Genomic DNA, 225,030 nt, shown 5'->3' with positions numbered 1-225,030 from the left:
GCGGGCATGCCCTGCGCGGCCAGCTGGCGTACCAGCGCCATCAGCGGGGTGATGCCGCTGCCGGCGGCAAGCAGCAACCACGGCGTGGTGGTGTTGGCCGGCACCAGCAGTTCGCCGAAGCCCGGCCCGATGTCGAGCACATCACCGATCCGCGCCGGATCCAGCAGGTGGCGACTCATCCGGCCGCCCTCCACGCCCTTCACGGTCACGCTGATGCGGCCATCGGCATGCACCGGCGCATCCAGACTGTAGCTGCGGGTCACGCGGATGCCATCGATGACGGCGGTCAGGTTGACGTGCTGGCCCGGCAGTGCGCCTGCCCAGTGGCGGTTCGGCTTGAGCACCAGGGTCACCGCGCCGGCAGCCGCGGGCGCGTGGCCGACGATACGTGCCAGCGGGCGCTCCCAGGTCCAGGTCGGATGCAGGCGCTGGGCCCAGAAATCGAACACCGGCGGCGGCATGAAGGCACCGGCCACCTGGGTCAGGCGGCTGCGGCGACGGGCTTTCGGGCTGGGAAGGGCTGACATGGGAGCGAATGTACACGCATCCTTACAGGCGTGTATACACGTGTGCATTAAATGCGGGGAGGGTCACAACGGGATTCAGGCAGGTGATCGCGCGTCGTCACGGGCTGCCGCATGGCCCGGCGTCGGACCATACGGTGAGGCACTGCTATGCTCACGCCTCGTCCGTCACCCTGGCAGCCCGTGTCCGTCAGCACTCCCGCGCCCGCCGGCGTCGAGGCCGCCGCCCCCGACGGCCCCGGCCGCAAGCCGACCATCACCCGCGATGACCTGATCGCCGCCGCCCTGCGCCTGCTCGGCCCGCACCGCAGCGTGTCGACGCTGAGCCTGCGCGAGATCGCCCGCGAGGCCGGAATCGCCCCCAACAGCTTCTACCGCCAGTTCCACGACATGGACGAACTGGCGGTGGCGCTGATCGACGTGGCCGGTGAATCGCTGCGCCGGATCATCGGTGATGCGCGCAAGCGCGCCGTGTCAGGGCGCAGCATCGTGCGCGGGTCGCTGGAAATCTTCATGGAGCGGCTGCGCGCCGACGACAAGCTGCTGCATGCGCTGCTGCGCGAGGGCACGGTCGGCTCGGATGCCTACAAGCGTGCGGTGGACCGCCAGCTGCACTTCTTCGCCGAGGAACTGCAGGCCGACCTGGTCCGCATCGCCGCCGCGCAGGGGTCGCGTTTCCACCGGCCCGATCTCGTCGCCCGCGCGATCACCCGGCTGGTGTTCGCGATGGGCGGCACCGCCCTGGATTCGCCACCGGCGCAGGACGAGGTGCTGGTGGAGGAACTGGCGCAGATGATCCGCATGCTGCTGCGCGGGGCCCAGGCGCTGAGCCGCGAATAGCAACGGGCGATCCAGGCCGCTGCCTGCAGGACACCCGGATACGCGGACAGCGGTTCCGGCGGTCGCCGCGGGCCACGCCGCACACTGCCTGGGGCTGGCCGGCGGCGCCGTATGATGGCCACCCCGCCCTTGCACCGAGCCGCCATGCCCCTGATCGAGACCATCGCCCACGACCGCATCCGCGAACTGCGCCTGGCGCGCCCGCCGGTCAATGCGCTCGATCCCGCGCTGTGCGATGAACTGGTGCTGGCGATCGAGACCGCGGTGGCCGATGGCGCCGACGGCCTGGTGCTGTCCGGCGGGCCGAAGGTGTTCTCCGCCGGCCTGGACGTGCCCTACCTGCTCTCGGTGCAGGACGACCGCCGCGTGCTGCGCGCCGCCTGGGACAGCTTCTTCAATGCCGCCTATGCGCTGGCGGCCTGCCCGGTGCCGGTGATCGCCGCGATCGGTGGGCATGCCCCGGCCGGTGGCTGCGTGCTCGCCCTGTGCTGCGACGCGCGGATCATGGCCGCCGGCCCCTATTCGATCGGTCTCAACGAGACCCAGGTCGGCCTGCGCATGCCGGTCGGCGTGCTGCGGCTGATGCAGCGCACCGTGGGCCAGCGCCAGGCCGAGCGCCTGGTGGTGCCCGGGCTGATGCTGGACGCCGAGCAGGCGCTGGCGATCGGTCTGGTCGACGAGGTGGTCGGCGTCGACGAGGTGGTGACCCGTGCGGTCACCCGGCTGCAGGCGCTGGCCGCCTTGCCGCGCACGCCGATGCTGGCGACGCGTGCGCTCACCCGTGCCGATCTCGTCGAGGCGATGTCGCCCGCGGCGCTGGAACTCGACGCGATGATCGACGCCTGGTTCGACCCCGACCCGCAGGCGGCGCTGCATGCGCTGGTGGCGCGGCTGGGCAAGCGCTGACCGGAAGTCCTTCGACTGCGGGCGTCGTCAACCCACGTTCGCGGCGCCCGGTCACCGGCAGCAGCAGGGCGCAGCGCGGATGCCGCGCGCAATGGCCGTCAGACGCCGGTGGCAACCGGCCGCGCAGGATCCTCGATCCAGCCACTCCATGAGCCGCCGTACAGGCGCGCGCCCTCGAGGCCGGCATGCGCCATCGCCAGCAGGTGATGGCAGGCGGTCACCCCGGAGCCGCACATCGCCACCATCTCCCCGGCACCGCGTGCGCCGAGCAGTGATTCGAACTCCCGGCGCAGTTCCGCAGCCGGCTTGAAGCGGCCATCGCGCAGGTTCTGTGCGTAGGGGCGGTTGACCGCGCCGGGCACGTGGCCGGCGACGCGGTCGATCGGTTCGACCTCGCCGCGGAAGCGCTCGCCCGCGCGTGCATCCACCAGCAGGCCACCCGACGCGAGATGCGTCTGCACGCTCGCAGCTTCGAGCGGGGGCATCCGCCAGGACAGCGACCGGACGGCGACCGGCGCCGGTACCGGTTGATCGCCCGTGACCGGCAATCCCAGTGCCTGCCAGCGTGCCCAGCCGCCATCGAGCACCGCCACCCGAGCGAAGCCCGCGGCACGCAGCAGGCACCACAGCCGCGCGGCGAAGGCGCCGTCGCCATCGTCGTAGGCGACCACCTGATGGTCGGCATCGACGCCCCAGCCGGCGAGCGTGTCCGCGAACGCCGATGCCGATGGCCACGGATGCCGGCCTTTCCCGGGGGCGTGCGGCCCGGACAGGTCGCGGTCGAGATGCGCATATCGCGCACCGGGCACGTGGCTGCGCTGCCACGCGGCTTCGCCCGCGTCCGGATCCGGGAGCGCGAAGCGGCAATCCACGACCACCACCTCGGGCCGGCCAAGGGCCGTATGCAGCTCCTCGCAATCCACCAGCGTGGTCCACACCGGCGTACTCATGCCGCGGCCTCCCGCAGCGCTGCCAGCCGCTCGCGCAGGTTGAACAGGATCGATGCGGTCGCGCCCCAGATGCGGTGCGGCGTGCACAGCGGGTCGCTGCGGAACTGCAGCACCTGCCGTTCGCGGCCGCGGTACTCGATGGCGATGCGCTCGAGGCTGGTCTCGGCCAGCAGCCAGGCCAGCGGCACTTCGAACACCTCGGCGACCTCGCCCGGATCGGGCCGTGCGATGAAATCCGGGCTGATGCGCGCCACCGCCGGCAGCACGCGGAAGCCGCTGACCGTCAGCAACGGGTCGAGAAAACCCAGCGGCTCGACCTGGCTGGTGGCAAGGCCGATCTCCTCGGCCGCCTCGCGCAGCGCCGCGGCGAGTGAATCGGCGTCCGCGGGCTCGACGCGGCCCCCGGGAAAGCTCACCTGGCCGGGGTGGTGGCGCAGGTTCTCGTTGCGCAGCGTCAGCACCACGCGCAACCCATCGTCGCGGCCGACCAGACCCACCAGCACGCCGGCCTCGGCGTGCACGCGCGCATCCGGCAGCAGGTCGTGCAGTTCGTCGAGGTTCCAGCCTTCGCCGGTGGGCGGGCGCCGCAGCGGATGCAGCACCCGTGCGATCCCCTCCAGTGTCGGCCCCGCCATGGTCACGTGCGCTGCGCCTCGCGTTCGGGCAGCACCACGTCCATGAAGTGCTGGCGCTCGGCCTCGCCCATCTGCGCCCAGCGGGTGATCTCGTCGATGCTGCGATGGCAGCCGTCGCACAGGCCGGCGTCGTCGAGCGTGCACACGCCGATGCAGGGCGTGAGCACCGCAGCCATGGGAATGTAGGCAGTCATGGCGGCCATTGTATTGGCGCCACGGTGAACCCGCTGGCGCGCGGGCCTTCCATGGCGGCATGCCACGCGCGGGCGCCACAAAGTGAAACGCCGCCCGGAGGCGGCGTTCTGCAGTCGCGTGAAGCGGGCGACAGTTACTTGATGCTGACCAGCTTGACGTCGAACACGACCGCCTGGTTCGGGCCGATCGGCGACTGCGGCGAGTTGCCGTAGGCCTTTTCCGGCGGCATCACGATTTCCCAGCGCGCGCCGGTCGGCATCTGCGCCAGGGCCTCGCGCAGGCCTACCAGCGGGATCTGGTCCATGCGCACGCTCACCGGACCGGCCTGCTGGCCTTCCTGGGCGACCGAGGTGTCGACAAAGGTCTGGCCGGTGGACAGGCTGCCCTTGTAGTTGATCGACACTTCGCTGTTCGGGGTCGGCTTGGCGCCGCTGCCGGCCTCGATCACGCGGTACTGCACGCCACCGGCCAGCGACTGCACGCCGGCCTTGGCGCGGTTCTGCGCAAGGAAGGCATCGCTGCGGGTCTTGTTCTCGCCGGCAACGCGCTCGAACTCGGCGCGGGCCTTGGCCAGCTGGCGCTGCTGCATGTTCTCGACCGCACTGCGCAGCTGGTCGACCGGCACGGTGGGATCGCGGCGCGCGTAGCCGTCCTGCAGCGCCTTGATGACGGTGTTGACGTTGACCTGCTCGCCGCTCTCGATCAGGTTGCGGCCCAGGTCGTAACCGAGCGCGTAGCTCAGCCGTCCCTGCTCCGACGAGGTGTCCTGGGCCACGGCGGCGCCGGCGGTCAGGGTCAGTGCCGCCAGGGAAGCGGCCAGCAAACGCAACTTCATTCGGTGGATCTCCGAGAATTTTTCCGGTTTGGGTCGTTCCCGACGGCAGCCCGGGGGCGCGCGGAGGAACGGGTTAGGATAACGACCGCCGGGCTTAACTGCCACTGACGGCGTCCCTCCGACAAGCCCCCCGGGTGGTGAGTTCCCCGGAGGCGCGGAGCCGTTCACGCATGACACCACATTTCGACCTCCGGAAACGAATCGCATGACCGAATCCCTGCTCCTGGTTGCCGACGACGGCGCCGTGCGCACCCTGACCATCAACCGGCCGGACAAGCTCAACGCGCTGAACGCGGCCACGCTCGACGCGCTTCTGGTCGCGTTCGAGGACGCCGCGGAGAACCCCGGCGTGCGCGCCGTCGTACTGACCGGCGCCGGCCCCAGGGCGTTCGTGGCCGGGGCCGACATCGCCGAGATGGCCGACCTGCCGCCGGTTGCCGGGCGCGATTTCTCGCAGCGCGGCCAGCGCCTGATGCGGCGTATCGAGACCTTCCCCAAGCCGGTCGTGGCGATGGTCAACGGCTTCGCGCTGGGCGGCGGGCTGGAGCTGGCGATGGCCTGCCACCTGCGCATCGGTGCCGACACCGCGAAGGTCGGCCAGCCGGAGATCAACCTTGGCCTGGTGCCGGGTTTCGGCGGCACCCAGCGTCTGCTGCGCCTCGCCGGCCGTGCTGCGACCCTCGAGCTGTGCCTGACCGGCACACCGATCGATGCCGCGCGTGCGCAGGCACTGGGCATCCTCACCCGCGTGGTGCCGGCGGATGAATTGGCCGCCGCCACCCGCACGCTGGCGGCGCAGCTGGCCGCGGCGGCGCCGCTGGCGCTGCGCGGCATCCTCGACTGCGTGCATGTCGGTGGCGAGTGCGCGATGAGCGAAGGCCTCGAGTACGAGACCGCGCAGTTCGGGCTGATGTTCGCCACCGAGGACATGCGCGAAGGCACCCGCGCCTTCCTCGAGCGCCGCAAGCCGGACTTCAGCGGGCGCTGAAAGCCATGCACGCGCCCGACCCGCACCGACTGCTCGCGCTGCTGGCCACCGACGACGTCGACGCGGCCATCGAGGCGGGCCTGGCCGAGCTGACCGATTCAGAGCTGGCCGATGCCGGGCTCGCCGGGCTGGCAGCGGCGGACGCGGCCCGGCTGCGCGAGGCGCGCGACCGCCTGCACGCGGCCTGGGCCGCGCGCGAACGCTATCGCGCGCGCAACGAACGCCTGGCGCGCCGCGCCGCCGAACGCGAGGCACGGCGCCAGGCCGCGCTGGCGCCGCCAAAAGCCGCCACGCCGAGCGCGCGGCCCGCCCTGCCGGCCGCCGCCGCGGCCGCACTGGCCCGTGCGCGCAGCCGTGCGCAGCGCCCCGCCGACTCCTGATCCATATGCCCGAACGCAATTCACCGCGGCGCCGCGGCCGCACGCTGACCCGCGCCGAGATCCACGAGATGTTCGAGCGGCTGTCTGCACTGAATCCGAAGCCGACCACCGAGCTCGAATACAGCTCGCCGTTCGAGCTGCTGGTGGCGGTGACGCTGTCGGCACAGTCCACCGACGTCGGCGTCAACAAGGCCACGCGCCGGCTGTTCCCTGTCGCCAATACCCCGGCGGCGATCCTGGCGCTGGGCGAGGACGGGCTGAAGCGCTACATCTCCACCATCGGTCTCTACAACGCCAAGGCGAAGAACGTGATCGCCGCCTGCCGGATACTCGTGGAGCAGCACGGCGGCGAGGTACCGCGTGATCGCGCATCGCTGGAGGCGCTGCCGGGGGTGGGCCGCAAGACCGCCAACGTCGTGCTCAACACCGCCTTCGGCGAGCCGACCATGGCGGTCGACACCCACATCTTCCGGGTCTCCAACCGCACCGGGCTTGCACCAGGAAAGAACGTGCGTGAAGTCGAGGACGGCCTGCTGAAGCGCGTGCCGCGGCAGTTCCTGCACGACGCCCACCACTGGCTGATCCTGCACGGCCGCTACGTCTGCAAGGCACGCAGGCCGGAATGCCCGGCCTGCGTGATCCGCGATCTCTGCCGCTACCCCGACAAGACGCTCCTCTGACCGTACGCCAGAAGGGTGTACCCCATGACCCCGGCGATGCTCAGCGTGCGTCGAACGCCAGAGGCGTCACCGGGCGCGCAACCGGGTCCAGCGGCAGCACCGTCTTGCTCGAATACAGCCGTGCCTCGGGGCCGCTCCACGCGCAATGGGTCGCGGTGGAACCCGCACCGAGGAAGCAGACCGGCCACAGCACGGTGCCCTCCACGGGGCGGGCGTCGACCAGTTCCGGCGAGAACCGCCACTCGGTCGCGGCGCTGCGCGCTGCCGCCGCCATCCTGCGGCTGACGTTTCCATGCACGCTGTCCACCTCGGACGTGCGTACGTGGCCGTCGGCGCCGATATTGAGCTTCAGCACCACCGCTCCCTGACGACCCTCGCGCTGCTCGCGCACCGGATACTCTGGTTGCGTGAGACGCTGGGGCGCCGGGCCTGTGGTCACCGAGACCAGCTCCGGGCCGTTCGCTCCGGGCGAAACGACCAGGCGCAGATAGGTACGGACGCTGCTGTCCTGCCCATGCCCGGAACGACTGTCGGTGGTGAACAGCCAGGTTCCGATCCGGTCGGCGAACTCCGCGCCGAGGGCATCGCCGCCGGCGCCGACCGGCACGACCTCCTGCACCCGGCCGTCGGCATCGAGCTGCACCGCATAGGTATGGACCTGCTGTTCGCTCCAGGCGCCCCGTTCGGTGGCGACCACCGCCTGCGTCGCAGCGCCCAACGCCAGAACGCCGGCGAATCCGAGCAAGGAATTCTTCATTTCAGCCCCTCGAGATGTGTGACAGGGACATGTCACACCACGCCAGCCGCCGCGATGATGACAATGCAATGACACACCCTCATGAAGCCGATCAGCGGTCGAATCCTGCTTACAGACGGTCGAAACGCAGTGTAAACCGGGCTTGCCCTGCTGCCCTGCAACAGCAAAAGCCCTGCGCCTTGGCGAACGACGCGGTTACCAGGGTCCTGGCACCCCGGAACGCCTCAGACGTGCCGGCTCTCGCGCAACCACTTGGTCGCCACCCACTTCTCCCCGGCCAGCACCGGCGCGCCGCCGTGCAGGCTGCGCGTCATCGGATGCGGGCGGTCGTAACTGAAGAACACCGCATTGCCCCGGATCGCCGCGACTTCGAACTGGACATCGGGAAACGTCGTGGCGCCACCCCGCGCCGGGGTATTGAGGTACATCACAAGGGTCGCCACGCGCTGGCCGCCCCGCGCCAGCGTGGCGCGGTTGCCCGCGCGGTCCGGATCGAAATAGTCGTAGTGCGGCTTGTACTCCGCGCCCACGCCGTAGTTCAGCAGCTGAATGCCCTCGCCGTGCTCCAGCGGCCACTCGGTGAGCGCGGCGATCCGCGCTTCGATCGTGCGCAGCAACCCGTTCTCGCCGCGTTGCAGGAACAGGCCCCGGCTGGTGCGGTCCGGATGGACCTGGTCGCGTCCGGTTTCCGGGTCGAGCGTGGGCGAACGCTGCACGCGGCCGCGCGCGAGTTCGATCAGGGCATCGCACTCGCCGTCCGAGAGCAGCCCCCCGAACACCACCACGTGGGGGTGCACGAGGTGGGCGAGCACCTGCACGCGGCGGTCGCCGGCGTCGATCTGCGACGCGCCATTCCATGCCACCGGCGCAGGCACGCGCGCAGGCGCGGGAAGCCCGGCGTCACGTGCATGCCTGGCGAGGTGGTCGCGCACCGCCGTGTCGATGGCGTCGATTGCCGCCTGCTCCGCCCAGCCGCGGGTCACCAGTGTCGCCACCACGGCTTCGGGGGACTGGCCCGCACCCACCTGCGCGAGGATCCAGCCGTCGAGTTCCGGGCCAGTGTGTCGAAGGTCCATGGGAGCGCTCTCCGGTTGCCATCGCGGACGCACGGACAGCATGCGCGTCGCGCAAGCCTGCACTGTGTCCATGACGGTACGAAGAAAAAAGATCGGCGGACCGGGTTGGTGACGAGGGGCCCGTCGCCCGGCACGACCCATCGCTATAACGCAAGAAAAGCGTCACACAACGCATCTATAACTTTCCTCCGATCTTCACCGGGGAACGGGGGCCGCGGTCTATGGAAGCGCCCTCACTCCTGCGTCGACACCCCTGTCTAATTTCTCGGAGAGAGTTGCAAATGGCTGCGAACAATTACCGGACTCTGGCGCTGGCCTTCGGCGCGGTCCTCGCCCTTGGCGGCTGCGGCAATGGCGCCGATCGCGTGGCATCCCCCGGCGAAGGCGCGTTCCCGCCGGCCCCGCCGCCGACCACGCCTCCGCCGACCACCCCGCCCCCGACCACGCCGCCGCCGCCGACCGGTGGCCCCGCCGCGGACTGTCCGTCGGGCTTCACCGACCTGGGCACCGTCGCCAATAACACCCTGCGCGCCTGCCGTCTGCCCCAGCTGATCACCGGCAACGTGGTCGTTCCCAAGCGCGACGGCACCGTCTACGCCATCTCGGGCCGCGTCAGCGTCGGTCAGGACCAGGGTGGCGATGCGGCCAATCCGCACCCGGTCCCGCGTGGCGTGCTCACCATCGAGCCGGGCGTGACCCTCTACGCGTCCTCGGGCAACGACTACCTGCTGGTCAACCGCGGCTCGGAACTCTACGCCGACGGCACGGTCGACCAGCCGATCATCTTCACCGCACGCCAGGACCTCGAAGGCCAGACCAACGCCGACACCATGGGTCTGTGGGGCGGACTGATCCTGGCCGGCCGCGCACCGATCAACGCCTGCCCGGGTGGTACCACCTCGGGGACCCCGCAGTGCCAGAGCCAGGTCGAGGGCACCAACGCGTTCTACGGCGGCAATGCCCCGAACGACAGCAGCGGCCGCATCCGCTACGTGCAGGTCAAGTACTCGGGCTTCGAGATCTCGCCGAACAATGAGCTGCAGGGCATCACCGCCGCCGGCGCCGGCAGTGGCACCGTGCTGGAGTACTTCCACATCCACAACAGCTCGGATGACGGTATCGAGATCTTCGGCGGCACGATGAACGCCCGTTACCTCGTGGTGACCGGTGCCGACGACGATTCCATCGACACCGACACCGGCTGGAACGGTGCCATCCAGTTCGGCATCGTGATCCAGCGCCCCGGCGGCGGCGACCGCATGAACGAGTGGAGCAGCATCAACCGCCAGCCCTACTCGCAGCCGCGCGTGGCCAACATCACCTACGTCGGCCGTGCCGGTGGCGGCGCCGCGATCCATCTCAACCAGGGCACCCAGGCCTCGTTCTACAACAGCGTGGTGACCCGTCCGGCGGGTGGCTCGGGCTCCGCCGAGCGCTGCCTCGAGATTCGCGATGCCAACACCACCGGCACCTTCCACTCGGTGCATTTCTCCTGCCCGGTCGCGTTCGAGGACGCCCGCGCACAGACCGCATTCGAGGCGGGCACGAACAACGTCGTCGGCACTTCGAGCCTGACCGGCGTCTTCATCAACGGACCGCAGGAACGCGCGGTGCCTGCGTACCAGGGACTGGCGCAGGTGCATCCCTTCTTCCGCCAGGTGGACTACATCGGTGGCGTGCGTGACGCCAACGACACTTGGTGGAGGGGCTGGACCTGCGGCCTGACGGCGGACTCCCCGTCCTGCTGATCGGACCACGCACAAGCGCAGCGGGGCGGCGGAAACGCCGCCCCGCTGCAATCGTGATCCGGAAATCTTCCCTGTCCGCAGCCAAGGCTTTCCCATGAAACACATTCCGACCCGAAACCGCCTGGTCCGACGGCACCTGCCGCTGGCCATCTCGGCCCTGCTGGCACCCTGGGCCGCGCATGCCCAGGACGCCCCGCCCGCGTCCCCCTCGCCCACCCAGCTCGACGCCGTCCAGGTGCGTGGCGAATACATCCCGGAGCCGATGCTCCAGACGTCCGAAGTCGCCTCGTTCATCACCCGCGAGGATTTCGAGCGCACCGGCGACAGCGATGCCGCAGCCGCGCTGACCCGGGTGACCGGCCTGAGCCTGGTACGCGGCAAGTTCGTCTACGTGCGCGGCCTCGGCGAGCGTTACTCGTCCGCATTGTTCAACGGCTCGCCGTTGCCGAGCCCGGAGCCGCTGCAGCGCGTGGTGCCGCTGGACCTGTTCCCGAGCGAGGTGCTCGAGAGCGTGACCGTGCAGAAGACCTATTCGGCACGCTATCCGGGCGAGTTCGGCGGCGGCGTCATCGACCTGCAGTCGCTGACCGTGCCCGACGAGCCTTTCCTCAACCTGTCGATCGGCACCGGTGGCAACAGCGTCACCACCTTCGAAAAGGGCCTGACCTACTTCGGCTCCGACGACGACTTCTGGGGCTACGACGACGGCACCCGCAAGATGCCGAGCGCGCTGAGCGAAGCCATCGCCACCGGGCGTCGCGTCGACCTCGGCTCGTTCGAGCGCGAGGACATCCGCCGCATCGGCCGCAGCCTGCAGAACGCCAACGTCCGCCTGCTGCAGGAAAAGGACAGCATCGATCCGGACCTGAGCTTCGGCGGCAGCGCCGGCTATTCGCTCGACATGGGCGACGACGGCCGGCTCGGCTTCGTCGCCGTCGCCGGTTTCGACAACCAGTGGCGGACCCGCTTCGGCGTGCAGCGCGACCCGGTGTTCGTCGACGACGCCGTGCAGTACAACTCGGACTACGACTTCTTCTCCACCACCAACAACGCCAAGGTCAACGTCCTGCTCGGCGCGGGCTGGGAGAACGGCAACCACAGGATCGGGCTGACCACGCTGTACGTGCACGACACGCTCAAGGAAGCGCGCTCGCGCTCGGGCTTCGACAACCTTGCCGGGTTCCAGGTCCGGGACGACTACACCGAGTGGTTCGAGCGCGAGCTCGTCAACAACCAGATCACCGGCACCCATACGTTCGGCGAGTACGACGACCTGAAGATCGAATGGCGTGGTGCCATCGCACGCGCCACCCGCGACGCCCCCTACGAGACCGGCATCCGCTACGAACTGGTCGATGGCTACTGGTCGCACGACGGCACCCGCGTGCAGAACCACCTGCGCTTCAGCAACGTCGAGGACGAGGTCGCCAGCGGGGGCGTCGACGTGAGCTGGCGCCTGCCGGTGGAGCGCGACATCACCGTATCCGGCGGCGTCGCATATTCCGACAACGACCGCAATGCGGAAAACCGCGAGTTCCGCCTGCTGGCGCTGGACGGGCCGCTGCCGCACTACAACCGCTACCAGCGCGTGGACTACCTGTTCTCCGACTACAACCTCAGCAACGACCTGTTGCGGTTGCGCGAGGTCACCGGCAATTCCGGCGACGCCGCGTACGACGCGACCCTCAAGGTCAGGGCGGGCTATCTGCAGGCCGAGGCGGAACTCTCCCCGCACGTGCGTGCTACCGCTGGCGTGCGCTACGAGGACGCCACGCAGGCGGTCCATACCTACGACATCTTCAGCGGCGAACGTCAGGGCGGCGTCGACCCGCTGCGCAACAGCTACGTCCTGCCCACCGCCACCGTGACCTGGAACTTCTCGGAGAACCAGCAGATCCGCTTCGGCGCCTCGAAGACCATCGCCCGGCCGCAGTTCCGCGAACTCTCGCCGCTGCAGTACCTCGACCCGGACAACGACCGGATCTTCTACGGCAACCCGTACCTCGTCGACAGCGAGCTGCTGAACCTCGACGCACGCTACGAGTGGTTCTTCGGTTCCGGCGAGTACTTCACGCTCGGCGCGTTCTACAAGGACATCGACAAGCCGATCGAGAGCAACGTCAACGACGCGCCGGGCGGCGGCATCCTGCAGAGCTTCCTCAATGCCCCATCGGCGACGCTGTACGGGGCCGAGATCGAGGCGAAGAAGTACGTGGAGCTGCCGATCGAGGCGAACTGGTGGGGCGACAAGCGCCTGTACGTGGCGGCCAACTACACCTGGTCGAACTCGGAAGTGCAGGTGAAGGCCGGCGACACCGTGCATCCGTATGGATTCCTGACGCCGCAGGATGCCACCCTGTTCGTCCGCGACGGCAGCGTGATGCAGGGCCAGTCGGACCATATCGGCAACCTGCAACTGGGCGTCGAGAGCGAGAACAGCCGCACGCGGGCCACCCTCATCGCCAACTACGTGGGCGAGCGCGTCAGCGCGCGCGGCCGGCCGGGGCAGCCCGACTACATGGAAAAGCCGGGTGTTTCGCTCGACCTGGTGCTGCGCCAGGGCTTCAGCCTCGGCGACAACGAGATGACGCTCGGCTTCAGCGCCCGCAACATCCTCGACGCCGACCATCGCGAGTACCAGGAAGGCGGCGAGCGGATCGACATCTACCGCTACAGCCCGGGCGTGTCCTACACGCTGAGCCTGTCCGCTTCGTTCTGATCCGGCGCGCTCGTTTCCGGCCCCGTTCCCGCCCTGCGGGAGCGGGGCCGGTTGCGTTCCAGGGGAGCGTTGCCGCGACGAGCCGGAGCCCAAGGAAGCGAACAACGAAGACGACTCTCGTCGAATATGGCAGCTGAAGCCTGACTGTCACAAATCGGTCTCAAACTGGCCGTATCCCCGCCAGACCGTCACAGTCCGTGCATAACGCGCTCCGACGCCCCCTGTTGCGCTCCTTCCGCAACGGCGCACGTTCCGGCGGCTCTCCCGCGTCCGGCGCGACATTGCGCGCGGGCGTGGAACTGTTGCTTGTGGCGCTGCTTGCGCTGCAGGCCGCACGCCTGGGCTGGCTGCTGCTGGCGCCAGCGGGTCCGCTGGTTGCCGATGACAGTGTCGTGGCAGCGCCCGCCCCGGTGCCGCCTGCACTGGCGCTGTCATCCGATCCCTTCCATCCCGCCGCCGGTCGTCACGGCGTCGCAGCCGCGGATGTCTCCGGGCTGCGTCTGCACGGCGTGCGGATGGCGGGGACCGGGAGCTCCGCGATCCTCTCGTCCGCCGACGCACCGCAGGCGGCATTCCGCACCGGCGACAGCGTCGCGCCCGGGGTCGTTCTTCATGCGGTCGCATCCGATCACGTGATCCTGCGCACCGGCGCGGGCGAACGTCGCCTCGCGCTGGAAGCCGCACCCGCATCGACCGCGACCGCGGTCGCTCCCACGCGCACCGTCGGCACGACGGCGGCCCCGTCTGGGGCACCCATCGACCCCGCTGCGCTGGTCGCCCAGGCCGGCTTCAGTGCGCGGGTGGAGAACGGAAAGATCACCGGATACACCCTGATCCCGCGTGGTGACGGCGCGGTGCTGCGCGAGGCGGGCCTGGAAGCGGGCGACGTGTTGCTGGCAATCAACGGCAACCCGCTGACGCCCGAGCGGATCGCGGAACTGGAACCCGAGCTTGCACGCGGGGAGGCCAGGCTCACCGTCCAGCGTGGCGGACAGACGCGCACACTCACCTTGCGGACGGCCCTGCCTTGACCTACCGATTCCACTCCGTTTCCCTCGCGGTCGCGTTGGCCCTGGCGACCGCCCTCCCCCTGGCCGCGCAGGATGGCGCCACGCGCGCGCCTGCGCTGCACGTGCAGAACGCTGACATCCGCGCCTTCATCCAGGACGTCGCGCGCGCCACCGGCACGACGTTCCTGGTGGATCCCGCCGTGCAGGGCACCATCACCCTGTCCAACGAGGAACCGCTGACGGAGCCCGAGCTGCTGGGAATCCTGGTGGCGACGCTGCGCGCGAACGGCCTGATCGCGGTGCCCAGCGGATCCGGTGTGTACCGGGTGGTCCCGGACGACACCGCCGCGCAGCAGCCCGGTGCCGTCGCGGCCGGCGGCGCCGGCGGGTTCTCCACCCAGGTATTCCAGCTGCGCCACGTCGACGCGCAGGCGGCCGTGGAAACCGTACGCCCGCTGGTCGGGCGTGGTGGCGTGGTGCTGGCCACCCCGCAGGGAAACAACCTGCTCGTCGCCGACTACACCGACAACCTGCGCCGCCTGCGCGGGCTGATCGCGCAGATCGACCAGGACCGCGCGCAGGTGGAGGCGGTGAGCCTGCGCAACAGTTCCGCACGCGAGATCGCCCAGGTCGTCGACAACCTCTATGGCGGCCAGCGCCGCGGCGGCGTGCTCACGGTGGTGCCGGTCGAAAGCAGCAACGCGGTGCTGTTGCGCGGGGATGCCGCGCTGGTGCAGACCGTGCGCCGCGTGGTCGAGGACCTCGACCGGCGCGCCGAGAACAGCGGCGACGTGCGGGTCATCCGCCTGCAGCATGCCAATGCCGAAGACCTGCTGCCGGTGCTGCAACAGGTGGTCGGTACGCCGGATGCGGGCAACACGAGGCAGGCCGGCGGCGGCACGGCCGGCGGGCTGCAGCAGCGCCTCTCGATGCCCGCGACCGACGCGGGAAACCTGGCCGGAGGCACCGCCTTCTCCGCGCCGGTCGCGGACGGCGTTGCGGCGCCGCTTGCGGCGTCGGTGATGGTTGCGCCGGGCCGGCGCGCGACCATCGCCCGCTATCCGGGTGCCAACGCGGTCATCATCAACGCCGATCCGGAAACCCAGCGCATGCTGGTCGACGTGATCACCCAGCTCGACGTGCGCCGCGAGCAGGTGCTGGTCGAGGCGCTGGTGGTCGAGATCTCCGACGACGCCGCACGGCGGCTGGGGGCGCAGCTGCTGGTGGCCGGCCGCGACGGCAACATCCCGTTGGGCTACACCAACTTCCCCGGCGGCGCGCCCAGCATAGGCGCGCTGGCGGCCGCGGCGGCGCGCGTTCGCGAGGGCGACACCGACTCCCCCGTCGTCCGCAACGCGGTGAACTCGCTGCTCGGCTACAACGGCGGCCTGATGGGCCTGGCCGGAAATACCGGCAGCGCGATGTTCGGGCTGATCATCGACGCGGTGCGCAGCGACACCTCGTCCAACCTGCTGTCCACGCCGTCGATCCTGACCCTGGACAACGAGGAGGCGCGGATCCTCGTCGGCCAGGAGATCCCGGTGACCACCGGCGAAGTGCTGGGCGACGCCAACACCAACCCGTTCCGCACGATCCAGCGCCAGGATGTCGGCATCCAGCTGGTGGTGCGGCCGCAGATCAACGCCGGTGGCGGCATCACCCTGGCGCTGCGGCAGGAAGTCTCCTCGGTCGCCGGCCCGGTGAGCGAGACGTTCAACGAACTGGTGCTGAGCAAGCGCGAGATCGAGACCCGCGTGCTCGCCGACGACGGCGCGATCGTCGTGCTCGGCGGCCTGCTCGACCAGAACGACCGCAACACCGTCAACAAGGTGCCGGTGCTCGGCGACATCCCCGGCCTGGGCGCGCTGTTCCGCAGCACCGCCCGCGAGCGCAACAAGACCAATCTAATGGTCTTCATCCGCCCCACGATCGTGCGCGACGCGGCGCAGGCGCAGGCGGTCACGGCGCCCCGTTACGACTACATGCGTGCGCGCCAGCTCGACAGCGGCGGCACCAGCGCCGACGGCCGCACGATGCTCGACACGCTGGTCCGCGACTATTTCGGCACCACCCCGCCGGTGATGCCGCCGCCCGCGCTGGCGCCCGTTCCCGCCACCACCGATGACGCGCAGCCGTGAGTGAAGCCGCGCCAGCGCTGGCCTACGCGTTCGCACGCCAGCACGGGCTGCTGCTGCTGGCGCTGGGTGACGGCCCGGCGCGCGTGGGCATGCGCGAAGGCGCGTCGCCTGCCGGCCTGGTCGAAGTGCGGCGAGCCCTCGACCGGCCGCTCGACATCCAGGTACTGTCCCGCGACGACTTCGACCGCCGCCTGTCCGAGGCCTATGCGGGCAACGGTCTCGTGGGCGCGGAAGGCATCGGGCAGGGCGACGATCTCGACGCGCTTGCCGACGACCTGCCGGCAACGGCCGATCTGCTCGACGCGCAGGACGATGCTCCGGTCATCCGGCTGATCAACGGCCTGATCGCCGAAGCCGCGCGCAGCGGCGCCTCCGATGTGCACATCGAACCGTTCGAGAGCGCGCTGCTGGTGCGCTTCCGGATCGACGGTGTGATGCGCGAAGCGCTGACGCTGCCGCCGCGGCTGGCGCCGATGCTGGTCTCGCGGGTCAAGGTCATGGCGCGCCTGGATATCGCCGAACGCCGCGTGCCGCAGGACGGCCGCATCTCGCTGGCGATGGGCACCAAGGCCCTGGATGTACGCGTCTCCACCCTGCCGGCGCGCAACGGCGAGCGGGTGGTCATGCGCATCCTGGACAAGGGCGCGGGCGCCCGCCCGCTGGAGGCGCTGGGCATGCCGGCGCCGGTGCTCGCCGCGCTGCGCACCGCGCTCGCGCAGCCCAACGGCATCGTGCTGGTGACCGGGCCCACCGGTTCGGGCAAGACCACCACGCTTTACGCGGGGCTGCAGGCGCTCAACGACGGCAGTCGCAACATCCTCACCGTGGAGGATCCGGTCGAATACGCGGTCGACGGCATCGGCCAGACCCAGGTGAACGCGCGCGTCGGGATGTCGTTCGCCGCCGGGCTGCGCGCGATCCTGCGCCAGGACCCGGACGTGGTGATGATCGGCGAAATCCGCGATCCGGAAACCGCGCAGATCGCGGTGCAGGCCAGCCTCACCGGCCACCTGGTGATGTCGACGGTGCACACCAACGATGCGCTGGGTGCGATCACCCGCCTGCGCGACATGGGCATCGAATCGTTCCTGCTTGCCAGCACCGTGCGCCTGGTCCTCGCGCAGCGCCTGATCCGCCGGCTGTGCCCGCATTGCCGGCAGCCGCGTGCGCCCGATGTGCTGAGCGCGAGGCTGATGGGTCCGGACTACGGGGGCCCGCTGTTCGCGGCGGCCGGCTGCCCGCAATGCCAGCAGTCGGGCTACGCCGGGCGCATCGGCGTGTACGAGGCGGTGAACATCGACGAGCGCCTGCGTGCGCTGATCGGCGCTGGCGCCGACGAGGACGCACTGGCCGGGGCGGCCGCGGTGTCCGGGGACTGGCTTGCCGATTCGGCGCGCGCCTGCGTTGCCGCCGGCACCACCACGCCGGAGGAAGCACTGCGCGTGGTGCGCCAGGACGAACGGAGCATGCCGGCGTGAGTGCCTGGGAGTACGAGGCACTCGACGACCGCGGTCGACCGCGCAACGGCACGCTTGCGGCCGCCAGCGAGCGCGAGGCGCGCGAACACCTGGTGCGCCGCCGTCTGTGGCCGTTGCGGCTGTCGCCGACGACCACGCCGGCCGCCGGGCTGCGCGGCCGTTTCGGCGCCCGCGAGCTGGCGCTGGCCACGCGACAGCTGGCGACCCTGGCGGCGGTCGCACCGATGGAGGAGGCACTGCGCACCATCGGCACCCAGTCCGAGCGACCGGGTACGCGCCGGGTCCTGCTGTCCACCCAGGCCGCGGTGGTCGAAGGCTTCCGGCTCTCGGAAGCGATGGCACGCCAGGGCAAGGCGTTCCCGCCGCTGTACCGGGCGATGGTCGCGGCGGGCGAGAGCACCGGTGCGCTGCCCGACATCCTGGAGCGGCTGGCCGACCTGCTGGAACGGCAGCAGGAAGTCCGCGGCAGACTGGTCGCCACGCTGGTGTACCCGATGGTGCTGGCAGTCACCGCGGTGGCGGTGGTGATCGCGCTGATGACCTTCGTGGTACCGCGCGTGGTCGAGCAGTTCGACTCGATGGGCCGTGCGCTGCCCTGGCTGACCCGCGCGGTGATCGCGGTGTCGGACGCGATGACCACGTGGGGCGTCGTGTTCGCAGCCGTGCTGCTGTTGGCCGGCGTCGCCGCACTGCACGTTCTGCGCAGGCCGGGCCCGCGGCTGCGCTTCGACGGCGCCCTGCTGCGCACGCCGATCCTGGGGCGGATGCTGCGCGACCTGCATGCCGCACGCCTGTCGCGCACCCTGGCGATCATGCTCGCCGGCGGGCTGCCGCTGATGGAGGGCCTGCGCATCACCGCGCGCACCGTGGGCAACCGCGTGCTGCGTGACGCCACCGACGGGATGGCCGATGCGATCCGCGAGGGTGCCAGCCTGTCGACCGCGATGCGCCGCGCCGGGGTGTTCCCGCCCACGCTGCTGTACATGGCCGCGAGCGGCGAGGACAGCGGCCGCCTGGCGCCGATGCTCGAGCGCGCCGCCGACTATCTCGAGCGCGAATTCAACACCTTTACCTCCGCCGCCATGAGCCTGCTGGAGCCGGCGATCATCATCGTCATGGGGGCGGCGGTGGCGGTCATCGTGCTCTCGATCCTGCTGCCGATCCTGCAGTTCAACTCCCTGGTTGTCGGCTGATCCCACTTCGTTTCCGGAGCGTTCCATGTCGTATCGCCAACCCGCTTGCCCCGCGCGCGCGACGCGCGTCCACCTCCAGCCACGGCGCCCAGGCGCCCACGGGCTCCCTGCTCCGGCAGAACGCGACGAGACAAGCGGACTCCCCTCTCCCGCCCTGCGGGAGAGGGGCATCGGAGGACGGCCTGCGGCCGCCGTTCTCCAGGGGGGCTTCACCCTGGTGGAACTGATGGTGGTGATCGTGATCATCGGCCTGCTGGCCACGGTGGTGATGATCAACGTGATGCCCAGCCAGGACCGTGCGATGGTGGAGAAGGCACGTGCCGACATCGCCGTGCTGGAGCAGGCGGTGGAAACCTACCGCCTGGAGAACCTGAGCTATCCGCCGACCACCGATGGGCTGCAGGCGCTGTTGCGGGCGCCGGCGGGTCTCGTCCGACCGGAGCGTTACCGCCAGGGCGGCTACATCCGCCGGCTGCCCGAAGACCCGTGGGGCAACCCGTACCAGTACCGCCATCCGGGCGTGCACGGCAGCTTCGACGTCTATTCGCTGGGTGCGGACGGGCGCGAGGGTGGCGAGGGCGACGCCGCCGACATCGGCAACTGGAACTGACCCGGAAACGGGCCGCACCGTGGACCGGCCGCAGGCGCCGCACGTACCCCGGGGTTGCCGCGATGCACGCGGGCGGCGCGCGCAGGCACATGCACAGGGAGGCTTCACCCTCGTGGAACTGATGGTGGTGGTGGTGATCGTCGGACTGCTCGGCAGCGTCGTGCTGCTCACCGCGCCGACCGCGGGCTCGGGCCTGCGACGCGATACCGATGCGCTGGCGGCGCAGCTGGCGCGGGCGCGCGACGAGGCCATCCTGTCCACCCGCACAGTGCGCGCGGACATCGACGCGCAGGGATACCGTTTCGCGATCACGCGCCGCGATGGCTGGCAGCCACTGACGGCCGCGGGTTTCGCCCCGGAGGCCTGGACGTCGGGAATCTCCCCTGCCCTGCCACGCGACGCGCAGACACTGTCCATCGCCTTCGACCCCCTGGGCGCGGCCCAGCCGACGGAGCTGGCGCTGAGCGACGGACGCGACGTGGCGCACCTGTCGGTCGGCCCCGACGGCCGCGTGCACGTGAGCGGGACGCGTTGAGATGCACCCGTGCAGGCGCCATCCGCATGCGGGTTTCACCCTGCTGGAGATGCTGATCGCGGTGGCGGTGTTCGCGCTGGTGGTGCTGGCGCTGCTCAACCTCGCCGGCGAGAGCACCCGCACCGCGGCGGTGGTGGAGGAACGGGTGCTGGCGGCAATCGTCGCCGGCAACCGGGCCGTCGAGGCCGCGATCGAACCCGCGGCGAGCCTGGCCGCGCACACGACGGGCGTGGAACAGCTGGGCGGTCGCGAATGGCGGTGGACGCGCCGGCTTGCGCCCACCGATGACCCGGCGCTGTTGCGCATCGCGATCGACGTGCATCCGGCCGGCAGCGACCGCATTGCTGCCGAGCTGGTCGCCTTCAGGGCCGCCCGCTGATGCGCATGAAGGGCTTCACCCTGGTGGAGATGCTGGTGGCGCTGGCGGTGTTCGCCCTGCTGGCCGCGGCCGGGGTTTCGGTGATGGCCTACGCCACCGGCAGCCAGGGCATCGCGCAGGCACGCATGGCGCGGGTCGCCGACCTGCAACGCATGCGCGCGCTGCTGGAGGCCGATCTCGGACAGGCGGCGGTTCGCCGCACCCGCAACAACGCCGGCCAGCCGGCCGTACAGGCATTCACCGGCAGCGCGGATCCGCATGCGGCCGTGCTGTTCGCGTTCGTGCGGGCCGGCCACGACAATCCGCATGGCGCACCGCGCTCCTCGCTGCAGTACGTCGAGTACCGCCTGCGCGACGGCAACCTGCAGCGCAGCACGCGGCCGATGCTCGACGGCAGCCGCCTCGATCCTCCGCAGACGCTGATCGATGGCGTCCATGCCGCGCGGATGCTGTACCGCTACCAGGGCCAATGGCTGGACGGGTGGCCGGGCGGGGTCGACCGCGTGCCCGAGGCCGTGCGTCTGACGCTGGAGCTCGACGGCTTCGGCGTGGTCGAACAGTGGTTCCTCATGCCCGGACAACCCACGTGACCGCGGGCCGCAGCCAACGCGGCGTGGCGCTGCTCACCGTCCTGCTGCTGGTGGCGGTGATGACGGTGCTGGTGACCGTGATGCTCGACGACATCCGTTTCGCGCTGCGACGCGCCGGCAATGCCCAGGCGCTGGCGCAGGCGCGCTGGCATGCACTGGGTGCCGAGCAGATGGCGCTCACCCAGATCGAGCGCCTGGCACAGCGCGACCCCGGAGTGACCACGCCCGCCGGTGGCTGGAACGGCCGTGCGTTCCTGTTCCCGATCGACGACGGCGTGATCCGCGCAAGCGTTGCCGACGCCACCGCGTGCTTCAACCTCAACAGCGTCGTGTACGGCGCGGGCGACCTGCTGACACGCCGCGAGGAGGGCATCGACCAGTACGTGGCATTGCTCGAGGCACTCGACATGGGCTCCGCACAGGCGCTGTCGCTCGCGCACGCGCTCGCCGACTGGATCGACGCCGACCAGCAGCGCGAAGGCCTGGGCCAGGAGGATGCGGCCTACATGCGCGGCCGCGACGGCTACCGTACCGGCGGCACCCTGCTGGCCCATCCCAGCGAGCTGCGCGCGATCCAGGGCTACACGCCCGCGCTCTATGCGCGCCTGCGACCGCACGTGTGCGCGCTGCCCACCACCGCCCCGACACCGGTCAACCCGAACATGCTGGGCGAGGCCGATGCGCCGATCCTGGCGATGCTCACCGAAGGCAGGATCGACGCTGCGCGGGCACGACGGGTCATCGCCGCACGCCCGCCGCAGGGCTGGCGCGATCCGCACGCGTTCTGGAGCGCCCCCGGCATGGAAGAGGCAAAGCCGCCGCAGGCGGCCATCGAGCAGATCCGGCTTCGCAGCCGCTATTACCGCTTGCGTGCGGAGGTCGACAGCGGCCCCGCGCAGGTCACGCTCAACGCGCTGGTCGAACACGAGGCGGAAGGAGCCGACGCACCGGCACGCGTCCTCTCCCGTGACTGGAGTACAGAACGATGAGATCGACCACCGACCCCGTCACCGACGTGGTGTGGCTCGCGTCCACCCCCGGCGCAGCCGCCGTGCGGTTGAGGGTGGATGCCCGGGGGCACATCCTCCAGCGCGACATCCTGGAGGCCGCCTCGCCTGCCGCCAGCGCGACCGCCGTGCGGACGATCCTGCTGGTTCCCGGCACCGCGGCGCCCGCGCAGTGGCTGGAGCTTCCGGCCGGCTCCATCGCGCAGGCACGCGCAGCCGCACGCATCCAGCTGCGCGAGCGCGTGGCCGGTGACATGGGCGCGGTGCACGTCGCCGTCGCCCGGATGCAGGATGCCGGGCCCGCGCCGGTGGTCGTCGTGGCCAGCGCCGCGATGGACGAATGGCTGCGCCAGGCCGCCGCGCTGGGCCTGCACCCGGACGCGATGGTGCCCGACCATCTCGCGCTCCCCCCGCCACCTGCAACCGGTGCCGACGCCGACCCGGCCGGGACCACCGCCACGGTGGTCGCACTGGGCGGGGACTGGCTGGTGCGCACGCCGACCGGGGCCTACCGCATCGAGGCGGAACTGGCGTCCGCGCTTTCGATCGCACCGCCGCCTGCCGTGAGCGACATGGACCGCATCGAAACGCTGCTGGCCCGCGGGGCCCTCGATGCGCCCCTCGACCTGTTGCAGGACCGCTACGCGCCGGGGCATGCGCGCGCGCGCGGTCGGCGTACCTGGCGCCGCAGCGCGTTGCTGGCCGCGGCACTGCTGTGCTCGGTGCCGCTGGTGTCGGTCGTCGCACTCGCACGCTACGCCGGTCTGGCCAGTGCCATAGAGGACCGCACCGCGGCGCGCATCGCCGCGGCACTGCCCGGGGCCCCCGCGCTCTCCGCGGACGCCGTTGTGCACGAGGTCCGCACGCGGACCGGCGCCCGGCATGGGTTCGCGCATGCCACCCGGGCTCTGTTCGCGGGCGTCGAGGCACTCGATGGCGCCAACGTCGAGCGTCTCGACTGGGACGCCGCCAGCGGCCTGCGTGCCGGCGTCGCCCATCGCGATGCGGCGGACCTCGAGACCTTGGCCACCATCGCCACCGGCCATGGGTTGCGGCTGACCGTCGCCGGAAGCCGCGCCGCCGACGGCCGGCTGATGTCCGAAGTGGAACTGCAGGGAGCCGCGCCATGACCCGCCCCGCACGTGGCCCCGGGCCCATCGACGCCGGCCGCGACTGGTGGAACGCGCGCGCCCCGCGCGAGCGCTGGATGCTGGCCGCGATGGCCGCATCGATCGCCGTGTTCCTCGCCTGGTTCGCGGTGCTGACCCCGCTCGAGTCTGCGCTCGAGCGCGGCGGCGCACGCCTTGCCGCGGCAACGCGTAGCGCAGCCGAGGTCGAGGCCGCCCTCGCGTCCCTGCCGCCGGAGGGGGTGCAATCCGGGTTGACCCCGGCGGCCCATTTCGCGCTGATCACCGATACCGCAGCCGTCGCCGGTGTCGGCGTCGAGCACCAGTCGCCCGACAGTGGCGGCGGCCTCGAGATCGACTTCGACGCCAGCGACACCGGCACCCTGTTCGCGTGGCTCGACACCCTGCGCCTCGAGCACCGCGTCGCGCCGCTCGCCGTGCGGATCGAACGGCGCGACGGCAGGTTGCGCGGTTCGCTCCGGTTCCCCCCGCCATGACCGCGCTCAAGACGCGCACCCTCGTGCTGGTGTTCGCACTGGCATTGCCGGTGGCGGGACTGGCCACGTTTCCCGTCGGCTTCGCATTGCGTCTGGCCGGCGCGCAGCAATGGGGGCTCTCCGCGACGGAGGTGGCCGGCAGCATCTGGCACGGACGGCTGCAGGACGCGCAACTGCACAGCCATCCGTTGGGAGATCTCCGTGTACGCCTGCAGCCGTGGCCATGGCTGGCGGGAGTGCGTGCAGTCCGGGTGGATGTCGCGACAGTGCGTGGCCGTGTGCTGCATGGCCGTCGCAGCGGTATCGATGGCGTCACCGGGGCGTTCGAACTGCGGCAGGTGCCCGCGCTGGCCGGTCTGGACCTGCTGCTGCATGCCACGGACCTGCGGATCCTGTTCGATGGCGACCGCTGCATCGGCGCCGACGGCCAGCTGCGCGCGGCAATCCTCGCCGCGGGCGACGCCGCGCCGCGCGCGGAGCTCGCTGGCGACGCGGCCTGCGCCGGGCGCACTGCGGTGATCGAGATGGCCCCGGTCACCGGCCATGGAGCGCTCGAGGGTTTCTCCGCGACCCTGCGCGTGCACGGCGACGGCGCATGGGACGCGGAGATGCGCGTTGCCGGCACCCCTGATGCGCCCGCCCAGGCATGGCTGCAGGCGGCGGGTTTCCAGCCGGGCCCGGCCGGCTGGAGCCGGCTGCACCACGGCGATGCCCCCGGCGCGGGTCGCACGTCGACACCATGACCTCGAACAGCGCTCGCCGCGCTGTTGCAACACAACCGACATCGCCGCGACACCGCCCCGGCACATGCGCCCGGCACGCTGGCTGCAACCCGGGAGGACGCCCATGCACTACGCGCTCGTGACCGAGACCTGGCCGCCGGAGATCAACGGGGTCGCACTGACGGTGCGCGACCTCGCCCGCGGCCTCTGGCAACGTGGCCATCTCACCGACGTGATCCGGCCGCGCCAGCACGATGACGTGGAACCGGTGGCTCAGGAACTGCTGGTGCCGGGGGCTCGCCTCCCCGGCTACAACACCCTGCGTTTCGGGCTGCCCGCACAGCGCCTGCTGGAGACACGCTGGCGACTGCACCGCCCGGACGCGATCTATATCGCCACCGAAGGTCCGCTCGGCTGGTCGGCACTGCGCGCGGCGCGCAACGTCGGCATTCCGGTTGCCACCGGCCTGCATACCCGCTTCGACCTGTACATGCACGACTACGGCATCGGGATGCTGGCGCCGCTGGCGCTGGGCTGGATGCGCCGCTTCCACAATTCCGCCGCGACCACGCTGGTGCCCACGCAGGCACTGCGCGACGAACTCGCAGGCCGCGGCTTCCGCACCCTGCACCACCTGCCGCGCGCAGTCGACACCCTGCGCTTCGCACCATGGCGCCGCGATGCCGCGTTGCGGGCGCGCTGGGGCATGCACGACGACGACCTGGTGGTGACCTGCGTCGGGCGACTGGCCGCGGAGAAGAACCTGCCGTTGGCGATCGCGGCGTTCCGCCATCTGCAGCGCAGCCATCCCCGCGCGCGCTTCGTGCTGGTCGGCGACGGTCCCCTGCGCGCCACCCTGCAGCGCGAGCATCCCGATTTCGTGTTCTGCGGCACGCAGACCGGGCGCGCGCTCGCCGAGCACGTGGCGTCCGCCGACCTGTTCCTGTTTCCCAGCCGTACCGAGACCTTCGGCAACGTGGTGCTCGAAGCGATGGCCAGCGGCGTGCCGGTGATCGCCTTCGACAACGGCGCCGCACGCGAACACCTGGGTGATGGCGTGCACGGGCGACGCGTCGCCGACGAGGCAGGTTTCATCCATGCCGCACGCGCGTTGGCAGGCGATGCCAGCGCGCGCCGGGCGATGGGCGTGGCCGCACGCAAGGCCACCGGGACCCTGTCGCCGGCCGCGGTGTGCGCCGACTTCGACCGCATCCTCTCGAGCCTGGGCCAGCCGCATGCCACTGCCGCACTCGCCACCGCCTGACTGGACCACCCGCGATGCCGGCTGGTGTCTGCGCACCAATCGCTGGTGCGAGCGCGGCCCGGTGTTCGCCCTGTTCGCCTGCATCAGCCGCCTGGGCGATGGCGTGTCCTGGTACCTGCTGATGGCCGCATTGATCGTCGCCGACGGCTGGCACGGCCTGCATGCCAGCGTGCACATGGCCGCCACCGGCGTCATCGCGCTCACGCTGTACCGCTCGCTCAAGCGACACACCCGCCGGCCGCGACCCTTTGCGGCGGATGCGCGCATCCGTGCCTGGGTGGCACCGCTGGACGAATACAGCTTTCCTTCCGGCCACACCCTGCACGCGGTGGCCTTCAGCGGCGTTGCCGTCTGGCACTACCCGGCGCTGGTCTGGGTCCTCGTGCCGTTCGCCTCGGCGGTCGCCACCTCACGGGTGGTGCTCGGCCTGCACTACCCGAGCGATGTGCTCGCGGCCGTGGCCATCGGCGGTGTACTGGCCGGGCTCTCGATCCTCGGTGGGCCGGCGCTGGTCGCCCTGATCGTGGGCTGACCGGCCCACACGCCGAGTGCACGCCCGCCCGACTACTCAGCCCAGCGCGGTCACCCGTGCCGCACGCAGGGGCGGCAGCGACTGCTGCGGCCAGTCGCGGTCGTTGGCCACCTGCGCATGCGCGCGGCTGGCCTGCAGTGCGTCGAAATCGACGTCCGCCAGCGTCCAGCCGTCGCGGCCATCGCTGGAAGCCAGCACACCATCGGCGGGGAAGCCGACATCCATCGGCGCATACACCGCCGCCTCGCCGGTGTTGACGTCGAGTGCCGGGCTCCATGGCGCGTCGCCGGCGGTCACCGCCTGGGCGATGAAGCAGCGGTTCTCCAGCGCGCGTGCCAGGCAGCCCACGCGCACGCGGGTGGCGCCGGCAGCGGTGTCGGTGCAGCTTGGCGCAAGGATCAGCCGCGCGCCCGCCTCCACCTGCGCACGCACCGGCAGCGGGAACTCGATGTCGTAGCAGACCGCGATGCCGAAGCGCAGGCCGCGGTACTCGAACACCCGCAGCGCATCGCCACCGTCGATGATCGCGGCGCCCTTCTCGAAGCCGGTCAGCTGCAGCTTGTCCTGCCAGTCGTGGCCGCCATCGGGCGTGAACACGTCGGCGCGGTTGCGGTAGCGCCCATTGCCGACATCGAGCAGGAAGCTGCCCGGCACCAGCAGCATGCCGCTGTCCGCGGCGAGCCCGCGGTACAGATCGATCCAGTCCTGCCGCAGCGCCTGCAGTGAAGCGAGTGACGCATGCAGGTCGTCGCGCACGGCATCGTCGAACACCGCCGCGAGCTCCAGCGACAGGTACTCCGGCAACAGCGCGATGCCGGCACCCGCCTGCGCCGCCTCTTCGATCCATTGGCGCTGGGTTTCGGCGAATTCCGCGAAGCTGCCTGGCCGGCCGACCGGGTAGCGGGCAACGGCGATCTTCATGCGGAATGCTCCAGCGCACGCGTCCAGAACGTCAGCGTGTGCTCGCATTCGCCGCGCCCGCGTTCGTCCCACGCCAGTTGCATGCGCAGCTCCGGCCGCCGCACATAGCCGCGACGGCTCCAGAACGCGTCGTTGTCGCGGTGCCCGGCGGGCCGGCGCGGATCGTCCTGTTCCCGGTCCACCGCACAGAACGCCGTCATGCGGAAGCGGCCCAGCGCGCGTGCATGCGCCTCGCGCGCATCGAAGAACGCATGCCCCACCCCGCGGCCGCGGTAGGCGGGCAGCAGCACCGATTCGCCGAAATAGAACACGTCGTCGACACCGTGCCCCCGCGCGCGGAACGGTGCCTGGAAGGCATTGTCGTCGTCGGCCAGCGGAATGCCGGTGGAGGCGCCGACCACGCTGTCGCCATCGAACGCCAGCACGAACACGCTGTCGTCGGATGCGGCGTAAGCCGCGAGATAGCCGCGTTCGTAGTCCATGTCGCCGGCGTAGAGATAGGGCCAGTCGCGGAACACCGCGACGCGCAGGCGGGCCACGTCGTCGAGGCGCGCCTGCAGGTCCGCGCCGGACACGCGGCGCACGTCGAGGGAGGATGCGGTCATGGCGCGGATTCTATCGGCCCGTTGCGCCCCGCCGCCGGCCGGCAGCGGGACGCAGCGTTGCCCCCTCGCCGGTGGCTAGCGCAGGTCGTTGCCCAGCGCGTACCAGTCCACCTTGCGGGTGATCCACATGATCGTGGCGAGGATGGCGAACAGCAGCAGCGAGCCCATCAGCAACGCGTTGTCCTCCGACACCAGCAGGCAGTACAGCGCGCCATAGAGCGCGGTGAGCATCGCCGCGAAGCCCAGCGCCCGCGGCCAGCTGCGCAGCACGCCGGAGAGGTACATCGCCTGCACGCCGATGCAGGCCACAGCCGATGCGAGGTACGCCCAGTGGAACGCGATGTGCTCGGACAGGCCCAGCAGCAGCAGGAAGAAGATCGCCAGCGCCAGGCCGACCAGCAGGTACTGCAGCGGGTGGATCTGCAGGCGTCTGATCAGCTCGAACAGGCCGAACGCGACGAAGGTCAGCAGCACGAACAGCAGCCCGTACTTGGTGGCGCGGTCGACCCGGGTGTAGACGTCCACCGGATCCACCAGGCTCACCTGCAGGGTGTCCAGCGCATGCGCTTCGCCCTTGTGCAGCTGCGCCTGCGCATCGCTGGCCAGTGACGACAGCGCCCAGTGCGCGCGGAAGCCATCGGCATCGATATCGCGACGGGTCGGCAGGAAGCGGCCTTCGAACGATGGATGCGGCCACGGCGATGCGATGTCGATGCGGTTGTCGTCGGCCACCGGCACGATGGCGAGCGAACGGGTGCCGTCGATGGTCGCCGCCAGCCGCACCTCGCGCAGTGCCGGCAGCGTGCCGGCACCGGTGCTCGCGAGCGGCTCGAGTTCCGCGTGCACGCCGCCGGTGAGCGCCGCGAGCTCCCGCGTGCCCGCCGCCAGCGCCAGCGCCTGCCCGTCGACGCGCAGCCGCGGCGTGCCGACCAGTCCACGCACGTCGGCAATGCCCACCGCGAGATACGGCCGCCCGTACACACGCCCGGGCGCGACGGGGTAGGCCATGGGCGCGAATTGCGCAGCCGCGCTTGCCTGCCAGCTGTAGACCGGGATGCGGAACAGGCCCACGCGCCGTTCGGAGGGCTGCAGCCCGCCCTCGATCTCCAGCCGCGTCGGCGCCTGCAGCAGATGCCCGGTGACGGTGCGCAGCACCACGCGCTGGCTGCCGTCGGCCGCGCGCTCGGCGACCTCGTGTTCCTCCGTCCACGGCAGCACCCGCAAGGGCCCGACCAGGCGCTGCTCGCCCGCCCGGCCCTGCGCCACCCGTTCCACCGCCTGCGCGCGGTACTGCTGCCGCTCATGCACCACGCCACGGATCATCGCCAGCGGCACCAGTAGTGCCAGCACCAGCGCACCGATCACCGCGAACCGCAGCACCAGCTTCATCGATTTCATCTCGCACTCTCACCAGGAACCGGCCCGCAGGGTGCGCGTCGTGCATGGGCGGGGTTCGAAGCGGGTTTGAAGCGAATGTGAAGTGGTCAGGCCAGCGGCAGCGACAGCATGGCGATGGCGCCGCCGCCGTCGCGATTCTCCAGACGCACGTCGCCGCCATGCAGGCGCGCGACCTCGCGCACGAACGGCAGGCCCAGGCCGGAACTGCGTGGCGTGCCATCCGGGCGCGGCAGCGAATAGAAGCGCTCGAACACCCGTTCGCGTGCGTAGTCCGGCACGCCGGGCCCGCGGTCTGCGACGCGGATGCGCACACGGCCGGCATCCACCACCGCGTCCACCCGCACCTCGCCACCGGCAGGGGAGAACGCCAGCGCGTTGTCCACCAGGTTGCGCAGCGCCTGCCGCAGCAGGAAGGGATCGCCACTGACCTGCACACCGGCGGCAGCATCGCAGCGCACGCGCACGTCGCGGCCATCCGCGACCACCGCCTCGGCCGCCTGCTGCAGCAGTGCGGCAACGTCGATCGGTTCGCGCTTCTGCAGCCAGCCGTGCTGCTCGACCTCGGCCAGCGCCAGCAGCTTGTCGATGGTCTCGGTGAGGCGTTGCTGCTGGGCGAGGATATTGGCGGCGAAGCGTGCGCGCTCGGCGTCGGGCAGCGGCTCCTGCAGCAGCTCCGCGGACGCGCCGATGGCCGCCAGCGGGCTCTTCATCTCGTGCGTCAGCGACTGCACGTACTGCTCGACATAGGCCTTGCCCTCGAGCCTGCGGCGCATCGCCTCCAGCGCCTGGCCGAGGTCGCCGATCTCGTCGCGGCGCGGTCGCGGCGGCGGCACCGGCTCGCCACGCGCCACGGCCTGCGCATAACGGTTGAGGCCGCCGATGCCACGCACCAGCCACCAGGTCATGGCGATGCCGATCAGGGCGGCGATGCCGATCAGCCACGCGCCGCGCGCGAGGATGCTGCGCTGGCTGGCGACGATGAAAGGCTCGACGCTCCGGTTGGGCTGCGACAGCGTCAGCACGCCGAGCAGCCGCGAGGGATCGTCGGGATCGCGTACCGGTGCGGCCACGTGCATCACGCTGTCGTCGTCGGCGCCGGGCACGCGCGGGGTCGAGCGCGCGCCGTATTCGCCGCGCAGGGTGCGGTAGACGTCGTTCCAGCGCGAGTTGTCGCGGCCGATGTCGCGCCCGGTGGAGGCGTACACCACCACCCCCTGCGCATCGGTGATCACGATCTCCTGGTCGACGCTGGTCTTCGCGAACTCCCACACCCGTGCCCCGGGGTCGCGCGCATGCGCCTGCGCCACCCGCTGCGCGAAGCGGCCATCGGCGATGCGCCCGGCCTTGAGGTCATCGGCGGCGAGTTCGGCCAGCGTGTTGGCCGAGTCGACCAGCGTGGCCTCCAGCGCCTGGCGCACGCCGGGCTTCACCTCGTCGACGAACACCCGCATCACGAAGAACGCCGCGACCCCGACGATCAGGAAGAACGCCAGGAACAGCCGCAACCCGATGCGCATGCTCAGGCGTCCAGCGCGTAGCCGATGCCGCGATGGGTGCGGATCGGATCGCGGGTGGCACCGGCCGCACGCAGCTTGGCGCGCAGCGTCTTGACATGGGTATCGACGGTGCGGTCGCCACTGTCCGCCGCATCGTCCCAGCCGCGGTCCATCAGCTGCGCGCGGCTGAGGATGGCGCCCGGCCGCTGCAGCAGTGCGGCCAGCAGCGCGTACTCGTAGCGGGTGAGGTCCAGCAGCGCGTCGCGATAGCGGATGCGGCGGCCGTCGTGGTCGATGGCGAACGCACCGTGCGTGCGCCAGCCGTCATCGCCCGCGGCAACCGCCGGCACACTCCGGCGCAACCGCGCACGCACGCGTGCCACCAGTTCGCGCGGCGAGAACGGCTTGGCCATGTAGTCGTCGGCCCCCAGTTCCAGGCCCAGCACGCGGTCGACCTCGTCATTGCGCGCGGTGAGGAAGATCACCGGCACCTGGCTGAAGCCGCGCAGCTGCCGGCACACCTCGAAGCCGTTGAGATCCGGCAGCCCGATATCCAGCACCACCAGCTCCGCGCCGGGGTCGCGCAGGGCCGCGAGCGCATCGCGGCCGAGCAGGCAGTGGCGCACCGCGTAGCCCTCGCTGCCGAGCGCGTACAGCAGGGTATCGGCGATGGCCTGTTCGTCCTCGACGACGAGGATGCGCGCGGGTTCCGGCATGCCGCGCAGCATAGAGCGTGGCGGCGCGGCATACACTGCGCGGATGAATTACCGCCATGCCTTCCACGCCGGCAACCATGCCGACGTGCTCAAACACGTCGTGCTGCTGGCCCTGTGCGATGCACTCACCGCCAAGCCCGCCGCCTGCTTCGCCCTCGATACCCACGCCGGCCGCGGCCTGTACGGGCTCGGCGACTACGCCGCGCGGCAGACCGGCGAGGCCGACAGCGGCATCGGCCGGTTGCGCGCGGCGGCCGTCGACGAACCGCTGCTGCGCCGCTATCTCGATGCGGTCGATGCCTGCCGCGCGCAGGCCGGTGCCGACGCCTACCCCGGCTCGCCGTGGCTGCTCGCCCATGCACTGCGCGAACAGGACCGCATCGCCTGCTGCGAACTGCAGCCGGAGGAGGCCGCCGCACTCAAGGCGAACTTCGCCGGCGACGCGCGGGTGGCCGTGCACGCGCGCGACGGCTATGGCGCGGTGCGCGCCCTGCTGCCGCCGCGCGACGGCGCCACCCGCATCGCCCGCGGCCTCGTGCTGGTCGATCCGCCCTACGAGCTGCAGCTGGAGGAATTCGCACCGGCGCTCGGCGCCATTCGCGAAGGCCTGCAGCGCTGGCCGCAGGCGAGCTATGCGCTGTGGTATCCGATCAAGCAGCGCCGTGTGCTGCAGCGCACCTTCCGCAGCGCGGCAGCGCTGGAAGCCACGGGCGGCGTGCTGGCCTGCGAACTGCTGGTGCGCCCGGACGACTCGCCCTTGCGCATGAATGGCAGCGGCATGCTGCTGGTCAATCCGCCATGGGGGCTCGACCGCAGGCTCGGCGCCGTCCTGAAGGCGCTGGGCGGGTTGCTGCCCGAAGTGCCGATGGCGGACCCCACCCGGCTGGAATGGCTGCGCACTGCAGACTGAATCGGGCCCGTCACGGCGAGTTCGCGTCACGTTCACGCCCGTTCGCCCATTCAGCTTCTGCAAAGGAACTTCACCCGCCGCGTGGCAGCATCCGCCGTCATGGCCGCCCGCAACCGACTCCCGCCGTGGCATGACCAGATCCGTCTGGCCAATGGCCGCGAAATCCTCATCCGTCCGGTACGCCCCGACGATGCCGAACCGCTGCGTGCGGGCTTTGCGTTGCTGGGCCCGGAGGAAATCCGCCAGCGCCTGGTTGCGCCGCTCCCCGAACTCAGCGCCGAGATGGCCGACCGCCTGACCCGGCCGGACCCGAGGACCGAATTCGCCCTGGTCGCCGCCGAGCCGCTGCCGCCCGGCGATGCCGTGGTCGGTGGCGTGGCGCGGGTGGCGATGGTGCCCGGCACCCGCGACGGCCAGTTCATGATCCTGATCAGCAGCTACATCGCGGGCCTGGGTGCGGGCCGCCAGCTGATGCGCCGGCTGGTGCGCTGGGCCAAGGGCAAGAAGCTGCAGCGCCTGATCGGCGAGGTGCAGGAAGACAACCAGCCGATGCTGGCACTTGCCCAGTCGCTGGGCTTCCGCCAGGAACCGTCGGACAACCCCGGCACGATCCGGGTCATCCTCGAGCTCTGAGGCCGCGTTCTCATCGCCTGCAACCGCGGCCCGTACAATGCGCGGTTCGATGAAAACACCCGACTCTTCCGTTCCGCCGCTGCCCCGCCGCGGCCAGCAGCGCGCGTTCTGGCGTGCGCCCGCCTCCACCTCGGCACTGGCCTGGTCGCTGCTGCGCGCAGCCTCCGTGCATGGCCGCCTGCTGCTGGTCGTCGCCCGCGACAACCACCATGCGCAGCAGCTGGAGTCCGACCTGCAGACGCTGTCGGGCGGCCACGGCGACGTGGCGATGCTGGTGTTCCCCGACTGGGAAACCCTGCCCTACGACCACTTCAGCCCGCACCCGGACATCGTCTCGCAGCGCCTGTCCACGCTGAACCGGTTGCCGCAACTCACCCGCGGGCTGGTGGTGGTGCCGGTGCAGACGCTGATGCAGCGGCTGCCGCCGCTGGCGTGGATCGCCGGCCAGACCTTCGACCTGCAGGTCGGCCAGCGCTTCGACCTCGACGCCGAGAAGCGCCGCCTGGAAGCCGCCGGCTACCGCAACGTGCCGCAGGTGCTCGACCCCGGTGATTTCGCCGTCCGCGGCGGCCTGCTCGACGTCTACCCGATGGGCGCCGATGCGCCGTTCCGGGTCGAGCTGTTCGACCAGGACATCGAGTCGATCCGCAGCTTCGACCCGGAATCGCAGCGCTCGCTCGACAAGGTCGAGGCGATCCGCATGCTGCCCGGCCGCGAGGTGCCGCTGGACGAGGCCGCGCGCGAACGCGCGATGGAGGCGCTCGGCGAGCGCTTCGACATCGACCAGCGCCGCAGCTCGCTCTACCAGGACCTGAAGTCCGGGCTGTCGCCGTCGGGCGTCGAGTACTACCTGCCGCTGTTCTTCGAACCCCCGCGCGGGCGCTTCGGCGAGCGCGATGCCGGCGACGCCACCGCCACGCTGTTCGACTACCTGCCCGAAGGGGCGCTGCCGGTGCTCGCGCCGGGCGCGCTGGCCGCGGCCGACCATGCCTGGGCACAGATCGGCGACCGCTACGAGCAGCGCCGCCACGACATCGAGCGCCCGCTGCTGCCGCCAGCCGAACTGTGGCTGCCGCCCGACACCCTGCGCGAATGCCTCAACCGCGGCGAGCGCGTGGACGTCGCCGACGACAGCCACGCCCAGGTCACCCAGGCCGTCGCGCTGGGCGACCAGCCGGCGCCGGACCTGCCGGTGTCCACGCGCGAGGTCGATTCCGCCGCGGCGCTGAAGTCCTTCCTCGGCAGCTACCCGGGCCGCGTGCTGCTGGCCGCCGACAGCGCCGGCCGTCGCGAGGCGCTGATCGACCTGCTCGCCCCCACCGGCCTCAAGCCGCAGGTGGTGGCGGATTTCGCCGGCTTCATCGCCGCGGAAAACGATGCCCGCTTCGCCGTGGCCGTCGCCCCGCTCGACAACGGCTTCGCGCTGGACGCACCGCAGGTCACCATCCTCACCGAGCGCCAGCTGTTTCCCGAGCGCGCCACCCAGCCGCGCCGCGCGCGCCGTGCCGGTCGCGAGCCGGAAGCGATCATCCGCGACCTCGGCGAGCTCACCGAAGGCGCGCCGATCGTCCACGAGGACCACGGCGTCGGCCGCTACCGCGGGCTGGTGGTGCTCGAAGCCGGCGGCCAGCCGGCCGAATACCTCGAGATCGAATACGCCAAGGGCGACCGCCTGTACGTGCCGGTCGCGCAGCTGCACCTGATCAACCGCTATTCCGGCGCCTCGCCGGAAACCGCGCCACTGCATTCGCTGGGTGGCGAGGCGTGGACCAGGGCCAAGAAGCGCGCCGCCGAGAAGGTGCGCGACGTCGCCGCCGAGCTGCTGGAGATCCAGGCCAAGCGCGCCGCACGCGCCGGCCTTGCGATCGACATCGACCGCGCGATGTACGAGCCGTTCGCCGCGGCGTTCCCGTTCGAGGAAACCCCGGACCAGCATTCGGCGATCGAGGCGGTCATCCGCGATCTCTCTTCCAGCCAGCCGATGGACCGGGTGGTCTGCGGCGATGTGGGCTTCGGCAAGACCGAGGTCGCGGTACGTGCGGCGTTCGTGGCCGCCGCGGCCGGCAAGCAGGTCGCGCTGCTGGTGCCGACCACGCTGCTGGCCGAACAGCATTTCCGTAATTTCAGTGACCGCTTTGCCGACTGGCCGATCCGCGTCGAGGTGCTGTCGCGCTTCAAGTCGACGAAGGAGATCAAGGCCGAGCTGGAGAAGGTCGCCCGTGGCGAGATCGACGTGATCGTCGGTACCCACCGCCTGCTGCAGCCCGACGTGAAGTTCAAGGACCTGGGCCTGGTCATCGTCGACGAGGAACAGCGCTTCGGCGTGCGCCAGAAGGAAGCGCTGAAGGCGCTGCGCGCCAACGTGCACCTGTTGACGCTCACCGCCACGCCGATCCCGCGCACGCTCAACATGGCGATGGCCGGCATCCGCGATCTCTCGATCATCGCCACCCCGCCGGCACACCGCCTCGCCGTGCAGACCTTTGTCAGCGAATGGGACGATTCGCTGCTGCGCGAAGCCTTCCAGCGCGAACTCGCGCGCGGCGGCCAGCTGTACTTCCTGCACAACGACGTCGAGTCGATTGGCCGCATGCAGCGCGAGCTGCAGGAGCTGGTGCCGGAAGCGCGCATCGGCATCGCCCACGGGCAGATGCCCGAGCGGGAGCTGGAAAAGGTGATGGTCGATTTCCAGAAGCAGCGCTTCAACGTGCTGCTGTCGACGACCATCATCGAATCCGGCATCGACATCCCCAACGCCAACACCATCGTCATCAACCGCGCCGACCGCTTCGGCCTCGCCCAGCTGCACCAGCTGCGTGGGCGCGTCGGCCGTTCGCACCATCGCGCCTACGCCTACCTCGTGGTGCCCGACAAACGCTCGATCACCGCCGATGCGCAGAAGCGCCTTGACGCCATCGCCTCGATGGACGAGCTCGGTGCCGGCTTCACCCTGGCCACCCACGACCTCGAGATCCGCGGCGCCGGCGAACTCCTGGGCGAGGAGCAGAGCGGGCAGATGGCCGAGGTCGGCTTCAGCCTGTACACCGAGCTGCTGGAACGCGCGGTGCGCTCGATCCGCCAGGGCAAGCTGCCCGATGCCGACGAACCGGAATCGCGCGGTGCCGAGGTGGAACTGCATGCCCCCGCACTGATCCCGGACGACTACCTGCCCGACGTGCACACCCGCCTGACGCTGTACAAGCGCATCAGCGCCGCCACCGACGCGGCCGCCCTGCGCGAGCTGCAGGTGGAGATGATCGACCGCTTCGGGCTGCTGCCCGATGCCGCCAAGCAGCTGTTCGCGGTGGCGGAGATGAAGCTGCAGGCCACCGCCATGGGCATCCGCAAGATCGACCTCGGCGAGAACGGCGGCCGCATCGTGTTCGAGGCCACCCCGCGCATCGACCCGATGGCGCTGATCCAGCTGATCCAGAAGCAGCCCAAGCTCTACGCGATGGACGGCCCCGACAAGCTGCGCATCAAGCTGCCGCTGCCCGAGGCCGCCGACCGCCTCAACGCCGCGCGCGGCCTGATGGCGCAGCTGACGCAGGGCTAGGGCCACGGGTGCGCGCAGGCGGCGGGCACCTTCTCCCGCACGCGGGAGAAGGGTTCCGCGCGCTTCACTCCCGCGTCACGCCCCCATACCCCGGTCGGGCCACCATCGCCTTCTGCCACAGGGACCAGGCGATGAACGCACCCGACCGCCCCGAACTCGACGCCGAGACCCACGCCCGCGTGCAGGAGCTGTTCGCGCTGGTGCGCGCCGGCGATGCCGCCACCCTCGCCCGCCTGCTCGGCATGGGCCTGGTGCCCAACCTGCGCGACGGCAAGGGCGACAGCCTGCTGATGCTGGCCGCCTACCACGGCCATGCCGATGCGGTGCGCGTGCTGCTGCAGCACGGCGCCGATGCGTCCCTTGCCAACGACCGCGCCCAGACCCCGCTCGGCGCTGCCGCGTTCAAGGGCGACATCGACGTGGTGCGCGTACTGATCGAAGGCGGCGCGCCGGTCGACGACCAACCTGACGGCGGCCGCACCGCGCTGATGCTTGCAGCGATGTTCGACCGCGTGGAAATCATCGAACTGCTGCTTGCGCATGGCGCGAACCCGGAGCACGCCGGTGCCGATGGCGCCACCGCGCTTGATCTCGCCCGCGGCATGGGCGCGGAACGTGCGGTACAGCGCCTATCACATCCATCGGAAAGTTCAATCCCCCGAACGCCCAAACCCGGCGTCGAATGACCGATCCTATCGATCCCAGCCATCCAGCGAGGATGCATCTATGAAAGACGACAACAACCAGGGTAATTCCGGCGACCGCAGCCTGACCAACCGCCAGGGCCATCCCATCTGCAACAACCAGTCGCAGCGCACCGTGGGCAGCCGCGGCCCGGCGACGCTCGAGAACTACCAGTTCCTCGAGAAGATCAGCCACTTCGACCGCGAACGCATCCCCGAGCGCGTGGTGCATGCGCGCGGCTTCGTCTGCTATGGCCAGTTCGAGGCCACCGGCAACATCGGCGACGAGCCCGCATCGAAGTACACCCGCGCGAAGATCTTCTCCCAGGCCGGCAAGAAGACCCCGCTGGCGATCCGCTTCTCCACCGTGATCGGCGGCCGTGATTCCTCGGAAACCGCGCGCGACCCGCGCGGCTTCGCGGTGAAGTTCTATACCGAGGACGGCAACTGGGACCTCGTCGGCAACAACCTGGCGATCTTCTTCATCCGCGACGCGATCAAGTTCCCCGACGTGATCCATTCGCTCAAGCCCGACCCGGTCACCTTCCGCCAGGAGCCCAACCGCATCTTCGACTTCATGAGCCAGACGCCGGAGTCGATGCACATGCTCACGCATCTCTTCAGCCCACGCGGCATTCCGGCCAGCTACCGGCACATGGAAGGCTTCGGCGTGAACACCTACAAGATGGTCAACGCCGAAGGGCGGACGGTGCTGGTGAAGTACCACTTCCACCCGCGCTGCGGCGTGGCCAGCCTGACCGCGGCGGAAGCCGCGAAGGTGCAGGGCCAGGACCTGGGCTCGGCCTCGAAGGACCTGTTCGAATCCATCGAGCGCGGCGAATTCCCGCAGTGGGACATGTACGTGCAGATCATGGAGGACCACGACCATCCCGAGCTCGACTGGGATCCGCTGGACGACACCAAGATCTGGCCGGAGAAGGACTTCCCGCTGCTGCACGTGGGCGTGATGACGCTCAACCGCAACGTCGAGGACCACCACAACGAGAACGAGCAGATCGCGATGGGCACCGGCGTGCTGGTCGACGGCCTGGACTTCTCCGACGACAAGATGCTCGTCGGCCGCACGTTCTCGTACTCCGATACCCAGCGCTACCGCGTCGGCTCCAACTACCTGCAGCTGCCGGTGAACCAGCCCAAGGGCGTGCAGCGGGTGCAGACCAACCTCAGGGGCGGCCAGATGTCCTACGGCGTGGACCTTGCCCCGGGGCAGAACCCGCACATCAACTTCGAGCCCTCCATCCACAACGGCCTGCAGGAAGCGCCGGACATGGGCCCGAACAACGCGCCGGAGATCCGCGGTGCGCTCACCCGCAGCGTGATCGAGCGCCGCAACGACTACGTGCAGGCGCGCGGCCGCTTCAACACCATGCAGGACTGGGAGCGCCAGGACCTGATCGACAACATGGGCACCCTGCTCTCGGCCTGCGAGCGCGACGTGCAGGAACGCATGCTGTGGCACTTCTTCCTGGTGCACGACCAGTACGGCCAGGGCGTGGCCGAGAAGCTCGGCATGCGCGTGGACGACGTGCGCCACCTCGAACCGCTGCAGGGCCAGGTGCTGACCGACGAGGACCAGCAGCGCCTGAAGAACCTCGGCAACAACAACGACCCCATCGACCCCGAGGTCTGGGGCCAGTGGACCAGCTCGGTCACCAACCACCCCGCCACCGCCGAGGAAGTGCTGGAAGGCCGCCTCCCCGGCCCGAAGGCGGAGCTGGAAGCGACGGCGGAAGCGTGATGTAGCCGACGCCCGCTACCGGGTGAGTTGAACAGGCGGCGCCGGCAACGGCGCCGCTTCTTTGTGGCCGACGCCCGGGCGGCAGCCATCCTTCGCCGGGTTCGATCGGCATGACCTGCAGGCTCCGCGGACGCGGTGCCGAGGCCGTCGATGTGTGACTCGAGCCAGCAGGCAGTCCTGCTGCCGGTGACGTTCATGAGTGGAGGCGGCGAACCGCCGCTCCTGGTTCACCCCAGCCCCTCGCGCAGACGGGAGAGGGAAGTCAACATCAAGCGCGGCGAGCCTTGTTACACCGTCGACGGCGCCACTTCGCGCAGCTTGCCTTCGTGCAGTTCCAGCACGCGGTCCAGGCGGCGGGCGAGGCTGCGGTCGTGGGTGACCAGTACCAGGCTGGTGCGCTGGGCGCGGTTGAGGTCGAGCATCAGGTCGAACACGGTGGCCGCGGTGCGGTCGTCGAGGTTGCCGGTGGGCTCGTCGCCGAGCACGCAGGCGGGGCGGTTGACCAGTGCGCGCGCCACGGCGGCACGCTGGCGTTCGCCGCCGGAGAGTTCGCCGGGCTTGTGCTGCAGGCGATGGCCGAGGCCGACCGACTCCAGCAGTTCGCGTGCCTTGGGCTCCACCTCGGCGATGGCGGGCGGCTTGCCGCGCTTCTCGCCATCCACTGCCTGCCCGGTGAGCAGCGCCGGCAGCATCACGTTCTCCAGCGCGGTGAACTCGGGCAAGAGGTGATGGAACTGGTAGACGAAGCCGAGCGCGCGGTTGCGCAGCGCGCCGCGCGCGCGATCGGACAGCCTGCTCATGCGGTGGCCGTCGACATACACCTCGCCGGCGGTGGGCACGTCCAGCCCGCCCAGCAGGTGCAGCAGCGTGCTCTTGCCGGCACCGGAGGCACCGATGATCGCCACCGTCTCGCCGGGGTACACGTCGAGGTCGAGGCCGTCGAACACCGGGGTGTTGAGCTTGCCTTCGCGGTAGGTCTTGCCGAGCGCTTCGGCGCGGATGACCGGCATGCCCGGCGTGGCGGTCGGCTCGCCTTCGCGCGGCAGCAGCGTGGTCGGCACGGGGTCGTGATGCTCACTCATAACGCAGCGCCTCCGCCGGGGCGGTGCGCGATGCACGCCATGCCGGGTAGATCGTGGCAAGGAAGGCCATCGCCAGCGCCACCAGCGCGATGATGGTGACGTCGTCGGCGCGCAGCTCGGTGGGCAGGCCGGTGATGTAGTAGACGTCGGGCGGGATCAGCACCACGTCGAACGCGGCTTCGATCGCACGCAGGATGTGTTCGAGGTTGAGCGTGAGCAGCACGCCGCCGACCACGCCGAGCACGGTGCCGATGACGCCGATCAGCGTGCCCTGCACGATGAACACCCGCAGGATGCCGCCGGGCGGCATGCCCAGCGTGCGCATGATGGCGATGTCGGCCTGCTTGTCGGTGACCAGCATCACCTGCGACGACACCAGGTTGAACGCGCCCATCGCGATGATCAAGGACAGCAGGATCGCGATCATGGTTTTTTCCAGCCGGAGCGCGCGGAACATGTTGGCGTTCTCGCGGCTCCAGTCGCTCACCCGGTACGGGCCCTGCAGCGCGATGGCGAGGTCGCGGGCGACATTCCAGGCCTGGTTCATGTCGTGCAGGCGCAGGCGCACGCCGGTCACGCCCTCGCCCAGCCGCTGCACGCGCTGCAGGTCGGCCATGTTGACCAGCGCGAGGTTGCGGTCGAACTGCTGGTGGCCGGCCTCGAACAGGCCGCTCACGGTGTAGCGCTTGAGCTGCGGCACCGCGCCCATCGGCGTGGTTTGGAAGTCGGTGGTGACCACCACGCGGTCGCCGACGCGCACGCCCAGCCACAGCGCGAGCTCGCGGCCGAGGATGATGTTGAAGCTGCCGGCTTCCAGCGAGTCGAACGCGCCTTCCACCATCCGCTCGGCGATCACCGAGACGTTCTTCTCCTGTTCCGGCAGCACGCCCTGCAACAGTGCGGGCTGGCGGTTGGGGCCGGCGATCAGCGCCTCGCTCTGCACATACGGCGCGGCGCCGGCCACGCGTGCATCGCGCCCGGCGATGTCGACCGCGTAGCGCCAGTTCTCCATCGCGCCGCTGTCGGCACTCACCGTGGCATGCGCGGACATCTGCAATAGGCGGTCGCGGATCTCGCGCTGGAAGCCGGTCATCACCGCCAGCGTGGTGATCAGCGCGGCGACGCCGATCGCGATGCCGAGGATGGAGGCGAGCGAGATAAAGGAGATGAAGCCGTTGCGTCGCTTGGCGCGCAGGTAGCGCAGGCCAATGGAGGCGGACAGGGGTCTGAACATCGGGGCTCGCGAGGGACGCCGGCGGTCTGCACCGGCACAAGAGCCTTATGGTGCCATCGACGGTGCCCTGCGCGCAGTGTGCGTGGTGGGCGCGGCCAGTCGGAGTTCACGGCGTGCGGCCGGCGGCAGGGTATCGGGCCACCAGGCGATGCGCTGCGCGCGCCCGTGCGCATCGCGCCAGCGCGCGAACGCCAGTGGCCCGCGCCACGCGAGTTCGAAGCCGTCCACGCCCTGCCCGTCCACCTCGACGCGGCCATTGCCGGGGAAATGCAGCGTGCGTGGCGGCCGGCGTGCCTCGCGGCGTACGACGGAAATGCCGTAGGCGCAGGCCAGCAGCGTGAGCGGCCATGCGGCAATGCGCGGCATCTCGGAGGCGAGGATCGCCACCGGCGCCAACGCGGTCATCAACAGCAGCGCGGCCAGCAGCCAGCGCGAAGGCACCCAGGCGACGGTGCTGCCGTCAGCGCTGTTCCTGGAGCGAACGCATGCGTTCGACAAGACCTCTGAGGCTGGCATCGGGGACGTCCTCGTAGCCCATGAACCAGCGCCAGAGCCTATCGTCCTCGCAGTCCATCAGCTGTAGGAATACCCCGCGTTCCGCGTCGGACGCGGTTGGCCATGCACGGTCGAGATACGCGTTGAACAGCACGTCGAGTTCGCGCATGCCGCGGCGGCAGCGCCAGCGCAGGCGCTTGAGTTCGGCGTCGTCGTGCGTGCTCATGCCTGCGCCAGCAGCCAGCCGAGACGGATCCAGAACAGCAGCAGCACCGCAACCCCGAGCAGGAACACGCGGAAGCGGTGCATCACCTTGTTGTAGCCGCACTGGATGGCGCTGTGGGCGATGCGCAGGGCCACGAAACCCCATGCAAGGGCGACCACCCACGGGTCGCGCACGCCGACCGCCAGCGCCACCGCAACGCCGAAGTAGAACAGCACCGGCAGTTCGAACAGGTTGCGGTAGTTGTCCGACGCGCGGCTGTCGCTGAGCCGCTGCGCCAGCTGCCCCGACAACGCGACCGACTGCGGATGGATGCGCTCGCGCACCATCTCGCCGATGCGCCGGCGGTACATCACCCCGGCCACCACGAAGGTCAGCGCAACCAGCGCCAGGCCGGGCCACAGGATCGGATTGCTGGTCACCATCACTGCCCCCGAACGAATCGCGCCGGCGGCTGCCGGCGCGGGATGATCAACCGTGGCGCGCCAGCATCATCTGCTTGATCTGGCCGATGGCCTTGGCGGGGTTCAGGCCCTTCGGGCAGGTCCGCGTGCAGTTCATGATGGTGTGGCAGCGGTAGAGCTTGAACGGATCTTCCAGGTCGTCCAGGCGCGCGCCGGTGTCCTCGTCGCGGCTGTCGATGATCCAGCGGTAGGCCTGCAGCAGGATCGCCGGGCCGAGGTAGCGGTCGCCGTTCCACCAGTAGCTGGGGCACGCGGTGCTGCAGCAGGCGCACAGGATGCACTCGTAGAGGCCGTCGAGCTTGGCGCGGTCCTCCTTCGACTGCAGGCGCTCGCGGTCCGGCGGCGGCGCGCTCTGCGTGCGCAGCCACGGCTTGATCGAGGCGTACTGGGCGTAGAAGTGCGTGAGGTCGGGCACCAGGTCCTTGACCACCGGCATGTGCGGCAGCGGGTAGATCGGCACGTCGCCGTTGCCCTTGCCGCAGTCCTCGATGGCCTTGGTGCAGGCCAGCGTGTTGGTGCCGTCGATGTTCATCGCGCACGAACCGCAGATGCCCTCGCGGCACGAACGGCGGAAGGTGAGCGTCGGGTCGATCTCGTTCTTGATCTTGATCAGCGCGTCGAGAACCATCGGCCCGCACCTGTCGAGATCGACCTCGTAGGTGTCGACGCTCGGGTTGCGCCCGTCGTCCGGGTTCCAGCGATAGACCTTGAAGGTCCGCACGCGCGTGGCGCCGGCCGCCGGGAAGTGGCGACCTGCCTGGATCTTCGAGTTCTGCGGAAGGGAGAATGCGGCCACGGTCAAATCTCGGTATTGGCAGGCGATTTCGGCGCCAGCTGTGGGACACGGACGGTACGGAGCAGCAGATAGACGACCAGCGCGCCCAGCGGGGTCGCGAAGATCGTCAGCAGCACCCAGAACATGACCTGCGCGAGATGCGCATTGCGCACGTAGAGCATGCGCAGGACCAGCGCCGCGGCGATGACGCCGAGCGCCCAGAACATCATGAACTGATGGCTGAAGACCATACCGGACTCGCTCCTCGTTCGGTCACCCGGTCAGTAGACGCGGGCGACGGGGGGGACGACCTGGACCTCGTCGTCGAGCGTGTACATGTGCACCGGGCGGTAGTCGATGCGGGTGTTGCCGGCCTCGTCCACCCAGCACAGGGTGTGCTTCTGCCACTCGGTGTCGTTGCGGTCGGGGAAGTCCTCGCGGGCATGGGCGCCGCGCGATTCCTTGCGGTTCTCCGCCGACACGATCGTCGCCAGCGCCTGGCCGAGCAGGTTCTGCAGCTCGAAGGTCTCGATCAGGTCGGAGTTCCACGCCAGCGAACGGTCGCTGACCTTGACGTCGGCGAACGACGCGTGGATCTCGCGGATCTTCTGCACGCCGTCGGCCAGCGTCTCGCCGGTGCGGAACACCGCGGCGTCGATCTGCATCGTGCGCTGCATGCGGTCGCGGATCTCGGCGGTCGAGGTGCTGCCGGTGGCGTGGCGCAGCGCGTCGAGATTGGCCAGCGAACGGTCGCAGGCATCGTCGGCAAGGCGCTTGTGCGGGGCGCCGCTCCTGATGGTCTCGGCGCAGCGGTTGGCCACCGCGCGGCCGAACACCACCAGGTCGAGCAGCGAGTTCGAGCCCAGACGGTTGGCACCGTGCACGGACACGCAGGCGGCCTCGCCGATCGCGTACAGGCCCGGCACCACCGCATCCGGGTTGCCGTCCCTGAGCTGGACCACTTCGCCGCGATAGTTCGTGGGGATGCCGCCCATGTTGTAGTGGACGGTGGGGATGACCGGGATCGGCTGCTTGGTCACGTCGACGCCGGCGAAGATCCGCGCGCTCTCGGCGATGCCGGGCAGCTTCTCGTGGATGTCGTTGGGATCGAGGTGGGTGAGGTCGAGGTGGATGTGGTCCTTGTCGGTGCCCACGCCGCGACCTTCGCGGATCTCGATGGTCATCGAGCGGCTCACCACGTCGCGCGAGGCGAGGTCCTTGGCGTTGGGCGCGTAGCGCTCCATGAAGCGCTCGCCCTGGGCGTTGCGCAGGATGCCGCCCTCGCCGCGCACGCCCTCGGTGATCAGGCAGCCGGCGCCGTAGATGCCGGTGGGGTGGAACTGCACGAACTCCATGTCCTGCAGGCCCAGGCCGGCGCGCAGCGCCATGCCGCCGCCGTCGCCGGTGCAGGTGTGGGCGGAGGTCGCGGAGAAGTACGCGCGGCCATAGCCGCCGGTGGCCAGCACCACGCCATGGGCCCGGAACAGGTGCAGCGTGCCCTCGGCCATGTCGAGTGCGAGCACGCCGCGACAGGCGCCGTCCTCGTCCATGATCAGGTCGAGCGCGAAGTATTCGATGAAGAAGCGCGCGTCATGCTTGAGCGACTGCTGGTAGAGCGTGTGCAGCATCGCGTGGCCGGTACGGTCGGCCGCGGCGCAGGTGCGCTGCGCGGTGCCCTTGCCGTAATGCGTGGTCATGCCGCCGAACGGGCGCTGGTAGATCTTGCCTTCCTCGGTGCGCGAGAACGGCACGCCCTGGTGCTCGAGCTCGATGATCGCGGGGATCGCCTCGCGGCACATGTACTGGATGGCGTCCTGGTCGCCCAGCCAGTCCGAGCCCTTGATGGTGTCGTAGAAGTGGAAGCGCCAGTCGTCCTCGCCCATGTTGCCGAGCGCGGCGGAGATACCGCCCTGCGCCGCGACCGTGTGCGAACGCGTGGGGAACACCTTGGTCAGACAGGCGGTCTGCAGGCCCTTGGCGGCAAGGCCGAAGGTGGCACGCAGGCCGGCGCCGCCGGCGCCGACGACGACCATGTCGTACTTGTGTTCGGTGATCTTGTAGGTCGAGGTCATCGTGGGTCTCTGGTTGCGCGGGGGAGGCGGCGGACGGCCTGGGCCCTCACCCCATCCCCTCTCCCGCTTGCGGGCGAGGGGCGAATGTGTCGACGGGAGCCGCTTCGACGGCACCCTCGCCCCGATGGCTCGGGGCTTCGGACACTGCGGAATTACAGGAGCGCGATGCGGGCGATCGCGTACAGCGAGGCCAGCGCGCCGAGCGTGCAGGCGACGATCGCCAGGAACTGCAGGGCGATCTCGAGCGAACGGGCGTGGATGTAGTCCTCGATGATGGTCTGCAGGCCCATCCGCGTGTGCCAGAACATCGACACCGCGAACAGGGTCAGCAGGATCGCGTTCCACGGCCGCGCGATGGTCTCGCGAACGCTGTCGAGGTCGGCGCCGATCATCGACACCAGCAGGCCCACCAGCCACGGCACCAGCAGCGCCAGCACCACCGCGGTCACCCGGATCCACCAGAAGTGCGAGGTGCCCGACTTGCCGGAACCGAGGCCGCGGGCGCGCGCCAGCGGCGTGCGCAGGTCGCGGCGCACCGGTGCGCCGTTCGTGTTCGCCTTGACGTCGCTCATGCCCCACCCCGCAGCGCGACGAACCAGATCGCCGCCGTCAACACCAGCGTCAGGCCGACCACGGCATAGCCGGACCGGTACACCTCGGGCAGCTCGAAGCCCCAGCCCGCATCCCACAGCAGGTGGCGGATGCCGGCGAGCAGGTGGTAGACCATGCCCAGCGAGAACAGGAACAGCGCGACCATGCCGACCGGCGAGGCCAGGCACGCGGCGGCGCGCTCGTAGGCGTCACCGCCCTGCGCCACGGCCAGCAGCCACCACGCGAACACGAAGGCGCCCACGGTGATGCCGATGCCGGCGATGCGGAACAGGATGGACAACAGCGACGTCAGCTGGAACCTGTACGTCTGTCCGAGCATGAAGGGTGACAAAGGGCGTTCGCGATTCGCCATCGCTGGCAATCTCCTCGCTGGCGGCGGTGCCGCGTGGCTGGAATCAGAAGTCGATACAGCGGCCGTTCTTTTCCCAGTCGCCGTATCGGGTGGGTTCGGGGCCGTCGCGTCCGCCGATTTCCACCGGCCTGGGCGTCGGTTCCGTGGCGGGCGTGGCCGCCTGATCCGGATCCGGAGTCGGGACGCTTTCGCCTATCATGGCCGGGTTCTTCACCGCACGGATTCTAGTTCCCACGCCCATGCTCGACAAGTCGGACGCCCTCTCTGGTGATTTCTTCGCCATCCCCGACATCCACGTGATCCGCATGCACGGGCGCGACGCGATCGTGTTCGCGCAGGCGCAATTCATGAACGATGTCGCCGCCCTGGCCGACGGCCAGTGGCAGTGGAACGGCTGGCTGACGCCGAAGGGCCGCGTGGTGGCGCTGTTCGCGGTGCTGCGCGTGGATGGCGAGACCCTGCGCCTGCTGCTGCTCGACGCCGACCCGGCGGGGTTCGTGGAACGCCTGCAGCGCTTCGTGTTCCGCAGCAAGGTCACGCTGGCGTCCGAGGCCGACGTGGCGGTTGCGGGGGCATTCGCCGCGCCGGGCAGCGCCCGTGGCGCGCAGGCTTCGGTCAACGATGATGGCGCGACCGAGCTCGATCTCGGCGGCGTGGACGAGCCCCGCACCCTGCGCATCGGCGCCGGCCCGGCGACCATCGACCCGGTCGCCCACGGCCGCTGGCGTGCACTGGATCTCGCGCATGGCCTGCCGCGGCTGGAGCCGTCGCAGCTGGAGCAATGGACGCCGCAGCAGCTGTCGCTCGATCGCCTGCGCGCCTTCAGCGTGAAGAAGGGTTGCTACCCGGGGCAGGAAATCGTCGCGCGCACACATTTCCTCGGCCAGGTGAAGCGTGGCCTGGCCAGGCTGCACATCGATGCGGCGACGGTCTCCGCTGGCGACGAGGTGGCCGCCGCAACCGGTGGCGGACGCATCGTCTGCAGCCAGGGTGCGGAGGCGCTTGCGGTACTGCCTCTGGATCCCGCGCCGGTCGACCTGCAGGTGGGTGGCACCGCCGCCCGAGCCCTGCCGTTGCTGGACGGCCTGGCGCGCTGATTGCGCGCTTGATCCGGGGCGGCGCGCGGCCCATATTCGCGCACGGTCATCGTTGTGGCGCCCGGACCGCGGACGCATCGGGCAGGACGCCATACCGCTTTCACGCAGTCGATGTATTGATACCGCCTCCAGAGGAAGGGGAACCACCATGCGCTTTGCACCGACCGCCGCCGCCGCGGCGCTTTCCACGCTGTTGCTTGCCGCCTGCGCCAGCCAGGCACCCGCGCCCGAACCGGCGCCGGAACCCGTTCCGCAGCTGCCCTCGACGTTCCTCGAGCGGCTGTCCGCGGACGGTCTGTTCGCGTTCGGCAGTGCCAGCATCGAGGACTTCAGCGTCGAGGGCCGCACCGCGCTCGACGACCTGGCAACGCGCCTGTCGTCGCGCCCGCTCGAGATCGTGCACGTGATCGGCCACAGCGACCGCATCGGCAATGACCGCGCCAACCTGCGCCTGTCCGAGCAGCGTGCCAATGCGGTACGCGACTACCTGATCGACCGCGGCGTACCCGCCGAGCGCATCACCGCCGTGGGCCGCGGCAGCGTGGAGCCGGTGGAGGACTGCGAAGGCATGCGCGGCGACGCGCTGCGCGACTGCCTGGCGCCCAACCGCCGCGTGGAAGTGCGGGTGCAGTTCGCGGATTGAGTTGGACCGGGCCCTCTCCCCGCGCGGGGAGAGGGTCAGCACCACGCAGGCGCGGGCCGCCTCGAACGGCTCAGCCCTGCGCCAGTTCCGCCGCCGCCGCGACGATGTCCTCGTCCGACGGAATCACGAGGAACGCGGCGCCCGCAAGCGGAGTGAAGGTATCCGCGCCGACCACGCGCCGCAGCGGCTTGTGCCCCAGGCCAGCTTCGCTGATCGCGGTGATGATGCCCTCGCCCACGCCGGCGCTTCGGCGGCCCTCGTCGACCACCAGGATACGCGCGCACTCGCCGGCATGACGGGCGATCGCGGCCTCGTTCAAGGGCAGCAGCCAGCGCAGGTCCACCACGCGCACCTTCCAGCCGTGCGCGGCCTCGATCGCACGCGCGGCGCGCAGGCTCATCGGCACGCCGTTGCCGAAGGTGAAGATCACCAGGTCACGGGCATCGGCGTCATACACGCGCTCCTCGCCGAGCGGCATCGCCTCGTCCGGTGACGGGTACGTCGTCAGCCAGCCGCCGTCGCCCGGCTCGTGCAGGTCCTTGGCCATGTACAGCGCGATCGGCTCCAGCAGCGCGCAGACGCGCCCATCCACCTTCGCCAGTGCCACCAGCGTGCGCAGCATGGTGGCGGCATCGTCGCCGCGGCTCGGGCAACCAATGACCAGCCCGGGGATGTCGCGCAGTGCGGTGATCGAGTTGTCGTTGTGGAAATGCCCACCGAAGCCGCGCTGGTAACCCAGCGAGGCGATGCGCATGACCATCGGATTGCGGTACTGGTTGTTGGAGAAGAACTGCAGGCTCGCCGCCTCGCCGCGGATCTGGTCGCAGGCATTGTGGAAATACGCCAGGTACTGGATCTCCGGCAGCGGCAGCAGGCCCATGTTGGCGTAACCCTGCGCCATGCCGAGGATCGTGGTTTCGTCGAGCAGCGTGTTGAACACGCGGCGCGCGCCGAACGCCTTCTGCAGCCCCTTGGTGACGGTGTAGACACCGCCCTTCTGCGCCACGTCCTCGCCGAACAGCAGGACTTCCGGGTACTTGGCGAACAGGTCGTGCAGCGCGGCGTTGATCTGGATGGCGAGATGCTTCGGCCCGGCGTTCTCCGGCAACTTCGCCTCGCCACCGAACGCCTGCAGGCGGCGCTCGTCATAGTCCGCGCGGGCGGCTTCGGCGGCCACCGCGTCGGGCGTGTACGGCGCCAGCGGCGCGACCACGTCGTCCAGCGTCGACAGGCGCGGGCGGCTGTCGGCGTCTTCGGCGGCGGCGAAGCAGCGCTCGCGCGTGGCCTCGTACAGCGCAAGCACCTCGTCCTTCGACATCAACCCGGACTCGAGCGCGATTGATGCCGAGCGCAGCAGCGGGTCGGTCGCCTCCACCGCGCACAGCTCCTCGATCGAGCGCCATTCGATCTCGAAGTCGGTGCCGGCGTGGCCCATGATGCGGGTGGTGCGCAGGTGCAGGAAGGTCGGCCGGCGGGTGCGGCGGCAATGCTCGACCGCACGCTGCACCTCACCGTAGCCGGCGGCGAGGTCGAGGCCATCGGCGGCGAAATAATCCAGGTCGGTGCGGTTGGCGAAATTGCGTGCGATCCAGCCGTCCGGGGTCTTGACCGAGATGCCGATGCCGTTGTCCTCGCAGACGAACAGCACCGGCGCCGGCAGCTTCTGGTAGGCCGTCCAGGCCGCGGCGTTGAACGCGGTCTGCGCGGTGGCGTGGTTGCTCGACGCATCGCCGAACGAGCACACCACGATGCTGTCGTCGGGCACCGGCAGCGCGTGGCCGATGCGGCGGCCGTGCTCGATCGCGATCGCGGTGCCCAGCGCCTTGGGCAGGTGCGAGGCGATCGTGGAGGTCTGCGGCAGCACCCACAACGGCTTGCTGCCCCACACCTTGTGGCGGCCGCCCGATGCCGGGTCGTCCTTGGAAGCGGCGAACGACAGCGCCGAATCCATCACCGGATCCATCCCCGGCAGCTTGCGGAAGCGCTCGGCCATGAAGCCGCCCGAGCGGTAATGCAGGAACGCGGGATCGGTATGCCGGGTGAGCCGGGCGACCATCGCGTTGCCTTCGTGGCCCGAGCTGCCGATGGTGTAGAAGACCTTGTTCTGCACGCGCAGCACGCGCGCCATCAGGTCGAGATGGCGGCTGATCAGCTGGGACTCGAACAGTTCGCGAAAACCGCGTGCGTCCAGCGCGCTGCCGTCGAGGATGGCGTCGTCAGCGGCCGGGCGGGCGTCGGCACGGCCGTCCCAGCCACGCACGGACTCCTGGAAGTTGACGTCGCAGATTTCCGCGCGGTTGAGCCCCTTCATGCGGGCGGGGATCGGACTGGGTACGGCTGCGAACATGTCGATGGAATGCCTGGTCGGGTGGTTGCGAAAGCGACGCGGTCAGCCGCGGCGCCTGCGGGTGTCCTGCCACTGCGCACGGGTCTGTCCCCAGACCTCGCACGGTGAATCCTGGTAGGGCGGTGGCAACGTGGCCATGCCGATAAACGTGGAACCGAGCCTCGACGCGACCTTCTTCGAGGCGACGTTCTCCGGCGCGATGCAGTGGACGAAGTCGTCCCAGCCGAGTTCGTCCAGCGCCCAGTCGATGGCCGCCGTCAGTGCTTCGGTGGCGTAGCCGCGGCCCCATGCATCGCGGTGGAGCATGTAGCCGATCTCGTTGCCGGGCCAGCCATCGGGCTTCCACGGCCCGCCCTGCCCCAGCCACTGCCCGCTGTCGCGGTCGATGATGGAGAACATGCCGAAGCCCTGGATCATCCACGCGCCCGGTTGCTGCAGGAACTTGCGCCACGCCGCGGCACGCGGCATGTGGCCGCCGATCCAGCGCGCCGCGTCCTCGTCGCCGATCAGCTCGGCGAAGCGCTCGAAATCCCCCGCCTGCGGCAGGCGCAGGACCAGGCGCTCGGTTTCGATGCGGATATCCGGAAGCGACATGCCAGGTCCCCCAGGGCTCGATTGCAACGACGCGAAATCCGCGAATGAAGCGGATCGCGGGCCCCGGCTCGCACCGGAGCCCGGGACGTCAGAACGCGTTGATGCCGGTCAGCTCGCGGCCCACCACCAGCTGGTGCACGGTCTCGGTGCCCTCGTAGGTGATCACCGACTCGAGGTTGAGCGCGTGGCGGATCGGCGAATGCTCGGTGGTGATGCCGGCGCCGCCGAGCAGGTCGCGCGCTTCGCGGGCGATGTCGATGGCCATGCGGCAGTTGTTCCACTTCGCAAGCGACACCTGGGTCGGCTGCATCTTGCCGGCATCCTTGAGGCGACCGAGCTGCAGGCTCAGGAGCTGTGCGCTGGTGATGCGCCGCGCCCAGTCGGCCATCTTGATCTGCGCACTCTGGGTGGCCGCGACCGGGCGGCCGAACAGCATCCGCTCCTTGGAATAGTTCAGTGCCTCGTCGAGGCAGGCAATCGCCGCGCCGATCGGGCCCCAGGTGATGCCGTAACGCGCCTGGGTCAGGCAGCCGAGCGGACCCTTGAGGCCTTTGACGTTCGGCAGGCGGTTGGCGTCCGGCACGCGCACGTTGTCGAAGAACAGCGCGCTGGTCACCGAGGCGCGCAGGCTCATCTTGTGCTTGACCTCCTGCGCGGTGAAGCCGGCGAAATCCTTCTCCACCACGAAGCCCTGGATGCCGTCATCGGTCTGCGCCCAGACGATGGCGATGTCGGCGAGGTTGCCGTTGGTGATCCACATCTTCGAACCGTTGATCACCCAGTCCGCGCCGTCCTTCTTCGCATGGGTCTTCATGTTGGCCGGGTCGGAGCCGCCGTGCGGCTCGGTCAGGCCGAAGCAGCCGATGGTCTCGCCGCGCGCCATCGACGGCAGCCAGCGCATCTTCTGCTCTTCGGTGCCGTAGGCGTAGATCGGGTACATGCACAGCGAGGACTGCACACTTGCGAAGCTGCGCAGGCCGGAATCGCCGCGTTCGAGCTCCTGGCAGATCAGCCCGTAGCTGACGTAGTTGAGCTCGGCGCCGCCGTACTGGCTGGGGAGCGTCGCGCCCAGCAGGCCGAGGCCGGCGATCTCCGGGATCAGCTCCTTCGGGAAGCGGCCTTCGTCGAAGCACTCGCCGATGATCGGCAGCACGCGCTCGTCGGTGAAGCGCGCCACGGCGTCCTGGACGGCCTGTTCCTCCTCGGTCAGGAGCGAGCGGATGTCGTAGAGATCGTAGGGATTGAGGGCCATGGCGTTCGCGCGTGCGGAAAGCCGCGATTGTATCGCCCCGGCTGCGCGGGGCCATGGCCTGCTGACCTGTGCCGGATCCTTCGTCGGCGGAAGGCTGCACATGCCAACGGGGGGATCCTCTTCCCCCGGGGGCTTGCGCGGTCGGATCCTGGAGCCGTCGGACGCATTGCGGGCGCATCAGGTGGATTACGCACGCGTCGACAGACGAATCACCTGAAAGGCACGAAGGCGTTGGCTGGCACGCGTGGCCCGCCACGGCCACAGGGGGATGCCCAGCCGGATATCTCCGCGTCCTGCTCCCACATCCGGCCGCCGGCCATCCATGGCCGGCTCTGGACATCCCCCTGCGTCCGCGGCGGGCCCCGAGCCGTCACCGCGGCCGGAAGAAGGTCAAGAGCAAGGATCGTCAGACAGTCATGGCAATAAAAGGCTTCGGCTGAGCCACTGTCGATCTCCGTGCCCGAACGGACGGACGCACGAGAGTGGTCGGTTGCAGACTTCGTCGGCTTCGGCTCTCCGTCGCCGAAGCCGATGAACGTCGAAGCCCGTCGCGTGCACCGGGGGGTGTGCGCACAGCCGGCCATGGATGGCCGGCGGCCGGCCGTGGCAGCTGGACGCGGACTCCGGCCGGGGCAGCACACCCCCCGGTGTGCGCGACGGGCAACGCGGAGTCACCAGGAAGCAGCTAACAGGCGCAAAACACTCGGCTCGACGCCGTTGCCGTCGAGTTCGACGCAAGAAAAAGGGCCGGACATGGTCCGACCCTTTGACGTCACTCCAGGCAACCGGGCACGCGCCCGGCGCCTGGTTACTGCAGCCGCGCGTCGTCGTCGACAGCGGCGGTCTGGGTCACCACCTGGCCATCGAGTACCGGCAGGCGCTCGCCTGCGGGACGCTGCTCCATGCGCACGGTGCGCTCGCGCCCGTCGAAGCGGTAGGTCACGTCGTACGCCACCGGCACGTCCTCGGCGCCCAGGCGGATGCGCTCGCCAGGCTTGCTGTCGGTGCGCAGCGTGCCGGTGCTGCCGTCCGGGTTGCGGTAGGTCACGTCATAGGCGACCACCCGCGACGACTGCGAGGAGTCCTGCACGGTGCGGCACTGGCGGTCCACGCGTTCCACCACGCGGCCACCGACGTGGTTGCGGTCGACCCGGTTGCCGATGAAGCCACCTGCGGTCGCACCGGCGGCGGTGGCCAGCTTGCGGCCGTTGCCGCCGCCGACCTGGTTGCCGACCAGGCCACCGATCACCGCGCCGGCCACGGTACCGCCGACGTTGCCGTCGCGCTCGGGCAGGCGTTCCTGCACCACCACCTCCTCGCACACCTCGCGCGGGGTGGTGCTGGTGGTGGTCTCGTGGATCGGCGCGCTGCCGATCACGCTTGCGTAGAGGTCGCGGCGTTCGGTGATCGGCTCCACTTGCACCACGTCCGCGTATTCGACGCGGCCGCCCACCGGGATGGCGTCATCGGCCAGCGGCTGCTCGCCTTCGACCGCCTCGAACACGCCCGACGACGTACCGGTGGCCGGCACCTCGTCGCGGTTGCTCTGGAAGGCTGCGACAGCGACACCGCCGACCAGCAGCGATGCCAGGGCGATGGCGAGGGTGTTGTTCTTCATGGGTCTCTCTCCTTGCTCGCATGTCGCGAGGTGTCGCGAAGCGTTGAGCCGGATTCGAGCATTTCCTTCCTGAATGGATGCCGCGGAGAAAACGCTTACTCCTGTCAACGCCTGAACGCCGCGTTGAACCGTGCGTGCTAGCGTGACGACGAGCCGCCCAGACCCGCCACACGGAGTCCTCCAATGCGCTACATGCTGCTCGGCCCGATGCTGCGCTGGCTCGGACGCCTGAGCTATCCACGCCTGTTCGCGGTCACCGCCGCGCTGTTCGCATTGACGCTGGTGGTGCCTGATCCGATCCCGCTGGTGGACGAACTGCTGCTCGGCCTCGGCACGCTGTTGCTGGCGCGGGTGAAGCGCAACGATGCCCCGGCATCCGATGGCCGGCCGCCGATCGACGGCCAGGCACGTCGCCAGCGCTGAGCACGTTCGCGTGATGCTGGTCGACACCCACTGCCACCTGGATGCCAGCGAGTTCGACGGCGACCGCGAGGCCGTCATCGCCCGTGCCCGCGCCGCCGGGGTGACCCGTCAGATCCTGCCGGGCACCCACGCCGACGAGTGGACGCTGCTGCGTGACGCCTGCCGGCTCGACCCGGGCCTGTACGCGGCCTACGGGATGCATCCCACCTTCCTCGAGCACCACGACGACGCGCATCTCGGGCTGCTCGACGAATGGGTGCGCCGCGAGCGACCGGTGGCGATCGGCGAATGTGGCCTCGACTACTACGTCGAAGGGCTCGACCTCGACGCCCAGCAGCGCTGGTTCGACGGCCATCTGGAACTCGCGCGCGCGACCGGCCTGCCGCTGATCGTGCATGCGCGGCGCGCGGTGGATGCGGTGATCCAGTCGATCCGGCGCGTCGGCAATGTGCATGGGGTGGTGCACAGCTTTGCCGGCAGCGAGGAACAGGCGCGCCAGCTGCACCAGCTGGGTTTCCTGATCGGAATCGGTGGACCGGTCACCTACGAACGCGCCAAACGCATGCACCGGGTGGTGGCTGCGGTGCCGCTGGAACAGCTGCTTCTGGAAACCGATGCGCCGGACCAGCCCGACAGCGGCCACCGCGGCCAGCGCAACGAGCCGGCGCGCCTGACCCGCGTCTGCGACGTGGTGGCCGGGCTGCGCGGGATGTCACTCGCGGATCTGGCGGAAGCGACCACCCGCAATGCCTGCCGGCTGTTCGGCCTGCCGCAATAACTGCAGGCGGCGACTGCCCGGCCTCAGGCCGCGTCGCGCGCCTTTTCCGCACGCGCCAGCAGCATCGCGATCGCCTTGCCGGCAGCGGCGAACGCGAACGTGCCGGTGATATGGGTGGCGGCGCCGAGACCGGCCCCGCAATCGAGCTTCAGCGACGCTTCGCCATCGACCTTGGGGCGCAGCCCGCAGACACTGCCGTCGGCCTGCGGATAGCGCACGTTCTCCAGCGAGTACACCGCCGGCACCCCGAAGTAGCGTTTCGGCCCCTTCGGGAAGTTGAACTCGCCACGCAGCTTCCTGCGCACCAGCGCGAGCATCGCATCGTGCTCGGTGCGCGACAGGTCGCGGATGCGTACCAGCGTGGGATCGATGCGGCCGCCGGCCGAGCCGACCGTCAGGATCGGCTGCTTGCGGCGGCGGCACCAGGCGATCGCCTCGACCTTGGCGCGGAAGCTGTCGAACGCATCCACCACCAGGTCGTAGCCGGGGCCGAGCAGTGCGTCGAGGTTGCCGGGGGTGAGGTAGCTGGCGACCGCGGCCACCTCGATCGCCGGGTTGATCGCACGGCAGCGCTCGGCCATCGCCTCGGCCTTGCCGCGGCCGTACTGGCCCGCGATCGCCGGCAGCTGGCGGTTGGTATTGGAGACGCACAGGTCGTCCGCGTCGATCAACGTCATCCTTCCCACGCCGCTGCGCGCCAGTGCCTCCACCGTCCACGAACCGACCCCGCCGAGGCCGATCACGGCCACATGCGTACGCGCCAGCGCGGCAAGCGCGCCGTCGCCATAGAGGCGGTCGATGCCGCGGAAACGGTCGGTCCAGGTGCTGTCCATGGCCGATATTCTAGTGCGCCCGCCACGCTGCGCCGGCAGGGGCGCGTGCTATGGTCCGCCCGCCCCGCCACGGAGACCGCGATGTCCACGCCAGCCGACAAGCCCGCGCCCCGCCAGCCGTCCGCGCGGGTCTCCGCCGCGCAGCGCTACCTGTTCCTGTTCGTGCTGGGCCTGGTGGTGGGCGTGGTGGCCACGGTCATGCTGATGCGCGCGTTGCAGGCACGCGCGGACCACTTCCCGTCGAGCGTGATGCACGTGCAGCAGTGGCATCTCGACCAGCTGCGCACCAAGGTCGAACAGAACCGCTGCGAGGCCACGGACACCCTGCCCCACCTGCGCACGTTGCGGGTGATGGCGGACGACCTCGAGCCCGCCTTCGCGGACCTGCGCGACGACAGGCGCTTCTCCGCGGCCGCCAGCCAGATGCGCCGCACCCTCGATGCCAGCCTGGCGTCGCCACCGATCAATTGCGGCACGCTGGGCACCGCGACGCGCGACATCGGCAACACCTGCCGCGCCTGCCACCAGGATTTCCGCGGCTGACCGCCACGCGCGGATGAACCCTGGCCCGGTGGTCGACGACCGGGACGCTCCGGCCCATGCGGGTTGTCGGCCTGTTCACGGCGGCACTTCTACTTTCGCTGCGTGCGCGCCCTGTCGCGCATCACCTTCCGAAGCGGAGAGATGCCATGAAGACCCCGTTGCTCCTCACCACTGCCGCAGCCGCCGCCCTGGCCCTCGCGGGCTGCGCCACCTCACCGGGCTACGGCTCGGGCTACGGTTCCGGCGGCAGCTACGGCGGCGGCTACAACACCGCCAACTGCCGCGACTGCGGCACCGTGACGCGGATCGAACGCCGTCCCGACAGCAGCCCCAACGTCGCCGGCCCGCTGATCGGCGGCATCGTCGGCGCTGCCGCCGGGCGCGAGATCGCACGACGCAACAGCGACAGTGACGGCCGCCGCAACGTGGCCACCGGCGCAGGCGCGGTGGCGGGTGCCGTTGCCGGCAACGCGATCCAGAACCGCACCGGCAGCGGCAACTTCTACGACGTCCACGTGCGCCTCAACGACGGCCGCACCGTGGTGATGGTGCAGGAGGATGTCAGCGGGCTGCGGGAAGGGTCGTCCGTGCAGGTCCGCGACGGACGTGCCTGGGCGCTGTAAGTTCCTCAGGCACCCATAGAAAAACCCGGCCAATGGCCGGGTTTTTCTTGTCACTCAGTTCGCCGCTCAGGCTTCCTGCACCGCATCCGCCTGCAGGCCCTTCTGGCCCTGGACGACGGTGAAGCTCACCCGCTGGCCTTCCTTGAGGCTCTTGAACCCCTGCATCTGGATCGCGCGGAAGTGCACGAACACGTCCTCGCCACTCTCGCGACTGATGAAGCCGAACCCCTTCGCGTCGTTGAACCACTTCACGGTACCCGTTTCACGATCTGACATTGCGCTTGCTCCCTCGAACGGACTGCCTGGACCTCATTGATGGGTACGCCGTCGCCGGCGGCTGGTTGCAAGGGGGAAGCGCAGAGCGTTCGATGTAGCGGACCGGTGGAACCACGCGGGTGTATCCAGCACGAATCAACTGCATCCGGGCCACGTTTCACGGTGACCTTGACAAACACAGCGCGGCCAAGTTATCGCGGATTCAGGGAGAATGCAATGCGCCTCCCGCGCCCGGCCGACGGCCGTCGACCCCCCTTCCGGACGTGACATGCAGACCGAACCACTGTTCCATGCCCTCGCCATCCTGCTTGTCGTCGTCGGCCTGCTGGGTACAGTGCTGCCGGCCATCCCCGGTATCCCTCTGATCTTCGCCGGCATGCTGCTGGCAGCCTGGGCCGATGGCTTCGTGCATGTCGGCGGGCTGACGCTGGGGCTGCTTGCGCTTCTGACGGTGCTGTCGCTGCTGGTGGATTTCTGGGCCACCGCGATGGGCGCCAGGCGCGTGGGTGCCAGCCGCAAGGCGCTTGCCGGTGCGGTCATCGGCACCTTCGTCGGCATCTTCTTCGGCATCCCCGGCATCTTCGTCGGCCCGTTCGCCGGCGCGATGGCGGGTGAGCTCTGGCATCGCCGCCGGATCGGTGCGACCGACCTCGGCGCCGCCACCCGTGTCGGAGTCGGCACATGGGTCGGCGTGGTGGTCGCGGTCGCGTTGAAACTGATGCTAGCCTTCGCAATGATCGGCGTGTTCGCGCTGTCCTGGTGGACTACGCGCTGACGACACCACGCACTGTCCAATCCCCCGCTTTATCCAATCCCACGAGATCCATATGCCCCGATTCCTCGCGCCGAGCCTGCTCGCTGCCGCCATTGCGCTCGCGTTCGCACCCGTTGCCAGCGCGCAGCAGGTCCTCCAGCCCGCCGACACCAGCGCATGCGTGGGGCTGGAGAACGACGCCCAGCGCCTGCAGTGCTATGACACCGCGGCGGGTCGCGTGCAGCAGGGCCCGCAGCAGGCCGATGTCGCCGCCGCCGTGGCCCGTGCCAGCGTGGAAGCCGAGACGGATGCCGAAGCACTCGATGCGGTGCAGCCCGCCGGCGAGATGTTCCGGGTCGGGGCGGACAGCCAGCGCCTGGATGCCATCGCCAATGTCGGCAAGGGCTCGCTGCTGGATACGCGCTGGGAACTGGCGCGCGACTCCAAGCTTGGGCTGTTCAACTTCCGCGTCTACAAACCGCTCTACCTGCTGCCGGCGTTCTGGACAAGCGACATCAACAACATGCCGTCGTCGCCCAATCCGGACAACGTCGTCGACACGCCGCAGTCGCTCGACAGCCTGGAGGCCAAGTTCCAGATCAGCTTCAAGACCAAGGCGCTCGAGAACCTGTTCGGCGACAACGGCGACGTGTGGATGGGCTATACCCAGAGTTCGCGCTGGCAGATCTACAACACCGACGAATCGCGTCCGTTCCGCGAGACCAACTACGAGCCGGAAGTGCTGCTGGTCTTCCGCAACGGCTACAGCCTGCCGGGCGGCTGGCACGGGCGGATGAGCGCGATCGGCATCAACCACCAGTCCAACGGCCGCGGCGATCCGCTGTCGCGCAGCTGGAACCGGCTGATGTTCAACTTCGGCTTCGACCGCGAGAACTGGGCGCTGGTGGCGCGGCCGTGGGTGCACCTCAAGGACGGCAGCGACGACGACAACCCCGACATCGCCGACTACATGGGCCGCGGCGACCTCACCCTGATGCACGTGCGCGGCGACCATCGCTTCACGGTGATGGGCCGCCATTCGCTGCGCGGCGGCGACGAATCGCGCGGTGCGCTGCAGGTCGACTGGGGGTTCCCGATCCACCCGGACTTCCGCAATTTCCGCGGCCACCTGCAGGTGTTCCACGGCTATGGCGAAAGCCTGATCGACTACAACCACAAGGCCACCTACATCGGCCTGGGCATCTCGCTGCAGGACTGGCTGTAGCCGTTCACCCGCGGGTGCAGCAACACGACCCCGGGGCATCGACGTTCATGGCAGCGCCCTGTGGGAAGGCGGGAACGGATCTCTTCCCATCGAGATCGCCGCCAGTGGGTCCGGGCGGCCCGCCGTGGCCCCAAGGGAACGTCCAGAGCCGGCCATCACAAAAAAGCCCCGCACCGGGCGGGGCTTCGAGGTCACCGTGGTCCGTGGCTCACGCGACCGGGGCCACGCCCGTCGCCTGGGCGCCCTTGGGGCCCTGGGTCACTTCGTAGCTCACGCGCTGGCCTTCCTGCAGGCTACGGAAGCCCTTCGAATCGATGGCCGAATAATGGACGAATACGTCCGAACCGCCGTCTTCCGGGGCGATGAAGCCGAAACCCTTGGCGTCGTTGAACCACTTCACTGTGCCGTACTGCATAACCCTTCCACCTTCGTCTGGATTCGATAGCGCACGCCAATCGGCGCACGGGGCCGAGTATCGAAGCAAACGGTCGCGGTTTGCAATCTCAGGACGTCAGGAAGCGACGCAGGATGGCGGGTATGGACCCGGACACCGCCGCGACGTTGTCGAGCACTTCCTGGAACGTGATCTCGTCCGCATCCGCGCAGCCGGCTGCCCAGTTGGCGACGATCGCCAGGCATGCGTATTCCAGCCCGAGCTCGCGTGCCAGCGCGGCCTCCGGCATGCCGGTCATGCCGACCAGGTCGCAGCCGTCGCGGCGCAGGCGCGCAATCTCCGCCTTCGTTTCCAGCCGCGGACCCTGGGTGGCGCCGTAGCAGCCGCCATCCACCACATCGACGCCGGCCGCGCGCGCGGCATCCAGCAACTGCGTGCGCAGTGTCGGGGTGTAGGGATCGCCGAAATCCACGTGCAGGACATCGGTGCCCTCCTCCTCGCAGAAGGTGGAAACCCGCCCCCAGGTGTAATCGATGAGCTGGTCCGGGCAGGCGAGCACGCGCGGTCCGAAGCGTCCGGTGATGCCGCCCACGGTGTTGAGCGCGATCACCCGGCGCGCGCCGAGCGCCTGCAGCGCGGCGAGGTTGGCGCGGTAGTTGATGCGGTGCGGCGGCACCGAGTGGCCTTCGCCGTGGCGCGCCAGGAAGGCGACGCGCAGGCCTTCCAGCGTGCCGACGCGCACCGGCCCCGACAGCGCGCCATAGCGCGTCGGCGGCTGGTGGGTATCCACGTTGTCGAGTTCGGCGATGCGGTAGAGGCCGGTGCCGCCGATGACGGCCAGGTCGATGTTGATCATCGCGGTTCCTGTGGACGTGCCAGGTTCAAGACATGCCGGGGATCACTCGGCGAGCGCGTAGATCGCCGGCAGGTTGCGGCCCTGCTCGTGGAAATCCATGCCATAGCCGAACACGTAACGGTCCGGCACCTCGACGCCGATGTAGTCGGCGACGATGCCCTCGACGCGACGGTCGTGCTGCTTGTCGGCCAGCACCGCCACGCGCACGTCGGTGGCGTTCTGGTCCTCGCACCAGCGGGTGACCGCATGCAGCGTGTGGCCCTCGTCGAGGATGTCGTCGACCAGCAGCACGCGGCGGTCGCGCATCGGGGTCGCCGGCCGGTGCAGCCATGCCAGCCCGGAGCCGCGGGTCTGCCCGCGGTAGCGGGTGGCGTGCAGGTATTCGAACTCGACGTCCAGCCCGCGTTCGCCGAGCGCGAAGGCAAGCTGGGTCGCGAACGGCATGCCGCCATGCATGATGGTCACGAACAGCGGCGGCGTGGCGTCGCCGGCGTAGTCGGCGTGGATGGCATCGGCCATGCGTGCGATCGCGGCATCGAGTGCGGCGCGGTCGTGCAGGCACTCCGCGCCCACGAGCGCGTCGGCAAGTCTGGGCGTCATGCGATGAAGCCTCCCGGGATGGCGCCGCGCGCGGCGTTGTAGCGCTGGTCGGCGAGCAGGCCATCCCAGCCCAGCGCGCCGCGGCCGATCAGGCCGGTCAGCGCCATCGTGTTGAGCGAACGGCCTTCCACCGCCGCGAGTGATTCGGCCACCAGTTCCGGATGGCAGACCAGCACCACGTCGCAACCGGCATCGAGGTGCGCATCGATCCGCGCCCTGACACCACCCACGCCGTGCGCCGCGGCCATACCGATGTCGTCGGAGAACACAACGCCACGGAAGCCCATCTCTTCGCGCAGGATCCCGTTGATCCAGCGGCTGGAATAACCGGCCGGCTCCGGTGCGACCTGCGGGTACACCACGTGCGCCAGCATCACCGCGTCAGCGCCGGCATCGATGCCGGCGACGAACGGCACCAGGTCGTGTGCACGGATCTCCTCGAGCGCGCGGTCGTCGACGGCGTTGTCGAAATGGGTGTCCTCGCGCACCGAACCGTGCCCGGGGAAGTGCTTGAGGGTGGCGGCCATGCCGGCATCGTGCATGCCTTCGACGTAGGCGCGGGTGAGTGCGGCGGCGACCTCCGGATCGGCATCGAAGGCACGGTCGCCGATGGCGAGGTTGCCACGGTGCAGGTCGACCACGGGGGCGAAGCTCAGGTCCACGCCGGTGGCGCGGATTTCGCTGGCCATCAGCCAGGCGTGCTCGCGCGCGGCGGCCAGTGCGCCTTCGCGATCATCGCGGTAGCGCGCACCGAAGGTTTCCAACGGCGGCAGCGCGGCGTAGCCCTCGCGGAAGCGCTGCACGCGGCCGCCTTCCTGGTCCACGCAGACCAGCTGCGGCCGCGGTGCGGCTTCGCGGATTGCCTGCGACAGCTCGGCTACCTGCGCACGCGAGGCGAAGTTGCGGGTGAACAGGATCACGCCGGCGCAGGCATCGTGCTGCAGCCAGTCACGTTCCTGGGCGGTAAGTTCGGTGCCGGCGACGCCGATCACGAGCATGCGGGGATCTCCATCGGCACACCATCGTGCCTGTCCGGCATTGTCGCAGAACCGCGCCGCGGCCTGCGGGTGCGCCCAGTCCGACGTTGCGGTGGGCGCTACCGCGTTGGGCAGTCACACCCCGGGAATCCGTTGAACCCGGCGTGGACGCTCAACGACCGGAGCGTTCGTCCGCGCTCCACTCGCGGTACGGACGATCCGCCAATGCGAGGTTGTAGTAGCGCTGCAGATGGGTGACCTCGTCGCCCAGCCAGTCCGGTCGCTCGAAAGCCTCGCCCTCGTCGCCGAGTTCGATCTCGGCGACCACCAGCCCGGCGTTGTCGCCATCGAACTCGTCGATCTCCCACAGATGCGCGCCATGGCGCACCAGGTGGCGACGCTTTTCGATCCGGCCGCCCACGCACAGCGCCAGCAGCGCGCGTGCATCGTCGATCGGCAGCGGATATTCGAATTCCTGGCGGCGCAGCCCGACTTCACGTGACTTGATGTTGAGGAAGGCCAGGTCGTCCTGCAGCCGCACCCGCACCGACGCACGCTGTGCACCGCTGTCGAGCGAAGAGGCATCGTTGAGATAGCCCTGCGCCATCACCACCGTGCGATCGACCGCATCGCGCCAGCGCCCGTCGCGAAGCAGGAACTTGCGCTCGATCTCAACGCCCATGCATCACCTCCAGTGCTGCGCTCACGGTTCGAACAGCGCGATCGATTCCACGTGCGCGGTGTGCGGGAACATGTCCATCACCCCCGCGGCGCGCAGCTTCCAGCCGCGCTCGTTGACCAGATAGCCGGCATCGCGCGCCAGCGAGCCGGGATGGCAGCTGACGTAGACGATGCGCTTGAGCCCCTTGAGCGACAGCTGCCTGAGCACCGCATCGGCGCCCGAGCGCGGCGGGTCCAGCAGCAGCCGGTCGAAGCCCTGCCGCGCCCACGGTTTGCCATCGAGCGGCTGGGTCAGGTCGGCGGCATGGAACTCGGCGTTGCCAAGCGCGTTGAGCGCGGCGTTCTCGCGCGCACGTGCCACCAGCCCGGCATCGCCCTCCACGCCCACCACCTGCGCGCTGCCGCGCGCCAGCGGCAGGGTGAAGTTGCCCAGCCCGCAGAACAGGTCGAGCACGCGCTCCCCGGGCTGCACATCGAGCAGCTCGATGGCACGCGCGATCATCTTCTCGTTGAGGCCCCTGTTGACCTGGATGAAGTCGAGCGGGCGGAACTGCAATGTCACGTCCCATTGCGGCAGGCGGAACGCCAGTGGTGGATCCTGCGGCCACAGCGCATGCACCGAATCGATGCCGCCCGGCTGCAGGAAGATGGCGAACCCCTGCGCCTGCGCGAACGCCAGCAGGCGTTCGCGGTCCGCATCCGAGAGCGGCGAGAGGTGGCGGAACACCAGCGCGACGGTGTCGTCGCCGGCGATGAACTCGATCTGCGGGATCTCGCGGCGCGCGTCCATCGAATCCACCAGCGCCGACAGCGCCTCGACGCGCTCGCCGATCGCCGGGATCGCGGTGTAGCAGATCGACAGGTCGGCGACGAAACGTGGGTCGAGCTCGCGGAAGCCGACCACGGTCTTGCCCTTCTTCTCCACCCGGCGCACCGAGAACCGGCCCTTGCGGCGATATCCCCACTGGCGGTCGGTCAGTGGCGGCAGCACCTCGTCCGGGGTCACATGGCCGATGCGGGTGAAGTTGTCGAGCAGCACGCGCTGCTTGGCGACGATCTGCTTCGATTCGTCCAGGTGCTGCAGCACGCAGCCGCTGCACACGCCGAAATGCGGACAGCGCGGCTCGACGCGATCCGGCGAGGCGCGCTCGACCTCCAGCGTGACCGCCTCGTCGAAGCTGCGCGAGCGTGCGGTCTGGCGCACGACGACGCGCTCACCGGGCAGTGCGCCGGTGACGAACACGGTCTTGCCGCCCTCGCGGCGGGCAACGCCGCGGCCGTCATGGCTGAGGTCGAGGATGTCGAGCGGGAACGGGGTCTGGTCGAGTCGGGCCACGTGGCGGAGCGGTAGCTGCGGAAGCCGCCCATTGTCGCAGAGATCGTCCATGGCCCTGCACAGGTGGGGCGGCCCCGGCGACGATGCGATGCTCCGGCCTGCGGGCATCGCGCCAGCGCGCCCCCACGCCGCTGTGGGGCTTCAGCCGCGATGTGCAGTCGGCCCGGTCAGCGACGGGTCGCGCGCGGGCTCCGCGCAGCAGGGTCCGCCGTTACTTCTGGCGCCAGCTGCCGCCTGCGTCCTGGTACCACCAGCCACCCTTGGCGCGCTGCACCCACTGCTCGGCGAACACCTGGCGGATGCGCGGCTCCCAGTCGGGCTGGCCGTTGGCCACCGCGATCTCGCGGTAGACCGCGCGCGCATCGCGGTTCTGCTCGGCGACCGCCTGGTTGACCTGCGCGCGCTGTGGCATCGGAATACTGCCGGCATCGCGCACCGAGACTTCGCCATTGCTGGTGAAGCCCAGCGCGCCGGAATCGAAGTGCGCCGACAGCGAGGACTGGAAGCGGCTTGCCATGCGCGAGCGGATCGCCTCGATCGCCGGCGTGCGGATGGTGATGTCCGGGCTCTGCGCGTGCGCGGTGGAGATGCCCAGCAGCATCAGCGGGTGGAAGCCGCCGCCACGTGCCATGCCGCCCGGGGGCGTGGTGCTCGCGGGTGCCGCCTCGCGGCCGATCACGTCGTCGACGAATTCGCGCGCGGCCTCGCGGGCCTCGGCTGCGGGGAAATACACGTTGATGGTGACGCAGGCGGTCAGCACCAGCGCGGTGGCGAACATGGCGAACCAGCGGATCATGGACGTCTCCTGACAGGAAAGGGCGGCGGTCACTCCACCACCGGTGCGACATCGCCACCGACCGCCGCCGCGACGCGCTCCACCAGGGTGGGCCAGTCGACGTTGCGGTTATGGCCGACGACATCCAGCCGCGGCAGGCCGGAGCCCTCGACGATAGTAAAGGTGTTGCCCGCTGAACGCAGTCCGCCCATCTCGCAGACCTCGTTGCGCAGGCGGCAGCTGATGCCGATGCGGCGATAGCGGAAGTCGTCGAACAGGCCGATGAGCTGCGCCTGCAGCGAACCCGCGAACGACGCATCGCCGACGCTGGAGATGTCCTGCACCGCACGCTGGCTGATGCGCTGGCGTACGCCACGGCGCCGCTCGGTGTGCAGCTCGCCATCGAATGCGGCGAGCTGCCAGTCCACCAGCCGCAGGCCATCGAAGCGGCCATGCAGGCGGCCGTCGATCTGGCCGATGTCGAACACCCCGGTGAGCATGGTGAGGTCGAGGTCCTCGAGCTCGATGTCGGCCGACAGCGAGGGCGCCACCCCGAACGGCCGCTCCAGCGCCAGCGAGCCGAAGCGCACCTCGCCGTCGAACACGTGCATCGCCAGCCCGCCGTCGAAGTCGAGGCGTTGATCGGCATAGCGCATGCGCGGAATTTCGCCGCTCAGGGTGCCGGCGAACGCCGGCCAGCCGAACGCCGAAGCCAGTTCGTCCAGGCGCAACGCCTCGACCGCGAGCCCCGACTCGATCCGCATGCCCTGCCCCCGTGCCGGCAGCAGCAACGACAGGTCGGAGAACCGCAGCTGGCCGTCGAGCATTTCGACGGCCACGTCCCCGCGCAGGTCCAGGCGTCCGGCGACGCTGCGGAACGGCAGCGTCGCCGGGCCGAATTCCACCGCCTGCAGGCGCCCACCACGCCACGACAGCGCGCTGTCCACGGGCGCGCCTTCGGAGATGCGCAGGTCGCCATCCAGCCCGGCGAAGGCGAAGCGGCCGCGACCATCGGCGATGTCGACCCCGCGCAGACCGGCATCGATACCTGCAAGCGCGCCGTCGACCATCCGCACATGCGCGTCGACGGTGCCGGCCAGGGTCAGCCCGGGCAGCCCCGCCACGCCCAGCCAGCCCGACAGGTAGCGCGGCGGTAGCAACGATGCATCGTCGCTGTGCAGCCGCAGGTCCATGGCGCGCAGCGAGGCATCCGCACCCAGCGCCACCGCGCCCTCGGCGCGCAGGGCTGCGCCGTCGTCCCAGCGCAGGTGCGTGAACCGCCAGCCCGCATCCGGCTGTTCGCGCACCGCATCCACGGTCAGCGCGATCGGCGCCGACGGCAGTTCGAGATAGGCCGCGCCCAGCAGCAGGTTGGCGCCGCGCAGCGTGCCGCGCAGTGCGAGTGCGTGGGCCGCGCCCGGCTGGCGGTAGTCGACGTCCACGGCCAGGTCGATGCCCTCTCCGGCGAATGCGCCGTCGTCGGAGTCGAAGGCGAGTCCGCGACCGTGCAACGCAGCCCCGATGCGCAATGGCGCCGCGGTGGCGACATGCACGTCGACGCGGCCGTCGAGCGTGCCGCGCCCCGGTTGCAGGGTCGGCGCCGCCTGCTGGATCAGGGCCGTAGCCCATGCCAGCGGCACCCGCGTGAGGTCGATGCGCACGAGGTCGGGAGAGGTGGCATCGCGATGCAGTGCCAGGGTCGCGGCACCCTGCCTGAGCCCGGCCGACACCACCGATGCATCCAGGGCCACTGCGAGTGCCACCGGAGAACCATTGCCGGCACGCAACGGGCCGTCGCAGCCCCAGGCCCCGGTCCCGGGCCGCCGCAGCGGGCAGCGCCAGTCGAGGTCGCGGAAAACGTAGCCCAGCGTCGGCGATTCCACGCGTTCGGCCTGCAGGCGCAGCTCGCCGGCCTCCGCCCCTTGCGGCCAGTGCAGCTGCACGCGCACGCCGTGCAGTTGCGCCACCGCGGTCTCCACCCGCTGGATCGTCGCTTCCGCCGTGCGCGCCGCCACGGATGCGGGCAGTGCGCAGCCCGCGGCGACCAGGAGTAGGATGAGGAGGCGACCCATCCAGGAAGGATACCCATGGACCGTAGCGGCCCGAGCACGCCCCGCCTGCTGCTGGTCGAGGACGAACCGGCAAGCCGGCTGTTCCTGCAGGCCGCGGCCGCCGCGCTGCCGGCGCAGGTCGATACCGCCGACCGCCTGTCCGAGGCCTACGCGCTGGCGAAGAACAACGATTACGCCCTGTGGATGGTCGACGCCAACCTGCCCGACGGCGACGGGGGCGCCCTGCTGCGGCGCCTGCGCGAACACGGCCTCGACACACCGGCCATTGCCCACACCGCCGCCTGCGACGACAGCGAACGCCAGCGGCTGCTGGCGGACGGCTTCATCGACGTCGCGATCAAGCCGCTCAGCGCTGCCGCGTGGCAGGACGCGATCCGCGCCGCACTGGATGGCTGTGCCGCGCCGGCGGAGGTGGACGCATCGCACGCGCCCGCAGGTGCCGCCCCGGTGTGGGATGACCAGGCCGCCACCCGTGCACTCGGCGGCAACCCCACCCACGTGACCGCCCTGCGCGACCTGTTCCTCGCCGAATTGCCGATGGCCCGCGAGCAGGTGCTGGCCGCGGCGCGCGTGCACGATCACGACCGCCTGCGCGGTGCGCTGCACAAGCTGCGCGCGAGTGCCGGCTTCGTCGGCGCCGCCCGGGTCGATCACGCGGTGCAGGCGCTGCAGGCGATGCCCGATGACGCGGCCGCGTTGCAGGGCTTCGTCGACGCCACCGACCAGACCTTTGCAACGCCACAGACGGTACAGACCGCCTGAGCCCGGCCGGAGCGACCGCCGCCGGCGACCGCCCGCGGCATGCGTCAGTCGCCAGTCGGTGCGGGCCTCGGCGCGGCACCGGCGAGCCGGCCGAGGTCGGCCATCAGCTCCCACGACTTCAGCCCGCGCGATCCCAGGTGGTGGGCAAGCACATCGCGCAGCACGCGGCGCAGCCCTGGCAGGTCTTCGGCATCAGGCGTCCGGTCTGCGGCCAGCGCCAGCAGCGCACGACCGGTCGCGGCGCGGCTGCGCTCGCCGTCGCGCTCGCTGAGCACCCGGCGCGCGCCCTGCTCGGGATCGATCCGGTAGCGCGCCGCCGGGTCGATCGGCGTGCCGTCGCTGGCGCTGTCCCACGCCAGGCCGAAGCCGAGGGCGTCGAGCAGGTCGCGCTCGAAGCGCCGCAGCGTCCAGGCAAGCCCCGGCGCCGCAAGCCGCTGGCGCACCGTCGCATAGAGTTCGAACAGTTCGGCATGCGGATCCTGGCGGGGTGCCAGCCGCAGCATCAGTTCGTTGACGTAGAAGCCGGCCAGTACCGCGTCACCGGTCAGAGATGGCGCGCGGTCGACCGCTTCGGCGCCGGCCAGCGTCGCCAGTTCGCCACGCTGCACGGCATCGAAGCGGATCTGCTGCAGCGGCTGCAGCGCGGCGCGCAGGGCGTGGCGGCGAGGCGATTGCACGCCGCGCGCCAGCAGGCCGAGCCGACCGTGCGACAGGCTCAGCACTTCCACCAGCAGGCTGGTCTCGCGCCAGCGGCGCGCATGCAGGACGAATGCCGGTTCACCGGTGTAGCGCATGGCGCGGGGTCCGGAAGCGCTCGGCGCCGGCGATCAGCGGTCCGGGCGGCCCGGGTCCTCGTAGCCGAACGCACGCAGCGCGGCCTCGTCGTCGGACCAGCCCTCGCGCACGCGCACCCAGGTCTCGAGGAACACCTTGCGGTCGAACAGGCGCTCCATGCCCAGTCGCGCCTTGCCGCCGATCTCCTTCAGCCGCGTGCCGCCCTTGCCGATCACGATGGCCTTCTGGCCTTCGCGCTCGACCCAGATCACCGCGGAAATGCGCGCCATGCCGGCATCGTCGACGAACTGCTCGATCTCGACGGTGGTGGCGTACGGCAGCTCCGCGCCGAGCTGGCGCATCAGCTGCTCACGCAGCAGTTCGGCGGCGAGGAAGCGTTCGCTGCGGTCGGTGATCGCATCCTCCTCGTACAGCGCGGCCTGCTGTGGCAGCAACGGCAGCACCGCCGCCACCAGGCCGTCCAGGCCCTTGCGCTTGAGCGCGGAGACCGGGTGCACGCTTGCGAACTCGCGGCCTTCGGACACCCTGGCCAGGTACGGCAGCAGCGCCCCCTTGTCCTTGATGCGGTCGACCTGGTTGACCACCAGCAGCACCGGCACGCCACTGCCGTGCAGCAGGTCATAGGCGGCGCTGTCCTCGTCCTCCCAGCGCCCGGCCTCGACCACCAGGAACGCCGCATCCACGCCCTCGACGGCCCCGCGCGCGGCGCGGTTCATCCAGCGGTGCATCGCGGTGGCGCTGGACTTGCCCTGTTCGCGGTGCAGGCCGGGGGTATCGACGAGCGCCAGTTGCCCCCCGGGCAGGGTCGCAACGCCAAGCAGGCGATGACGCGTGGTCTGGGGCCGGTTCGAGACGATGCTGACCTTGGCGCCCACCAGGGCGTTGATCAGGGTGGATTTGCCCACGTTGGGGCGACCGATCACGGCGACATGGCCGGCGCGGTAGGAGGTGTTCTCAGTCATCCGCGCATTGTATGCGTCGCCGCGGCTGCGGCGGGCGAAGATGGCGGTCCGCCCGGCGAGCGCGGGCTGTTCCCGGCACGGGTCCACGCGGAGGCACGCGACCTGCGTGATCGGCGCTGATCCGCGCGAATCCGCGGCAAGAACCCTGCGCTCGCCGTCAGCGCGGCGCTTCGAGCTGCTCGAGGATCGCCGCCGCCGCGGCCTGCTCGGCGGCACGCCGCGAACCGCCCTCGCCCTCGCTGGCCAGCTCCGGCTCGATGATCCGGCAGGCGACCACGAAGGTGCGCGCGTGTTCGTCGCCGGTCTCGGCCAGCAGCTCGTACTGCGGCAACGCACGCTGTCGGCCCTGCAGCCATTCCTGCAGCCGGGTCTTGGCATCCTTGCCGACCCTGTTGATCTCGAAACCCTCGAGCTCCGGCGCAAGCCAGGCCAGCACCGCGGTGCGACACGCGTCGAAGCCGGCATCGAGATAGATCGCGGCGATCACCGCTTCCAGTGCATCCGAGAGGATGGAGTCGCGGCGATGCCCGCCCGACTTCATCTCGCCGGGCCCCAGCATCAGCCGCGGCCCCACGTCGAGCCGCCGGGCGATGCGCGCAAGCGTCGATTCGCGCACCAGCTCGGCGCGCGCGCGGGTGAGCGCGCCTTCGTCGGCACGCGGGAAGCGCTGGTACAGCGCCTCCCCGGCGATCAGGCCAAGCAGCGCGTCGCCGAGGAATTCCAGCCGCTCGTTGTGCGGCGCGCCGGCACTGCGATGGGTCAGCGCCTGCGCGAGCAGGCCCTGGTCGCCGAACCGGTGGCCGAACGGATCACTGCCGGCCATCGCGCACACGCATCGGCATTATTCGCCGGCACCCGAACGGGTCAGCGCCTGCGAGGCATTGAACTTGCCGACCACGTCGAGGTTGCCGACCAGCGGGCGACGGATCTCGTAGTTCACGTCCATCTGCCAGCCGTTGTCGATCCGGCGCAGCTTGACGTGTTCCTTCTTCACGTTCTCCGAGTAGCTGATGTACAGCCGGCGGAAGAACAGGTCCTGGATGCGCGCGGGATCCTGGGTGGCGATGCCGGGCTCCTGCGACAGCCCCTTCATCGCCTGGCGCACGCTGTAGTACTCCGAGTACATCGGGAACAGCTTCATCAGGATGTAGGCGGCAAACCCCACCACCGACAGCACGATGACGAACCCCAGCAGGGTCATCCCCTTCTGCTTCTGCTTCATTGCCCTTCTCCCCGAAAGGTGCATGTCCGGCTGCGATGCTAGCGGCAGGCCGGGCCCTTGGACAGGGCCGGGCCGCGGTGATTCAACGGATGTTGCGGCCGATGCGGTCGAAGCCGACACCGCCGGCGGCACCGTCCCAGTTCATCCAGATCAGGAACGCCTTGCCGCGCAGCTGGCTCTCGGGCAGTTCGCCCCAGAAGCGGCTGTCGTCGCTGCGGTCGCGGTTGTCGCCCATGACGAAGTAGTGTCCCGGCCGCACCGTCCACTCGCCTTCGCCCGGATCACGGAACGGCAGCCCGGTAATCTCCAGCACCTCGTGGCTCCGCCCGGGCATCTCCTCGCGCAGCAGCGTGGCGCCGGTCATCTCCTGGCCGCGGCCACGACCCTCGTAGGCGCCGCCATCGATGTAGTCGAAGGCTTCGCCGTTCACGTACACGGTGTTGTCGCGGTAGGCGATGGTGTCGCCGGGCAGGCCGATGACGCGCTTGATCCAGTCCTGGTCGGGATGGTGCGGCGGGCGGAACACCACCACGTCGCCGCGCTCGGGCTCGCCGATGTCGATGACCTTGCGGTTGTTGATCGGCAGCCGCAGGCCGTAGGAGAACTTGTTGACCAGGATGAAGTCGCCGATCAGCAGGGTCGGCATCATCGAGCTCGACGGGATGCGGAACGGCTCGGCGATGAAGCTGCGCAGGATCAGCACCGCCGCCAGGATCGGGAAGAAGCTGCGCGCGTAGTCGACGATCACCGGTTCGTCGGAGCCGAGCAGGCCACCGCGGCGTGCACGGCCCTTCGCGAAGACCAGGCGGTCGAGCAGCCAGATCAGGCCGCTCAGGAAGGTCAGGCTGACCAGTCCGATTTCAAACCACTTCATTGGCGCTCCTTTGCGGCCGCGCAGTGCGACGGCAGGCGCACGCAGGCGCCGCACACGCGCGCGCTGCGCGTACCGGCGACCGGGCGTGCACCACGGTGATCACGAATCGCGGCTGGTATTCAGCACGGCGAGGAAGGCTTCCTGGGGGATCTCGACGCGTCCGACCTGCTTCATGCGCTTCTTGCCTTCCTTCTGCTTTTCCAGGAGCTTCTTCTTGCGCGAGATGTCGCCACCATAGCACTTGGCCAGCACGTTCTTGCGCAGCGCCTTGACCGTGGTGCGGGCGATGATCTGTGAGCCGATCGCGGCCTGGATGGCAACGTCGAACTGCTGCCGCGGGATCAGGTCCTTCATCTTCTCGGTGAGCTCGCGGCCACGACGGTCGGCATGGCTGCGGTGCACGATCACCGACAGCGCATCGACCTTGTCGCCATTGATCAGGATGTCCACGCGCACGAACGGGCCGGCGTCGAAACGCACGAAGCTGTAATCCAGCGAGGCATAGCCGCGGCTGACCGACTTCAGCTTGTCGAAGAAGTCCAGCACCACCTCGGCCATCGGCAGTTCGTAGGCGACCTGCACCTGGCTGCCCATGTAGGTGATGCCGACCTGGCTGCCGCGCTTCTCCTCGCACAGGGTGATCACCGCACCGACATAGTCCGGCGGGGTCAGGATGTTGGCGCGGATGATCGGCTCGCGGATCTCCTCGATCTGGTTCACCGGCGGCAGCTGTGCCGGATTGTCCAGCGGCATGATCCCGCCGTCCGTCTTGAGGATTTCGTAGATGACCGTGGGCGCGGTGCTGATCAGGTTGAGGTCGTACTCGCGCTCCAGGCGCTCCTGCACGATCTCCATGTGCAGCATGCCGAGGAAGCCGCAGCGGAAGCCGAAGCCCATCGCCTCGGAGCTCTCCGGCTCGAAGCGCAGCGCGGCGTCGTTGAGGCGCAGCTTGTCGAGCGCTTCGCGCAGGTCCGGATAGTCCTCGGCATCCACCGGGAACAGGCCCGCGAACACGCGCGGCTGCATCTCCTGGAAGCCCGGCAGCGGCTCGGAGGCGGGGTCGGCCATCAGGGTCAGGGTGTCGCCGACCGGCGCACCGTGCACGTCCTTGATGCTGGCGTTGATCCAGCCCACCTCGCCCGCACGCAGCGACGGCGTTTCCTTGCGCTTCGGCGTGAACACGCCGACCTTGTCGACCTGGTGCCAGCGGCCGGTGGACATCACCTGGATCTTGTCGCCGGCCTTGATCTCGCCCTGCATCACGCGCACCAGCGACACCACGCCGAGGTAGTTGTCGAACCACGAGTCGATGATCAGCGCCTGCAGCTTGTTGCTGCCGCGGTCGGCCGGCGGCGGGATGCGATGCACGATCGCCTCCAGCACCTCCTCCATGTTCAGGCCGGTCTTGGCCGACACCGCCACCGCATCGCTTGCATCGATGCCGATCACCGCCTCGATCTCGCCCTTGGCGCGGTCGATGTCGGCGGTGGGCAGGTCGATCTTGTTGAGCACCGGCACCACTTCCAGGCCCTGCTCGATGGCGGTGTAGCAGTTGGCCACCGACTGCGCTTCCACGCCCTGCGCCGCGTCCACCACCAGCAGCGCGCCTTCGCACGCCGCCAGCGAGCGGCTGACCTCATAGGAGAAGTCGACATGCCCGGGGGTGTCGATGAAGTTCAGGAAGTAGGTTTCGCCATTGCGCGCCGTGTACGGCACCGAGACCGACTGCGACTTGATGGTGATGCCACGCTCGCGCTCGATCGGGTTGTTGTCGAGAACCTGCGCTTCCATCTCGCGCGCGGTGAGGCCACCGCACAGCTGGATGATGCGGTCGGCGAGCGTCGACTTGCCGTGGTCGACGTGGGCGATGATGGAGAAGTTGCGGATATTCCGCATCGAATGGGTCATGGGGGTGGCGCGTCGGCGTCAGGGGGCGAAAAACGCGCCATTGTCGCACAGGGCGCACGGTCGCCAGCGCTCCTGGCGATGGCGTCCGCGCAATGCACGTCGCCCCTCGCGGGGCGACGCAGCAGGGACCGCAGGGTTCCGGGAGGCGGGTTATTCCGACTCGGCGCGCGGGGTGACCGCGATGAACTGGCTGCCGCGGGCGTTGCGCACCAGCAGCATCACGGTGTCGCCCGTCCTGGCGTCGCGCAGCGCGCGATCGAGTTCCGCCGGTGAATTGACCTCGTCGCGGCCCACGCGCAGCACGACATCGCCGGGCTGGATGCCGGCACGGCGCGCGGCCACGCCCTCGACGCGACCGATGCGCACGCCCTTGCCGGCCTCCACGCCGAGCTGGCGACGCTCGGCGTCGGCCAGCGGCTGGCCGACCAGGCCCAGCGGGTTCGACGATGCCGACGGCGCGGCGCCCGGTTGCGGCGCGCCACTGCCGGCGCGGCCGGCCACCAGGCTGCGGTCGAGCGGCGCGAGCGTCAGTGTGTAGTCGCGCTCGCGGCCCTCGCGGAACACGGTGAGCTTCACCCGGGTGCCCGGCGCCTTGTTGCCGATCAGCGGCGGCAGCTCGCTGGGCTGGTAGATGCGGGTGCCGTCGACCGCGCGGATCACGTCGCCCGGCTCGATGCCGGCCTTTTCCGCAGGACTGTCGGGCACCACCTCGTTGACCAGCGCGCCCAGGGTGTCGGGCAGGCCGAAGCCGCGTGCCTGTTCCTGGGTCATCGGGATCGAGTTGAAGAGCACGCCCACCTGGCCGCGTTGCACCGAGCCGGTGTCCTTGATCTGCTCGGCGACGTTCATCGCCATGTCGATCGGGATCGCGAAGCTCACGCCCTGGAAGCCACCGGTGTTGGAGAAGATCTGCGAATTGATGCCGATCACCTCGCCGCGCGTATTGAGCAGCGGACCACCCGAGTTGCCGCGGTTGATCGCCACATCGGTCTGGATGAACGGCACGTACTGCTGGTTGGCATAGGGATTGGAGCGGCCGGTCGCGCTGACGATGCCGGCAGTCACCGACTGCTCGAGCCCGAACGGCGAACCGATCGCCACCGCCCACTGCCCCGGCTTGACCAGGGTGGCGTCGCCGGCGCGCAGCGCGGTCAGGCCGTTGGCATCGATCTTCAGCAGGGCAACGTCGGATTCCTGGTCGCTGCCGACGATCTCCGCCTCGAACTGGCGGCGGTCCTGCAGGCGCACGCTGACAGTCTGTGCATTCTCGACCACGTGGTGGTTGGTGAGCACGTAACCGTCGGCCGAGATCACGAAGCCGGTGCCGGTGGAGGTGCCGCGCGGCATGCCCGGGTCCGCGCCACCGGGCGCACCCGGCAACCGGAAACCCGGGCCGAAGAAGCGCCGGAAGATCTCGGGCAGCATCTCGTCGTCGGGCATCTGCCCACCTGGCTGGTTGCGTGCCGCAGGCGCACCCACCAGCACCTCGATACTGACCACGCCGGGGGCGACCTGCTCCACCAGCCGGGTGAAGTCGGGCAGCCCGGTGACCAGCTGCGGAGCGGCGGGCGCGGACTGTGCGGGCGCGGTGGCCGCGGCCTGCGGTTCGGCGGTGGCGACCGGGAGCACGATGGCGGTGGTGGCTGCGGCGGTCATGGCGACCACGGCAACGATGGGCAGCGCTTTCTTCATCGGGGAAGGATCCTCGACCGGTTTCTGTGTGGGGTGTGCACGCGATGGAGATCGCGTGCGGGGGTCATTGGACGCCGGGTGTCGCCGGTGTATCGGCGGTATCGACGGACGCTCCGGCCCCGAGACTGCCGACCGGCATCGGCCAGACCAGCGTCGGACGGGGCCGCGCATCGATCTGCGGCTCGAACGGATGGTAGGTCCGCACCTGCATGGTGTCGGGCCCGTACCCGGCGGCAAACGGATTGCCGACCCCGGCGCGCGGCCATGGGCGGGCGGCCGGTGCGTCCACGGCCACCACGGACTCCACCGCCGCAACCACCGGACGCGACGCCGGCATCGACGGCTCCATCGGCTCCGTGGCCTGCGGGCGTGGCTGCGCGGCCACCGCGACCTGGGTCTGCTGCGACCGCCCGGCGGCTGCCGGCGTGGCCGTGACATAGCTTCCGCGCGCCTGGCGCTCGCTGCGACGCGGCACGTCCGCGGCCGCCAGCGCGGCGGCGCTGGCCAGTGCAAGGGTGCTCGCGTCCATGGCCTCGGCCTCCGGCGCCATTCCGGGCACCACCGCCCCGCTGGCCGGTGCGGCGTTGCCCGCGGCGACGCGCGACGGCAGCTCCGTCTCCACTGGCGGCTGCATCTGCCGGCCGACGAACAGCGCCGCCATCGCCACCGATGCCGCAAGCGCCGCGCCGCCGCCCCAGCGCATCAGCCCGGCGCGGCGCGCGACCGGCGCGGCCTGCACGGTCACCGTGTCCTCGGGCAGCCTGGCGCCCGCATTGATCGCCAGCGCGATGCCGGCGGCAAAATCGGCTGGCAGCGGCGCCTCGTGGCGGCCACGCAGCACGTCCCCGCAGACCTGCCAGCGCTCCCAGCAGCCGGCCAGTTCGGCATCGTGCTCGAGTCGGCGCAGCATGAAGCGCGCCTGGTCCGGCGACAGTTCGCCATCCAGCATCGCCGACAGCTGCTGGCGGTGATAGCGGTAGAGCTTGTCGGGATCGGGCTGCAGCTGCAGCGCGTCGCTGTCGTCTGGAAGCATCATCGGATCGCGCGCTCCACGGGTGTGTCGTTGTCCATCAGGGGCTTGAGTTCCTGGTCGATCGCCTCGCGGGCCCGGAAGATGCGCGAACGGACGGTACCGATCGGACAGCCCATGCGGGTGGCGATGTCCTCATAGCTCAGGCCGTCGACCTCGCGCAGCGTGATCGCGACCCGGAGCTCCTCGGGCAGTGCTTCGACCGCGCGCATGACCGTTTGTTCCATCTGTTGTCGCATCAGTTCACGTTCGGGGGTGTCGCTGTCGCGCAGGCGGATGCCGGAATCGAACTGTTCGGCGTCGGAGACATCGATGTCATCGGTGGGCGGCCGCCGCCTGTGTGCAACGAGGTGGTTCTTCGCGGTGTTGACGGCGATGCGATGCAGCCAGGTGTAGAACTGCGCATCGCCGCGGAAGTTGCCCATCGCGCGGTAGGCACGGATGAAGGTTTCCTGCGCCACGTCCTGCACTTCGCTCCAGTCGGCGATGTAGCGGCCGATCAGCGCCGCGATGCGGTGCTGGTACTTGCGCACCAGCAGGTCGAACGCAGCGGTGTCGCCGCGCTGCACGCGGCGGACGAGTTCCTGGTCCAGCTGTTCGGTATCGATATCGGCCATCGGCCGGCAGCTCCTGTGGCCCGGCCGGACTGGCTGGGCGGTGTGACCCGCATACGGGCAGGAAGTTCCGTGGTCTGAACCCTGTGAAGCATCTGGGGGTTGCCGTGCCGTCCCACAAGCCGGCGCCGGAACACGGCGTCAGCGCGCGGCGAAACGGCCTTCGACGGGCCGGCGGATTTGACGCAGGCGAAACAACCTCTGGATCATAAGGGCCTCTCCCGTACCCTATCGGATGGTGCCGCATGTTTGCAGGCCTCGACGGACTGCGCCTCAGTCATTGGAAAGCCGCGCAACGCGAGGATGGCGTGCTCGTGCTGGCCTTCGACCGCGCGGGCGAATCGGTCAACACGTTCGCGCAGGACGTGCTGATCGAACTCGACGCCGTGCTCGAGCGGCTGGCGCTCGAACCGCCGAAAGCGGTGGTGGTGACCTCGGCCAAGGAAAAGGGCTTCATTGCCGGCGCCGACATCCGCGAGTTCGCGGAGTTCGACGCGAAGGGCACGATCGGTGATTCGATCCGTCGCGGCCAGCAGGTGTTCCAGCGCCTGGCCGATCTACCGTGCCCGACGGTCGCCGCCATCCACGGCTTCTGCATGGGCGGCGGCACCGAGATCGCGCTGGCCTGCAATTACCGCATCGCCAGCAGTGACGGCTCCACCCGCATCGGCCTGCCGGAAGTGAAGCTCGGCATCTATCCGGGATGGGGCGGCAGCGTGCGCCTGCCGCGGCTGGTGGGCGCGCCCGCGGCGTTCGACATGATGCTGACCGGCCGCACGCTGTCGGCCAAGGCCGCGCGTGGCATCGGCCTGGTCGACAGGGTCGTCGAGCCCGCGCTGCTGCTGGACGCCGCGGCGACGCTCGCGCTCAAGGGCGCGCAACGGCCGCTCAGGCAGCGCGCACTCGGCTGGGCGACCAACACCTGGCCCGTGCGCCAGTTGCTGGCGCCGCAGATGGTCAAGCAGGTGTCGCGCAAGGCACGCAAGGAGCATTACCCGGCACCGTACGCGCTGATCGAGACCTGGCGCCGCACCGGCGGATCCACCGCACAGCGGCTGGCGGCCGAGCGCAAATCGGTGGTCCGGTTGGCGGGCACGCCGACCGCGCGCAACCTCACCCGGGTGTTCTTCCTGCAGGAGCGCCTGAAGGCGCTCGGCGGCAGGCACCACGGCATCGGCCATGTGCACGTGGTCGGCGCGGGCGTCATGGGCGGCGACATCGCCGCCTGGTCGGCCTACAAGGGCTTCGAGGTGACCCTGCAGGACCGCGAGCAGCCCTACATCGACAAGGCGCTTGCGCGCGCGCAGGAGCTGTTCCAGAAGAAGGTCAAGGACGACGCCAAGCGCCCCGATGTCGCCGCACGGCTGAAGTCCGACCTGCTGGGCGAGGGCGTGGGACGGGCCGACCTGGTGATCGAGGCGATCATCGAGGACACCGATGCCAAGCGCGGCCTGTATACGCAGGTGGAGCCGCGGCTCAAGGCGGATGCGCTGCTGGCGACCAACACCTCGTCGATCCCGATCGACGGGCTTGCGCAGGGCCTGGCACGTCCGGCGCAGTTCGCCGGCCTGCACTACTTCAACCCGGTGGCGCTGATGCCGCTGGTGGAGATCGTGCGCCACCCGGGCATGGACGAGGCCACGCAGCAGCGGCTGGCGGCGTTCTGCAAGGCGATCGACAAGCTGCCGGTGCCGGTCGCCGGCACCCCCGGCTTCCTGGTCAACCGGCTGCTGTTTCCGTACATGCTCGAAGCGGCGACCGCGTATGCCGAGGGCATCCCGGGGCCGGCGATCGACCGTGCCGCGGTCCGGTTCGGCATGCCGATGGGGCCGATCGAACTGATCGACACCGTGGGCCTCGATGTCGCCTCCGGGGTCGGCCGCGAGCTCGCGCCCTACCTCGGCCTGCAGATCCCCGCCACGCTGGCCACCCCGCCGGAAATGGGCCGACGCGGCAAGAAGGACGGTCAGGGGTTGTATGCCTGGGAAGACGGCAAGGCGAAGAAGCCGGAACTGCCGAAGGACTACAAGGCGCCCGACGACCTCGAGGACCGCCTGGTGCTGCCGCTGATCAACGAGGCGGTGGCGGCACTGCACGATGGCGTGGTGGCGGATGCCGACCTGCTGGATGCGGGAGTGATCTTCGGCACCGGCTTCGCGCCGTTCCGCGGCGGTCCGATCCAGTACGTGCGCGAGACCGGTGTCGACGCCGTGCTGGCCCGGCTCAAGGTCCTGCAGGCGCGGCATGGGGACCGCTTTGCGCCACGCCCGGGCTGGGACAACCCGGCATTGCGCGGCGCCTGACCGCGGACACCTGCGGGGCGCGGCGCACGCCGCGTCCCGTAACGCGCCCGGCTCACATCGTGTGCGTGGGCTTCTCTGAATTGGCGGTGCCGGCCAGCAGGGTCTCGATCCTGCCACGCACGTTCTCGCCTTCCTGGGTATCGGCGAACTGCACGCCGATGCCGGCCATGCGGTTGCCCTGCGCGCCCGGCGGCGTCACCCAGATCACCTTGCCGGCGACCGGCAGGCGCTCGTTGGACTCCGGCAGCACCAGCAGCACGAACACCTCGTCGCCAATGAAATAGCGCTTGGCGGTCGGCACGAAGATGCCGCCCTGCTTCAGGTACGGCATGTAGGCGCTGTAGAGCTGGGCCTTGTCCTTCACCGTCAACGACAGGATGCCCTGTCGCGCGCCGCCACCGGTTGCCGCCATTCGCTATCTCCTCGTACCGCGCCCGCCGGCGCTCCTGCTGTGTCCGCTCTCGCCCATGGCCTCGCGCCAGGCCAGCAGCAGCTCGCCCACCGCCAGGTCCGCCCGCACGGTGGTGCGCAGCAGGTCGCGGGTGCGGTTGGCATGCGCGAACCAGGCCGTGAGCCTGCGGGTTCGCACGGGGTCGGTCAAGCCGGCCGCACGCGTCGCCGCGAGGTCGGCGGCATGGCGCAGGCGCGCGTCGGCATCCTCGTCGCCGGTCCAGCGCCTGGCGACTTCCGACGGCGCCAGCGTGCCCGCGGCCAGCGCATCCAGATCCGTGGCGACGCCGGCACGCAACGCCATGCCACCCTCGCGCAGCCAGTGCTCCGCGATGCCGGGATGTCCGCGGGCGGCATCCAGCGCCTCGGCCGCGGCCTTGCCCGCATGGCCCTGCGACTGCAGCCAGGCCAGTGCCTCGTCGCGCGGCGGAAGGCGGAACTCCAGGCGCTGGCTGCGGCTGCGGATGGTCGCCGGCAGCCGCATCGGCTCCGCGGCCACCAGCCACAGATAGCGGCCGGGTTGCGGCTCCTCGAGCGTCTTCAGCAGCGCATTGGCCGCGGCATGGTTGATCGCATCGGCCGGGTCGACGATCGCCACCCGCGCCTGCCCGTACTGCGCGGTGAGCGCCAGCTTGCCGGTGAGCACGCGGATCTGTTCGATGACGATCTCGGTGCGCATGCGCGTGCCCTCGCGGTTCGGCTCGAGGCCCACTGCAAGCAGATCGGGATGGGTGCCGGCGGCGATCAGGCTGGCGGCGCGCGCATCGTGGCCTGCGCCCAGCAGGTGCGAGGCCAGACGGTCCGCGACCGCACGCTTGCCGAGCCGTGCCGGACCACACAGCAGCATCGCGTGACCCATGCGGCCACTGTCGAGGGCATCCACCGCACGGTCGAAGGCGCGCTGCTGCCAGGGCGCGAGCGACGACGGATTCACGCCGCCGTCCTCCAGCCACGCAGCGCCGCCACCGCGGTGGCCGCCACCGCGTCTGCCGGCGGCGCGGCATCGATGATGCGGAAACGGGCGGGTTCGGCGTGGGCACGGGCGAGATAGGCGGCGCGCACGCGCTCGAAGAACTCGTCGCGCTCGCCTTCGATGCGGTCGGGCACGAGGTCGCGGCCACGGGTGCGTTCGCGGCCGCGGGCGACATCGATGTCGAGCAGCAGGGTGAGGCCCGGGCGCAGGCCGACGAAGCCGTGCTCGAGCAGTTCGATGCGCGCGGCGTCGAGACCGCGGCCACCGCCCTGGTAGGCATAGCTGGAATCGGTGTAGCGGTCGCACAGCACCCATGCGCCGCGCGCGAGTGCCGGCTCGATCAGTTCGCGCACGTGCTGCACCCGCGCGGCGAACACCAGCAGCAGTTCGGCTTCGGCGACCGCCGGGGCGCCGCCGGGATCGAGCACGAGTTCGCGGATACGCTCCGCCAGCGGCGTGCCGCCGGGTTCGCGGGTGACCAGCACCTCGGCCCCGTCCTCGGCCAGGGCGGTACGCAACGCGGTGAGCACGGTGGTCTTGCCAGCGCCCTCGCCGCCTTCCAGCGAGACGAAGCGCGGATGCGTGGCCATCGCGCCGGGCACGCTCGCCCCGGATGCCGGCGACCCGGCGGCTGGCGTCGAACCGCCCATCACTGCGCCACGCGCGCGCGGTAGCGGCGCACGTACTCGCGCACCGCCACGTTGTGTTCGGCATAGGTGCGCGAGAACACGTGCCGTCCACTGCCGTCACCGATGGCGACGAAGTACAGCGCATCGCCGTCGGCGGGTTGCGTGGTCGCGCGAAGCGCGGCCACGCCGGGCATCGCGATCGGCGTCGGCGGCAGCCCGTCGCGGGTGTAGGTGTTGTAGGGGGTGTCGGTCTGCAGGTCGCGGCGGCGGATGTTGCCGTCGAAGTCCGCGCCGATGCCGTAGATGACGGTGGGATCGGTCTGCAGGCGCATGCCGATCTGCAAACGGCGCACGAACACCCCGGCGATCTGCGGCCGTTCCTCGGCGATGCCGGTTTCCTTCTCCACGATCGAGGCCAGCACCAGCGCCTCCTCCGCCGTCTTCAGCGGCAGGTTGTCGGCACGCTGCGCCCAGGCCTCGTCGAGCGCACGTTCCAGCGCGCGGTTGGCACGACGCAGCACGTCGAGATCGCTGTCGCCACGGGTATAGAGATAGGTTTCCGGAAGGAAGCGGCCCTCCGGGTGCACGCCCGGCCGGTCGATCGCCGCCATCAGCGCGGCGTCGTCGAGCGCGGCGCTGTCGGATTGGAGATGTTCAGCGCGCGCGAGCGCTGCACGCAGTTCGCGGATGTTCCATCCTTCGACGATGGTGAAGCGGTGCCGCACGACCCGGCCGTCGCGCATGTTGGCCAGCACGTCGCGGGCGCTCATGCCGGGCTCGAGTGCGTACTCGCCCACCTGCAGCCGCCCGGCGGCGCCGAGCTGGCGGGCCAGGAGCTGCCATTCGAGGTCGCTGCCTTCGCGCACGCCGGCCTCGCGGATCTTCTGCAGCACGCGGGCGAAGGAATCGCCGCGTTCCACCACGTAGCCGTCGCCGGCATCGATGCCTGCCAGCGGTTCGTGCCGGAAATCCTGCCAGCGGTCCCACGCCCAGTACGCCGCGCCACCGGCAAGCAGTGCGAACAGGGCAAGAAAGGCGCCGATGCCGCGCCAGCGTCGGGAGGTGGCCATCAGCGCACGCCGTGTGCGGGGTGGGGGCAGGTCATCGCGCAAGGATAGCGTGGGTGCCCCGGCCCTGCGTCGGCTCGGCGTCCGCCGCGAGTGCGTGCAGCATGCCGCGCGCCTTCGCGCGCGTCTCGTCGAGCTCGCGCTGCGGATCGGAGTCGGCGACGATCCCGGCGCCGGTGCGGAAGCGCACCCGCTCCCCGGCCACCTCGGCACTGCGGATGAGGATGTTGAGGTCCATGTCGCCGTCGCGGTTCAGCCAGCCCATCGCGCCGGTGTAGGCGCCGCGGCCAACCGCCTCGAGCTCGGCGATCACCTGCATGCAGCGCACCTTCGGGCAGCCGGTGATGGTGCCGCCGGGATGGACCGCGGCGATGACCTCGCCGGGGGTGGCATCGGCACGCAGCAGGCCGCGCACATTGCTGACGATGTGGTGGACATGGGCATAGCTCTCCACCGTCATCAGCTCGTCCACTTCCACGCTGCCGGGGGTGCAGACGCGGCCCAGGTCGTTGCGCTCGAGGTCAACCAGCATCACGTGCTCGGCGCGTTCCTTGGCATGCCCCACCAGCTCGCGCACGCGCGCGGCATCGTCTTCGCCCGGCAACCGCGGCCGCGTGCCGGCGATCGGACGGGTCTGCACGACATCGCCGCGCACGTTGATTAGCCGCTCGGGCGAGGCACTGACCACGGTTCCGCCTGCCGTTGCGAACAGCCCGGAAAACGGCGCCGGGCTCATCGTGCGCAGGCGTGCGTACAGCCGCGCCGGCTCCAGCGGCGCGTCGAAGCGGGCCTCCCAGCCGCGCGACAGGTTGACCTGGAAGACGTCGCCAGCCGCAAGGTAATCGAGGATGCGATGCACGCCGTCGAGGAATGCATCCGGCGCGTCCTCGTCGAGCGCCGCGGGCGGCATCCAGGCCCTGAATTCCGGTGGCGCTGCGCACGCCAGGTCCGCCTCGACCAGATCGAGCAGCCCGCCATATGCGGCCTCGTCCACCGCAATGCACTCGCCTGTCGTGTGGTCGCGAAGCACCGCCGCCGGGCAGCGCCGGGCCTGTGCCACCGGTAGCGCACCGGGCGCAGGCGGCAGGCTCAGCACCCGCTCGATCTGCGCGCCCAGCTCGTAGCCCAGGAACAGCGCCCAGCCACCGCGGAACGGCCAGCGCAGTTCCTCGCGAGGCTGCCGCAGCGCCTGCCAGTGGCGATCGAGCACACCGAGGAAGCCGCCTTCCAGTGCGTCGCCGCGCGTGTCGCGCACGACGCCATCCGTGCCCAGCGAAAAACCATCGCCGTCGGCGACCAGCAGCAGGTCCCAGCGCGCCTGGGCGGTGCCGTGGGCCACCGATTCCAGCAGCACCGGATAGCGCTGCGGTGCACGCCGGTGCAGCGCGAGCAGGTCGGTATCCGGGGCAAGTTGGCGGGTGATCAGCACGGCGGTGTCCAGGTGGAAGGCGGCAACGTGATGCGACGCGGTCTTCCACGCCGCCGGCAGCCGCAGACGACCATCGGCGTCGAACTCACGCATGTACCCGCCGGAGATGCCGGCACCATCCGCCGGCACGGCATCGGGCCTCAATGCATCTGCATGGAGGCCTTCGCGGCTTACACCTTCGCGAACACCAGCGTGCCGTTGGTGCCGCCGAAGCCGAACGAGTTCGACATCGCCACCTCGACCTGCGTGTCGCGCGCGGTATTGGGGATGTAGTCGAGGTCGCAGCCTTCCGACGGATTGACGAGGTTGATCGTGGGTGGCAGCACGCCGGTGTGGATCGCCATCGCCGAGTACACCGCCTCGATGCCGCCGGCCGCGCCCAGCAGGTGCCCGGTCATCGACTTGGTGGAGCTGACCATGACCGAACGCGCGTGGTCGCCCAGCGCCTGCTTGACCGCCATCGTCTCGGCGAGATCGCCAGCCGGCGTCGAGGTGCCGTGCGCATTGATGTAGCCGATGCGGGCGACGTCGATGCCGGCGTCGTTGATCGCGTTGCGCATGCAGCGTGCCGCGCCCTCGCCGTTCTCGCTGGGCGCGGTCATGTGGAACGCATCGCCGCTCATGCCGAAGCCGATCAGCTCGGCATAGATGCGCGCACCGCGGGCCTTTGCACGCTCGTACTCCTCGAGGATCAGGATGCCGGCCCCGTCGCCCATGACGAAGCCATCGCGGCCCTCGTCCCACGGACGCGATGCATGCGTCGGCTCCTCGTTGTGGGTGGACAGCGCCTTCATCGCGCAGAAGCCGCCCAGCGAGGTCGGCGTGGTCGCGTATTCGGCGCCGCCGGCGATCATCGCGTCGGCATCGCCGTACTGGATCATGCGCATCGCCAGGCCGATGTTGTGGGTGGCCGTCGTGCACGCGGTGACCGCGGCCACGTTGGGCCCCTTGGCACCGGTCATGATCGACACCTGGCCCGCGATCATGTTGATGATCGTGCTGGGCACGTAGAACGGCGACACCTTGCGCGGGCCGCCCTCGTGGTACTTGATGGTGGTGTCCTCGATGCCCTTCAGGCCACCGATGCCGGCACCGATCGCCACGCCGACGCGCTCGCCGTCGGCGGCCACGTCGAGGCCCGAATCCTCGATCGCCATCATCGAGGCGGCCACGCCGTAGTGCACGAAGGTGTCCATCTTCTTGATGTCCTTCGGTGCGATCCAGCGGCTGGCGTCGAAGCCCTTGACCTGGCCGGCGATGCGGGTCGGGAATGCGGACGCATCGAAATGGGTGATCGGGGCGATGCCCGAGCGACCCGCGACGATCGCTTCCCAGTTCGAGGCGAGGTCGTTGCCGACCGGCGACAGGATGCCCATCCCGGTGATCACCACGCGACGCTTGGACATGGAATGCTCCTCAATCGGTTCTGGATCGCGGCGGCAAGGTGTACGCCGCAAACGCACGAGGCCGCATGCGCGGCCCCGGGCAGGTCATGCAACGGCCGGGCGCACGAAGGGCCCCGGCCGCCGGGCGCGTCAGCTCTTGACGTGCGCCTTGACGTAGTCGATCGCCTGCTGGACCGAGGTGATCTTCTCGGCGTCCTCGTCGGGGATCTCGCACTCGAACTCTTCTTCCAGCGCCATCACCAGCTCGACGGTGTCGAGCGAGTCCGCGCCCAGGTCGTCCACGAACGAAGCGCTCGGGTTGACTTCCTCTTCCTTCACGCCGAGTTGCTCGACGACGATCTTCTTGACGCGCTCTTCGATGGTGCTCATGGATGTGCTCCGCTCAGGGCCCTGATTCGGCCGGTAGTGTAAGGGAAAGGCCGCCGGGCAGCGATGCGCGCCGGCAACCGTGAAGCTGGGGGAGTGTCCCCCGGTCCGGTGTCACGGCATGTACATGCCGCCATTGATGTGCAGGGTCTCGCCGGTGATGTAGGCCGCGTGCGGCCCGGCCAGGAAGGCCACGGCATTGGCGATGTCGGCGGGCTCGCCGAGGCGGCCCAGTGCGATCTGGCCCAGCAGCGCGGTCTTCGCGTCCTCGGGCAGCGAACGGGTCATGTCGGTGTCGATGAACCCGGGTGCCACGACGTTCACCGTCACCCCGCGCGAGCCGATCTCCTTGGCCAACGATTTCGAGAAGCCGATCACGCCGGCCTTGGCGGCGGCGTAGTTCGCCTGGCCGGCATTGCCGGTGACGCCGATCACCGAGGCGATGTTGATGATGCGGCCCTTGCGCGCCTTCATCATGCCGCGCATCACCGCCTTCGACATCCGGTAGACGCTGCTGAGGTTGGTGTCGAGGATGGCCTGCCAGTCCTCGTCCTTCATGCGCATCAGCAGGTTGTCGCGGGTGATGCCGGCATTGTTGACCAGGATCGACACCGCGCCGAATTCCTTCGTGACCGCATCGACCAGCGACTCGACCGAGGCCGCATCTGCCACGTCGAGCACGCGACCGTGGCCGCCGTGGGCCTGCAGGCGCGTGCCGATCGCCTGCGCGCCGGCCTCGCTGGTCGCGGTGCCGATCACGGTCGCGCCCTGCGCGGCCAGCGTGTCGGCAATGGCCGCGCCGATGCCGCGGCTGGCGCCGGTGACGAGTGCGATCTCGCCCTGCAGTGGTGGATTCATTGCTCAGTTGCTCCGTACAGCGTGCTTCGCCGCGGATTCTCGCGGATGCAGGCGGATAAACCAACAAACCGACGACGCCGGACGCGGCGATCGCGGCGGATCTCGATGTGGCCGACTATCCGCGGTGTCCCGCGGGCAGGCGTGGATGGATCATGCCTTCCATTCGGCCAGCGCGGCGTCGAAGTCGGCCGGCGTGCCCAGCGCGCGCGCCTCGAACGCCTTGTCGATGCGTTTCGCCAGCCCGGTCAGCACCTTGCCCGGCCCGCACTCGGCGAAACGGGTGACACCGCGCCCGCCCAGCGCCTGCATGCACGAGGTCCAGCGCACGGGCAGGTACAGCTGGCGCACCAGCGCGTCGCGGATCGACTGGATGCCCTCGTGCACTTCGCCGTCGACGTTCTGCACCACCGGCAGCGCGGGTTCGCGCCAGGTGGTGCCGGCCATCGCCTCGCCGAGACGGTTGGCCGCCTCGCGCATCAGCGGGGTGTGCGACGGCACGCTCACCGCAAGCTTCACCGCCTTGCGCACGCCACGCTCCGACAGCAGGCCGAGCGCGCGGTCGACGCCTTCGGCTTCACCGCCGATCACGATCTGCCCGGGCGAGTTGTAGTTCGCCGGCACCACCACGAAGTCGCTGGACAGCTCGCGGCAGGTCTCTTCCACCAGCGCATCCTCGGCGCCCAGGATCGCCGCCATGGCGCCCTTGCCCGCCGGCACCGCCGCCTGCATGAGCTGCCCGCGCAGGCGCACCAGGCGCGCGGCATCGGCCAGGCCGATGGCGCCTGCGGCGACCAGCGCGCTGTATTCGCCGAGGCTGTGGCCGGCCAGCGCCACCGGGCGCGCACCGCCTTCCGCCTGCCACAGCCGCCACACCGCCACGCTCGCCGCCAGCAGCGCCGGCTGCGTGAACTCGGTGGTGTTGAGCTGCTCTTCCGGGCCGTCCTGGCTCACCACCCACAGGTCGACGCCCGCACCTTCGGACGCCTCGGCGAAGGTGTCGCGGATCGACGCATGCCGCTGCGCGAGCTCGGCGAGCATGCCCAGCGACTGCGAGCCCTGGCCGGGGAAAACGAAAGCGAGCTGGGAATCGGTCACGCGCGGGTCCGGCTGGGAAAACAAGCGCGGCATGATACGGGCTGCGCCGTCGGGACGTCTGTACGACCGCGTATGTCACATGATCGGCGACGTTCGCCCGATACGACGACGCCCCGGGATGTCCGGGGCGTCGTCGTATGAGGCGGGCGTCCGGGCCTGCGCCCGGCTCAGTAGCGCAGCAGCGCCGAGCCCCAGGTGAAGCCGCCACCGAAGGCTTCGAGCAGCAGCAGCTGGCCGCGCTCGACGCGGCCGGAGCGCACTGCGACGTCCAGCGCCAGCGGCACCGAACCCGACGAGGTGTTGCCGTGCTGGTCGACGGTGACCACCACGCGTTCCATCGGCATGTCCAGCCGCTTGGCGGTGGCCTCGATGATGCGCAGGTTGGCCTGGTGCGGGATCAACCAGTCGATGTCGTGACGATCCAGGCCATTGGCGGCAAGGGTTTCCTCGACCACCGAGTCAAGCGCCTTGACCGCGTGCTTGAAGACCTCGTTGCCGGTCATGTTGATGCGCACGCCAGCATTGGGGGCGTTCTCGTCGAAGCCCACCGACACGCCCACCGGGTTCCACAGCAGCTCCTTCTTGCCGCCATCGGCATGCAGGTGGGTGCTGAGGATGCCGGTCCCGCTATCGGCCTTGAGCACGACCGCACCGGCACCGTCGCCGAACAGCACGCAGGTGGCGCGGTCGTTCCAGTCGATCATGCGGGTCAGCGTCTCGGCGCCGACCACCAGCACGGTGCGCGCGGCACCGGAACGGATGAACTTGTCGGCGATCGACAGCGCGTACACGAAGCCCGAGCACGCCGCGTTGACGTCGAACGCGCCGCAGCCGGCAACGCCGAGGCGGTGCTGCAGCAGGCAGGCCGTGGACGGGAAAATGAGATCCGGCGTGGTGGTGCCGAGGATGATCAGGTCGAGCTCGGACGCATCGACTCCCGCGGCCTCGAGCGCACGCACCGACGCGTGGTACGCCAGATCGCAGGTGGTCTCGCCTTCGGCGGCGATGTGCCGGTTGCGGATCCCGGTACGCGACGCGATCCACTCGTCGCTGGTGTCGACCCGCCTGGCAAGCTCGTCGTTGCTGACGGCGTTTGCCGGCAGGTAGCTGCCGGTCCCGGCAATCCGCGCATACACGCGGGGCATCGCGCCCGTGTCAGTCATCGTGTGCCGTCATCCTCGCAACCGCCACCCTCAGGCGGGCGGCAGGGTGCGCCACGCGACGGGGTGAGCCCTGCGGCCGCGAGGCGCTGGAAACCGCCGCGCCCAGGGCGCGACGGCACTCGCCGTCAATCTTCGTCGGCGATCTTGACCTTCGGCTGGATCACCTGGCGACCACGGTAGTAGCCGTCGGCGGTGATGTGGTGGCGGATATGGGTCTCGCCGGTGGTCGGGTCGGTCGACAGCTGCTTGGCCTGCAGCTTGTCGTGCGCGCGACGCATGCCGCGGCGGGACGGGGTGACTCGGGATTTCTGCACAGCCATGGGGTTGCTCCAGCAAACAGTTCTACGATCTTTGGGAGTCCGGGCCGCCCGCGGGCGACTCAGGTGTTCTTTTTCAGCGCCTGCAGCGCGGCGAACGGGTTGGCGCGCGCCTCTTCGTCGGGGGACACCGGCCAGTCGCGCTCCACCGCCTCCGAACCCGGCGCCACCGGCACCAGCGGCACGGCGAGCAGGAGTTCGTCCTCGACCAGGTCCGCGGGCCGCAGGATGCCGTCTTCGGGCACCAGCAGGGCTTCGTATCCGGGCGGAAGCGCGGCTTCGTCGGCTTCGTCGCGGATCAGGCCGAAACGCTGTTCCAGTTGCACCGGCTCGTTGAAGACCTGCAGGGTGCGCTGGCACTGCAACGGCAGCCCGGCCTCGACCCGCAACGCAACGAACGGCACCTGGAACGCGTCACGACCGAATTCCATGACGTAATCCGCATCACCTTGCGTCGACTGCAACACCTCGCCAAGACGGGGCATCGCCGACAACGGCAAGCGTCCTTCGAACACCCGCCGTGCGACGACAAGGCGCCAGACGTCGACGGTTTCGGGAAGATCGGCGGACATAAGAGGCGGAATGTTAGGGCCTCGCGAAGGGGGCTGTCAAACCGGAGGGGTCGCGGGAAAGTCCCGCCGCCGCTGGCGATTTGCCGGCGGTCAGCGCCCGCGGCAGACTGCCCCTCCCTTTCCGGGCGCCGATGGCCTTGATCCCACTCGCAACCCTGTTCGCCGTGGTGATTGTATGCGCTGCCTGCTGGTGGCGGTTGCGTCGCCGCAGCAGCCGCCGCCAGCAGGCGCTGTCGGCGGTGCTGGATGCCGCGGATGCCTTCGAGGACCGTCTGCGGGTGGCACGGGCCGAGATCGAAGCGGTTGCCGGCAGCGACCACAACCCTGTGCGCGATGCCATGCAGGAGATGCTGCGCCAGCGCCTGTGGCTGCAGCAGCACGGCCATGCGGCGACCACCGGCCAGCTCGACCAGGTCCGCGACTCGATCGACACCGCGCGCGCTCGCATCGAGCAGCAGCTCGACCGCATCGAACAGGCGCGGGCGCCGCTGTCGTGACCGGCGCGCTGATTCTCGCCTCGACCTCGCGCTACCGCCGCGAACTGCTCGAACGCCTGCAGCTGCCGTTCACCACCGAACGGCCCGACGTCGACGAGACCCCGCTGCCTGGCGAGGCACCGGCGGCGCTGGCGTCGAGGCTGGCCGTGGCGAAGGCACGCGAGGTCGCGCGCCTGCACCCGGGGGCCTGGGTGATCGGCTCCGACCAGGTCGCAGGCTTCGATGGCCACGCGCTCGGCAAGCCGGGCAGCCGCGACGCCGCGATCGCCCAGCTGCAATCGATGTCGGGCTCGAGCGTGCAGTTCCTGACCGCGGTCGCACTGTGCCGTGGCGACGCACTGGCCGGCGAGGCGCTGGACACCACCACGGTGACGTTCCGGTGCCTGCGGCGGGCGGAGATCGAACGCTACGTCGACGCCGAGCAGCCGCTCGACTGCGCCGGCAGCTTCAAGAGCGAAGGGCTCGGGATCGCGCTGTTCGACGCGATCGAGACCCGGGACCCGACCGCGCTGATCGGCCTGCCGCTGATCGCCACCGCACGCCTGTTGCGTGACGCCGGGTTCGTGCTGCCCTGAGCTGCACGCGTTCAGCGCAGGCGGATGCGCCGTTCGCCCCAGGTCTCGACGCTACCGTCGGCGCCTTCGATCTCCATCCCCAGCCAGTAGTCGCCCGCCGGCAGCGCGGAGGCATCGACCTGCGCGGAGAACGCCACCGCCGGTTGCCCGGGATCGTTGGAACGACCCTGCAGGAACTCGCCCACCCAGCGGTTCTCCTGCCCGTAGTCGGCGGTGGCGACCACCTCGCCGTCGAGCGTCAGGCGGACCTCGCGCACACCCACGCCATCCTTCACTGCCCAGCCGTAGACGCGGAACTCCCGCTCGACGGTGGCGCCGGCTGCAGGTTCCTGCAGATGCGCGACCGCGGGCGTCGCGCACGTACCGCTGTGCTCCGGCGCAGTGCCGTCGAAACGCAGCAGCAGGAAGCGCCGGCCGCCATGGTCGATGTTGACCGCCTCGGGGTGCGGCAGGTGGCCGAAGCGCTGGCACAGGCTCTGGTAATGGGCGAGAAGCTCGCTGAACTTGACGTCGGTGGTGCCGACCACCAGCAGCACCGGCCCCTGGGCCAGCTCGCGCGCGCCCTGCGCTTCCAGACCCCACAGCCGCAGCTGCGGGGCGCGGCCATGGTCGCGGTTGAGCGGATGGTCGAGCACCGCGATACGCGGATCGCCGAGTGCGAAACCGAGTTCGGCGCCGATCTTGAAGTTGTCGGCCACGATCTGCGTGCCGGCGGGCATCTGCGCGCGTGCCTCGGCCACCGCGGCGGCCAGTTCGTCCCAGCCGGCGAAGTTGGACGGATACCACTTCGCCGACGCGGCCTGCTCGCGCACCGAGGGCGACGAGACCGCGGCGTAGTAGCCCAGGAACGCCACCAGCCCGGCTGCCGCCAGCGACCAGGTAGCGGTGCGCAGCCAGCGCGGCCAGGTATCCAGCAATGCAGGCAGCAGCGCGATCAGCGCGAGATAGCCCGGCAACGGCCAGTGGAAGCTCACCCGCTCGACATCGGCGAAGAAGCCCAGCACGAAGAAGCCGGCCACCAGCAGCCCGCCCAGTAGCGCCAACAGCCGGCGCACCGGCTCGCGGCTGCGCGCACCGTGCCACGCCGCCGCCAGCAGCGCGACGAACAGCAGTGGCGTCACCACCCCGGCCTGCACCGGCAGGAACAGCAGGCCTTCGCCATGCAGCGCCCACGGGTGGCGGTCGACCAGCTGGAAGCGCAGGCCGGCCTCGGCGTTGTCGAAATTCCAGGCCAGCAATGGCGCCCACGCTGCGGCACCGAAGGCGATCGCGATCCAGGCGCGCGGATCGCGCAACGCGCGCCGGCCACCTTCCAGGCACAGCAGCGCGACGAATCCCACCCCGACCACCGCCGCGAAGCGGTAGTGGCTGAGCGCGCCCACCGCCAGCCCGAAGGCGAGCAGGCTGGCGCTGCCGGCATCCACCCTGCGTACCAGCCGGGTAGCGGCGTCCACGCATGCAAGCGTCGCCAGCGCCATCGCCACGTCGGGCAGCGCCAGCAGGCCCAGGGTGCCCGCCAGCGGCAACAGCAGCACCGCGATGCCGGCCAGCCACGCGCTGCGCTCGTCCACCTCGCGGCGCACCAGCGCGACCATCCACCACGGCAGCAGCGCCGCCATCAGCAGGAATGGCGCGCGCACGGCGAGTACGTGGTGGCCGCCGATCTCCACGCCCAGGCGGATCAGCCAGGCAGTGAGCCCGGGAAGGTCGGAATACGCCCACGCCGGGTGCTGCCCTTCCTGCCAGTAGAACGCCTCGTCGACGAACAGCGGCAGTCGCGCCGCCAGCGCGATCTTGACCAGCGTCACCACCCCCCAGAGGGCGATGAATACATGGCGCGGATGCCAGGCGCGCACGCCGGCACTGCGCATGTCGATGTCTGTCGGCATCCGTATGCGACCCAGTTACACTCGATTGATGAAGTTGGCGCCCGCGGCAACGGGGAGACGCGGGCCATGGCGACATCACCGCACGCCCCGTTCTCCGGAGACCCGCATGGCCGATTCGCCCACCCACGCCGACATGCTACCCGACGCGCTTTCACGATCGCTGGGCGCGGCTCAGGAGCAGGTGAATTCGCTGGTGCTGGGCAAGGCCCACGAGGTGCGGCTGGCGTTCGTCGCGCTGCTGTCGGGCGGCCACCTGCTGATCGAGGATCTACCGGGGCTGGGCAAGACCACGCTCGCGCATGCGCTGGCGGCGACCCTCGGCCTGGAGTTCCAGCGCCTGCAGTTCACGTCCGACCTGTTGCCGTCGGACATCGTCGGCGTATCGGTCTATGACGCGCAGGCGCGCAGCTTCGAGTTCCATCCCGGCCCGGTGTTCACCCAGGTGCTGCTGGCCGACGAGATCAACCGCGCACCGCCACGCACGCAGAGTGCGCTGCTGGAGGCGATGGCCGAGCGCCAGGTCAGCATCGACGGCGTCACCCACGCGCTGCCGGACCCGTTCTTCGTCATCGCGACGCAGAACCCGCTCGACCTCGCCGGCACCTACCCGCTGCCGGATTCGCAGCTCGACCGCTTCCTGATGCGCCTGAGCCTTGGCTATCCCGGTGCGGAAGCCGAACGCGCGCTGCTGGCCGGCAGCGACCGCCGCGACCTGATCGCGCAGGCGCTGCCGGTGCTCGGTGCCGACGACGTGCTGAAGCTGCGCGACGCCGTCCAGCGCGTGCACGCAAGCGATGCGCTGATCGATTACGTGCAGGCGCTGGTCGCGCGCAGCCGACACCACGGCGGCGTGCGCATCGGCCTGTCGCCGCGCGCCGGCATCGCCCTGCTGCGCGCCGCGCGTGCCTACGCGCTGTTGCTGGGCCGCCGCCATGTCGTCCCCGAAGACGTGCAGGCACTGTTCGTCGCCGTGGCCGGCCACCGTCTGGTGCCCGCCAGTGATGGCGGCGATGCGACGGCGCTGGCCAAGGCCATCCTGCACGCGGTGGCGGTGGACTGAGTTCCTGATGGCCGCGAGCGCCCGCGCACCGTCACGCATGTTCCAGCGCCTGCAGGGCCTTGCACGGCCGCGTGCGCCCGAAACGCTGCCGGCGCGGCTGGACCGCCGCCGCATCTACGTGCTGCCGACCGCCTTCGGGCTGTTCTTCTTCGCGCTGTTGCTGACGATGGGCGTGGGCGCGCTCAACTACAACAACAACCCCGCGCTGCTGCTGTGCCTGCTGTTGGCCGGCACCGCGCTGGCGAGCCTGCTGCACGCGCACCTGCAGTTGAGCGGACTTGCGGTGCAGGCGGTCGACGCGGAACCCGTGGCCGCCGGGCGTCCGCTCGCGCTGCGCGTGCATGTCCACGCCGATCCCGGCCGCGCCCGGCGCGGACTCGAGGTTCGCGCAGGTGACACCGCCGCCGCCCTGCACCTCGACGACGGCGCCGGCGAAGCGGTCATCGAACTGCCGACCATGCAGCGCGGCTGGCTCGACGTCGGCCGCCTGCGGATCTCCACCACGCGCCCGCTGGGGTTGGCGCGGGCCTGGTCGTGGGTCTGGCCGGAAGCACCGATGCTGGTCTACCCGGCCCCGGAGACGCATGGCCCGCCGCTGCCCGAAGGCGCCGGCGACAACGCGCAGGCGCGGCTGCACGCGTCCGGCGACGACGTCCACCACCTGCGCAACTGGCGGCGGGGCGATTCGCGTCGTGCGATCGCCTGGAAGCCTTCGGCGCGGCGTGACCAGCTGCTGGTCCGCGAGTACGAGCAGCCGCAGGGCGCCGACGTCGTCATCGAATGGCGCGGCACCGTGGAACTGCCCTACGAGGCGCGCATCCGCCGGCTCGCGCGCTGGGTGGATGAGGCCGAACGCGACCAGCGCCGCTACGTGCTGCGCCTGCCGGGACAGCCCGCGGTCGGTCCCGCACGCGGCGCGCTGCATCGCCATGCCTGCCTGCGCGCGCTGGCACTGCTGCCGGAGGCCGGGCATGGCTGAGGGCATCGCGACATTGCCGGGCCTGTCGCCTGCGGCTCCCGCCGCGGTGGCCGATCGACGCAACCTGCCCGACGCCGCCCGCGCGTGGTGCCTGGCGGCCTCGTTCGCGTGCCAGTTGCCGTTGCTGCTGCAGCTGCCGGGATGGCTGGGGCTGGCGATCGGCGCCCTCGCCGTCGCGGTGGCGGCGATCTCCTGGAAGCGCCGCCTGCCGTCGCTGCTGCGCGCGCTGCTGGCGCTGGCGGCGGTCGGCCTGGTGCTGGCCGGCAGCGGCTTTTCCTTCGGTCGCGACACCGGCTGCGCGCTGCTCGCCGCGATGCTGGCGATCAAGCCGGTGGAGCTGTTCACCTGGCGCGATGCGCGCAGCCTGCTGGGCTTCGCGCTGTTCGCGCCGTTCGCGACCTTCCTGCTCGACCAGGGGCCGCTGTCGCTGCTGCTCGGGCTGGGCGGGGCCCTGGTGGCGCTGGCCGCACTGTGGCGGCTCGCGGAGCTCGACGCCGCGGTGCCTGCCGAAGCACTGCCACCGGCGCAGGCCGTTGGCCGGCGCCTGTGGCAGGTCGGGCGGCTGGCGATGGTCGGGCTTCCACTGGCGCTGGCGGCCTTCTGGCTGTTTCCGCGCATGGCCTCACCGCTGTGGGGCGTGCCGGAACGTGCGATCGCCAAGCCGGGGCTGTCGGGTGAGATGGGCCCGGGCGACTGGCTCGACCTGATGGGTGACGATTCACCGGCCCTGCGCGCGCGTTTCTTCGGCCCCGTTCCGGATCGCACCGAGCGCTACTGGCGCGGCCCGGTGCTCACCGATTACGACGGCCGCCGCTGGTCCCGGGCCGAATGGGCGCAGGGCCTGCCACCCGCGGAGGTGCGCCATGACGGCCCGGTATGGGACTACGAACTCGAACTCGAGCCTACCGACCGCCGCTTCGCCGTGACCCTGGACCTGCCGCTGGCCGAGCCCGACGGCACCCGCCTCGGCCACGACCACAGCACCACGTCCTGGCGTCCGCTGAGTTCGTTGCGCCGCTGGCGGCTGCAGTCGGCGCCACCCGTTGCCTACGAGGCCGAGCTGCGGCCGATGCTGCGTACGATGGCCCTGCGCCTGCCCGAGGGCTTCAACCCGCGCACCATCGCGCTGGCCCGGCAGTGGCGCGCCGAAGCCGGTGACGGCGTGGCCGCCGACGAAGCCCTGGTGCAGCGCTTCCTCGACTGGGTGCGCAGCGACTTCGCCTACACCCTGGCCACCGGCCTGCCCGGCCGCCATGCGATCGACGAATTCCTGTTCGACGAGCAGGAAGGCTTCTGCGAACACTACGCCGGAGCCTTCGTGGTGTTCATGCGTGCCGCGGGCATCCCCGCGCGGGTGGTGACCGGCTATGTCGGCGGCTACTACAACCGCTTCGGCGACTACTGGCTGGTGCGCCGCGAGGACGCCCACGCCTGGGCCGAGGTGTGGCTGGAAGGGCGCGGCTGGGTGCGCGCCGACCCCACCGCCGCGGTGGCCCCGGAGCGCATCTACGACACCATCGCCAACCTGTCCGAGGACGGCGGCGCCGCCCGCGACGCGCTGGCCGGGATGTGGGACGTCGGCGACTGGATGCGCCGGGGGTGGAACGACTTCGTGCTCGGCTTCGACGCCACCCGCCAGCGCCAGCTGCTGAGCCCGCTGGGCATCCGCGACCTCGAGATGCAGCAGCTGGTGGTGCTGTTCGCGGCGCTGGGCGGCATGGCACTGGCGTGGATGCTGTGGCTGGTCGGGCGCAGCGAGCGCGAACGCGACCCGGTGCTGCGGGCCTGGCATGCGCTGGGCGCACGCTATGCCCGGCACGGGTTCGCACCGGCACCGCACGAACCTGCGAGCGCCTGGGCCGCGCGCGTCTTGGCGGCACGGCCGCACGACGCCGCGCTGGCCACGCTCAGCGCGCGTTTCTCCGACTGGCGCTACGCTCCCCACCCAGCCGGACCGGCGGCCGCACGCGCGCTGGCCCGCGACCTGCACCGGCACCGACCCGCGGAGACGCCCCGATGAATCGCGCCCACCTGCCCGCCGCACTGACCGTGGCGATCGCCTGCACGCTGCTGGCCGCATGCGCCACCGCGCCCACGCCGCTGCAGGGCACCTTCGCCGAAGTGTCGCCCGACCAGGCCACGACGGCGGCGTCCACCATCGGCACCGCGGTGCGCTGGGGCGGGCGCATCGTCGAGGTCACCCCGCAGCCCGACCGCACCTGCTTCCAGATGCTCTCGGCACCGCTGGATGCCAACGGCCGGCCCAGTTTCAGCGGCAACCAGGCCGGCGGCCGCTTCATCGCCTGTCGCACCGGCTTCTACGACCCCGCACTGTTCACCGCCGACCGCGAAGTCACCTTCACCGGGCGGATTGCCGCGACCGAGCAGGTCCAGATCGGCGAGTACGACTACCGCCTGCCGCGGGTGGACGCCGACGTGGTCTACCTGTGGCCCGAGCGCGCCGACGTGCAGGTGATCCGCTACGAGCCGTATCCGTGGGGCTGGGGCCCGGGCTGGTGGTGGTAGCCGGAGTTCAGGGCGTACCGAAGCGCCCGAGTGGCGCGCCCGCCAGCAGATGCAGGTGCATCTGGTAGACGGTCTGCCCGCCGTGGTCGTTGCAGTTCATGACGATGCGGTAGCCGTCGGCGGCAAAGCCTTCCCGGCGCGCGTAATCGGCCGCCGCCAGCGCCAGCCGGCCGATGACCTCGGCCTGCGACGGAGTCGCCGCGTCCAGCGTCGGTATCGTCTCCTTCGGCACGAACAGCACGTGCACCGGCGCCTGCGGCGCGATGTCGCGGAAGGCGATCAGGTGCTCGTCCTCGTGGACGATCTCGGCGGGAATCTCGCGGCGGATGATCTTGTGGAAGGTGGTGGGCATGGCGCGACCGGACGGTTGATGTACGCGTCAGCTTAGCCCCGCGCGACGTGGCGGGGTGCCCGCAACCCTCAGCCGGCGATGTCGCTGCGGCTGCCGAATGCGTGCGAGAGCGTGCCGCGGTCGACGTATTCGAGTTCGCCGCCCAGCGGCAGCCCGTGCGCGGGGCGGCTGGGCCGCACGCCGTGCTGGCGCGCCAGCTGCGCCAGGTAGTGCGCGGTGGCCTCGCCTTCGACCGTCGGGTTGGTGGCGACGATCAGCTCGCGCACCTCGCCCTCCGCCAGCCGCGTGCCGAGCCCGTCGAGCCCGAGTTCACGCGGACCGATGCCGTCGAGCGGGCTCAGGCGGCCGTGCAGCACGAAATACAGGCCGCGGAAATCGGTGGCCTGCTCGATCGCCAGGCGGTCGGCCGGTGTCTCCACCACGCACAGCACGTGCCCGTCGCGCGAGGCGCTGGCGCAGACCGTGCACACCGGGGTCTCGCTGAAATCGCGGCACCGCCCGCAGTTGCCGATCCGCGACATCGCCGCTTCCAGCGCCTCCGACAGCCGCCGGCCGCCGTCGCGCTGGCGCTCGAGCAGGTGGTAGGCCATGCGCTGCGCCGACTTCTGGCCCACGCCCGGCAGCACCCGCAGGGCGTCGATCAGTTGTTCGAGTAGCGCTGACATGGAAACCTGGCGGGATGCATGCGGTCGCGGAGAGGCTGCGGAGCCGCGCTCAGAACGGCAGCTTCATGCCCGGAGGCACCGGCATGCCGGCGGTGGCGGCGGACATCCGCGCCTGCGATTCGGTGTTGACCTTGTTGACCGCGTCGTTGATGGCCGCAGCGACCAGGTCCTCGGTCATTTCCGCATCGGTGATCACGCTTGGATCGATGCGCACCTTGCGGCACTCCATGCGCCCGGTGAGGGTGACGCTGACCATGCCGCCGCCGGCACTGCCGGTGACTTCCAGCCCGGCGAGCTCTTCCTGCGCGCGCTGCATGTTCTCCTGCATCTTCTGGGCCTGCTGCATCAGCTGGGCGATGTTTCCACGCATGTCGGTTCTCCTGTGGGGGCCGCGCCGGCTCGGGCGCGGTGAAAGATTCAGCGGTCGTCGACCGGGCGGATCGAATCGGGCACGAGCCGTGCGCCGTGCTGCGACATCATCCGACTGACGTCGGGATCGTCGAGGAACGCGCGCTCGGCGGCCTGCTGGCGGACATCGCGTTCGCGCGCATGGCGCTCGTGCAGGGTTTCGCCACCCGCGGCCACCTCGAAGCGGATGGTCGGCGTACCACCCAGCTGCGGCGCGAGCGCGGCGGCGAACTGCCCCACCAGCAGCGGGGTCTGCAGATGGTCGTCGCTGGCGGGCAGCGACAGGCGCAGCACGCCATCGGCGTAACCGAGGAAGGCGGTATGTGCGGCAAGCTCGCGGACCGGTCCGCGCAGGCCGAGACCCACGACCAGGTCCGGCCAGGCGTCGGCATCGACCTGCAGCGGCGCGCGCGCGGGCCCGACAACGCCAGCGGCGGCGACGGCCGCGGCAGCGCTGGCGACCGCACGGGGTGCCGCAGGCTGCGCGCGCACATCTTCCCGCGGGTCGGTGGCCCAGGGCGCGCGATCCTCGTCGGGGATGGCCGGCCCGGGCATCGGTGAAGCGGGCGCCGCAGCCACGGCCGCGCGCGGCGGGACCGGCGCTGCCGCGGGCGCAGCAGTCGGTGGCGCCGGGACGCGGATCCCGGAGCTCGCCGCCGGAGCCGCGCGCCGCGGGGCCTCGTCGGCCTCCAGCGCGGCGCGTGCGGCAGCCGCGGCGTCGCGGCGCCCACGGGTCGGCACAGCACCGCCCTGCCCGCGCGCAGGCGCGGCGCTGCCGGAATCACCGGCGTCGGTCGCGGCACCATCGAGCGGGCGGAATGCCAGCATCCGCAACAGGCTCATCTCGAAACCGGTACGCGGGCTTGGTGCGTGCTGCAGTTCGCGGCGGCCGTCGAGCGCCATCTGGTACCAGAGCTGCACGAGTTCCGGGCGTATCGCCGCGGCCAGCGCGTCGAGGTCGATGCCCTCGCCGTCGACCCCCGCGCCCGGGACCAGCTGCCTCACCTGGATGCGGTGCAACGCCTCGGCCAGCGCATCGAGCACGCTGCCCCAGTCGGGGGAGAACTCGGCCAGCGTGCCGACCTCGGCCAGCAGCCGTTCGCCATCGGCGCACGCCAGCGCGTCCAGCAGCGCGCCGACGCGGGTGCGGTCGACCGTGCCCAGCATCGCGGCCACGCCGGCATCCTCGAGCCGCCCACCGGTGTAGGCGATGGCCTGGTCGAGCAGCGACAGCCCGTCGCGCAGGCTGCCATCGGCCGCGCGCGCGATCTGGCGCACCGCGCCCTCGTCGAAGGTGATCTCCTCGGCGGCGAGGATGCGGCCGATCTGGCCTTCGATCTGCGCCAGGTCCAGCCGCTTGAGGTTGAACTGCAGGCAGCGCGACAGCACGGTCACCGGCAGCTTCTGTGGATCGGTCGTCGCGAGCAGGAACTTCACATGCCCCGGCGGTTCCTCGAGCGTCTTCAGCAGCGCGTTGAAGGCCGACTTCGACAGCATGTGGACCTCGTCGATGAGGTACACCTTCACCCGTCCGCGCGAAGGCATGTACTGCGCGTTGTCGATCAGCTCGCGCACGTCGTCCACGCCGGTGTTGCTGGCGGCGTCGATCTCCAGCAGGTCGATGAAGCGCCCGGCATCGATCGAGCGGCAGGTCTCGCACTCGCCACAGGGGTCGGACGAGGTACCCGACTCGCAGTTAAGGCTCTTGGCGAAGATCCGCGCGATGGTGGTCTTGCCCACCCCGCGGGTGCCGGTGAACAGGAAGGCGTGATGCACGCGCCCGGATTCCAGCGCATTGGTGAGCGCGCGGACCACGTGTTCCTGCCCGACCAGTTCGGCGAAACGCTTGGGGCGCCACTTGCGGGCGAGGACGAGATACGACATGCCGCCATTCTGCCATGCCGGTCGGCATGGCCGCCGGTGCCGCACCCGCCTGTACCGGGCGCATCGTCCGCCAGCGACCTGCAAGATGTTCCTTGTGGGCGCCGCGGGCGAACGCTAGAATCACGGCCCCCGTGTGGCCGCGCCAGGGCAGGCAAGGTGTACGGGTCAGGTGCGGAGAGGTGTCCGAGTGGTTGAAGGAGCACGCCTGGAAAGTGTGTAAGCGTCTAAACCGCGCTTCGGGGGTTCGAATCCCCCTCTCTCCGCCAGTTCTGCCTGCTGCAACGGCAGGTGCAAGTCTCCATGGTGGCCCCGTCGGCCCCTCGCGACGCTAGATCGAAAATCCCGCCAGGGCCGGAAGGCAGCAACGGTATCGGTTGATGCGGGCGACGAGGTAAGTCGGCGGGGCCATCGCCTTTTCAGTCAACGGCCGGCGGCATGATCGCCAGTGCATCGGGTTCGTTGCCGGTGGACCAGCGATCGACCACGTCCCAGCGCACGGTGTCGACGACCGCGACCTCGTTGCCGCCGCTGATTGCCACATAGACGCGCGGCCGGCGCGGATCCCCGATCACGCCGATCGGAAGCGCCGCCTCGCCCAGCAGGGTCTGCCGGTAGTCGCGACCGGCTTCGGCCAGCGCCACGGTCGCCACGGTCCCATGGCTCGCCACATCGAACACCGACAGCGTCGCCGCACGGGCGTTGGTGACCAGCGCATGCCGGCCGTCCGCGGTGAACACCACGCGGATCGGGAAGCCGGCGCTTTCGAGCGTCGCGCGGATTGCCAGCGAGTGCGGGTCGTGCACGGTGACCGTGTCGGCGTCGCGGTTGGTCACCCACACGCTGCCGTCGGGAGCGACCTCGATGCCTTCGGCGCCCGCGCCTGCGGGACGCTCGAGCGTTTCACCGGTCGCGAGGTCGATGCGCACCACTGAGCCCGCGCGGATCTTGCTGACGTAGGCCACGTCGCCGCCGCGCGACAGCGCCACCATGTGGCCGACGCCATCGCCGATGTCGATTGCACGCTCGACCGCGCCCGTGGCCGCGTCCAGCATCAGCAGCGACCCGCTGCCCTCGGTGGTCACCAGCAGGCGGCGCCCGTCGGGCATGTAGCGCACCCCGTGTGGCCGCGCATGCGTGCCGAGATCGAACGTGCGCACCTGTGCCGCGTCACGACCGATCACGGTCAGGCTGTTGCCGGGTGCCTGGTGCCCGTAGTTGGTGACCACCGCGGTGCGGCCGTCCGGCGCCACCGCGATCTCGTGCGGCGCCGCACCGGTGGCGATTTCCGCACGCCGCGCGCCATCCTCGAGCGAGATCCGCCACACGGTGTCGGCGGACTTGTTGCCGACCAGCAGCTCGCCCGCTGCTGCCGGCATCGCCGCCAGCAGCGCGCACGCCAGAACCAGTGTCCTGCCCATCATCGACCTCCTGTGCCTTCTTCGGGATGCAACCATGCGGCGTCGCCGTCCGCGTAGCGCTCGTGCTTCCAGATCGGGACATCCTGCTTGATGGCGTCGATGATCGCCCGGCAGCCCACGAACGCGGCGTCACGATGCGATGCCGATACGCCGACCCAGACCGCGACGTCGCCGATCGCGAGCGCGCCGATCCGGTGTACGCACAGCGCGCGGTGCAGGACGTGGCGTTCACGGATGGCAGCGACGATGCGCCGGCCTTCGGCTTCCGCCAGTTCCACATACGCCTCGTAGGCCAGTCCCAGCACGGCACGGCCACCGTGGTGGTTGCGCACGCGACCCTCGAAGACCACGCAGGCACCCGCGGCGGGATCCTCCAGCCCGGCATGCAGCGCGGACGTGTCGATTGCGTCCGCCGAGAGGAGGAAACCGGTGGTGTCGCGCATGCTCAACCCCCGCTCACCGGCGGGATGAACGCGACCTCGGTACCTGCGCGGGGTGCGTCTTCCCAGCGTGCGAACGCGCCGTCCACCGCGACCCGCAGCCGTTCGCGCGACAGTGTGAAACCGTGGCGGGCGCGGAGCGCCTCGTACAGCGTGCCCAGGTCCGCCGCGACGATGTCGACGGTTTCCTGCGCGGTGCCGGCGGCATCACGCAGGCTGGCGAAGTACAGCACCGTCAACCGGGTCATCCGGCCGCTCCCACGTCACGCCGCCCGCCGCGCTTGGCCACCAGCCGCGCGGGCCCGATGACGATCGCGTGCGACAGCGCCTTGCACATGTCGTAGATCGTGAGCGCGGCCATGGTTGCGCCGGTGAGCGCCTCCATCTCGACGCCGGTCCGGTGCACGGTGCGCACCGTGCACTCGATGCGCAACGCGCGTTCGCCCTGCCAGTCGATCGCGATGCGGATGCCGTCGATCGGTAGCGGATGGCAGAACGGGATCAGTTCGTGGGTGCGCTTGACCGCCATGGTGCCGGCGATCACCGCGGTATCGACGATGGCGCCCTTGGCACTGCGCAGGCCGCTGGCGCGCAGCTGGGTGGCCACCGCAACGGGAAAGCGCACGTCGCAGCGCGCGGTCGCGCTGCGTGCGGTCGCCGGCTTGGCCGACACATCGACCATCCCCGGGCGCCCGTCGGGGTCGACATGGGTGAGCGCCGGCACCGGGGTGCGCGACGTGCTGCGGGATCTTGGAGCGGCCATGACGGACTCGATCGGAACCGCGGCCGATGGTAACGGCAGCCGCGCTCAGCCGCCGACCAGGAACATCTCGACGCGCTGCCGTGGCGCCTGCGGCGAGGCGCCACGCAGTTCGCTGTAGCGGCCGGCGCGCCGTGTCCACAGCATCATCAGTTCCTCGACGACGCGGTCCTCGCCCTGGGCGATCAGCGGCCGCAACGGGCGACCGGCACCCGCGAACAGGCAGCTGTAGAACGCGCCATCGGCGGCCACCCGCGCGCGGTGGCAATCTCCACAGAACGGCGCGCTGACCGAACTCACGAAGCCGATCTCGCCGGCGCCGTCGTCAAACGCGTGTCGCTCGGCGACTTCGCCACGGTAATGCGGGTCCAGCGCGTGCAGCGGCCAGCGTGCGTGGATGCGCGCGCGCAGTTCGGCCGACGGCACCACGCGGTCCATGCGCCAGCCGTTGCAGGTGCCGACATCCATGTATTCGATGAAGCGCAGCACGTGGCCACTGCGGCGGAAGCGCTCGACCAGAAGCAGCACCTGGTCGTCGTTGACGCCACGCTGCACGACGCAGTTGAGCTTCAGTCGTTCGAACCCTGCCGCCTGCGCCGCCTCGATACCGGCCAGCACATCGGCGACATCCCCGCGCCCGCCGGACAGTGCACGGAAGCGCGCCGGCTCGAGCGCATCCAGGCTGACGGTGAGGCGATGCAGCCCGGCATCACGCAATGCCCGTGCATGGCGCCCGAGCAGGCTGCCGTTGGTGGTCAGGGCGAGCTCCACGATGCCGGGGATGCGCGCCAGTCGCGCCACCAGCAACGGGAGGTCGCGACGCAGCAGCGGCTCGCCACCGGTCAGGCGCAGCTTGCGCAGGCCCAGCCGCGCAAAGGCGCGCACCAGTGTCTCGATCTCGTCGAAATCCATCCGCCCGGCGGCGTCGAAACCATGGCCGGCGGGCATCCGGTCGGCCGGCATGCAGTAGCCGCAGCGGAAGTTGCAGGCCTCGATCACCGACAGCCGCAGATCATGCAGCGGCCGGCCCAGGCGGTCCGTCGGCGGCATCGGCGCGGGCTGCGGCATGCTCACCCGACCAGCGCTCCGGGCGACGGGCCGGCCAGTTCCAGCACGTCGCCCTGGCGGGCCACGCGATGGCCCAGCGCGCGCAACGCATCGCCATCGGCAGCGCTTGCATAGTGGTAGAGCACGCAGCGCGCCAGCAGGTCGGGCGGATACTCGCGCACCAGATCATCGATCCCGCTGTGCGACGGGTTGCCATGCAGGCCGCAGTCGTGGGCGATCAGCTCGCCCTCCGTGGCATGGTGCGCCAGCAGCTCGGGAATCGGCCGGGTGTCGCCGGTCCAGACCAGGCTGCCGGGCAGGCGCAGCCCGAATGCCGTGCCCGGCCAATGATGACGAACGGCGAACGCCTCCAGGCGCACGCCGTCATGCCAGAACGCGTTGCCGACCGGCACCAGCCGGAACGCGTCCCAGAAATTGGCGCCGCCCTCGGCGAGCACGTTCGGGTAATCGCCCACGCGCTGGTGCAGCAGCGGCACCACCGGCGCCGGCACGTACACCGGCATCGCCCCGCGCCGTGCGACATCGAAATATTCCGACACGAACAGCCGCTCGAGACCGGCCACATGGTCGAGGTGGGTGTGGGTGATGAACAGCGCGCGCGGCGGGCGGCCGTAATGCGCAAGGCATGCGCTCAACCCCTCGCCGCCGCAATCGATGGTCAGCCATGGCTGGCCGTCGCGTTCGATGGTCGCCATCGACGAGCCGAGTTCGATCGCCGACGCATTGCCGACCCCGTGGAAACGCAGGCTCCAGCCCATCACACACCCGTCGCCCAGCGGGCGTCGTAGGCGGCGCGCAGCCGCGCGAAGTCGGCCCGCACGTCGGTCTCCGTGCGCTCGCCGCGCAGCTTGAGCAGGGAACGCTCAAGGCGTGCGAGGTTGCGCGCGCGCCAGCGCGTTTCCGGCACGCGGATCCTTCCGCGGTCGAAGTCGATCAGCCAGCCCTGTCCGGTGGCATCGAACAGCACGTTGTGGGCGTTGAGGTCGGCGTGGTCGAGCCCTGCGCGATGGAACTTCGCGACCAGCCGCCCGGTTTCCTCCCACGGTGCATCGGCGCCGGCGACCGCCATGCGGTCGGCCAGCGAACGCACGCCGTCGATCCGCCGCACCAGGATCGCCGCGCGATAGGTCGGGCCACGGCGCACATAGCGCGCGGCGATCGGCTCCGGCGCCGGCAGCGACTGCAGCCGCAGGTCGCGTGTCAGGCGGAACTCCGCGAAGCTGCGCGTGGCCGCGGCACTGCGCCACCAGTAGCGGTCGCGGCTGAGCTGCGCAGCCAGCCCGCCCCGCAGGTACAGCCGCAACACCGCGTCGCCGAACGGACCGCGCACGAACCACGCACCGCCGCGCCCGCCACTGTCGACCGGGCGCGCGCGTTCACCCCACCACGCGGGGTCGAACCAGCCGGGCTCGGCCTCGCGGATCCACCCGGAATCACCGAGGATCGCGCCACGCCCGCCGGCAGCGTCCTCGAACGGAACCAGGTCCTCGTTCGCATCGAATCGCACCATGCCGCGAGTGTAGCGCCCGCGGCGACGCGGCCGGCAGCGAATACACTCGCCGCCTGTGCCATCCAGCGAGTCCGCAATGCCGCCCTCCTCCAGCGTGCCGCTGCACGCGCCCGCCTCGATCTGCCTGCTGCGGCTGTCCGCGCTTGGCGATGTCACCCATGTGCTGCCGTTGCTGCATACGCTGCGCAGCGCATGGCCGCACGTGCCGCTGGACTGGGTCGTCGGCCGCGGTGAACAGAAGCTGCTTGACGGCCTGTCTGGCGTCGCCTTCCACGTCTACGACAAGAAAAGCGGCCTCGCCGGCATGCGTGAATTGCGCCGCGGCTTCGGCGGCCGGCGCTTCGACGTGTTGTTGCAGATGCAGGTTGCCGCGCGCGCGAACCTGCTGTCGGCGTTCATTCCGGCCAGGCGCCGCATCGGCTACGACCGTACCCGCTCAAAGGATCTGCATGGCCTGTTCGTCAACGAGCGCATTCCCGACCGCCCCGGCATCCACGTGCTCGACGCGATCGGCAGCTTCTGCGAGCCGCTGGGGCTGCAGCAGGGTGAGGTCGTCTGGAATATGCCGGTGCCTGCCGAGGCGCACGCATGGGCGGCGGCGCAATGGCCCGACGACGGCCGCCCGGCGCTGCTGATCTCGCCATGCTCCAGCCACGTGCTGCGCAACTGGCGCGCCGAGCGCTACGCCGCGGTGGCCGACCACGCGCTCTCGCGGGGCTGGCGGGTGGTGCTGTGCGGTGGACGCAGCGCGCTGGAGCGCGACACCGCCGACGCCATCCTCGCCGCGATGCATGGGCCCGCACTCGATCTCGTCGGCAAGGACACCCTCAAGCAGTTGCCGGCGCTGCTGGCTCGCGCTGCGCTGGTGATGACCCCTGATTCCGGCCCGATGCATATCGCCAACGCGATGGGCGCGAAGGTGCTGGGCCTGCACGCCGCCAGCAACCCGGTGCGCAGCGGGCCGTACTCCGACCGGCGCTACTGCGTGGATCGCTACGACGATGCCGCGCGGCGTTTCCTCGGCAAGCCCGCCGATGCGTTGAGGTGGGGCAGCAAGATCGAGCGCGAGGGAGTGATGGACCTGGTCACGGTTGACGACGCCATCGCCGCGTTCGAACGCTATGTGGCCGATCGCGATGCCGGGCGAACGGGAGCCGCGGCGCGATGATCCGCCCGGGCCTTGCACGCCGCTTGATCCTCGCTGCCGGCGTGGCGGTCGCGCTGGCCACGCTCGCGATCGCCGACATGGACCGTCCTGATGCCGATCTCGGCCAGTGGCTGTTCCTGTCCGGGCTGGCGGTGTTCGCGTTCCTGCCCTACGGCGTGCTCGCGCTGGCGACGCGCGTCGGGCCGGCGTGGGTGCCGCTCGTGGCCGCATTGGCGATGTCCGGGCTGGACCTCGGCGCGCGCATCCGCGTGCGCTGGTTTCCGCAGGACGCCCAGGACGGCCTGCTGCTGATGTTCCTGCCGCTGTGGCTGCTGCCCGCCAGCCTGCTGCTGTGGATCGCGCTGGTCGCCGTGCGCGGCTGGCGCGCCCGCCAGCGCTGAAACGTGCCGCGGCGTGGGCCTCAGCCCGCGCCGGCTGCCCCGCCGCGGTAATCGCGGTACGACTTCTCCTCGACGTAGCCCGAGCCGAGCAGCAGGTTGATCTCCTTCTTCACCCGCGCCCGCTCGTCGTTCTCGAGATACACGCTGCGCGCGAGGCGGACGAATTCCCCGTCGAACTCGCCTGCGCGATCCTTGAGGCGGATGGCGTCCTCGATGTCCCACAGGCGCTCGTTGACCGCCTTGAGCTCGGCACGCAGCGCCGGCAGGCCGGCGGCGCCCGCCTCGACGCCGGGGGTGCGGGCGGGGGCGGGATGCGCCATCCATGTGCGCTCGAGCGCGGACAGTTCCTGGCGCACGTTGGCCAGCTTGGCGGGATCGGAGATCCGCTCGGCCTTGATCTGCAGGATGGCGATCTTGTCGAGCAGTTCGCCGAACGAGACGGGGACGAGGATTTCGGACATCGGCACGTGCAATAAGGGCAGCGGACGGCAGTGTAGCGCGTCGCTCAGCGGGGCCAGCGGATTCGCTTGTCGGCCGCAGGACGCACCCGTATGATGTGCGGCCCGCGGCGCATGCCCCGGGCCACCGGAGAGGTGGCAGAGTGGTTGAATGTACCTGACTCGAAATCAGGCAGGCGTTTATAGCGCCTCGGGGGTTCGAATCCCCCCCTCTCCGCCAGATACGCAAACGCCCCGCAAGGGGCGTTTTGCGTATCTGGCGGAGAGGGGGACTTTGGCTCGAACCCCCGGGTTCGACCCGACGGCGCGCAGCGCCGCAGGGCGCCTGGCCAGCGGCCACGCAATCCCCACCCGGACACCACATCACGAGAGCGTTTTGCGTATCCGCCCGTCAGTGCCATCATCGCGCCACGCCATACGCGCCCCGACGGACCGCATGCCCGCTGACCCCACCCCGCCCGGACCGCCGTTGTTCCCTTCGGCCCCACCGGCAATCGCGGACCACGCATGATCGAGTTCGGGCACCTCACCCACGCCGGCCTGCGGCGCGAACTGAACGAAGACACGTATTACGGCGATGCCGAACTCGGCCTGTGGCTGGTGGCCGACGGCATGGGCGGCCACGAGTACGGCGAGGTCGCCAGCGCGCTGGCGCGCGAGACCATCGTGCGCGAGGTCCGCCAGGGCACGCCGCTGGCGCAGGCGATCCGCATCGCCGACGAGGAGATCATCCGCGCATCGCGCCGGCGACACGATGCGTTGCCGATGGGCACCACGGTGGTCGCGGCGCGGGTCGAGGGCCAGCGCTTCCAGGTGGCCTGGGTCGGCGACAGCCGCGCCTACCTGTGGCGCGACGGCAAGCTGGTGCAGCTGTCGCAGGACCACAGCTACGTGCAGGAACTGATCTCCCACGGCGCGATCAGCATCGACCAGGCCCGCCACCACCCGCACCGGAACGTGGTCACCCAGGCCCTGGGCGTTACCGAGCCGGAGGCCCTGAAAGTGGAGACGCTGTCAGGGGAACTGCAGTCCGGCATGCAGCTGCTGCTGTGCAGCGACGGGCTCACCGAGGAAGTCGACGACCGCGGCATCGCGCGGGTGCTGGCGCATGACGAGTGCAGCGCCCAGGAGTGTGCGGACGGCCTGGTCGCCGCCGCGCTCGACAACGGCGGCTCGGACAACGTCACCGTGGTGCTGGTGCGCAGCCAGTAGCGCCCGACCGGCAGCGACCGGGCAAGCAGGATCCGGAAACATCCGCGAAGGTCCGCGCGGGACGCACGGACCCCGGCCCTCAGGCAGGGGTTTCCAGGCTGGCCGGCGACGCAGGCACCGTCTCCCACACCGTCCTGCCACCGGCGCGCTTGCGGATCGCATCCAGCCGCGCCGCGTGCGCAAGCAGTTCGGCCTCCGGCACCACCACGCGCGGGCGCGGCCCCAGCCGCAGCCCGGCCAGCGCGATCGCGGCACTCCCGGCTTCCGCCTCGTCCACCTGGCCGAAGCCGATCTCGCCCTGCCCCGCGGTCAGCGCGAGGTAGACCTCCGCCAGCAACTGGGCATCGAGCAGCGCGCCGTGGAGCTGGCGATGGGCGTTGTCGACACCCAGCCGCCGGCACAACGCGTCCAGCGAGTTGCGCTGGCCGGGATAGCGCTGGCGCGCCATCTCCAGCGAATCGAGCACGCGTACCCGGTCGCCCAGCTTGCCGACGCCCTCGCAGCGGGCGAACTCCGCTTCCAGGAAGCCCATGTCGAAGGCGGCGTTATGGATCACCAGCTCGGCGCCGTCGACGAACTCGATGAACTCTGCGACGACATCGGCGAACAGCGGCTTGTCGGCGAGGAACTCGACCGTCAGCCCGGTGACCTCCTGCGCGCCCATCTCGAACTCGCGCTGCGGGTTGAGATAGCGGTGGAAGGTGCGCCCCGTGGGGCGGCGCTCCACCAGTTCGACGCAGCCGATTTCAACGACGCGGTTGCCCTTGCGCCATTCCAGGCCGGTGGTTTCGGTATCGAGAACGATCTGTCGCATGCGGAGTCGGTTGCCGTCTGCCATCAGTCAACGCACCAGTGCGGCCGCGCGCTGGCGCACGGCTTCGTCGCGGGCGAGCACGTCCACGCGCTCGTTGTCGGGATCACCGTTATGGCCCTTTACCCAGCGCCAGTCGATCTCGTGGCGCTGGGCCGCGGCGTGCAGCCGCTGCCACAGGTCCTGGTTCTTGACCGGGTCGCCGCCGGCGGTACGCCAGTTGCGGCGCAGCCAGTTCGGCATCCACTCGGTGATGCCCTTGCGCACGTACTGCGAGTCGGTCTGCAGCATCACCGTACACGGTTCGGTCAACGTTTCCAGGCCGCGGATGGCGGCCATGAGCTCCATCCGGTTGTTGGTGGTCAACGGCTCGCCGCCGACCAGCTCGCGCTCCTGGCCGCGATAGCGCAGCAGCGCGGCCCAGCCGCCCGGGCCGGGGTTGCCGAGACAGGCGCCGTCGGTATGGATTTCAACCGCCTTGCGCGTCATGCCGCCGGCAACCCACGCGGCAGCGCCAGGCGCGCGGACGGCAGCGGCGTCAGCGCGGCCACGCGCTTTTCCGCGCGCAGCGCATAGGCCGCCCGCAGGCCGGGCCCGGACTGCAGTACGTCGCTGGTTTCCAGCTTCCACTGCGGCCCGATCCCCTGCGAGACCGGTTCCGGTTCGAGACCGGCGCGGCGCAGGCGCCGGCGCCAACCGAGCGGCTCGGCCGCGCGCAGGCCCTGGCCACGCCAGCGCCAGCGGTAGGGCGACAACGGGTTGAGGGTGAACAGCCACAGCCGCCCGCCGGGCTCCAGCACGCGTGCGGCTTCCTCGAGCAGGTCATCGTCCTCGCCACCGGCGCGCACCACGTGCTGCAGGATCACCACGCGCATGGTCGCGCTGGGCAGCGGCAGCGCCGTGCCGCAGCGGACCGCGCCGGCCCAGCCCTGCCGGTCGCGCCACAGGCACATCCCCCGTCCACAGGCATCGCCGGGATCACGGCGGGGTGCCGGTGCCAGCCACAGCCAGGGCGGCGACGGGCGCTCCGCCAGGCTGCGCTCCAGCATCGCGTCCTCGCCATCAAGCAGGATGCGGCCGGCCGGGCTGGCGAACCACGTGGTCACCCGAGGTTGACCATTCAGGGAGGTGGAGGGCATGGTCACGCATTCTACAGACCCCAGGGGGCCGGCCGAGTGCACCTGCAGCCGATCCCGGCACTGTCGGACAACTACATCTGGTGTCTCGCCGACGATGACGGCGCGCACGCGCTCGTCGTCGACCCCGGGGTGGCCGACCCGGTGTTCGATGCCCTGCGCGGGCCACCACTGGCGATCCTGCTGACCCACCACCATGGCGACCACATCGGTGGCGTCCCCGCGCTGCTGGAGCGTTGGCCCGCGACGCCGGTGATCGCGCCGGAGGATCCGCGCATCCCGGCGGCCACGCGCCGCGTCGTCGATGGCGAACGGATCACGATCGGCCCCTGGTCGCTCGAGGTCATGGCCGTACCCGGCCACACCCGCAGCCATCTGGCCTTTTCCGGCCATGGCGTACTGTTCTGCGGGGACACCTTGTTCAGCCTCGGTTGCGGTCGGCTGTTCGAGGGTACGCCCGCCCGGATGCTGGCCTCCCTGGACCGCCTCGCCGCCCTGCCCGGCACGACGCTGGTCTGCTGCGGCCACGAATACACCCACTCCAACGCCCGCTTCGCGCGTGCGGTGGAACCGGACAACCCGGCGCTGGCGCGCCTCAGCAAGGAGCTGGACACCATGGACCAGACCGGCAACGCGACCCTGCCCACGCAATTGGCCGACGAGCTGGCCTGCAACCCGTTCCTGCGCATCGATGTGCCTGCTGTGCGTACCGCCATCCGCGGGGGCGCACCGGTGGCGCCGCCGGCGGATGCTCCCCGCGACGCCTGGTTCGGCGCCCTGCGCGCCTGGAAGGACGGATTCGCCGCATGACGGCGCGGCGCCCGGCGATGCGGCAGCTGGCCGTCGCCCTCGCCTGCCTGCTGCCGTTTGGCGCGGCGCTCGCGGCCGACGCACCGGTCGCCCCGGTCGCGGAGCGCACCGAGCGCCAGGGTCGGGAGATCTACCAGAGCTTTGTCGACGGTCTGGCCGATCGCGACTGCAGTGCCGACTCCAGCGACCGCTGGCGCCGTCATTTCGCGCATGTACCCGCCGATCTCGCGCGCACGCCGGATCGCCTGCTGCCCCTGTTCGGCTATGTGGTCGATCAGCTCCGCGCCCAGCACCTGCCCACCGAATACGCGCTGATCCCGTTCGTCGAGAGCGGTTACCGGCCGGGCGCGCGCAGTGCGTCCGGGCCGGCCGGTCTGTGGCAGTTCATCGCGCTGACCGCACGCAACCACAAGGTCCCGATCCGTCCGGGCTACGACGGCCGCCTGTCGCCGGTGGACTCCACCCAGGCCGCGGTGCGCTACCTCAAGACCCTGCACGGCATGTTCGCCGGTGATTGGCGGCTTGCCGTCATGGGCTACAACGCCGGCGAGTACCGTCTGTTCGGCGCATTGCGACAGGCCGGGCAGCGCGCCGCCGATGCGCGGCCCGAGGAACTGCCGATGCCGCAGACCACCCGCGCCTACGTGCGCAAGCTGCAGGCACTGTCATGCCTGCTGCTGGAGGCCGGCGAACGCGAGGAGTGGCTGCAGGCGATCGACCACACCGTGCCGGTGCTGGTCCCGGCGCCCTTGCCGCGAGGCGCGGGCCATCTCGACAGCTGGGCGTCGCGCGAGGGCCATGACCCCGGCCAGATCCGGCGCTTCAACCCGGCGTTCCCCGACGGGCGTATCGCCAGCGCCGACCGCAACCTGCAGGTGCTGGCGCCCGCACGTGCCGGCCGCGCCGACAGCGCGGTGGCCGCGATCCCGGTCGACGCCCCGGGCACTGCCGGAAGCCGGACGGCCGTGACATCGGTGGCATCGGTCCCGGCGCGCGCCCCGGCGGCGGAACCGGTCCACTACGCACAGGCGGTGGAGCCACCGCGCTCGCATGTGGTCGCCCGTGGCGAATCGGTATGGCGCATCGCCCGTCGCTACGGCATCGGCGTCGCCCAGCTGCTCGCCCGCAACGGCCTCAGCGGCAACAGCGTGCTGCATCCGGGCATGACCCTGCTGATCGACGACGTGCTGCCCGGTGGCACTGCGGCCGTGGAGACCGCCCAGGGAAGTCCCTGAGCCCTGGCACGCGGCTCGGAACGCGTGACACAGGACGCCTCGTCCGTTGGCACCGCCGGCACCTTGAGAGGCTGCGTCGGCGAACGCCGGTTGCGAGCGCGGTTGCGGCCGCGCCGGTCATCCGACACAAAAAAGCGCGGACGTCGCCGTCCGCGCCTGTCCTGACCGGTCCGGATGCACCCGTTACAGGCGCGCCTCGTTCACCGTCACCTTCATCCGCGAACGCAGCGTGCGCACCAGCGTCTGTGCCGCCTCGCCACCCGCAAGCATGGTCAGCTGCTGGGCCAGCATTTCGCGCTCCTGTTCGCTGGCATCCGCAGGATCGCCCGGAGTGACCGCGCTCACCGCATACACCACCACGCTGCCATCCTCGAGCGCGACGTGGCCGGGCGACACCGCGCCCTCCGCCGGCACCGGGGCACGGAAATAGGCCTCGACCGCGACCGGATGCGGCACCGGCGTCCCGCGCGGCACGCCGGGCACGTCCTGCACGGGGAGTTCGCGCTCGGCAGCGACGTCGGCCAGGCTGGTGCCATCCGCCACGCGCGCCACCATCGCTTCCGCGGCGGCCATATTGGCCTTGCGGGCGCGGTCGGCACGGACCGCGGCGACGACCTGGTCACGCACGGCCTCCAGCGGCATCGCGCGCTCCGGCGAGTGCTCGGTCACGCGCAGCATCACCGACTGTTCGGGTCCGGTTTCCACCGGATCGCTGACGGTGCCGTCCTCGACCATCGCCGGGCTGAAGGCCATCCGCTGCACTGCCGGATGCGCGAGCACGCCGGGAGCACCACCCCGCGGGAACGGCCCGGCCTTCTGCACCTGCAGGCCGGCTTCTTCCGCTGCCGGCGCCAGCGACGTCGGATTGCGGTAGGCGCGATCGACCACGCGGTTCACCAGTTCGCTGAAACCACGCTCGCGCGCACCCTCGCCCAGCTCGCGCTCAAGCTGCTCGCGCACGTCCTCGAACGGGGTCTGCGTGCCGGCCTGCAGCTCGCGCAGCTGCAACACGTGCCAACCGTATTCGGTGCGCGCGGTGCCGACGTCGCCAGGCTGCATCTGCGCCAACGCGGCATCGAACGCATCACCCATCATGCCGGGCTCCACCCAGTCGAGATCGCCACCGGCATCACGCGAGCCGGGATCCTCGGAATGCTCACGCGCCAGTGCGGCGAAGTCCGCGCCCTGCTGCGCCTGGCGGGCGAGGTCCCTGGCTTTGTCCTCTGCTGCGCGCCGCGCATCGGCGTCCGCATCGGCAGGAACCTCGATCAGGATGTGCGAGACCAGCCGGCGATCGGGCTCCGAATACCGTGCGCGTTCCTTCTCGTAATGCGCGCGCAGCTGGGCTTCGTCCAGCGCCTCGTCCTGCAGCCCACTGCCGTCGAGCACGATGTATTCCACCGTCACCATTTCCGGCGCGCGGTAGTCGGCCTGGTTGGCCTGGTACCAGGCCTCGATCTCCGCATCCGATACCGGAGCTTCGTCGACCGCCGGCGGCAACACCGCGAACGACACGTCGCGGCGCTCGCCCAGCAGCACCATCAGGCGGTCGAGCTGGGCCGGGGTCACAAAGGCCGACTGCGCGACATGCGTGGGCAGCAACGACTGCTGCATGCCTTCGCGCACGCGCTCGTCGAACTGCCGCGGCGTCATCGGCGGATTCTGCGACTGCAACGCCAGCTGGTAGCGCTGCGGATCGAAACGGCCTTCCACCTGGAACGCCGGGATCTGCTGGATCTCCGCTGCCACCTGGGCGTCGCCCACGGCGATGACGCGATTGCGCGCGGCAAGCCGCAGCGCGGCCTGGTCGATCAGCTGTTCGAGCACCTGCCGACGGTTGTCCGCGCTCTCGAACGCGAGGCCGTCGAAGGCATCGCCCTGCTCCTCGCGCTGGCGCTGGCGTTCGCTCTCGAACGCGAAGCGGAAGTCTTCGGGCGACACGTCCTCGTGCGTCCACGCAAGCTTGCGCACCGGCCACCAGTCCGGCGCCGAGCGCCACCACGATGGCGCCGATTCGACGCGCGCGACATGGTTGCCGCCACCCTGGAACAGGTACTGCTCCATGCCGAAGAAGGCGAACGGAATCGCCAGCAGGATCACGATGACGACCGCGATCCAACCGCTGGTCTTCTCTCTCAGGGCTTGCAGCATGGCGACAACCGGCTATCGACGTAGCCGCGCAGTTTACCCGGATTGGCGGAGCGCAGCAGTCCACCACGGCACGCGCACCACGGGTCGCCGCACTCGCTCGCGCAGCCCGATCGGGATACGCCGCGCGGTCGCGCGTCAAAAAAACAAAGGGCGCCGGTGAGGGCGCCCTTCGGAAACGAGATGGCGGAGCGGACGGGACTCGAACCCGCGACCTCCGGCGTGACAGGCCAGCATTCTAACCAGCTGAACTACCGCTCCGCGTTGAAACTGTTTCAGGTGTAGCGGGCGGGAATCGACTTCCCTACCCTTTGAAGAAAACAAGGGCGCCAAAAGACGGCGCCCTTCGAGATCAATGGCGGAGCGGACGGGACTCGAACCCGCGACCTCCGGCGTGACAGGCCAGCATTCTAACCAACTGAACTACCGCTCCGCGATGAAACTCTTGAAACTCGGCTTGGTGGGTGCTGAGGGTTTCGAACCCCCGACCCTCGCCTTGTAAGGGCGACGCTCTACCGCTGAGCTAAGCACCCCCGAAGGAGCCGCTTAATTTACACCGTCCTTGAGCGCTTTGCCAGCCTTGAACGCGGGGTTCTTCGTGGCTGCGATCTGGATCTCTTCGCCGGTGCGCGGATTGCGGCCGGTACGTGCAGCGCGCTCGCGGACCTCGAAGGTGCCGAAGCCGGCAATGGCCACGTCCTCGCCCTGCTTCAGGCCGTTGGTGATCGCCTCGAACACGGCGTCGACAGCACAGGTGGCCTGGGCCTTGGTGAGGTCGCACTTGTCGGCGACGTTGGTGATCAGATCGGACTTCTTCATTTAGAGACGCTCCTGTGCGACGGCGATGTCGCGGTGATGACAACCGGCCCGCCTCTGGTGTGGACGTGCCTGCGTGACCGGTTCGGACGATGCGATGCGCGACGTGCGTCGCACATCGCGGACCCGGGTTTTATAACAGCGCCCCCTGCGCGACGCAAGGAAAAAGCCCGCAACCACGCGGGTTTACGGGCTCTAACGCAGGCCGGGGAAGCCTGTCAATGCTTGACGCCGGCCTGCGTTCCGGCCTTCTTCGAACGCGGCTTGGAGATGACCGGCGCGACGTCCTTGGCCGGCTTCACCGGCTTGATCGGCGACTCGAGCGCGAGGTCGAGCACCTCGTCGATCCACTTCACCGGCACGATCTCCATCTGCTGGGTCACCGACTTCGGCAGGTCGGTCAGGTCCTTGCGGTTCTCCTCGGGGATGATCACCGTGCGGATGCCACCACGCATGGCGGCGAGCAGTTTTTCCTTGAGGCCACCGATCGCGGTGACCCGCCCGCGCAGGGTGATCTCGCCGGTCATCGCCACGTCGGCGCGCACCGGGATCTTGGTCAGGGTCGACACCAGCGCCGTGGTCATCGCGATGCCGGCACTCGGGCCGTCCTTCGGCGTCGCGCCATCGGGCACGTGCACGTGCACGTCGTGCTTCTGCAGGAAGTCCATCGCCACGCCCAACCGCTCGGTGCGCGAGCGCACGATCGACAGCGCGGCGGAAGCCGATTCCTTCATCACGTCGCCGAGCTGGCCGGTGAGGATCAGCTGGCCCTTGCCGGGCACCAGCGTCGACTCGATCTGCAGCAGGTCACCGCCGACCTCGGTCCAGGCCAGCCCGGTCACCATGCCGATCTCGTTGTCCTCCTCGGCACGGCCGAAGTCGTAGCGACGCACGCCCAGGTACTTGTCGAGGTTGCGCGCGTTGACCGCGACGGTCTTCACCGCCTTCTTCGGCTGCGGGCCGGCCAGCGCGATCTCCTTGACCACCTTGCGGCAGATCTTGGCGATCTCGCGCTCGAGGTTGCGCACGCCGGACTCGCGCGTGTAGTAGCGCACGATGTCGCGGATCGCCGCCTCGGCGATCTTCAGCTCGGCGGGCCGGAGACCATTGGCCTTGAGCTGCTTGGGCACGAGATAGCGCATGGCGATGTTGAGCTTCTCTTCCTCGGTGTAACCCGGGATGCGGATCACCTCCATGCGGTCGAGCAGCGGGCCGGGGATGTTGAGCGAGTTGGACGTCGCCACGAACATCACCTCCGACAGGTCGAGGTCGACCTCGAGGTAATGATCGTTGAACGCGTTGTTCTGCTCCGGGTCGAGCACTTCCAGCAGCGCCGAGGACGGATCGCCCCGGAAGTCCATCGACATCTTGTCGATCTCGTCGAGCACGAACAGCGGGTTCCTGGTGCCGGCCTTGTTGAGGTTCTGCACGATGCGACCCGGCATCGAGCCCACGTAGGTACGGCGGTGCCCGCGGATCTCCGCCTCGTCGCGCACGCCACCCAGCGACATGCGCACGAACTTGCGGTTGGTGGCCTTGGCGATCGACTGCCCGAGCGAGGTCTTGCCGACGCCGGGCGGTCCGACCAGGCACAGGATCGGGCCACGCAGCTGCTTCACCCGCGCCTGCACGGCGAGGTACTCGAGGATGCGCTCCTTGACCTTCTCGAGGCCGTAGTGGTCGGCATCGAGCACGTCCTGCGCGACCTTGAGGTCCTTGCGCACCTTGCTGCGCTTCTTCCACGGCACGCCCAGCAGCCAGTCGAGGTAGTTGCGCACCACCGCGGCTTCCGCCGACATCGGCGACATCTGCTTGAGCTTGTTGAATTCGCTCTTCGCCTTGGTCTCCACCGCCTTCGGCATTCCCGCCTCGGCGATCTTGCGCGCGATCTCCTCCATGTCGTTCGGCGCGTCATCCATCTCGCCGAGCTCCTTCTGGATCGCCTTCATCTGCTCGTTGAGGTAGTACTCGCGCTGCGACTTCTCCATCTGCGACTTCACGCGGCCGCGGATGCGCTTCTCCATCTGCTGCACGTCGATCTCGCCGTCGACGAGGCCCACCAGCATCTCCAGCCGGGAACCGGTCTCGAACGTCTCCAGCAGCTTCTGCTTGTCGGCCAGGCGCACACCGAGGTGCGCGGCGATGGTGTCGCCGAGGCGCCCGGGCTCGTCGATGCCGGCCAGCGTCTGCAGCAGCTCCGGGGGCAGCTTGCGGCTGGTCTTCACGTACTGCTCGAACAGGCTCATCAGCGAGCGCGCGATTGCTTCGATCTCACGCTCCTCGCGGCCATCCTCGGGCTCGACTTCGTGGCCCTGCGCGGCAAGCGTGCCGCCGCGCTCGACCACGGCGTCCACGCGCGCGCGCGACACGCCCTCGACCAGCACCTTGATGGTGCCGTCGGGGAGCTTCAGCAGCTGCAGCACCTGCGCGACGGTGCCGACGGTGTAGAGGTCGTCGGCGGCCGGATCGTCGGTCTCGGCCGACTTCTGCGCCACCAGCAGGATCCGCTTGTCGGCTTCCATCGCCATGTCCAGCGCGCGGATCGACTTCTCGCGCCCCACGAACAGCGGGATCACCATATGCGGGAATACCACGACGTCGCGCAGCGGCAGCACCGGCAGGTCGAAGGCGGCGGTTTCGGGGGTAGCGATCATCGGGACTCCGGGAGGATCGGCCGGGCAGGATCGCCCGGCAACTGGCTTCCGTTATGGGGCTGGCGCGAGGTGCTTGCAAGCGGACGCTGCATGCCATTCCGGATGGGGTCATCCACTCCCCGGCATCCGTCGCCTGCAACGAAAATGCCCGCGCTCGAAGGGAGCGCGGGCACCGGACCGGGCCTGCCGCGGACGGGGATCTACTCCCCGGCGGCGACCTTCGGCGGCGCCGGCGGCGCCTGGTAGATCAGGTACGGCTCGGACCTGTGCTCGATCACCGACTCGTCGACCACCACCTTGCTGACGTTCTCCAGCGACGGCAGGTCGTACATGGTGTCGAGCAGCACCGATTCGACGATCGTGCGCAGCCCGCGGGCGCCGGTCTTGCGCTTGATCGCCTTGCGGGCGATCGCGGCAAGCGCATCCTCGCGGAACTCGAGCTCGACCCCCTCCATCTCGAACAGGCGCCTGAACTGCTTGGTGATGGCGTTCCTGGGCTCGGTGAGGATCTGCACCAGCGCCGGCTCGTCGAGCTCCTCGAGGGTCGCCACCACCGGCAGGCGGCCGACGAACTCCGGGATCAGGCCGAACTTGATCAGGTCCTCGGGCTCGACGTCGGCCAGCACCTTGCCGGTGTCTGCCTTGCGCTCGCTGCTCTTGACCTTGGCCGAGAAGCCGATGCCGCCGCCATCGGCGCTGCGCTGCTGGATGATCTTCTCCAGCCCCGCGAACGCGCCACCGACGATGAACAGGATGTTGCCGGTATCGACCTGCAGGAACTCCTGTTGCGGATGCTTGCGCCCGCCCTGCGGCGGCACGCTCGCCATCGTACCCTCGATAAGCTTGAGCAGCGCCTGCTGCACGCCCTCGCCGGACACGTCGCGGGTGATCGACGGGTTCTCGCTCTTGCGCGAGATCTTGTCGATCTCGTCGATGTACACGATGCCCTGCTGCGCCTTCTCGACGTCGTAGTCGCACTTCTGCAGCAGCTTCTGGATGATGTTCTCCACGTCCTCACCGACATAACCGGCTTCGGTGAGCGTGGTGGCATCGGCCATGGTGAACGGCACGTTGAGCAGGCGCGCCAGCGTTTCGGCCAGCAGCGTCTTGCCCGAACCGGTCGGCCCGACCAGCAGGATGTTGGACTTCGCCAGCTCGACGTCGTCGTTCTTCTGCCGGCTCTCGATGCGCTTGTAATGGTTGTAGACCGCGACGGCCAGCGTGCGCTTGGCGCGGTTCTGTCCGATCACGTACTGGTCCAGGACCTCGAGGATCTCCTTCGGCTTGGGCAGCGAGCTGCGTGCCGACTGGGCCTTTTCCTCGAGTTCCTCGCGGATGATGTCGTTGCAGAGTTCGACGCATTCATCGCAGATGAACACGCTCGGGCCCGCGATCAGCTTGCGGACCTCATGCTGGCTTTTCCCGCAGAACGAGCAGTACAGGATCTTGTTGCTGTCGCCGGAACGGCCCTGGGCGTCTTTGCTCATGTGCTTCGGTTTACCAGATGAAACGGTCCGCCGGAGCGGAGAGACGGACCGAGAATAGCATAGCGGCCGCGGGGCGCGTTCGCGCCTTCCGCGGGGATGGAAACGCAAGCGGCATCAGCAAGTTACCGCATGTGGCCGCGGCATCGCCGCGGCTGCGTGGCAAACGGTTCAGGACGGCTGGATCGACTCGTCGGGACGACGCTGGAGCACCTCGTCGATCATGCCGTACTCCTTCGCGCCCTCTGCGCTGAGGAAGCGGTCACGCTCCATGTCGCGCTCGATCTGCTCGATCGGCTGGCCGGTGTGGTCGGCATACAGCTGGTTGAGGCGCTGGCGCAGATAGAGGATCTCGCGTGCGTGGATTTCGATGTCGGTGGCCTGGCCCTGCGCGCCGCCGGACGGCTGGTGGATCATGACGCGCGAGTTGGGCAGTGCGTAGCGCTTGCCCTTGGCACCGGCCATCAGCAGCATGGAACCGGCACTGGCCGCCTGGCCGATGCACATGGTGCTGACGTCGGGCTTGATGAACTGCATGGTGTCGTAGATGGCCAAGCCGGCCGTGACCACGCCACCCGGCGAGTTGATGTACAGGCTGATGTCCTTCTCGGGATTCTCGGCCTCGAGGAACAGCATCTGCGCCACCACCACGTTGGCGACGTGGTCGTCGATCGGGCCGACGAGGAAGATGATCCGCTCCTTGAGCAGGCGCGAATAGATGTCGTAGGCGCGCTCGCCGCGGCTGGTCTGCTCGACCACCATCGGCACCAGGTTGAGGGCTTTGGTCACTTGGTTCACGCGCTGGAACTCCTGCTGGTGTGGCGCCCGCGCAGTGGTGCGCGGGCGTCCGTTACGTCGCATTGCTGCCCGCGGGCACGGGGCGGCCGGGTCAGGCCTGCTGCGAGATCGCGTCCTGGAAGCCGATCTTCTGCTCGGTGTGCTGGGCGCGCTCGGCGATCCAGTCGATCACCTGCTCCTCCATCACCCGGTTCTGCAGTCCCGACATCAGCTGGGGGTCGTTGCGGTACAACTCAATGACCTGCTCCGGCTCCTCGTAGGTCGAGGCGATCAGGCGCAGGGTCTCGTTCAGGCGCTTGGGGTCGAGCTGCAGCTTGTTGATGCGCGCCACCTCGCCGACCAGCAGGCCCATCAGCACGCGCTTGCGCGCCGCCTCCATGTAGCCCTGGTGGGCATCGGCCGGGACCTCGCCCACGTTGCGACCCTGGCGACGTGCCTGCTCGACGGTCTGCGCGACCATCGCACGTGCCTCGCTCTCGACCAGCTTCGGCGGCAGTTCGACGTCGGCCCAGGTCGTGGTGAGCTGCTCGCCCACCTCGCGGCGCAGCCGGTTCATCAGCGCACCCTTGAGCTCGCGCTCGAGGTTGGTGCGGATCTCGGTGCGGAAGGCCTCCTCGGTGCCGGCCTTGACGCCGAAGCTGCGGATGAACGCCGTGTCGACCTCCGGCAGCACCGGCTCGGAGACGCGCTGCACCGACAGGTGCACCTGCGCCTTCTGCCCGGCCAGCTGCGGCACGCGCCAGTCGGCCGGGAACTCGACGTCCACGGTCTTCTCGTCACCTGCCGACATGCCTTCCAGCGCGGCCTCGAGTTCCGGCAGCATGCCGCCACCACCGAGCACGGCGGTACCGTCCTCGCTGCCTTCGGCGGGCATGCGGTCCTCGCCGACCTGCGACCAGGTCTTGAGGTCGACCGCATCGCCGGACTGGGCCGGACGCGTGACCACCGTCCAGCTGCGGCGCTGCAGGCGCAGGTTCTCGATCATCCGCTCGATGTCCTCGTCGGTGACCTCGGCGGTGTGGCGCACGACGTTGAGGCGCGACATGTCGAGGTCGCCGAAGTCCGGCACCACCTCGAAGGTCGCGACGTACGCGAACTCGTCACCACCCTCGGACTGCGGCTCGATGCGCGGTTGGCCGGCAATGCGCAGTTCGTTGTCACGCACCGCCTGGTCGAAGCCCTCGCGCAGCATGCGGTCGAGCACCTCGGCGCGGACCTGCTGGCCGAAGCGCTGCTCGATGACCTTGGCCGGCACCTTGCCCGGGCGGAAACCCTTGATGCGGGTCGTGCGCGCGATCTCGCGCAGGCGCCCACCGACGTTGCTTTCAAGATTCTCTGCCGGGAGCCGGAAGGTCATCCGACGCTCGAGGTTGCCAACGGACTCGACCGAAACTTGCATATCCACTCCTGGGGTCGCGGCCGATGCCGCGAGCGATTCTCAAAGACGGTTATAGGTGGCGACCCGGGCACTGGCGCATCCGCGGATGCGGCGCCGGAGAAGCAGAACGCGATATTTTGGCGGATTCCGGGGGTGACCGCCACCAGCAGCGCACGCGCTGCCGGGTGCGGCCTGAACCCGGGGCGTGGAGCCGCACGTGCATGCCGCCGGACGGGGCCGTGTGTGCGGACGGGGGGGAGCATCCGCAGAGAGGTCCCGGGTCGCACCGGCATGCCGCTGCTGCCATTCCGGCCGCAGGCGCGCGATGGTCGCAAGGTGGCGACGCCAGCTGGATCCCGATGATGCGGATGCCCTCGCACACCTGGACGGGGCTCGGACTGCAGGGCTGGTGCGGAAGGGGGGACTCGAACCCCCACGCCTCGCGGCGTCAGAACCTAAATCTGGTGCGTCTACCAATTCCGCCACTTCCGCGCGGCGCCATTCTATCGCGCAGGCGGCGCGAGGCTGCCATCCGGCCGCGAACCACTGCCGTCCCGCCGGCCGGATGGCGCGTTCCGCGCAACGCCGGCAGGACCAGGGGTGACCTGGAGACATCCGCGCGCGCAAAGCAGAACGCCCGGCAAGCCGGGCGTCTGGGACTTCATGGTGGGCCGTCAAGGATTCGAACCTTGGACCTACTGATTAAGAGTCAGCTGCTCTACCAACTGAGCTAACGGCCCGTGAAGCGGGCGCGCAGTGTACAGGCACTGTGCGCAGTGGGCAATCGTTGTGATGCCGATTGCCGCGAAAGATGGGGTGGCTGAGGGGATTCGAACCCCCGACCACTGGAATCACAATCCAGTACTCTAACCAACTGAGCTACAGCCACCATTGAAACGCGAACCGGCCCGTCCTGGACCCGCACCCGCCACGGTGCGCTTTTCCGACCGATGCCGGGCTGGCGCGCCCGGCAGGACTCGAACCTGCAACCACCGGCTTAGAAGGCCGGTGCTCTATCCGGTTGAGCTACGGGCGCTCTGACCGAAGCGTACGTCGTGCGTTGCCGGATGGTCGGGGTAGAGGGATTCGAACCCCCGACATCCTGCTCCCAAAGCAGGCGCGCTACCAGACTGCGCTATACCCCGCCGACGTCGTACGGTTTCGACCCGTCACACCTGGGGCGCGAGGGGCGGTCATTGTCGTGAGCGCAGGCGCCGGTGTCAATTCTCCGCCGCACTTTGTTTGCACCGCGCTGCGTCCACGGCAGGGTCATGAAAGGGGCTGCTATCCTCGGCGCAGGCAATCAGACCGTACAGGGGACCACCATGCGCAGCGCCAATCCCGCCCTGAAGGAGTCGACCTTCCTCGACCTCGGCAGCGGCACCGTCGTCTCGCGCGACGGCGACACGATGACCATCAATGGCACGGTCAACAAGACCGGCTTCCTCCTGCTACTGACCGTGCTCACCGCGGCCTTCGCCTGGAGCCAGGCTGTCGGCGCCGATGGCCAGCCCGCACCCGGCTTCGGCATCTATGCCTGGGGCGGCGCGATCGGCGGTTTCGTCATCGCCATGGTCACCATTTTCAAGAAGACCTGGGCACCGGTGACGGCCCCGCTCTACGCGCTGGTGGAGGGCTTCTTCCTCGGCGCGATCTCGGCGCTGTTCAATGCCTACTACGAAGGCATCGTGATGCAGGCGGTGCTGCTGACCTTCGGCACCCTGTTCGCGATGCTGTTCGCCTACCGCAGCGGGCTGGTGCGCGCCACCGAGAACTTCAAGCTCGGCGTGGTCGCCGCCACCGGCGGCATCGCGATAGTGTACCTGGCGACGATCGTGCTGGGCTTCTTCGGCATCCAGATCCCGATGATCCACGAGTCGGGCATCGTCGGTATCGGCTTCAGCCTGTTCGTGGTGGTGATCGCGGCGCTGAACCTGGTGCTGGACTTCGACTTCATCGAAACCGGCGCCGAGCAGGGCGCGCCGAAATACATGGAGTGGTACGGCGCGTTCGGCCTGATGGTGACGCTGGTGTGGCTGTACGTGGAATTCCTGCGCCTGCTGGCGAAGCTGCAGGGTCGCGACTGACCCTCTGCCGCCGGGAATGGAAAGGGCGCTGCGGCGCCCTTTTTCATGCCCGCACGGTGGGTGCGGCGCTGCAGCCCATCAACCGCGCGGCTGCCCCGCCCGCTGCGGCGCGCGTTCCCGGCGTGATGGCCACAGGATGAAACCCAGGGCCACCGCCGCGAGGATCCAGCAGTAGTACACGCTGCCGGCCAGGGCGAGTGGCGAGACCGCCGCAAGCGACGCCGCCAGCAGGATCTGCGCGCCGTACGGGATCACTCCCTGTGCCACGCAGGCGAAGATGTCGAGCACGCTCGCCGAGCGCCGCGGGCTGATGCCGTGGCGCACGGCGATGTCGCGCGCCACGCTGCCACTGACCAGGATCGCGACGGTGTTGTTGGCGGTGAACACGTCGGCGGTGGCCGACAGCGCCGCGATGCTGAGTTCACCGGTGCGCTTGCCGCGATGCCCGCGGGCGAAGCGCGCGATCGCCCGCGCCAACCACTCCAGCCCGCCGCCCGCCTGCATCAGCGCGCCGAGGCCGCCGATCAGCAGTGACAGCAGCAGGATCTCCGTCATCCCCTCGAAGCCGATCCACACATCCCCGGCCAGTTGCACCAGGTCGTAGCCGTCGCCCAGCGCGATGCCGAAGCCCCCGGCCAGGACCAGGCCGATGCCGAGCACCAGCAGCACGTCGAGTCCGCACAGCGCCAGCACCAGCACCAGCACATAGGGCAGCGCCAGCCAGGGCGACGCCCCCTCGATGGACTGCACCGGTGCCGATTCGCCCAGCACCAGCAGCAACGCGATGGTCGCCAGCGCCGCCGGCAGCGCGATCCTGAAGTTCTCGCGGAACTTGTCGCGCATCTGCGCACCCTGGGTGCGGGTGGAGGCGATGGTGGTGTCGGAGATGATCGACAGGTTGTCGCCGCACATCGCACCGCCGATCACCGTACCGACCACCAGCGCGCGGTCGAGGCCGGCGGCATCCGCCACGCCGATCGCGATCGGCACCACCGCCGCGATCGTGCCCATCGAGGTGCCGATGGCCAGCGAGATGAAGGCGGCAAGCACGAACAGCCCGGGCAGCAGCAGCGCCGCCGGCAGCGCGCCGATGCCCAGCGCCACCACCGCATCGACCGCCCCGATCGCGCTCGAGACATGGGCGAATGCGCCGGCAAGCAGGAAGATCAGGCACATCAGCACGATGTTGGGATCGCCCATGCCACGCAGCAGGATCGCGGCCGGCCGCTGGCCCGCGCGCCAGGCAAGCCATGCGGCCAGGGCCAGGGCGGGCAGGATCGCGACCGGCGCGCGCAGCTGGTAGAAGCCCATCGCTTCGCCCTGCGCGGTGAAGTACAGCCCCGCCCCGAAGAACAACGCGAGGAACAGCAGCAGCGGGCTCAAGGCCAGCGCGCTGGGCTGGACGGGCGCCTCGGGGGCGTCCTGCACGGTTGGCGTCATGGCGGGGGCTGCGTGGGCAATCGGCGATTCTGCGTGGTCGCCGCGGCCACGTCATGCATACGGCCGGGATACTCGATGCCGCAAACAGGACGCCCACCCCGGTCGTGCGGGGTGGGCGTCGGATCAGCGATGTCGCGCGGGTCGGTCACCGGGTGCCGATCCTGCACCCTCTCCGTGCGACGGCGGCGTGGCGACACGCGCCACAGCGCGCCCGTCCCACCGCCGCGCAGGCGCAGCGGCGGGTGGCTCAGAGCCGACCGGCAATCGCCCGGGCAAACGCCATGGTATTGCCGCTGCCGCCGAGGTCGGGGGTCAGCGAATCGCCGGCGGCGAGCGTGGCGACGATGGCATTGCGAAGGCGCGTGGCCTCCTCCGGCTTGCCGAGGTGGTCGAGCATCTGCGCCGCGCCCAGCAGCAGCGCGCAGGGGTTGGCCTTGCCCTGCCCGGCGATGTCCGGCGCGGTGCCGTGCACCGCCTCGAAGATCGCCGCTTCGGCACCGATGTTGGCGCCCGGCGCCAGGCCGAGGCCGCCGACCAGACCGGCGCAGAGGTCGGAAATGATGTCGCCGAACAGGTTGGTGGTCACGATGATGTCGAACTGCTCGGGGCGCATCACCAGCTGCATGCAGCAGTTGTCCACGATCATCTCGTTGGCCTCGATGTCGGGATATTCCGCCGCCACCTCGCGGGCAACCTTCAGGAACAGGCCCGAGGTGCTCTTGAGGATGTTGGCCTTGTGGACGATCGTGACCTTCCTGCGGCCGGTCTTGCGCGCCAGCTCGAAGGCGTAGCGCACGATGCGGTCCGAGCCCTTGCGGGTGATGCGGGTGATCGACACCGCGGTCTCGCCATCGGCCGACACTTCCTGGCCTTCGCTGATGTACGAGCCTTCGGTGTTCTCGCGGATGGTGATCAGGTCGACGCCGTCGGTGAAGCGCGAGCGGGTGTTCGGGAACGAGGTTGCCGGGCGCACGTTGGCGTAGAGGTCGAACTTGCGCCGCAGCTCGACGTTGATCGAGCTGAAGCCACCGCCGACCGGGGTGGCCAGCGGGCTCTTGAGCGCGATGCGGTTGCGCTGGATGGACTCGAGCGTGGCGGCCGGCAGCAGTTCGCCGTGCTTTTCCAGCGCGACGAGGCCGGCATCGGCGTCTTCATAGCGCAGGCCGAGGCTCATCGCGTCGAGGACGTGGAGCGTGGCATCCATGATCTCCGGGCCGATACCGTCGCCGCGGATGACCGTGATCGTCTGGGTCATGTGGGGGATTTCCATGCAAGCGGGCGCTGCGCGGACGCGGCGCCGGGGACTGAAGTAAGCGCGTCATTATGCCATGCCGGCCCGTATGGCCCGGCCGGCGCGCCATTGCGCGGGCCAATGGCGGCAACACGCCCGGGCAGGTCACCGGGCGCGGGCTGCCGCGGAACCGATCCGCCTCAGCCGTGGTCGTGGGCGGCCGGGGATGTGGCGTCGCCCTGTTCCAGCTGATCGAGGAAGTCGACCGCGCGGCGCAGGTGCGGGATCACGATCGAGCCGCCGACCACCAGCCCGACCGAGAACGTCTCGAACATCTCGTCGCGCGTCACGCCGGCTTCCCGGCACTGCGCCACGTGGTAGCTGATGCAGTCGTCGCAGCGCAGGACCAGCGAGGCCACCAGCCCCAGCAGTTCCTTGGTCTTCACGTCGAGCGCGCCGGCCTGGTAGGTCTGGGTGTCGAGCGCGAAGAACCGCCGCACCACCTGGTTGGGCTCGGCGAGGATGCGCTCGTTCATGCGCTTGCGGAACGCGGTGAAGGCCGCGATGCGGTCTGCCTCGTCGCCACCTGCGCTCACGACGCGTCACCGGCCAGCAGCGGCTCCAGCTTGCCGGCACGGTGCAGCGCCATCATGTCGTCGTAGCCGCCGACATGGGTCTGGCCGATGAAGATCTGCGGCACGCTGGTGCGGCGCGTGGTCTCCACCATGCGCTGGCGCGCATCCGCATCCAGGTCGATGCGGACTTCCGTCCACTCGAGCCCCTTGCTCTTGAGAAAGGTCTTGGCGGCCACGCAGTAACCGCACATCGCGCTGGTGTAGAGGGTGATCTCGGGCGAACTCACATCGAAGCTCCGGAAACTTGCAGGCGCAAGGATGGTCACAGTGTGTGCGCGGCCCACCGGCTTTTCCAGCGCGGACCCGGTGCGGGCAACCGCATTGCCGGCCCGATTAACCGCGGATTCACCCCCGCCGCGCACCCTCCCTCCAAGCCCGGAAGCGCCGGTTACGATGCCCCGCATGCGCAATGTCCTGACTGCCGCCCTCCTCGTCCTTGGTCTTTCCGTCTCCCACGGCGCCGCGCAGGAGCGCCTGCCGGATATCGGGTCGTCCGCCGGCACGGTGCTGAGCCCGGCGCAGCAGGCCGAGTACGGACAGATGCTGCTGGCGCAGCTGCGCCACTACGACATGGTGCTCGAGGATCCGCTGGTCAACGACTGGCTGCGCGGCACCGGCGCACGGCTGGCCTCGGCCAGCGATCAGCCGCAACAGTCGTTCACCTTCTTCGTGATGCGCGACCGCTCGGTCAACGCATTCGCCACCCTGGGCGGGCATATCGGCCTCAACGTGGGGCTGGTGCTGGCCGCGCAGACGGAAGACGAAGTGGCGGCGGTGCTCGCCCACGAGGTCGCCCACGTCACCCAGAACCACGTGCTGCGTGGCGCGGAACGTGCGCAGCGCGACAGCGTGCCGATCCTGCTGGCGATGCTGGGTGCGATCGCCGTCGCCGCGGGCTCCGACAGCGACAGCTCCGGCGAGGCGGCGATGGCGGCACTGGCGGGTGCGCAGGGCTGGGCGATCCAGCGCCAGATCGACTACACCCGCTCCAACGAGTCCGAGGCCGACCGCCTGGGCATCCGCACGCTGGCGCGCGCCGGCTACGACGTTTCCGGCATGGCCAGCATGTTCGAACGCATGCAGGCGATGTCACGCACCAACCAGGGCGGCGACCGCGAACGCCTGCCCGACTACCTGCGCACCCACCCGGTCACCACCACCCGCATCAGCGAAGCCCGCCAGCGCGCGGAGCAGATCGCACGCGAGTCCGGGGCGATCGTCGGCACCGCGACCACGCCGGAGGGCAGGCGCACCGAACGCATCATTGCCGGCAGCCCGCTCGGCAACGTCGGCACCGGCACCCGCAACCCGCTGCTGCCGGCCTCGCTCAGGCTTCCCGCGGGCGCCGCGGCCCCGGGCGGTGGCGACCCGGTGGTGTTCGGCTGGACGCGCGAGCGCATGCGCGTGCTCAGCGCGGAAACCCCTGCCGCGGCGATCCGCGAGTACGAGGCGATGCGCCGCAACGGGCTCCTGGCCGACGACCAGCGTTACGGCCTCGCATTGGCGCGGCTGCTCAGCGGCGACTACGCGGTGGCGGCCACGCGCTTCGCGGAACTCCTCGAGGAATATCCCGGCGACCTCTGGCTGGGGGTCTCGCTGGCCGAGGCCGAGGTGCGCTCCGGGCGCGTGGTCGAAGGCGACCGCCGCTTCGACGCCCTGCTCGAACGCATGCCCAACCACCGCGCCACGGTGCTGACCTATGCCGGGCTGCTCGCCGAGCGCAACACCCCCGCCGCCGGCCGGCGCGCGCAGGAGCTGCTGCGCCCGTTGCTGCGCAGCGCCGCCGACGACCCGACCTTCCAGCGCACCTTCGCCCGCGTCAGCGAGATCGCCGGCGACCCGGTGCGCGCCGGCGAGGCCCATGCGGAAGCCGCATTCCTCGGTGGCCGCGCCGAGCAGGCACTGGTGCAGCTCAACACGCTGAAGAAGCGCGACGACCTCGACTACTACGCGCGCGCCCGTATCGATGCGCGCATCGCCGCCATCACCCCCACCGTGCTGGAACTGCGCCGCCAGGGCGTGCGCGACGAGGATCTGCGCCGCCGCTGACCCATGACGATGTCATGCCGGTGTCATGAATCTGTCGTCTAATGCGGTAAATCCGGCCGGGACCCCACCGTGCAGAAACGCATCCTGATCGTCGACGACGAACCCGCCATCCGCGACATGGTGGCCTTCGCCCTGCGCAAGGGCGAGTTCGAACCGGCCCATGCGGGCGACGCCCGCGAGGCGCAGAGCGCCATCGCCGACCGCGTGCCCGACCTGATCCTGCTGGACTGGATGCTGCCGGGCACCAGCGGGCTGGAACTCGCCCGCCGCTGGCGCCGCGAGGAGCTCACCCGCGAGGTGCCGATCATCATGCTCACCGCCCGTGGCGAGGAGAACGACCGTGTCGGCGGGCTGGAAGCCGGCGTCGACGACTACGTGGTCAAGCCGTTCTCCGCCCGCGAGCTGCTGGCACGTATCCGCGCGGTGATGCGCCGCTCGCGCGATGACGACGAGGACGGCAGCGTGCAGATCGGCAATCTGCGCATCGACGGCGCCGCCCACCGGGTGTTCGCCGGCGACGTGCCGGTCACCATCGGCCCGACCGAATACCGCCTGCTGCACTTCTTCATGACCCATGCCGAGCGCGTGTACTCGCGCGCGCAGCTGCTCGACCATGTCTGGGGCGGCAGCGTATACGTCGAGGAACGCACGGTGGACGTGCATATCCGCCGCCTGCGCAAGACGCTGGAACCGTTCGAACTCGACGGCATGGTGCAGACCGTGCGCGGTGCCGGCTACCGTTTCTCGGCATCGATGTGATCGCGACCGTGCCCGCCGCACCATCCCCGCGTCCGCACTGAGCGCATGCCACCGCGACTCGCCGCCGGCTGGGGCCGTACGCTGGGCCGCCAGGGACTGGTCCTTGCGACCGCCCTGGCCATCGGCCTGCTGGCAGGCCACCCCTGGGCCGCGCTGGCGCTGGCCGCACTCGGCATCGCGGCCTGGCAGCAGCTGCGCCTGCGTCGCCTGCTGCTGCGCCTGCAGTCGCGGCGGCACCTGCCCGCCGCGCAGGGCGCCGGGGCGTGGAACGAACTCGACCGCCTGCTGCACCAGTACCAGGATGACACCCGCAACCGCAAACGCCGGCTGGTGGAGATTCTGCGTGCCTACCGGGCCGCCGCGGCGGCGCTGCCCGACGCGGTGGTGGTGCTGGACCGCAACAGCCAGCGCGTGCAGTGGTTCAACGAGGCCGCAACCGGGCTGCTGGGCCTGCAGTACCCGGGCGACCTCGAGGCGCCGGTCGGCGAGCGCCTGCAACCGCTGCCCATCGCCCACTGGCTGGCCAGCGGCCGTCATGCCGAGCCGCTGCTGGATGCGCCCTCGCCCACGGATGCCGACGTCCGCCTGAGCCTGCGGCTGATCCCCTACTCGGAGAACCTGTGGCTGCTGGTGGCGCGCGACGTCAGCAAGCTGATGCGGCTCGAGCAGGTACGCCGCGACTTCGTCGCCAACGTGTCGCACGAGCTGCGCACGCCGTTGACGGTGATCCACGGCTATCTCGACATGCTCGAACCCGACGAACAGCCCGACTGGGCGCCGATCCTGGCCGAGATGCGCGCGCAGTCGCAGCGCATGACCCAGCTGGTGGAAGACCTGTTGACCCTGTCACGGCTCGAGGCGCAGGACACCGTGTCCGACGAGAACGTGCCGATGGAATCGCTGCTGGCCACCCTGCGCCGCGAGGCAGAGGCGCTGGGCAAGGGCCGCCACGCGATCCATGTCGAGAACCGCGCCGGCGTCGACCTGTGGGGGTCGATCAAGGAACTGCACAGCGCGTTCTCGAATCTCGTCTCCAACGCGGTGCGCTATACCCCGGCCGGCGGCCGCATCGACATCGAACTTTCCCGCAGCGAGGACGGCGGTGCCGTGCTGTCGGTACGCGACAGCGGCTATGGCATCCCCGCCGCGCACCTGCCGCGGCTCACCGAGCGCTTCTACCGGGTGTCCACCAGCCGCTCGCGCGAACTTGGCGGCACCGGCCTCGGGCTTGCCATCGTCAAGCACGTGCTGCAGCTGCACCAGGCACGGCTGGAGGTGCAGAGCGAGGTCGGGCGCGGCAGCGTCTTCGCCTGCCATTTCCCCCCTGACCGCGTACATTCGTCGCGAGATCCCTTCAACGATGGAGCCCCGCGTGAACAAGCGCGCATCCCGGCCGACCGCGCACGCTGAGCGCCGGAGCATCGTGCGCGGACAGCCACTGGCGATGTCCGAAGGCGCGAGTGCCGACGACCCGCTGGCCGACCCGGCGCTGTACTTCAACCGCGAACTCTCGCAGCTGGACTTCAACTTCCGGGTGCTGGCACAGGCGCAGGACGAATCGATCCCGCTGCTGGAGCGGCTGCGCTTCCTGTGCATCTCCTGCACCAACCTTGACGAGTTCTTCGAGATCCGCGCCGCCACCGTGCGCCATGCGCAGGACTACTCGGTGCAGAGCGCGCCGGATGGCCTTGCGCCAGCGACGGTGCTGCGCCGCATCCACGACCGCGCGGCCGAACTGGTGGCCGCGCAGTACGCATGCTGGAACAACGTGCTGCGCCCGGCGCTGGGCGAGGCCGGGGTGCGGATCTTCGGTCGTGACAGGTGGAACGCACGGCAGAAGCGCTGGCTGCGTGCCTACTTCCGCAACGAGATCATGCCGGTGCTGTCGCCGCTGGGGCTGGATCCGGCGCATCCGTTCCCGAAGATCCTCAACAAGTCGCTCAACGTGGTGGTCGTGCTCAAGGGCAAGGACGCGTTCGGGCGCAGTGGACACCTCGCCATCGTGCGCGCTCCGCGTTCGCTGCCGCGCATCATCCAGTTGCCGGAGCGGGTCTCGGGTGGCGAGTCCGACTTCGTGTTCCTGTCGGCGGTGCTGTCGGAATTCGTCGACGAACTGTTCCCGGGCATGGAGGTCAAGGGCGCCTACCAGTTCCGTGTCACCCGCAACTCCGAACTGCTGGTCGACGAACAGGAGGTCGAGAACCTGGCGCTGGCGCTGCGCGACGAGCTCGCCGGGCGCGGTTACCTGCGCGCGATGCGGCTGGAGATCGCCGGCAACTGCCCCAAGCCCATCGTCGCCACTCTGCTGAAGAACTTCGACCTGCCCGACAACGCGGTGTACCGCATCGACGGGCCGGTCAATCTCAACCGCGTCATCCAGATCTACGACCTGGTGCAACGCCCCGACCTCAAGTTTCCGCCGTTCCAGCCGCGCCAGCTGCGCGGGATCGACGAGATCTTCGAGCGCGTCGACGACGGCGACATCCTGCTGCACCACCCGTTCGATGCATTCACGCCGGTGCTGGAGCTGATCAAGCAGGCCGCCGAAGACCCCAACGTGCTGGCGATCAAGCAGACGCTCTACCGCACCGGCAAGGACTCGGCGATCGTCGAGCACCTGGTGCAGGCCGCGCGCAACGGCAAGGACGTCACCGTGGTGGTGGAACTGCGCGCGCGCTTCGACGAGGACGCCAACCTCGGCGTGGCCGACCGCCTGCAGGAGGCCGGCGTGCAGGTGGTGTACGGCGTGGTCGGCTACAAGACCCACGCCAAGATGCTGCTGATCGTGCGCCGCGAGGGCCGCAAGCTGCGCCGCTACGTGCACCTGGGTACCGGCAACTACCACTCCGGCACCGCGCGCGGCTATACCGACCTCGGCCTGATCACCGCCGACCCGGCGATCGGCTCGGATGTCCACCAGATCTTCCAGCAGCTGTCCGGGCTGGCGCCGGCGATCCAGCTCCAGCATCTGTTGCAGTCGCCTTTCACCCTGCACCGCGGCGTCATCGAGCGCATCGACCGCGAGGCCGACAACGCGCGTGCCGGCCGGCCGGCGCGCATCGTGGCCAAGATGAACGCCATCAACGAGCCCGGCGTGATCCGCGCGCTCTACCGCGCCTCGCAGGCCGGCGTGCGCATCGACCTGTTCGTGCGTGGCGTCTGCACCCTGCGTCCCGGCGTGGAAAGCGTATCCGACAATATCCGCGTGCTGTCGGTGGTCGGGCGATTCCTCGAACACCACCGCGTGTACTGGTTCGCCAACGACGGCAGGCCGGAACTGTTCGGCGCCAGCGCGGACTGGCTGGAGCGCAACCTGCTGCATCGGGTCGAGACCTGTTTCCCGTTCCTGGACCCGGCGATCGCCGCGCGGGTGCGCGAGGAAGTCATCGACAACTATCTCGCCGACAACACCCATGCCTGGGAGCTGCAGGCCGACGGCAGCTACCGCCGGCTGGAGCCCGAGGGCGACGAGATGCCGCATTCGGCGCAGGCATGGCTGCTGGCACGTATCAACGGCTGATCCAACGCATGCTGCGCGCGCTGCATGCGACGCCGGTCATGGCCGCCTGGCGTGCGCGGCGTGCGGGTTACACTGCGCGCCCCGCGGCATCGCACCTGCGCACAGCACGATGAGCCCAGCACAGACGCTCGCCCTGGCCGAAACGATGACCCCGCCGCTGGCCGACGGCGACATGCTGGCCGCGATCGACCTCGGTTCCAACAGCTACCACATGGTGGTGGCGCGCTACACGATGGGCCAGCTGCGCATCGTCGACCGCCTGCGCGAAACCGTGCGCATGGGCGAGGGCCTCGACGGCAAGGGCGGCCTGCGTGCGGAAGTGCGGGAGCGCGCGCTGGAGTGCCTGTCGCGCTTCGGCCAGCGCATCCGTGACATCCCACCCACCCGCGTGCGTGCGCTTGCCACCAACGCCGTGCGCAGACTGGCCGCGCCGCACGCGTTCCTCGCGCCGGCGGAAGCCGCGCTCGGTCATGCGATCGAAGTGGTTTCCGGCCGCGAGGAGGCGCGCCTGATCTATCTGGGGGTAGCCCATGCGCAGCCGCCGAAGCCGGGGCACCGGCGGCTGGTGATCGACATCGGCGGCGGCTCGACGGAATTCATCATCGGCGAAGGCTTCGAGACCATCGAGCGCGAGAGCCTGCAGGTGGGCTGCATCTCCAGCACCCAGCGCTTCTTTCCGAACGGCCGGCTGTCGCGGCGTCGCTGGCGCGATGCGCTGACCGAGATCGAGGCGGAATTCCAGCAGTTCGCCAATGCCTACCGGGCACTGGGCTGGCACGAGGCGCTCGGCGCATCCGGCACCAACAAGGCGATCGGCGAACTCTGTGCGGCCATGAAGCTCACCAAGGGCGCGGTGCTGGCGGAGGCGTTGCCGCCGCTGCGCGACCGCCTGCTGCAGGCCACCCACATCGACCAGATCGACCTGCCCGGGCTGTCCGACGACCGCCGGCCGATCATCGCCGGCGGCCTGCTGGTGCTGGAGGCGGCGTTCAACAGCCTCGGGCTCACGCGCATGGCGGTGAGCAAGGCGGCGATGCGCGAGGGCGTGCTGTTCGACATGCTCGGTCGCGGTGGCGACGACGATCCGCGCGAGTTCTCGATCCGCAACATCATGCAGCGCTACGGCATCGACACCGCGCAGGCCACCCGCGTGGAACAGACCGCCGTGCGCCTGTTCGACCAGGTGGCGCGCGACTGGTCGCTGTCGGGCGACGACCTGCTGATGCTGGCCTGGGCCGCGCGCCTGCACGAGCTCGGGCTCACCATCGCCCACAGCGGCTACCACGTGCACGGCGCGTACGTCATCGAGCATTCCGACATCGCCGGTTTCTCGCGCCAGGAGCAGCAGTTCCTCGCCGCGATGGTGCGCAGCCACCGGCGCAGGATTCCGCGCTCGGCATTCGACGCCCTGCCCGACCGCCTGCTGGGGTCGGCGCGCAGGCTGAGCCTGCTGCTGCGGGTGTCGGTGCTGCTGCACCGTGGCCACGAGAAGCACACCATCCCACGCCTGGACGCGCTCGTGTCCGGCGAGACGCTCACCCTCGTCCTCGACCGCGAATGGCTGGAGGCACGGCCGCTGCTGCGTGCCGATCTCGATGGCGAGGAAGGCGAGCTGCACGCGCTGGGACTGCGGTTGCGGGTGTCGACCGCCGGCTGACCAGCCGCGTCGCGGTGCTTGCTACCATCCGGGACGGTATCTCCTGGAGTCCGGCATGAAGCGTCTGTTCGTCCTGTCCGCCTGCCTGCTGTTGCTTGCCGCCTGCGGTGGCGGCCAGGTGCGGCGTATCTCCGAACCCACCGCCAGCATCCAGCAGCTCACCGTGGGCGAGGACGGCAACTGGTCGATCGAGCTGCGCCTGCAGAACTACAGCAGCATTCCCATGCGCTTCGAAGGGCTGAGGCTCGACCTCGCCATTGCCGGGACCGCCGCCGGCACGCTGGAGGCCGCCCCTGCACTGCAGATCGGTGGCGAGAGCGTCGACATCAAGACGCTCGAGCTGGTGCCATCGGCGCCGGCGCGGTTGGCGATTGCCGATGCGCTGGCTGCCGGCCGCGGCGTGTCCTATGTGCTGGAAGGCACCATCACCGCGGCCCCGGCCGACCGCGGCGGCGCGCGTGAGTACCGCGTGCGCCGTCCGGGATCGCTGACGCCCGCACCCGGCCTCCCCGGCGTGCTGCGCTGACGCCGGCTTCCCTGCCCCCCTTTCCCGACGAGTCCCCCCATGAGCCAGTACCAGCCGCCTTTGACCGACATCCGCTTCGCCCTCCACGACGTGCTCGGTGCCGAGGCACTGCTGGCCCGGCTGGGCTACACCGAGGCCACCCGCGACATCGTCGACGCGGTGCTGGAGGAAGGCGCGCGTTTCACCGCCACCGTGCTGGCGCCGCTCAACCGCGTCGGCGACGAGATCGGCTGCAGCTACGACAAGGCCACCGGCGCGGTCGGCACGCCGCCTGGCTTCCGCGAGGCCTACGAGCAGTACGTCGAGGGCGGCTGGCCGGCGCTCAACGCCGACCCGGCATACGGCGGCCAGGGCCTGCCGCAGCTGCTGGGCGTGCCGGTCAAGGAAATGATCGACGCGGCCAACCTCGCCTGGGGCAATTTCCCGCTGCTCTCGCACGGGGCCACCGAGGCGCTGCTGCACCACGGCGAGGACTGGCAGCGCGAGGTATTCCTGAAGCCGCTGGTGGAAGGGCGCTGGACCGGCACGATGTGCCTGACCGAAGCGCATTGCGGCACCGATCTCGGGCTGATCCGCACCCGCGCGGTCCCGCGCGCGGACGGCAGCTACGGCATCAGCGGCACCAAGATCTTCATCACCGCCGGCGAGCACGACATGACCGGGAACATCGTGCATCTCGTGCTGGCCAAGCTGCCCGATGCACCGGCCGGCAGCAGGGGCATCTCGCTGTTCGTGGTGCCGAAGGTACGCGTGGCGCGCGACGGCAGCATCGGCGAGCGCAATGCGGTGCGCTGCGGTGCCATCGAACACAAGATGGGCATCCACGGCTCGGCCACCTGCGTGATCAACTTCGACGACGCCGAGGGCTATCTCGTTGGCGAGCCGAACCGCGGGCTGATGGCGATGTTCACCATGATGAACACCGCGCGCCTCGCAGTTGGCCTGCAGGGCCTGGGGCTTTCCGACCGCGCCCTGCAGAACGCCAACCGCTATGCGCGCGAGCGCCTGCAGTCACGCGCGCCGGGCGGCGCACGTTACCCGGACAAGGCCGCCGACCCGATCGTCGTGCAACCGGATGTGCGGCGCATGCTGCTGACCTGCCGCGCGCTGGTCGAAGGCGGCCGCCTGCTCGGCTACCACGCGGTCTCGCTGGTCGACGTCATGGCCTGCGCGCCGGACGAGGCCGAGCGCAAGGAAGCCGCGGCGCTGGTCGACTTCCTCACGCCCATCGTCAAGGGCTGCCTGACCGAGTGGGGCGTGGAGTGCACCTACCATGCGCTGCAGTGCTTCGGTGGCCATGGCTACATCCGCGAGCACGGCATGGAACAGCTGGCGCGGGATGCGCGCATCACCACCCTCTACGAGGGCACCACCGGCATCCAGGCGCTCGACCTGGTGGGCCGCAAGCTGCTGCAGCTCAAGGGCGAGGGGCTGCGCGCGTTCCTCGGCATGATCGAATCGTTCTGCCGCACGCACGGCGATGACCCGGCGCTGCAGGAATTCATCGCACCGCTGCGCCAGCACGCACGGGACTGGGCCGCGCTCAGCCAGGACATCGCCGCGCGCGCGCAGGCCAGTCCCGACGAGATCGGCGCTGCCAGCGTCGACTACCTGTTCTATTCGGGCTATGTCGCCCTCGCCTACTGGTGGGCACGCAGCGTCGCCGCGGCGGACGCCTCCACGCAGTCCCTGGACTTCAAGGCCGCCAAGCGGGAAACCGCGCGGTTCTACTTCGCGCGGATCCTGCCGCGCACGCTGGCCCACCGCGCCGCGATCGACGCCGGCGCCGCCACCCTGATGGCGCTGCCCGACGAGGCGTTCTGACCGGTCGCCGCCCGCACCCTGCATGCAGCAGGCGTGCGGGCGCAGCGGGCGCCAACACCGGCATATCCAATCCGTCATCCATCGGGTATAAGCTGTTTTCCCGATGAGGGACGACAGAGCGCCGCTCCGTTTGATCCACCCCGGCCAGCGGCCGGAGTCGTCCGCGTCACCTTTCGATGCGCACGCCATGCCGTCCATCGCGCGGCTCGATCGGGTCCGCCTGCTGTCGCTCGACGCCCACGGGCGCGTGCTCGACTGGATGAGCTGGCAGGACGCCGCCTGCCTGTATGCGCGCGACGCGGTGGCCTGGACCCTCGGCGACCCCTGCCTGCAGGTGCATGGCGGCATCAACCGCCGCAGCGGCGAACGCAGCGTGCTGGACCTGCATCCGATCATCGCCGCACGCGGGCATGCACGCACCAAGGCGCTCGATCCCACGCCCACCCTCACCAATACCGCGCTGTTCGCGCGCGACCAGCACCTGTGCCTGTACTGCGGCCAGGGCTTCACCCGGCCGGTACTCACCCGCGACCACGTCAAGCCGCTGTCGCAGGGCGGGCGCGACGTCTGGGAGAACGTGGTCAGCGCCTGCTTCCCCTGCAATTCCCGCAAAGGCGGCCGCACCCCGGCGCAGGCCGGCATGCCGCTGATCGCGGTGCCCTACCGGCCGAGCTGGATCGAACACCTGATCCTGTCGAACCGCAACATCCTCGCCGACCAGATGGCGTTCCTGCGCAACCACCTCCCACGCAAGCACGCCCGCGACAGCTGACACCGCGCACGGCGCGGATGCCCGGCCCGCCGATGGCGGGCGTTCGTCCGGCCGCGAGCGTCCCCCGGACGCTCGCAAGCGGCCCGACTCACCCTCGCCGACCAGATGGCGTTCCTGCGCAACCACCTGCCGCGCAAGCACGCCCGCGACAGCTGACACCGCGCACTGCGCGGATGCCGGCCCGCCGATGGCGGGCGTTCGTCCGGCCGCGAGCGTCCCCCGGACGCTCGCAAGCGGCCCGACTCACCCTCGCCGACCAGATGGCGTTCCTGCGCAACCACCTGCCGCGCAGGCACGCCCGCGACAGCTGAAACAACGCGTTACACTCGCCGCCATTCGACAGGGGCGGACTTCCATGGCATTGACTGTTGGCCTGACCAGCATGGACAAGGCGACCGAGACCGCGTTGCGCGCGGCCTTCGACGCCGCCAACAGCGAGTTGCAGGGGCACTTCCAGCTGGTCGACGAGACCGCGGCGGACTACGTCGTCATCGACATGGACAGCATGTACGGGCCGATGGGTTGGCTGCGCCTGCACGCCGCGGGCAAGCAGGTCATCGGGCTGACGTCGGCACCGCGCACGCAGGCGGATCTCCGCCTCGGTCGTCCGTTCGACACGCTGGCGATGATCGGCATGCTGCGGCAGGTCGCGGCACATGCCGGAGTCGACCTGGCGGCGCTGGCCGAATCGGTGCCCACCGCACGTGCCGGGAGTGATGCAGCACCCGCCCCGCAGGCGCAGGCGCAGGCGATGGAAGCACCACCTGCGGCCCCCGTTACCTGGCCTGCCAGCGGACCCGCTGCTCCGCCCGCCCCCGAGCCGCCGCCAGTGCCGGCTCCCGAACCGCTGCAGGCCGCCAACGACGCAGCGGAGGCCGACGCACAGAGGCCTGATCCCGAACCTGCGGAGTCGTCAATCCCGACCACGCACACACCCGAACCCGTGGTCACGCCGGTTTCCGCACGGCTCGAGCCCGCCGTGGAAATGCCGCGCGAGCGTGGCCTGTTCGACTGGCTGCTGGCCAACGAGCTGCGCGGGCGTCTGCGCCTGCAACGCGCCGACAGCCCGGCGCTGTGGATCGATGCCGATGCGCAGACCTATATCGGCCCCGCCCAGCTCAAGCCGCTGGGTACCTGCTTTGCGGGGCCGCTCGAGCGCGACGACTTCGAAGCCGTCGATGAGGCCGCCTGGAACGCGGGCACCGCCGGCAGCGAGGCCCGCCCGCTGTCGCGGCTGACCTGGTATGGCGGCCTGCTGGCCGGACACGGCAGCCTGCTTCCGGGGTCGGAGCCCGACGCGCGCTACCAGTTGCTGAAGTGGCCGCAGACCGAACGCGAGTTCCCGCGGCATTTCCGTATCGCCACCGCGATGATGAAGGGCCCGGCGACGATCGCCGAGATCGCGGAGGCCAGCGGTACGCCGCTGTCGGAAGTGGCCGACTTCGTGAATGCCAACCTCGCCACCGGCTTCGCCGAGCCCTGGGTCGAACCGCAGCCCGAAGTGGCGCCACCGCCGCGCCAGGGCCTGTTCAGCCGTTTCATCCGCAAGTAGCGCAGCGCGCGTCACCGGGTGCGGCTTCCTTGCCCCTCACTGCGGGGGGGAGGACAATGTCGCGATGACTGATCCAACGCGCTATCCGCGCCTGTCGCGCATCGATTCCCCCGCCGACCTGCGTCGTTTCGACGAGGCCGAGCTGCCCGCCATCGCCGACGAACTGCGTGCCTACCTGATCGAATCGGTGGGCCGCAGCGGCGGCCATTTCGGCGCCGGCCTGGGCGTGATCGAGCTGACCACCGCGCTGCATTATCTCTACGACACCCCCGACGACCGCATCGTCTGGGACGTCGGCCACCAGTGCTATCCGCACAAGATCCTGACCGGCCGCCGCGACAACATCCACACCGTCAAGCAGAAGGACGGCGTGGCGCCGTTCCCCAAGCGCGACGAAAGCGAGTACGACACCTTCGGCGTCGGCCATTCCAGCACCTCGATCTCCGCGGCACTGGGCATGGCGATCGCCAACGCGCGCGCCGGCAACGACCGCCGCGTGGTGGCCGTGATCGGCGACGGCGCGATGACCGCCGGCATGGCCTACGAGGCGCTCAACCACGCCGGCGGCATGGAACCCGAGCCCGACATCCTGGTGATCCTCAACGACAACCGGATGTCGATCTCCGAGAACGTCGGCGGGCTGACCCGCATGCTCGGCCGGCTGACCAGCAACAAGGCGCTCAACACGCTGCGCGAGGGCGGCAAGAAACTGCTCGGCGACAAGAACAGCCCGCCGGCGAAGTTCGTGCGCCGCTGGGAGGAGCACTGGAAGGGCATGTTCGTGCCGTCCACGCTGTTCGAGGAGATGGGCTTCCACTACACCGGGCCGATCGACGGCAACGATGTCGAGGAAGTCGTGGCCGCGCTGAAGACGCTCAAGGGCCTCAAGGGGCCGCAGCTGCTGCATGTCATCACCACCAAGGGCAAGGGTTACGAACTCGCGGAAGGCGACCAGATCGGTTACCACGCGGTGTCGCCGTTCGACCCCACCAAGGGCCTGGTCGCCAAGGGCGGCGCATCGAAGCCGACGTATACCGAGGTGTTCTCCGACTGGCTGTGCGATGCCGCCGCGGCGGAACCGAAGCTCATGGGCATCACCCCGGCTATGCGCGAAGGCTCCGGCCTGGTGCGTTTCAGCCGCGAGTACCCGGAGCGCTATTTCGACGTCGCCATCGCCGAGCAGCACGCGGTGACGCTGGCCGCGGGCATGGCGGTGGAAGGCGCGAAGCCGGTGGTGGCGATCTATTCCACCTTCCTGCAGCGCGGCTACGACCAGCTGGTGCACGACGTCGCCCTGCAGGAGCTGGACGTGCTGTTCGCGATCGACCGCGGCGGCGTGGTGGGCCCGGACGGCGCCACCCATGCCGGCAACCTCGACCTCAGCTTCCTGCGCTGCGTGCCGCACATGGTGGTGATGGCGCCGGCGGACGAACGCGAGTGCCGGCAGATGCTGACCACCGGCCTGCGCCACGCGGGACCGGCCGCGGTGCGTTATCCGCGTGGCAGCGGCACCGGTGTTGCCGCAGGCAACGAACTCGACACCCTGCCGATCGGCAAGGCCGAACTGCGCCAGCGCGGCGCACGTGTCGCCCTGCTCGCATTCGGTGCGCTGGTGCCCGCCGCCGAAGCAGTGGGCCGCGAACTCGGGCTTACCGTGGTCAACATGCGCTTCGTCAAACCGCTCGACCGCGAACTGCTGCTGTCACTCGCGCGCGACCACGAAGGCTTCGTGACCCTCGAGGACAACGTGGTCATGGGCGGTGCGGGTTCCGGCGTGGCGGAACTGTTCAATGCGGAAGGCATCGTCGTGCCCGTGCTGCATCTCGGCCTGCCGGATGCCTTCCAGCATCACGCCAGCCGCGAGCAGCTGCTTGCCGAGGCGGGCCTGGACGTGAGCGGTATCCGGGCCGCGGTGCTGCGCCGCTGGCCTGACCTCGGTGCCGAGCGCGCCGGCCCCGTGGCTGCCGTCGGCGGCTGACCGCTACCCGCCTGCGCATCGACGCGCAGGCGGGCCACGGATCTTCATTCGGGCCGCGCCTGCGACCGCGACGATCGCGGCGCGCGGATATCCCAGCCCGCCAGCTCAGATCTTGCGTTCGCGGGTCGGCCCGCTGGTGAGGCTGGGATCGTTGCCCTCCGCGCTGGGGTTGTTCTCGCGGCCGAAGTCGTCACCCTTCGACGCCTTGCGGTCATGGACGCCCTGCGCACCGTCGTGATTGAGGCTGGCGTCGGCTTCCGGGCGGGGGTCCGCGCGCTCGGGCGGATCGTGCTTGTAGGGTGGATTCCTGCCGGCCCTGACGTCCGCGTCCTGTCCCGGCTCGCGGACCGCGCCCTCGCTTTCGCCGGACGGTGCCCGCAGCGGCGGGCTGCCGTCATCCGGATCCTCCTGCGGCGGCGGCGGCACTTCTCGACCTGTTGGCATCACCATGACGGACTCCTGTAAGGACACCCGGCCATCCTCCCAGTCGCGCCGTGAAGCAGGCGCAAGCTGCAGGACCGGCGCGCAGGCCCCGCGCCGGGCTGCAGTCAGGGCGATTCGACGGTGTAGCCCTTCGCGGCCAGGCGCTCCAGCATTCCGCCTTCGCCCAGCAACTGGTGCATCGACAGCATGGTGAAGCTCACCTGGTGCTGTTCGATCGCCTGTTCGACGTTCTCCAGCCACGCCTGCTGCGCGCGTTCGGGAAGGTCGTCGAGCCCGAGCCGTTGCGCCAGCACGCTGCCGGTCAGGGCCTGCTGGCAGGCGCTGTAGTGATTCTCGTGCGGTAGCGCGGCCAGGCCCTCGATATCACCGACCGCCCACGCATTCGCGCGCGCGCGCATGTTGTCGAGATCGGTCTCGATCCGCGCCATGGTGCCCTCGAAGCACTCGCGGTCCGCCAGGTCGCTGGTGTTGAGTTCCTGCAGGATGCCCTTCGGGTCCTCGACCGGCACGCGCACCACACTGTCGATCACCGGTACGTCCGCGGACTTCGCGGCGGCGGTCACCACCGGCCAGATCACTCCTGTCGTGCGCAGGCCCGAGCGGCGCAACGCCGCCTCGTAGAGTTCCTGCGCGGCCAGCAACGGGCGCCGGCGCTCCACACCGCGGTCGCGGCCGATGTAGCGCGCCTTGAGCACCTCCCAGCGTGCGTAGAGGTCGGGCGATACGACCTCGCGCAACGGGCGCTTGCCGGGGTTGTTGCGGGCACGCAGCAGCGCCGGGACCAGCGTGATGCCGCGGAAGAACCCCACGTCGGCGGTGCCCACTGACACCGTCGGCGGCCCGATCACCGCCTGTGAGCGTGCGATCACCGATTCGACCTCGGCCGATTCCCACTCCATCCGCCGCGGCAGCGGCGATACCGTGCCGAGAAGGTAGAGGGTGTGGTCGCCACGCGAGACCTTCCACATGCCCGGACCAGGCTGCGCGCCCGACACCACCAGCGTCTCGAGGTCGACGACCCGCCCCTCCTGCGCCTGCACGGATGCTGGTGCGACCTCGTCAGCCGCTGCGGCGGATCCCGGTGCCAGCGCCAGCATCAGCAATGCGGCGAGCGTCCCTGCGTGTGCAACGGCCATGCGTGCTCCATTCATGTGGGAATCGGAGAGCGTTCGAACGCGGGGCGGCCGGCAAGTTCCCGCGCCCCGGCAGGAATTGGCCGGACTTCGGCAATAGCGTGAGGTCGCGACAACGATCGACCGGAGCAGTCACGGCGGAGGCATGGAAGATCACACGCCCGGAAACAGAAAAACCCCGGAATCCCGGGGTTTCTCTTGGGCCTGCCGCGCTGACGCGGTGGCCGGATCTGGTCGGTAGCCTCTACCGAACAATACCTTGAATCCCTTTATTTGCGTGGATTCATGCCAAGTTCAATTTTGAAGTTGCCCCCAAAGTTGCCCCCAGAAGGCGCGCACTTAAGCGGTTCCAAGACTGAAACTGCGATCCCGCAGGGTTCAGAGCCCCTCCAATCTCCCTTAGCGAGGATACCCGACAGCCGCACGTCAGACCAAGTGGCCGCCTGCTCAGGCCGGCATCGTCCAGCACCTCTACAAGCACAGATATCCCGCAGACTGGCCATGCTGGGATGTACGGTCGCCAGTGGAAGCATCCCTGCAACCACCTGCCGTTGATCGACGGAGGCCCCATGGCCACACGCGAGGAACTCTACGCAGCTGTCTGGACCGAGCCGCTGTTAACGCTGGCCGCACGTTACGGCGTGTCAGGCAGCTATCTGGCACGCGTTTGCGACTCCCTCCGCGTACCCCGCCCGGACCGGGGATACTGGGCCAAGAAGGCGGCCGGGAGAGCGCCGCCCCACCCCGCCCTCCCAAAGCCCCTCCCCGGTGAACCGACCAACTGGGAGCCCGGCGGCAGCGGGCCTCCCGTTCGTCGCTCAATGCCACGCGAGCAGCCAACGCGGAAGACCGCGACCGAACGCCTTAAGACCCATGGCCTGATCCAGGGTGCGATGGGCCATTTCCATAACACGCGAAAGGTCCAGGACGGCAGCTACCTCAAACCCTACAAATACAATTTGGTGGACATCACCTCCACCCAAGCCACCCTCGCCCGCGCCCTGGCGTTCGCCAATGCGCTGTTTCTGGCCCTGGAAAACAAAGGCCACCGGGTAGGCCTACTGGATACGCTCCATGACCGGCTGCGTCGTCCGGCCATCGACCCCATGGAGCCCCCTTTCCGTCGCCCTGGCTGCACCTCGTATTACGGCTTGTGGGCACCCAAGCGCATGACTGTTGTCCATGTAGGCGAACAGCAGGTTGGACTCTCCATCGTCGAGACCTCCGAATCGGTTGTGATGCGCTACGTGGGCGGCCACTACGTGCGCGAGGCCGACTACGCGCCATCTCGCGCCCGATCGCGCTACCAGGCGGACCCGACTTGGACGACCACGCGTGACGTTCCGACCGGCCGACTACGGCTGGATGCCTATACGCCCCATGCCCGTGTGGACCTGGCCGAGCACTGGTTGGAAACAGCCTCTTCGCTATTGATCGACCGCATTCCAACCATCGTCGCCGGTATCGAGGCCGTGGTTGAAAAGCAATCGGAACGCGTCGCACAGGCCGAGCTGGAGATGGCCGAAGAATTGCGGCGACTCAAGGCGGAGTGGCGTCAATACGAGATCAAAGAAAACAAGCGAAAGACCGAGGAATCGTTCCAGCAAAGCCGGCAGCAGTTGGATGCAGTCATCCGAAGCTGGGCAGAGATCAAGGCACGCTCCGAATTTCTCGAGAATCTGGAACGGGACATCGCTGGCCTACCAGAGTCGGAACGCACCCCGATGCAGACGCGTCTGGCACTGGCACGTGAACTTATTGGCCCGACCGACCCCATGCCACATTTCCAGGCCTGGAAAGCACCAGCTGAGCGCTACACGCCCAAGTGTTTCGAAGAGGAGGAGTAACGCCCTCGAATCGCAACGGCATCAGGATCGTCCCGAGGGAGTCTTCGCGACTGCGCCTATGGCCAAACCAACCAAACTTCAAAGCGACCGCCTATCGACAGTTCCTACCTGACCCGTTGCGAGGCAGACGTGCAATTCGGCTGACCTATACCCATCTTCATCTTCTTCGATCGAAGCAAGCCAGAACCATAGAGGTTTGCAGCTGCAATGGTGTCCGCAGTCATCTTCGTCTTCGGTTGGTGCCAAGATATCGTTACAGGCAAGGCACCAAACATGGAACCTTCCGCAGCGGTCGCACTTCCCGACATAGTGCAGGGACGAGACGGTAATTGGTGCCGACCCATCGACCGGATGGAGCAATACGGAAAGCTCCGGATACCCATCCCAGAATACGCGGCCGTGTTCGCAACCTTTTTTTCGGCATTGAGGCCAAGTCGAAGGGTCGAAACCTTCCAAGCGGTCCAGTGTCACGATGCGAATAGAGACAGCTGACTGAGCCCTCCTCTCCGCCGCCTTCGTATAACCGACTGGACTCACCAGATAGCCATGGGTTGCACCGACGTCCTCCATGAGTCCCCGGAAGCTTTCTACTTCCTTGACATCGACCTTCCTCGACCTTTTCTTCGCGTCCACGATGATTCGGCGGCTATTGTCAGTATCGTGCCGCGCTTCGATCAGGACATCGATCTGCCTACGAACACCGGTGATCCTGCCAACGATGTGCGCGTTTGGCGTGACGCACAGATCGGTTTCCGACTGTTGGGCAAGCATGTGGGCGACCAGTCGCTCATAGATCTCCCAATCCGGTGCCCCGCACGTCGCTCTCTTTGCCATAACGATGATTTGCTCCCCGGAGCATTCCCCATTGTGAAACCCCACGCACAGGAAGCATACCTTCAGGAAGCCCACCAGCGGCCAGCTGGTGGGCGGATATGCCCTCGTTGCAGATGCGAAAGCACTCGCGGCGAGCTGTCGGCCACCACGCCCGGAATACGCATCATCGCGTCCTCACCACGGCCAACGATCTCGACAACCCCGTTGAGCTTGAGCCATGCCATGGCGGTTTCCAGACGCGGTCCGCGCAGCCCGGCCAACACGATCACTTCGGCAAGCAGCGCCTGACCACGCCCCCCGCTTACCTTCGCGAAGCACTCCAGTAGCCACTGGGCGTCCTGAATCGGGCGCGGCGGCTTGGGAGGCTTGGCAGCTCTTATCTTGGCCGGCCATGGCTTGGTGAAGGGACCATCTGCTCGAGCCACCGGGGACTTGGGCTCGAGCTTGGACGCCTCCACGAAGATCATCTGGTGCTGGGTCAATGACCACTGCACGATCACCCAGGCGCGCTGGACCATCTCCAAGCTGATCTCCATACCCTTTCCGCACACGATCTGGAACACCGCTGCTATCCGCAGTGTGTTCTCCCACGCACGATTGACGGCCGGCTCGATCTGCTCGTCGTAGCAGGTCTCACGCCATCCTTTCAGGCGGAACTTCAGCTCGGCCATGAAAGCCTTGGCCTCATGGCCAAGGGCAATCTTGTCCCGCACCAATTCACCCTTCGCCTGCTTCTTGTCGGCCTTGTCCATCAGGCCTTTCAGGCGGCTATGAAGCTCCTTCATCCCGCCTCCGGGCCAGCTCGTCGGCATGTGGATTTTGCAGGCTTCGAAGCGACTGGGATCATGGCAAGCCACCACGGCCCGCCCCAAAATCCCCTGTTTGAAGCTCTTGTTGTTGGTGCGTTTCATCACCGGATGGAACACCTCACCCTGCAGGCGGATCCCGAGCGAACAACGACCATCAATGGCAATCAAGTCCACGTCCTTGACGACGTGATCCAGGTCGAAACCGCTGTGGAGCTTGGTAAGGCTGCCGCCCATCCTGGTGAACAGATCGCTCTCCAGGAAGCTTCCGCCGTCCTCGTCGTTGATGCTGACCGAGCGCGCCTCGCCATCCAGACACTCCATCAGCGCACGGTAGCTGATCATGGTCAGCATCCGCCCGTCTGGTTCCCGGAACTCCGGGCCATCGACCGGAAAGCCCGCCTTCTCATGCGAACGCTTCCTTGCGCGGATTTTCCCGACAGCCAACCCGGCCTGCCGATTGTGTTCGATCAAGGGCTTGAAGAACTCACGGTACGACGTCCCCTTGCCTCGCCCACTGGGCGCAAGCGCCAGCATAAAGACCGTCGTCGGCATGGTCCTGTCATCCAGACCCTGCACGTCGTACAAGCGCTGCACGGGCACCACGCAAGCGGCAACGGCATCCATCAGCAGGCACTCGGCCGGCACATCTTCTTCAAGCTGGCGGACCTCGCTGGCCGCGCTGAAAAGCAGGTCAGGCAGGGCATCGATCGGGCATTCCCGGGACATATCGGGATACGGATAAAGCATGGGGTGACTCCGTTCAGGCAAGCAGGCGCGACACGCAAGTGGCGCGGCAAATTAGCAATCAGCAGTTGGCCAACTCACGAGGGCGCGCGAGGCGGTGGCGCCCTGCCCTGGAACGACGCCGCGAAGACGCTTTCCGTCGCATCCCCCTCCATCTTCTGCTCATCCAGGATTGCCTGGACATGGCGGGGCTCGACCGTCCGGCCCAGCGCTCTCAGTCGCTGGTTCACCGATACGCAGATCGCATCCAAGGGCACGCCACGTTCAGACACGGCCCTCCGGATGGAGGCCCTAGCCGCACGCAGGTACAGCACCTCGATGCCCAGCCCGTCGATGTCGCCCACCAGTTCGGCAAGCAGTTCGGGATCCAGCGCGTTGTTCGACGACATACAGACCTCGCATTGAAAACGCGCGCATTGAACACCCTCCAGAAATAGCAGGCCACCTTTTCGCGGAATGTTCCGAACATTCCGTCCGTTACAGGGCGAGCAAGCTGATCATGTGGACGTTGGTGGACTTGTCGAGTTAACCCCGTAGGGTGCGCAATACCGTCACCGACCCGCTGCGATGGCAGACAGGAGGCGTCAACCGGCAAGAGGTGCAGTGCGGGACGAAATGCGCACCGGTTGCGCGCCAGAAGGTCGGCCAGTCACCCCTCCGCCTCGCCGGTCATCAGGTCGTCCCGGCAGTCACCGCGGTGGTCGGCCACCACTTCGCCACCAAGCACGCGAGCCGCCGCGGGCACCCGCCTGCCGAATTGGAGTCAGGTGCCCGCGCTGATGCGGCGCCGCAACTGCGCCGACGTAGAGTCCTCCCGGTAGCGCCGGCTGTACGGCGCACGCAACGCTCCGGGGCCGCTCAGGAATGTTCGGAACATTCCGTGGAATCGTCGCTCGCGTCGGATTTGTAGTGTCCTATTACGGTCCCCTTTCCACAGAGGACCAACAAGATGTCGAACATCCCCGCGAATGACTGGGCGCTGCGTCGCTACCCGACCGACGACGTCCGCACCTACCCGCCTGACACCCTGCTGCGCCTCGATCAGGTGTGCGAGATCGTCGGAATGAAGAAAAGCACCCTGTACAAGGCCATAGCGGATGGCGATTTCCCGCCACCGAAGAAGATCGGCAAGCGTGCCGTCGGCTGGAGCGCCAACGTCGTGTTCCAGTGGGTGGCTGAACGCCCGTCTGCGCGCTAACTCGACAAGCGTTTCGCTCATGCCGAAAGGGGCAATTTGACCAATTAACGGTCATGCGACCCCACCCATCTACCGGTCTCCGTCCATCACGGAAATCCGGTACTTGTTAGCTAATTGCAGTGCTATTGCAGTGCTTCTTAGCTACCTCATTAACCATCCACTACATCCACCCACTTCCTTCGTATCCAGCCGCTTTTACTGACTAAAGAGCAGTCGACACACCACCTTCCCACATCCGACATGGATGCCAGAACAGACAGGCAACCAATCCCACCAACCCCCGATTCATCCAGACCGGAAGCGCCATTTCCAGTAACAGGAACAAGAACATGCAACCCCAATACCAAACCCCAACATCGAACAACAGCACGCCCGCCGATCCCGGCAGCCTCAAGCGCGCGATCGCCGACGTGATCGCACGCGAAGGACGCTATCAGGATATCGTCGACACGCACGTCAAATACCATCTCCCCGACCGCAACGTGTGGGTCGGTGGCCAGGACGACCATCGCTTCAAGAAGCACTGCGAACAGCTGATTGCGCTCCATGCTGCCCTTACTGCTAGCGATGGCGCTCCATGCGCGGACACCCGGGCTCCGCTCCGTCCGAGCGGCCCCTCGTTGCCTGCAGTCAAGCTCAAGCCCCTAGGCAAGAGCATCGTCGAGTGCTGCCACGTTTATGCCGACAACAACCACTGGGGTGCCGCCTGGGCGAACCACGTTTTCCACCCGATCGTCACGGTGATGCTGCGCGCAATGAAGCGCCACGCCAAGCGGATTTCCCGGTGCCATGTCAACGGCAGCAACATCAGTCATGACCTGGAGATCGGCGTCCTGACGCGCCGCCTGGCGCATTTCGTGCGCCGCGTGAGCCGTTCGTGGAAGTACATCAATGCCGCGAAGGCGCATACGCGCAAGGAGAATGACAATTTCAAGAGTGCGCGGGACTTCATCTATTACCTTGCTGGCAAGCACTCCCGCCTGTGCTTCCTGCGCATTGACCTGACCTTCCGTACCGGTTGGAAGGACTTCAGCCACTCTGAAGCCGCCGACAAGGCGGCGAAAGACTTCCTCCGCTCGTTGCGCAGCGAGGCCTGCAAGCGCAACCTGCTCCCCGGCTACCTGGGCTTCATCATCAAGCGCGAGAACGGCATTTCCCGCGGCACTCATTTTCACCTTTTTTTGGTGATAAACGCGGGACTGCAGGGCAAGACCAGCCACAGCGTCGACTATATCTCCGATGCCCTGTGCCAGATGTGGCTGCAACGCATCGGCCACGATCGCGGTAGCGCCCACAACAGCTACAAGGACCGCCACTCCTGGCCATTCAATGGTCTGGGCCTGCAGGACTTCCAGAGGATCGAATCCCTCGTGGGCCTGCGGTGGATCTTGTACTACATCAGCAAGCAGGACTGCATCCTGAAGACCAGCAACGACAAGATCAAGAATTTCTGGGGTACGCCAATCCCTCGCGGCACGCGCAATAAGCGTGGCCCCAAGCGCAAGCGCCAGGACCATTTGGCGCTGTTGCATCGCGCGCTGGACGGAAAGCGAAGCCCCTATCCGCCGGGCTTCGACCCCACCCCCTACGTGGTTGCCCACAAGCACAAGCAAGCCGCCCTGAAGCCGCGCTACGGCGCGTGGGATACGACACCTACCGCGCATGGTCACTTGCCGAAGTAGGCAGACCCGATGACATCCAGAAGAAGCAAGAAAGGCGCCTAAATGGCGCCTTTCTTCTTTCGTTCCTTTTGGTCACGCTCCGTCTCATCGCGAGCCCTCTTCTTGAGCAACTTCTCGCGTTCCGTTCCTTCAATCACATCCCTCCATCTCATCTCATCCCCTCCTGTCTTTCTCGCCACTTCATTCTGCTGGGCCACCCACGCCTTGAGATTGGACTCGACCGCCAGATCCACACGCTTCCCGCCGATCAGATACACCAGGTCACCAACCTCCAATCCCGCGAACCCATTCGCCATTAACATTCGCGCAAGACCAGCCACGGCAGCATTGGGTTCAACCTCGATAATTTCATACCAACAATCGGCGATCGCAAGAATCATGGCCAAGCCATCGCTGGTGAAGTTGAGCTTATATCTCGATCTTGCCCCGTCACCACGCAGCTTGTTGATCCTCTCGAGATCAAATGCATCGCGCTCGTCACCGCCCTGATTACGATCAACTTCCGGCCAGACAAACTTTTTTGCTGTCCGTATGCTCTTGTATCTATATGTCCTAGGGGCGTTTTCATTCAGCCACAGGCCAACCCCTCCTTTTCCACCCTTCAACTCTGCAAGCTCATTCAGCGTGTAAGCCGCCTGGAACATCCAGTACAGGCCAGGCATGCGCTCCTCATGCCGGAACGGATACTCCATCCGCTTGATCGTCGCCAGCCGCTCCTGCTTCAACATTGCGATATCAGTCGCATCCAGATACAGGTCTTCACTTCGGACCATCACGTCGGCCCGGAACTCCGAGGAATCGACACGGAGCCCAGGCTCACCGAGGCGCTTTGCGCCCTCCCACTTGTCCTTGTCGATGATGAAGGCCACATCAAACTCAACCTTTACCAAATCCTCAATCGTCGAGACTTCTTCCATTCTCTTGATTGGGAGCCCCCTGCGGTCATGTCCGACAACCCGATAGGATCTGGACTTCGCCAACCCACAGCCGACGAAACCTTGTGCCTTGCATGACCGAGATTGCACCAGGTCTTCGACTGAATCCTTGTTCAAGCGAAGGTAAGCGATCTTCTGTTCATGCAAGCCAGTACCAAGGAGCTGTACGGCGTCCAGGTCATCTGCCGATGCCGATATCCACGAGATGTCTTCCAGTAGCTTCCGTTGCTCCTCTCCCATTGGAGGAAGCACGCGCTTTGACGTGTGGTACACGAGGTGGCGATCCGGATCCACCCTGAAGTAAAGCGGGACATCCCTCTTCATCAGATAGGGAATCGGGTTTCCCCCGCCTTGAAAAAGCTGATGCCAAGCAACCTCTGCGAAGGGCAGCATCCGCCCTTCTCCGCTCGCCTCTTTCATCATTTCCCCATAACAAGATTGACCGGCACTACTGCCTCCGATTTTCCCTGAACGCACCAGGCTGCCGCAACGCAAGATTGCAGGGCTGTCGGCGTCCAAGGAACCCACAGCCAAGCGCCAGCATCAATCGCTTTCGGACAAAAAGCGAATCCATTGCATCAATGGGGAGGACGCCGAAGCGCCCTCCCCCGATTTTTGCCCTGACCAGCTCACTGCAGGCCATCATCAGCCATTCGCCGCGCGTGCAACCTTAGCTTCCAGCTTGCTGCCCAGACTCGTCGGTGCCTTGCCCGCCAGCGGATCGCCAGCCCCTTCTCCCGCTGCTTCAGGGTAGAACTCCTCGACCACGGCCGGCACGTCCTCCTCCAGCTCCTCGAACGCCCCGTTGGCGAACCCTTGGCGTGCCGCTTCATCCAGTGCCGCCTGGTCGAACCCACTGCCCTGTCGCCGCTGGTCCAGCTCCCGCGCCTCTTCGATGGCCTGCTCCAGTCCCAGGCCGGAGCGCACCACCAGATCGACGTAGTAGATCGCCGTCCGGTAGCTCATCGTCGTGGACTTGCCGCGCAGTTTCAGTTCCAGCGGCATGCACGCCAGCCGCCCACCCGAGACCGCACTGAAATACTGCAACCGTGCGGCCAACGTGCGGATCGTGTTGAACGAGGTCGTGCGCAGGACGAAGCTGCCCAGCGTGTCGTCCTGGCTGTCGCCGATCACCACGTTGAAGCGGGCGTAGGCCTTGCACTGACCATCGGCAAACCGGCACGTGTCCGGGCCGGGACACGGCAGGCCTTCGACGCCTTCGTTGCCCACGCGCCGGCAGCTCTCGCCATTGCCCACGCACACCGGCCTGCCGGTGTCGCGGTCGAAAAGCGAGTAGTCGGCGCGCAGGTTCAGGGCCGGGTCGTTGAACAGCAGCCGCACCGGCAGCGTGCGCAGCTTGCCGCCTGCCTCCCGCTTGAGCGCCTCATCAAGCGGATGCAGGACCCACCCGTCCCGGTTCTGGACCTGGCTGGTGAGGGTGAACTGGTCGTCCTTCTCCGGCAGCCGCTTGCCGTTGCGTTCCACGACGCGGCCGATGGAGATCCGCCCCACCACGGGCGGGGTGATTGCCAAACCTTTCAGCATGTCGAACTCCTGTGTTTGAAGGGATCAATCCACGATCACGAACCGCCGTGCACCGGGCTTGGGCACGGTGTAGGCGGCGATGAGATCGGCGTGTTCGGCGGTAAGGCGCTGGGTATCCAGGCGGGTGCCGTCCTTGGCCCGCCTGTAGGTCACCTCGCCGCTGGCGAACACGGCCCGTGCCGCATCGCCCATGGCCTGCTGCAGGGTCTGCTTGAGCAGTTCGGCCTGGCCTTCCTTGGCCTCCAGCTCACGCCGCAGCGTCACCAGCTCGGCGAAGGCACCGGACAGCCGCCGGTCCTCGCTGAAGTCCAGCGTGTCGCCACCACCCGGGTAGAGCTGGCGCAGGGCCTTGTCCGCCGATGCGCTGCCGTCGGCCGGCGGTGGCGTGTCGGTCTCCACGTGCTCCCAGAACCGCGCCTCCAGCACAATCAGACGGGCGATCACCGCGTCGTCCCGCTCAATGCGGTGGATCTCCAACTGCTGGCCGCACAGCAGCACCGCCACGTCCGCCGCAGCCTTGCCGGTGACCGCCAATTGGTGCTGGACCTGGAGCTGGACGTGCTCGGGAACGCCATCGCGCCACAGCCGCGAGCCGAATTCGCCAGCAGTCTTGCACTCCAGGATCTGCACCTCGGGACTGCCGACGATCTCCCTGTCGATATTCGCCAACATGAAGGGAAACGTCGGGTGTTGCAGGACCGCATTGAGCTTGCGCACGCGGCGATTCGTCCTCTGCTGGTAGGCCTGTGCCACGTAGGGCTCCAGCAGCGTGCCCCAGTGCATCGGCGAGTCCATGTCGATGCCGCCTTCGTTTCCTGCCGCCCGTCCGGTCTTCTCCAGCCACAGCTCCAACTGGCTCTTGTACGGGTTCAGGCCCACTGCCGCGGCGGCATCTGAACTGCCGATGCCGCCCTTGCGGACTTCCAGCCACTGCCCGCGATCCAGCGTGCGGGTCTCCACCAGGCGTAAGGCCGTCTTTCTTCCCATCGCGTTCTCCCAAATGAAAAGGCCGCCCGGAGGGCGGCCTGTGTGGTGGTACTTCGATTAGTCGGAGATCCCGACCGGGATCGCCAGCTTGCTTCAGTCGTTCCAGAACACGTGGAGGCCGCCATCAACGGCAGGAATGAAGCGCACCTGCCCGCTGGCGACCAGAGCGCAAGCGTAGGCCTCCGGATCGGCCTGAGCTTTGATCGACTGCCCCATCAGGGCGAGTGTGCGGCACGCCCAGCTGGCGGTATCGGCGTAGGTCCCTTGGTAGCTGTCAGCGAACGCCTCGGCCGCCTGCAGCACGCGGTCGAAGGAGCCAGTGGCCCACAGCGCCTCGAACGGCGGACCGTACTCGTCCACCGCGTCCAACCAGGCCAACAGTTCGCCCAGATTCGGGTGCGGACCGAAGTCGGGTAAGCCTTCGTAGGCCAGCACCGCCCATGCCGCGTCACCCTCGCGCGCTTCCTGCGCCAACAGTCCGGCAATCTCCTTGTGCAGCACCTCGGCATCGACCACTTCGAGCCATCGACTGCCCCGATGGCCCGCCGCCTTGCTTGCATCGCGAGCCACGCAGATGCGCGCCATCACCCACTCCCATGAAAAAAAGGGCCGCACATGGCGGCCCTGATATGCAGACGCGCAGGTCACGGCTTCACCCGTATGACCACCCGGGGTCAACCGTCGAACAAGACGGCCAGCGCCTCTTCGTCAAACTCGTGCACCAGAACGAGGCTGTCGTAGTCTTCCGGGTCGATTCGCTGGCCGCTGCCATCCCCCCAGCGGATTTCGTGCTTGTGCACTGCCCAACGGGTGTACTCATAGAGGCAGAACGCCGGCTTGGGCAGATTCCAGTCCCGTGCCAGAGGGCTGCGGGGCTTCACCAGCGCCACGCAGATGAAGCTGCCGGCGTCGGCCGGAATGTCGGCGATACGGCGTCCGACAAGCGCCTTGGCCGTCGATTCAACCATCGCCACCTGCCCCCGGCGCGTCCTGCACCCGCCATCGCCCATCCGCCTCCCACCGCAATTCAGCCCGGACCACGCAGGCATCGAGATCCGGCCCCGTCATCTGTCCGTTCATGCTGTTCTCCTGTCGTCGTTGAAAATGAAAACGCCCGGCGGAGTGCCGGGCGTGTATGCCACTTCAAGGTGGATGCCGCCGCTCGTCGAACACACGCGTCTTCAGACCCATCCCCGGGCAGCCATCGACATCGCTTCGCCCGCCGTGACCACGAAGTGATCCAGCAGGCGGACTTCGACCAGCCCCAACGCACTCTTCAACCGGGCCGTCAGCGCACGATCCGCTGCCGACGGCTCGGCATGACCGCTCGGGTGGTTATGGGCCAGCAGGACCGCCGACGCGTTCAGGGCCAAGGCCCGCTGGACCACGATGCGCGGATGTACCTCCGCCCCATCCACCGTGCCGGAGAACAACCGCTCCACCGCGATGAGCTGGTGCCGGGTATTGAGGAAGGCGGCCTCGAAATGCTCCCGCTCCTCACTGCCCAGCCGTAGCCGGAAGAACGCGCCGCACGTGACCACCTCGCTCAGCGACGGGCCCAGCCCACGGAGCCTCTGCTCGAGGATCCGCAGCGCCTGGTCGATGGTCCGGTCCTCCCGCGCCCGGACGGCCCCTTCCGAGCGGGCCGCCCGAGCAACGGTTGAGGCACGCAAGCGTGACCGGGCCTGCATCACGCCACCAGCTTCATCACTTCGTCCCAGGCCCGTTGCTTGATCTGGGCACCCGGCCCAAACCAGGCCGCATCCCGGCGGTGATCGTCGCTGCGCGCACGCCGATGGTGATCGACGAACTCGGTCACGCTGTTGAGCAGACCCCACGCCGTACCGCGACTGGAGGCCATCAACGCGCCGCGCCCACCGCCTTCGTACAACGACCTCACGTTGGCCATGGCCTGCTCGTTGACCACCGTGGCCTTGCCGTCCGGCCCGGTATAGGTCAGCACCCGACGCAGCAGTCCTTCCACCGAGTCCGGATCCACCGGGCGTTCGACCAGCGCCTTCATCCGGGCCACGAAGCCATCCCAGGACGAGACGGTGATGCCCAGCTGGCGCTTCACTACCTCCGGATCGAACTGGCTGCGGTGCGGCACCTTGATCGCCCCGGTGGCATTGCCCAACGCGATCGACAGGGTGTTGTTGCAGACCACCCGGACCGAGGTGAACTGGGCGGTGGTGGCCAGCGTGCCGTCGCAGGCGGTGGCCAACAGCAGGTAGCCATCCACCTTGTCCCGGCCCTTCAGCGTCGTGCTCTGCCCGGTACGGGCCAGCGCCCAGAACTTGCGGCCCTCGCGCAGCACACCGGCCGTTTCCAGTTCGAAGCCGCTGCTGGCGGTCAGGTCCCGATAGAACTCCAGGATCTGGCCCGGCTGCACGACCTGGAAGCGCTTGGACACCACCGACAGCGGCGTACGGTTGTCGGAGCGGTACAGCACCTTCTGCTCCGGGAACGAATGGATGGCACCGATGGCGTTGTTGCCAGCGATATAGCGCACCTCCGCTTCCTCGATCTTCCAGTCCATGCCGGCCTGCCGTTTCCACACCTCAATGGGCTGCTGCGGCGCCAGCCGGTTGCCCAAGCCATGCCACGGCCTCTCGCCGGCATAGGCCATCGTCTCGACCAAATGCATCTTCGTATTCCTTGTTGTTGGCGGCACAAACGCACAAGGCCCGGTCGATGCCGGGCCTTGTGCGAGGTACCAAAGGGTTTGGGGATCAGTCGAACGGATCGACCAAGTCACTGCATCTGCTGCAGGTCGCGCTCGCCGTGCATTTCATGACGCCGGCCAGAACAGCCGTCGCCACGACCATCACGCAATAGATCAGCTCGACCTTGCTCTTCATCATCTTCATTGACTCCTGCAAAGACGCGACCAGCGCTGCGTCATGCGCGAAGCCAGCAATCACCGGCTACATGCGGATGTTATAGACCTGAAATTTCTTCGGAACTTAAGTCATATGCCGGTATTTTTCAGGAGAAAAATTACACCGTGGAGCATGGTGATGTCTGCAGCAGCAGATTCACTGTGAAATAGCACGTCAGGTAAGTGAAACTACCCCAGTGCCCACCAACGCACAAAAGTGATCGCGCAACAACTCCGGTATCCCACCCCCAGCTAGAAGAACGCCCGCCTCCATGTTCTGCTCCATCGCATGACCGGTCAGGTTGGCGCTGGTGATGAAGCACACGGCGCCGTCGGCGACCGCGACCTTGGCGTGAACCCGCCCGTCCGCGAACGGGGCCGCCCGTTCACGCCAAGCGTAGAGCTTCGCGGCGGGAACCAGCATCCGCATCTTGCCAATCACGTCGAACGAGATACTGCCGCCATGATCCTGCGACGATTCGAGCAGCATCGAGATGCTCACGCCGCGTGTGCTCGCGTCGTTCAATGCCTTCACGATGGTCGAGACGTCGTAGGCCACGAAACTAGTGACGAACAGGGTCTGCTTGGCCGCTCCGATGACTTGCAGCAGCGCCTGCTCGGTGCGGCGCGCAGAAACGAAGGGCGTCGTCGGCCCCGTCCACACGAGTTCGGTGGATTGGTGCTTCGACACGTTCTCGAACGCATGGCTGGCGGCAAGCAGCATTGAGGCCAGCTCTCCGGAGCCGACCGACGCGACCCGCCAAGCATCGACGAGCTGTTCGACGACAGCTTTGGCCGTGGCCGTGCCGACGACATCCGACAGGGCGACGCTCGCCTTCGCATCCTTGATCTTCCGTATCGCACCCGCCAGCGCCCGCACCTTCTCCGGCGAAACGAGACAGACCACGGCTGTGACGGCTTCCAGCAGCCTTTCCACGTCACAGCCTCGCGAAGAACGCGGCATCCCCTCGATCGAGGGTCTGCACCAGCAACGATCTGTCGAGGTAACGGTTGCCCCGCTCGCACGAAGTCTCGGCGACCAGGCTGCACGCATGGCAGGCCGCCGCGTGCAATGAGCGGTCTTTGCCCGGATCGTGTTCCGAGCAGAGCGGATCGGACGAGCAGACCTTCGATCGATTCAGAGCCTGCCGCAAAAGCCGCCCGAGGTTGTCCGGCTTGCCGAGATCGACGAGGCCACCCAGCGTTCCATCGGAATCGGCTGCCGCCGTATAGATGAGAATGCCCGCTTGCGGATTCGCGCTCGACACGTCGGCGTAGATGCGTTCGCGGATGCTCGCAGCGTTGTAGCCGCATTCCAGGGCCAATTCGCGGATCAGCAGGTGCGAGAGCGTGTGGAGCATGGCGTAGCGAATGCCGGGGTAGCCCTCGTTCGGATCGAGGTGACGCGAATTGCGCCATCCGCGATGGCCACCTTCGAGCATTCCATCCACACGCTTGACGCCAGCCAGCGCCTCCCAGGTCTGCAGCGCCGTTTCGTCGAACTGGATGAAGATGCCCTCGCCGTGAACCTGATTCGCCGGAACCCAATCCGGCTTGCGACGTGCGAGGCCCGCCATCTGCGGACGCTCGTTCGGATCGCTCGATTCCTCGGGCGCTTCCACGCGGGTGAAGCCCAACAAGGCATTGACCTCGCGCAGCCTCTCCAGCAACAACACCCTGCCGATCCGGCTCTCGAAGCCGGGTGGCGTGGCGACCTTCTTGCTCATGAAGTGCGGGTAGTCGGCAGGCGGATTGGCCGCCGTCAGCACTTCCCACTCCGGCCCCTTGATGTCGGCTTCGCCAACCATCTCCTGGCCGCCACCGTTGCGATGGGCTTCGATGGCTGCCCAGATGTCCGATGTCGGGTACTTGTCGATGCCCGGCAAGGCTCCGGTCTTCTTCAACGTCTTCACCGTCACGGCGACGGCGGCCTCGGAATCCAGATCGTCGAAGAACTCCCAGCCATCCTGAACCAGTTGGCCGAGCGGGTCTTTCGCCTGTGGGATGGCGAGCGCCGACAGGGTGATCGGGAACCAACTGTTCGTCGAACCCAGCAGGACGGCCCGCGCTTCCTCGTCGCACTCCTCGTCGAAGTGGTCGAGGTGGGGGTGCCTGCCTCGGCAGCTCGGCAAGTTTTCCTTCCCGGCCTTGCCGAAGGCGTGCGCCATGCTGCGCGATGCGCCACAGGCATCGCACTTCACCCACAGGTTCTCGGTCTGCAACGAAGCACCACTCTCGAAGAAGCGCAGCGTTCCCTTGCACGAACTGTTGCCGCCGTGGACGAAGTAGTGCCACGGGAAGTCGTCGAGGTGACCATCGCGGCAGGCCAATAGGAAACGCGCCGGCACGGCGTCGGCATCCTTCGCCGGCTGGTCGCCCTTGGAGCCGCGGCATCCCTTATGGACGAAGCGCGTTCGCTCCGGACGGAAGCGGTTTTCCTTGATCTCAAACAACCCCGCGTCGAAGGGTGACAGCAGGCCGCACTTCACGCATCGCATCCAGCGCGGGAACGGGCGCACGGGGACGCCGATGTTCGCTTCCGCCGACCACGGATCGACGAGTTCGCTCTTCTGGAACGGCGGCACGCGCAAGTTCTCCACCTGCGCGCCGAGCACCTTGTGCACGGCGGCGAGCAGGCGCGGCTCGGCAATGGGCTGGCAGCGATCTTTTTCCCACTGGTCGATGCCCAGTGTCACCACCGAGAGGCTCGGCAGATCGATCAGCGCACCCGGTCCGTACGTCCAGAGCAGTTGACTGGGGCGGACTTCCCCGACGGGTGTTCTATTGGTGGTCATGGTCAGTCCTCGTCCTTCGGCACCGGACGCGGCTTCCACCCGTGGTCGTCCGAGATGTGTCCCGTGTTCATGATCAGGCGCACGCCCGGCTCGACTTCGCGCATCGACATCGGCACCGTCCAGTTGTCCCACGCATGGATACCCGGCGACTTGACCAGCCCGACCATCGTCGCCGCGCGTGCGCCGCGCTTTTCATAGGCCAGCGTGCGGCCGGGCACGCTCACTTCCTTCGCCCATTCGTCCGCGCGTTCCTTCAGTTCACGCTCGGCCAAGCTTTTGATGCTGGTCGTCTCGCTGACGTTCCAAGCCCGCCGCACCAATACCTCAATGGCTTCGGTGATCTCGGGCTTGTCGGACTTGTCCAGTTCGCTCGCACCCACGTTCGGACTGAAGGCGTCGTTCCCCAGACGCATCAGGGAGAGCAGCGCACCGGTCAGGCCGCGATCCATCGCGCGCGGCGAGAAAGGCGTCACCGACTGCGCTTCCACATGCTTGTAGAAAGTCGCGTGATAGTGCTCGAAGGTCTCGTAGTGCGAGAGGTCGCGCGGACGCGCCCATGTGAGCACCGTGCAGACCAAGCCGGGGAAGGAACGGCCCACGCGGCTGGTGGCTTGGATGTACTCCGCCGTGCCCTTGGGCTGGCCATTCACTGCCATCAAGCCCAAGCGATTCACGTCCACGCCGACCGACAGCATGTTGGTCGCCAGCACCACGTCGATGGCGCGGGTGTCGCCCTCGTTCCACTTCGTCACGAACTTTCCGGTGGCAGCATCGAGCGCGGCCTTGAACTTGACCTCCAGATCGTCGAGATATTTCGGGATGTCCTGACTGGAGACGCGCGAGGTCAACTCGCGGATGTTGTTGACGCTGCGCTGCGCGAGCGCGGGCCGCTCGACCATGCTCATCTGCACGCGATAGGAACGTGTCTGCACGTCGTCCTCGGCCAAGCGCCGCATCCCGCCCAGTTCGCGCAGCGAATTGAAGTAGCCCACCATCGTCATGTACGGGTCGGCAGGTTCACCGAAGCGGTCGAACAAGGCTTGGGCGGCGGTGAGGAAGGCGGTATAGACGCGGATCAGCATCGCAGGCCGCGAACTGCCGGGCGAGCACACACCGAGATAGCGTCGTCCGGGGCGTTCCTCGATGGGGCGCTGCACGGAGAAGTAGTTGTCCTCCACGTCCAGGCCGTGCGGTGGGAACACAGACACGCGCCGCATGAACACGTTGTTCACCTGCTCCTTGGCTTTGCGCACCGTCGCCGTGGACGCGACGATCTTGGGCTTGACCGTCTTGCCGTCTAGCGTCCAGCCGGACAGTTCATCGACGGCGGATTCGTACAGGCCGACCATCGTGCCCAACGGGCCGCTGATGAGGTGGAACTCGTCCTGGATGATCAGATCTGGCGGGCGGATTGGTGCGACGTTCTTGACCTTGACCGCTGGCGAATTCTTCGACGCGGTGTGATTGCCTGTGCAATCGCAGTCAGGCCACAGCAGGCCGTGGCGCTCGCATTCCTGATTCACACGACCGAACAACGTGCGCACCTGACCGCGCCAAGCCATCATTGCGAACTTGTCCACGGTGGCTATCATCATCGTTGGTGGGCGGTGATAGATCTCCTCGTCCACTGTCAGCACCGGGATGCCCGGATACGGCGAACTGCTCGACCTGCCGCGAGAGAACGTGCAACTGCTCTTTTTGTCACCACAGTAAACGATCGTTCTGCCGCGATCCTTGTCGACGACGACGTCTTTTCCCGGGTCGATCGAGGAACCACACCAAGGGCAACTGGTGAGCTGAAGGGGCGACGTGCGTCCCGCCTTGTTCTTTCCCGAATCACGCAGAGCTTGAATGGCGTAGTGGCTTTCCTCGGTCGTGCCCGGTGTCACCTTGTTGCCGACCCACAGTCCGATGGTGAAAGGCTTCTTGCCGAGAGACTCATCACCTTGAACGAGAGCATCCCGCCGGAGTTTCTCCATCGCGCAGATCAGCGCGGTGGCGCGCTGGAACTGCTGCAAGGTCAGCAGACGCAGCGTGTAGCGCATGATCACGGCCAGACCGCGCGAACCGTCGTAGCCGCCGCGCTTGCCTTGCAGACGGCGAATCGCCATCGTGAACGCCGCCACGCCCAGATACGCCTCTGTCTTGCCGCCGCCGGTGGGGAACCACAGCAGGTCAGCATGGGCTTCCATCGGCTGCACCCGATCCGGGTGCGTGGGATCGGCCAGCGACGAGATCGACAGCAGCAGGAACGCCAACTGGAACGGACGCCAACTCCGGTTCTTCGGCTGGTCGAATTGATCGACCGTCGCGTCACGACCGCGCCGCACTTCCAGCGCATACAGACTGCGCACGCGCTGGATCGCCATCGCCTTGTTGGCGAAGCGGAAGGCCGCCAGCGCCTTTTCGTCGTTCTTCAGCGTGTCGATGCCCTGCTGCAAGCGTGTCTGGATTTCCTGACACCGATCCAGCGCCTGCGCGGCCTGCGTGTCGTATCCGACCACATCCGTGCCGATACGCTCGCGCTGTTCGGCGATCCACGCCGCGTAATCTTTCGTCAGCACGTTCAGGGCATCGACCAACTCGGTGACGTCCAACGTAGCGAGCCGCTGCATATCGAGCAGACCACTCGTCACCATCTCCTTCATCGCCGGACGGTCGGCGGGGTCGAGGCCCGGCGTCTCCGTGACCTGCACTTCGTACTGCGGCAGGACGGTGGTGCGCACTTCGGTGGCCAGCGTCACGTCGTCCGCCGTCTCGGCGTGGACAGCGACGCCATGCCCGACTGCGAACTCCACGCGGTTGCGGTAGATCATCTCCAGCGATTCGCGCTCCAGGTCGTTCCCGTCGGCGTCCAGCACGGGGCGGCGGCGGAAGATGGCGCGCGGGGATGCCTCAGCCTCCGCGCGCACGATCAGCTCCGGTTGGAACAGCCACTCGGTGTCGCGGTTGGTATCGGGTTCTTCCTGCGCGTTGATCAGGAACAGCGTCACCAAGCGATCGCCGTTGGCGTTCTTGGCGCGGACCGAACCCTGTATGCGCACCGCTGGACGGTTCGCGTCTGGTGCCTGATGAGGAATCACGCCTTCGGTGAGCGGCAGCACCAGCTTTCCGCCGCAGGGAATGCGCTGCCAGACCTTGACCTTCTGCCCATTGGGCCGCGTCAGCTCGTGTTCCTCGTTGGGCACGCGCTCGTAGCTGCCCCATCGCGCCTCGACCTCGATGCGCTCGGCGTCGCCCTCCACGCAGAAGGTCATGCCGAGGCTGCTAGGCACCAGCGACTGATTGCTGGCGGCGTCGATCTCGTCCGAACTGTCCGATTCGGGTTCCACCCGTCCGGTCGCCGTGCCAAACTCGGCACCGGGTTCGTGCTGGCCGGGCACGATGGGGTCGGTGGGCTCCTCGACCTCGTCCTCGGCCAGCGGGCCTTCCAGCCCTTCGATGCCACCTGGGGCATCCTCACGCGGTGCCAGCTTGCCGACCAGATAGCGGTCGCGCACGCTCATGTCCACGATGCGTTCGTGCGGGCCGCCCGCAGGGCCGAGCAGGTCGTCCACCACGGCAAGTTGCAGCAGCTCGCGGATATAGGCCCTATCTTCGATCGGCGGCACGCCATCCACGGTCTGATGCAGCGCCGTGGACAATGCCGCGACGAACTCGTCCCACTGGACGCGCCCGGTGTTGCCCGATGACGGCGGCGCCAGCGAGACGCTGGCGACTGGCACCGGAGCGTCGGCGACCGACAGCCGATCGAAGAAAATCGTGGTGGCTTCGAGATCGGAACGAAGCCGCAGAACGCACCCGGCGCGCACGATCTCCCCGGCGGTGTTCAGCACGAGCACCCAATCGTCCTCGGCGATGGCCTGATACAGGGAGCGGTCGCCCTTCAAGACGAGGGTATAAGGCGCGAGTCTGCGATCGGTGCCCAGACCGTGATCGACGGCGATCCATGCGTTGGGAACGCTGGCCGCTCCCGTATTCGAATCATTCTTCATCATCGGTCTCCATACAGATCCGTGTGATCGACACGTTCCGGCGTGCCATATGTGATCGGCTCGATGTCCCGATGCGGGACGACACGAGCGATATTTTCAGCATCCTCCGTCAGCCCGAGCGCCACGGTCAGCCTGTCGCCTGCCTCGATTCGTCGTGCATTGCCGGTGGTCGGGTTCAATTCGATGAGTCGGAAATGCGTCGAAGAATCCGGCCGCCGCCCCACGCGCAAACTCACGTCCCTCTGCACTACCCCGATGGCTCGGCGATACAAGTCGCAATTCGCCCCACCACCGGTGACGAATATCGGCAAACCCTCTCGCCAAGCCGCACTTCGCGGGTCTCCCCATGCGCTGGTGCGCGTTCCATCGATGACGCCGACGATGCAGCGGACGACTAGTCCCATGAAGTCCTCATCAACTTTGACGACCTCGTCCAGAGGCTTGCCACTTCGTTGCCCGAAGTCATCGGACGATTCGACGGGTGCTGCATCGTTCCACGAAAGATTGAGGTCGAGTCTGGAATGGCGGTTGTGGCGCAGATAGTGAGTTCCGAGGGGACGAACCGCAGAAAAGAAGATGGGGATGCGTGGCGGAGATGCCCGATCGTTTCGCAGCACGACGTTGAACGTCGCCACGTCGAGGGTGGCTGCACCGATGTCGATCAGCGCGTGCAGACCTTCCTTCACTTGCGGTGACCCCATATACCCCGCGATTTGAGCAACGAACTCCGGCACGACACCCGGCTCTGCTTCGAGGTCTATTGCAGAATCGGCCAAAGACCATGCAGCCAGGACGTCCTGCTCTACGACCCGATCTTCCGCCGCCAACAACCACGCGGTTCGAACGATGCGCCGAAATACATCGACGACCTTGGGGTTCTCGTGCGGCTCGGTGGGGCAACCGATGTTCAGCTCCCAGCGCAGCGAACGCCCGACGAGTTTTCGTCCAAGTTCCGCGTTCCGATAGAGGAATGCTCTCGCGTAGCGGATGACTAACGCCAGATACGCCACGGTGGCTATCGGACACGCATCCGACCCGGCCATCTCGATGACCGGGAGCTTGAGGTTCCCTCGAATATCGCCCTCGGCGAAACGTCGCCAGCAGAACTCACCATCCGGCGCGCGAACGACGAAACCGGGAACCACATAGCGTCCGATTTCCGAATGGTCCCCCGTGACGGCAGACCATTCGACGGGCACCAGATCGACACCTGCTCGAATCGCCACTTTCGTGAAAGCTGTTCCGAAATCCACCCCGACTCTGACGGCCATCGGTACCGATCGTTCGCCTCGATGATCGGGATGCTGCAACGATCTGCCGATGTCACTCCACTCCGGCATGTTCAGAGCACATCCGTCATCGATGCGGGGTCTGAACGGTGGCGGAGGCAGCACGCTGGGCCGTGCCGACGGCTTCTCGCTCGGCGCTACGACTGCGACCGGAGTGGCATATTTCTGAACGGGATTCCGGGCAAACGGCTTCTTCGGAGTCGGCTGCCCGCCTGCCAGCCATGCCGGCGGTGCCTCGAGGTCGAGCTTGGGGGAATCCTCACCTCGTTCCTTGCCGTGTCCCGCCCCCCGTAGTGCGTTTTTGAGATCCCGCAGTTGATCTTTCCAACTCTTCATGGACGACCTCCCGCCCGCACCACGTCCACGAGCAAGACGCAGATATCGCGCGTCTCAGCCGAAAAGGCCTGACTTTTGCGCGCCAGCGTCGCTCGACGGGTTTCCATCCGGGCCAGGAAATCCTCCATCTTCTTGCGTTCGGCATTCGCCAAGCCCTTGCGCCGCTTGCCATCCGGGCTGCTTCCATACAGCGACGCATAGTACTCGTGGCTATTGATCCGCTTCTCGAACCCCTCACACTTCTTGCGGATGTGGTCATCCAATAGCTGAGAAAGCACGTCGGCGCGGTCTCGGTTCTCGCGCCATTTTTCATCCTTGATCGCCTTGTACCGATCCCTAAGCATTTCCTCGCTTCGTTCTGCGGCGGCCACCCCGGCATCCGGTGGGACATCCACCGCCACCGTCGGCCAGTCGCCCCCCGACTTCCTGACCGAGTCGAGCATGGTTTCCGCTATCCGATCGTCGAGGGACGCCTCCCGGTCGAGATGTATGGCAGCGACCAGGAGATGCTCCTCCTCCTTCACGCCGGAGAAGCTCGCCAGTCGGGTCATCAGCGCATATCGGCCCACCTCGATACCTTCGGCAGCGACTCTGGCGGCGTAGAGCGGAAAGCGATCCTCCGCTCCTTCGGCCTTACGCGACAGGAAACGAACGATCGGATGAAAGCGATGGACAATTTCCTCACCAGGTTTGGGCTTGTCGGTGATCCTGTCGGTGAAGCGACAACGCTTCGTCTGACCGGAGGCAAGCCCCGTCTTCCCGACCAGATTCTCCCGCCTCACGAACTCGTCCAACTCCGCCGCAAAGCCGGGACTCAAGCCGATGTCGAACGTGTCGGCATCACCGTGCACCGCGACGAGCCGACAACCGGGGACGTTCCTGAGGCACCCGTCGACGTAACGGACCAGGTCGTGCCGGGTGACGATCTTTCCATCGCCGCGCGCGGCTTCGATCTGCGCCAGCAGTTGCTGACCGTGTGCCACCAGTTGGATCGCTTCCCGCTCCAGTTCTTCCTGTTTGCGCTTGGCATTCTCGATCGCCAGCGCCACCTCCTCGATCAAGCGCGCTTCTTCATCGACGGTCAGATGCTTCGACAACAAGATGTCTTCGAGCTTGCGGACTTGGCCGAGGATTTCCTCCGTTTCGCCCAAGGTGCTCTCGAAAACACCGATGCGCTTGGCCAGCCTCGAAATGATGAGTGCATCAATCGTGTCCTTGTGGACGAAGTTCCACACCAAGATGCGCTTGGACATTTGACCGATGCGATCAATGCGCCCGATCCGCTGTTCGATGCGCATCGGGTTCCACGGCAGGTCGTAGTTGACGACGAGACGGCAGAACTGCAAATCCACGCCTTCGGCGGCAACGTCCGTGCAGACCAATACACGGCAGTTCCTGTCCTCTCGGAAGGCGGCAACCACGGCTTCCTTATCGAACTCCGCCCCGCCCATCAGCAACCCGGCCTCCACGTTCTCGGCGGAAAGCCGCTCGACGAGATAGCGCGCCGTGCCCCGAAAGGTGGTGAACACGATGGCCTTGGCCTCGCGATCCTCGGCCACGAATCGCTTGAACGCCTCGGAAAGCTCGGCGAATTTTGAGTCGTTCCTGCTCAGATCGCCGAATCCGAACTGGGGCAGCGTTCTGCTCGCCAGCCACTGTTTGAGGCCAGATGTCCGTTCGGTCAGTTTCTCCTCGTCTTCGTCGATCTCGTCCATCGCCGCCGCGAGGGCGTCGGCGTCGAGGCCGTCGTCGCGCCAAGTCCGCAGCAAGGCGGCCGGACTGGATGCAACCATGCGCTGTGGCGTGGATAGCAGGAAACCATGCTCGATGCCATTGGCCAGCGCATACTCCCGCGTTCCTTCGGTGATCGCCTGATAAAGCTCCCGCTCCACGGGCGACATATCCGCCTCGAACACCGTGACGTCACGCAACACGCGATCGGACTGCACTTCCCGTTTGCGCGTGCGGCTGACGATGTGCGCGAGCAAGTTGAGCCGCTCGAGTTTCGCGGCGATGTCGATGCGACTGTCGTTCGTCCAGTCCTTGATCGACTCCGCTTCCTCGATCAAGCGATCGACGCGCTCGGATCGCTCGAACCATCGAGACGACTCGATTTCGCGGATCGCCGTCATGATCTGGTCGGCATCGCTCGTCGGATCACGCACGACGTCACTCGCGGCGATTACCGGACGGTTGGCGAGGACGACGTTTCGGAAATCTTCCGGATACTCGAAATGATCCGGGTCGAGCAGCCGCAATACATTGAACAAATCATCCGAACCCAGATTGATCGGCGTTGCCGAAAGCATCAACTGGTGCGTGCTGACATCCCTCAGCAAGCTACCTGTCCGCCACGCGCCCGTTTCTTCGTTGCGCATGTAGTGCGCTTCATCGAAGATCACCAAGTCCAACAACGGCTCTTGATCGGCATGCTGGTAGAGCAAGTCGGCGAGCCGGGTGCGAACCGATCGCTTGGGCTTGTCGCTCTCGTTGGCATCCCAATCGCTCGGTACGCGGATGCCCTGGTAGCTGACGATCCATGCGCGTTCCCGATGCTCGGCCGAAGCCAGTTCTTGCCGCAACGTTTCCGCATCGACGACACGCGCGTCCAGACCGAAGCGTGACGAAAGCTCGAACCGCCACTTCTCCCGTAGCATGGCGGGGCACACCACCAGGAGGCGGCGCATGTCGTAGCGGGCACGCAGTTCAGTCCAGATCAGTCCCGCTTCGATCGTTTTGCCCAGACCCACCTCGTCAGCGATCAGCAGGCCGTTGACGGGCGAGTCCAGCAGGGTGAGCAAGGGCTTGTATTGATGAGGGTAGAAGTCGGTCTGGGTCAGTCCCATCGCATAGACGACATTCGACAGACGCCCCGCCAGATGGATGTGCGTCAGCAACTGGCGCAGGTCATCTACCCGCCCGTAACGTCCTTCTCGGATCAGTTCCAGAGGATCGTCGCCACCCGCATCGACCGCGACCAACTCCTCCTCGTAGTGCCAATCCAGACGCCCATTCCAGTTCACGCGATACTGAGTCCCGGATGTACGCGCGCGTGTCTGATCGGTGACCGTGCCGATCTTGGCCGGATCATCGATATGGCGAACGAGTTGACCAGGACTCCACGGCATGCCTGGGTTCCTCACGCTTTCCTGATCGAAACGAGGGTTCCCAAATGCGCCATGTTCTGCGCACGGGTCTTTTTCTTGTAATCCAGTGCATCACAGACCGCCTCGATCTTCTGGCAGAAGATGTCCGCGTTGAGCGGAATCATCCAGAGATCGCCGCTCGGCTTATCCCTATTGGTGCTCTGCCACTGCACTTCGTCGTTGAGGGGGTGCTCAGGCCGGAAGGGATGGACGTTGAAAATCTTGTGGTCGATCTTGGTGATCCACGAAGCCCCGACCTCTGTGATCGCACCCCATGAGACCTTTGTGTTTTCACTGGTCACGAAGAGGACGAAAATCTTCTGGGTCGAGTAGCTCTCGACGAAGAACTCGCGGAGGTAGTCGTAGACTCCGCGACCCTCCGGCACGCGGCACACTTCGTCGTCGCAGTTGGTGTAGAGGATGCCATCCGACGGCACATCATTGAACACCAGCATCTGGTAAATGATGTCGGCAAAAGCCTTGTCGAGGTAGGTCTGGCTGATGAGGATTTTCTTTTTTTTGGAATCGACCGTCGCCTTTAGACCGAGGTCAGGGCTGTTGTCGTTGATGGACTTGGAGATGGCGTCCTCCATTGCCTCGCGCGAAACATTTACCCCCAACTTCGCCAACGCAGTAGCCGCTTCCTCACTGGCTTTTCTGCGGAAGGTATCCACTGCCGCCCTGAGCTTTGCCTCGTCGCTCCTTTGCGCTTCCTCTTTCTGCTTCTTTTTATCGGCGTTGACGATGTCCGTATACGTCTCGCGCCGCTTGAGAATATCGGCGAGCAATTCACCTCGGACATACTCCCGAACGGCCTCGTAGCGTGGGTCGTCGGACTTGTAGCCTTGACGGTTGCTCAGTGCCATATCTGGCAACTCCGTCAACTCGAAAAGATCGACGTGCAACTGCCCAACAACATAGACCTCGTTCAACTTGTTCTGACCTACAACGGGCAAAATGTTGAACTCGCCCATCTTTTCATTGGCGAACAACGAGACGAAGTTGTCCGGGAAATCGGTCAACTCCGCCTTTCTTCCTCGTGTGCTCTTGTACGCGCCGATCCAGCCTAGAACTTCCAACGAATACTCATGTTCTTTCCCATCGTTGGCTTTCACGATGATCGGTATCGCTTTCGTAGCCTGCGCCGCGACGAGATCGTCTCGCCGGTCCGGATGACTGTCCGACACGAGATCGCACAGCGGCTTGAACTTGTCGCCGAGCGTGACCAGTGCGCATAGCTCGCCCATGATGTTGCGGTCGAAGTCTTCGATCGTCACCTCTTCGTTGGCGCGTATTACGTGAATCCGGAAATTGGCATCAATCAGCGGGAATATCTTGAGAAGGTTTCGCTTTACCGAATCTAGGGTCTTGTGGAGGCGGTACTGCGGATTGCGCATGATGATGGCGGAGCCGTGATCGGCGATGCGCTCGAAAACGATCTGATCATCCGGAATCGCCTTCAGGTCATGACCATTCTCTGGATGACGGGTCAGCACGAAGCCCGACTTCTCCCCATTTACGATCGTCAGGACGTCGACATCCTCCGAAACCGAGAGCGCTGCCAGTTTGCCGACACCCTTGCGCCCCATCTTGCGGCGGGCCCCGGATTTCGTGAGCGATTCTGTCTCGGTCGTTCGGGACACCCCGGCGACGTTCAGGTATTTGGCGATGTCACCCGCCTCGTATGACATACCGTGCCCATCATCTTCGACACGAATGTCGTCCTTGTTGGAAATGATGTAGACGTTCTTGGCGTCGGCGTCATACGCATTGGCAATCAGCTCCGCCAGAACGTAATAGATGTTGGTGTAGAGATTCGGCCCGAGCAGTTCCAGAATGCGCGGATCGACGTTCAGTCGGTACTGTTTCATTCTTCTTCCCCTACAAGAAGTCGATAACGAGCGCCACGCCGCTCGCCTTGGCGCTCGATCTTGCCACTCGCGATCAGGTCGGCGATCGTGGTGTTCCATTGGCCGTCTGTGATGCCGGTGGCGGCAAGGACGTCGGCTTTGGCGTGCCAGCCGGTATGGGCGCTCAGATACTCGACGATGGCGTGGACAGGTCCTGCGCGGTAGTCGGCGCGGCGCTCAGCGACTTTGAGGTATTGGCTCTCGTTAGCGGGAGTGGCATCGAAGTCGAGCGAGGGTTGAACCGTTGCGACGCTGGCGGTTCGACCGGAACGCGGGGTACGAGTCGAAGCGCGTGGCGCGGCATCGCCATGCAATCCACGGGCAACTTCTTCCTCATATCGCTGACGGTTCAACTCCGACAGCCGCCGCAGCACTTCGACGCGCGCAGTTTCCGAGATGGTGAAGCGGACGCGGTCGTTCTCCGGCAGATATGGCACTTCGTGGAAGCCGTGTTCGAGGGCGAGGTCGTTCCAGCCGTAGGCGTTTGCGATGGCGGCATCTATTTCGCGCTGCAATGCGCGCAGCCCCTCAATGCTGGGGCTGGGGTCGCGTTCGGTGTCGGTATGGAAGCGGTTGTAGAGCCTGGTAAGGCCGATGCGATCGGCCTGCATGACGTCGATGCGCGCTTGATGAAGCCGATCCCCCAGGCCATCAAGCGGGTCGTTCTCTGAGTCACTGAAACCGCCTGGGAAGGCGAACGGTTCAAGTGCATCCGTCTGGCTGTACCGCAAGTCGCTCTTGAGGCGTGATGCGTACTGCCACGCGAAGACGGCGTGGATGTTCGATTGCAGCAGCGCAAAGTCCCGCCCGCGACCGAGCGAGAACGCGACGGTTGCATCGGAGAACACAATGTTGGAATCGACGAACGAGAACGCCAGCGTCTTGCTGACGCGCGTGATTGCCAGCACTCGCGGTGGTTGACTCCGGCTGGGTGACCAGCCATCTGGGTGACGCTCGAAATGGCGACCACGACCGATAGCGTGGTAGAGACCTGGACGCTTTTCACCGAACTGCCACCAACGCTCCGGTAGTGGCTTCCGGAGAACGAACTCGCCGCGTTCGTTGAGGCGCTGACGCTCAGGCTTGACCCGTTCTTCGATTCGCTGCCACGGTAATTCGTATTCTTGTGCGCGTTCCACTGGCCAGTCCCAGAAATTGATCACCCACCGGCTTGGGCGCTGCTCAGGGTCTGAATTGAGGTCATCGCCGTTGATGTACGGGAAGATCACTTCGGCGTTTCTTGGGTCGACATCCAGCATGCGGCGCGCTTCGTCAGGAGAAAGCACGAAGCCCATGCCCAGCACGATCGAACCTTGATACGCCAGCCCCTCGTTTGCCTTCAGTCGCTCTGGACTCCACTCCTCACGATCGGAGAGAAAGGCCGATATGAAAGAGGTCGGTCGCCCAAGCAGCGAGCGTTCGCTCAGCCACTCTCCCTTGTGGACATGCACTCGACTGGTGATGACCGCCGCCTTTCCTGGCCACGGTTCATTCGGGTAGGCCGCGTGGATGACAGCACCTGCGCCGACCATCGCCTCCAACCCGACCTGCCGCGTGTCACCTTCCGCGATGGTGTTGACCGCGAGCAGCCCAAAGCCGCCACCTTCGCGCAGCAGGCCCCAAGCCCGCAGGAAGAAGTAGGCGACCAGATCAGCCGAACCACGACGCCCCTCGGCGATGTGTGCAACCAACCAATCGCGAAAGGCCGTGCCCGCGACGCCGGTGATGCGCTGCCCGCCGAGAAAGGGCGGATTACCGACCATGCCGTCGAAGCCGCCGCGCTCGCGCACGAACACCTCTGGAAATTCCAATGGCCAATGGAACGGCCGACGTGCAGGCTTGTCGGCGGGCAGATCTGTCGAGAGCGCGGCGACCGATCTCCGGCGCATCGAGACAAACACATCGCGGTCGCCGTCGATGACGTGTCCAGCTTGAACGGCCAACGATGCCAGTGCGTTCTCCAACGCCGCGCCACCGCCGCTCGGTGCGAACACCTCCCCGATGAACGCATCCGCGATGCCCTCCGGCACTTCGAGCCTGCGGCGCGCGTCGGAGTCCAGATGCGCCATCGCTTCGACGTCACGGATGTCGCGGATGGGCATTTCGCGCAACCGTTGTCGCAGTTCGACGGCCTCGCGCACGGCCTGCTCGACGTTCTGACCGAACAGCCGCAGTTGTCCTTGACCGGCGGGGTTCATCGAAAGCTGGGTGAGCTGATCCAGCCGATGGATGCCGAGGAGGCTGTCACCGCAGCGCAGGTTGTGGTCGAGGAAGCCAAAGGGACGGCCCTTGGCCAGCGTCACCAGCCAGATCGAGAGCTTCGCCAGTTCGACCGCCAACGGGTTCAGATCTACGCCGTAGAGACAGCGTTCGGCGATGAGGCGGCGAGCGACGATGGTGCGCGCCTCCGTATCGCGCGGCAGCGCCTCGACGTTGGCGTCGGCGGCTAACACTTGTCCATCGACGCCTACCGTGTGGCCCTGTTCCTCGGCCTGCGCCCACGCCTCCACCAGCCGGTCGGCCAACCACCGGCAGGCTTGCACGAGGAATGCGCCCGAACCCATCGCCGGGTCACAGATCTTCAGGTCGAGCAGTTCGACGGGCGATTTTAGCGCCCACTCCGCGCGCGGCGTGCCCTGCGACGGGCCGACATAGGCGATGGGCGTGAGCGTCTCTGCGACGATGGACTCGGTGAGCGATTTCGGCGTGTAGTGGGCGCCAGTCTCGCGCCGGTCGGAGCTGGTGGTGACGATGAAGGCTCCGGCGGGATAGACCAGCGGGTAGCCCCAAGGGTCGGTGCGCACCAGATGGCCGAAGGGTTTGATGCGGTCGCGCAGCGCCGTGTCACCGTGGCAGGCCGTCAGCACACGATCGGCGAGCGCATCGTCCACGGGACGGGCCAGATCGTTGCGCACGCGGCTGGCGGAACTACCCGAACGCTGCTGGAGCAGTTCGGCTAGGCGCGCGGCGCTGTCCAACCGCGCGGATTCGAGTTCGGCCAGCGTGACCCAGGGCGACTGAGCACTCTTCGTGGCATCGAGTTCCAGCGTGACCTCGGCGGTGCGCTTGACGGTGCGTTCCAGCAAACCCTCATAGACGTAGCCGATCTGCTCGACGTCCAGCGCCCGATACGACAGCGTGCGCCCTTGGAATTGCTGGATGGCTTCGAGCAGTAGCAAGACGGTGCGGTTGTCGATTGGCAGCGGCTTGGCAACATCGGTGCGCCAATCGGAACCTTTCGCGCGGCCTTCGAGGAAGGGGAAGCGGTCCGGGTCGAACAGCGAGCCGCCCAGCGCGGGCAGGCGCAGGTTTTCGTGCTCGATGCCGCCATAGACGGCGCGGAAGATGGCCAGCAGGCGCGACCACGCATCCCAGCGGCGCTCCAGAATCTCGTCGGATTCGGCGCGCAACCGAATCCGCAGCGAGGAAACGGCGTAGTTCGCCTCATAGCGTTCGTCGCCCAAGAGCAGCAGGCCGCGCTCCTCGGCGGAAAGCAGGAAGACCAGCCGCATCATCACCGTCAGCGCGGCTTCGTAGAGTTCGGCTTCCTTCACGCCGCGCAACAGTTCGCGGTCGCGGTCTTGGTCGGCCTTGTCGAGCGACTGGATCAGCAATTCGACCGCGCGTCGCACCTGCTCGCCCAAGGCGTCGGTCACTTCGTCCTGGAACTTCAGCGAGCGGTCGAACAGCGCGGGCAACCGTTCCGCTTCATCCACGAAGAAGCGCCGGATGCCCAAGAGGTGGACGAAGGCTTGCAAGGTGACGAGTTCCTGCGCCCAGATGCGCGCATACCAACTGGCGAAAGTGGTGACCGCGCCCACCGGCGCATCCACCAACATCCAGCGTTCGCCGTTGGTCACCAAGCCGAGACGGCAGCCTGTGGCGCGGCAGATCCTGACCATGCGTTCCGCTGGCGTGCTGGCCCAGCCGTCGAGCTTCTGGGTGGCATCGAGATCGACGTCCTGCCCGTAGGCGTGGATGAGCATCAACGGCTGGTCGCCGTTGCCGACGACGGCGAAGTCCGGCGACAGGCTCACGCCATGTTCGGGCAGAGTGACGGTCAGGTGTGTGGCGCACCAGTCCCCGCGTTTGAGCACGTCGCCGCGACCGTCCTCGTCGAGTTCCAGTCCACGCGACAAGACCTCGTCGATCCATGCCGCATGCAGGTCTCCGAAATGCAGATCGTCGGTTTCCAGTGCATCGCGCCATTCGTCGTAGGCTTGTCGCAGCCGCTTGCGCTTGGCTGCATCGAGTTCTTCAAGCCCCTGCGGAAAGGCTTCCTTCAGGACGGGAACGGCGAGGAACGGGCCGGAAATCTCGACGAGTGCGAGCCAGTCGTGGTGTTGGGTCTGCGTCACCATTCAGGCTCTTCCGCAAAAAATGAGATGGTGACGCCGTCATCGGTGCTCGACCAGCGATGTCCGCAACCACAAACGATGGAGCCATGGAGTTCGACGAATGCCTTCGTCCCACAGTCTTGGCAGTGGATACGCGCGCACTTGCATCCACGACACTGACCTGCAAGCCACCAGAACCATGCGCCGCCATCAAAGGTGACTGCACCTTCTTGATCAAGCACGATGCAATCTGCATCGCAGGATTGACACATCGTCCATTTGTCCGGAACGATCAAATCAAGGGCATCTTCCACCGACAGAAGCTCAAGGCCACATCCAGCATGATCAGCCTTCTTCTTTGCTGGCTCCGTCCACCCATTCGCCGCGACGACAATCGCTTTGTTTGCGCCAACGGCATCCGCAAGTGCGAGGACTGACTCGACCTCTCGCACATCGATGGGAACGGCGTGGAACTTGGCATCGACGATCATCTTCAGCGGATGGCCCTTGGCCTCGATTTCGATGAGCACGTCGATTTGCCGTGGCTGGCCGGTGATCTTGTCCGGAACCATGACGTTTCTTCTGACGTTTCCGAAGTCGTCGATTTGCTCGTAGAACTCGGCGACAGCCTCTTGGTATTCCTGCCAGGTCATCATTTCGCCGCCCCCGACGTGGACTCGGGCACGACGAAAATCACCGCCACCGGAAAGGTGCGGTCGTCGAGCTTCGCGTAGCGGGATTCGATGGCCAGGGTCTCCATCCGGCGCTCGTCGGGGATACGCGCGAGGCGCGTTTCCAGCGCGGCAATGTCGCGCCTCAGTTGCGTGCGCTCGTCCTCGGTGAAGAGCGCGAGCTGTTCGGGCTGCTCGCCTTTCTTCAATTCCGACTCGATCGCCTTTTCCAGTTCGTCGAGCACCGTGCCGATGTCGCTGACCTCCTGTTGCTTGCGGGTCTGGAGCGTGTTGGTCAGGTAGCGAAGCCGTTCTTTGGAACGCGCATCCACGGCTTTCAGGATGGCTTCCTGCTGGCTGTCGAAGCGGACACGCAGCGGGTCGAACAGGGACGAGGCAGCCGTGATCGGTTTCGATTCGTCCAGCCATTGCTGGACGCGGGTGACGCCTTCCTCGCGGCGGAAGGATTGGTCGCGCAGATAGCCGCCCGACAGCGTCAGCTCTTCGTGCAGCCGATGGTGGTTGCCGCCGGTGACGACCAGCCGCGAGACGACGACCACGGCGGGGCCATCGACGAGCGCATCCGGCACGGTGCGGACGGTGACGCGGTGCAGTTTCTTCACGTCGTCCTGCGCCCAGATTTCGGCGCGCAGCAGACGCAGGCACATCTGCACCAGGCGATGGTTCAGGTGGACGAGCACCACGTCGTCGCGGCCACTGGCAACGGCATGGTCGAAGGTGATGGGTCGAATCTTCTGGGTGTGCGGATGGCGCAGCCCTTCCAGACAGCGCGCCCATGAGCCGGACAGCGCGGGCATGCGGAAGACACTACCCGAAGGCGCGCCCGCCAGTTCGACGGGTTCCAGGGGCGGACGGCCCGCCAGCGCGAGGCCAGTCTTCACAGCCATCAGGACATGGTCGGGCGTGAGGTGGAAGTCCTGCTTGGTGCTGAGCAGACGCTCGTGCAGCTTGGCGACGCGCTCCTTCAATTCGCGCTCGGCGCGAACGAAGTTCTTGGCGCGGGCGATCCGCGCCTCGGCCATGCGGGTGTCCAAGTCCTTCAGGGAGCCTTCGATTAGGCCGGACATCTGCGGCGCGATGACAGGGTTGACGCTGCCCATGTCGGCGCGCATCGAATCCAACTTCCGCAAGGCGCGCAGGATGTCCCCGCCGTGCCCGCCGACCGATGCGCCGCTCGCGTCGCCGCCGTCGACCGGGTGCCAGATCAGCACTTCCTTCGCGCGCTGTCCGTGCCGGTCGATCCGCCCGTTGCGCTGCTCCATCACGTTGGGGTTGTAGGGAATCTCCAAGTGGATGAGCCGATTGCAGTGGTTCTGCAAGTCGATGCCTTCGGATGCCGCATCGGTGGCGAGCAAGATGCGCACTGGCGAATCCTGGGGTGAAGCCTGGAACGCCGCCTTGATGGGTTCGCGTTCTTCTTGTGAAAGGCCGCCGTGTAGCAGGCCGAGACGCTCGCCGCCGAAACCGTGGCTGGCGAGGATTTGATGCATCCACTGGTGCGTGGTGCGGTATTCGGTGAACAGGATCACCCGGCGATCGTTCCACTCGCCGTCCGGCTTGAGGTTGGCAGTGAGCCAATCGAGAATGGCTTGCGCCTTGGAGTCGGCCTGATTCCTGGCTCGCTGCGCCCACGCTCGCAAGTCGTCCAGCGTCGCTCGCTGTTCCGGCGTCATCGGCATCGAGCGGCGCGTGGCTTCCTCGATGGCTTCGGCTTGAGCGTTCTCGACTTCGCTGTCGTCGGCGTAGTCCTCGTCGGCCTTCAGAATGGCCTTGTGCAGGATGCGCTCGGCCATCGCATCCGGTTTCGTTGGCCGCGCTTCGGACAGCGATGCGACGTGCTTTTCGAGCGTGGACGCGAACGCCGCCGGTGACGAGAGCAGACGCTTCTTGAGGAGTCGATTGACGAAGGTCGTGCCGAAGCCGTTGCCTGCTTTCTCGGCATCCTTTTCTCGGCTGGCGCAGTAGTCGTCCAGCTTGCGATGAATCTCGCGTTCTTCCGCCGTGTACGGGACTTCGAGCGCCTGCAAGGTGCGTCGGGCATACAGGGGATTGCCATCCGCATCGACCAGGTCGCTCTTCAGCCGGCGGATCATCACCTGACTGAGGCGCTTTTCGTCGGGGAGGATGTTGCGCGCGAAACGCTGATCGTCGAGCAGTTCTAGAAGTGAAGTGAACGACTCGGTGTAGCCGTTGTGCGGCGTCGCGGTCAGGAACAGGCGATGCTGGAAGTGCGGGCCGATGGCTCGGACGAAGCGCGTGCGCTGGCTCTCCAGCGCGTAGTGCGCGCCTGCGGCTGGCGCGACGTTGTGCGCTTCGTCCACGACCAGCAGATCGAACTTGCGCGGATGACCGACGTGCGGTGGGATCACGTCGCGCATGGCGCGCAAGCCCTCACCGCCCTTGGCCCAATCCATCGACGTGATGAGGCGCGGATGCGATGTCCACGGATTGGCGTGGATGCCGCGCTCGCGTCGCAGTTGCTTGATGTAGTCGGTATCCACCACGCGAAAGTCGAGGCCGAATTTCTCGAGCATCTCGACGCGCCATTTCTCCTGAAGCGACGCGGGGCAGATGATCAGGACGGTGCGCGCGCGATGCCGCAGCAGCAGTTCCTGAATGACCAGACCGGCTTCGATGGTCTTGCCGAGGCCGACATCGTCGGCGATGAGCAGGTTGACGCGCGCCATGTCGATGGCGCGCACCAGCGGGTCGAGCTGGAAGTCCTCGATGCTGACACCGCTGCGGAACGGTGCTTGCAGAAACCCACGGTCGGCATTGGTGGCCGCGCCCCAGCGCACGGCATCAAGGAAGGCGTCGAGCATGCCCGAATCGTCCTGCCCCGTGACCGAGGGCAGGCCCGCGCGCTCGATGACCTGAGCGCCCGGCTCGATTTCCCAGACGACTTCCAGTTCTTCGCCGAGACCGTCCTCGTCGATGGACGAGAGCGTCACGCAGTGTTGGGGCGCGGCGGTTTCCAGTCCAGCAGCATCGACGTCGGCCACTACCCACTGACGACGGCGCACCTCGACGAGCTGCCCCGGCTCGGGGCGAGCGCGATATGTCTGAGGTTGCCGTTCGTTCTGGGTACCCATGTAGTGGCCATCTTCCTTATCGGTTCTTCGCGCCGGCCTTGGCCACCGCACGGGCGACCGTCGCTGCGGCCTGGGCTGGCGATTCGTGCGACCAGAATCGCAGTGCCGTCCAACCGGCGGCTTGGAGCCTCGCGTTCGTATCCGCGTCCCGCTGGCGGTTGGCCTCTATCTTCTGCCGCCAGAACTCCGCGTTCCGCTTCGGCCACGTGGCGTGTTCCGGGCAGCCGTGCCAGAAGCAGCCATCGACGAAGACGGCGATCTTGCGGCCGGGGAACGCCACGTCCGCGACGCGACGCGGTTTTTTCAGCACCTCGTAACCGACCCGGTAGCGCAACCCGATGCGGTACATCTCTTGCCGCAGCGCCAGTTCGGCGTCCGTGCCCGTCTGCCGCACCTTCGCCATGCGGTGACTGGCATCGGATGGCGAAGGTAGGAGTCTGGGCATCGGGCAGTCCACGTCAGCCCATCACCGCGCAACCGAGGCGAGGTGCCGATCAATGCTGCGGGCGATGGCGCGACCGAGATCGACGGGCACCGCGTTGCCGATGAGCCGTCCGAGCACCGTGAAGCTGACCTCGCCACGCTTCGGGATGAATTTGTAGTCGCGTGGAAAGCTCTGCAAGATCGCCGCTTCACGCAGCGAGATGGCCCGATCCTGCTCGGGGTGGCCGAAGCGGCCATTGCCGAATCCATAGCACTGGGTCGTCATCGTCGGCGCTGGCTTGTCCCACTCCATGCGCCCATAGACGCCCGGATAAGTGCGACCGCTGTCTGCGCGGTGGCAATCGGCGACCAAGTGCTTCGGCCAGTCGCGCCACGTTCCACCGGGCTTGGAGACCTTGATCCGCTTGAGATTCGTGTCGGACAGCGTCGAGGTGACGTGCAGTTTGTCCTTGGGCGCGGACTCACCGGCGCTGAGATGGCGCAAGCGACCGATGGCTTGCTTCACCGTCTTGGGTTTCTTGCGCGTCGGCTCGATCATCTCGATCTTGCCATGCTTGGATGCCAGCAGCACCATCCGACGTCGCATCTGCGGGACGCCATAGAGAGAGCTATCAACGACGTCGTGCCAAACCTCGTAGCCGAGCCGTTTCAGCGTATCGACGAAATCATGGAAGACCGCGTGCTTGGCGACGGTCGGCACGTTCTCCATCGTGATGACGTCGGGCATTGTGCCTTCGGCAAGGCGCGCAAACTGGTAGAGAAGGCCCCACTTGCCATCCTTGCCATCGAGTTCGTAACGCTGGGCGTAGGTAGAAAAGGGCTGGCACGGCGCGCAACCCGCCAATACCGTCACATCGGCGTCGCCAAACAACCCCTTGAGTTCGTCGGTCGTGACCGTGCCGATGTCGCGTTCAAGGAATCGGGCCTTACTGTTGTTCTGTTCGTAGGGAAAGCGGCAAGCGGGATCAAGATCAATGCCCGCGACGACGGGGAGACCTTCCAAAATGAAACCGTGCGTCAGCCCGCCCGCGCCGCAAAATAGATCGACACAGGCAATATTTTTTTTCATGTCACCCCCCTTATTTCGTCTCAATCGCTGCATGGGGATCGAACCCCATAGATACAAAGAACCTCATTCCCCCATCCAGGCGTGAGTCGGTTGATTTTAGCCACTTTCATCCCAGTGCGATTATGCGGCAGCGCCTTCGACCAATAGCACGGACTACACCCCCATCTGGAATGGTGACGCCAGAGACCTCTTAACCACAAGTTTCTGAACGCCCTAATCCGAAGCACTTCAGTACTATCCGGGACGCCCCTCCCACAAGAGATCAAAAGTTCAGCTCGCCCGACGTATTGGAACAACGCTGGCGCCGAGCCTCAGTGAGTCCAGATAGTCCGCCCAAGCCTGCATCATCTTGCGGCGCTCGGGCAGGTGCGCAGTCCGGTTATAGGCACGGCCATTCGGGTCGCGCACCGCATGCGCAAGCTGGTGCTCGATGTAGTCAGGGCGAAACCCCAGCACTTCATCCAGCACGGTGCGCGCCATGGCCCGGAATCCATGGCCGGTCATCGTCGTTGCGTCGACGCCCATGCGCCGCATGGCGGCGTTGATCGCCGCATCGCTCATTGGCCGGCCCTTGCCACGCATGCTCGGGAACACGTATTCGCCACGCCCCGTCAGCAAGTGCAGCTCTCGCAGGATCTCAACCGCCTGGTCCGCCAGCGGGACAACATGCGGCGTACCGGTCTTGCTGGCCGTGTAACGCCACTCGGCTGTATCCAGATTGATATCCAACCAACGGGCCTGCCGTAGCTCGCCAGGACGCACGAACACCAGCGGGGCCAGCCTCAGTGCCGCCATGACCGTAGGCGACCCTTCATAGCCGTGCAGCGCACGCAGCAGCGGTCCGATTTCGGCCGGCTCGGTCACGCTGGCGAAGTGTTCACCCTTCGGGGTCGCCAACGCCCCGATCAGGTCGGCAGCCGGGTTGCGAGTGGCCTTGCCCGTAGCAATGGCGTAACGGAACACTTGCCCAGCCAGCGACCGGGCCCGATGCGCGGTCTCGACCTTGCCGGCCGCCTCGGGTTTGCGCAGCGCCGCCAGCAGCGACGGGGCCGTGATGTCGGCAATGGGCAGTTGCCCGATGTAGGGCAGCAGGTAGGTTTCCAGCAGGCGGTGTTCCCGCTTGGCCGTGCCGACGACGATTTCCTTTTCCCGCTTCACCCACCATTCGCGGGCCACGGCCCCGAAGGTGTTGCCCGTGTGCTCGGCTGCAGCGACCTTTTCCGCCTTGCGCTGCTCGCCCGGGTCGATGCCTGATGCCAGCAGCCGGCGAGCCGCGTCCCGCCGGTTGCGAGCTTCGGCCAGACCGACGTCAGGGTAGATGCCGAAACTCAGTCGCTTCTCCTTGCCCCCGAAGCGGTACTTCCAGCGCCACCACTTGCCCCCAGCCGGAGAGATTTCCAGGTACATGCCGCCGCCATCAGCGTGGCGCTGCACCTTGCCTGTGGGCTTGAGTCGTCGAATTCCTGCGTCGGAAAGCATGGGGGCAACACCTCTGGGGGCAACACCCTTTCGGGCCGGACCTGTTGCCCCCAAGGTTGCCCCCACCTGCCCCCGGATTTCAATAGCCCATCTTGGACTTCACCGGACGTCGGGCAACAAAAAACCCGCATTTCTGCGGGTTTTTTGGACTTGCTCGGACGTTGATGTCCATTGAATTGGTCGGGGTAGCCGGATTCGAACCGACGACCACTTGTCCCCCAGACAAGTGCGCTACCAGGCTGCGCTATACCCCGATGGGTTCCGCCAGTGGCGGCCCGGCATTATAGCCACTTCGCCTGCGGCCGTCGCGCATCCGATCACTGGATCGGCGATCCGGCCGCTCAGCGCTTGAGGACCTGCAGGATGTCCTCGAGCTCGGTGCGGACCTGGCGCACCACCTGGGTGGTCAGCGACGAGTCCTGCCGCGCGCCATCGCCTTCCAGGCGCAGGCGTGCGCCGCCGATCGTGTAGCCCTGCTCGTAGAGCAGCCCACGGATCTGGCGGACCATCAGCACGTCGTGGCGCTGGTAGTAGCGGCGGTTGCCGCGGCGCTTGACCGGGCTCAGGCCGGGGAATTCGGTCTCCCAGTAGCGCAGCACATGCGGCTTGACGTCGCACAGCTCGCTGACCTCGCCGATCGTGAAGTAGCGCTTGGCGGGGATCGGCGGGAGTTCGCGGTTGCTGCCGGGATCAAGCATGGCGCCCCCCGTAGGCTTCCACGCGTTCCTTGAGCTTCTGGCCCGGGCGGAACGTGACCACCGTACGCGCGGAGATCGGGATCTCCTCGCCGGTCTTGGGATTGCGGCCGGGGCGCTCGTTCTTGCGACGCAGGTCGAAGTTGCCGAAACCGGACAGCTTCACCTGGCGCCCGCCCTGCAGGGCCTCGCGCAGGGCGTCGAAAAACGCGTCGACGAATTCCTTCGCCTCGCGCTTGTTCAGGCCGACTTCCTCGTAGAGGCGTTCGGCCATTTCTGCCTTGGTCAGTGCCATGCCGTGCCCCGGTCAACTGCGGATGCGTGCGCCGTGCGATGCAAGTGCGGCGGTCACGCGGGCCACCACGTCGTCGACGTCGCGGTCCGTCAGGGTGCGCGAGTTGTCCTGCAGAATCAAGCCGGTAGCCAGGCTCTTGAATCCGGTTTCGACGCCCTTGCCCTGGTAACGGTCGAACAGCCGCAGGTCGGCCAGCAACGGCCCGGCAGCCTCGCGGATCGCGGCCTCCAGCGTGCCCCAGGGCATGTCCTCGGCCACCAGCAATGCCAGGTCGCGGCGTACGGACGGAAAGCGCGTCAGCGTCGCCGCACGCGGCAGCGCACGCATGCGCAGGGGCTCGAGCTCGACTTCGAACGCCACCGCGCGGTGGTCCAGACCGAGTTCGCGCAACAGTGCAGGATGCAGTTCGCCGATCCAGCCGATGCGTTCGCCGTCGCGGTAGACGTCGGCCGAGCGCCCGGGGTGGCCGAAGGGCGCCTGCGACGGGCGGAATTCCAGTTCCGCGCGCGCGAGCAGCGCCAGGCTCTCGAGATCGCCCTTGAGGTCGTGGAAGTCGACGTCGCGCGCCGGCGCGCCCCATTGCTCCACGCCGGCCGGGCCGATGGCGACCGCCGCCACACGCGGGGTTTCCCGCGGCGCATCGCCGGTGGCCGCGGCGTGGTAGCTGCGCCCGAGTTCGAACAGGCGCACGCGCGGCTGCTGGCGCGCGGCATTGCGCGCAAGTGCGTCGACCAGCCCGGGCAGCAGCGAGGTGCGCATCACGCCCAGTTCGGCGCTGAGGGGATTGGCCAGCGGCACCGCACCGGCATCGAGCTGCCAGGCCTGCAGCAGGGCGGCATCCACGAACGCGTAGTTGATGGCTTCCAGCCAGTCACGCGCGACCAGCTGGCGGCGCACCCCGGCATCGTCCAGCCGGCCCTCGCCCGGCGCGCACAGGCGGGTCGCGCCACCGGGAAGCGTGGTCGGCACGCGGTCATAGCCGTGGATGCGCGCGACTTCCTCGATGAGGTCTTCCTCGATGGCGAGGTCGAAGCGCCGCGGCGGCGGCGTCACCTGCCAGCCGTCCACGGTGTCGACCACCGCCAGGCCCAGCGCACCGAGGATGCGCACCACGTCGGCATCGACGATCGACAGGCCCAGCACGCGTTCAAGGCGCTGGCGGCGCAGGTGGATCGGCCGTGGCTGTGGCAGGTGCTCGGGCAGCTCCGCGGCAACCACCGGCCCCGGCGTGCCGCCGGCGTGGTCGAGGATCAGCCGGGTGGCGAGCTCGATCGCCTGCGCCGGCAGCTGCGGATCGACCCCGCGCTCGAAGCGGTGCGAGGCATCGGTATGCAGGCCCAGCCTGCGCGCGCGCCCGATGATCGCGGCCGGCGCGAAATGTGCCGACTCCAGGAACACGTTGCGGGTCGCATCGGTCACGCGGGTGTCGTGGCCGCCCATCACCCCGGCCAGCGCCACCGGGCGCCCGGCATCGGTGATCACCAGGAAGTGCGCATCCAGCGCCACGTCGCGCCCGTCGAGAAGGGTCAGCGTCTCGCCACCGCGGGCATGACGCACGCCCACCGGGCCCTGCAGCAGGTCACGGTCGAACGCGTGCATCGGCTGCCCCAGTTCGAGCATCACGTACTGGGTGACGTCGACCAGGAAGCTCAGCGGGCGGATCCCGCTGCGACGCAGCCGCTCGGCCATCCACACCGGCGTAGCCGCGCCGGCTTCGATGCCCTCGATCACCCGACCGAGATAGCGCGGTGCGTCGGCACCGGCGTCGAGCGCGACATCGAGCCGCGCATCGCCCGCCGCGGGCACCGGCGCGATCGTGTACGGGGTGACGCTGCTGCCGAACGCGGCGGCGACATCGAAGGCGATGCCGCGCACGCTGAAGCAGTCGGCGCGGTTGGGGGTGAGCTTGAGTTCGAACGTCGCATCCGGCAGGTCAAGGTAGTCCGCAAGCGGCGTGCCGACCGGCGCATCGCCGGGCAGTTCCAGCAGGCCCGAGGCATCGCTGTCGAGCCCGAGTTCCTTTGCCGAGCACAGCATGCCGTTGGACTCGACGCCGCGCAGCTTCGCCGCCCTGAGGGTGAGTTCGCCCACGCGGGCACCGACCATCGCCAGCGGTGCAACCAGTCCGGCACGCGCGTTGGGCGCGCCACAGACGATCTGCAACGGCGCACCGGTGCCGGCATCGACGCTGCACACCTGCAGGCGGTCGGCCTCGGGGTGTTTTTCGCAGGCGATGATGCGTGCGACGACGATGCCGTCGAGGCCTTCGCCCAGCACCGCGGTGTCCTCGACCTCGAGCCCGATGGCAGTCAGGGTGGCAGCGAGTTCCTCGCGGCTGGCGTCGGTGTGCACATGCTGGCGGAGCCAGTTCTCGGAAAATTTCATGCTGAAATTCCGTGGATCGTCATCAGGCGAACTGCCTGAGGAACCGGATGTCGTTGTCGAAGAACGCGCGCAGGTCGTCGACGCCGTAGCGCAGCATCGCGAAGCGCTCCACGCCCATGCCGAAGGCGAAGCCGGTGTAGCGCTCCGGGTCGATGCCGACGTTGCGCAGCACGCTCGGATGCACCATGCCGCAGCCCAGCACTTCCAGCCAGCGGGTCGAGCCGTCGGCCTGCTGCCAGGCGATGTCGACCTCCGCGGACGGCTCGGTGAACGGGAAATAGCTGGGACGGAAACGCATCTCGAAGTCGCGCTCGAAGAACGCACGCACGAACTCGGCCAGCGTGCCCTTGAGGTCGGCAAAGCTCGCGTGCTCGTCCACCAGCAGGCCCTCGCACTGGTGGAACATCGGCGTGTGGGTCTGATCGGAATCGGAGCGGTACACCTTGCCCAGCGCGATCATCCGCAGCGGCGGTTGGCCGCCGGCGGCCAGCAGATCCTGCATGTAGCGGACCTGCACCCCGGAGGTATGCGTGCGCAGCAGTCGCCGGTCGCCTTCGCCGGAATCGGCCATGTAGAAGGTGTCGTGCATGGCGCGCGCCGGATGGTGCGGCGGAAAGTTCAGCGCCTCGAAGTTGTGCCAGTCGTCCTCGATCTCCGGGCCGTCGGCGAGCTCGTAGCCGAGGCGGCCGAAGATGTCGGCGATGCGTTCCATCGTGCGGCTGACCGGATGCACCCCACCGAGCCCGGCATCGCGCCCGGGCAGGGTGATGTCGATGGTCTCGGTTGCCAGCCGCGCGTCCAGCACGGCGGCGTCCAACGCGGCCTTGCGCGAGGCCAGCGCGGCGGTGATGGCATCGCGCGCGCGATTGATGCCTGCGCCGGCGGCCTTGCGTTCCTCGGCGGGCAGCGCGCCCAGCGATTTCAGCTGCGCGGTCAGGCGCCCGCTCTTGCCGAGCAGCGCCACGCGCAGGGCTTCCAGCGCGTCGGGGGTCGTCGCCGACTCGATGTCGGCCAGCGCCTGCGCGGACAGGGTGTCGATGTCACTCATCGCGATGCCTCAAGGATATTCCGGGACCGCAAAAAGACATGGGGAAGGACTTGCGCCCTTCCCCATGCGTGAACCGCCGGTACCCGGCCGGCACCGCGCACTGCGCGGGCCGGTGGGACGGTTGTGTTACGCCGCCAGAGCGCCCTTCGCCTTCTCGGCCAGGGCCGCGAAGCCCGCCGCGTCGTGCACGGCGATATCGGCCAGCACCTTGCGGTCGAGGGTGATGCCGGCCTTCATCAGGCCGTTCATGAAGCGGCTGTAGCTCATGCCGTTGATGCGGGCCGCCGCGTTGATGCGGGTGATCCACAGCGAACGGAAATTGCGCTTCTTCTGCTTGCGGTGGATGTAGGCGTACTGCTGCGCCTTGATGACCGCCTGCTTGGCAACGCGGAACACCTTGTGGCGTGCGTTGTAGTAGCCCTTGGCGAGCTTGAGAACCTTCTTGTGACGGCGGCGCGCCTGCACGCCACGTTTGACTCGTGCCATTGTTCAGCCCTCCTCAGAGATACGGCAGCATGCGGTCCAGACGGCCTGCATCCTCTGCGCGGACGTGATTCGTCTGCCGCAGGTTGCGCTTCCGCTTGGTCGCTTTCTTGGTGAGGATGTGGCTGCGGTTGGCATGACCCGCCTTGTACTTTCCGGAAGCGGTCTTCCGGAAGCGCTTGGCCGCCCCCCGATGGGTCTTGATCTTGATCTTGGACATTGCGAAGTCCCTTGTAGGATCTGTTTGCGACTGACACGGGCGGCGGCCGTCGAGGCCCGCGCTTTCCTTCCTGCCGATGCCGGTGGTTGAGCCATTGTCCCCTGGGGATCGTGGCCGGTCCTGAAAAACGGTAAAGCACCCGGGCGAGCCGGCCGGCCATTATGCAGGGCGCAGGGTGGCCGTGCAAACCCGGGCACTCCAACCCGGCACTGGCTGTTCTTCCGACCGGACCGCCACAGGAGCCTGAGACCAGCGCCGACCGCCCGTGCCCCTCGTTCCGCACCCCGGGGACTCTCCGGGGTCGGCGTGGCGTCCGTCAGCGGGACTGTCGGCGCCATGGATGGCGCCGACAAGCTTCCAGGGACGGATTCACGGCGTGTCCCGATGACGGATGCCGCGCCGGACCACCCGGGTCGCCCACCCGCCTACCTTCCTCACGTATGCCCCCACGCCCCGAGGACTCCCGCCCGCTCCGCTGCAACCCCCACGGCGTTTGCCTGGGCCGCGGACTCCGCCCCAAGGACCGAACAACAAACGAAAAAGGCGCCTTGCGGCGCCTTTTCGACCACCACATCCGGGACGGCAACACCCGTCCCGAGCGCGGTTACTTCTTCTTCGGAGCAATCATCATCACCATCTGCCGCCCTTCCAGGCGGGGACGCGACTCGATGACGATGTCCTCGCCGAGATCGGCCTCGATGCGGGCGGCCATCTGCCGGCCCAGCTCCTGGTGACTCATCTCGCGACCACGGAAGCGGATGTTGACCTTGATCTTGTCGCCTTCCTCGATGAAGCCGCGCATCTTCCGCAGCTTGATCTGGTAGTCGCCCTCGTCCGTGACCGGACGGAACTTCACTTCCTTGATCTCGACCTGCTTCGACTTCTTCTTGGCTTCGTTCGCGCGCTTCTGGAGGTCGAACTTGAACTTGCCGAAATCCATGATCTTGCAGACCGGCGGGTCGGCATTCGGCTGGATCTCGACGAGGTCGAGACCTTCTTCTTCGGCCATCTGCAGGGCTTCGTCCCGCGAGAGGACGCCGATCATCTCGCCGTCGGAGCCGATCACGCGCACGCGCGGGACACGGATCTCCTGGTTCCTGCGATTCTGCTTTTCCGGGGTGCTGATATTGCAATCTCCAAAGGATTTGAAAGTCCGGCCCTCGACGGCGGGGCGTTGCGGGAAGGATCCGCACGCCCCGGCGGCTCGTCAGCCACCGGGCCCGCGGGCATGCCGGACCGTCCGGCGCACCCTGCGTTCAGCCATCATGCTACTGCGCGTTGCCCACAGCCAGACGTGAAGCGAAGTCGGCGACCGGCATGCTGCCCAGGTCCTCCCCCGCGAGCGTCCGGACCGCGACCGCTCCGTTCTCCTTCTCGCGGTCCCCCACCACGAGCAGGTACGGCACGCGCTGCAGCGTGTGCTCGCGAATCTTACGGCCGATTTTCTCGTTCCGCAAATCCGCCTCGACCCGGAAGCCTTGATTGGCAAGGGTTTTCCGCACCTCGGCGACGTGGTCGGCCTGGGCATCGGTGATGTTCATCACCACCGCCTGCACCGGTGCCAGCCAGGCCGGGAACTGGCCGGCATGGTGTTCGATCAGGATGCCGATGAAGCGCTCCATCGAGCCGACGATCGCGCGATGCAGCATGACCGGATGACGGCGCTGGCTGTTCTCGTCGACGTACTCGGCGTCGAGCCGCTGCGGCATCATGAAGTCAACCTGCATCGTGCCCAGCTGCCAGGTGCGGCCGATGGCATCGCGCAGGTGGTATTCGATCTTCGGCCCGTAGAACGCGCCTTCGCCCGGCAGTTCCCGCCATTCCACGCCCGAGGCGCGCAGTGCCGAGCGCAGTGCCTCCTCGGCCTTGTCCCAGGTGGCGTCATCGCCCAGCCGCGATTCCGGACGCAGCGCGATCTTGATCTGGATGTCTTCGAAGCCGAAGTCCGCGTAGACCTTCAGCGCCTGGGCGTGGAAGTCGCGCACCTCGCCTTCCACCTGCGCTTCGGTGCAGAACACGTGGCCGTCGTCCTGGGTGAAGCCGCGCACGCGCAGGATGCCGTGCAGGGCGCCCGAGGGCTCGTTGCGGTGGCAGCTGCCGAATTCGCCATAGCGGATCGGCAGGTCGCGGTAGCTGTGCAGGCCCTGGTTGAACACCTGCACATGCCCCGGACAGTTCATGGGTTTCAGTGCGTAGGTCCGCTTCTCGGACTCGGTGAAGAACATGTTCTCCTTGTAGTTGTCCCAGTGGCCGGACTTCTGCCACAGGCTGACGTCGAGAATCTGCGGGCAGCGCACTTCGCCATAGCCGCTGTCGCGGTAGACGCGACGCATGTACTGCTCGACCACCTGCCATAGCGCCCAGCCCTTCGGATGCCAGAACACCAGGCCCGGGGCTTCTTCCTGCAGGTGGAACAGCTGCTGCGCCTTGCCGATGCGGCGGTGGTCGCGCTTCTCGGCCTCCTCGATGCGCTGCACGTAGGCCTTGAGTTGCTTCTCGTCGGCCCACGCGGTGCCGTAGATGCGCTGCAGCTGCTCGTTGGCGGCATCGCCGCGCCAGTAGGCGCCCGAGATGCGCAACAGCTTGAACGCCTTGAGGAAGCGCGTGTTCGGCACGTGCGGGCCGCGGCACATGTCGACGTACTCCTGGTGGTGGTACAGGCCCATCGCGGTGATGTCGGCGGGCATGTCGTCGATCAGGCGCAGCTTGTAGTCCTCGCCGCGCGCGCGGAACTCCTCGACCACCTCGTCGCGCGGGGTCATCTTCTTGACCACGTCGTAGTCGAGCGCGATGAGCTCGCGCATGCGCTGTTCGATCGCTTCCATGTCCTCGGGCGTGAACGGGCGCTCGCGCCAGATGTCGTAATAGAAGCCGTCGTCGATGACCGGGCCGATCACCATCTTGGCGTCGGGATACAGCTGCTTGACCGCATGGCCGACCAGATGCGCGCAGGAGTGGCGGATGATCTCGACGCCTTCCGGATCCTTCGGCGTCAGGATCTGCAGGGTGGCATCGTGCTCGATGAGGTCGCACGCATCCACCTGGCGGCCATCGACCTTGCCGGCCACGGTGGCCTTGGCCAGGCCCGGCCCGATCGACTGCGCGACCTGCATGACGGTGACGGGGGCATCGAACTCGCGGCGGCTGCCGTCGGGAAGGGTGATGGTGATCATGGGAAGCCGGGATTCGTCTGGGGGATCGGAGTGGAACTGCGGTGCCTGCACGTCGAGCCAGGGCCTGGGCATAAAAAAAGCGCCACGAGGGCGCCGACGGACGGAACCCCGGGTGCTCTAGCGTCGGCAGCTGGTAGTGCCCATGTCGCACGCTCGGCCGGCGTTTCCGCGGGCCACCCTGGTCGGTGTGGTGACTGGAGCGCGATTCTAGCAGCGTTGCAAGCGCCGGACAGCACGACGCCCGCGCGGGGCGGGCGTCGGCAGTGGCACGTGGTCAGCTCTTGTAGCTGAGCTTGCGGTTGATCGCCAATGCCGCGGCGGTGGCCACCGCGCCCGACAGCAGGTAGGCGCCCAGCCACGCCAACCCGAAGTTCGCGCACAGCCACAACGCCACCAGCGGTGCGAACGCCGCACCGATCAGCCAGGCGACGTCGGAGGTCAGCGCCGCGCCGGTGTAGCGGTAGCGGCGGCCGAAGTTCGCGGTCACCGCGCCGGCGGCCTGGCCGTACGACAGGCCGAGCAGGACGAAGCCGATCAGCACGAACGCGGCCTGGCCGACTTCACCACTGGCGAGGATGGTCGGTGCGAAACCGCTGAACATCGCGATCGCAAGCGCCAGGCCGCCGAGCGTGCGTGCGCGGCCGACGCGGTCGGCGATGAAGCCGGAGGCGACGATGGCACCAGCGCACAGGAAGGCGCCGACGATCTGGATCACCAGGAACGCCGGGATCGACTGCTCGGAATACAGCAGGATCCACGACAGCGGGAAGATGGTGACGATGTGGAACAGCGCGTAGCTGCACAGCGCGGCGAACGCGCCGATGAACACGTGCCGGCCCTTGGCCTGGAACAGTTCGCGCACGGGGGTCGGCTCGAGTTCGAGCTCGTCCATCTTGTTGCGGTACTCGTCCGCCACCGCAAGGCGCAGGCGCGCGAACAGCGCCACGACGTTGATCGCCAGGGCCACGAAGAACGGATAGCGCCATCCCCAGGCCAGCAGGTCGTCCATGCTCAGGCTGGCATAGAGGAACGCGAACACACCCGCCGCGACGATGAAGCCCAGCGGCGCGCCCAGCTGCCCGAGCATCGCGTACCAGCCGCGGCGCTCCTTCGGTGCGTTGAGCGCGAGCAGCGACGGCAAGCCATCCCAGGAGCCACCCAGGGCCACGCCCTGCAGGGTGCGGAACGCCGCAAGCAGCACGATGGCCAGCATGCCGAGGCTGCCGTACGTGGGCAGGAAGGCGATGCCCGCGGTCGCGGTGCCGAGCAGGAACAACGCGCTGGTGAGCTTCACGCCCAGGCCCCAGCGCGACTGGATCTTCATGAAGAGCACGGTGCCGAACGGGCGCGCGATGAACGCAAGCGCGAACACAGCGAACGCTGCCAGCGTGCCTTCCAGACGATCGAGGAACGGGAAGAAGATCGACGGGAAGATCAGCGCCGAGGCGATGCCGTAGACGAAGAAGTCAAAGTACTCCGACGCGCGTCCGATCACCACGCCGACGGCGATTTCGCCCGGTGCGATATCGTGGCTGGCCTTGGTGCCGTGGTCGTGATCGGACAGGGTGGCATCGGGATGCATGGACATCGACGTTCGGCTCGCAGGTATGGAACGGAAAGCGCGGGACAGCTCGGATGCAGTCCCGCCAGCATCGGCAAGTTTCGCAGCCTTGCCCGTGCGGCGCGATGGGACAAAACGTCCAATCGTCGGCGCACGGGCGCCGGACTAGAGTGGCCGGCTCGTGTCACCCGGCCGTAGAACCCTCATGACCCGTTCCCGATCCATCCTGCGCATTGCCGCTGCCCTCGGGCTGGCCGCACTGCTTTCAGGCTGCAATTCCCTGCTGCTGCTTTCCCCGCCCGGCGACGTGGCTGCCCAACAGGGCAACCTGATCGTGGTGGCGACGGTGTTGATGCTCATCGTGATCGTGCCGGTGATCATCCTGACCTTCGTGTTCGCGTGGCGTTACCGCGCCTCCAACCGCAAGGCCAAGTACACCCCGGACTGGGACCATTCCACCCAGCTCGAGCTGGTGATCTGGGGCGTGCCGCTGCTGATCATCATCGCGCTCGGCGCGATCACCTGGATCAGCACGCACCTGCTGGACCCGTACCGTCCGCTCGAACGCCTGGATGCCAACCGTGCGGTGCCGGAGGACGTCGAGCCGCTCGAGGTGCAGGTGGTGGCGATGGACTGGAAGTGGTTGTTCATCTACCCCGAGTACGGCGTGGCCGTGGTCAACGAGGCCGCGGCGCCGGTGGACCGCCCGATCCGCTTCAGCATCACCTCGTCGTCGGTCATGAACGCGTTCTACGTCCCTGCGCTGGCCGGAATGATCTACGGCATGCCGGGCATGCAGAGCACCCTGCATGCGGTGATGAACGAGCCGGGCGACTACGCCGGCTTCTCGTCCAATTACAGCGGCGCCGGTTTCTCGCACATGCGCTTCCGCTTCCACGGCATGTCCGACGCGGACTTCGACGGCTGGATCGCCGGTGCACGCGAAAGCGGCAAGGCGCTTACGCGCGCCGAATACCTCGCGCTTGAGGAACCCAGCCAGCGGGAGCCGGTGCGCTACTACGCCAACGTCGACGACGGCATGTTCGACATGATCGTCAACCGCTGCGTCGACATCGACCGCCTGTGCATGGACCAGATGATGGCGCTTGATTCCGCCGGCGGAATGGGCCTGCGCGGCCTCGACGCGCTGGCCATCCCGCGCCAGGGCGATGTAAGGAACGGCCCCTACATCTCGGCCGGCGTATGCACCGTCGAGACCGTCGCCCCGCTGCTGTCGTCCGTCGTCGGCGGTCTGCAGGCGCCCTGACGCCTGCCCGTCGCCCGATCGCTACTCCGGAAACTCCAGATGTCCCCTGAACACGGCTTGCCCTATTCCCCCCTTTTCGGTCGCCTGTCGTGGGATTCGGTTCCCATGCTGCACGACCCCATCGTCATGGCGGCGTTCGTCGGCACCGCCGTCGCCGGCATCGCGCTGTTCGCGGTGATCACCAGGTACCGCCTGTGGGGTACGTTGTGGAAGGACTGGTTCACCAGCATCGACCACAAGAAGATCGGCATCATGTACATGGTGCTGGGCCTGGTGATGCTGCTGCGCGGTTTCGCCGACGCGCTGATGATGCGCCTGCAGCAGGCCATGGCCTTCGGTGACAACCTCGGCTATCTGCCACCGCACCACTACGACCAGATCTTTACCGCCCACGGCGTGATCATGATCTTCTTCGTGGCGATGCCGCTGGTGACCGGGTTGATGAACTACCTGGTGCCGCTGCAGATCGGCGCGCGCGACGTGGCCTTCCCGTTCCTCAACAACTTCTCGTTCTGGATGACCACCGCCGGCGCGATGCTGGTGATGCTGTCGCTGTTCCTGGGCGAATTCGCCGCCACCGGCTGGCTGGCCTACCCCCCGCTGTCGGGCATCGGCTTCAGCCCGGGCGTGGGCATGGACTACTACCTGTGGGCGTTGCAGATCGCAGGCGTAGGCACATTGCTGTCCGGCGTGAACCTGCTGGTGACCATCATCAAGATGCGTGCGCCGGGCATGGACATGATGAAGATGCCGGTGTTCACCTGGACCTCGCTGTGCGCCAACGTGCTGATCGTGGCGTCGTTCCCGGTGCTCACCGCGGTGCTGGGCATGCTCACGCTGGACCGCTATCTCGGCACCAACTTCTTTACGTCCGACCTTGGCGGCAACGCCATGATGTACGTCAACCTGATCTGGATCTGGGGCCACCCGGAGGTCTACATCCTGATCCTGCCGCTGTTCGGCGTGTTCTCCGAGGTGGTATCGACCTACTCCGGCAAGCGCCTGTTCGGCTACTCGTCGATGGTGTACGCCACGGTCTGCATCACGGTGCTGTCGTACCTGGTGTGGCTGCACCACTTCTTCACCATGGGGTCGGGCGCGAGCGTCAACTCGTTCTTCGGCATCACCACGATGATCATCTCGATCCCCACCGGCGCGAAGATCTTCAACTGGCTGTTCACCATGTACCGCGGGCGCATCCGCTTCGAGGTGCCGATGCTGTGGACGATCGGCTTCATGGTGACGTTCGTGATCGGCGGCATGACCGGCGTGCTGCTGGCGGTGCCGCCGGCGGACTTCGTGCTGCACAACTCGCTGTTCCTGGTGGCGCACTTCCACAACGTGATCATCGGTGGCGTGGTGTTCGGCCTGTTCGCGGCCATGACCCACTGGTTCCCGAAGGCCTTCGGTTTCAAGCTCGACGACTTCTGGGGCAAGCTGTCGTTCTGGTTCTGGCTGTCGGGCTACTGGGTCGCGTTCACCCCGATCTACATCCTCGGCCTGATGGGCGTGACCCGCCGCCTGAGCCACTTCGAGGATCCGTCGTACCAGATCTGGTTCCAGATCGCGCTGGTCGGCGCGGTGCTGATCGCGCTGGGCATCGCGGCGTTCCTGATCTGCATCTACGTCAGCTTCCGCAAGCGCGAGCAGCTGCGTGATGTCACCGGCGACCCGTGGGACGGGCGCACGCTGGAATGGTCGACCTCGTCGCCGCCGCCGGACTACAACTTCGCGTTCACCCCGGTCGTGCACGACAACGACGCATGGACCGACATGAAGGAGCGCGGCTTCAAGCGCCCGACCAGTGGCTTCACTGCGATCCACATGCCGAAGAACACCCCGGCAGGCCTCGTGCTGTCGGTACTGGCCACGGTGTGCGGCTTCGGTCTGATCTGGCACATCTGGTGGCTGGCGTCGGTGAGCTTCGTCGCGCTGGTGGTCTACGCGATCTGGCACAGCTTCAACTACGACCGCGATTTCCATATCCCCGCCGAAGAGGTCGCGGCGACCGAGCACGCACGTACCGAGCAACTGAAGAACGTCCATGTCTGAATCCATCGCCATGACCCGTGAGGACGGCTCGCCGGTCTTCCTCGACACGGGCAACAAGCACCACCCCGAGAACGGCACGCTGCTGGGCTTCTGGATCTACCTGCTCAGCGACCTGATGATCTTCGCCAGCCTGTTCGCCACCTACGGCGTGCTGGGGCGCTCGTACGCGGCGGGCCCGTCGGGGGCCGACCTGTTCGACCTCCGGCTGATCGCCGCCAACACCGCGATCCTGCTGGTGTCGTCGATCACCTATGGCTTCGCGATGATCGCGATGCAGCGCCGGCAGTCGAAGGCCGTGATCGGCTGGCTGGCCGCGACCGGCGTGCTCGGCACGGCATTCCTCGCCATCGAGATCTACGAGTTCTGGCACCTGATCTCGCTGGGCGCGGGCCCGCAGCGCAGCGCATTCCTGTCGGCGTTCTTTGCACTGGTCGGCACCCACGGCCTGCACGTGCTGTTCGGCGTGATCTGGCTTGTGGTGCTGTGCGTGCAGGTCAACAGGCACGGGCTGACCCGCGCCAATACCCGCCGCATCGCCTGCCTGTCGTTGTTCTGGCATTTCCTCGACGTCGTGTGGATCGGCGTCTTCACCTTCGTCTACCTGATGGGAGTGCTGCCATGAGTGGCAAGAGCGGTCACGCCGGAAGCGACCACGGCACCCTGGATCCGCCCGAAAACCATCTCGAGGTCGGCATCCCGCACGTCACCGCCAGGGAGTACCTCACCGGCTTCGTGCTGGCGGTGATCCTCACCGTGATCCCGTTCTGGCTGGTGATGGGCGACGTGCTCCCCGACCCCACCATCACCTCGGTGGTGCTGCTGGCCTTCGCCGCCGTGCAGGTGGTCGTGCACATGATCTATTTCCTGCACATGAACCCGAAGTCGGAAGGCGGCTGGAACATGCTGGCGCTGATCTTCACCCTGGTGCTGGTGGTGATCGTGCTCGCCGGCTCGTTGTGGGTCATGCACCACCTCAACACCAACATGATGCCGGGCCCGCACGACATGGAAGAGATGCTGCGGAACCTGCAATGAGCCCGACCCCGGCCGCCACCGCCGCAACTCCGCGGTCGCGGCGGCCGGTGCTTCGCATCGTCTTCGCCGCCGCACTTGTGGCGGCTTTTTTCTGCTTTGTCGCGCTGGGCACCTGGCAGTTGCAGCGCATGGCCTGGAAGGACGCGCTGATCGCCCGTGTCGATGCCCGGGTGCACGCGGAACCGGTCGACCCGCCCGCGCGTGCACGCTGGGAGTCGATCACCGCCGAGAACGACGAGTACCGCCGCGTGCGCGTGCATGGCGAGTGGCTCGATGTGGTACCCGCACGCACGCAGGCAGTGACCGGGGCCGGTGCCGGCTGGTGGCTGCTGTCGCCACTGCAGACCGCATCCGGCGACATCGTGCTGGTCAACCGCGGCTTCGTGCCGGCGGGCACGGATGTGGCCGCGCCGGCGCCAGGGCCTGCGGAGGTTGTGGGACTGCTCCGCCTGCCCGAGGTGGGCGGGGGTTTCCTCCGCGACAACGACCCCGCCGCGGACCGCTGGCATTCGCGCGACGTGGCCGCCATTGCCGCCTCGCGGGGACTGCCTGCCGAGCGCGTCGCGCCCTACTTCATCGACGCCGGACATGACCCTGCCCGCGCCGGCTGGCCGCGCGGCGGCCTCACCGTGGTGAAGTTCCGCGACCACCACCTGCAGTACGCGCTCACCTGGTTCGCGATGGCACTGCTGACGCTGGTGGCCGGCGCCTGCCTGTTCGTGATCGAGCGCCGTTTCCGGCACCATCGCGGGCAATCTTCCACGGAGCCTTCCGATGTCCGACCGCGCACGGGGCGGTGACGCGATCGCGGACCTCCTGCCCGGCCCCACGGGCCTGACCGGCAACCCCGACCACGCCGGGCTGCGCAGCATGCAGCAGCTGATCCAGCTGCGATGGATCGCCACCGTCGGCCAGGTGGCGGCGATCCTCGTCGTGCATTTCGGATACGGCATCACGCTGCCGCTGCAGGCGATGTTCGCCGTGCTCGGCGTGCTGGTGGTATTCAACCTGTTGAGTCTTGCGTGGTGGCATGGCCGCAGCCGGATCACCGGCTTGGCGCTGCTGGTGGCGCTGCTGGTGGACGTGGCCTCGCTGACCGCGCAGCTGCATCTCAGCGGCGGCCTCAGCAATCCGTTCCTGTTCCTGTACCTGCTTCAGGTGGCCCTGGGCGCGGTGCTGCTGCGCTCGCCGTACACCTGGCTGGTGGCCGCGGCGACCGCGCTCGGCGTCGTGCTGCTGGTGACGTTTCCGGGGCCCACGCAGGTGCCGGTCGATCCCGCCGACGGCCTCGCCGATCCCTATGTACAGGGCCTGCTGGTGTGCTTCGGGTTGATGGCGGCGCTGCTGGTGGTGTTCGTCGCGCGTATCGAGCGCATCCTGCGCGAGCGCGCGGCACGCCTGGCCGCCCTGCGCCAGCGCGCCGCGGAGGAAGAACACATCGTGCGCATGGGGCTGCTGGCAAGCGGTGCCGCGCACGAGCTCGGCACGCCGCTGTCGACCCTTGCGGTGATCCTGCGCGACTGGCAGCACCTGCCGCTGTTCGCCTCCGAGCCGGAACTGCGCGAGGACGTCGCGGAGATGGAAGCGCAGGTGCTGCGCTGCAAGGCGATCGTCACCAATATCCTGCTGGCGGCCGGAGAGATGCGCGGCGAGGCGCCACGCGAGACCACCCTGCACGCGTTCCTCGACGGCATGGCCGGGGAATGGCAGCGCTCGCGGCCGGTGCGCAGCTTCGAATACCACAACCGCTGCGAGCAGGATCCGCCGCTGGTCTCCGAGCCCGGCCTGCGGCAGATGGTCTTCAACGTGCTCGACAACGCGCTGGAAGCGTCGCCGGACCACGTCGCGCTCGACGTGGCCTGCGTCGGCAACGAACTGGTGATCGAAGTGGCCGATGCCGGCATCGGATTCGACGCCGCGATCCTCGAGCGTCTCGGCACCCCCTACAACTCCAGCAAGGGTGAGCCGGGCCGGGGGCTGGGTCTGTTCCTGTCGGTCAACGTGGCCCGTACACTCGGCGGGCGGCTGTCCGCCCGCAATCGTCCGATGGGTGGCGCCGTGGTGACGATGGTGCTGCCGCTGTCGTCGCTGGCGCTCGAGGAGCAGGACACCGATGACGAATGAATCGCCCCGCAGGCTGCTGATCGTCGAGGACGACGCCGCCTTCGCACGCACGCTTGCGCGATCCTTCCAGCGCCGCGGGTATGCCGTGCACGCCGCGGCCAGTCTCGACGAGCTGCCTGCAGCGCTGCAGCAGTTCGCCCCCACGCATGCGGTGGTCGACCTCAAGCTGGCCAACGGCAGTTCCGGGCTCGCCTGCGTGCAGGCGCTGCACGCGCATGACCCGGACATGCTGATCGTGGTGCTGACCGGCTATGCCAGCATCGCCACCGCGGTGGAGGCGATCAAGCTCGGCGCCTGCCACTACCTGGCCAAGCCGTCGAACACCGACGACATCGAAGCGGCCTTCGATCGGGCGCAGGGCACCGTGGACGTGGAACTGACCGCGCGCACGTCGTCGATCAAGACGCTGGAGTGGGAACACATCCACCAGACCCTGGCCGAAACCAACTTCAACATCTCCGAGGCCGCGCGCCGATTGGGGCTGCACCGCCGCACGCTGGCGCGCAAGCTGGAGAAGCAGCGGGTGAAGTGAGAGTGGTGGCAGGTCGGGACGCTGACCCTCTCCCGCGTGCGGGGCGCAGCTTCGCAGGATTGCCGGTCTGGCGGGCCAGGCCGCCGATGGGTGACAGCCAGGGGTGGGCGCGCATCCAGGATGCTTCGACATCTGGGCCCTTCTCCCGCGTGCGGGTGAAGGTGGCCCGAAGGGCCGGATGAGGGCATCCGTCGCGTCAGGTTACACCGCTGAAATCACGCAGAACCTCCACCGGCACACCCACCCGCCTGCACGCGCGTGGTGCCACGCCATCGGGCAGGGCCATGCGGAACAGCGGTGCCGCGGCCCGCAGTGCACTGGCGCAGGCGCGGTGGCGTGCGCGTTGCAACGGCCCGATCTCCAGCAGCGCTTCCGCCCACGGCGGCAGCAACGCGGCACCCGCACCGAGGAACAGTTCGCGCGAGAGCGTCGCCCCCGGCACCGGCAGGCGAACGTCGCGCAGCACCGCCAGTACTTCGCGCGAGCGTGCGTCGTAGCGCAACTCTGGCCGCACGCGCGCGAAGTAGGCGGCGACGCGGGCAGCATCCGCCGGCACATCGCACGCACCCAACGCCTCGGCCACGCGGCGCGTCTCGTCGTAGTAATGATCCCCGAAGCCGGCAGGACCCGGCAGGCCGGCGTACGCATTGAAGCCCTGCAGGAAAGCGTACGCCTCGGTGACATGCACCCAGGTCAGCAGTTCCGGATCGTCGGCCGCGTAGGCCACGCCATCGGCGGTCTCGCCGCGCACGCGGGTGTGGATGGCGGTGACGCGGCGAATCAGGCGTTGCGCCTGCTCCGTGCCGGCGAAGGTGGTGCCGGCGACGAACGCGGTCGTGCGCCGCAGCCGCCCGACCAGGTCACCGCGGAAATCCGAATGGTCCCAGACGCCTGCCAACGCCCGCGGGTGCAGGGCCTGCAGCATCAGCGCGCAGAGCCCGCCGGCCAGCATGCCGGCGAAATCCGCATGCACCCGCCAGGTCACCGATTGCGGGCCGAACAGCCCGGGATCGCCCGGTGGATGGTCGTAGTCGATGCCGCTTTCCCCGCGCGGGAACACGCCCAGCACCCATCGGCGGATGGCGGCGGCTGCCGGCGTGGCGAACGGGAGTGCGGGACGTTGCATGGCTGCATCGTATCGGCAGCGCTCGACCGTCGGCGGACTGGCGCCTGACCGGCTGCGCACTGGAGTCCGGCCCCGGACGCGAAAAACCCCGGCTTTCGCCAGGGTTCCGTTCCAAAAACACCACTCAAGCTGTTGTTTTTGGTGGGCGGTACAGGGTTCGAACCTGTGACCCCTACCATGTCAAGGTAGTGCTCTACCGCTGAGCTAACCGCCCGATGCCTCGCCATCCGGCAAGGCCGCGAATTCTAGCCCGCGCCAGCGCAGCCGGCAAGCGGAATCGTCATCGCGCCGCCGCGGCTCCGCCCAGCGTCGCCTCCTTCAGGCGCCGGATCTGGTCGCGCACCTGTGCCGCGTCCTCGAACTCCAGGTCGCGTGCGTGCTGGTACATCTTCTGCTCGAGCTCCCGCAGCTTCGCCGCCGCCTGCGAGGCATCCAGGCGCGCGTAGTCCTCGCCCTGCTCGGCCACCTTGCGACCACGGCCGCGCCCCTTCTTCTCCAGCGCGGAATCGGCACGTGCGCCTTCCATGACGTCCATGATCGCGCGCTGCACCGACTTCGGGGTGATGCCGTGCGCCTCGTTGTACTCGACCTGCTTCTGGCGACGGCGGTCGGTCTCGTCCAGCGCCGCCTGCATCGAACGGGTCACCGAATCGGCATAGAGGATGGCCTTGCCACGCAGGTTGCGCGCGGCACGGCCGATGGTCTGGATCAGCGAACCGGCCGAACGCAGGAAGCCTTCCTTGTCGGCATCGAGGATCGCCACCAGCGAGACCTCCGGCATGTCCAGGCCTTCGCGCAGCAGGTTGATGCCCACCAGCACGTCGAACTGGCCCAGCCGCAGGTCGCGGATGATCTCCACGCGCTCGACGGTGTCGATGTCGGAGTGCAGGTAGCGCACCCGCACGCCGTGCTCGGCGAGGTACTCGGTAAGGTTCTCGGCCATGCGCTTGGTGAGCGTGGTGATCAGCACGCGGTCGCCCATCGCCACGCGCAGGTGGATCTCGCCCAGTACGTCGTCGACCTGGGTCGCGACCGGGCGGATCTCGACCTCCGGATCGATCAGCCCGGTCGGGCGCACCACCAGTTCGACCACCTCGCCTTCGGACTTCTCCAGTTCGTACTTGCCGGGCGTGGCGGACACGAAGATCATCCGCGGCGCGCGCTCCTCCCATTCCTCGAAGCGCAGCGGCCGGTTGTCGAGCGCCGACGGCAGGCGGAAGCCGAAGTCGACCAGCGTCTCCTTGCGCGCACGGTCGCCGCGGTACATGCCGCCGATCTGCGGAACGGTCACGTGCGACTCGTCGAGCACCAGCAGCGCATCGGGCGGCAGGTAATCGAACAGCGTCGGCGGCGGTTCGCCCGGACCGCGGCGGGTCATGTGCCGCGAGTAGTTCTCGATGCCGTTGCAGTAGCCCACCTCGGCCATCATCTCGAGGTCGAACTGGGTGCGCTGCGCCAGCCGTTGCGCCTCCACCAGCTTGTTCTGCGCGTACAGCTCTTCCAGGCGCTCCTTGAGTTCGACCTTGATCGACTCGACCGCGGTGAGCACGCTCTCGCGCGTGCTGGCGTAATGGGTCTTCGGGTACACGGTGAAGCGTGGGATTTTCCGCTGCACCTCGCCGGTCAGCGGATCGAACAGGCTGAGATTTTCGATCTCGCCGTCGAACAGCTCGATGCGCAGCGCCTCCATCTCCGATTCCGCCGGGTGCACGTCGATCACCTCGCCGCGCACCCGATAGCTGCCGCGGCGCAGCTCGGTGTCGTTGCGCGTGTACTGCAGCTCGGTGAGGTGCCGGATCAGCGCGCGCTGCTCGATGCGCTCGCCGCGCGCCAGGATCAGCCGCAGCTTGAGGTAGTCCTCCGGATCGCCGAGGCCGTAGATGGCCGACACCGTGGCCACGATCAACGCGTCCGGGCGCGAGAGCAGCGCCTTGGTCGCCGAGAGCCGCATCTGCTCGATGTGCTCGTTGATCGAACTGTCCTTCTCGATGAAGGTGTCCGACGACGGCACGTAGGCCTCGGGCTGGTAGTAATCGTAATAGCTGACGAAGTACTCGACCGCGTTGTGCGGGAAGAACGACTTGAACTCGCCGTACAGCTGCGCGGCAAGTGTCTTGTTCGGCGCCATCACCAGGGTCGGCTTCTGCACCGCCTGGATCACGTTGGCGATCGTGTAGGTCTTGCCCGAGCCGGTCACGCCCAGCAGCGTCTGCCGCGCCAGCCCGGACTGGAAGCCATCGATCAGACGCGCAATCGCCTGCGGCTGATCACCAGCCGGCGAATACGGGGAAACCAGCTTGAAGGGTTCGCGGCTTGAGCTCATCGGAGACGACGATCAGCGGAAACGGCCAGTTTAGTTCCCTGCTCCGAAGTGGACGTGACCGTGGCCGGAACGCCGGGCCCACCCTTCTCCCGCAAGCGGGAGAAGGTGGCCCGAAGGGCCGGATGAGGGCAATTCCTACATCGCACGCCGCCTGATGCCGATGGTGGCGGGGGCCGGCGTCGCTCCATCCTTGCGCCATCGACAACGCGGCACGGAGGCCGGTGCGATGAAGCGCAGCAATGCGGGCGTGACCCTGATCGAATTGATGACCGTGCTGACGGTCATGGCCGTCACTCTGACGATCGGCCTGCCGGCCTTCGCCGATACCCTGACCCGCTTGCGCGTGCAGACCGCCATGCACCGCATCAGCGCGGACCTCGCCGCGGCCCGCAGCACGGCCATCGCTCGCCGCAGCCAACTGGTGGTCTGCCCACGCAGCGCCGACCATCGCTGCCGCGACGACTCGGACTGGACCCAGGGCTGGATGTTCTTCCTCGACCCCGACGGCAACCGCCAACCGGATGACACAGCGGAGATCCTTGGCAGCCGCGAAGCCATGCCCCGGGGCCTGACCGTGACCGCCACCCGCCGCTACCTGCGCTACCAGCACGACGGCCGCAGTGCCCACAGCAACCAGACCGTGCGGCTCTGCGCAGGCAGCGAGCTGGCCGGCACCGTCGTCGTCAACAACCTTGGACGCGTGCGCAGCGCGCGCCCTCCCAAAGCCACGGCATGTCCGCACTGACCATGTGGAAGCCGGAACGCAAGCGCCTCTGGCCGGAACCTAGGCATCTCCAGCATGCCGACTCGCAGGGCCGACCGAGCAGACGAAGCGCGCGTAGGTAGCCCGGCGCGACGGACGAGCCCACGAATGCAGAAACCCCCGGCCCGTCCCATGCTCCGATGGCCCGGAAACGCGAAAGGCCGCGGAGATCCGCGGCCTTTCGCATCATCATCTGGCGCCCGAAGTTGGACTCGAACCAACGACCCCCTGATTAACAGTCAAGTGCTCTAACCGGCTGAGCTATTCGGGCGGGGACGCGTATTGTAGGGCTTGGTGGGATAGGGTCAAGCAGCGATCAATCCGAAGCGGGAAGCCCCGCTGTGCCGAATGAGCATTCGGCCGGCTCCCCCCGCTCGTGGAAACGCGCGCCCGTGGACAGCAACGCGAGTGCGCCGCATCGATCCGCCGCCTGCGCGGATCCGGCTACCGGGGTCGCCGTCGCCGTATACGTCCGTCCGTCCGCCGCGACCTGCACGGCAACGCCATAGAACGCGGTTCCCGTGCGGGGCGACTTGTCGAACCCCGCGGGGAGGGAAAATCCACTGTAGGTGCTGTTGATCGTGCGGTATCGCTCGGCCAACTGCCCCACTTCCACGAGATCGGCCTTTGCCTGACCCCGCCGTCCCTTGCGCACGGAGTCCTGGTAGGACGGTAGCGCGATCGCAGCGAGGATCGCGACCACGGCAACCACAACCATCAGTTCGATCAGGGTGAACCCAGCCGCGCGCGAATGGCATGAAGTGCGGACCTGCTCGCTCATTTCAGCTGTCTCCAGGATTGCCGTCCGCATGGTCTTGGCAGCACGAAACCACCCGGATAGATCACCACCGAGCACTCCTCGAAGGTCGGGCAATCCACACCAGGCGTGCAGTGCGGACTGCTGATCTCCTTGATCGTGTCGATGCTGCCCAGTCCCATCGAGGTGATCGGTGCACGGGCGCCGCCGGACTCGTTCCCACCACCATCGATCGACACCGCGCCACAGCCCGCGCCGGTACACACCGCGTCGCCGCCCGGCAGCGCGCCGAGGTTGGACAGCGCGCCCGCGCCGGAAAGCAGGTCAAGGCCGTAGACAAAGTTCAACCCTCCGGGGTTGCAGCTGTCTTCCACGGGTGTGTAGGTGGTGAAGAACACCCGGCCGCTCTGGATCAATGGCGCCCCGATGAACCGCTCGCCTGCACCCACGTAGTTGGGCGCGCCGGCGGTGCCCGTGTTCACCGCCAGGTCCAGATACCATCCGCGCCGCGCACCGGCGCCGAAGTAGGTCACCATCTGTCGGGTCAGGGTACGCACCAGTTGCCCGTCGGATCCGGTCGCCTGACCGCTGATGGATTGGGCCGTCAATGCAGCGCGCCCGTCCGGCACCGCCGTGCCATTGTCGAAGATTCCGTACAGGGACTGCACGTCCGGCGAGGAGGGCACCGTGTTGTCCACGGTGAACACGTACCGGCCGGTGCCGAAGTACACCATCACCCCGGTGCCCGGGCCGGCGGCGACACGGATCCCACCGGTGATCGGCTGACGCTCTCCGTCCTTCTCGGCGACGAACAGCGGCACGCCGCTATTGGCGACCGTCCAGGCGGATTCATCACCGCCGCCCAGGTCGAACTTCCACAGGTTGCCCTGCAGGTCCCCCCCGTAAACGGTGTCCACACGGCCATTGCCATTCTTGTCGATGGCCGTGACCTGGGCCAGCCCGTTGTACGGAGCCTCGCTACGCGCGCACAGCGACGGGGCGATGGCGCCGAAGAAGCGACAGATCCAGTTGTCGACCGGCGTACCGACCGCGGAGGCGGGGTTGCCGTCGTTTCCGGTGATCTTCCTGATCAGCTGGCCGGTAAACGCATCGAGGATATAGAGCGACGGGTCGCTGTTGATCCCACCATAGCCGTTGCCCACCACCACGCCCCACTTGCCATTTTCCAGCGGGACGATCAGCGGCTTGCCGAAAATATGCCCGATGTCGTAGTCGATGGAGCTGTTGCGTTCCCACAGCACGTCGCCCGCACCGAAAGATTGCGGGTTAGTCACGTCCAGGACGAACAATGACTTCCCGCCTGCCCCTGTCGTACCCGCCAGCAGGGTCTTCCAGTTGCTGCCCTGCCTGGCATCGCTCACCGCGATCTGGCCATCCACGTAGTAGCGGTGGCTGTAGAGGTCGTCGGGAAGCGCGAGTTCACCGAGGTTGCCCAGGACGCCGTTGGGGATGTAGGCGAACAGCTCGCTCCCGGCACCGGTTCCGGCGCAGGCCTGTGCAGGCTCCGTCGGGCATGGCTGCGTGTTGGCATTGAAGGCGTGGAGCATGCCGTCGTTGGCGCCCACGAATACCGTCGAGCGGTCGGCAGTGCGCTTTGCAGCGAGGTATTCGTCGTACCCGGAGAACATCGCATCGGTGTAGAGCGAGTATCCGAAGTTCGACCGTGGCGAGACCGCCACTGGCTCGGAGTTGATGATGCTCCCCAGCACATGGCTGCGTTGACGCAGTGTGCCACCACGACCCGCCTCGTTGGACTGGTCACCTTCGAGATAGGAGATGAACTGGTCCGCGCTGTAGCTGGCACCGTACCGGCTGGCAACCTGCACCGGGTTGATCCCGAGGCGCACGAGCTTCTCGTCATTGCTGCCTGGCAATTCGCGCAGGCGACTGACCGTCCTGCTGCTGCTGGTGAGCGTGTGCGTGGTGAAGATGTGGTTCCCGCGGGTTGAATGACCCGGGATCCCCGCCTGCGCGTTCCAGAGACTGGCCCCCAGCGTGCCGTCAGGCTTGAACGAGACCGCGTTGATGTTGCCGGTCCAGTCCTTGGCTTCGCGGTCGCGATTGAAGGACGGCACCAGGGTGAAGGACGACGCGCCGATCCTGGCGCCGCTGATCGTGGCACTGCTCGGCTCGGGGCTCGCCTGGCGCGCGTTGTCGAATGCCTTCGCCAGCTGCGCACGCAGGTTCAGCGGGTTCGAGACCAGGAAATAGTTCTCGGGCTCGCCGTCGGATCCGATCGCGATCCTGCCTGGCGTACCGTATTTCGCCGCATACCAGAGCGGGTCACGGAGCTGCTGGCCGATGCCGGCGGAGCCCACCGTGAAGGTCCGCGACGCCTCGAAGTCGAGCCCCTCGTTGCACGGGGACTGCCCGGTCTGGCCCACGCACTCGCCGGCCCAACGTCCCGGCGGCGTGTTCAGCTCATAGACCGAGTTGCCCTTGGCCGAATCGACGTCGCGGACCTCGAGATAGACGCCGTCCCTGGTCGTACCCGAAATCACATAACCGATGTTCTGGTTCGCGGAACCGGCGGCGTACTCGGAGGTCAGCTTTACCGTTACGTTGTTGTTCTGACCGACGGAGATCTCGTAACGCACGATCGCGTCCATGTCGTGATCGTTGCCTTGCTCCACGTCCTCGTAATTGATGCGGAAAACCGCATACGGGCGCCCCTGGTTGACGGTCGTCTGGATCGGCTGCCCGTCGAAGTTGGCGATCCGCTCGACGAAGAAATCGACGATGGTATTGGTGGGCTTGCGGACGCCTCCGCCGAAGGTGCCGCTGACGGTCTTGGCAAACGGCAGGAGCTCGACGGTACGGCCATTGACCGGGATCAGCATGCGCGGCAGCGGCGAAGCCAGCGCGACCGAATAGGTCGTCAGATTGGGCGACGTGGATGCCTCGTTCAACCGGCGTGATGCCCCATAACGCGCGACCGAGGCGGAGTAGTACGTGCCCTCCTTGGTCGGCTCCTCCGGAGCAAGCCCACGGATGTTGCCGAAGCTCGACGCCGCCTTCGCGGTGGGCGCGCCGTCTGTGACCGTACCGACCTGCCCGATGAACACGTTGCGCGTACCAGCGCCGAACTCGTCGTTCCAGATGGCCTGTCCGAGGCTTGCTGCATTGAAGTCGGTCAACAGCGAATCCGCAGCTACGCTGCCAAAGGCGCTGCCCGGCAGGTTGCTGTCATAACTCGGGTTGATGTCGCTGATGACCGTCATGACCGGGCGGGAGCAGCTCGCGTAGCCACCGCCACCGTTTTGAGTCGATTTGTATGGATCCTTCCAGACGGGCTCGGGGAGGCCGAGATGATCGTCTTCGCGCTTACCATGGGCGTTCGCGGTACTGGTGAACGCGGCCGTGGGCGATGCGGCGCCGGCGAAGTAGCGCACCGCTTCGAACATCATTTCCGCGATGGGATTGCCCCACATGCGGCACTCGCCGTTCGCAAGCGCACGGTCGCCCTGCGACACGCAGTTGCCGCCCAGGTTGTTCTCCTGGTTGGCCCAGTTCCAGTTCTTGTTGCCGCTGGGAACATTGTCGCCGCCTCCCGCATAGCCACCGCCGATCATCCGCAGCCGGTCGATGCTGCGGACGATGCCGTCGACGTCCGAACGGAACACGCCATTGGATGCATTGATCTCGTTGGCGAAGTTCTCGATGTTGGAGCGGAGCACGCCGCCCTGGAGATTGTTGCGCTGGGTGCCGGTGATCAGCCCGAAATACATCCGCTGGTTCTCACCGTACTCATGAAGAATACCGGTGGGTTTGTGCGAGCCGGAGGGGTACGCCTTGCAGGACGGGTCCAGCTTTGAAGCGTCGGCCGGACAGACTTCCACTCGCACGTACTTGTCGGTATCGAACGAACCGCCGTTCGGTGTGATTAGGGAATAAACGCGGCGCTCCAACTTCTGCACACCGGAGTCGTTTCCATGCCTTGCCGGGACTACTACCCAGTTCTGCCATGGGTCCGAGCCATCCCTCCATCGGAACCGCAGACGATAATTGTCTCCGCCGCTAGCTTCTTCGTGACGGAAAGTTATGCTGTATTGCGTGTTTTTCTCAAGGGGGAGCTCACCCGTCCTGTGATCATCACATCCGCATCGGCCGTGTCCGCCGTAAAACCCGACCTCGCCTCCTTGGATAGCCCCCCCGTTTGAGCGTGTGATGCGGAAGTCAACGGCATCGTCTCCGTCGATGGAGAACTGGAAAACACGACCGTCGACATTACCGACGCGAAACTCGCCGGTAATGATGGTCATGTAGTTGTCGTGCTGCGCCGGACTGGCCCGCCCGCAATTGCTTTCGCACTCGATAGTGGATGGCGTGTCCGTAAACAACAGGTTCCCCGGCAGGGCCCATGCCGACTCGAGCGCATCGAACTGTGCTCGGTTGGTGGGATGCCCGGGATGCGCCGTGGTCGTGCCTCCCTCGCAAAGGGTGCTCTGGTTCACACAACGGAACCCCGCGACCGGCCCTTCCATTGCAACCCAGTTCCACACGCGGTGGGGCGTATTGCGCAGCACACGGAAACGCGGCGCGTGATAGTTGGGGAACGATTGGAAATTGCCCGAGAAGGTGGTGACGGCAAACAGGTGGTAGCGGCCGGCGTCAGGTGCCGACAGCGGTGTGTAATCGCTGATCCGGTATCCGTCGCGGGCCTCGCTCTGGTATTCCTTGCCCCAACTGTGCGCATCCTGCGGGAAGAACGCGCCCTGCAGGATGGTCTGCTGGTCCGTGTCGGTCTGGCGCCAGCCGCCGTACAGAACGCGCCGCAGTACGTCCATGCGCGACATCGTGGCGTAGTTCAGGAAATCACCGCTCCAGCGGTGTGTCCCGCCACAGGTCTTGTTCCACACGCCGTTCGCGGTGTCGCTGCGGGGCCCGGCCACGAACTTGTCGCCGTTGTCGTCCCAGCTGTAACAGGTGAACGAATCGAAATACCCGTAGTAATCGATCTTGTAGGGCGAACCTTCCGAGGGCACCGGGCTCTTACGCTCCCACCCCCGGTAACCCACGTCGACGATTCCGTCCCCATCCAGGTCGGATGCATCGTTATAGGCCTCGTAATAGATCTTGTGGTCCTTGCCCATGACCAGCATGTTCAGGGGCGGCACGGTATCCCGGATGTACAGGGGCACCTGCGAGATCGCCGGAGGCGAGCCGGCGAAGAACACCGGATCGGACTGCACTCCGGCACTGCGCAACGTGAGAACCAGCACCGCAGCGACGATCAGCCCGGAGCGGATGAAGAATGTGGACGTCATTGTCTGGATGTCCTTGGGTCCGGTCACGGAATGAAGACGGTGTCGACCACCGCTTCGGAACTGGCAAACAGACCTTCACGGTCCTTGGCGAACGACGTGACCTGGTAGATCTGGTCGGTCCGCTCCGACTCGTCACTGGGGTAGTCGAGCCCGCCCCAGGAGAAACACAGGTCCAGCCGCCGCACATGCGAACTGGGGTCATCCCAGCCAGCGGCGTCGTGCGCCGCGGTGCAGTTGGTCGCCGCGATCTGCGTGGCCGGAACGATGCCGGCCGCCACCTGGGCCTTCAAGGTGGCTTCGGTGTTTCGTGCCACGCCTTCCGCATTCTGGAACGCCATGTTGCTGGCCTGGTAATTGGCGGACATGCGCTCCTGGAGGCCTGCCACCTGGAGCGCGACCACCCCGATCAGCGCCAGGAGGATCAACATGATCAGCGCGACATACAGGGCAGCGCCACGTTGGTGTCGGAAGGATCGGGTTCGCATGGCCAGGCTCAATTGCCGAAGAGCCGGTTGCGGAGGGCAACCGAGTCTTCGTAGACGGTTCGATAGAAGGAATCGGCAGGCGGCGTCACCCGCACGCCCACCAGCGACAACGGCGCCACATCGACGTCGCCCGCCGTATTGCGCTGCGGGGCAGCCGCGGGCTCCGAGCTGCGTGCGAGGATGCCGACCTGCACCAGCCCCACGCGAAGCCAGGCATTGGCGTTGGCAGCTGCCGAGCCTCCGGTGAAGATGGCCGCGGACGCCACATGGCTGCGTCCGACATTGCCGGTGGGCCGCGTGGCGAGGCCGACCTCGCTGTCCACGCCGTATTGCAGTTGCAGGGACTCGATCCCTTCGACGAGTTCCTCGTTGAGCGCCGTCACCGCCCCACTGCCGTCCAGGCCGAACCGTACCCGGTACAGCGACGGCACGCCCTGCGCATTCACCCCGACGTAGTAGACCATGCTCTCCGCCCGGTAGAGCATGGCCTGGCCCGTTACGAAGGGCTGGTCCAGAAGGTCGCGCCGGCTGACTCCGCCAGCCGCGACGCGGACCGTACCGCCGCTTACGTCGTCGGCTGATTCGAACACGGCCGCGGTCATGCAATCGGCGATGCCGAGCAGGCGCGGATTGGACACCCCTTCGGTCAGCCGCGACAGATGGGCTGTATTGAACTCGATCACCGCCGGCGAGCCGGCAGTGAACGAGGTCACCTGCGCACCGGCGGGAGCGAAGTGGCGCAGGACCAGGACGTCGCTGCCGGCAACCGGGTTGATCATCGCGCTGCGGATATCGGCCGGAAGTGCCGGCGACCAGCTGCTGCCATCCGGCGCGATGTCCGGGGTAGTTCTGAGGTTGATGGTCTGCCCGGAGGACGTGCCCCTGGCGTCATAGCCCTGGATCATCTGGTCGAAGCGCAGCGCGGAGGCACCCACCGCGGCGAAGTCTCCGTTGAACTGCTGGGCGGCGGTAAGGAAGGTCGTGACCAGCGCGGGGCGCGATGGAGTGATGTTCTCGGGCAGGAACCTCGCCTGGTCGTTGACGCATCCCATATGCCCTGCGACCCGCAGGTCGCGTTGCAGCATCTCCATCGCGAACCGGCCGTTCTCCTGGGCCCGGGCCAGGCCCGACGACAGCTGGTAGGCGGTGCGCGAGGCGGAGAAGACCTGGACCAGCCCCAGGATCAGCAGGACGCCGATCAGCATCGCCACCATGAGCTCGATGAGCGACACACCGCGCTGGTGCGTTCGGGCCATCACAGCACGCTCTCCAATTCCACCCGGCCGGCCTGCGCCAGGGACGGCATGCCGTCCTCTTCCCAGGTCACGACCACGGTCGCGGTGCCGGCGTCCAGCGTCACCTCCCCGGCCGCCCCGGGCCCTAGGTTCTCCACGACTTCGCACATCCAGCGCGCGCGGTTCTGGGTGACCCCCACCGCTTCGGGCGATCCGCAACCGGCGCTGGCGTCCACCGCCGTGAAGTCCGGAACCGTGATGGTGTATGCCCCCGCCTGGCTCCGGTTGCTGCGCATCATGTCCAGCATCGAGCTGGCAAGATTCACCGCCTTGGTGCGCTGGTCGGCGCTCTTGGTGTATCGCAGGTTCATCGTCTGCAGCAGTGCCAGACCGAGGAGGCCGACCGCCAGCACCACCAGCGCGATCAGAACCTCGATGAGTGAGAAGCCGCGCGCCGCCCGGGCGTGCCCACGATGCAGTCGACCGAACCGGTTCATTCGCATGTATCCCGCATAGTCTTGATCTGGCCCGCCAGCGTCATGCCGACCTGTCGTACGTCTTCACGGCCCGCCGGACAGTCGTCGGGCTGCACGCTGATCGAAAGTGGCAGCGCCGTGGCCAGGGGACGGCCGCGCTGGTCGAACCCGATCGCTCCGACCGGGCTGCCGGCCGAGGTCACCCCAACCTGCATCTGCCGGTGCCCGTCGATGTAGCGCACCACCTCGTCGACGCCCGCGTTGAACTGCCCGCTCGCGCCGCCCGGGCGATCCACCCAGACCAGCCAACCCTCGTTCCAGTCGTCGCTGCAGGTCAGTCCATCCGCACTCGCACACAGGCCGGCACCCAAGGCACTCCGGCTGGCTTCGCTTCGCGCAAGCGCCAGTGCGGCCACAAGTTCGTTGTTGGTGGTCGCGAGACGGTTGCTGCGGAATGACGCGCGGAAATTCGGAAACGCGATGGCGGCGAGGATCGCCACGATGGCCACGGTGACCATCAGCTCCACCAGCGTGAAACCCCTGTTGCGCATTGCGCGCTCCCCTTGCCCGCATGGGCCCCCGGGTAGCCTAGCGGCGCGGTCGGCGGTCGCAAGCGGGGTGGGGATGAGCGGTCGGAATGGGGGGATGGGCGTCCGGAACAGGTGCGGTCGCGGGTTCACGGCGTATGCCGCCTATGGGCTTGGACCAGTCGCCCCTCCCGGGGTTTGCCCTCACCCGCCCCTTCGGGGCACCCTCTCCCGCTGGCGGGAGAGGGGTTCAACAAGAACGACGTCGTCTTTCACCGGCAGCCGGGCTCTAGAGCCCGGCTGGTGGCAGGGAATGCCTGTCAGACCACCACCTCGTAACACGGCCGGTACTGCCCGGAGATCTTCATCCGGCGCTGCGCGACGAACGCCTGCAGCAATGCATCCAGCGCGAGCATGAAGTCCGGATCGCCGTGGATCTGGAACGGGCCGTGCTCCTCCACCCGGCGCATGCCGTCTTCCTTGACGTTGCCGGCGACGATGCCGGAGAAGGCACGGCGCAGGTCGGCGGCAAGCTCATACGGCTTGCGGCCGCGGTGCAGGTTCAAGGACGCCATCGCCTCGTGCGTGGGCACGAACGGCTGCTGGAATTCCAGCGGAATCGTCATCGACCAGTTGAAGTAGAAGGAGTCCTTCTGCTCGATGCGATGCGAACGGACGCGTTTGATCCCCGCGGCCATGCGTCGCGCGACCCGAGCGGGGTCGGCGACGATGATCTCGTAGCGCGAGGTAGCCGCTTCGCCGAGCGTGAGGCGCAGAAACTGGTCGATCTGCTCGAAGTACGGCGCCGACGCGGTGGGACCGGTGAGGATCAGCGGGAACGGTACGGCCGCGTTCTCCTCGCGCATCAGCAGCCCGAGGAGGTACAGGATTTCCTCCGCGGTGCCCACGCCACCCGGGAACACGATGATGCCGTGGCCAAGCCGGACGAACGACTCGAGGCGCTTCTCGATGTCCGGCATGATCACCAGGTGGTTGACGATCGGATTCGGCGACTCCGCGGCGATGATGCCGGGCTCGGTGATGCCGATATAGCGTGATTCGGTGCGGCGCTGCTTGGCGTGCGCCACGTTGGCGCCCTTCATCGGCGCCTTCATCGCGCCGGGGCCGCAGCCGGTGCAGATGTCCATGCCGCGCAGGCCCAGCTCGTAGCCGACCAGCTTGGCGTACTCGTATTCGTCGCGGTTGATCGAATGGCCGCCCCAGCACACCACCAGGTTGGGGTCTGCCGGTTGCAGCAGCCGTGCGTTGCGCAGCAGGCCGAACACCGCGTTGGTGATGCCGGCCGAGGATTCGAGGTCGGTGGCGTACTCCGGGCCGAGCTCGATCGCGGTGTAGGCGAGGTCGCGCACGACGGCGAACAGCAGTTCGGCGACGCCGCGGATGATCTGGCCGTCGACGAAGGCCATGCCGGGCGCATTGACCAGCTCGATGCGGATGCCGCGGTCCTGCTGCAGCACCTGGATATCGAAACCCGGGTACAGCTCCTGCGCGGCGCGCGGGTCGTCGCTGGCACTGCCGCTGGTCAGCACGGCCAGCGCGCAACGGCGCAGCAGGTCATGCAGGCCGCCGCTGGAGGCGTCCTTCAACCGCGCGACCTCCTCGCGCGACAGCACGTCGAGGCTGCCGCTGGGGTAGATCCGCGCACTCACCACCGGCATCGTCGATGCCTCGATCCGCTGTTCCATCTGTCTCTTCTTTTATCTGTCGTCCGAGCCGGCGAACTGTAGCGCAGCCGTCCGGCCAAAAGGAAACGGCCGGGCAAGCCCGGCCGTTCCGTATTGCACGTTGCGGTGGATCAGAAGCGGTAGCGCAGGCCCAGCATCACCGACCAGCGCGACACGGCGGTGTTGACGCCGTCGTTGTTCACTTCCTGCAGCGACTCGTTGTCCGTCCGACCGGTGAAGTTGTAGATGTACTTGCCGGTGGCCGGATCGATACCTGCATAGTTGGCCACGCGACGGGTGGCGAAGAAGCCATAGTCGTTGATGTGGCCCCAATCCTTGTTGAGCAGGTTGCCGAAATTCATGATGTCCAGCGACACCTCGGCCTTGTGACCATCCATGAAACCGGGGAACTCCTGGCTGATGCGGACATCGAAGCTGTTGACCCAGCTGGCGCGGAACGCGTTGGCCGGAGCCACGCCACCCTGGTAGCTCTTGAGCTCGGGGTTCTGATTCAACCAGTCGAAGAACGACTGTTCCATCGCCGCGCCGCCGGTGAACAGCACGTCGCCGTAGCCGTTGGGCACGTAGAACAGGTCGTTGGTCGTGGCGCTGTCGCCGTTGACGTCGTTGTAGAAGATGTAGCTGAACGGACGGCCCGAGCGACCCTCATAGAACATCGAAACCGAGGTCTTGTTGTCGCCGAAGAACGCCTTCTGCCAGGTCAGCACGCCCGTGAAGCGGTCCTTGATCGCGTAACGCGAGTTGTAGGCCTCCGGCTGGTTGGTCTGGAAGACCAGCGTGTTGTTCCAGTTCGACGAGTTCTGCGAGCTGGTTGCCGGGCTGAAGTCGGTCGCATGCGTGTAGGTGTAGCCCACAGTCCACGACCAGTTCTCCAGCATCGGCTTGCTCAGGCTCAGCGTGAACTGCTGGGCGCTGCCCTCGGAGTTGTTGCGCACCACGATTGCCTGGTTGACATCCCTCGGCTTGTTGGCGCGGTTGCCTGCACCGTTGGTGCCATGCTCGATGCCGAAGCGGCCGGCGTTCGCCGGGTTGCGGCCTGCGGCGTTCCAGTAGATCAGGCGGCCGTCCTGGCCCACGGCCGTCGGGGCTCCAACGTCCACGCGGTCGAACCAGAGCGCGTCGTTGTTCTTGGTGAACAGCGCCTCGGCCGAGGCCACGATGCCGTACCACGGCAGTTCGTGGTCGAGCGCGATGTTGGCCTTCCACACCGACGGGAGCTTGAGGCCCGGCTCCATGATGTCGGCCACCAGCAGGGCGCTGCCGCCCGGCGGAGTTGCCGGCGGAAGGGTCGGATCGAAGGCCGGAGTTGCCGCACCGCGCAGGTTGTACTCGACGAAGTTCAGGCCGGTGTTCTGGAACGCACCCGCCAGCCACACATTGGGGCTCGCGCCCTGGAACAGGCCCACGCCGCCACGCAGCTGGGTCGGACGGTCGCTGTCGAAGGTGTAGTTGAAGCCGAAACGCGGCTGCAGCAGGCCGTCATCGACGGTGTTGGAGTTGTCGAGGCCGTACAGCTCCTCGATGCGCGGGTTGTAGATCGGACGGCCGCCGAACGACGGCTTGTCGTAGCGCAGGCCGAACTTCAGGCTCAGGTTGTAGTTGACGAACCACGTGTCCTGGATGAAGAACGCGGTGTTCTTGATCTCGTAGTCGGCCGGGATATCGCCCCGGTCGCGACCCGGACGCGGCGCGCGCAGCTCGTACTGGGACGGGCGGCCCGCCTCGAAGTCTTCCAGGTTTGCGAACGTCCACACGCCGTTGAGGTTGCGGCCGTAGAAGTTCAGGACGTCGTTGTTCTCGTAATCGAAACCGAACTTGAGGGCGTGGTCGCCGATGTACCAGTTGGCGGCACCGAATGCGGTCAGCTGGTCGGTCTCGATGACGTTGACGTGGCGGTTCTGCTCGGTGCCGAAGCGCAAGTTCGAGTTGTTGCCGAAACCGTTGATGCGGAAGTACGGCAGGTTCGCATAGGGGTTGGCGACCGAGTCGTACTGGCGACGCGACACCTTGAGTTCGGTCGAGAAATTCTCGGACCAGTCGCTGAAGAGCTCACCGACCTGGCTTTCGAACGACTTCACCTGGTCGTACCAGTGGCTGCTCAGCGAGATGTTGCTGTTCTGGATGGCCGGGAACTTCGGCACCACCTCTTCCATCTTGCTGTAGCGGAAGGTGGCACGGTGGTTGTCGTTGATGTTCCAGTCGAACTTGACCGCGTACTCCTCGACGTCGGTCTTGTTGGCCGGGCCGGTCAGGCCGCCGGCATCGAAGCCGAAGCGCTGGGCGGCCGCCTGGACGCGGGCGATGTCGGCGTCGGTGATGTCGCCGCGGCCGTACGGCGTGCCCGCGAAGCTCGTGCCGGGGGCGCTGCGGGTGAACTTCTCGTAGTTGGCGAAGAAGAACAGGCGATCGCGGATCAACGGGCCGCCGAGGGTGGCGCCCAGGGTCTCTTCCTTCTCGAAGCCGGTGAAGCCACCGCCGCCGTTCTCATCCAGATTATCGGCCACCCAGTCGGCGTCGCGGATGGTGTAGTAGACGCTGCCGGAGAAATCGTTGGTGCCGGACTTCGTCACAGCATTCACGACCGCGCCGGTGCCGCCCGCGACCGTCACGTCGTAATTGGCGAGGTCGACGCTGATTTCCTCGATGGCATCCATCGAGACGGGCTGACGCGCCGTGGGAAGGTTGTTCGACTCGAGACCGAACGGGTCGTTCGAGCTGATGCCATCGATGCGGATCACGTTGTAACGCGAGTTCTGGCCGCCGGCCGAGATCGCGCCGTCGACCTTGTCGGTCTGCGTGATGCGCGGATCCAGGCGGATGTAGTCCTGGATATTGCGGTTGGCGGACGGCAGCGCTTCGATCATCTCGCGGGTCACGTTGCTGCCAGTGCCCATCTTCGTGGCGCTGAAGACTTCCGAGCCACCGGCAACGCCAACAACCACGACGCGCTCGAGCGTGGCGACGTCACCACTGAGCTGCGCGTTGACCTGGTTGACCTGGTTGAGGTTGAGGTAGACGTTGTCTTCCGTCTTGGTGCCCTCGCCCGCCTTGTTGATCGTGATCGTGTACGGGCCACCCACACGCAGGCCGCGTGCGTTGTAACGACCGCTGGCGTCGGTCGTGGCACGGCTGACGGTGCCCGACTCGGTGTGGACGATGGTCACTTCCGCGCCGATGACCGGCTGCCCGTTCGGGCCGAGCACCTGACCGCCGACACCGGCGGACGTGCTCTGTGCAAAAGCGGGCGCTGCGGCAAGCGCAACGATCAGACCGAGCGACAACCGGGACAGGCGGACGCGGTGCTTGGAACTCATGGTGTGGGCCTCGAGGGTGCGTTGGGAACGGAGCGAAGGTGTGGCTGCGTGCAGCCGACAGGGGCGGATCGGCAGGACCGGTACAGCTGGCGGGATGTCCCCTGCAGTGCCGCGGGCCGACAGGCCGTAGGCAGTTAACAACAGATTAACATGCTAGTTGCGGCGTATGACAGTGCCGTTACCGGCGCGGCCGGAGCAAGTGGCTGAGCGCGCACGCTTTTGTTTCTGCGCAGCTGTCCAAGAAGCGTGCGGCCGTCACTGTTCGTTCACCCGGCAGGGCCGGCCACGCTGGTGAAGTAGCCGGCAATGCCGTCCAGCAGCATCTGCACCGAGATCGCCACCAGCAGCATGCCCATCAGCCGCTCCAGCGCGGTCAGCGCGCGGATGCCGAGCAGCTTGTAGAGCCAGGTCGACGAAAACAGGATGGTCGCCGTCGCGCCCCAGGCGATCAGCAGCGCCAGGCTCCATTCGCCGAGGCGGTCGGGCTCGGTGCTGCCCATCAGCATCACTGCGGCCATGCCCGAAGGCCCGGCCACCAGCGGGATCGCCATCGGCACGATGAAGGGTTCGCCATCCGGGATCTCGCCCATCAGCCCCTGCGGGCTGGGGAAGATCATGCGGATGCCGATCAGGAACAGGATGATGCCGCCGGCGATCGACACCGATTCCTGCCGCAGGCGCATCAGTTCCAGCGCGTACTTGCCACCCCACAGGAACAGCATGAGCACCGCCAGGGCGATGAGCATCTCGCGGGCCAGCACGATCCGCTGCCGATGCGGCGGCAGGCGCCGCAGCATGCTGAGAAACACCGGGATATTGCCCAGTGGATCGAGGATCAGGAACAGCAGCAGCGCCGCCGACGCCACCGTCATCGCGGCGGGCTCCACACGGCGCCGCGATGCGCCGCGCCCGCCGCGGACAGCAGCTCGACGCAGTACGGCGCGCAGTCGGCCGGATCACGGGCGAGGTGCTCTCCGTCGACATAGGCGCGTGCGCGCAGCGGCGTGCGCATCGGGCCGGGGCGCAGGCCGCTGACGCGCACGGGCCCGTTGGCGAGCTCGCGGTGGAGCATCTCCACCATCGCCTCCTGGCCACGCTGGGCGATGCCGTAGCCGCCCCAGAACGCCTGGCTGCTGCTCTCGACGTCGTCCATCACCAACACCACGGCGCTGTCTTCGGCCTGCCGCAACAGCGGCACGCAGGCCTGGGTGAGCCACCAGCGCGCAGTGAGGTTGACGTGCACCGCGCGCGCGAACGCCGCCGGGTCGGCATGGTCGAGCGGGGTCAGGCCGCGGAACTCGGCGGCGCAGTGCAGTACGCCATCCAGGCGCCCCCAGGCGTCGGCGACACGCGAGGCGAGCTCGGCATAGTCATCGGGGCCGGCGCCCTCCATGTCCAACGGATACAGCGCAGCGTCGCCGCCAGCGGCGGCAATCGCATCGTGGACGCGGTTGAGGCGCGGCACCTTGCGGCCCAGCAGCAACACGCGGGCGCCGGCCGTGGCGCATGCACGCGCCGCGGCCGCGCCGAGCCCGCCGGACGCGCCGGTCACCAGGATCACGCGATCGCGCAGCGGCAACGCCTGCGGCAGGGGCAACGCAATGGGGCCGCTCACGCGTTGCGTACCTCGGCCACCATGCGCGCCAGCTCGCCCGACTCGTGCAGTTCGACGGTGATGTCGCAGCCGCCGATCAGCTCGCCGTGGATGAAGAGCTGCGGAAACGTCGGCCAGTTGGAGTAGCGCGGCAGGTTGGCGCGCACTTCCGGATCCTCGAGCACATTGACCACATGCAGTTGCCCGTCCTCCAGGCCGGCGGCGCGCAGGCTGTCGATGGCCTGGCTGGAGAAGCCGCACATCGGGTATTCCGGGGTGCCCTTCATGAAGAGCACGATGGGATGCGCCTCGATTGCGGACTGGATGCGCTGCATCACCGACATGGACAGGCTCCTGCGTCGCCTGTGCCGCGGCGCGATCGCGGCGGCCGGTGGCGGGGCGTGGATTAGAGAGCGTGGATTAGAATCCGCCCATTGTAAGCGCTCACGCCCACCGAGCAGCCACGGCCACCCCGGATGCCCATCGAACTCCCCGCCCTGCCCTACGCCCATACCGCGCTTGAGCCGCACCTGTCCGGGGAGACCGTCGAGCAGCACCACGGCCATCACCAGCGCGCCGACATCGAGCGCGTCAGCGCGCTGGTCGCTGGCACCGCGCTGGAGGACGCCACGCTGGAGGACATCGTGCGGCGCGCGCAGGGGCGGCTGTTCGAACATGCGGCGCAGGCCTGGAATACCGACTTCTACTGGCGCGGCATGGCGCCTGCGGCTGCGGGTGCCAGCCAGCCGCGCGGGCCGCTGGCCGCTGCGATCGATGCGTCCTTCGGCAGCGTCGACGCATTGCGGCAACAGTTCGACGCTGCGGCCCTGCGTGGCTTCGGTGCCGGCTGGGCGTGGCTGGTGCAGCGGCGCGACGGGCGCCTCGGGATTGCCGCCACGCCCAACGCGGCGACGCCGCTCACCGGCCCGGACCGCCCGCTGCTGGCCTGCTGCCTGTGGCAGCACGCCTATTACCTCGACTACCGCGACCAGCGCGAACGCTACCTCGCCGCGTGGTGGCAGCTGGTCAACTGGAGTGCGGTGGGATCACGGCTGACGGGAAGCTAGAGACCCGGCTCCCGGCCGGCGGCACGCAGATCGGGCCCGAGGACGGGGGCACTTCAGATCGCGCGCAGCGCCCCTATCACCGGTTCCACCTGCGCGCTCCGCCCGAGTGCCGCGCCCACACGCGCCAGCGCCACGGCCAATGCCCCGGCATCATCGGCACGCAGCGTGGCGTGGCCCACCTTGCGGCCATCGCGCGCCTGCTTGCCGTAGTCGTGCCAGTGGCCGCCCGCCTCGGCCAGCACCGGCCCGGCATCCGGCATCGCGCCGATCCAGTTCAGCATGCAGGCGTGGCCGCGCGCGGCCGTGGACCCCAGAGGCAGGCCGAGCACGGCGCGCAGGTGGTTCTCGAACTGAGAAGTCTCCACACCTTCGATCGTCCAGTGTCCGGAGTTGTGCACGCGGGGCGCCATCTCGTTGGCCAGCAGCCGGCCGTCGCGGCAGAACAGCTCGAGCGCGAACACGCCGACATAGTCGAGCCGCTCCGCCAGCGCCCGTGCATGCGCCTGGGCCTCCGCCGTCAGCGCTTCCGGCACCTGCGCCGGCGCCAGGCTGGCCGACAGCACGCCATCGACATGCCAGTTGGCGGTCAGCGGCCACGCGCGGAATTCGCCGTCGCGACCCCGCACGGCGATCACCGAGTACTCCTGGTCGAACGGGACGAATGCTTCGGCGATCAGCCCGACCCGCTGCGCCTGGTCACCCAGCGCTTCCCAGGCGCGGTCGAGGTCGGCGGCATCGCGGATGCGGAACTGGCCCTTGCCGTCATAGCCCAGCCGGCGGGTCTTGAGGATGCACGGCAGGCCGACTTCGGCGACCGCCGCTTCCAGCCCTTCGCGCGAGTCGACGTCGGCAAACGCCGGCACCGGGATACCGAGCTCGCGGAACAGCGACTTCTCGACAAGCCGGTCCTGGGCCATGGCCAGCGCGTCCGGCGCGGGATACACCGGCACCTGCGCGGCCAGGTGGCGCGCACTGTCTGCGGGAACGTTCTCGAAATCGAAGGTCGCCACATCGATGCGGCTGGCGAACTCCGCCAGCGCGGCCTGGTCGTCGTAGCCACCCACCAGCAGCGGTGCGCACTGGCCCGCGCAGGCATCCGCGGTGGGGTCGAGCACCACGAAGCGCAGGCCGAGCGGTACGCCGGCCAGGACGAGCATGCGCGCGAGCTGGCCGCCGCCAAGAATGCCGACGGTGGTCATGCGAACCCGGTGGAGGAGATGTCGACGCGGGGGTCGTCGTTGCGTGCGACCTCTTCGGTCTGGCGCGCACGGAAGTCCGCCAACGCCCGCGCGACCTCCGGCTGGTCGCCGAGCATCGCCGCCGCGAACAGCGCGGCATTGGCGGCGCCGGCACGGCCGATGGCGAAGGTGGCCACCGGGACGCCGGCAGGCATCTGCACGATCGACAGCAGCGAGTCGAGGCCGCTCAGCGCCTTCGACTGCACCGGCACACCCAGCACCGGCACGGCGGTCTTGGCGGCCAGCATGCCTGGCAGGTGCGCCGCGCCACCGGCGCCGGCGATGATCGCGCGCAGCCCGCGGGCCTGCGCCTCTTCGGCGTAGGCGAACATCGCATCGGGCGTGCGATGCGCGGAAACCACCCGCACCTCATGGGGCACGCCCAGTGCGGCGAGGCGCTCGGCGGCGGGCTGCATGGTGTCCCAGTCGGACCTCGAGCCCATCACGATGCCCACGAGCGGGCCGGGAGAATTGGCGGACATGGTGGATTCCGGACCGAAACGCGCATTCTAGGCGGTTCGCGCCGCGAAGGAGACCCGTGGCCCCGCCAACGTGCTTACTTGGTGCGCGGAAGTGGATGCGTTCGCGGAAGGCCCGACCCCTCCCCCGGCCGGCGCGCCACGGCGGAGTGATACGCTTTTCCGCCATCGATCACCCACCGGAACCACCGCCCCATGGACCGCAAGCTGCTCGACATCCTCGTCTGCCCCGCGACCCGCCAGCCACTGTCGCTGCTCGACGCTGCCGGGCTGGACGCGATCAACCGCGCGATCGGTGCAGGCACGGTGCAGCGCGACGACGGCGCCGCCCAGGCCACGCCGTTGCGCGCGGCGCTGGTCACCCGCGACCACAAGCGCGTGTACCGGATCGACGACGGCATCCCGGTGCTGCTGGTCGACGAGGCGATCGCCACGGGCCAGGTCGAGGGCTTCCCGGCCGCGCCGGCGCGATGAACCCGACGCTGCAGGCGCCGCCAGCGCAGGATGTCCAGGCCGACGTCGCGCGTGCGCTGGCCGAAGACATCGGCAGTGGGGATGTCACCGCGGCGCTGCTGCCCGATGTCGCCGAGATCGCCTACGTGCTGTGCAAGGAGGACGCGGTGGTCTGCGGTCGTCCGTGGTTCGACGCCTGCCACCGCGCGCTCGACCCGGAGGTGCGCATCGACTGGCATGTCGCCGAAGGCGACCACGTCCGCGCAGGCACCGTGGTGGCCACGCTGGCCGGCCGCAGCCGCGCACTGGTGACCGGCGAGCGCACCGGACTCAATTTCCTGCAGACCCTCAGCGGCACGGCCACCACCACGGCAGCCCATGTGGAAGCGGTGGCCGGCACCGGTACGCGCATCCTCGATACCCGCAAGACCCTGCCCGGGCTACGCCAGGCGCAGAAGTACGCGGTGCGTGCCGGCGGTGGCGACAACCATCGCCATGGCCTGTACGACACGGTGATGCTGAAGGAGAACCACGTCCGCGTTGCCGGTTCGGTCGGTGCCGCCATTGCCGCGGCGCGCGCGCAGTGGCCGGAGCTGCCGCTGGTGGTGGAGGTGGAGACCCTCGGGCAACTCTGCGAGGCGCTCGACGCCGGCTGCGAACGCGTGCTGATCGATGACTTCAGTGCCGACCTTCGCCGCGAGGCGGTGCGGATCGCACGCGGAAGTCCGTACCACGGCCGGATTCCGCTGGAAGTTTCCGGCGGCGTCGACCTCGCCGGCCTGCGCGCCATCGCCGAGGACGGCGTGGACGTCATCTCGATCGGCGCGCTGACCAAGCACGTGCGTGCGATCGACCTGTCGATGAAGCTGGGACCGCCGCCGGGCTGACGCGCATCGCGCGGCCGCCGGCGCGCGCCGCTCAGGCGACCGCCACCACCGCCACGGCGGTCGCCGCCACCAGCGCCGCTGCCGCGAGCATCCAGCGCACGCGCCCACCGCGGGCCGCCATGGGCGCCTCTTCGGCAGCCTCGCTGCGGCCCGGCGCCAGCACGCGGAAACGCAGGCGGTCGAAGCCGATCTCGTCGCCGTGCCGGGCAAGTGCCATCCGCACCCGGCGTCCGTTGATGAAGGTGCCGTTGGTCGAGCCGAGGTCCTGCACGCGGATGCCGTCGAGCAGCGGTTCCAGGCGCACGTGCAGCCGCGACACACCGTCCTCGTCGAAACGCAGGGTGCATTCCGGGGCGCGGCCGACCACGGTGTCGCCAACGAGCGGGAAACTGCGGCCGAAGTTGCGGCCGGAGACGCCGCGCAGGACGTAGCGCGGCACCGCGGGGCGGATCGCCGTGGCCGCGGGGCCATCGTCGTTCGCCGGCACCGCGCCGGTGACCGCCGGCGCCGCGCTGCCCGCGACTTCCAGCGACACCAGTCGCGCCTGCACCTCGTCGAAGCCGACCACGTCGCCGGGGCGCAGCGCGATCAGCCCCTCGACGGGCCGCCCGTTGACCTCCACCACCACGCCGTCCGGCACCCGCAGCATCACCCCGTGCAGGTTGACCTGCAGCTCGCAATGCTCGGGGCGTATCCCGGGGCGATCGATGACGATGCTGTTGCCGGCGCCGGAGCCGATGGCGTTGCGGCCCGGCGACAGCAACACCTGCGGGTGTTCGCCACCGGGAAAGACGAGTTTCAGGGCCTGGCTGCTCATGCGATGCGTGGGTCTCTTGCCGGCGTGCGCGGCGGTCGCCACATTAGCGGCATGTCCGATGCAATCTTCGTGATGATTCTGGGTGCCGCCGCGTTCGCGTGGTGGAGTGCCGCGCGTGCGGCGGCCGAACGTGCGGAGAGCATCGGGCGCGAGGCCTGCCGGTTGGCCGGGGTGCAGTGGCTCGACCAGACCGTGCATGCCAGCGGGCTGCGGCTGCGCCGTCGCGACGACGGCCGCCTGGGCTTCGAACGCAGTTTCCGCTTCGAGTATTCGGATGACGGCGTCGAGCGCTCCGTGGGTCGCCTGGTGCTGCGCGGCGATGAGCTGGTCGCCTTCGTCGGGCCGGTCGGCGGCGAGCAGGTGGTGCAGGCGTTGCGCTGAGCGCGACCAATTGCGTCGCCGGCTTCGCCCGGCAGGCGTCCGTTACTTGACGACGCGCAGGTGCGCACCGCGCCGCGGCGGACCGTCGTCGCCCGGAGGCGGAGTGTCATCGTCGTCCGGGCCGTCCTGCTGATCGCCGGACGCGTCGTCCCCGGCGGCCGGCCCGTGGCCGGGGATGTCGTCGGGTAGCACCATGCCCTGTCCGGTCTCGCGCGCGTACACCGCCAGCACCGCCGACACCGGCACCGACACCGACTGGCTGACGCCACCGAAACGCGCGGTGAAGCGTACGCTGTCGTTGTCCATCTCAAGCCGCGCCACCGCACGCTCGGCGATGTTGAGCACCACGCGGCCCTCGTTGACGGTATGCGACGGCACGCGCACGCCCGGACGCGTGGCGTCGACGAGAATGTGCGGGGTCATGCCGTTGTCGACGATCCACTCGTACAGCGCCCGCAGCAGATACGGGCGGTGGCTGGTCATGACAGGCAATTGCGGTTCGCTCATGGCGCAAGTGTAGCGGCGCGACGACCCGGATGTGGGCGCAACCGCCGCCGCGGCGGCGGTGACGCGAGGGCGCGGATGCCCTCGTGCGACGCGGCTACGCCGGCAGCTCGCGCAGGTTGCGCTCCTGGGGCGTCAGGCTGCGCACGAAACCCGGGTTGCGGAAAATCCGGTTGCCGTAGTCCTCGATCACCTTGCCGTCCTTGGGCAGCGGCACGTCGAGCGCCTGCAGGCGCCAGATGATCGGCGCGATCGCACAGTCGGCCAGGCTCATTTCCGCGCTGAGGAAGAACTTGCTGGCCTTGAACAACGGCACCGATGCGGTCAGCAGTTCGCGCAGGCGCTTGCGACCCGCTTCGGCCTGCTGCCTGTTGCCGAACTGGATGGCCTGGATCTGCGGCACCCAGTCGTGCTCGAGGCGCAGCATCGCCAGGCGCAGGCGCGCGCGCGACAGCGGATCGATCGGCATCAGCGGCGGATGCGGATAGCGCTCGTCGATGTACTCGCTCACCACCGAGGCGGCGTAGAGCACCAGGTCGCGCTCGACCAGGGTCGGCACCGAGTGGTACGGGTTGAGGTCGATCAGGTCTTCCGGCGGATCCTGCGGATCCACCGCGATCAGGTCGTAGGTGACGCCCTTGGCCGCCAGCACCAGGCGCACCCGGTGGCACAGCACATCATCGACCGCGGAAAACAGGGTCAGTGCATGACGCATACGCAGGCTCGACGCCATCATCGTGTCTCCCCGCGACCGGTATCCGCCGATCGCATCGACGCCATCCGCCCCGTGCGGAGGGTCGTCCCGGTTCCCGCGCCGGCCGCTTCCCCGTGCGGCCCGACCGCGACCGCCCGCGGTAGCGGGCGCTCGCCACCGCGCGTCAGTGGACGTCGCGCCAGTATTCCTTCTTCAGCAGCCAGGTGAGGAAGGTGAAGAACGCCAGGAAGAAGATCACCCAGACGCCGATGCCCTGGCGCTTGAGCGCGGCGGGTTCGGCGGCGTACTCCAGGAACGCGGTGATGTCGCGCACCGCGCGGTCGAAGTCGGCTTCCGAGAGCCGGCCCGGCTGCGCCTGCTGCAGCGAC

Annotated in this window: 207 protein-coding genes, 13 tRNA genes, 1 other RNA gene and 2 pseudogenes (2 of these 223 only partly in view); 76 read left to right on the top strand and 147 right to left on the bottom strand. The window is 68.2% G+C overall.

Features of this window, described 5'->3' with window-relative positions:
- Positions 1–527: the beginning of a ferredoxin reductase gene (locus tag LDO11_RS04835; protein WP_232140554.1), read on the bottom strand. Its footprint begins 580 nt before the window's first position; 527 of the gene's 1,107 nt are visible here — the first part of the coding sequence; its start codon is at positions 525–527; the stop codon falls past the left edge of the window.
- 180 nt (positions 528–707) lie between these two features.
- On the opposite strand from LDO11_RS04835, the gene fabR reads away from it, so the two are divergent.
- Positions 708–1,364, top strand: coding sequence for an HTH-type transcriptional repressor FabR (fabR, locus tag LDO11_RS04830; protein WP_232140553.1), 657 nt, complete (start codon positions 708–710; stop codon positions 1,362–1,364).
- Between the two features lie 144 nt (positions 1,365–1,508).
- Complete coding sequence (locus LDO11_RS04825) at positions 1,509–2,270, top strand: enoyl-CoA hydratase/isomerase family protein (RefSeq protein ID WP_232140552.1); 762 nt, start codon at positions 1,509–1,511, stop codon at positions 2,268–2,270.
- A 98-nt stretch (positions 2,271–2,368) separates the two neighbouring features.
- Here the strand turns inward: LDO11_RS04825 and LDO11_RS04820 are convergent, their stop codons facing one another.
- The 3 genes and pseudogenes from LDO11_RS04820 to LDO11_RS04810 all read right to left on the bottom strand — a co-directional run bounded on the left by LDO11_RS04820 (position 2,369) and on the right by LDO11_RS04810 (position 4,885).
- Positions 2,369–3,220 carry a sulfurtransferase gene (locus tag LDO11_RS04820; RefSeq protein ID WP_232140551.1) on the bottom strand — a complete coding sequence of 284 codons (852 nt, stop codon included), beginning with the start codon at positions 3,218–3,220 and terminating at the stop codon, positions 2,369–2,371.
- A pseudogene (locus LDO11_RS04815) lies at positions 3,217–4,049 on the bottom strand (NUDIX hydrolase). Before LDO11_RS04815 ends, LDO11_RS04820 begins: the two are co-directional and overlap by 4 nt.
- A 134-nt stretch (positions 4,050–4,183) precedes the next feature.
- Positions 4,184–4,885 carry an FKBP-type peptidyl-prolyl cis-trans isomerase N-terminal domain-containing protein gene (locus LDO11_RS04810; RefSeq protein WP_232140550.1) on the bottom strand — a complete coding sequence of 234 codons (702 nt, stop codon included), beginning with the start codon at positions 4,883–4,885 and terminating at the stop codon, positions 4,184–4,186.
- A 205-nt stretch (positions 4,886–5,090) separates the two neighbouring features.
- Here LDO11_RS04810 and LDO11_RS04805 point away from each other — a divergent pair, with 205 nt between their 5' ends.
- The 3 genes from LDO11_RS04805 to nth are packed head-to-tail and all read left to right on the top strand — an operon-like array spanning position 5,091 to position 6,933.
- Positions 5,091–5,873 carry an enoyl-CoA hydratase/isomerase family protein gene (locus LDO11_RS04805; protein ID WP_232140549.1) on the top strand — a complete coding sequence of 261 codons (783 nt, stop codon included), beginning with the start codon at positions 5,091–5,093 and terminating at the stop codon, positions 5,871–5,873.
- Positions 5,874–5,878: 5 nt separating this feature from the next.
- Positions 5,879–6,253, top strand: a complete 375-nt coding sequence (locus LDO11_RS04800) for a hypothetical protein (protein WP_129136267.1) — start codon at positions 5,879–5,881, stop codon at positions 6,251–6,253.
- A gap of 5 nt (positions 6,254–6,258) precedes the next feature.
- Positions 6,259–6,933, top strand: a complete 675-nt coding sequence (nth, locus tag LDO11_RS04795; RefSeq protein ID WP_232140548.1) for an endonuclease III — start codon at positions 6,259–6,261, stop codon at positions 6,931–6,933.
- Positions 6,934–6,973: 40 nt separating this feature from the next.
- Here the strand turns inward: nth and LDO11_RS04790 are convergent, their stop codons facing one another.
- Both LDO11_RS04790 and LDO11_RS04785 read right to left on the bottom strand, forming a co-directional pair.
- Complete coding sequence (locus LDO11_RS04790) at positions 6,974–7,690, bottom strand: TonB family protein (protein WP_232140547.1); 717 nt, start codon at positions 7,688–7,690, stop codon at positions 6,974–6,976.
- Positions 7,691–7,914: 224 nt separating this feature from the next.
- Complete coding sequence (locus tag LDO11_RS04785) at positions 7,915–8,766, bottom strand: 2OG-Fe(II) oxygenase (protein WP_232140546.1); 852 nt, start codon at positions 8,764–8,766, stop codon at positions 7,915–7,917.
- 281 nt (positions 8,767–9,047) lie between these two features.
- Between LDO11_RS04785 and LDO11_RS04780 the strand changes: the two genes are divergently transcribed.
- From LDO11_RS04780 to LDO11_RS04705, 16 genes are all read left to right on the top strand, one after another.
- A complete protein-coding gene (locus tag LDO11_RS04780) occupies positions 9,048–10,514 on the top strand; it encodes a beta-helix domain-containing protein (protein WP_232140545.1) in 1,467 nt (488 codons plus the stop codon).
- 94 nt (positions 10,515–10,608) lie between these two features.
- On the top strand, positions 10,609–13,233 hold the full coding sequence (locus LDO11_RS04775) for a TonB-dependent receptor domain-containing protein (protein ID WP_232140544.1): 2,625 nt from the start codon (positions 10,609–10,611) through the stop codon (positions 13,231–13,233).
- A 293-nt stretch (positions 13,234–13,526) separates the two neighbouring features.
- A complete protein-coding gene (locus tag LDO11_RS04770) occupies positions 13,527–14,264 on the top strand; it encodes a type II secretion system protein N (protein WP_232140543.1) in 738 nt (245 codons plus the stop codon).
- Positions 14,261–16,381, top strand: a complete 2,121-nt coding sequence (gspD, locus tag LDO11_RS04765; RefSeq protein ID WP_232140542.1) for a type II secretion system secretin GspD — start codon at positions 14,261–14,263, stop codon at positions 16,379–16,381. Before LDO11_RS04770 ends, gspD begins: the two co-directional genes overlap by 4 nt.
- Positions 16,378–17,859 carry a type II secretion system ATPase GspE gene (gene gspE, locus LDO11_RS04760; RefSeq protein WP_157800560.1) on the top strand — a complete coding sequence of 494 codons (1,482 nt, stop codon included), beginning with the start codon at positions 16,378–16,380 and terminating at the stop codon, positions 17,857–17,859. Before gspD ends, gspE begins: the two co-directional genes overlap by 4 nt.
- Entirely contained in the window at positions 17,856–19,052 is a 1,197-nt protein-coding gene (gspF, locus tag LDO11_RS04755; protein ID WP_100322302.1) for a type II secretion system inner membrane protein GspF, read from the top strand. The genes gspE and gspF overlap by 4 nt, the downstream gene beginning before the upstream one ends.
- 154 nt (positions 19,053–19,206) lie before the next feature.
- Positions 19,207–19,662 carry a type II secretion system major pseudopilin GspG gene (gene gspG, locus LDO11_RS04750; RefSeq protein ID WP_255683289.1) on the top strand — a complete coding sequence of 152 codons (456 nt, stop codon included), beginning with the start codon at positions 19,207–19,209 and terminating at the stop codon, positions 19,660–19,662.
- Positions 19,604–20,197 carry a GspH/FimT family pseudopilin gene (locus LDO11_RS04745; RefSeq protein ID WP_343226096.1) on the top strand — a complete coding sequence of 198 codons (594 nt, stop codon included), beginning with the start codon at positions 19,604–19,606 and terminating at the stop codon, positions 20,195–20,197. Before gspG ends, LDO11_RS04745 begins: the two co-directional genes overlap by 59 nt.
- Before the next feature lies 1 nt (position 20,198).
- Positions 20,199–20,576, top strand: a complete 378-nt coding sequence (gene gspI, locus LDO11_RS04740) for a type II secretion system minor pseudopilin GspI (protein ID WP_129136277.1) — start codon at positions 20,199–20,201, stop codon at positions 20,574–20,576.
- Entirely contained in the window at positions 20,576–21,166 is a 591-nt protein-coding gene (gene gspJ, locus LDO11_RS04735) for a type II secretion system minor pseudopilin GspJ (protein WP_206733305.1), read from the top strand. The genes gspI and gspJ overlap by 1 nt, the downstream gene beginning before the upstream one ends.
- A complete protein-coding gene (gene gspK / locus LDO11_RS04730; RefSeq protein ID WP_343226095.1) occupies positions 21,163–22,155 on the top strand; it encodes a type II secretion system minor pseudopilin GspK in 993 nt (330 codons plus the stop codon). The genes gspJ and gspK overlap by 4 nt, the downstream gene beginning before the upstream one ends.
- Positions 22,152–23,303: a type II secretion system protein GspL gene (gene gspL, locus LDO11_RS04725; protein WP_232140541.1), complete on the top strand. Its 1,152-nt coding sequence runs from the start codon at positions 22,152–22,154 to the stop codon at positions 23,301–23,303. Before gspK ends, gspL begins: the two co-directional genes overlap by 4 nt.
- Positions 23,300–23,797: a type II secretion system protein M gene (locus tag LDO11_RS04720; RefSeq protein ID WP_100322297.1), complete on the top strand. Its 498-nt coding sequence runs from the start codon at positions 23,300–23,302 to the stop codon at positions 23,795–23,797. Before gspL ends, LDO11_RS04720 begins: the two co-directional genes overlap by 4 nt.
- On the top strand, positions 23,794–24,540 hold the full coding sequence (gspN, locus tag LDO11_RS04715) for a type II secretion system protein N (RefSeq protein ID WP_232140540.1): 747 nt from the start codon (positions 23,794–23,796) through the stop codon (positions 24,538–24,540). Before LDO11_RS04720 ends, gspN begins: the two co-directional genes overlap by 4 nt.
- A 103-nt stretch (positions 24,541–24,643) precedes the next feature.
- A complete protein-coding gene (locus tag LDO11_RS04710) occupies positions 24,644–25,783 on the top strand; it encodes a glycosyltransferase family 4 protein (RefSeq protein ID WP_232140539.1) in 1,140 nt (379 codons plus the stop codon).
- A complete protein-coding gene (locus tag LDO11_RS04705; RefSeq protein ID WP_232140538.1) occupies positions 25,755–26,315 on the top strand; it encodes a phosphatase PAP2 family protein in 561 nt (186 codons plus the stop codon). The genes LDO11_RS04710 and LDO11_RS04705 overlap by 29 nt, the downstream gene beginning before the upstream one ends.
- Positions 26,316–26,351: 36 nt before the next feature.
- Here LDO11_RS04705 and LDO11_RS04700 read toward each other — a convergent pair whose 3' ends face one another.
- From LDO11_RS04700 to creB, 5 genes are all read right to left on the bottom strand, one after another.
- Positions 26,352–27,236 carry a carbon-nitrogen hydrolase family protein gene (locus LDO11_RS04700; protein WP_232140537.1) on the bottom strand — a complete coding sequence of 295 codons (885 nt, stop codon included), beginning with the start codon at positions 27,234–27,236 and terminating at the stop codon, positions 26,352–26,354.
- Positions 27,233–27,841 carry a GNAT family N-acetyltransferase gene (locus LDO11_RS04695; RefSeq protein ID WP_232140536.1) on the bottom strand — a complete coding sequence of 203 codons (609 nt, stop codon included), beginning with the start codon at positions 27,839–27,841 and terminating at the stop codon, positions 27,233–27,235. Before LDO11_RS04695 ends, LDO11_RS04700 begins: the two co-directional genes overlap by 4 nt.
- 75 nt (positions 27,842–27,916) lie before the next feature.
- The gene (creD, locus tag LDO11_RS04690) at positions 27,917–29,239 is read right to left on the bottom strand and encodes a cell envelope integrity protein CreD (protein ID WP_232140535.1); all 1,323 of its coding nucleotides are present in this window, start codon (positions 29,237–29,239) and stop codon (positions 27,917–27,919) included.
- 86 nt (positions 29,240–29,325) lie between these two features.
- Entirely contained in the window at positions 29,326–30,756 is a 1,431-nt protein-coding gene (gene creC / locus LDO11_RS04685; protein WP_232140534.1) for a two-component system sensor histidine kinase CreC, read from the bottom strand.
- A gap of 2 nt (positions 30,757–30,758) precedes the next feature.
- Positions 30,759–31,463 carry a two-component system response regulator CreB gene (creB, locus tag LDO11_RS04680; protein WP_232140533.1) on the bottom strand — a complete coding sequence of 235 codons (705 nt, stop codon included), beginning with the start codon at positions 31,461–31,463 and terminating at the stop codon, positions 30,759–30,761.
- A gap of 31 nt (positions 31,464–31,494) precedes the next feature.
- Here creB and LDO11_RS04675 point away from each other — a divergent pair, with 31 nt between their 5' ends.
- The 5 genes from LDO11_RS04675 to LDO11_RS04655 all read left to right on the top strand — a co-directional run bounded on the left by LDO11_RS04675 (position 31,495) and on the right by LDO11_RS04655 (position 38,992).
- Positions 31,495–32,361: a 23S rRNA (adenine(2030)-N(6))-methyltransferase RlmJ gene (locus LDO11_RS04675; protein WP_232140532.1), complete on the top strand. Its 867-nt coding sequence runs from the start codon at positions 31,495–31,497 to the stop codon at positions 32,359–32,361.
- Between the two features lie 99 nt (positions 32,362–32,460).
- Complete coding sequence (locus LDO11_RS04670; protein ID WP_232140531.1) at positions 32,461–32,994, top strand: GNAT family N-acetyltransferase; 534 nt, start codon at positions 32,461–32,463, stop codon at positions 32,992–32,994.
- A gap of 49 nt (positions 32,995–33,043) precedes the next feature.
- A complete protein-coding gene (gene mfd, locus LDO11_RS04665) occupies positions 33,044–36,550 on the top strand; it encodes a transcription-repair coupling factor (protein ID WP_232140530.1) in 3,507 nt (1,168 codons plus the stop codon).
- 131 nt (positions 36,551–36,681) lie between these two features.
- A complete protein-coding gene (locus LDO11_RS04660) occupies positions 36,682–37,236 on the top strand; it encodes an ankyrin repeat domain-containing protein (protein ID WP_232140529.1) in 555 nt (184 codons plus the stop codon).
- 40 nt (positions 37,237–37,276) lie between these two features.
- Positions 37,277–38,992 (top strand): catalase, encoded by a 1,716-nt coding sequence (locus LDO11_RS04655; RefSeq protein WP_255683254.1) that lies wholly within the window; start codon positions 37,277–37,279, stop codon positions 38,990–38,992.
- Between the two features lie 287 nt (positions 38,993–39,279).
- Here the strand turns inward: LDO11_RS04655 and lolD are convergent, their stop codons facing one another.
- The 11 genes from lolD to LDO11_RS04600 all read right to left on the bottom strand — a co-directional run bounded on the left by lolD (position 39,280) and on the right by LDO11_RS04600 (position 46,515).
- Positions 39,280–40,002 carry a lipoprotein-releasing ABC transporter ATP-binding protein LolD gene (gene lolD, locus LDO11_RS04650; RefSeq protein ID WP_129137306.1) on the bottom strand — a complete coding sequence of 241 codons (723 nt, stop codon included), beginning with the start codon at positions 40,000–40,002 and terminating at the stop codon, positions 39,280–39,282.
- Between the two features lie 64 nt (positions 40,003–40,066).
- On the bottom strand, positions 40,067–41,308 hold the full coding sequence (locus LDO11_RS04645) for a lipoprotein-releasing ABC transporter permease subunit (RefSeq protein WP_232140528.1): 1,242 nt from the start codon (positions 41,306–41,308) through the stop codon (positions 40,067–40,069).
- A 45-nt stretch (positions 41,309–41,353) separates the two neighbouring features.
- The gene (locus LDO11_RS04640; protein ID WP_232140527.1) at positions 41,354–41,749 is read right to left on the bottom strand and encodes a hypothetical protein; all 396 of its coding nucleotides are present in this window, start codon (positions 41,747–41,749) and stop codon (positions 41,354–41,356) included.
- Positions 41,750–41,768: 19 nt separating this feature from the next.
- Positions 41,769–42,029: an FAD assembly factor SdhE gene (locus tag LDO11_RS04635; protein WP_129136298.1), complete on the bottom strand. Its 261-nt coding sequence runs from the start codon at positions 42,027–42,029 to the stop codon at positions 41,769–41,771.
- Positions 42,026–42,451 carry an MAPEG family protein gene (locus LDO11_RS04630; protein ID WP_129136299.1) on the bottom strand — a complete coding sequence of 142 codons (426 nt, stop codon included), beginning with the start codon at positions 42,449–42,451 and terminating at the stop codon, positions 42,026–42,028. Before LDO11_RS04630 ends, LDO11_RS04635 begins: the two co-directional genes overlap by 4 nt.
- Before the next feature lie 46 nt (positions 42,452–42,497).
- A complete protein-coding gene (locus tag LDO11_RS04625) occupies positions 42,498–43,286 on the bottom strand; it encodes a succinate dehydrogenase iron-sulfur subunit (RefSeq protein WP_232140526.1) in 789 nt (262 codons plus the stop codon).
- A 2-nt stretch (positions 43,287–43,288) separates the two neighbouring features.
- A complete protein-coding gene (locus LDO11_RS04620; RefSeq protein ID WP_232140525.1) occupies positions 43,289–43,516 on the bottom strand; it encodes a hypothetical protein in 228 nt (75 codons plus the stop codon).
- Positions 43,517–43,546: 30 nt separating this feature from the next.
- Entirely contained in the window at positions 43,547–45,337 is a 1,791-nt protein-coding gene (gene sdhA, locus LDO11_RS04615; RefSeq protein ID WP_232140524.1) for a succinate dehydrogenase flavoprotein subunit, read from the bottom strand.
- Positions 45,338–45,489: 152 nt separating this feature from the next.
- On the bottom strand, positions 45,490–45,909 hold the full coding sequence (sdhD, locus tag LDO11_RS04610) for a succinate dehydrogenase, hydrophobic membrane anchor protein (protein WP_232140523.1): 420 nt from the start codon (positions 45,907–45,909) through the stop codon (positions 45,490–45,492).
- Positions 45,906–46,301, bottom strand: coding sequence for a succinate dehydrogenase, cytochrome b556 subunit (gene sdhC, locus LDO11_RS04605; RefSeq protein ID WP_100322275.1), 396 nt, complete (start codon positions 46,299–46,301; stop codon positions 45,906–45,908). Before sdhC ends, sdhD begins: the two co-directional genes overlap by 4 nt.
- A 43-nt stretch (positions 46,302–46,344) precedes the next feature.
- A complete protein-coding gene (locus LDO11_RS04600) occupies positions 46,345–46,515 on the bottom strand; it encodes a DUF1674 domain-containing protein (protein ID WP_232140521.1) in 171 nt (56 codons plus the stop codon).
- Positions 46,516–46,540: 25 nt separating this feature from the next.
- Here LDO11_RS04600 and ygfZ point away from each other — a divergent pair, with 25 nt between their 5' ends.
- Positions 46,541–47,398 carry a CAF17-like 4Fe-4S cluster assembly/insertion protein YgfZ gene (gene ygfZ / locus LDO11_RS04595; RefSeq protein WP_232140520.1) on the top strand — a complete coding sequence of 286 codons (858 nt, stop codon included), beginning with the start codon at positions 46,541–46,543 and terminating at the stop codon, positions 47,396–47,398.
- 148 nt (positions 47,399–47,546) lie between these two features.
- Positions 47,547–48,041: an OmpA family protein gene (locus LDO11_RS04590; RefSeq protein ID WP_129136306.1), complete on the top strand. Its 495-nt coding sequence runs from the start codon at positions 47,547–47,549 to the stop codon at positions 48,039–48,041.
- A 70-nt stretch (positions 48,042–48,111) separates the two neighbouring features.
- Here the strand turns inward: LDO11_RS04590 and LDO11_RS04585 are convergent, their stop codons facing one another.
- The 4 genes from LDO11_RS04585 to LDO11_RS04570 form a co-directional block, all read right to left on the bottom strand.
- On the bottom strand, positions 48,112–50,388 hold the full coding sequence (locus LDO11_RS04585; protein ID WP_232140519.1) for a thiamine pyrophosphate-dependent enzyme: 2,277 nt from the start codon (positions 50,386–50,388) through the stop codon (positions 48,112–48,114).
- A gap of 42 nt (positions 50,389–50,430) precedes the next feature.
- The gene (locus LDO11_RS04580; RefSeq protein ID WP_232140518.1) at positions 50,431–50,982 is read right to left on the bottom strand and encodes a GNAT family N-acetyltransferase; all 552 of its coding nucleotides are present in this window, start codon (positions 50,980–50,982) and stop codon (positions 50,431–50,433) included.
- 88 nt (positions 50,983–51,070) lie between these two features.
- Positions 51,071–52,234 carry an acyl-CoA dehydrogenase family protein gene (locus LDO11_RS04575; protein WP_232140517.1) on the bottom strand — a complete coding sequence of 388 codons (1,164 nt, stop codon included), beginning with the start codon at positions 52,232–52,234 and terminating at the stop codon, positions 51,071–51,073.
- Between the two features lie 808 nt (positions 52,235–53,042).
- A complete protein-coding gene (locus tag LDO11_RS04570) occupies positions 53,043–53,852 on the bottom strand; it encodes a glycine zipper 2TM domain-containing protein (protein ID WP_129136310.1) in 810 nt (269 codons plus the stop codon).
- A 183-nt stretch (positions 53,853–54,035) separates the two neighbouring features.
- On the opposite strand from LDO11_RS04570, the gene LDO11_RS04565 reads away from it, so the two are divergent.
- Both LDO11_RS04565 and LDO11_RS04560 read left to right on the top strand, forming a co-directional pair.
- The gene (locus tag LDO11_RS04565; RefSeq protein ID WP_232140516.1) at positions 54,036–54,275 is read left to right on the top strand and encodes a DUF6116 family protein; all 240 of its coding nucleotides are present in this window, start codon (positions 54,036–54,038) and stop codon (positions 54,273–54,275) included.
- A 13-nt stretch (positions 54,276–54,288) separates the two neighbouring features.
- Positions 54,289–55,053 (top strand): TatD family hydrolase, encoded by a 765-nt coding sequence (locus LDO11_RS04560; RefSeq protein WP_232140515.1) that lies wholly within the window; start codon positions 54,289–54,291, stop codon positions 55,051–55,053.
- A 23-nt stretch (positions 55,054–55,076) separates the two neighbouring features.
- Here LDO11_RS04560 and LDO11_RS04555 read toward each other — a convergent pair whose 3' ends face one another.
- Positions 55,077–55,886 carry a tRNA threonylcarbamoyladenosine dehydratase gene (locus LDO11_RS04555; protein WP_232140514.1) on the bottom strand — a complete coding sequence of 270 codons (810 nt, stop codon included), beginning with the start codon at positions 55,884–55,886 and terminating at the stop codon, positions 55,077–55,079.
- 81 nt (positions 55,887–55,967) lie between these two features.
- On the opposite strand from LDO11_RS04555, the gene LDO11_RS04550 reads away from it, so the two are divergent.
- Positions 55,968–56,429: a hypothetical protein gene (locus LDO11_RS04550; RefSeq protein WP_129136314.1), complete on the top strand. Its 462-nt coding sequence runs from the start codon at positions 55,968–55,970 to the stop codon at positions 56,427–56,429.
- Between the two features lie 146 nt (positions 56,430–56,575).
- On the top strand, positions 56,576–57,052 hold the full coding sequence (locus LDO11_RS04545; protein ID WP_232140513.1) for a glycine zipper 2TM domain-containing protein: 477 nt from the start codon (positions 56,576–56,578) through the stop codon (positions 57,050–57,052).
- Positions 57,053–57,118: 66 nt separating this feature from the next.
- On the opposite strand, the gene LDO11_RS04540 is transcribed toward LDO11_RS04545, so the two are convergent.
- Positions 57,119–57,328 (bottom strand): cold-shock protein, encoded by a 210-nt coding sequence (locus LDO11_RS04540; RefSeq protein ID WP_100322264.1) that lies wholly within the window; start codon positions 57,326–57,328, stop codon positions 57,119–57,121.
- Positions 57,329–57,596: 268 nt separating this feature from the next.
- Between LDO11_RS04540 and LDO11_RS04535 the strand changes: the two genes are divergently transcribed.
- Both LDO11_RS04535 and LDO11_RS04530 read left to right on the top strand, forming a co-directional pair.
- On the top strand, positions 57,597–58,103 hold the full coding sequence (locus LDO11_RS04535) for a DUF456 domain-containing protein (protein WP_232140512.1): 507 nt from the start codon (positions 57,597–57,599) through the stop codon (positions 58,101–58,103).
- A 52-nt stretch (positions 58,104–58,155) separates the two neighbouring features.
- The gene (locus LDO11_RS04530) at positions 58,156–59,307 is read left to right on the top strand and encodes a phospholipase A (RefSeq protein ID WP_232140511.1); all 1,152 of its coding nucleotides are present in this window, start codon (positions 58,156–58,158) and stop codon (positions 59,305–59,307) included.
- 208 nt (positions 59,308–59,515) lie between these two features.
- Here LDO11_RS04530 and LDO11_RS04525 read toward each other — a convergent pair whose 3' ends face one another.
- From LDO11_RS04525 to LDO11_RS04490, 8 genes are all read right to left on the bottom strand, one after another.
- On the bottom strand, positions 59,516–59,722 hold the full coding sequence (locus LDO11_RS04525) for a cold-shock protein (RefSeq protein WP_100322260.1): 207 nt from the start codon (positions 59,720–59,722) through the stop codon (positions 59,516–59,518).
- Positions 59,723–59,810: 88 nt separating this feature from the next.
- A complete protein-coding gene (locus LDO11_RS04520) occupies positions 59,811–60,557 on the bottom strand; it encodes an S-methyl-5'-thioinosine phosphorylase (protein WP_232140510.1) in 747 nt (248 codons plus the stop codon).
- A gap of 42 nt (positions 60,558–60,599) precedes the next feature.
- Positions 60,600–61,157, bottom strand: a complete 558-nt coding sequence (locus tag LDO11_RS04515) for a hypoxanthine-guanine phosphoribosyltransferase (protein WP_232140509.1) — start codon at positions 61,155–61,157, stop codon at positions 60,600–60,602.
- Complete coding sequence (gene nagZ, locus LDO11_RS04510; RefSeq protein WP_232140508.1) at positions 61,154–62,155, bottom strand: beta-N-acetylhexosaminidase; 1,002 nt, start codon at positions 62,153–62,155, stop codon at positions 61,154–61,156. Before nagZ ends, LDO11_RS04515 begins: the two co-directional genes overlap by 4 nt.
- Positions 62,156–62,306: 151 nt before the next feature.
- A complete protein-coding gene (locus LDO11_RS04505; protein ID WP_232140507.1) occupies positions 62,307–62,816 on the bottom strand; it encodes a CYTH domain-containing protein in 510 nt (169 codons plus the stop codon).
- 21 nt (positions 62,817–62,837) lie between these two features.
- Positions 62,838–64,202 (bottom strand): 23S rRNA (uracil(1939)-C(5))-methyltransferase RlmD, encoded by a 1,365-nt coding sequence (rlmD, locus tag LDO11_RS04500; RefSeq protein WP_232140506.1) that lies wholly within the window; start codon positions 64,200–64,202, stop codon positions 62,838–62,840.
- Positions 64,203–64,362: 160 nt separating this feature from the next.
- Complete coding sequence (locus LDO11_RS04495; RefSeq protein WP_232140505.1) at positions 64,363–64,947, bottom strand: YdbL family probable chaperone protein; 585 nt, start codon at positions 64,945–64,947, stop codon at positions 64,363–64,365.
- Positions 64,948–64,976: 29 nt separating this feature from the next.
- Positions 64,977–66,998, bottom strand: a complete 2,022-nt coding sequence (locus LDO11_RS04490) for a translocation/assembly module TamB domain-containing protein (RefSeq protein WP_232140504.1) — start codon at positions 66,996–66,998, stop codon at positions 64,977–64,979.
- A 15-nt stretch (positions 66,999–67,013) separates the two neighbouring features.
- On the opposite strand from LDO11_RS04490, the gene LDO11_RS04485 reads away from it, so the two are divergent.
- The gene (locus LDO11_RS04485; RefSeq protein ID WP_232140503.1) at positions 67,014–67,760 is read left to right on the top strand and encodes a response regulator; all 747 of its coding nucleotides are present in this window, start codon (positions 67,014–67,016) and stop codon (positions 67,758–67,760) included.
- Positions 67,761–67,804: 44 nt separating this feature from the next.
- Here LDO11_RS04485 and recO read toward each other — a convergent pair whose 3' ends face one another.
- From recO to rpoE, 9 genes are all read right to left on the bottom strand, one after another.
- Positions 67,805–68,554, bottom strand: a complete 750-nt coding sequence (gene recO / locus LDO11_RS04480; RefSeq protein WP_129136327.1) for a DNA repair protein RecO — start codon at positions 68,552–68,554, stop codon at positions 67,805–67,807.
- 33 nt (positions 68,555–68,587) lie between these two features.
- On the bottom strand, positions 68,588–69,517 hold the full coding sequence (gene era, locus LDO11_RS04475; protein ID WP_232140502.1) for a GTPase Era: 930 nt from the start codon (positions 69,515–69,517) through the stop codon (positions 68,588–68,590).
- Positions 69,518–69,674: 157 nt separating this feature from the next.
- Positions 69,675–70,340: a ribonuclease III gene (rnc, locus tag LDO11_RS04470; protein ID WP_232140501.1), complete on the bottom strand. Its 666-nt coding sequence runs from the start codon at positions 70,338–70,340 to the stop codon at positions 69,675–69,677.
- A gap of 18 nt (positions 70,341–70,358) precedes the next feature.
- On the bottom strand, positions 70,359–70,739 hold the full coding sequence (locus tag LDO11_RS04465; RefSeq protein ID WP_100322249.1) for a DUF4845 domain-containing protein: 381 nt from the start codon (positions 70,737–70,739) through the stop codon (positions 70,359–70,361).
- Positions 70,740–70,821: 82 nt separating this feature from the next.
- A complete protein-coding gene (gene lepB, locus LDO11_RS04460; protein ID WP_232140500.1) occupies positions 70,822–71,613 on the bottom strand; it encodes a signal peptidase I in 792 nt (263 codons plus the stop codon).
- Between the two features lie 99 nt (positions 71,614–71,712).
- Positions 71,713–73,509 carry a translation elongation factor 4 gene (lepA, locus tag LDO11_RS04455; protein ID WP_232140670.1) on the bottom strand — a complete coding sequence of 599 codons (1,797 nt, stop codon included), beginning with the start codon at positions 73,507–73,509 and terminating at the stop codon, positions 71,713–71,715.
- Between the two features lie 162 nt (positions 73,510–73,671).
- On the bottom strand, positions 73,672–75,213 hold the full coding sequence (locus LDO11_RS04450) for a Do family serine endopeptidase (protein WP_343132713.1): 1,542 nt from the start codon (positions 75,211–75,213) through the stop codon (positions 73,672–73,674).
- Positions 75,214–75,277: 64 nt separating this feature from the next.
- Positions 75,278–76,249: a sigma-E factor negative regulatory protein gene (locus LDO11_RS04445; RefSeq protein ID WP_232140499.1), complete on the bottom strand. Its 972-nt coding sequence runs from the start codon at positions 76,247–76,249 to the stop codon at positions 75,278–75,280.
- Complete coding sequence (gene rpoE / locus LDO11_RS04440) at positions 76,246–76,860, bottom strand: RNA polymerase sigma factor RpoE (RefSeq protein WP_129136332.1); 615 nt, start codon at positions 76,858–76,860, stop codon at positions 76,246–76,248. Before rpoE ends, LDO11_RS04445 begins: the two co-directional genes overlap by 4 nt.
- 242 nt (positions 76,861–77,102) lie before the next feature.
- On the opposite strand from rpoE, the gene LDO11_RS04435 reads away from it, so the two are divergent.
- Positions 77,103–79,160 carry a 3-hydroxyacyl-CoA dehydrogenase NAD-binding domain-containing protein gene (locus LDO11_RS04435; RefSeq protein ID WP_232140498.1) on the top strand — a complete coding sequence of 686 codons (2,058 nt, stop codon included), beginning with the start codon at positions 77,103–77,105 and terminating at the stop codon, positions 79,158–79,160.
- A 52-nt stretch (positions 79,161–79,212) separates the two neighbouring features.
- Here the strand turns inward: LDO11_RS04435 and LDO11_RS04430 are convergent, their stop codons facing one another.
- From LDO11_RS04430 to LDO11_RS04375, 12 genes are all read right to left on the bottom strand, one after another.
- Positions 79,213–79,572 carry a PilZ domain-containing protein gene (locus LDO11_RS04430; protein ID WP_129136334.1) on the bottom strand — a complete coding sequence of 120 codons (360 nt, stop codon included), beginning with the start codon at positions 79,570–79,572 and terminating at the stop codon, positions 79,213–79,215.
- A gap of 3 nt (positions 79,573–79,575) precedes the next feature.
- On the bottom strand, positions 79,576–80,544 hold the full coding sequence (locus tag LDO11_RS04425; protein WP_232140497.1) for a DNA polymerase III subunit delta': 969 nt from the start codon (positions 80,542–80,544) through the stop codon (positions 79,576–79,578).
- The gene (gene tmk / locus LDO11_RS04420) at positions 80,541–81,185 is read right to left on the bottom strand and encodes a dTMP kinase (protein ID WP_232140669.1); all 645 of its coding nucleotides are present in this window, start codon (positions 81,183–81,185) and stop codon (positions 80,541–80,543) included. Before tmk ends, LDO11_RS04425 begins: the two co-directional genes overlap by 4 nt.
- 47 nt (positions 81,186–81,232) lie before the next feature.
- On the bottom strand, positions 81,233–82,282 hold the full coding sequence (gene mltG, locus LDO11_RS04415; protein ID WP_232140496.1) for an endolytic transglycosylase MltG: 1,050 nt from the start codon (positions 82,280–82,282) through the stop codon (positions 81,233–81,235).
- A gap of 31 nt (positions 82,283–82,313) precedes the next feature.
- Entirely contained in the window at positions 82,314–83,708 is a 1,395-nt protein-coding gene (locus LDO11_RS04410; protein ID WP_232140668.1) for an aminodeoxychorismate synthase component I, read from the bottom strand.
- A 170-nt stretch (positions 83,709–83,878) separates the two neighbouring features.
- Positions 83,879–85,114 (bottom strand): beta-ketoacyl-ACP synthase II, encoded by a 1,236-nt coding sequence (fabF, locus tag LDO11_RS04405; RefSeq protein WP_232140495.1) that lies wholly within the window; start codon positions 85,112–85,114, stop codon positions 83,879–83,881.
- A gap of 129 nt (positions 85,115–85,243) precedes the next feature.
- The gene (acpP, locus tag LDO11_RS04400; RefSeq protein ID WP_129136340.1) at positions 85,244–85,483 is read right to left on the bottom strand and encodes an acyl carrier protein; all 240 of its coding nucleotides are present in this window, start codon (positions 85,481–85,483) and stop codon (positions 85,244–85,246) included.
- A 111-nt stretch (positions 85,484–85,594) separates the two neighbouring features.
- The gene (gene fabG / locus LDO11_RS04395) at positions 85,595–86,338 is read right to left on the bottom strand and encodes a 3-oxoacyl-ACP reductase FabG (RefSeq protein WP_129136341.1); all 744 of its coding nucleotides are present in this window, start codon (positions 86,336–86,338) and stop codon (positions 85,595–85,597) included.
- 150 nt (positions 86,339–86,488) lie between these two features.
- On the bottom strand, positions 86,489–87,433 hold the full coding sequence (gene fabD / locus LDO11_RS04390) for an ACP S-malonyltransferase (RefSeq protein ID WP_232140494.1): 945 nt from the start codon (positions 87,431–87,433) through the stop codon (positions 86,489–86,491).
- A gap of 167 nt (positions 87,434–87,600) precedes the next feature.
- Positions 87,601–88,578, bottom strand: a complete 978-nt coding sequence (locus LDO11_RS04385; RefSeq protein WP_129137310.1) for a beta-ketoacyl-ACP synthase III — start codon at positions 88,576–88,578, stop codon at positions 87,601–87,603.
- Between the two features lie 143 nt (positions 88,579–88,721).
- The gene (gene rpmF / locus LDO11_RS04380) at positions 88,722–88,916 is read right to left on the bottom strand and encodes a 50S ribosomal protein L32 (protein WP_129136343.1); all 195 of its coding nucleotides are present in this window, start codon (positions 88,914–88,916) and stop codon (positions 88,722–88,724) included.
- Between the two features lie 59 nt (positions 88,917–88,975).
- Positions 88,976–89,485 (bottom strand): YceD family protein, encoded by a 510-nt coding sequence (locus tag LDO11_RS04375; protein ID WP_232140493.1) that lies wholly within the window; start codon positions 89,483–89,485, stop codon positions 88,976–88,978.
- 131 nt (positions 89,486–89,616) lie between these two features.
- Here LDO11_RS04375 and LDO11_RS04370 point away from each other — a divergent pair, with 131 nt between their 5' ends.
- Both LDO11_RS04370 and LDO11_RS04365 read left to right on the top strand, forming a co-directional pair.
- The gene (locus LDO11_RS04370; RefSeq protein ID WP_232140492.1) at positions 89,617–89,982 is read left to right on the top strand and encodes a hypothetical protein; all 366 of its coding nucleotides are present in this window, start codon (positions 89,617–89,619) and stop codon (positions 89,980–89,982) included.
- Positions 89,979–90,557 carry a Maf family protein gene (locus tag LDO11_RS04365; protein ID WP_232140491.1) on the top strand — a complete coding sequence of 193 codons (579 nt, stop codon included), beginning with the start codon at positions 89,979–89,981 and terminating at the stop codon, positions 90,555–90,557. The genes LDO11_RS04370 and LDO11_RS04365 overlap by 4 nt, the downstream gene beginning before the upstream one ends.
- Positions 90,558–90,568: 11 nt before the next feature.
- On the opposite strand, the gene LDO11_RS04360 is transcribed toward LDO11_RS04365, so the two are convergent.
- Positions 90,569–92,446 (bottom strand): ArnT family glycosyltransferase, encoded by a 1,878-nt coding sequence (locus LDO11_RS04360; protein ID WP_232140490.1) that lies wholly within the window; start codon positions 92,444–92,446, stop codon positions 90,569–90,571.
- Positions 92,447–92,552: 106 nt separating this feature from the next.
- Between LDO11_RS04360 and LDO11_RS04355 the strand changes: the two genes are divergently transcribed.
- From LDO11_RS04355 to LDO11_RS04340, 4 genes are read left to right on the top strand one after another with little or no spacing between them, the layout of a single operon-like run.
- Entirely contained in the window at positions 92,553–93,506 is a 954-nt protein-coding gene (locus LDO11_RS04355) for an AAA family ATPase (protein ID WP_232140489.1), read from the top strand.
- 7 nt (positions 93,507–93,513) lie between these two features.
- Positions 93,514–94,485, top strand: a complete 972-nt coding sequence (locus LDO11_RS04350) for a DUF58 domain-containing protein (RefSeq protein WP_232140488.1) — start codon at positions 93,514–93,516, stop codon at positions 94,483–94,485.
- Complete coding sequence (locus LDO11_RS04345) at positions 94,478–96,505, top strand: transglutaminase TgpA family protein (RefSeq protein WP_232140487.1); 2,028 nt, start codon at positions 94,478–94,480, stop codon at positions 96,503–96,505. The genes LDO11_RS04350 and LDO11_RS04345 overlap by 8 nt, the downstream gene beginning before the upstream one ends.
- Complete coding sequence (locus tag LDO11_RS04340) at positions 96,502–97,011, top strand: Slp family lipoprotein (protein WP_129136348.1); 510 nt, start codon at positions 96,502–96,504, stop codon at positions 97,009–97,011. Before LDO11_RS04345 ends, LDO11_RS04340 begins: the two co-directional genes overlap by 4 nt.
- A gap of 7 nt (positions 97,012–97,018) precedes the next feature.
- Here the strand turns inward: LDO11_RS04340 and LDO11_RS04335 are convergent, their stop codons facing one another.
- From LDO11_RS04335 to dnaX, 4 genes are all read right to left on the bottom strand, one after another.
- A complete protein-coding gene (locus LDO11_RS04335; RefSeq protein ID WP_232140486.1) occupies positions 97,019–97,363 on the bottom strand; it encodes a histidine triad nucleotide-binding protein in 345 nt (114 codons plus the stop codon).
- A gap of 68 nt (positions 97,364–97,431) precedes the next feature.
- On the bottom strand, positions 97,432–98,028 hold the full coding sequence (recR, locus tag LDO11_RS04330; RefSeq protein ID WP_232140485.1) for a recombination mediator RecR: 597 nt from the start codon (positions 98,026–98,028) through the stop codon (positions 97,432–97,434).
- A 49-nt stretch (positions 98,029–98,077) separates the two neighbouring features.
- Positions 98,078–98,398: a YbaB/EbfC family nucleoid-associated protein gene (locus LDO11_RS04325; RefSeq protein ID WP_129136351.1), complete on the bottom strand. Its 321-nt coding sequence runs from the start codon at positions 98,396–98,398 to the stop codon at positions 98,078–98,080.
- 47 nt (positions 98,399–98,445) lie between these two features.
- A complete protein-coding gene (gene dnaX, locus LDO11_RS04320) occupies positions 98,446–100,320 on the bottom strand; it encodes a DNA polymerase III subunit gamma/tau (RefSeq protein ID WP_232140484.1) in 1,875 nt (624 codons plus the stop codon).
- A gap of 173 nt (positions 100,321–100,493) precedes the next feature.
- Between dnaX and LDO11_RS04315 the strand changes: the two genes are divergently transcribed.
- Both LDO11_RS04315 and ffs read left to right on the top strand, forming a co-directional pair.
- A tRNA-Ser gene (locus tag LDO11_RS04315) sits at positions 100,494–100,586 on the top strand.
- Between the two features lie 43 nt (positions 100,587–100,629).
- Positions 100,630–100,726: signal recognition particle sRNA small type (gene ffs, locus LDO11_RS04310), an RNA gene on the top strand.
- 10 nt (positions 100,727–100,736) lie between these two features.
- Here ffs and LDO11_RS04305 read toward each other — a convergent pair.
- The 7 genes from LDO11_RS04305 to LDO11_RS04275 are packed head-to-tail and all read right to left on the bottom strand — an operon-like array spanning position 100,737 to position 105,516.
- Positions 100,737–101,738 carry a Vgb family protein gene (locus tag LDO11_RS04305; protein ID WP_232140483.1) on the bottom strand — a complete coding sequence of 334 codons (1,002 nt, stop codon included), beginning with the start codon at positions 101,736–101,738 and terminating at the stop codon, positions 100,737–100,739.
- Positions 101,738–102,181 carry a molybdenum cofactor biosynthesis protein MoaE gene (locus LDO11_RS04300; protein ID WP_232140482.1) on the bottom strand — a complete coding sequence of 148 codons (444 nt, stop codon included), beginning with the start codon at positions 102,179–102,181 and terminating at the stop codon, positions 101,738–101,740. Before LDO11_RS04300 ends, LDO11_RS04305 begins: the two co-directional genes overlap by 1 nt.
- Before the next feature lie 2 nt (positions 102,182–102,183).
- On the bottom strand, positions 102,184–102,426 hold the full coding sequence (gene moaD / locus LDO11_RS04295) for a molybdopterin converting factor subunit 1 (RefSeq protein ID WP_232140481.1): 243 nt from the start codon (positions 102,424–102,426) through the stop codon (positions 102,184–102,186).
- Entirely contained in the window at positions 102,423–102,941 is a 519-nt protein-coding gene (gene moaC, locus LDO11_RS04290; RefSeq protein WP_232140480.1) for a cyclic pyranopterin monophosphate synthase MoaC, read from the bottom strand. Before moaC ends, moaD begins: the two co-directional genes overlap by 4 nt.
- A gap of 45 nt (positions 102,942–102,986) precedes the next feature.
- Positions 102,987–104,006, bottom strand: a complete 1,020-nt coding sequence (gene moaA, locus LDO11_RS04285; protein ID WP_232140667.1) for a GTP 3',8-cyclase MoaA — start codon at positions 104,004–104,006, stop codon at positions 102,987–102,989.
- Positions 104,007–104,008: 2 nt separating this feature from the next.
- The gene (locus LDO11_RS04280) at positions 104,009–104,764 is read right to left on the bottom strand and encodes an MBL fold metallo-hydrolase (RefSeq protein WP_232140479.1); all 756 of its coding nucleotides are present in this window, start codon (positions 104,762–104,764) and stop codon (positions 104,009–104,011) included.
- Positions 104,764–105,516: a 3-deoxy-D-manno-octulosonic acid kinase gene (locus LDO11_RS04275; RefSeq protein WP_232140478.1), complete on the bottom strand. Its 753-nt coding sequence runs from the start codon at positions 105,514–105,516 to the stop codon at positions 104,764–104,766. The genes LDO11_RS04280 and LDO11_RS04275 overlap by 1 nt, the downstream gene beginning before the upstream one ends.
- Positions 105,517–105,592: 76 nt before the next feature.
- Between LDO11_RS04275 and LDO11_RS04270 the strand changes: the two genes are divergently transcribed.
- A complete protein-coding gene (locus LDO11_RS04270; protein ID WP_232140477.1) occupies positions 105,593–106,684 on the top strand; it encodes a glycosyltransferase family 9 protein in 1,092 nt (363 codons plus the stop codon).
- Positions 106,681–107,064: a hypothetical protein gene (locus LDO11_RS04265; RefSeq protein ID WP_232140476.1), complete on the top strand. Its 384-nt coding sequence runs from the start codon at positions 106,681–106,683 to the stop codon at positions 107,062–107,064. The genes LDO11_RS04270 and LDO11_RS04265 overlap by 4 nt, the downstream gene beginning before the upstream one ends.
- A gap of 20 nt (positions 107,065–107,084) precedes the next feature.
- Here LDO11_RS04265 and LDO11_RS04260 read toward each other — a convergent pair whose 3' ends face one another.
- Entirely contained in the window at positions 107,085–107,525 is a 441-nt protein-coding gene (locus tag LDO11_RS04260; RefSeq protein ID WP_232140475.1) for a hypothetical protein, read from the bottom strand.
- 126 nt (positions 107,526–107,651) lie between these two features.
- On the opposite strand from LDO11_RS04260, the gene LDO11_RS04255 reads away from it, so the two are divergent.
- Positions 107,652–107,742, top strand: a tRNA-Ser gene (locus tag LDO11_RS04255).
- Between the two features lie 287 nt (positions 107,743–108,029).
- Entirely contained in the window at positions 108,030–108,734 is a 705-nt protein-coding gene (locus LDO11_RS04250; RefSeq protein ID WP_232140474.1) for a PP2C family protein-serine/threonine phosphatase, read from the top strand.
- Positions 108,735–108,813: 79 nt separating this feature from the next.
- On the opposite strand, the gene dnaQ is transcribed toward LDO11_RS04250, so the two are convergent.
- From dnaQ to LDO11_RS04235, 3 genes are read right to left on the bottom strand one after another with little or no spacing between them, the layout of a single operon-like run.
- Complete coding sequence (dnaQ, locus tag LDO11_RS04245) at positions 108,814–109,548, bottom strand: DNA polymerase III subunit epsilon (protein ID WP_232140473.1); 735 nt, start codon at positions 109,546–109,548, stop codon at positions 108,814–108,816.
- A gap of 27 nt (positions 109,549–109,575) precedes the next feature.
- Positions 109,576–110,034 (bottom strand): ribonuclease HI, encoded by a 459-nt coding sequence (gene rnhA, locus LDO11_RS04240; RefSeq protein WP_232140472.1) that lies wholly within the window; start codon positions 110,032–110,034, stop codon positions 109,576–109,578.
- On the bottom strand, positions 110,031–110,684 hold the full coding sequence (locus LDO11_RS04235; RefSeq protein ID WP_232140471.1) for a methyltransferase domain-containing protein: 654 nt from the start codon (positions 110,682–110,684) through the stop codon (positions 110,031–110,033). The genes rnhA and LDO11_RS04235 overlap by 4 nt, the downstream gene beginning before the upstream one ends.
- A 36-nt stretch (positions 110,685–110,720) precedes the next feature.
- On the opposite strand from LDO11_RS04235, the gene gloB reads away from it, so the two are divergent.
- Positions 110,721–111,491 carry a hydroxyacylglutathione hydrolase gene (gloB, locus tag LDO11_RS04230; protein WP_232140470.1) on the top strand — a complete coding sequence of 257 codons (771 nt, stop codon included), beginning with the start codon at positions 110,721–110,723 and terminating at the stop codon, positions 111,489–111,491.
- Positions 111,488–112,726: a lytic transglycosylase domain-containing protein gene (locus LDO11_RS04225; protein ID WP_232140469.1), complete on the top strand. Its 1,239-nt coding sequence runs from the start codon at positions 111,488–111,490 to the stop codon at positions 112,724–112,726. The genes gloB and LDO11_RS04225 overlap by 4 nt, the downstream gene beginning before the upstream one ends.
- A gap of 183 nt (positions 112,727–112,909) precedes the next feature.
- Here the strand turns inward: LDO11_RS04225 and LDO11_RS04220 are convergent, their stop codons facing one another.
- The 14 genes from LDO11_RS04220 to LDO11_RS04155 form a co-directional block, all read right to left on the bottom strand.
- Complete coding sequence (locus LDO11_RS04220) at positions 112,910–114,877, bottom strand: SurA N-terminal domain-containing protein (protein WP_232140468.1); 1,968 nt, start codon at positions 114,875–114,877, stop codon at positions 112,910–112,912.
- A 181-nt stretch (positions 114,878–115,058) separates the two neighbouring features.
- Positions 115,059–115,135 (bottom strand) — tRNA-Asp (locus LDO11_RS04215).
- A gap of 95 nt (positions 115,136–115,230) precedes the next feature.
- A tRNA-Asp gene (locus LDO11_RS04210) sits at positions 115,231–115,307 on the bottom strand.
- A gap of 25 nt (positions 115,308–115,332) precedes the next feature.
- Positions 115,333–115,407 (bottom strand) — tRNA-Val (locus LDO11_RS04205).
- 13 nt (positions 115,408–115,420) lie between these two features.
- Positions 115,421–115,693, bottom strand: a complete 273-nt coding sequence (locus tag LDO11_RS04200) for an HU family DNA-binding protein (RefSeq protein WP_129136394.1) — start codon at positions 115,691–115,693, stop codon at positions 115,421–115,423.
- Positions 115,694–115,908: 215 nt separating this feature from the next.
- Positions 115,909–118,344 (bottom strand): endopeptidase La, encoded by a 2,436-nt coding sequence (gene lon, locus LDO11_RS04195; RefSeq protein ID WP_232140467.1) that lies wholly within the window; start codon positions 118,342–118,344, stop codon positions 115,909–115,911.
- Between the two features lie 200 nt (positions 118,345–118,544).
- Positions 118,545–119,831, bottom strand: a complete 1,287-nt coding sequence (gene clpX / locus LDO11_RS04190; RefSeq protein WP_129136396.1) for an ATP-dependent Clp protease ATP-binding subunit ClpX — start codon at positions 119,829–119,831, stop codon at positions 118,545–118,547.
- A gap of 168 nt (positions 119,832–119,999) precedes the next feature.
- The gene (gene clpP / locus LDO11_RS04185) at positions 120,000–120,626 is read right to left on the bottom strand and encodes an ATP-dependent Clp endopeptidase proteolytic subunit ClpP (RefSeq protein WP_129136397.1); all 627 of its coding nucleotides are present in this window, start codon (positions 120,624–120,626) and stop codon (positions 120,000–120,002) included.
- 91 nt (positions 120,627–120,717) lie between these two features.
- Positions 120,718–122,025, bottom strand: coding sequence for a trigger factor (gene tig, locus LDO11_RS04180; RefSeq protein ID WP_232140466.1), 1,308 nt, complete (start codon positions 122,023–122,025; stop codon positions 120,718–120,720).
- A 386-nt stretch (positions 122,026–122,411) separates the two neighbouring features.
- A tRNA-Leu gene (locus tag LDO11_RS04175) sits at positions 122,412–122,496 on the bottom strand.
- 172 nt (positions 122,497–122,668) lie between these two features.
- A tRNA-Lys gene (locus LDO11_RS04170) sits at positions 122,669–122,744 on the bottom strand.
- A 72-nt stretch (positions 122,745–122,816) separates the two neighbouring features.
- Positions 122,817–122,893 (bottom strand) — tRNA-His (locus LDO11_RS04165).
- A 70-nt stretch (positions 122,894–122,963) separates the two neighbouring features.
- A tRNA-Arg gene (locus LDO11_RS04160) sits at positions 122,964–123,040 on the bottom strand.
- Positions 123,041–123,072: 32 nt separating this feature from the next.
- Positions 123,073–123,149 (bottom strand) — tRNA-Pro (locus LDO11_RS04155).
- Between the two features lie 180 nt (positions 123,150–123,329).
- Here LDO11_RS04155 and LDO11_RS04150 point away from each other — a divergent pair.
- Positions 123,330–124,091, top strand: coding sequence for a Bax inhibitor-1/YccA family protein (locus LDO11_RS04150; RefSeq protein WP_232140666.1), 762 nt, complete (start codon positions 123,330–123,332; stop codon positions 124,089–124,091).
- Positions 124,092–124,169: 78 nt separating this feature from the next.
- Here LDO11_RS04150 and LDO11_RS04145 read toward each other — a convergent pair whose 3' ends face one another.
- The 4 genes from LDO11_RS04145 to grxC all read right to left on the bottom strand — a co-directional run bounded on the left by LDO11_RS04145 (position 124,170) and on the right by grxC (position 127,657).
- On the bottom strand, positions 124,170–125,531 hold the full coding sequence (locus LDO11_RS04145) for a Na+/H+ antiporter NhaC family protein (RefSeq protein WP_232140465.1): 1,362 nt from the start codon (positions 125,529–125,531) through the stop codon (positions 124,170–124,172).
- Between the two features lie 247 nt (positions 125,532–125,778).
- Positions 125,779–126,786 (bottom strand): isocitrate dehydrogenase, encoded by a 1,008-nt coding sequence (locus LDO11_RS04140; protein WP_232140464.1) that lies wholly within the window; start codon positions 126,784–126,786, stop codon positions 125,779–125,781.
- 176 nt (positions 126,787–126,962) lie between these two features.
- Positions 126,963–127,298, bottom strand: coding sequence for a carboxymuconolactone decarboxylase family protein (locus LDO11_RS04135; protein WP_232140665.1), 336 nt, complete (start codon positions 127,296–127,298; stop codon positions 126,963–126,965).
- A gap of 56 nt (positions 127,299–127,354) precedes the next feature.
- Positions 127,355–127,657, bottom strand: coding sequence for a glutaredoxin 3 (gene grxC, locus LDO11_RS04130; RefSeq protein WP_435574608.1), 303 nt, complete (start codon positions 127,655–127,657; stop codon positions 127,355–127,357).
- Positions 127,658–127,799: 142 nt separating this feature from the next.
- Here grxC and LDO11_RS04125 point away from each other — a divergent pair, with 142 nt between their 5' ends.
- The 10 genes and pseudogenes from LDO11_RS04125 to dxs all read left to right on the top strand — a co-directional run bounded on the left by LDO11_RS04125 (position 127,800) and on the right by dxs (position 142,034).
- On the top strand, positions 127,800–129,446 hold the full coding sequence (locus LDO11_RS04125; protein WP_232140463.1) for a M48 family metalloprotease: 1,647 nt from the start codon (positions 127,800–127,802) through the stop codon (positions 129,444–129,446).
- Between the two features lie 69 nt (positions 129,447–129,515).
- Complete coding sequence (gene phoB / locus LDO11_RS04120; RefSeq protein WP_232140462.1) at positions 129,516–130,205, top strand: phosphate regulon transcriptional regulator PhoB; 690 nt, start codon at positions 129,516–129,518, stop codon at positions 130,203–130,205.
- A 45-nt stretch (positions 130,206–130,250) separates the two neighbouring features.
- A complete protein-coding gene (gene phoR / locus LDO11_RS04115) occupies positions 130,251–131,615 on the top strand; it encodes a phosphate regulon sensor histidine kinase PhoR (protein ID WP_232140461.1) in 1,365 nt (454 codons plus the stop codon).
- Between the two features lie 34 nt (positions 131,616–131,649).
- Positions 131,650–133,725: a polyphosphate kinase 1 gene (gene ppk1 / locus LDO11_RS04110; RefSeq protein WP_232140663.1), complete on the top strand. Its 2,076-nt coding sequence runs from the start codon at positions 131,650–131,652 to the stop codon at positions 133,723–133,725.
- Positions 133,726–133,870: 145 nt separating this feature from the next.
- Positions 133,871–135,382: an exopolyphosphatase gene (gene ppx / locus LDO11_RS04105; RefSeq protein WP_232140662.1), complete on the top strand. Its 1,512-nt coding sequence runs from the start codon at positions 133,871–133,873 to the stop codon at positions 135,380–135,382.
- Between the two features lie 55 nt (positions 135,383–135,437).
- Positions 135,438–135,908 carry an LEA/WHy family protein gene (locus LDO11_RS04100; RefSeq protein WP_232140460.1) on the top strand — a complete coding sequence of 157 codons (471 nt, stop codon included), beginning with the start codon at positions 135,438–135,440 and terminating at the stop codon, positions 135,906–135,908.
- A 39-nt stretch (positions 135,909–135,947) separates the two neighbouring features.
- Positions 135,948–137,732, top strand: coding sequence for an acyl-CoA dehydrogenase C-terminal domain-containing protein (locus tag LDO11_RS04095; RefSeq protein WP_232140459.1), 1,785 nt, complete (start codon positions 135,948–135,950; stop codon positions 137,730–137,732).
- A gap of 211 nt (positions 137,733–137,943) precedes the next feature.
- Positions 137,944–138,504, top strand: a pseudogene (locus LDO11_RS04090) (HNH endonuclease); the annotation flags it as partial.
- Between the two features lie 355 nt (positions 138,505–138,859).
- The gene (locus LDO11_RS04085) at positions 138,860–140,056 is read left to right on the top strand and encodes a hypothetical protein (RefSeq protein ID WP_232140458.1); all 1,197 of its coding nucleotides are present in this window, start codon (positions 138,860–138,862) and stop codon (positions 140,054–140,056) included.
- Between the two features lie 64 nt (positions 140,057–140,120).
- Positions 140,121–142,034, top strand: a complete 1,914-nt coding sequence (dxs, locus tag LDO11_RS04080; protein WP_232140457.1) for a 1-deoxy-D-xylulose-5-phosphate synthase — start codon at positions 140,121–140,123, stop codon at positions 142,032–142,034.
- A gap of 105 nt (positions 142,035–142,139) precedes the next feature.
- Here the strand turns inward: dxs and LDO11_RS04075 are convergent, their stop codons facing one another.
- Together LDO11_RS04075 and LDO11_RS04070 are read right to left on the bottom strand one after the other, a co-directional pair.
- Positions 142,140–142,484 (bottom strand): hypothetical protein, encoded by a 345-nt coding sequence (locus LDO11_RS04075; RefSeq protein ID WP_232140456.1) that lies wholly within the window; start codon positions 142,482–142,484, stop codon positions 142,140–142,142.
- 98 nt (positions 142,485–142,582) lie between these two features.
- On the bottom strand, positions 142,583–143,614 hold the full coding sequence (locus tag LDO11_RS04070; protein WP_232140455.1) for a TraB/GumN family protein: 1,032 nt from the start codon (positions 143,612–143,614) through the stop codon (positions 142,583–142,585).
- A gap of 566 nt (positions 143,615–144,180) precedes the next feature.
- On the opposite strand from LDO11_RS04070, the gene LDO11_RS04065 reads away from it, so the two are divergent.
- Complete coding sequence (locus tag LDO11_RS04065) at positions 144,181–145,458, top strand: V-type ATP synthase subunit E family protein (protein WP_232140454.1); 1,278 nt, start codon at positions 144,181–144,183, stop codon at positions 145,456–145,458.
- 78 nt (positions 145,459–145,536) lie between these two features.
- Here LDO11_RS04065 and LDO11_RS04060 read toward each other — a convergent pair whose 3' ends face one another.
- The 3 genes from LDO11_RS04060 to LDO11_RS04050 form a co-directional block, all read right to left on the bottom strand.
- Entirely contained in the window at positions 145,537–146,292 is a 756-nt protein-coding gene (locus tag LDO11_RS04060; RefSeq protein ID WP_255683282.1) for a restriction endonuclease, read from the bottom strand.
- 62 nt (positions 146,293–146,354) lie between these two features.
- Entirely contained in the window at positions 146,355–147,848 is a 1,494-nt protein-coding gene (locus LDO11_RS04055; protein WP_232140452.1) for a DUF3987 domain-containing protein, read from the bottom strand.
- Between the two features lie 74 nt (positions 147,849–147,922).
- Positions 147,923–148,234 (bottom strand): hypothetical protein, encoded by a 312-nt coding sequence (locus LDO11_RS04050; protein WP_232140451.1) that lies wholly within the window; start codon positions 148,232–148,234, stop codon positions 147,923–147,925.
- A gap of 560 nt (positions 148,235–148,794) precedes the next feature.
- On the opposite strand from LDO11_RS04050, the gene LDO11_RS04045 reads away from it, so the two are divergent.
- Both LDO11_RS04045 and LDO11_RS04040 read left to right on the top strand, forming a co-directional pair.
- Positions 148,795–149,043 carry a helix-turn-helix transcriptional regulator gene (locus LDO11_RS04045; protein ID WP_232140450.1) on the top strand — a complete coding sequence of 83 codons (249 nt, stop codon included), beginning with the start codon at positions 148,795–148,797 and terminating at the stop codon, positions 149,041–149,043.
- 329 nt (positions 149,044–149,372) lie between these two features.
- Positions 149,373–150,725 carry a YagK/YfjJ domain-containing protein gene (locus LDO11_RS04040; protein WP_232140449.1) on the top strand — a complete coding sequence of 451 codons (1,353 nt, stop codon included), beginning with the start codon at positions 149,373–149,375 and terminating at the stop codon, positions 150,723–150,725.
- 38 nt (positions 150,726–150,763) lie between these two features.
- On the opposite strand, the gene LDO11_RS04035 is transcribed toward LDO11_RS04040, so the two are convergent.
- The 30 genes from LDO11_RS04035 to LDO11_RS03890 all read right to left on the bottom strand — a co-directional run bounded on the left by LDO11_RS04035 (position 150,764) and on the right by LDO11_RS03890 (position 191,544).
- The gene (locus LDO11_RS04035; protein WP_232140448.1) at positions 150,764–152,053 is read right to left on the bottom strand and encodes a hypothetical protein; all 1,290 of its coding nucleotides are present in this window, start codon (positions 152,051–152,053) and stop codon (positions 150,764–150,766) included.
- 252 nt (positions 152,054–152,305) lie between these two features.
- On the bottom strand, positions 152,306–153,205 hold the full coding sequence (locus tag LDO11_RS04030) for a recombination directionality factor (RefSeq protein WP_255683235.1): 900 nt from the start codon (positions 153,203–153,205) through the stop codon (positions 152,306–152,308).
- Positions 153,206–153,229: 24 nt separating this feature from the next.
- The gene (locus LDO11_RS04025; RefSeq protein ID WP_232140446.1) at positions 153,230–154,192 is read right to left on the bottom strand and encodes a YqaJ viral recombinase family nuclease; all 963 of its coding nucleotides are present in this window, start codon (positions 154,190–154,192) and stop codon (positions 153,230–153,232) included.
- 93 nt (positions 154,193–154,285) lie between these two features.
- Entirely contained in the window at positions 154,286–154,777 is a 492-nt protein-coding gene (locus tag LDO11_RS04020; protein ID WP_232140445.1) for an antirestriction protein ArdA, read from the bottom strand.
- 89 nt (positions 154,778–154,866) lie between these two features.
- The gene (locus tag LDO11_RS04015; RefSeq protein ID WP_232140444.1) at positions 154,867–155,166 is read right to left on the bottom strand and encodes a hypothetical protein; all 300 of its coding nucleotides are present in this window, start codon (positions 155,164–155,166) and stop codon (positions 154,867–154,869) included.
- Positions 155,167–155,373: 207 nt separating this feature from the next.
- A complete protein-coding gene (locus LDO11_RS04010) occupies positions 155,374–155,883 on the bottom strand; it encodes a JAB domain-containing protein (RefSeq protein WP_232140661.1) in 510 nt (169 codons plus the stop codon).
- On the bottom strand, positions 155,883–156,839 hold the full coding sequence (locus LDO11_RS04005) for a DUF932 domain-containing protein (protein WP_232140443.1): 957 nt from the start codon (positions 156,837–156,839) through the stop codon (positions 155,883–155,885). The genes LDO11_RS04010 and LDO11_RS04005 overlap by 1 nt, the downstream gene beginning before the upstream one ends.
- An 85-nt stretch (positions 156,840–156,924) precedes the next feature.
- A complete protein-coding gene (locus LDO11_RS04000) occupies positions 156,925–157,116 on the bottom strand; it encodes a hypothetical protein (protein WP_232140442.1) in 192 nt (63 codons plus the stop codon).
- 132 nt (positions 157,117–157,248) lie between these two features.
- Positions 157,249–158,010: a DISARM system phospholipase D-like protein DrmC gene (gene drmC / locus LDO11_RS03995; protein WP_232140441.1), complete on the bottom strand. Its 762-nt coding sequence runs from the start codon at positions 158,008–158,010 to the stop codon at positions 157,249–157,251.
- Position 158,011: 1 nt separating this feature from the next.
- On the bottom strand, positions 158,012–159,868 hold the full coding sequence (gene drmB, locus LDO11_RS03990; RefSeq protein WP_232140440.1) for a DUF1998 domain-containing protein: 1,857 nt from the start codon (positions 159,866–159,868) through the stop codon (positions 158,012–158,014).
- Positions 159,869–159,870: 2 nt separating this feature from the next.
- Positions 159,871–163,863, bottom strand: coding sequence for a DISARM system helicase DrmA (gene drmA, locus LDO11_RS03985; RefSeq protein WP_232140439.1), 3,993 nt, complete (start codon positions 163,861–163,863; stop codon positions 159,871–159,873).
- Positions 163,863–165,488: a hypothetical protein gene (locus LDO11_RS03980; protein WP_232140438.1), complete on the bottom strand. Its 1,626-nt coding sequence runs from the start codon at positions 165,486–165,488 to the stop codon at positions 163,863–163,865. Before LDO11_RS03980 ends, drmA begins: the two co-directional genes overlap by 1 nt.
- Positions 165,485–168,616, bottom strand: a complete 3,132-nt coding sequence (drmD, locus tag LDO11_RS03975; protein WP_232140437.1) for a DISARM system SNF2-like helicase DrmD — start codon at positions 168,614–168,616, stop codon at positions 165,485–165,487. The genes LDO11_RS03980 and drmD (LDO11_RS03975) overlap by 4 nt, the downstream gene beginning before the upstream one ends.
- An 11-nt stretch (positions 168,617–168,627) precedes the next feature.
- Positions 168,628–170,505: an ATP-binding protein gene (locus LDO11_RS03970; RefSeq protein ID WP_232140436.1), complete on the bottom strand. Its 1,878-nt coding sequence runs from the start codon at positions 170,503–170,505 to the stop codon at positions 168,628–168,630.
- Positions 170,502–174,905 (bottom strand): Eco57I restriction-modification methylase domain-containing protein, encoded by a 4,404-nt coding sequence (locus LDO11_RS03965; RefSeq protein WP_232140435.1) that lies wholly within the window; start codon positions 174,903–174,905, stop codon positions 170,502–170,504. The genes LDO11_RS03970 and LDO11_RS03965 overlap by 4 nt, the downstream gene beginning before the upstream one ends.
- Complete coding sequence (locus LDO11_RS03960) at positions 174,899–175,537, bottom strand: restriction endonuclease (RefSeq protein ID WP_232140434.1); 639 nt, start codon at positions 175,535–175,537, stop codon at positions 174,899–174,901. Before LDO11_RS03960 ends, LDO11_RS03965 begins: the two co-directional genes overlap by 7 nt.
- Positions 175,534–178,665: a DISARM system SNF2-like helicase DrmD gene (gene drmD, locus LDO11_RS03955; protein WP_232140433.1), complete on the bottom strand. Its 3,132-nt coding sequence runs from the start codon at positions 178,663–178,665 to the stop codon at positions 175,534–175,536. Before drmD (LDO11_RS03955) ends, LDO11_RS03960 begins: the two co-directional genes overlap by 4 nt.
- Before the next feature lie 16 nt (positions 178,666–178,681).
- On the bottom strand, positions 178,682–179,110 hold the full coding sequence (locus LDO11_RS03950; RefSeq protein ID WP_232140432.1) for a very short patch repair endonuclease: 429 nt from the start codon (positions 179,108–179,110) through the stop codon (positions 178,682–178,684).
- Between the two features lie 21 nt (positions 179,111–179,131).
- The gene (locus LDO11_RS03945) at positions 179,132–180,178 is read right to left on the bottom strand and encodes a DNA cytosine methyltransferase (RefSeq protein ID WP_232140431.1); all 1,047 of its coding nucleotides are present in this window, start codon (positions 180,176–180,178) and stop codon (positions 179,132–179,134) included.
- Between the two features lie 270 nt (positions 180,179–180,448).
- Positions 180,449–181,657, bottom strand: coding sequence for a tyrosine-type recombinase/integrase (locus tag LDO11_RS03940; protein WP_232140430.1), 1,209 nt, complete (start codon positions 181,655–181,657; stop codon positions 180,449–180,451).
- A gap of 177 nt (positions 181,658–181,834) precedes the next feature.
- Positions 181,835–181,911: transfer RNA gene (locus tag LDO11_RS03935), tRNA-Pro, on the bottom strand.
- 87 nt (positions 181,912–181,998) lie between these two features.
- Positions 181,999–182,355 (bottom strand): MerR family transcriptional regulator, encoded by a 357-nt coding sequence (locus LDO11_RS03930; protein WP_129136414.1) that lies wholly within the window; start codon positions 182,353–182,355, stop codon positions 181,999–182,001.
- Positions 182,348–182,647, bottom strand: coding sequence for an integration host factor subunit alpha (locus tag LDO11_RS03925; protein WP_058835239.1), 300 nt, complete (start codon positions 182,645–182,647; stop codon positions 182,348–182,350). The genes LDO11_RS03930 and LDO11_RS03925 overlap by 8 nt, the downstream gene beginning before the upstream one ends.
- Before the next feature lie 12 nt (positions 182,648–182,659).
- The gene (pheT, locus tag LDO11_RS03920) at positions 182,660–185,032 is read right to left on the bottom strand and encodes a phenylalanine--tRNA ligase subunit beta (protein WP_232140429.1); all 2,373 of its coding nucleotides are present in this window, start codon (positions 185,030–185,032) and stop codon (positions 182,660–182,662) included.
- Positions 185,033–185,054: 22 nt separating this feature from the next.
- Positions 185,055–186,080, bottom strand: a complete 1,026-nt coding sequence (gene pheS, locus LDO11_RS03915) for a phenylalanine--tRNA ligase subunit alpha (protein WP_232140428.1) — start codon at positions 186,078–186,080, stop codon at positions 185,055–185,057.
- Between the two features lie 126 nt (positions 186,081–186,206).
- Positions 186,207–186,566, bottom strand: coding sequence for a 50S ribosomal protein L20 (rplT, locus tag LDO11_RS03910; protein WP_129136417.1), 360 nt, complete (start codon positions 186,564–186,566; stop codon positions 186,207–186,209).
- Positions 186,567–186,579: 13 nt separating this feature from the next.
- A complete protein-coding gene (gene rpmI / locus LDO11_RS03905) occupies positions 186,580–186,783 on the bottom strand; it encodes a 50S ribosomal protein L35 (protein WP_100322122.1) in 204 nt (67 codons plus the stop codon).
- A 604-nt stretch (positions 186,784–187,387) separates the two neighbouring features.
- Positions 187,388–187,909, bottom strand: coding sequence for a translation initiation factor IF-3 (gene infC / locus LDO11_RS03900; protein WP_129136418.1), 522 nt, complete (start codon positions 187,907–187,909; stop codon positions 187,388–187,390).
- A 142-nt stretch (positions 187,910–188,051) separates the two neighbouring features.
- The gene (thrS, locus tag LDO11_RS03895; RefSeq protein WP_232140427.1) at positions 188,052–189,956 is read right to left on the bottom strand and encodes a threonine--tRNA ligase; all 1,905 of its coding nucleotides are present in this window, start codon (positions 189,954–189,956) and stop codon (positions 188,052–188,054) included.
- Between the two features lie 274 nt (positions 189,957–190,230).
- On the bottom strand, positions 190,231–191,544 hold the full coding sequence (locus LDO11_RS03890) for an MFS transporter (RefSeq protein ID WP_232140426.1): 1,314 nt from the start codon (positions 191,542–191,544) through the stop codon (positions 190,231–190,233).
- A 178-nt stretch (positions 191,545–191,722) separates the two neighbouring features.
- On the opposite strand from LDO11_RS03890, the gene cyoA reads away from it, so the two are divergent.
- The 7 genes from cyoA to LDO11_RS03855 are packed head-to-tail and all read left to right on the top strand — an operon-like array spanning position 191,723 to position 198,527.
- On the top strand, positions 191,723–192,784 hold the full coding sequence (gene cyoA / locus LDO11_RS03885) for a ubiquinol oxidase subunit II (protein ID WP_232140425.1): 1,062 nt from the start codon (positions 191,723–191,725) through the stop codon (positions 192,782–192,784).
- Positions 192,785–192,823: 39 nt separating this feature from the next.
- Positions 192,824–194,836 (top strand): cytochrome o ubiquinol oxidase subunit I, encoded by a 2,013-nt coding sequence (cyoB, locus tag LDO11_RS03880; protein WP_232140424.1) that lies wholly within the window; start codon positions 192,824–192,826, stop codon positions 194,834–194,836.
- A 10-nt stretch (positions 194,837–194,846) separates the two neighbouring features.
- Positions 194,847–195,458: a cytochrome o ubiquinol oxidase subunit III gene (gene cyoC / locus LDO11_RS03875; protein ID WP_435574607.1), complete on the top strand. Its 612-nt coding sequence runs from the start codon at positions 194,847–194,849 to the stop codon at positions 195,456–195,458.
- On the top strand, positions 195,455–195,871 hold the full coding sequence (cyoD, locus tag LDO11_RS03870; protein WP_232140422.1) for a cytochrome o ubiquinol oxidase subunit IV: 417 nt from the start codon (positions 195,455–195,457) through the stop codon (positions 195,869–195,871). The genes cyoC and cyoD overlap by 4 nt, the downstream gene beginning before the upstream one ends.
- Positions 195,868–196,671 carry an SURF1 family protein gene (locus LDO11_RS03865; RefSeq protein WP_232140421.1) on the top strand — a complete coding sequence of 268 codons (804 nt, stop codon included), beginning with the start codon at positions 195,868–195,870 and terminating at the stop codon, positions 196,669–196,671. The genes cyoD and LDO11_RS03865 overlap by 4 nt, the downstream gene beginning before the upstream one ends.
- Positions 196,646–197,995, top strand: a complete 1,350-nt coding sequence (locus LDO11_RS03860) for an ATP-binding protein (RefSeq protein WP_232140420.1) — start codon at positions 196,646–196,648, stop codon at positions 197,993–197,995. The genes LDO11_RS03865 and LDO11_RS03860 overlap by 26 nt, the downstream gene beginning before the upstream one ends.
- The gene (locus tag LDO11_RS03855; RefSeq protein ID WP_232140419.1) at positions 197,985–198,527 is read left to right on the top strand and encodes a response regulator transcription factor; all 543 of its coding nucleotides are present in this window, start codon (positions 197,985–197,987) and stop codon (positions 198,525–198,527) included. The genes LDO11_RS03860 and LDO11_RS03855 overlap by 11 nt, the downstream gene beginning before the upstream one ends.
- A gap of 196 nt (positions 198,528–198,723) precedes the next feature.
- Here the strand turns inward: LDO11_RS03855 and LDO11_RS03850 are convergent, their stop codons facing one another.
- The 3 genes from LDO11_RS03850 to uvrB form a co-directional block, all read right to left on the bottom strand.
- The gene (locus LDO11_RS03850) at positions 198,724–199,653 is read right to left on the bottom strand and encodes an oxygenase MpaB family protein (protein WP_232140418.1); all 930 of its coding nucleotides are present in this window, start codon (positions 199,651–199,653) and stop codon (positions 198,724–198,726) included.
- A gap of 139 nt (positions 199,654–199,792) precedes the next feature.
- Positions 199,793–199,867, bottom strand: a tRNA-Val gene (locus tag LDO11_RS03845).
- 66 nt (positions 199,868–199,933) lie between these two features.
- Positions 199,934–201,976, bottom strand: a complete 2,043-nt coding sequence (gene uvrB / locus LDO11_RS03840; RefSeq protein WP_232140417.1) for an excinuclease ABC subunit UvrB — start codon at positions 201,974–201,976, stop codon at positions 199,934–199,936.
- A 226-nt stretch (positions 201,977–202,202) separates the two neighbouring features.
- Between uvrB and LDO11_RS03835 the strand changes: the two genes are divergently transcribed.
- Positions 202,203–202,721 (top strand): GspH/FimT family pseudopilin, encoded by a 519-nt coding sequence (locus LDO11_RS03835; protein WP_232140416.1) that lies wholly within the window; start codon positions 202,203–202,205, stop codon positions 202,719–202,721.
- Between the two features lie 212 nt (positions 202,722–202,933).
- Here the strand turns inward: LDO11_RS03835 and LDO11_RS03830 are convergent.
- The 12 genes from LDO11_RS03830 to grxD form a co-directional block, all read right to left on the bottom strand.
- Positions 202,934–203,010 (bottom strand) — tRNA-Asn (locus LDO11_RS03830).
- Positions 203,011–203,055: 45 nt separating this feature from the next.
- Entirely contained in the window at positions 203,056–203,520 is a 465-nt protein-coding gene (locus tag LDO11_RS03825) for a type IV pilin protein (RefSeq protein WP_232140415.1), read from the bottom strand.
- The gene (locus LDO11_RS03820; protein WP_232140414.1) at positions 203,517–208,784 is read right to left on the bottom strand and encodes a pilus assembly protein; all 5,268 of its coding nucleotides are present in this window, start codon (positions 208,782–208,784) and stop codon (positions 203,517–203,519) included. The genes LDO11_RS03825 and LDO11_RS03820 overlap by 4 nt, the downstream gene beginning before the upstream one ends.
- 23 nt (positions 208,785–208,807) lie before the next feature.
- Positions 208,808–209,269 carry a pilus assembly PilX family protein gene (locus tag LDO11_RS03815; protein WP_232140413.1) on the bottom strand — a complete coding sequence of 154 codons (462 nt, stop codon included), beginning with the start codon at positions 209,267–209,269 and terminating at the stop codon, positions 208,808–208,810.
- Positions 209,270–209,277: 8 nt separating this feature from the next.
- The gene (locus LDO11_RS03810; protein WP_255683229.1) at positions 209,278–210,525 is read right to left on the bottom strand and encodes a PilW family protein; all 1,248 of its coding nucleotides are present in this window, start codon (positions 210,523–210,525) and stop codon (positions 209,278–209,280) included.
- Positions 210,525–211,001 carry a type IV pilus modification protein PilV gene (gene pilV / locus LDO11_RS03805; RefSeq protein WP_232140411.1) on the bottom strand — a complete coding sequence of 159 codons (477 nt, stop codon included), beginning with the start codon at positions 210,999–211,001 and terminating at the stop codon, positions 210,525–210,527. Before pilV ends, LDO11_RS03810 begins: the two co-directional genes overlap by 1 nt.
- Positions 210,998–211,531: a GspH/FimT family pseudopilin gene (locus tag LDO11_RS03800; protein ID WP_255683228.1), complete on the bottom strand. Its 534-nt coding sequence runs from the start codon at positions 211,529–211,531 to the stop codon at positions 210,998–211,000. Before LDO11_RS03800 ends, pilV begins: the two co-directional genes overlap by 4 nt.
- Positions 211,532–211,827: 296 nt before the next feature.
- A complete protein-coding gene (gene ppnN, locus LDO11_RS03795) occupies positions 211,828–213,213 on the bottom strand; it encodes a nucleotide 5'-monophosphate nucleosidase PpnN (RefSeq protein WP_232140410.1) in 1,386 nt (461 codons plus the stop codon).
- A gap of 110 nt (positions 213,214–213,323) precedes the next feature.
- Positions 213,324–216,527 carry a TonB-dependent receptor gene (locus LDO11_RS03790; RefSeq protein ID WP_232140409.1) on the bottom strand — a complete coding sequence of 1,068 codons (3,204 nt, stop codon included), beginning with the start codon at positions 216,525–216,527 and terminating at the stop codon, positions 213,324–213,326.
- 266 nt (positions 216,528–216,793) lie between these two features.
- Positions 216,794–217,399 (bottom strand): YhgN family NAAT transporter, encoded by a 606-nt coding sequence (locus LDO11_RS03785; RefSeq protein ID WP_232140408.1) that lies wholly within the window; start codon positions 217,397–217,399, stop codon positions 216,794–216,796.
- Positions 217,396–218,142, bottom strand: a complete 747-nt coding sequence (locus tag LDO11_RS03780) for an SDR family NAD(P)-dependent oxidoreductase (protein ID WP_435574593.1) — start codon at positions 218,140–218,142, stop codon at positions 217,396–217,398. Before LDO11_RS03780 ends, LDO11_RS03785 begins: the two co-directional genes overlap by 4 nt.
- Positions 218,139–218,465, bottom strand: a complete 327-nt coding sequence (gene grxD, locus LDO11_RS03775; RefSeq protein WP_129136440.1) for a Grx4 family monothiol glutaredoxin — start codon at positions 218,463–218,465, stop codon at positions 218,139–218,141. The genes LDO11_RS03780 and grxD overlap by 4 nt, the downstream gene beginning before the upstream one ends.
- Before the next feature lie 132 nt (positions 218,466–218,597).
- Here grxD and LDO11_RS03770 point away from each other — a divergent pair, with 132 nt between their 5' ends.
- A complete protein-coding gene (locus LDO11_RS03770; protein WP_232140407.1) occupies positions 218,598–219,188 on the top strand; it encodes a superoxide dismutase in 591 nt (196 codons plus the stop codon).
- A gap of 53 nt (positions 219,189–219,241) precedes the next feature.
- On the opposite strand, the gene LDO11_RS03765 is transcribed toward LDO11_RS03770, so the two are convergent.
- Entirely contained in the window at positions 219,242–220,387 is a 1,146-nt protein-coding gene (locus LDO11_RS03765) for a 5-(carboxyamino)imidazole ribonucleotide synthase (RefSeq protein ID WP_232140406.1), read from the bottom strand.
- Positions 220,384–220,908, bottom strand: coding sequence for a 5-(carboxyamino)imidazole ribonucleotide mutase (gene purE, locus LDO11_RS03760; protein ID WP_232140405.1), 525 nt, complete (start codon positions 220,906–220,908; stop codon positions 220,384–220,386). The genes LDO11_RS03765 and purE overlap by 4 nt, the downstream gene beginning before the upstream one ends.
- A 192-nt stretch (positions 220,909–221,100) precedes the next feature.
- Between purE and LDO11_RS03755 the strand changes: the two genes are divergently transcribed.
- Positions 221,101–221,379, top strand: coding sequence for a Trm112 family protein (locus LDO11_RS03755; protein WP_232140404.1), 279 nt, complete (start codon positions 221,101–221,103; stop codon positions 221,377–221,379).
- Positions 221,376–222,245 carry a carboxylating nicotinate-nucleotide diphosphorylase gene (gene nadC / locus LDO11_RS03750; protein ID WP_232140403.1) on the top strand — a complete coding sequence of 290 codons (870 nt, stop codon included), beginning with the start codon at positions 221,376–221,378 and terminating at the stop codon, positions 222,243–222,245. Before LDO11_RS03755 ends, nadC begins: the two co-directional genes overlap by 4 nt.
- Positions 222,246–222,276: 31 nt before the next feature.
- On the opposite strand, the gene LDO11_RS03745 is transcribed toward nadC, so the two are convergent.
- Entirely contained in the window at positions 222,277–223,062 is a 786-nt protein-coding gene (locus LDO11_RS03745) for an FHA domain-containing protein (RefSeq protein ID WP_232140402.1), read from the bottom strand.
- A gap of 3 nt (positions 223,063–223,065) precedes the next feature.
- Here LDO11_RS03745 and LDO11_RS03740 point away from each other — a divergent pair, with 3 nt between their 5' ends.
- Positions 223,066–223,443, top strand: coding sequence for a DUF3301 domain-containing protein (locus LDO11_RS03740; RefSeq protein ID WP_435574592.1), 378 nt, complete (start codon positions 223,066–223,068; stop codon positions 223,441–223,443).
- Positions 223,444–223,485: 42 nt separating this feature from the next.
- On the opposite strand, the gene LDO11_RS03735 is transcribed toward LDO11_RS03740, so the two are convergent.
- The 3 genes from LDO11_RS03735 to LDO11_RS03725 form a co-directional block, all read right to left on the bottom strand.
- Complete coding sequence (locus LDO11_RS03735) at positions 223,486–223,950, bottom strand: ClpXP protease specificity-enhancing factor (RefSeq protein WP_232140401.1); 465 nt, start codon at positions 223,948–223,950, stop codon at positions 223,486–223,488.
- Positions 223,951–224,044: 94 nt separating this feature from the next.
- Complete coding sequence (locus LDO11_RS03730) at positions 224,045–224,680, bottom strand: glutathione S-transferase N-terminal domain-containing protein (RefSeq protein WP_129136449.1); 636 nt, start codon at positions 224,678–224,680, stop codon at positions 224,045–224,047.
- 145 nt (positions 224,681–224,825) lie between these two features.
- On the bottom strand, positions 224,826–225,030 hold the end of the coding sequence (locus LDO11_RS03725; protein WP_232140400.1) for a cytochrome c1. The gene runs 557 nt beyond the window's last position; 205 of the gene's 762 nt are visible here — the last part of the coding sequence; the start codon falls outside the window, past its right edge; the stop codon is at positions 224,826–224,828.

Origin of the sequence: Alterluteimonas muca (assembly GCF_021191595.1) — a bacterium.
GTDB classification, from domain to species: domain Bacteria; phylum Pseudomonadota; class Gammaproteobacteria; order Xanthomonadales; family Xanthomonadaceae; genus Luteimonas; species Luteimonas muca.
The sequence above is the reverse complement of the archived record's forward strand: the minus strand, read 5'-3'. Positions and strand labels throughout refer to the sequence as shown.

What these genes read in the sequence shown, in the direction of transcription:
- LDO11_RS04825 (WP_232140552.1), top strand. Translation starts at nt 1,509, where the DNA reads ATGCCCCTGATCGAGACCATCGCCCACGACCGCATCCGCGAACTGCGC.
- LDO11_RS04820 (WP_232140551.1), bottom strand. Translation starts at nt 3,220, where the DNA reads ATGAGTACGCCGGTGTGGACCACGCTGGTGGATTGCGAGGAGCTGCAT.
- LDO11_RS04810 (WP_232140550.1), bottom strand. Translation starts at nt 4,885, where the DNA reads ATGAAGTTGCGTTTGCTGGCCGCTTCCCTGGCGGCACTGACCCTGACC.
- LDO11_RS04805 (WP_232140549.1), top strand. Translation starts at nt 5,091, where the DNA reads ATGACCGAATCCCTGCTCCTGGTTGCCGACGACGGCGCCGTGCGCACC.
- LDO11_RS04800 (WP_129136267.1), top strand. Translation starts at nt 5,879, where the DNA reads ATGCACGCGCCCGACCCGCACCGACTGCTCGCGCTGCTGGCCACCGAC.
- nth (WP_232140548.1), top strand. Translation starts at nt 6,259, where the DNA reads ATGCCCGAACGCAATTCACCGCGGCGCCGCGGCCGCACGCTGACCCGC.
- LDO11_RS04790 (WP_232140547.1), bottom strand. Translation starts at nt 7,690, where the DNA reads ATGAAGAATTCCTTGCTCGGATTCGCCGGCGTTCTGGCGTTGGGCGCT.
- LDO11_RS04785 (WP_232140546.1), bottom strand. Translation starts at nt 8,766, where the DNA reads ATGGACCTTCGACACACTGGCCCGGAACTCGACGGCTGGATCCTCGCG.
- LDO11_RS04780 (WP_232140545.1), top strand. Translation starts at nt 9,048, where the DNA reads ATGGCTGCGAACAATTACCGGACTCTGGCGCTGGCCTTCGGCGCGGTC.
- LDO11_RS04775 (WP_232140544.1), top strand. Translation starts at nt 10,609, where the DNA reads ATGAAACACATTCCGACCCGAAACCGCCTGGTCCGACGGCACCTGCCG.
- gspI (WP_129136277.1), top strand. Translation starts at nt 20,199, where the DNA reads ATGCACCCGTGCAGGCGCCATCCGCATGCGGGTTTCACCCTGCTGGAG.
- gspJ (WP_206733305.1), top strand. Translation starts at nt 20,576, where the DNA reads ATGCGCATGAAGGGCTTCACCCTGGTGGAGATGCTGGTGGCGCTGGCG.
- gspL (WP_232140541.1), top strand. Translation starts at nt 22,152, where the DNA reads ATGAGATCGACCACCGACCCCGTCACCGACGTGGTGTGGCTCGCGTCC.
- LDO11_RS04720 (WP_100322297.1), top strand. Translation starts at nt 23,300, where the DNA reads ATGACCCGCCCCGCACGTGGCCCCGGGCCCATCGACGCCGGCCGCGAC.
- gspN (WP_232140540.1), top strand. Translation starts at nt 23,794, where the DNA reads ATGACCGCGCTCAAGACGCGCACCCTCGTGCTGGTGTTCGCACTGGCA.
- LDO11_RS04710 (WP_232140539.1), top strand. Translation starts at nt 24,644, where the DNA reads ATGCACTACGCGCTCGTGACCGAGACCTGGCCGCCGGAGATCAACGGG.
- LDO11_RS04705 (WP_232140538.1), top strand. Translation starts at nt 25,755, where the DNA reads ATGCCACTGCCGCACTCGCCACCGCCTGACTGGACCACCCGCGATGCC.
- LDO11_RS04700 (WP_232140537.1), bottom strand. Translation starts at nt 27,236, where the DNA reads ATGAAGATCGCCGTTGCCCGCTACCCGGTCGGCCGGCCAGGCAGCTTC.
- LDO11_RS04695 (WP_232140536.1), bottom strand. Translation starts at nt 27,841, where the DNA reads ATGACCGCATCCTCCCTCGACGTGCGCCGCGTGTCCGGCGCGGACCTG.
- creD (WP_232140535.1), bottom strand. Translation starts at nt 29,239, where the DNA reads ATGAAATCGATGAAGCTGGTGCTGCGGTTCGCGGTGATCGGTGCGCTG.
- creC (WP_232140534.1), bottom strand. Translation starts at nt 30,756, where the DNA reads ATGCGCATCGGGTTGCGGCTGTTCCTGGCGTTCTTCCTGATCGTCGGG.
- creB (WP_232140533.1), bottom strand. Translation starts at nt 31,463, where the DNA reads ATGCTGCGCGGCATGCCGGAACCCGCGCGCATCCTCGTCGTCGAGGAC.
- LDO11_RS04675 (WP_232140532.1), top strand. Translation starts at nt 31,495, where the DNA reads ATGAATTACCGCCATGCCTTCCACGCCGGCAACCATGCCGACGTGCTC.
- LDO11_RS04670 (WP_232140531.1), top strand. Translation starts at nt 32,461, where the DNA reads ATGGCCGCCCGCAACCGACTCCCGCCGTGGCATGACCAGATCCGTCTG.
- mfd (WP_232140530.1), top strand. Translation starts at nt 33,044, where the DNA reads ATGAAAACACCCGACTCTTCCGTTCCGCCGCTGCCCCGCCGCGGCCAG.
- LDO11_RS04660 (WP_232140529.1), top strand. Translation starts at nt 36,682, where the DNA reads ATGAACGCACCCGACCGCCCCGAACTCGACGCCGAGACCCACGCCCGC.
- LDO11_RS04655 (WP_255683254.1), top strand. Translation starts at nt 37,277, where the DNA reads ATGAAAGACGACAACAACCAGGGTAATTCCGGCGACCGCAGCCTGACC.
- lolD (WP_129137306.1), bottom strand. Translation starts at nt 40,002, where the DNA reads ATGCCGGTCATCCGCGCCGAAGCGCTCGGCAAGACCTACCGCGAAGGC.
- LDO11_RS04645 (WP_232140528.1), bottom strand. Translation starts at nt 41,308, where the DNA reads ATGTTCAGACCCCTGTCCGCCTCCATTGGCCTGCGCTACCTGCGCGCC.
- LDO11_RS04635 (WP_129136298.1), bottom strand. Translation starts at nt 42,029, where the DNA reads ATGAGCACGCACGACGACGCCGAACTCAAGCGCCTGCGCTGGCGCTGC.
- LDO11_RS04630 (WP_129136299.1), bottom strand. Translation starts at nt 42,451, where the DNA reads ATGGTGACCAGCAATCCGATCCTGTGGCCCGGCCTGGCGCTGGTTGCG.
- LDO11_RS04620 (WP_232140525.1), bottom strand. Translation starts at nt 43,516, where the DNA reads ATGGTCTTCAGCCATCAGTTCATGATGTTCTGGGCGCTCGGCGTCATC.
- sdhA (WP_232140524.1), bottom strand. Translation starts at nt 45,337, where the DNA reads ATGACCTCGACCTACAAGATCACCGAACACAAGTACGACATGGTCGTC.
- sdhD (WP_232140523.1), bottom strand. Translation starts at nt 45,909, where the DNA reads ATGAGCGACGTCAAGGCGAACACGAACGGCGCACCGGTGCGCCGCGAC.
- sdhC (WP_100322275.1), bottom strand. Translation starts at nt 46,301, where the DNA reads ATGGCGAATCGCGAACGCCCTTTGTCACCCTTCATGCTCGGACAGACG.
- ygfZ (WP_232140520.1), top strand. Translation starts at nt 46,541, where the DNA reads ATGCTCGACAAGTCGGACGCCCTCTCTGGTGATTTCTTCGCCATCCCC.
- LDO11_RS04590 (WP_129136306.1), top strand. Translation starts at nt 47,547, where the DNA reads ATGCGCTTTGCACCGACCGCCGCCGCCGCGGCGCTTTCCACGCTGTTG.
- LDO11_RS04585 (WP_232140519.1), bottom strand. Translation starts at nt 50,388, where the DNA reads ATGTTCGCAGCCGTACCCAGTCCGATCCCCGCCCGCATGAAGGGGCTC.
- LDO11_RS04580 (WP_232140518.1), bottom strand. Translation starts at nt 50,982, where the DNA reads ATGTCGCTTCCGGATATCCGCATCGAAACCGAGCGCCTGGTCCTGCGC.
- LDO11_RS04575 (WP_232140517.1), bottom strand. Translation starts at nt 52,234, where the DNA reads ATGGCCCTCAATCCCTACGATCTCTACGACATCCGCTCGCTCCTGACC.
- LDO11_RS04570 (WP_129136310.1), bottom strand. Translation starts at nt 53,852, where the DNA reads ATGAAGAACAACACCCTCGCCATCGCCCTGGCATCGCTGCTGGTCGGC.
- LDO11_RS04565 (WP_232140516.1), top strand. Translation starts at nt 54,036, where the DNA reads ATGCGCTACATGCTGCTCGGCCCGATGCTGCGCTGGCTCGGACGCCTG.
- LDO11_RS04560 (WP_232140515.1), top strand. Translation starts at nt 54,289, where the DNA reads ATGCTGGTCGACACCCACTGCCACCTGGATGCCAGCGAGTTCGACGGC.
- LDO11_RS04555 (WP_232140514.1), bottom strand. Translation starts at nt 55,886, where the DNA reads ATGGACAGCACCTGGACCGACCGTTTCCGCGGCATCGACCGCCTCTAT.
- LDO11_RS04550 (WP_129136314.1), top strand. Translation starts at nt 55,968, where the DNA reads ATGTCCACGCCAGCCGACAAGCCCGCGCCCCGCCAGCCGTCCGCGCGG.
- LDO11_RS04545 (WP_232140513.1), top strand. Translation starts at nt 56,576, where the DNA reads ATGAAGACCCCGTTGCTCCTCACCACTGCCGCAGCCGCCGCCCTGGCC.
- LDO11_RS04540 (WP_100322264.1), bottom strand. Translation starts at nt 57,328, where the DNA reads ATGTCAGATCGTGAAACGGGTACCGTGAAGTGGTTCAACGACGCGAAG.
- LDO11_RS04535 (WP_232140512.1), top strand. Translation starts at nt 57,597, where the DNA reads ATGCAGACCGAACCACTGTTCCATGCCCTCGCCATCCTGCTTGTCGTC.
- LDO11_RS04530 (WP_232140511.1), top strand. Translation starts at nt 58,156, where the DNA reads ATGCCCCGATTCCTCGCGCCGAGCCTGCTCGCTGCCGCCATTGCGCTC.
- LDO11_RS04525 (WP_100322260.1), bottom strand. Translation starts at nt 59,722, where the DNA reads ATGCAGTACGGCACAGTGAAGTGGTTCAACGACGCCAAGGGTTTCGGC.
- LDO11_RS04520 (WP_232140510.1), bottom strand. Translation starts at nt 60,557, where the DNA reads ATGATCAACATCGACCTGGCCGTCATCGGCGGCACCGGCCTCTACCGC.
- LDO11_RS04515 (WP_232140509.1), bottom strand. Translation starts at nt 61,157, where the DNA reads ATGACGCCCAGACTTGCCGACGCGCTCGTGGGCGCGGAGTGCCTGCAC.
- nagZ (WP_232140508.1), bottom strand. Translation starts at nt 62,155, where the DNA reads ATGCTCGTGATCGGCGTCGCCGGCACCGAACTTACCGCCCAGGAACGT.
- LDO11_RS04505 (WP_232140507.1), bottom strand. Translation starts at nt 62,816, where the DNA reads ATGGGCGTTGAGATCGAGCGCAAGTTCCTGCTTCGCGACGGGCGCTGG.
- rlmD (WP_232140506.1), bottom strand. Translation starts at nt 64,202, where the DNA reads ATGGACGATCTCTGCGACAATGGGCGGCTTCCGCAGCTACCGCTCCGC.
- LDO11_RS04495 (WP_232140505.1), bottom strand. Translation starts at nt 64,947, where the DNA reads ATGATCCGCTGGTTCGCCATGTTCGCCACCGCGCTGGTGCTGACCGCC.
- LDO11_RS04490 (WP_232140504.1), bottom strand. Translation starts at nt 66,998, where the DNA reads ATGGGTCGCCTCCTCATCCTACTCCTGGTCGCCGCGGGCTGCGCACTG.
- LDO11_RS04485 (WP_232140503.1), top strand. Translation starts at nt 67,014, where the DNA reads ATGGACCGTAGCGGCCCGAGCACGCCCCGCCTGCTGCTGGTCGAGGAC.
- recO (WP_129136327.1), bottom strand. Translation starts at nt 68,554, where the DNA reads ATGCGCTACACCGGTGAACCGGCATTCGTCCTGCATGCGCGCCGCTGG.
- era (WP_232140502.1), bottom strand. Translation starts at nt 69,517, where the DNA reads ATGACTGAGAACACCTCCTACCGCGCCGGCCATGTCGCCGTGATCGGT.
- rnc (WP_232140501.1), bottom strand. Translation starts at nt 70,340, where the DNA reads ATGGCCGGCAGTGATCCGTTCGGCCACCGGTTCGGCGACCAGGGCCTG.
- LDO11_RS04465 (WP_100322249.1), bottom strand. Translation starts at nt 70,739, where the DNA reads ATGAAGCAGAAGCAGAAGGGGATGACCCTGCTGGGGTTCGTCATCGTG.
- lepB (WP_232140500.1), bottom strand. Translation starts at nt 71,613, where the DNA reads ATGAAGTGGTTTGAAATCGGACTGGTCAGCCTGACCTTCCTGAGCGGC.
- lepA (WP_232140670.1), bottom strand. Translation starts at nt 73,509, where the DNA reads ATGCGGAATATCCGCAACTTCTCCATCATCGCCCACGTCGACCACGGC.
- LDO11_RS04450 (WP_343132713.1), bottom strand. Translation starts at nt 75,213, where the DNA reads ATGAAGAAAGCGCTGCCCATCGTTGCCGTGGTCGCCATGACCGCCGCA.
- LDO11_RS04445 (WP_232140499.1), bottom strand. Translation starts at nt 76,249, where the DNA reads ATGATGCTTCCAGACGACAGCGACGCGCTGCAGCTGCAGCCCGATCCC.
- rpoE (WP_129136332.1), bottom strand. Translation starts at nt 76,860, where the DNA reads ATGGCCGATATCGATACCGAACAGCTGGACCAGGAACTCGTCCGCCGC.
- LDO11_RS04435 (WP_232140498.1), top strand. Translation starts at nt 77,103, where the DNA reads ATGTTTGCAGGCCTCGACGGACTGCGCCTCAGTCATTGGAAAGCCGCG.
- LDO11_RS04430 (WP_129136334.1), bottom strand. Translation starts at nt 79,572, where the DNA reads ATGGCGGCAACCGGTGGCGGCGCGCGACAGGGCATCCTGTCGTTGACG.
- mltG (WP_232140496.1), bottom strand. Translation starts at nt 82,282, where the DNA reads ATGGCCACCTCCCGACGCTGGCGCGGCATCGGCGCCTTTCTTGCCCTG.
- fabF (WP_232140495.1), bottom strand. Translation starts at nt 85,114, where the DNA reads ATGTCCAAGCGTCGCGTGGTGATCACCGGGATGGGCATCCTGTCGCCG.
- acpP (WP_129136340.1), bottom strand. Translation starts at nt 85,483, where the DNA reads ATGAGCACCATCGAAGAGCGCGTCAAGAAGATCGTCGTCGAGCAACTC.
- fabG (WP_129136341.1), bottom strand. Translation starts at nt 86,338, where the DNA reads ATGAATCCACCACTGCAGGGCGAGATCGCACTCGTCACCGGCGCCAGC.
- LDO11_RS04385 (WP_129137310.1), bottom strand. Translation starts at nt 88,578, where the DNA reads ATGCCCCGCGTGTATGCGCGGATTGCCGGGACCGGCAGCTACCTGCCG.
- rpmF (WP_129136343.1), bottom strand. Translation starts at nt 88,916, where the DNA reads ATGGCTGTGCAGAAATCCCGAGTCACCCCGTCCCGCCGCGGCATGCGT.
- LDO11_RS04375 (WP_232140493.1), bottom strand. Translation starts at nt 89,485, where the DNA reads ATGTCCGCCGATCTTCCCGAAACCGTCGACGTCTGGCGCCTTGTCGTC.
- LDO11_RS04370 (WP_232140492.1), top strand. Translation starts at nt 89,617, where the DNA reads ATGGCCTTGATCCCACTCGCAACCCTGTTCGCCGTGGTGATTGTATGC.
- LDO11_RS04360 (WP_232140490.1), bottom strand. Translation starts at nt 92,446, where the DNA reads ATGCCGACAGACATCGACATGCGCAGTGCCGGCGTGCGCGCCTGGCAT.
- LDO11_RS04355 (WP_232140489.1), top strand. Translation starts at nt 92,553, where the DNA reads ATGGCCGATTCGCCCACCCACGCCGACATGCTACCCGACGCGCTTTCA.
- LDO11_RS04350 (WP_232140488.1), top strand. Translation starts at nt 93,514, where the DNA reads ATGGCCGCGAGCGCCCGCGCACCGTCACGCATGTTCCAGCGCCTGCAG.
- LDO11_RS04345 (WP_232140487.1), top strand. Translation starts at nt 94,478, where the DNA reads ATGGCTGAGGGCATCGCGACATTGCCGGGCCTGTCGCCTGCGGCTCCC.
- LDO11_RS04340 (WP_129136348.1), top strand. Translation starts at nt 96,502, where the DNA reads ATGAATCGCGCCCACCTGCCCGCCGCACTGACCGTGGCGATCGCCTGC.
- LDO11_RS04335 (WP_232140486.1), bottom strand. Translation starts at nt 97,363, where the DNA reads ATGCCCACCACCTTCCACAAGATCATCCGCCGCGAGATTCCCGCCGAG.
- recR (WP_232140485.1), bottom strand. Translation starts at nt 98,028, where the DNA reads ATGTCAGCGCTACTCGAACAACTGATCGACGCCCTGCGGGTGCTGCCG.
- LDO11_RS04325 (WP_129136351.1), bottom strand. Translation starts at nt 98,398, where the DNA reads ATGCGTGGAAACATCGCCCAGCTGATGCAGCAGGCCCAGAAGATGCAG.
- dnaX (WP_232140484.1), bottom strand. Translation starts at nt 100,320, where the DNA reads ATGTCGTATCTCGTCCTCGCCCGCAAGTGGCGCCCCAAGCGTTTCGCC.
- LDO11_RS04305 (WP_232140483.1), bottom strand. Translation starts at nt 101,738, where the DNA reads ATGGGCAGGACACTGGTTCTGGCGTGCGCGCTGCTGGCGGCGATGCCG.
- LDO11_RS04300 (WP_232140482.1), bottom strand. Translation starts at nt 102,181, where the DNA reads ATGCGCGACACCACCGGTTTCCTCCTCTCGGCGGACGCAATCGACACG.
- moaD (WP_232140481.1), bottom strand. Translation starts at nt 102,426, where the DNA reads ATGACCCGGTTGACGGTGCTGTACTTCGCCAGCCTGCGTGATGCCGCC.
- moaC (WP_232140480.1), bottom strand. Translation starts at nt 102,941, where the DNA reads ATGGCCGCTCCAAGATCCCGCAGCACGTCGCGCACCCCGGTGCCGGCG.
- moaA (WP_232140667.1), bottom strand. Translation starts at nt 104,006, where the DNA reads ATGCCGCAGCCCGCGCCGATGCCGCCGACGGACCGCCTGGGCCGGCCG.
- LDO11_RS04280 (WP_232140479.1), bottom strand. Translation starts at nt 104,764, where the DNA reads ATGGGCTGGAGCCTGCGTTTCCACGGGGTCGGCAATGCGTCGGCGATC.
- LDO11_RS04275 (WP_232140478.1), bottom strand. Translation starts at nt 105,516, where the DNA reads ATGGTGCGATTCGATGCGAACGAGGACCTGGTTCCGTTCGAGGACGCT.
- LDO11_RS04270 (WP_232140477.1), top strand. Translation starts at nt 105,593, where the DNA reads ATGCCGCCCTCCTCCAGCGTGCCGCTGCACGCGCCCGCCTCGATCTGC.
- LDO11_RS04265 (WP_232140476.1), top strand. Translation starts at nt 106,681, where the DNA reads ATGATCCGCCCGGGCCTTGCACGCCGCTTGATCCTCGCTGCCGGCGTG.
- LDO11_RS04260 (WP_232140475.1), bottom strand. Translation starts at nt 107,525, where the DNA reads ATGTCCGAAATCCTCGTCCCCGTCTCGTTCGGCGAACTGCTCGACAAG.
- LDO11_RS04250 (WP_232140474.1), top strand. Translation starts at nt 108,030, where the DNA reads ATGATCGAGTTCGGGCACCTCACCCACGCCGGCCTGCGGCGCGAACTG.
- dnaQ (WP_232140473.1), bottom strand. Translation starts at nt 109,548, where the DNA reads ATGCGACAGATCGTTCTCGATACCGAAACCACCGGCCTGGAATGGCGC.
- rnhA (WP_232140472.1), bottom strand. Translation starts at nt 110,034, where the DNA reads ATGACGCGCAAGGCGGTTGAAATCCATACCGACGGCGCCTGTCTCGGC.
- LDO11_RS04235 (WP_232140471.1), bottom strand. Translation starts at nt 110,684, where the DNA reads ATGCCCTCCACCTCCCTGAATGGTCAACCTCGGGTGACCACGTGGTTC.
- LDO11_RS04225 (WP_232140469.1), top strand. Translation starts at nt 111,488, where the DNA reads ATGACGGCGCGGCGCCCGGCGATGCGGCAGCTGGCCGTCGCCCTCGCC.
- LDO11_RS04220 (WP_232140468.1), bottom strand. Translation starts at nt 114,877, where the DNA reads ATGCTGCAAGCCCTGAGAGAGAAGACCAGCGGTTGGATCGCGGTCGTC.
- LDO11_RS04200 (WP_129136394.1), bottom strand. Translation starts at nt 115,693, where the DNA reads ATGAAGAAGTCCGATCTGATCACCAACGTCGCCGACAAGTGCGACCTC.
- lon (WP_232140467.1), bottom strand. Translation starts at nt 118,344, where the DNA reads ATGATCGCTACCCCCGAAACCGCCGCCTTCGACCTGCCGGTGCTGCCG.
- clpX (WP_129136396.1), bottom strand. Translation starts at nt 119,831, where the DNA reads ATGAGCAAAGACGCCCAGGGCCGTTCCGGCGACAGCAACAAGATCCTG.
- tig (WP_232140466.1), bottom strand. Translation starts at nt 122,025, where the DNA reads ATGCAAGTTTCGGTCGAGTCCGTTGGCAACCTCGAGCGTCGGATGACC.
- LDO11_RS04150 (WP_232140666.1), top strand. Translation starts at nt 123,330, where the DNA reads ATGCGCAGCGCCAATCCCGCCCTGAAGGAGTCGACCTTCCTCGACCTC.
- LDO11_RS04145 (WP_232140465.1), bottom strand. Translation starts at nt 125,531, where the DNA reads ATGACGCCAACCGTGCAGGACGCCCCCGAGGCGCCCGTCCAGCCCAGC.
- LDO11_RS04140 (WP_232140464.1), bottom strand. Translation starts at nt 126,786, where the DNA reads ATGACCCAGACGATCACGGTCATCCGCGGCGACGGTATCGGCCCGGAG.
- LDO11_RS04135 (WP_232140665.1), bottom strand. Translation starts at nt 127,298, where the DNA reads ATGAACGAGCGCATCCTCGCCGAGCCCAACCAGGTGGTGCGGCGGTTC.
- LDO11_RS04125 (WP_232140463.1), top strand. Translation starts at nt 127,800, where the DNA reads ATGCGCAATGTCCTGACTGCCGCCCTCCTCGTCCTTGGTCTTTCCGTC.
- phoR (WP_232140461.1), top strand. Translation starts at nt 130,251, where the DNA reads ATGCCACCGCGACTCGCCGCCGGCTGGGGCCGTACGCTGGGCCGCCAG.
- ppk1 (WP_232140663.1), top strand. Translation starts at nt 131,650, where the DNA reads ATGTCCGAAGGCGCGAGTGCCGACGACCCGCTGGCCGACCCGGCGCTG.
- ppx (WP_232140662.1), top strand. Translation starts at nt 133,871, where the DNA reads ATGACCCCGCCGCTGGCCGACGGCGACATGCTGGCCGCGATCGACCTC.
- LDO11_RS04100 (WP_232140460.1), top strand. Translation starts at nt 135,438, where the DNA reads ATGAAGCGTCTGTTCGTCCTGTCCGCCTGCCTGCTGTTGCTTGCCGCC.
- LDO11_RS04095 (WP_232140459.1), top strand. Translation starts at nt 135,948, where the DNA reads ATGAGCCAGTACCAGCCGCCTTTGACCGACATCCGCTTCGCCCTCCAC.
- LDO11_RS04085 (WP_232140458.1), top strand. Translation starts at nt 138,860, where the DNA reads ATGGCATTGACTGTTGGCCTGACCAGCATGGACAAGGCGACCGAGACC.
- dxs (WP_232140457.1), top strand. Translation starts at nt 140,121, where the DNA reads ATGACTGATCCAACGCGCTATCCGCGCCTGTCGCGCATCGATTCCCCC.
- LDO11_RS04075 (WP_232140456.1), bottom strand. Translation starts at nt 142,484, where the DNA reads ATGGTGATGCCAACAGGTCGAGAAGTGCCGCCGCCGCCGCAGGAGGAT.
- LDO11_RS04070 (WP_232140455.1), bottom strand. Translation starts at nt 143,614, where the DNA reads ATGGCCGTTGCACACGCAGGGACGCTCGCCGCATTGCTGATGCTGGCG.
- LDO11_RS04065 (WP_232140454.1), top strand. Translation starts at nt 144,181, where the DNA reads ATGGCCACACGCGAGGAACTCTACGCAGCTGTCTGGACCGAGCCGCTG.
- LDO11_RS04060 (WP_255683282.1), bottom strand. Translation starts at nt 146,292, where the DNA reads ATGGCAAAGAGAGCGACGTGCGGGGCACCGGATTGGGAGATCTATGAG.
- LDO11_RS04055 (WP_232140452.1), bottom strand. Translation starts at nt 147,848, where the DNA reads ATGCTTTATCCGTATCCCGATATGTCCCGGGAATGCCCGATCGATGCC.
- LDO11_RS04050 (WP_232140451.1), bottom strand. Translation starts at nt 148,234, where the DNA reads ATGTCGTCGAACAACGCGCTGGATCCCGAACTGCTTGCCGAACTGGTG.
- LDO11_RS04045 (WP_232140450.1), top strand. Translation starts at nt 148,795, where the DNA reads ATGTCGAACATCCCCGCGAATGACTGGGCGCTGCGTCGCTACCCGACC.
- LDO11_RS04040 (WP_232140449.1), top strand. Translation starts at nt 149,373, where the DNA reads ATGCAACCCCAATACCAAACCCCAACATCGAACAACAGCACGCCCGCC.
- LDO11_RS04035 (WP_232140448.1), bottom strand. Translation starts at nt 152,053, where the DNA reads ATGCTGCCCTTCGCAGAGGTTGCTTGGCATCAGCTTTTTCAAGGCGGG.
- LDO11_RS04030 (WP_255683235.1), bottom strand. Translation starts at nt 153,205, where the DNA reads ATGCTGAAAGGTTTGGCAATCACCCCGCCCGTGGTGGGGCGGATCTCC.
- LDO11_RS04025 (WP_232140446.1), bottom strand. Translation starts at nt 154,192, where the DNA reads ATGGGAAGAAAGACGGCCTTACGCCTGGTGGAGACCCGCACGCTGGAT.
- LDO11_RS04020 (WP_232140445.1), bottom strand. Translation starts at nt 154,777, where the DNA reads ATGGCGCGCATCTGCGTGGCTCGCGATGCAAGCAAGGCGGCGGGCCAT.
- LDO11_RS04010 (WP_232140661.1), bottom strand. Translation starts at nt 155,883, where the DNA reads ATGCAGGCCCGGTCACGCTTGCGTGCCTCAACCGTTGCTCGGGCGGCC.
- LDO11_RS04005 (WP_232140443.1), bottom strand. Translation starts at nt 156,839, where the DNA reads ATGCATTTGGTCGAGACGATGGCCTATGCCGGCGAGAGGCCGTGGCAT.
- drmB (WP_232140440.1), bottom strand. Translation starts at nt 159,868, where the DNA reads ATGACCACCAATAGAACACCCGTCGGGGAAGTCCGCCCCAGTCAACTG.
- drmA (WP_232140439.1), bottom strand. Translation starts at nt 163,863, where the DNA reads ATGAAGAATGATTCGAATACGGGAGCGGCCAGCGTTCCCAACGCATGG.
- LDO11_RS03980 (WP_232140438.1), bottom strand. Translation starts at nt 165,488, where the DNA reads ATGAAGAGTTGGAAAGATCAACTGCGGGATCTCAAAAACGCACTACGG.
- drmD (WP_232140437.1), bottom strand. Translation starts at nt 168,616, where the DNA reads ATGCCGTGGAGTCCTGGTCAACTCGTTCGCCATATCGATGATCCGGCC.
- LDO11_RS03970 (WP_232140436.1), bottom strand. Translation starts at nt 170,505, where the DNA reads ATGAAACAGTACCGACTGAACGTCGATCCGCGCATTCTGGAACTGCTC.
- LDO11_RS03965 (WP_232140435.1), bottom strand. Translation starts at nt 174,905, where the DNA reads ATGGTGACGCAGACCCAACACCACGACTGGCTCGCACTCGTCGAGATT.
- LDO11_RS03960 (WP_232140434.1), bottom strand. Translation starts at nt 175,537, where the DNA reads ATGATGACCTGGCAGGAATACCAAGAGGCTGTCGCCGAGTTCTACGAG.
- drmD (WP_232140433.1), bottom strand. Translation starts at nt 178,665, where the DNA reads ATGGGTACCCAGAACGAACGGCAACCTCAGACATATCGCGCTCGCCCC.
- LDO11_RS03950 (WP_232140432.1), bottom strand. Translation starts at nt 179,110, where the DNA reads ATGCCCAGACTCCTACCTTCGCCATCCGATGCCAGTCACCGCATGGCG.
- LDO11_RS03945 (WP_232140431.1), bottom strand. Translation starts at nt 180,178, where the DNA reads ATGAAAAAAAATATTGCCTGTGTCGATCTATTTTGCGGCGCGGGCGGG.
- LDO11_RS03940 (WP_232140430.1), bottom strand. Translation starts at nt 181,657, where the DNA reads ATGCTTTCCGACGCAGGAATTCGACGACTCAAGCCCACAGGCAAGGTG.
- LDO11_RS03930 (WP_129136414.1), bottom strand. Translation starts at nt 182,355, where the DNA reads ATGCTTGATCCCGGCAGCAACCGCGAACTCCCGCCGATCCCCGCCAAG.
- LDO11_RS03925 (WP_058835239.1), bottom strand. Translation starts at nt 182,647, where the DNA reads ATGGCACTGACCAAGGCAGAAATGGCCGAACGCCTCTACGAGGAAGTC.
- pheT (WP_232140429.1), bottom strand. Translation starts at nt 185,032, where the DNA reads ATGAAATTTTCCGAGAACTGGCTCCGCCAGCATGTGCACACCGACGCC.
- pheS (WP_232140428.1), bottom strand. Translation starts at nt 186,080, where the DNA reads ATGAGTGACATCGACACCCTGTCCGCGCAGGCGCTGGCCGACATCGAG.
- rplT (WP_129136417.1), bottom strand. Translation starts at nt 186,566, where the DNA reads ATGGCACGAGTCAAACGTGGCGTGCAGGCGCGCCGCCGTCACAAGAAG.
- rpmI (WP_100322122.1), bottom strand. Translation starts at nt 186,783, where the DNA reads ATGTCCAAGATCAAGATCAAGACCCATCGGGGGGCGGCCAAGCGCTTC.
- thrS (WP_232140427.1), bottom strand. Translation starts at nt 189,956, where the DNA reads ATGATCACCATCACCCTTCCCGACGGCAGCCGCCGCGAGTTCGATGCC.
- LDO11_RS03890 (WP_232140426.1), bottom strand. Translation starts at nt 191,544, where the DNA reads ATGTCCATGCATCCCGATGCCACCCTGTCCGATCACGACCACGGCACC.
- cyoA (WP_232140425.1), top strand. Translation starts at nt 191,723, where the DNA reads ATGACCCGTTCCCGATCCATCCTGCGCATTGCCGCTGCCCTCGGGCTG.
- cyoB (WP_232140424.1), top strand. Translation starts at nt 192,824, where the DNA reads ATGTCCCCTGAACACGGCTTGCCCTATTCCCCCCTTTTCGGTCGCCTG.
- cyoC (WP_435574607.1), top strand. Translation starts at nt 194,847, where the DNA reads ATGACCCGTGAGGACGGCTCGCCGGTCTTCCTCGACACGGGCAACAAG.
- cyoD (WP_232140422.1), top strand. Translation starts at nt 195,455, where the DNA reads ATGAGTGGCAAGAGCGGTCACGCCGGAAGCGACCACGGCACCCTGGAT.
- LDO11_RS03865 (WP_232140421.1), top strand. Translation starts at nt 195,868, where the DNA reads ATGAGCCCGACCCCGGCCGCCACCGCCGCAACTCCGCGGTCGCGGCGG.
- LDO11_RS03860 (WP_232140420.1), top strand. Translation starts at nt 196,646, where the DNA reads ATGTCCGACCGCGCACGGGGCGGTGACGCGATCGCGGACCTCCTGCCC.
- LDO11_RS03855 (WP_232140419.1), top strand. Translation starts at nt 197,985, where the DNA reads ATGACGAATGAATCGCCCCGCAGGCTGCTGATCGTCGAGGACGACGCC.
- LDO11_RS03850 (WP_232140418.1), bottom strand. Translation starts at nt 199,653, where the DNA reads ATGCAACGTCCCGCACTCCCGTTCGCCACGCCGGCAGCCGCCGCCATC.
- uvrB (WP_232140417.1), bottom strand. Translation starts at nt 201,976, where the DNA reads ATGAGCTCAAGCCGCGAACCCTTCAAGCTGGTTTCCCCGTATTCGCCG.
- LDO11_RS03835 (WP_232140416.1), top strand. Translation starts at nt 202,203, where the DNA reads ATGAAGCGCAGCAATGCGGGCGTGACCCTGATCGAATTGATGACCGTG.
- LDO11_RS03825 (WP_232140415.1), bottom strand. Translation starts at nt 203,520, where the DNA reads ATGAGCGAGCAGGTCCGCACTTCATGCCATTCGCGCGCGGCTGGGTTC.
- LDO11_RS03820 (WP_232140414.1), bottom strand. Translation starts at nt 208,784, where the DNA reads ATGACGTCCACATTCTTCATCCGCTCCGGGCTGATCGTCGCTGCGGTG.
- LDO11_RS03815 (WP_232140413.1), bottom strand. Translation starts at nt 209,269, where the DNA reads ATGCGAACCCGATCCTTCCGACACCAACGTGGCGCTGCCCTGTATGTC.
- LDO11_RS03810 (WP_255683229.1), bottom strand. Translation starts at nt 210,525, where the DNA reads ATGGCCCGAACGCACCAGCGCGGTGTGTCGCTCATCGAGCTCATGGTG.
- pilV (WP_232140411.1), bottom strand. Translation starts at nt 211,001, where the DNA reads ATGAACCGGTTCGGTCGACTGCATCGTGGGCACGCCCGGGCGGCGCGC.
- LDO11_RS03800 (WP_255683228.1), bottom strand. Translation starts at nt 211,531, where the DNA reads ATGCGCAACAGGGGTTTCACGCTGGTGGAGCTGATGGTCACCGTGGCC.
- ppnN (WP_232140410.1), bottom strand. Translation starts at nt 213,213, where the DNA reads ATGGAACAGCGGATCGAGGCATCGACGATGCCGGTGGTGAGTGCGCGG.
- LDO11_RS03790 (WP_232140409.1), bottom strand. Translation starts at nt 216,527, where the DNA reads ATGAGTTCCAAGCACCGCGTCCGCCTGTCCCGGTTGTCGCTCGGTCTG.
- LDO11_RS03785 (WP_232140408.1), bottom strand. Translation starts at nt 217,399, where the DNA reads ATGACGGTGGCGTCGGCGGCGCTGCTGCTGTTCCTGATCCTCGATCCA.
- grxD (WP_129136440.1), bottom strand. Translation starts at nt 218,465, where the DNA reads ATGTCGGTGATGCAGCGCATCCAGTCCGCAATCGAGGCGCATCCCATC.
- LDO11_RS03770 (WP_232140407.1), top strand. Translation starts at nt 218,598, where the DNA reads ATGCCCATCGAACTCCCCGCCCTGCCCTACGCCCATACCGCGCTTGAG.
- LDO11_RS03765 (WP_232140406.1), bottom strand. Translation starts at nt 220,387, where the DNA reads ATGACCACCGTCGGCATTCTTGGCGGCGGCCAGCTCGCGCGCATGCTC.
- purE (WP_232140405.1), bottom strand. Translation starts at nt 220,908, where the DNA reads ATGTCCGCCAATTCTCCCGGCCCGCTCGTGGGCATCGTGATGGGCTCG.
- LDO11_RS03755 (WP_232140404.1), top strand. Translation starts at nt 221,101, where the DNA reads ATGGACCGCAAGCTGCTCGACATCCTCGTCTGCCCCGCGACCCGCCAG.
- nadC (WP_232140403.1), top strand. Translation starts at nt 221,376, where the DNA reads ATGAACCCGACGCTGCAGGCGCCGCCAGCGCAGGATGTCCAGGCCGAC.
- LDO11_RS03745 (WP_232140402.1), bottom strand. Translation starts at nt 223,062, where the DNA reads ATGAGCAGCCAGGCCCTGAAACTCGTCTTTCCCGGTGGCGAACACCCG.
- LDO11_RS03740 (WP_435574592.1), top strand. Translation starts at nt 223,066, where the DNA reads ATGCGTGGGTCTCTTGCCGGCGTGCGCGGCGGTCGCCACATTAGCGGC.
- LDO11_RS03735 (WP_232140401.1), bottom strand. Translation starts at nt 223,950, where the DNA reads ATGAGCGAACCGCAATTGCCTGTCATGACCAGCCACCGCCCGTATCTG.
- LDO11_RS03730 (WP_129136449.1), bottom strand. Translation starts at nt 224,680, where the DNA reads ATGGCGTCGAGCCTGCGTATGCGTCATGCACTGACCCTGTTTTCCGCG.